General features: G+C 44.1%; 147 protein-coding genes and 2 pseudogenes (1 of these 149 only partly in view). 82 read left to right on the top strand and 67 right to left on the bottom strand.

Translation table 11 applies throughout. The annotated features are described in order from the left end of the window. Positions 1-316: transposase (locus tag ATB78_RS16740; RefSeq protein ID WP_179946996.1), on the bottom strand; the 316-nt coding region annotated here is incomplete at its 3' end. 81 nt (positions 317-397) lie between these two features. On the opposite strand from ATB78_RS16740, the gene ATB78_RS16735 reads away from it, so the two are divergent. The 6 genes from ATB78_RS16735 (at position 398) to ATB78_RS16710 (ending at position 5,661) form a co-directional block, all read left to right on the top strand. After that, positions 398-622, top strand: coding sequence for a hypothetical protein (locus ATB78_RS16735; RefSeq protein ID WP_240537410.1), 225 nt, complete (start codon positions 398-400; stop codon positions 620-622). A gap of 63 nt (positions 623-685) precedes the next feature. Beyond that, positions 686-1,684, top strand: coding sequence for an AraC family transcriptional regulator (locus tag ATB78_RS16730; protein WP_061009311.1), 999 nt, complete (start codon positions 686-688; stop codon positions 1,682-1,684). Positions 1,685-1,961: 277 nt separating this feature from the next. Beyond that, entirely contained in the window at positions 1,962-3,293 is a 1,332-nt protein-coding gene (locus ATB78_RS16725) for an amidohydrolase family protein (protein WP_020196868.1), read from the top strand. 79 nt (positions 3,294-3,372) lie between these two features. Next, positions 3,373-4,005: a DUF3299 domain-containing protein gene (locus ATB78_RS16720; protein WP_009705370.1), complete on the top strand. Its 633-nt coding sequence runs from the start codon at positions 3,373-3,375 to the stop codon at positions 4,003-4,005. Positions 4,006-4,116: 111 nt separating this feature from the next. Then, complete coding sequence (locus ATB78_RS16715) at positions 4,117-5,343, top strand: carbohydrate porin (protein ID WP_061009309.1); 1,227 nt, start codon at positions 4,117-4,119, stop codon at positions 5,341-5,343. A 99-nt stretch (positions 5,344-5,442) separates the two neighbouring features. Then, positions 5,443-5,661, top strand: a complete 219-nt coding sequence (locus ATB78_RS16710) for a DUF6500 family protein (protein WP_061009306.1) — start codon at positions 5,443-5,445, stop codon at positions 5,659-5,661. A 48-nt stretch (positions 5,662-5,709) separates the two neighbouring features. Here the strand turns inward: ATB78_RS16710 and ATB78_RS16705 are convergent, their stop codons facing one another. Next, complete coding sequence (locus ATB78_RS16705; protein WP_061009305.1) at positions 5,710-7,413, bottom strand: FAD-dependent oxidoreductase; 1,704 nt, start codon at positions 7,411-7,413, stop codon at positions 5,710-5,712. A 151-nt stretch (positions 7,414-7,564) separates the two neighbouring features. Here ATB78_RS16705 and ATB78_RS16700 point away from each other — a divergent pair, with 151 nt between their 5' ends. The 3 genes from ATB78_RS16700 to ATB78_RS16690 are packed head-to-tail and all read left to right on the top strand — an operon-like array spanning position 7,565 to position 8,740. Continuing rightward, positions 7,565-7,858, top strand: coding sequence for a metalloregulator ArsR/SmtB family transcription factor (locus ATB78_RS16700; RefSeq protein ID WP_053053530.1), 294 nt, complete (start codon positions 7,565-7,567; stop codon positions 7,856-7,858). Positions 7,859-7,871: 13 nt separating this feature from the next. Next, the gene (locus tag ATB78_RS16695; RefSeq protein ID WP_346393700.1) at positions 7,872-8,285 is read left to right on the top strand and encodes a YeeE/YedE thiosulfate transporter family protein; all 414 of its coding nucleotides are present in this window, start codon (positions 7,872-7,874) and stop codon (positions 8,283-8,285) included. Positions 8,286-8,299: 14 nt separating this feature from the next. Then, on the top strand, positions 8,300-8,740 hold the full coding sequence (locus ATB78_RS16690; protein ID WP_061009301.1) for a YeeE/YedE family protein: 441 nt from the start codon (positions 8,300-8,302) through the stop codon (positions 8,738-8,740). Here the strand turns inward: ATB78_RS16690 and ATB78_RS16685 are convergent. Continuing rightward, entirely contained in the window at positions 8,737-9,600 is an 864-nt protein-coding gene (locus ATB78_RS16685) for an endonuclease/exonuclease/phosphatase family protein (protein ID WP_061009298.1), read from the bottom strand. The genes ATB78_RS16690 and ATB78_RS16685 overlap by 4 nt on opposite strands. A 308-nt stretch (positions 9,601-9,908) precedes the next feature. Here ATB78_RS16685 and nrdD point away from each other — a divergent pair, with 308 nt between their 5' ends. Both nrdD and nrdG read left to right on the top strand, forming a co-directional pair. After that, positions 9,909-12,029 carry an anaerobic ribonucleoside-triphosphate reductase gene (nrdD, locus tag ATB78_RS16675; protein WP_061009296.1) on the top strand — a complete coding sequence of 707 codons (2,121 nt, stop codon included), beginning with the start codon at positions 9,909-9,911 and terminating at the stop codon, positions 12,027-12,029. A gap of 85 nt (positions 12,030-12,114) precedes the next feature. Beyond that, positions 12,115-12,585 carry an anaerobic ribonucleoside-triphosphate reductase-activating protein gene (nrdG, locus tag ATB78_RS16670; protein ID WP_061009294.1) on the top strand — a complete coding sequence of 157 codons (471 nt, stop codon included), beginning with the start codon at positions 12,115-12,117 and terminating at the stop codon, positions 12,583-12,585. A gap of 147 nt (positions 12,586-12,732) precedes the next feature. Here nrdG and ATB78_RS16665 read toward each other — a convergent pair whose 3' ends face one another. Further along, the gene (locus tag ATB78_RS16665) at positions 12,733-14,118 is read right to left on the bottom strand and encodes an MATE family efflux transporter (protein ID WP_061009292.1); all 1,386 of its coding nucleotides are present in this window, start codon (positions 14,116-14,118) and stop codon (positions 12,733-12,735) included. A gap of 155 nt (positions 14,119-14,273) precedes the next feature. Here ATB78_RS16665 and ATB78_RS16660 point away from each other — a divergent pair, with 155 nt between their 5' ends. From ATB78_RS16660 to ATB78_RS16650, 3 genes are all read left to right on the top strand, one after another. Next, positions 14,274-15,131 carry an AraC family transcriptional regulator gene (locus tag ATB78_RS16660; RefSeq protein ID WP_054823292.1) on the top strand — a complete coding sequence of 286 codons (858 nt, stop codon included), beginning with the start codon at positions 14,274-14,276 and terminating at the stop codon, positions 15,129-15,131. 155 nt (positions 15,132-15,286) lie between these two features. Beyond that, positions 15,287-16,474 carry an amino acid aminotransferase gene (locus tag ATB78_RS16655; protein WP_027726762.1) on the top strand — a complete coding sequence of 396 codons (1,188 nt, stop codon included), beginning with the start codon at positions 15,287-15,289 and terminating at the stop codon, positions 16,472-16,474. A gap of 12 nt (positions 16,475-16,486) precedes the next feature. Further along, positions 16,487-17,164: a RimK/LysX family protein gene (locus ATB78_RS16650; RefSeq protein ID WP_061009290.1), complete on the top strand. Its 678-nt coding sequence runs from the start codon at positions 16,487-16,489 to the stop codon at positions 17,162-17,164. An 83-nt stretch (positions 17,165-17,247) separates the two neighbouring features. On the opposite strand, the gene ATB78_RS16645 is transcribed toward ATB78_RS16650, so the two are convergent. Beyond that, positions 17,248-17,778 (bottom strand): hypothetical protein, encoded by a 531-nt coding sequence (locus tag ATB78_RS16645; protein ID WP_005435209.1) that lies wholly within the window; start codon positions 17,776-17,778, stop codon positions 17,248-17,250. 174 nt (positions 17,779-17,952) lie between these two features. Then, positions 17,953-18,324 carry a NirD/YgiW/YdeI family stress tolerance protein gene (locus ATB78_RS16640; protein ID WP_061009287.1) on the bottom strand — a complete coding sequence of 124 codons (372 nt, stop codon included), beginning with the start codon at positions 18,322-18,324 and terminating at the stop codon, positions 17,953-17,955. A gap of 164 nt (positions 18,325-18,488) precedes the next feature. Between ATB78_RS16640 and ATB78_RS16635 the strand changes: the two genes are divergently transcribed. The 4 genes from ATB78_RS16635 (at position 18,489) to modC (ending at position 22,588) form a co-directional block, all read left to right on the top strand. Beyond that, positions 18,489-19,940 (top strand): cobyric acid synthase, encoded by a 1,452-nt coding sequence (locus ATB78_RS16635; RefSeq protein WP_061009285.1) that lies wholly within the window; start codon positions 18,489-18,491, stop codon positions 19,938-19,940. Between the two features lie 90 nt (positions 19,941-20,030). After that, positions 20,031-20,783: a molybdate ABC transporter substrate-binding protein gene (gene modA, locus ATB78_RS16630; RefSeq protein ID WP_005435200.1), complete on the top strand. Its 753-nt coding sequence runs from the start codon at positions 20,031-20,033 to the stop codon at positions 20,781-20,783. Between the two features lie 12 nt (positions 20,784-20,795). Further along, complete coding sequence (gene modB / locus ATB78_RS16625) at positions 20,796-21,485, top strand: molybdate ABC transporter permease subunit (RefSeq protein WP_081096612.1); 690 nt, start codon at positions 20,796-20,798, stop codon at positions 21,483-21,485. Next, positions 21,482-22,588: a molybdenum ABC transporter ATP-binding protein ModC gene (gene modC / locus ATB78_RS16620; RefSeq protein ID WP_061009283.1), complete on the top strand. Its 1,107-nt coding sequence runs from the start codon at positions 21,482-21,484 to the stop codon at positions 22,586-22,588. Before modB ends, modC begins: the two co-directional genes overlap by 4 nt. A 67-nt stretch (positions 22,589-22,655) precedes the next feature. On the opposite strand, the gene ATB78_RS16615 is transcribed toward modC, so the two are convergent. Continuing rightward, positions 22,656-23,093, bottom strand: coding sequence for a DUF3069 domain-containing protein (locus ATB78_RS16615; RefSeq protein ID WP_005435194.1), 438 nt, complete (start codon positions 23,091-23,093; stop codon positions 22,656-22,658). A 245-nt stretch (positions 23,094-23,338) separates the two neighbouring features. Between ATB78_RS16615 and ATB78_RS16610 the strand changes: the two genes are divergently transcribed. Both ATB78_RS16610 and ATB78_RS16605 read left to right on the top strand, forming a co-directional pair. Next, positions 23,339-24,298: a diguanylate cyclase gene (locus ATB78_RS16610; protein WP_020196882.1), complete on the top strand. Its 960-nt coding sequence runs from the start codon at positions 23,339-23,341 to the stop codon at positions 24,296-24,298. A 14-nt stretch (positions 24,299-24,312) separates the two neighbouring features. Then, a complete protein-coding gene (locus ATB78_RS16605) occupies positions 24,313-25,284 on the top strand; it encodes a Solitary outer membrane autotransporter beta-barrel domain (protein WP_061009281.1) in 972 nt (323 codons plus the stop codon). 12 nt (positions 25,285-25,296) lie between these two features. Here the strand turns inward: ATB78_RS16605 and ATB78_RS16600 are convergent, their stop codons facing one another. Next, positions 25,297-26,541 carry a GGDEF domain-containing protein gene (locus ATB78_RS16600; RefSeq protein WP_009705390.1) on the bottom strand — a complete coding sequence of 415 codons (1,245 nt, stop codon included), beginning with the start codon at positions 26,539-26,541 and terminating at the stop codon, positions 25,297-25,299. 255 nt (positions 26,542-26,796) lie between these two features. Here ATB78_RS16600 and ATB78_RS16595 point away from each other — a divergent pair, with 255 nt between their 5' ends. The 10 genes from ATB78_RS16595 to ATB78_RS16555 all read left to right on the top strand — a co-directional run bounded on the left by ATB78_RS16595 (position 26,797) and on the right by ATB78_RS16555 (position 38,294). Further along, positions 26,797-27,165, top strand: coding sequence for a late competence development ComFB family protein (locus ATB78_RS16595; protein WP_038896671.1), 369 nt, complete (start codon positions 26,797-26,799; stop codon positions 27,163-27,165). Positions 27,166-27,227: 62 nt separating this feature from the next. Beyond that, positions 27,228-27,509 carry an HlyU family transcriptional regulator gene (locus ATB78_RS16590; protein ID WP_005427008.1) on the top strand — a complete coding sequence of 94 codons (282 nt, stop codon included), beginning with the start codon at positions 27,228-27,230 and terminating at the stop codon, positions 27,507-27,509. Between the two features lie 436 nt (positions 27,510-27,945). Beyond that, positions 27,946-29,502, top strand: a complete 1,557-nt coding sequence (locus ATB78_RS16585) for a Re/Si-specific NAD(P)(+) transhydrogenase subunit alpha (RefSeq protein WP_061009279.1) — start codon at positions 27,946-27,948, stop codon at positions 29,500-29,502. Positions 29,503-29,514: 12 nt separating this feature from the next. Next, on the top strand, positions 29,515-30,909 hold the full coding sequence (pntB, locus tag ATB78_RS16580) for a Re/Si-specific NAD(P)(+) transhydrogenase subunit beta (RefSeq protein ID WP_061009278.1): 1,395 nt from the start codon (positions 29,515-29,517) through the stop codon (positions 30,907-30,909). A 188-nt stretch (positions 30,910-31,097) separates the two neighbouring features. Continuing rightward, positions 31,098-32,519, top strand: a complete 1,422-nt coding sequence (vxrA, locus tag ATB78_RS16575; protein ID WP_005435173.1) for a sensor histidine kinase VxrA — start codon at positions 31,098-31,100, stop codon at positions 32,517-32,519. Beyond that, positions 32,494-33,156 carry a response regulator transcription factor VxrB gene (gene vxrB, locus ATB78_RS16570; protein WP_005435172.1) on the top strand — a complete coding sequence of 221 codons (663 nt, stop codon included), beginning with the start codon at positions 32,494-32,496 and terminating at the stop codon, positions 33,154-33,156. The genes vxrA and vxrB overlap by 26 nt, the downstream gene beginning before the upstream one ends. An 8-nt stretch (positions 33,157-33,164) precedes the next feature. Next, positions 33,165-34,046, top strand: a complete 882-nt coding sequence (locus tag ATB78_RS16565; protein WP_005435171.1) for a DUF2861 family protein — start codon at positions 33,165-33,167, stop codon at positions 34,044-34,046. A 59-nt stretch (positions 34,047-34,105) separates the two neighbouring features. Next, positions 34,106-35,224, top strand: a complete 1,119-nt coding sequence (locus ATB78_RS16560; RefSeq protein ID WP_061009276.1) for a conjugal transfer protein TraF — start codon at positions 34,106-34,108, stop codon at positions 35,222-35,224. Between the two features lie 42 nt (positions 35,225-35,266). Next, entirely contained in the window at positions 35,267-35,422 is a 156-nt protein-coding gene (locus ATB78_RS28530; RefSeq protein ID WP_005427041.1) for a YoaH family protein, read from the top strand. A 1,090-nt stretch (positions 35,423-36,512) separates the two neighbouring features. Next, the gene (locus ATB78_RS16555) at positions 36,513-38,294 is read left to right on the top strand and encodes a P-loop NTPase fold protein (RefSeq protein WP_061009275.1); all 1,782 of its coding nucleotides are present in this window, start codon (positions 36,513-36,515) and stop codon (positions 38,292-38,294) included. Here ATB78_RS16555 and ATB78_RS16550 read toward each other — a convergent pair. Next, positions 38,283-38,706, bottom strand: a pseudogene (locus ATB78_RS16550) (phage protein). The gene ATB78_RS16555 and the pseudogene ATB78_RS16550 overlap by 12 nt on opposite strands. A 250-nt stretch (positions 38,707-38,956) precedes the next feature. Between ATB78_RS16550 and ATB78_RS16545 the strand changes: the two are divergent. Next, positions 38,957-39,325, top strand: a complete 369-nt coding sequence (locus ATB78_RS16545) for a phage protein (protein WP_061009274.1) — start codon at positions 38,957-38,959, stop codon at positions 39,323-39,325. A 274-nt stretch (positions 39,326-39,599) separates the two neighbouring features. On the opposite strand, the gene ATB78_RS16540 is transcribed toward ATB78_RS16545, so the two are convergent. From ATB78_RS16540 to ATB78_RS16500, 9 genes are all read right to left on the bottom strand, one after another. Then, on the bottom strand, positions 39,600-40,784 hold the full coding sequence (locus ATB78_RS16540) for a hypothetical protein (protein WP_061009273.1): 1,185 nt from the start codon (positions 40,782-40,784) through the stop codon (positions 39,600-39,602). Next, positions 40,784-42,091, bottom strand: a complete 1,308-nt coding sequence (locus tag ATB78_RS16535) for a zonular occludens toxin domain-containing protein (RefSeq protein WP_061009272.1) — start codon at positions 42,089-42,091, stop codon at positions 40,784-40,786. Before ATB78_RS16535 ends, ATB78_RS16540 begins: the two co-directional genes overlap by 1 nt. Before the next feature lie 12 nt (positions 42,092-42,103). Further along, positions 42,104-42,439, bottom strand: a complete 336-nt coding sequence (locus ATB78_RS16530) for a DUF2523 domain-containing protein (RefSeq protein ID WP_061009271.1) — start codon at positions 42,437-42,439, stop codon at positions 42,104-42,106. Then, a complete protein-coding gene (locus ATB78_RS16525; protein WP_061009270.1) occupies positions 42,439-43,659 on the bottom strand; it encodes a virulence factor TspB C-terminal domain-related protein in 1,221 nt (406 codons plus the stop codon). Before ATB78_RS16525 ends, ATB78_RS16530 begins: the two co-directional genes overlap by 1 nt. A gap of 404 nt (positions 43,660-44,063) precedes the next feature. Continuing rightward, the gene (locus ATB78_RS16520; RefSeq protein ID WP_061009269.1) at positions 44,064-44,270 is read right to left on the bottom strand and encodes a hypothetical protein; all 207 of its coding nucleotides are present in this window, start codon (positions 44,268-44,270) and stop codon (positions 44,064-44,066) included. A gap of 261 nt (positions 44,271-44,531) precedes the next feature. Continuing rightward, positions 44,532-44,843 carry a hypothetical protein gene (locus ATB78_RS16515; protein WP_029865455.1) on the bottom strand — a complete coding sequence of 104 codons (312 nt, stop codon included), beginning with the start codon at positions 44,841-44,843 and terminating at the stop codon, positions 44,532-44,534. A 78-nt stretch (positions 44,844-44,921) separates the two neighbouring features. Then, a complete protein-coding gene (locus ATB78_RS16510; RefSeq protein WP_061009268.1) occupies positions 44,922-46,949 on the bottom strand; it encodes a replication endonuclease in 2,028 nt (675 codons plus the stop codon). Further along, positions 46,949-47,224: a hypothetical protein gene (locus ATB78_RS16505; protein WP_061009267.1), complete on the bottom strand. Its 276-nt coding sequence runs from the start codon at positions 47,222-47,224 to the stop codon at positions 46,949-46,951. Before ATB78_RS16505 ends, ATB78_RS16510 begins: the two co-directional genes overlap by 1 nt. A gap of 2 nt (positions 47,225-47,226) precedes the next feature. Further along, positions 47,227-47,442, bottom strand: a complete 216-nt coding sequence (locus ATB78_RS16500) for a hypothetical protein (protein ID WP_061009266.1) — start codon at positions 47,440-47,442, stop codon at positions 47,227-47,229. A gap of 202 nt (positions 47,443-47,644) precedes the next feature. On the opposite strand from ATB78_RS16500, the gene ATB78_RS16495 reads away from it, so the two are divergent. Continuing rightward, positions 47,645-48,001 carry a DUF3693 domain-containing protein gene (locus ATB78_RS16495; RefSeq protein WP_061009265.1) on the top strand — a complete coding sequence of 119 codons (357 nt, stop codon included), beginning with the start codon at positions 47,645-47,647 and terminating at the stop codon, positions 47,999-48,001. A gap of 306 nt (positions 48,002-48,307) precedes the next feature. Here ATB78_RS16495 and yciH read toward each other — a convergent pair whose 3' ends face one another. The 4 genes from yciH to ATB78_RS16475 form a co-directional block, all read right to left on the bottom strand. Continuing rightward, positions 48,308-48,619 carry a stress response translation initiation inhibitor YciH gene (gene yciH / locus ATB78_RS16490; RefSeq protein ID WP_005435166.1) on the bottom strand — a complete coding sequence of 104 codons (312 nt, stop codon included), beginning with the start codon at positions 48,617-48,619 and terminating at the stop codon, positions 48,308-48,310. Between the two features lie 4 nt (positions 48,620-48,623). Continuing rightward, the gene (locus ATB78_RS16485) at positions 48,624-49,007 is read right to left on the bottom strand and encodes a DUF3319 domain-containing protein (protein WP_020196894.1); all 384 of its coding nucleotides are present in this window, start codon (positions 49,005-49,007) and stop codon (positions 48,624-48,626) included. Positions 49,008-49,135: 128 nt separating this feature from the next. After that, positions 49,136-50,125: a D-alanine--D-alanine ligase gene (locus ATB78_RS16480; protein ID WP_061009264.1), complete on the bottom strand. Its 990-nt coding sequence runs from the start codon at positions 50,123-50,125 to the stop codon at positions 49,136-49,138. 150 nt (positions 50,126-50,275) lie between these two features. Continuing rightward, a complete protein-coding gene (locus ATB78_RS16475; protein ID WP_009704436.1) occupies positions 50,276-50,845 on the bottom strand; it encodes an SPOR domain-containing protein in 570 nt (189 codons plus the stop codon). A 236-nt stretch (positions 50,846-51,081) separates the two neighbouring features. Between ATB78_RS16475 and ATB78_RS16470 the strand changes: the two genes are divergently transcribed. Continuing rightward, positions 51,082-53,715: an acetate--CoA ligase family protein gene (locus tag ATB78_RS16470; protein WP_061009263.1), complete on the top strand. Its 2,634-nt coding sequence runs from the start codon at positions 51,082-51,084 to the stop codon at positions 53,713-53,715. Positions 53,716-53,800: 85 nt separating this feature from the next. On the opposite strand, the gene ATB78_RS16465 is transcribed toward ATB78_RS16470, so the two are convergent. Beyond that, the gene (locus ATB78_RS16465) at positions 53,801-54,688 is read right to left on the bottom strand and encodes a LysR family transcriptional regulator (RefSeq protein ID WP_061009262.1); all 888 of its coding nucleotides are present in this window, start codon (positions 54,686-54,688) and stop codon (positions 53,801-53,803) included. Between the two features lie 246 nt (positions 54,689-54,934). Here ATB78_RS16465 and ATB78_RS16460 point away from each other — a divergent pair, with 246 nt between their 5' ends. Continuing rightward, entirely contained in the window at positions 54,935-57,073 is a 2,139-nt protein-coding gene (locus tag ATB78_RS16460) for a TonB-dependent hemoglobin/transferrin/lactoferrin family receptor (RefSeq protein ID WP_061009261.1), read from the top strand. Positions 57,074-57,415: 342 nt separating this feature from the next. Here the strand turns inward: ATB78_RS16460 and galE are convergent, their stop codons facing one another. Beyond that, complete coding sequence (gene galE / locus ATB78_RS16455) at positions 57,416-58,432, bottom strand: UDP-glucose 4-epimerase GalE (protein ID WP_005435155.1); 1,017 nt, start codon at positions 58,430-58,432, stop codon at positions 57,416-57,418. Between the two features lie 54 nt (positions 58,433-58,486). Then, positions 58,487-60,445 (bottom strand): diguanylate cyclase, encoded by a 1,959-nt coding sequence (locus ATB78_RS16450; RefSeq protein WP_061009260.1) that lies wholly within the window; start codon positions 60,443-60,445, stop codon positions 58,487-58,489. A 286-nt stretch (positions 60,446-60,731) separates the two neighbouring features. Here ATB78_RS16450 and ATB78_RS16445 point away from each other — a divergent pair, with 286 nt between their 5' ends. The 3 genes from ATB78_RS16445 to ATB78_RS16435 are packed head-to-tail and all read left to right on the top strand — an operon-like array spanning position 60,732 to position 63,102. Continuing rightward, positions 60,732-61,487, top strand: coding sequence for a 5-oxoprolinase subunit PxpA (locus ATB78_RS16445; RefSeq protein WP_061009259.1), 756 nt, complete (start codon positions 60,732-60,734; stop codon positions 61,485-61,487). Continuing rightward, entirely contained in the window at positions 61,487-62,170 is a 684-nt protein-coding gene (locus ATB78_RS16440; protein WP_061009258.1) for an allophanate hydrolase subunit 1, read from the top strand. The genes ATB78_RS16445 and ATB78_RS16440 overlap by 1 nt, the downstream gene beginning before the upstream one ends. Next, entirely contained in the window at positions 62,167-63,102 is a 936-nt protein-coding gene (locus ATB78_RS16435) for a biotin-dependent carboxyltransferase family protein (RefSeq protein ID WP_061009257.1), read from the top strand. Before ATB78_RS16440 ends, ATB78_RS16435 begins: the two co-directional genes overlap by 4 nt. A 32-nt stretch (positions 63,103-63,134) precedes the next feature. On the opposite strand, the gene ATB78_RS16430 is transcribed toward ATB78_RS16435, so the two are convergent. The 3 genes from ATB78_RS16430 to ATB78_RS16420 all read right to left on the bottom strand — a co-directional run bounded on the left by ATB78_RS16430 (position 63,135) and on the right by ATB78_RS16420 (position 68,067). Then, positions 63,135-64,568 carry an FAD-dependent oxidoreductase gene (locus tag ATB78_RS16430; protein ID WP_061009256.1) on the bottom strand — a complete coding sequence of 478 codons (1,434 nt, stop codon included), beginning with the start codon at positions 64,566-64,568 and terminating at the stop codon, positions 63,135-63,137. A gap of 353 nt (positions 64,569-64,921) precedes the next feature. After that, positions 64,922-67,375, bottom strand: a complete 2,454-nt coding sequence (locus tag ATB78_RS16425; RefSeq protein ID WP_061009255.1) for an FtsX-like permease family protein — start codon at positions 67,373-67,375, stop codon at positions 64,922-64,924. After that, positions 67,366-68,067, bottom strand: a complete 702-nt coding sequence (locus ATB78_RS16420) for an ABC transporter ATP-binding protein (protein WP_005435141.1) — start codon at positions 68,065-68,067, stop codon at positions 67,366-67,368. The genes ATB78_RS16425 and ATB78_RS16420 overlap by 10 nt, the downstream gene beginning before the upstream one ends. On the opposite strand from ATB78_RS16420, the gene tesA reads away from it, so the two are divergent. The 4 genes from tesA to ATB78_RS16400 all read left to right on the top strand — a co-directional run bounded on the left by tesA (position 68,066) and on the right by ATB78_RS16400 (position 73,779). After that, on the top strand, positions 68,066-68,668 hold the full coding sequence (tesA, locus tag ATB78_RS16415) for a multifunctional acyl-CoA thioesterase I/protease I/lysophospholipase L1 (RefSeq protein ID WP_032802023.1): 603 nt from the start codon (positions 68,066-68,068) through the stop codon (positions 68,666-68,668). The genes ATB78_RS16420 and tesA overlap by 2 nt on opposite strands. A gap of 83 nt (positions 68,669-68,751) precedes the next feature. Beyond that, a complete protein-coding gene (gene fabV, locus ATB78_RS16410; RefSeq protein ID WP_061009254.1) occupies positions 68,752-69,951 on the top strand; it encodes an enoyl-ACP reductase FabV in 1,200 nt (399 codons plus the stop codon). 189 nt (positions 69,952-70,140) lie between these two features. Continuing rightward, complete coding sequence (locus tag ATB78_RS16405) at positions 70,141-72,051, top strand: EAL domain-containing protein (RefSeq protein ID WP_061009253.1); 1,911 nt, start codon at positions 70,141-70,143, stop codon at positions 72,049-72,051. A 72-nt stretch (positions 72,052-72,123) separates the two neighbouring features. After that, a complete protein-coding gene (locus tag ATB78_RS16400; protein ID WP_061009252.1) occupies positions 72,124-73,779 on the top strand; it encodes an ABC-ATPase domain-containing protein in 1,656 nt (551 codons plus the stop codon). Between the two features lie 104 nt (positions 73,780-73,883). On the opposite strand, the gene ATB78_RS16395 is transcribed toward ATB78_RS16400, so the two are convergent. Next, a complete protein-coding gene (locus ATB78_RS16395; protein WP_061009251.1) occupies positions 73,884-74,504 on the bottom strand; it encodes a DNA-J related domain-containing protein in 621 nt (206 codons plus the stop codon). A gap of 113 nt (positions 74,505-74,617) precedes the next feature. Next, a complete protein-coding gene (locus tag ATB78_RS16390; RefSeq protein WP_009704452.1) occupies positions 74,618-75,457 on the bottom strand; it encodes a 2OG-Fe(II) oxygenase family protein in 840 nt (279 codons plus the stop codon). Positions 75,458-75,679: 222 nt separating this feature from the next. Between ATB78_RS16390 and ATB78_RS16385 the strand changes: the two are divergent. Then, positions 75,680-76,229: pseudogene (locus ATB78_RS16385) on the top strand (DUF2238 domain-containing protein). On the opposite strand, the gene cutA reads toward ATB78_RS16385, so the two are convergent. The 5 genes from cutA to ATB78_RS16360 form a co-directional block, all read right to left on the bottom strand. Further along, a complete protein-coding gene (cutA, locus tag ATB78_RS16380; protein ID WP_009704454.1) occupies positions 76,191-76,523 on the bottom strand; it encodes a divalent-cation tolerance protein CutA in 333 nt (110 codons plus the stop codon). The pseudogene ATB78_RS16385 and the gene cutA overlap by 39 nt on opposite strands. 9 nt (positions 76,524-76,532) lie before the next feature. Further along, on the bottom strand, positions 76,533-76,784 hold the full coding sequence (locus tag ATB78_RS16375) for a hypothetical protein (protein WP_009704455.1): 252 nt from the start codon (positions 76,782-76,784) through the stop codon (positions 76,533-76,535). Further along, entirely contained in the window at positions 76,768-78,474 is a 1,707-nt protein-coding gene (locus ATB78_RS16370; protein WP_061009249.1) for an SgrR family transcriptional regulator, read from the bottom strand. The genes ATB78_RS16375 and ATB78_RS16370 overlap by 17 nt, the downstream gene beginning before the upstream one ends. A gap of 79 nt (positions 78,475-78,553) precedes the next feature. After that, positions 78,554-78,787 (bottom strand): DUF3389 domain-containing protein, encoded by a 234-nt coding sequence (locus ATB78_RS16365; protein ID WP_061009248.1) that lies wholly within the window; start codon positions 78,785-78,787, stop codon positions 78,554-78,556. 12 nt (positions 78,788-78,799) lie between these two features. Further along, positions 78,800-79,237, bottom strand: coding sequence for a hotdog fold thioesterase (locus ATB78_RS16360; protein WP_061009247.1), 438 nt, complete (start codon positions 79,235-79,237; stop codon positions 78,800-78,802). 192 nt (positions 79,238-79,429) lie between these two features. On the opposite strand from ATB78_RS16360, the gene ATB78_RS16355 reads away from it, so the two are divergent. Next, positions 79,430-80,215, top strand: a complete 786-nt coding sequence (locus tag ATB78_RS16355; RefSeq protein WP_033005025.1) for a M48 family metallopeptidase — start codon at positions 79,430-79,432, stop codon at positions 80,213-80,215. 104 nt (positions 80,216-80,319) lie between these two features. Here ATB78_RS16355 and ATB78_RS16350 read toward each other — a convergent pair whose 3' ends face one another. Then, on the bottom strand, positions 80,320-81,348 hold the full coding sequence (locus tag ATB78_RS16350) for a site-2 protease family protein (RefSeq protein ID WP_045414089.1): 1,029 nt from the start codon (positions 81,346-81,348) through the stop codon (positions 80,320-80,322). 412 nt (positions 81,349-81,760) lie between these two features. Between ATB78_RS16350 and ATB78_RS16345 the strand changes: the two genes are divergently transcribed. From ATB78_RS16345 to ATB78_RS16325, 5 genes are all read left to right on the top strand, one after another. Continuing rightward, the gene (locus tag ATB78_RS16345; protein WP_061009246.1) at positions 81,761-83,002 is read left to right on the top strand and encodes an outer membrane protein transport protein; all 1,242 of its coding nucleotides are present in this window, start codon (positions 81,761-81,763) and stop codon (positions 83,000-83,002) included. Between the two features lie 22 nt (positions 83,003-83,024). Next, positions 83,025-85,433: a VolA/Pla-1 family phospholipase gene (locus tag ATB78_RS16340; protein ID WP_061009245.1), complete on the top strand. Its 2,409-nt coding sequence runs from the start codon at positions 83,025-83,027 to the stop codon at positions 85,431-85,433. Between the two features lie 134 nt (positions 85,434-85,567). Further along, entirely contained in the window at positions 85,568-85,777 is a 210-nt protein-coding gene (locus tag ATB78_RS16335; protein ID WP_005435119.1) for a YgdI/YgdR family lipoprotein, read from the top strand. Positions 85,778-86,056: 279 nt separating this feature from the next. After that, positions 86,057-86,614: an alkylphosphonate utilization protein gene (locus ATB78_RS16330; protein WP_005441869.1), complete on the top strand. Its 558-nt coding sequence runs from the start codon at positions 86,057-86,059 to the stop codon at positions 86,612-86,614. A gap of 194 nt (positions 86,615-86,808) precedes the next feature. Continuing rightward, on the top strand, positions 86,809-87,714 hold the full coding sequence (locus tag ATB78_RS16325; protein ID WP_061009244.1) for a homocysteine S-methyltransferase family protein: 906 nt from the start codon (positions 86,809-86,811) through the stop codon (positions 87,712-87,714). 5 nt (positions 87,715-87,719) lie between these two features. On the opposite strand, the gene ATB78_RS16320 is transcribed toward ATB78_RS16325, so the two are convergent. The 4 genes from ATB78_RS16320 to ATB78_RS16305 all read right to left on the bottom strand — a co-directional run bounded on the left by ATB78_RS16320 (position 87,720) and on the right by ATB78_RS16305 (position 92,318). After that, positions 87,720-88,418, bottom strand: a complete 699-nt coding sequence (locus ATB78_RS16320; protein ID WP_061009243.1) for a DUF1223 domain-containing protein — start codon at positions 88,416-88,418, stop codon at positions 87,720-87,722. A gap of 137 nt (positions 88,419-88,555) precedes the next feature. Continuing rightward, positions 88,556-88,747 carry a hypothetical protein gene (locus tag ATB78_RS16315; RefSeq protein ID WP_005451745.1) on the bottom strand — a complete coding sequence of 64 codons (192 nt, stop codon included), beginning with the start codon at positions 88,745-88,747 and terminating at the stop codon, positions 88,556-88,558. Between the two features lie 279 nt (positions 88,748-89,026). Continuing rightward, positions 89,027-90,046, bottom strand: coding sequence for a TerC/Alx family metal homeostasis membrane protein (locus tag ATB78_RS16310; protein WP_061009242.1), 1,020 nt, complete (start codon positions 90,044-90,046; stop codon positions 89,027-89,029). 529 nt (positions 90,047-90,575) lie between these two features. Beyond that, positions 90,576-92,318, bottom strand: a complete 1,743-nt coding sequence (locus ATB78_RS16305; protein ID WP_061009241.1) for a bifunctional UDP-sugar hydrolase/5'-nucleotidase — start codon at positions 92,316-92,318, stop codon at positions 90,576-90,578. A 273-nt stretch (positions 92,319-92,591) separates the two neighbouring features. Here ATB78_RS16305 and ATB78_RS16300 point away from each other — a divergent pair, with 273 nt between their 5' ends. After that, the gene (locus ATB78_RS16300; RefSeq protein ID WP_061009240.1) at positions 92,592-94,226 is read left to right on the top strand and encodes a DUF2813 domain-containing protein; all 1,635 of its coding nucleotides are present in this window, start codon (positions 92,592-92,594) and stop codon (positions 94,224-94,226) included. Between the two features lie 126 nt (positions 94,227-94,352). On the opposite strand, the gene ATB78_RS16295 is transcribed toward ATB78_RS16300, so the two are convergent. Both ATB78_RS16295 and ATB78_RS16290 read right to left on the bottom strand, forming a co-directional pair. Continuing rightward, positions 94,353-94,832 (bottom strand): DUF1097 domain-containing protein, encoded by a 480-nt coding sequence (locus ATB78_RS16295; protein ID WP_005441887.1) that lies wholly within the window; start codon positions 94,830-94,832, stop codon positions 94,353-94,355. A 296-nt stretch (positions 94,833-95,128) separates the two neighbouring features. Further along, the gene (locus ATB78_RS16290) at positions 95,129-96,034 is read right to left on the bottom strand and encodes a LysR substrate-binding domain-containing protein (protein ID WP_005441888.1); all 906 of its coding nucleotides are present in this window, start codon (positions 96,032-96,034) and stop codon (positions 95,129-95,131) included. 286 nt (positions 96,035-96,320) lie between these two features. On the opposite strand from ATB78_RS16290, the gene focA reads away from it, so the two are divergent. Next, positions 96,321-97,772, top strand: a complete 1,452-nt coding sequence (gene focA, locus ATB78_RS16285; protein WP_061009239.1) for a formate transporter FocA — start codon at positions 96,321-96,323, stop codon at positions 97,770-97,772. 123 nt (positions 97,773-97,895) lie between these two features. On the opposite strand, the gene ATB78_RS16280 is transcribed toward focA, so the two are convergent. The 3 genes from ATB78_RS16280 to ATB78_RS16270 form a co-directional block, all read right to left on the bottom strand. Continuing rightward, positions 97,896-98,465: a YceI family protein gene (locus tag ATB78_RS16280; protein WP_009704468.1), complete on the bottom strand. Its 570-nt coding sequence runs from the start codon at positions 98,463-98,465 to the stop codon at positions 97,896-97,898. Next, the gene (locus ATB78_RS16275) at positions 98,462-99,001 is read right to left on the bottom strand and encodes a cytochrome b (RefSeq protein WP_005441891.1); all 540 of its coding nucleotides are present in this window, start codon (positions 98,999-99,001) and stop codon (positions 98,462-98,464) included. Before ATB78_RS16275 ends, ATB78_RS16280 begins: the two co-directional genes overlap by 4 nt. A 174-nt stretch (positions 99,002-99,175) precedes the next feature. Beyond that, entirely contained in the window at positions 99,176-99,418 is a 243-nt protein-coding gene (locus ATB78_RS16270; protein WP_005441892.1) for a DUF2164 domain-containing protein, read from the bottom strand. 130 nt (positions 99,419-99,548) lie between these two features. Between ATB78_RS16270 and ATB78_RS16265 the strand changes: the two genes are divergently transcribed. Next, positions 99,549-100,181: a hypothetical protein gene (locus ATB78_RS16265; RefSeq protein WP_009704469.1), complete on the top strand. Its 633-nt coding sequence runs from the start codon at positions 99,549-99,551 to the stop codon at positions 100,179-100,181. 194 nt (positions 100,182-100,375) lie between these two features. Beyond that, on the top strand, positions 100,376-101,164 hold the full coding sequence (locus tag ATB78_RS16260) for an EAL domain-containing protein (protein ID WP_061009238.1): 789 nt from the start codon (positions 100,376-100,378) through the stop codon (positions 101,162-101,164). A gap of 30 nt (positions 101,165-101,194) precedes the next feature. Here ATB78_RS16260 and ATB78_RS16255 read toward each other — a convergent pair whose 3' ends face one another. Together ATB78_RS16255 and ATB78_RS16250 are read right to left on the bottom strand one after the other, a co-directional pair. After that, the gene (locus ATB78_RS16255) at positions 101,195-102,448 is read right to left on the bottom strand and encodes a DEAD/DEAH box helicase (RefSeq protein WP_061009237.1); all 1,254 of its coding nucleotides are present in this window, start codon (positions 102,446-102,448) and stop codon (positions 101,195-101,197) included. A 75-nt stretch (positions 102,449-102,523) separates the two neighbouring features. Further along, positions 102,524-103,120 carry an ACP phosphodiesterase gene (locus ATB78_RS16250; protein WP_061009236.1) on the bottom strand — a complete coding sequence of 199 codons (597 nt, stop codon included), beginning with the start codon at positions 103,118-103,120 and terminating at the stop codon, positions 102,524-102,526. 606 nt (positions 103,121-103,726) lie between these two features. Between ATB78_RS16250 and ATB78_RS16245 the strand changes: the two genes are divergently transcribed. Then, complete coding sequence (locus tag ATB78_RS16245; RefSeq protein ID WP_061009235.1) at positions 103,727-105,157, top strand: methyl-accepting chemotaxis protein; 1,431 nt, start codon at positions 103,727-103,729, stop codon at positions 105,155-105,157. A 469-nt stretch (positions 105,158-105,626) separates the two neighbouring features. Here the strand turns inward: ATB78_RS16245 and ATB78_RS16240 are convergent, their stop codons facing one another. From ATB78_RS16240 to ATB78_RS16230, 3 genes are all read right to left on the bottom strand, one after another. After that, positions 105,627-106,295: an HAD-IA family hydrolase gene (locus ATB78_RS16240; RefSeq protein WP_061009234.1), complete on the bottom strand. Its 669-nt coding sequence runs from the start codon at positions 106,293-106,295 to the stop codon at positions 105,627-105,629. Between the two features lie 243 nt (positions 106,296-106,538). Next, the gene (locus ATB78_RS16235) at positions 106,539-108,293 is read right to left on the bottom strand and encodes an HD domain-containing phosphohydrolase (protein WP_061009233.1); all 1,755 of its coding nucleotides are present in this window, start codon (positions 108,291-108,293) and stop codon (positions 106,539-106,541) included. Between the two features lie 71 nt (positions 108,294-108,364). Next, positions 108,365-108,874, bottom strand: coding sequence for a hypothetical protein (locus tag ATB78_RS16230; RefSeq protein WP_005441903.1), 510 nt, complete (start codon positions 108,872-108,874; stop codon positions 108,365-108,367). A gap of 213 nt (positions 108,875-109,087) precedes the next feature. Here ATB78_RS16230 and ATB78_RS16225 point away from each other — a divergent pair, with 213 nt between their 5' ends. From ATB78_RS16225 to glgC, 4 genes are all read left to right on the top strand, one after another. After that, positions 109,088-109,561 (top strand): CreA family protein, encoded by a 474-nt coding sequence (locus ATB78_RS16225; protein ID WP_005441905.1) that lies wholly within the window; start codon positions 109,088-109,090, stop codon positions 109,559-109,561. A gap of 130 nt (positions 109,562-109,691) precedes the next feature. Beyond that, positions 109,692-110,996, top strand: coding sequence for an inosine/guanosine kinase (locus ATB78_RS16220; protein ID WP_009704476.1), 1,305 nt, complete (start codon positions 109,692-109,694; stop codon positions 110,994-110,996). 237 nt (positions 110,997-111,233) lie between these two features. Further along, the gene (locus tag ATB78_RS16215; protein WP_061009232.1) at positions 111,234-112,982 is read left to right on the top strand and encodes a formate--tetrahydrofolate ligase; all 1,749 of its coding nucleotides are present in this window, start codon (positions 111,234-111,236) and stop codon (positions 112,980-112,982) included. A 381-nt stretch (positions 112,983-113,363) separates the two neighbouring features. Beyond that, the gene (gene glgC / locus ATB78_RS16210) at positions 113,364-114,578 is read left to right on the top strand and encodes a glucose-1-phosphate adenylyltransferase (RefSeq protein WP_061009231.1); all 1,215 of its coding nucleotides are present in this window, start codon (positions 113,364-113,366) and stop codon (positions 114,576-114,578) included. Positions 114,579-114,677: 99 nt separating this feature from the next. On the opposite strand, the gene ATB78_RS16205 is transcribed toward glgC, so the two are convergent. After that, complete coding sequence (locus ATB78_RS16205; RefSeq protein ID WP_061009230.1) at positions 114,678-117,842, bottom strand: glycosyl hydrolase family 18 protein; 3,165 nt, start codon at positions 117,840-117,842, stop codon at positions 114,678-114,680. 277 nt (positions 117,843-118,119) lie between these two features. Then, positions 118,120-119,001: an AraC family transcriptional regulator gene (locus tag ATB78_RS16200; RefSeq protein WP_020197048.1), complete on the bottom strand. Its 882-nt coding sequence runs from the start codon at positions 118,999-119,001 to the stop codon at positions 118,120-118,122. A 181-nt stretch (positions 119,002-119,182) separates the two neighbouring features. On the opposite strand from ATB78_RS16200, the gene ATB78_RS16195 reads away from it, so the two are divergent. From ATB78_RS16195 to ATB78_RS16165, 7 genes are all read left to right on the top strand, one after another. Further along, a complete protein-coding gene (locus tag ATB78_RS16195; RefSeq protein WP_009704481.1) occupies positions 119,183-120,331 on the top strand; it encodes an iron-containing alcohol dehydrogenase in 1,149 nt (382 codons plus the stop codon). A gap of 267 nt (positions 120,332-120,598) precedes the next feature. Then, positions 120,599-121,237 (top strand): lysoplasmalogenase, encoded by a 639-nt coding sequence (locus ATB78_RS16190; RefSeq protein ID WP_061009229.1) that lies wholly within the window; start codon positions 120,599-120,601, stop codon positions 121,235-121,237. Positions 121,238-121,372: 135 nt separating this feature from the next. Beyond that, positions 121,373-122,107 carry an amino acid ABC transporter ATP-binding protein gene (locus ATB78_RS16185; protein ID WP_009704483.1) on the top strand — a complete coding sequence of 245 codons (735 nt, stop codon included), beginning with the start codon at positions 121,373-121,375 and terminating at the stop codon, positions 122,105-122,107. Between the two features lie 3 nt (positions 122,108-122,110). Continuing rightward, positions 122,111-122,908, top strand: coding sequence for an amino acid ABC transporter permease (locus ATB78_RS16180; RefSeq protein ID WP_009704484.1), 798 nt, complete (start codon positions 122,111-122,113; stop codon positions 122,906-122,908). A 9-nt stretch (positions 122,909-122,917) separates the two neighbouring features. After that, on the top strand, positions 122,918-123,736 hold the full coding sequence (locus tag ATB78_RS16175) for a transporter substrate-binding domain-containing protein (protein ID WP_061009228.1): 819 nt from the start codon (positions 122,918-122,920) through the stop codon (positions 123,734-123,736). A gap of 76 nt (positions 123,737-123,812) precedes the next feature. Further along, a complete protein-coding gene (locus ATB78_RS16170; RefSeq protein WP_061009227.1) occupies positions 123,813-124,733 on the top strand; it encodes an amino acid ABC transporter permease in 921 nt (306 codons plus the stop codon). A gap of 93 nt (positions 124,734-124,826) precedes the next feature. Further along, a complete protein-coding gene (locus ATB78_RS16165; RefSeq protein ID WP_005441924.1) occupies positions 124,827-125,645 on the top strand; it encodes an EAL domain-containing protein in 819 nt (272 codons plus the stop codon). A 113-nt stretch (positions 125,646-125,758) separates the two neighbouring features. Here ATB78_RS16165 and ATB78_RS16160 read toward each other — a convergent pair whose 3' ends face one another. After that, on the bottom strand, positions 125,759-126,298 hold the full coding sequence (locus ATB78_RS16160) for an RNA-binding S4 domain-containing protein (RefSeq protein ID WP_005441925.1): 540 nt from the start codon (positions 126,296-126,298) through the stop codon (positions 125,759-125,761). A 126-nt stretch (positions 126,299-126,424) separates the two neighbouring features. On the opposite strand from ATB78_RS16160, the gene ATB78_RS16155 reads away from it, so the two are divergent. Next, positions 126,425-127,378 (top strand): endonuclease/exonuclease/phosphatase family protein, encoded by a 954-nt coding sequence (locus ATB78_RS16155; protein ID WP_061009226.1) that lies wholly within the window; start codon positions 126,425-126,427, stop codon positions 127,376-127,378. Here the strand turns inward: ATB78_RS16155 and cra are convergent. Beyond that, on the bottom strand, positions 127,368-128,363 hold the full coding sequence (gene cra, locus ATB78_RS16150) for a catabolite repressor/activator (RefSeq protein WP_061009225.1): 996 nt from the start codon (positions 128,361-128,363) through the stop codon (positions 127,368-127,370). The genes ATB78_RS16155 and cra overlap by 11 nt on opposite strands. Positions 128,364-128,789: 426 nt before the next feature. Between cra and fruB the strand changes: the two genes are divergently transcribed. Genes fruB through fruA form a run of 3 tightly spaced genes read left to right on the top strand, consistent with a single transcriptional unit; the run spans position 128,790 to position 132,584 of the window. After that, complete coding sequence (gene fruB / locus ATB78_RS16145; RefSeq protein WP_061009224.1) at positions 128,790-129,923, top strand: fused PTS fructose transporter subunit IIA/HPr protein; 1,134 nt, start codon at positions 128,790-128,792, stop codon at positions 129,921-129,923. 11 nt (positions 129,924-129,934) lie between these two features. Next, the gene (gene pfkB, locus ATB78_RS16140) at positions 129,935-130,909 is read left to right on the top strand and encodes a 1-phosphofructokinase (RefSeq protein WP_061009223.1); all 975 of its coding nucleotides are present in this window, start codon (positions 129,935-129,937) and stop codon (positions 130,907-130,909) included. 19 nt (positions 130,910-130,928) lie between these two features. Further along, positions 130,929-132,584, top strand: coding sequence for a PTS fructose transporter subunit IIBC (gene fruA / locus ATB78_RS16135; RefSeq protein WP_061009222.1), 1,656 nt, complete (start codon positions 130,929-130,931; stop codon positions 132,582-132,584). Between the two features lie 133 nt (positions 132,585-132,717). On the opposite strand, the gene ATB78_RS16130 is transcribed toward fruA, so the two are convergent. Both ATB78_RS16130 and ATB78_RS16125 read right to left on the bottom strand, forming a co-directional pair. Continuing rightward, complete coding sequence (locus tag ATB78_RS16130; RefSeq protein WP_061009221.1) at positions 132,718-133,212, bottom strand: hypothetical protein; 495 nt, start codon at positions 133,210-133,212, stop codon at positions 132,718-132,720. Next, a complete protein-coding gene (locus tag ATB78_RS16125) occupies positions 133,203-134,036 on the bottom strand; it encodes a winged helix-turn-helix domain-containing protein (RefSeq protein ID WP_061009220.1) in 834 nt (277 codons plus the stop codon). Before ATB78_RS16125 ends, ATB78_RS16130 begins: the two co-directional genes overlap by 10 nt. A gap of 303 nt (positions 134,037-134,339) precedes the next feature. On the opposite strand from ATB78_RS16125, the gene ATB78_RS16120 reads away from it, so the two are divergent. Further along, positions 134,340-134,897 (top strand): porin family protein, encoded by a 558-nt coding sequence (locus ATB78_RS16120; RefSeq protein ID WP_061009219.1) that lies wholly within the window; start codon positions 134,340-134,342, stop codon positions 134,895-134,897. A 138-nt stretch (positions 134,898-135,035) separates the two neighbouring features. Here ATB78_RS16120 and ATB78_RS16115 read toward each other — a convergent pair whose 3' ends face one another. The 4 genes from ATB78_RS16115 to ATB78_RS16100 all read right to left on the bottom strand — a co-directional run bounded on the left by ATB78_RS16115 (position 135,036) and on the right by ATB78_RS16100 (position 141,210). Then, positions 135,036-135,749: a hypothetical protein gene (locus ATB78_RS16115; RefSeq protein ID WP_061009218.1), complete on the bottom strand. Its 714-nt coding sequence runs from the start codon at positions 135,747-135,749 to the stop codon at positions 135,036-135,038. A 267-nt stretch (positions 135,750-136,016) separates the two neighbouring features. Continuing rightward, positions 136,017-139,076 carry an efflux RND transporter permease subunit gene (locus ATB78_RS16110; RefSeq protein ID WP_061009217.1) on the bottom strand — a complete coding sequence of 1,020 codons (3,060 nt, stop codon included), beginning with the start codon at positions 139,074-139,076 and terminating at the stop codon, positions 136,017-136,019. Continuing rightward, on the bottom strand, positions 139,076-140,137 hold the full coding sequence (locus tag ATB78_RS16105; RefSeq protein ID WP_005441949.1) for an efflux RND transporter periplasmic adaptor subunit: 1,062 nt from the start codon (positions 140,135-140,137) through the stop codon (positions 139,076-139,078). The genes ATB78_RS16110 and ATB78_RS16105 overlap by 1 nt, the downstream gene beginning before the upstream one ends. Beyond that, a complete protein-coding gene (locus ATB78_RS16100; protein WP_061009216.1) occupies positions 140,137-141,210 on the bottom strand; it encodes an efflux RND transporter periplasmic adaptor subunit in 1,074 nt (357 codons plus the stop codon). The genes ATB78_RS16105 and ATB78_RS16100 overlap by 1 nt, the downstream gene beginning before the upstream one ends. Positions 141,211-141,373: 163 nt before the next feature. Here ATB78_RS16100 and ATB78_RS16095 point away from each other — a divergent pair, with 163 nt between their 5' ends. Next, complete coding sequence (locus tag ATB78_RS16095) at positions 141,374-142,099, top strand: TetR/AcrR family transcriptional regulator (RefSeq protein ID WP_005441953.1); 726 nt, start codon at positions 141,374-141,376, stop codon at positions 142,097-142,099. Positions 142,100-142,294: 195 nt separating this feature from the next. On the opposite strand, the gene gcvT is transcribed toward ATB78_RS16095, so the two are convergent. After that, complete coding sequence (gene gcvT, locus ATB78_RS16090) at positions 142,295-143,413, bottom strand: glycine cleavage system aminomethyltransferase GcvT (protein ID WP_061009215.1); 1,119 nt, start codon at positions 143,411-143,413, stop codon at positions 142,295-142,297. A gap of 266 nt (positions 143,414-143,679) precedes the next feature. After that, positions 143,680-144,303: an XRE family transcriptional regulator gene (locus ATB78_RS16085; RefSeq protein ID WP_005431308.1), complete on the bottom strand. Its 624-nt coding sequence runs from the start codon at positions 144,301-144,303 to the stop codon at positions 143,680-143,682. A gap of 379 nt (positions 144,304-144,682) precedes the next feature. Here ATB78_RS16085 and ATB78_RS16080 point away from each other — a divergent pair, with 379 nt between their 5' ends. From ATB78_RS16080 to gcvP, 3 genes are all read left to right on the top strand, one after another. Continuing rightward, positions 144,683-145,978 (top strand): serine hydroxymethyltransferase, encoded by a 1,296-nt coding sequence (locus ATB78_RS16080; RefSeq protein ID WP_005451650.1) that lies wholly within the window; start codon positions 144,683-144,685, stop codon positions 145,976-145,978. 51 nt (positions 145,979-146,029) lie between these two features. Then, a complete protein-coding gene (gcvH, locus tag ATB78_RS16075) occupies positions 146,030-146,410 on the top strand; it encodes a glycine cleavage system protein GcvH (RefSeq protein WP_005451648.1) in 381 nt (126 codons plus the stop codon). A 129-nt stretch (positions 146,411-146,539) separates the two neighbouring features. Further along, positions 146,540-149,404, top strand: coding sequence for an aminomethyl-transferring glycine dehydrogenase (gene gcvP / locus ATB78_RS16070; RefSeq protein ID WP_061009214.1), 2,865 nt, complete (start codon positions 146,540-146,542; stop codon positions 149,402-149,404). A 299-nt stretch (positions 149,405-149,703) separates the two neighbouring features. Here the strand turns inward: gcvP and ATB78_RS16065 are convergent, their stop codons facing one another. The 5 genes from ATB78_RS16065 to ATB78_RS16045 form a co-directional block, all read right to left on the bottom strand. Then, complete coding sequence (locus tag ATB78_RS16065; RefSeq protein ID WP_061009213.1) at positions 149,704-150,738, bottom strand: reverse transcriptase family protein; 1,035 nt, start codon at positions 150,736-150,738, stop codon at positions 149,704-149,706. Between the two features lie 168 nt (positions 150,739-150,906). Continuing rightward, positions 150,907-151,254, bottom strand: a complete 348-nt coding sequence (locus tag ATB78_RS16060) for a hypothetical protein (RefSeq protein WP_061009212.1) — start codon at positions 151,252-151,254, stop codon at positions 150,907-150,909. Between the two features lie 3 nt (positions 151,255-151,257). Further along, complete coding sequence (locus tag ATB78_RS16055; protein ID WP_061009211.1) at positions 151,258-152,133, bottom strand: hypothetical protein; 876 nt, start codon at positions 152,131-152,133, stop codon at positions 151,258-151,260. A gap of 35 nt (positions 152,134-152,168) precedes the next feature. After that, a complete protein-coding gene (locus ATB78_RS16050; protein WP_061009210.1) occupies positions 152,169-154,184 on the bottom strand; it encodes an ATP-binding protein in 2,016 nt (671 codons plus the stop codon). Positions 154,185-154,359: 175 nt separating this feature from the next. Then, complete coding sequence (locus ATB78_RS16045) at positions 154,360-154,761, bottom strand: hypothetical protein (RefSeq protein ID WP_061009209.1); 402 nt, start codon at positions 154,759-154,761, stop codon at positions 154,360-154,362. A 450-nt stretch (positions 154,762-155,211) separates the two neighbouring features. On the opposite strand from ATB78_RS16045, the gene ATB78_RS16040 reads away from it, so the two are divergent. The 9 genes from ATB78_RS16040 to ATB78_RS16000 form a co-directional block, all read left to right on the top strand. Continuing rightward, positions 155,212-156,075, top strand: coding sequence for a heteromeric transposase endonuclease subunit TnsA (locus ATB78_RS16040; RefSeq protein WP_061009208.1), 864 nt, complete (start codon positions 155,212-155,214; stop codon positions 156,073-156,075). After that, on the top strand, positions 156,065-158,242 hold the full coding sequence (locus tag ATB78_RS16035) for a Mu transposase C-terminal domain-containing protein (protein ID WP_061009207.1): 2,178 nt from the start codon (positions 156,065-156,067) through the stop codon (positions 158,240-158,242). The genes ATB78_RS16040 and ATB78_RS16035 overlap by 11 nt, the downstream gene beginning before the upstream one ends. After that, positions 158,232-159,626 (top strand): ATP-binding protein, encoded by a 1,395-nt coding sequence (locus ATB78_RS16030; RefSeq protein ID WP_061009324.1) that lies wholly within the window; start codon positions 158,232-158,234, stop codon positions 159,624-159,626. The genes ATB78_RS16035 and ATB78_RS16030 overlap by 11 nt, the downstream gene beginning before the upstream one ends. After that, the gene (locus ATB78_RS16025) at positions 159,619-160,398 is read left to right on the top strand and encodes a TniQ family protein (protein ID WP_240537409.1); all 780 of its coding nucleotides are present in this window, start codon (positions 159,619-159,621) and stop codon (positions 160,396-160,398) included. Before ATB78_RS16030 ends, ATB78_RS16025 begins: the two co-directional genes overlap by 8 nt. 139 nt (positions 160,399-160,537) lie before the next feature. Further along, positions 160,538-162,121 carry a TnsD family Tn7-like transposition protein gene (locus ATB78_RS16020; protein ID WP_061009206.1) on the top strand — a complete coding sequence of 528 codons (1,584 nt, stop codon included), beginning with the start codon at positions 160,538-160,540 and terminating at the stop codon, positions 162,119-162,121. Positions 162,122-162,132: 11 nt separating this feature from the next. Continuing rightward, positions 162,133-162,726, top strand: coding sequence for a hypothetical protein (locus tag ATB78_RS16015; RefSeq protein WP_061009205.1), 594 nt, complete (start codon positions 162,133-162,135; stop codon positions 162,724-162,726). Positions 162,727-162,767: 41 nt separating this feature from the next. Beyond that, positions 162,768-163,247, top strand: coding sequence for a hypothetical protein (locus tag ATB78_RS30130; RefSeq protein ID WP_240537408.1), 480 nt, complete (start codon positions 162,768-162,770; stop codon positions 163,245-163,247). Positions 163,248-163,377: 130 nt separating this feature from the next. After that, positions 163,378-164,952, top strand: a complete 1,575-nt coding sequence (locus ATB78_RS16005; protein ID WP_061009204.1) for a hypothetical protein — start codon at positions 163,378-163,380, stop codon at positions 164,950-164,952. Positions 164,953-165,167: 215 nt separating this feature from the next. Then, a protein-coding gene (locus ATB78_RS16000; RefSeq protein WP_061009203.1) for an RNA-directed DNA polymerase crosses the window boundary here: on the top strand, positions 165,168-165,536 show its beginning. 3,477 nt of this gene lie beyond the right edge of the window; 369 of the gene's 3,846 nt are visible here — the first part of the coding sequence; its start codon is at positions 165,168-165,170; its stop codon lies off the right edge, out of view.

Here is a 165,536-nt window from a genome sequence, read left to right as displayed (position 1 = left end):
ATGAAACCTCAACTTCCTTAGCTCGGCGGCTTATACAGGTGTAGTGCGGGCAAACAAGCGGGATGTTAGCCAGCTTAAATACAGAGTCTAGAAAACCTTGTAGCGCTCTCAATGGCATAGAGAAAATGCGTTTCACCATCAGTGCGGTAGTAATGGCTAAGTCGCTGAATCGGCGAGGTCTACCACGCTTGCCTTGTTTGTTTTGTTTCCACTCAGCTATCGTTTCCTCATCAATCCAAAAGGTCAGAGAACCACGGTTGATTAAGGCTTTGTTGTACTGCTTCCAGTTAGTTGTTTTGTAACGAGGTTTAGGCATGAGGCTACGACGATTGATGGGGGTAGCCGATCAGATCGTAGCTTCTAGATTTAGTTCCATCGATTTAAGCAACAAAGCCATATGGGCGCAGAAACCATCAGCCCGGAACGTATTCACTTTAAAGTGGAAACGCCGGAACGTTTTGTCGGTAATCTTGACTACTGGCGGCAAGGCATCGAGCTAAACCTTGAGCAATTAGATTCGAGTAAAGAAGTCCGAATCAGCGCCAGAGTTGATATGAACGAGTATCAGATGCCTGCAGGTGAGTTCTCTCTCAATATGGAGTGGCACTTAGATTGCTATTAATGACAGCTAGGAAGTTTGTGCATAAACTAGAATAATCCTTGGTATTTTAAGATGATAGCTTGCATGCCCAATACAGATATTCCTTTGGTTCACTCGGAAGAAGTAAAGCTTTTTGCCACGATGCTCAATGAGCTTGATGGAGATATTCACTCATTACTTGAATCCGCCCGAATGCCACAGGATATCTTGTCTAACCAATCCCTTGACGCGTTTGTTCCAGAGAGCGCGCTAAAAGCCGTCTTCCAAACGTTGGGTGAACGCGCATCACCAGAGAAGTTTGCCTTGCTTACTTGGACGCTTTGTCACGACATTTACGTACCTAGATTTGCAAACCAAATTACTCAAACTCACTCGCTAAAAGCAGCCCTAGAAGATGTATCCCAACTGCTTAAACAAATCTCCGATAACGTGAGTATTTCTGTTCAATCACGCGGTGGGAAGTGGTGGCTAGTAAGAGAAAAACAGAACGCAGAAAGAGAATGGTTCCGCTACGCAGAAATGTTCTCCGCGATGTTTATGAATGAGTTGCTCAAAAAGCTTGTTGGCCCCCAATGGCGATTGGCAGAAGTCGGGATTCAAGATCTAGAAGCCGAACCTTTCAATCTGTTGCCGGGTATGAAGAGCGCGCAGTTCTTCACTGGTAGACCGGTTACTGCAATCTCAATCCCTAATGAATGGATTAACCAGCCAATTGCTTTCACGCCATCCCAGTCGGTGCCAAGTACAAGTTTTCGTGGTGAGGATGATAAGTTCAGTGACGCATTAGCAAGGGCACTCACGCCTTATCTCTCGATGGGTAAGATCTCTATCCAGTTCGCTGGTGAGTTGATTGACATGAATGCTCGCACCATACAAAGGCGGCTAGCAAATGAGGATACGACGTATAGAGAAGTGATCGAAGGCTTGGTACTTAAACAAACGCTAGAGCTGTTAGCGGACCGAGACCTGAGTATCACCCATATTGCGCTCAAATCAGGCTATTCAGATTCTGCTCATTTCACCCGTGCATTTAAGCGAATGATGAATCTCACGCCTAAAGCGTACCGTCAATCTTTGTCATAATGAGTTACACATAAAACCTCTGAATAATCGGAGGTTTTCGTCTCAACTCACATTTCTATAACAATATCCGCATGTTGTCGTGTAAAGGCAATTAAACAACCTTGAAAGTCGTCATTATGACTTCTATGTTTTTAACGTAAGTCGTCTGTTTCATATGTATTTTTATCTGATCAGTTGTTTTTGGTGATCACTGAAATAGACGCCCTCATAACGCCGCTGTTTAAACAGGGAGGTTATAGGAAATGGACCCCAACTATCCAAAAACATAGGTGTAATAATGACAATTTCTAAGAAGAACCTTTCTTTAGTCGCGCTATCTTGTGCGTTCGCCCTCAATGCCAATGCAGCCTCAACGCTGTTTACCAACGTCGATGTTTTCAATGGCACGGATGAAAAGCTACTGCAAAACCAGAACGTATTGGTTGTCGATAACTTAATCAAAGAGATTTCGGCTAAACCGATAAAAACCGACAAGCAAACCACGACGATTAACGGCGAAGGCTTAACCATGATCCCTGGCTTGATCGACATGCATTCCCACATGTGTATTCAGGAAGGCATGTTGGTAGGTCGAGATGGTTACGATCAAATGGCAATGGGGGCTCGTGCCCACGTTTCCATGATGCAGTACCTCGACCAAGGTTTTACCACAGCTCGTGACGCAGGCTGTAACATTCTTGGTATGGCAAAAGCCATCAACAATGGTTTGCTAGAAGGCCCACGGCTATTCCCAGCGGGCGGTTTCTTGAGTCAAACTGGCGGTCACGCAGATACCGGTAGCTTCAATGATGTACCAGGGCGCGTTGACGATCTTGAACGCCACGGCTTTGGCTATATCGTTGATGGTGAAACAGAGGCTCGTCGTGCTGCACGTCAGAACCTACGTTCTGGGGCAACTCAAATCAAGATCATGGCTGGCGGCGGTGTTGCAAGTGAGTTTGACCCAATCCATATGACGCAATTCTCCAAAGAAGAAATGGAAGCGATTGTGGGTGTAGCGGAAGATTATGGCACTTATGTCATGGCACACGCCTATCATGACCGTTCGGTTAATCGTGCCATTGATGCTGGAGTGAAAGTTATCGAGCATAACTTCCTTATCTCTGAGGAAACCATCAAGCGAATGAAAGAGAAGGGTGTGGCACTTTCTGCGCAAGCGGTGATGTCTCTCGAAGCCTTTGCGGAACCAGAAAAGATCACCTTCTTTAGTCCAGATCAAAAAGCCAAAGCGACCAAAGTAAACGAAGGCGCGAAACAGATGTTTGAGTGGGCGCGTAAATACGATCTTTTGATTGTGACTGGCGGCGATATGTTTGGTCCGGCTTACAATACACGCCAAGCAGACAATATGGTTTGGATGGAGAAAGTCGGATTTACTCCTTATCAAATCATGAAGATGGGGACATCAAACGCAGCAGAAGTGCTTAGTTGGTCGGGTGGTATGAATCCATATAAATACGGTAAATTGGGCGTCGTAGAGCCTGGTGCATATGCAGATGTGGTGCTGGTGGACGGAAATCCTCTGGAGGACATCACAGTTCTTAACGATTACCAAGATAAATTCAAAGTAATTATGAAAGACGGCAAGATCCACAAGAACACCTTGTAGTAAACTCTGCAATCAGTTTGGGGGCATACGTTGTCCCCAAATTTTTCTCTAAAAGACAAAGAACTATTCAAGGGAACGTATGAAGAAGTACCTATTGGCTGGCTTAGTTTTGCTGGCTTCATCAAATGTATCCGCCGATCAATTAAGCTGGGAGCAATTGCTGCCGGTGAATGTTCCTCAGATTGAAGACCCATTTGTAAAACTCACAGACCAACAACTTTTTGAACTGGGCTCTCTTGCAAGATATCGCGATTCTCAAAATCTCAATGAGCAACAAAAGCAAACCATGAAAGAACTGGAAGACAGTTTAAAGGCTGACGACTTAGACATTGAGTGGTTGTTCAAAAAGCGCAACGAAATTACTGAACATCGTCGTATGTTGGCATCAATGCCAAACACAACGCTAACAGAAGAAACTTATGAAATTCCTGGCTTTGTTACGCCAGTAGAATTTAACAATGACGTTGTCACAAAATTCTTCCTTGTTCCAACCATGGGCGCATGTATCCATACTCCTCCGCCACCTGCAAACCAGATTGTATTGGTTGATTATCCAAAAGGTTTAAAACTGACGTCACTTTACGAACCAATTTGGGTGAAAGGCGATCTGCATGTGAAAAAGACCAAAGCAGACGTTTCATACTCTGATGGTGCTGCCAACGTAGAAACTATCTATCAAATGGATGAGGTTTCTATCCGACCTTATCGATAAGAGTACATATCGAAAATACATAAAAGCAGTGAGCTGTCGCTTAATGGCAATTTTCAAAACTCTGAGTCATTAAAATCTCTTTCTAGAAATCAATTTAATGAGAATCCAGACATGAAAGTAACTGTTCCAAAGCTTAGTTTTATCGCTCTTTCACTTGTAATGGCGTCATCGGTTAACGCGGCAAACTTTGGTAGCCCTGATACGGTGGACAATACTATTGCAGAAAATGCTCGAGAAAAACGCTCATGGCGTGAGTCATTAGCTGAGGAACACAATGTTACTTTCGGTCTGGACTATCAATTCCTTGGTCTAACGGCCTCAGAACCTCAAAGTGGTGGTGAAGATACAGCAAGCGCTGGTGTTGCTCGCTTTTATGGTAGTTGGAATCTTGTTGGGCTTGAATCTGGCAATACGGGCGGATTGGTTTGGAAAGTCGAACACCGCCATGCGTACAGCGATTTGTCACCGAAAGAGTTTAGCTTTATCGGTAACGGGTTAGGTTATGCAGGGATGATTGGTCCAGCATACAGTGATCAAGGGGCTCGTCTAACCAACCTATATTGGAAGCAAAAGCTCAACGGTGGCAAAACTTCCTTCATGGTGGGTTTCCTAGATACAACTGACTACGTTGATGCCTATGCATTGGCAAGTCCTTGGACCGGATTTACTAACCTTGCATTCAGCACTGGTGGAGGCTCGATTGGTCTACCGGATGATGGGATTCTCGGCTTGGCCGTCGGTCACATGCTGACTGATAACTTCTATATGGTTGCAGGCGTCGCAGATGGTAAAGGGCGTTCAGATGAGCCATTTGATGGCTTCGATACCTTATTCAACGATCATAAATTGTTTACGACGTTCGAGCTGGGTTGGACGGCCTCACAAGACCAAATCTATACCGACAATGTCCACCTAACGGCTTGGCATTTGGATGGCGACACGCAACATAACCTAACGAATAAAGACAGCGGGCAGGGTATTAACTTTTCAGCAAGTTATTTTGCTACAGAGCAATTGATGCCATTTGTTCGCGGCGGCTTTTCGGAAGGTGATGTGGCGCTTTATGATCGCTCCCTGACGGTGGGGATTGGTTACTTTGGTTTAGGTAAACCAACCAACAACCTAGGTTTCGCGGTTAACTGGAGTCATGTTAACGATAACCTAGAGCACGCTTATGGTGTGGATGACTCTGAACAGTTCACTGCCGAGCTTTACTACAACATGCAGTTGAACGACTACATCCAAATCACACCGGATATTCAGTACATCAAAGACCCAGCATTTTCGAATAAAAGTAGCACTTGGGTATTAGGTCTTCGCGCGAGAATATTCATCTAGATGATTATGTTTATTTGCCTTACCAAGAATAACTGTATATAAACACAGTCATTCTTGTTTTGGGTTAATTTTGCTATCGCAAAGAGAAAGGGAAAGGCAATGAACATCGTGTTAAGAGACAAAATCATTCAGGTGTGTAAGAAGAAAATAGAGCAGAAAGGCGACAATGTTGGCGTTTCCTTTTATGCCTTTTTCGCTAATAAGAATGACAATCCTGAGTTATTGATGGAAGCTGCGACTTGGTGGATTCAAACTCATCAACTCGATCACTTCGAAAAAGCGACCAAGATTATTCAATTAGTCGAATCCGAGATGTAGAAAGGGGCACATAACGTGCCCCTTTGTCTAACTCTGCTTAGTTAGAGATTAAGCTTTTGCGAACTTGTAAGTACGGTAACCGCCAAGCAGGTTACGCGCTTTAAACCCTGAGTTGACCAGTTGACGATAAGCGACGTTACCGCGCAAACCGACCTGACAATAAATCACGACCTCTTTATCTTTCGGCAGTTCATTCATACGTTGGCGAAGCTGGTCGACAGGAATATTGATCGCGCCTTCAATGAAGCCTACAGATTCCAATTCTCCCGGATTACGAACATCAAGCAGCACTTGGTTTTCTGACAGGTTGTCGATTTCATCAAAATGAATCGCTGTTGCGTCACCTTTAATGATGTTGTTCGCAACGAACGCCGCTTGGTTAATCACATCTTTCGCTGATCCATATGGTGGCGCGTAAGTTAGCTCAAGGTGTTGTAGTTGTTCTACCGTCATACCAGCACGCTGAGCAACTGCCATTACGTCGATGCGTTTATCAACGCCATCTTTACCTACAGCTTGTGCTCCTAAAATCTTTCCGGTTGCTGGATCAAACAACATTTTGAACGACACAGTTTCTGCGCCAGGGTAGTAGCTCGCGTGGCTTGCTGTGTGGACATACACTTTTTCATAAGCGATGTTTTCACGTTTTAGCTGCTTCTCGTTTTTACCAGTAGAAGCGACGGCCAAATCAAAGATCTTACAGATCGCCGTACCTTGTGTACCTTGATAAGTTTCTTGGCGGCCAAGCATGTTGTCTGCTGCCATACGACCTTGACGGTTTGCCGGACCGGCCAACGGTACAAGTGTTTGTTCGCCAGTAACAAAGTCTTTCTCTTCAACCGCATCACCAACGGCATAGATAGAAGGATCGCTGCTCTGCATGTATTCGTTGGTGTAAATACCGCCTAGCGCACCAATTTGAAGACCGGCCTCTTGCGCGAGTTTTGTCTCAGGGCGAACACCAATCGCCATGATCAGGATATCGGTATCCAGCTGGTCACCATTGTTTAGAGACAATGTCAGCTTTCCTTGAAGGTGTTGGTGCGTGTCATCTTCACCCGCTTCAGTATTAGCAACAGATTGGTTCGCAACGTATTCAACAGAAGATAGAGCAACGCCTAAACGCAGGTCGATGCCTTTCTCACGAATTTCAGCATGAGCAAAGCCTGCCATTTCTCGGTCAACGGGTGTCATCACTTGATCCGCCATTTCAACCAATGTGGTTTTTACGCCAAGCTGGTGGAAGGCTTCCATCATTTCCAAACCGATAAAACCACCGCCAACGACCGTAGCGTGTTCAACTTTGTTGGTTTCGATCGTCTTAATGATGCGATCCATATCTGGAATATTGCGCAGCGAGTGCGTTAATGGATTATCAATACCCGGAATAGGCGGCACAACTGGACCTGCACCAGGGCTAAGTAGAAGGAAGTCGTAATTCTCTTGGTATTCAGAGCCATCAAGTAGGTTCTTAACCGTAACCGTTTTATCTTGGCGGTTAATTGAAACCACTTCGTTCATCACACGAACATCAACATTGAAACGCGCTAAAAAGCTCTCAGGCGTTTGAAGAAGCAGTTTGCTGCGTTCTTGGATATCGCCACCAATGTGGTACGGCAAGCCACAGTTTGCAAATGACACAAATGGACCGCGTTCAAACATAATGATTTCTGCGTCTTCACTAAGACGACGAGCGCGAGCTGCTGCAGATGCACCGCCAGCAACACCACCAATAATCACGATTTTGCTCATGGATTTCTCCTACTGAATGATCGAAAACGCCTACACCTTACTTAAATAAATTAGCCATGTCTAATGTTAATTCAACTACATTAGCATTGACTTAATAATATTAATTAGTAATATCTAATAAAATTTAACGTATTGATGAAGGGGCATAAGAATGGGCGACAGTATGCTACAAAGCGCGACCGAAGCGAGTGAGCTACTTAAAATTATGGCTCATCCGGAGCGCTTAATCGTGATGTGCAAGTTGATTGAAGGCGAAAAAGGAGTCAGTGAACTGTTTGAAGGCTCAACATTAAGCCAATCAGCCTTTTCACAACACCTCACAGTATTGAGAAAACACGACATCATCAAAGCTCGAAAGGTGTCTCAGCAGGTGTTTTATTCGATTTCTGATGGGAGAGTCGCTCCGCTGATCGAAGCGTTTAACCAAGTTTTCTGTAAGCAATAATTCAAACTTTATATTGGTGATTGTTATGTTTGAAGTTCCTTGGATGTCGCTTTTGGGCGGCGTAATGGTTGGCGCATCAGCGGTAATATTGATGCTCTTCACTGGTAAGACAGCGGGAATCAGCGGGATATTAAATGGCGCTGTTGAGAATACAGATCGCGTTTGGCGAATTGTGTTCTTAATTGCGATCGCATTAGGCGGTGTGTTTGCTGTGTATGCCCTTGGCGGACACGTACCAACTGAGTACAGCGCCTCTCTTGGTTTGGTTGTCGTTGCTGGTTTACTGGTTGGGGTCGGTACACGTATCGGTAATGGTTGCACAAGTGGTCATGGCATTTGTGGGATGGGGCGTTTATCTATCCGTTCTGTAGTCGCAACGTGTACTTTTATGGCAACCGCCATGTTAACCGTCTTACTAGTCTCGTAAGGAATAGTGTCGTTATGAAAACTCAGGTAATAAAAAGTATTAAGCAAATTTCCATCGTTGCATTTTCTGGTGTGCTTTTTGGTATTGGTATGGTGATTTCCGGTATGGCTGATCCGGCCAAAGTTATCGGCTTTCTCGATATTACCGGTTCATGGGACCCAAGCTTAGCCTTCGTTATGGGCGGAGCACTTGCGGTGTTCGTTCCTGCTTATCTTTTATTAATAAAGCCAAGAAGCAAATCTGTGTTTGGTGATGAGATTGTCTGTCCGACTTCTAAAACGATAGACAAAAAGCTAGTTGGTGGTGCAGCACTGTTTGGTATTGGTTGGGGCTTATTGGGTGTGTGTCCTGGTCCTGCGGTTGCCAGCCTTTTTACTGGCAACGTACAAGTTCTGCTCTTTATAGCGGCAATGTTGGTTGGGTCATTCACCGCTAAAAGAGTGGTTCGTGGCTAAAAAGATAGCGTCGTAGATACAGGGCAATGATCACTCAGTTTGTAGTCGAGCACATCTTGTGTTTTGAAAACGGTTTGAACACCAGACGACGCCTTTAAATCACCACTTACTATAATGTGGTCTATCACCGAGCGGAATTGGTGGGTTTTATTCGGATTACGATTAGAACGCACTTTACATTCCGCTTTGGTATTTTTGGTCACTAACTTAGCATCGGTATTGTCCGATAGCACTTCCCATAACCAATCTCCTCGATAACCCAAATTGTGGTTAAAGTCGCCAAGCACCACATATTGTTGTTTGTTGTCTTCTCGCGCTTTTATCCACTTAGCTAGTGCCTGTGCTTGTTGTTTCATTATCTTACAGTCGCGGTTATTGCGATATGCGCCACTGCAACCCGCTTTTAGATGCACAGAGAGTAGGTGAGTCTCGTTGTCTTGGTTTGGATTCAAAACAAGGTAGCTGGCGAAGCGGAGCTTGCTGTTGCCTCGTGTGATAGAAAAGTCTGGTTTGTCTAATACGTTTACGCCATTACGCACCGCGAAACCTGTGTATTGATTGGTATCGTTGAACTGAAGATGTCGATTAGAAGCGTTCGCACGATCAGACAGATAAATAGTGAAGTCATTGCCAACGGCTTTTTGGATGGCAGCAGCACTTTCGACTTCTTGAAAAGCAAGAATGTCGGCTTGTGTTTTATCCACATAGTGGGTCAGTTTTTCAAAATCTTGTGGTGTTCTCGAAACTTTTCCACCATCTATAGATAACCATTCAATATTCCAACTGGTTAAGTTGATGGAATTTTGAGCGAATGAAAGAGAACTAAAAAGTAATATCGTCGTAACAAAAAGTGATCGCATTTTGGTCTGTTGCACTCCTATTATTTAGCGCATTCCTTTCCATCCTTTATCCTATAAGACCTCGAAAAAAAGCAAGTGGATTTCGCTCCAATTTTGCAATTTTCACAGTTTTCTTCGCAACTGAGATCAACGCCAATAAGATCGATTTGTTCTTGTTCGCTACCCATTTTTTATTGATCAAAATCAATGTTTTCAATTGGTGCTTCTCGTTAAATACGCCACAATATATTGTGTCATCAGAATAAGAAATAACCCCATATAGTGTATTTGTGGATAAGTCTGTGAGTATTTTGGGGTAAGGAGAAAAAGTGAAACCAATCGTAATCAAGCGTGACGGCTCAAGAGCTCCGTTCAACAGGGATCGTATTCAAGCAGCAGTAGAAGCAGCAGCGGAAAACAAAGACAAAGATGTCGCCATTTATGCACTAAATGTTGCTCTGGCAGTTGAGTTACAGCTTCAGGATCACGATGAAGTTCACATCCATGAGATTCAAGACTTAGTCGAGAATGAACTCATGCAAGGTCCTTACAAAGCCCTAGCTCGTTCTTACATCGAATACCGCCACGATCGCGACATCGCTCGTGAAAAGCAAAGCGCACTAACTCGCGAAATCGAAGGTCTGATTGAAGAAAGTAATCTAGACCTAATCAACGAGAACGCGAACAAAGACGGTAAAGTAATCCCGACTCAACGTGACTTGTTGGCAGGTATCGTAGCGAAACACTACGCGAAGACACACATCCTTCCACGCGATGTGGTTCAAGCACACGAAGTAGGTGACATTCACTACCACGATTTGGATTACGCTCCGTTCTTCCCAATGTTTAACTGTATGCTTATCGATCTTAAAGGCATGCTAACGCACGGCTTTAAAATGGGTAACGCTGAGATTGATACGCCAAAATCAATCTCGACTGCAACAGCAGTAACGGCACAGATCATTGCTCAAGTAGCGAGCCACATTTACGGCGGTACAACCATCAACCGTATTGATGAAGTTCTAGAACCGTACGTAATCACAAGCTACGAGAAACACCTAGAGATCGCAAAAGAGTGGAACATTGCTGAGCCAGAAGAGTTCGCAAAAGCGCGCACTGAGAAAGAGTGTTACGACGCGTTCCAATCTCTAGAATACGAAGTAAACACGCTACACACGGCGAACGGTCAAACCCCATTCGTTACGTTCGGTTTTGGTCTTGGTACAAGCTGGGCTTCACGCCTTATCCAGAAATCGATTCTGAAGAACCGTATTGCAGGTCTAGGTAAGAACCGTAAAACAGCGGTATTCCCTAAACTGGTATTCGGCATCAAAGATGGCTTGAACCACAAATCAGAAGATCCAAACTACGACATCAAGCAACTTGCGCTTGAGTGTGCGTCTAAGCGTATGTACCCAGACATTCTTAACTACGACAAAGTAGTGGAAGTAACGGGTTCATTCAAAACCCCAATGGGCTGTCGTAGCTTCCTTGGTACTTACGAAGAAAACGGCGAGCTGATTCACGAAGGTCGTAACAACCTTGGCGTAGTGAGCTTGAACCTTCCTCGTATCGCAATCCGTGCAAACGGCAGCGAAGAGAAATTCTACGAGCTTCTAAACGACCGTCTACGTCTTGCTCGTAAAGCGCTAGAAACACGTATCACTCGTCTAGAAAACGTGAAAGCACGTGTTGCACCAATCCTTTACATGGAAGGTGCGTGTGGTGTTCGCCTGAAAGCTGACGACTCAATCGCAGATATCTTCAAAAACGGTCGTGCGTCTATTTCTCTTGGTTACATCGGTGTACACGAGACAATTAACGCGCTATTCGGTACAGAAGCGCACGTTTACGATGACGCTGTGCTGCGTGAAAAAGCAGTAGCAATCATCAAGCACTTGAAAGACACAGTAAACGGTTGGGCAGAAGATACTGGTTACGGTTTCAGCCTATACGCAACGCCAAGTGAGAACCTATGTAGCCGTTTCTGCCGCATCGACGCGAAAGAGTTCGGCGTTATTGAAGGCGTAACAGACAAAGGTTACTACACCAACAGCTTCCACCTAGATGTTGAGAAAAAGGTGAACCCATACGACAAGTTCGACTTTGAGATGCCTTACCCAGAAATCTCAAGCGGCGGCTTTATCTGTTACGGCGAGTTCCCGAACATGCAACGTAACGTTGAAGCACTAGAAAACGTATGGGACTACAGTTACACCCGCGTACCTTACTACGGTACAAACACACCAATTGATGAGTGTTACGAGTGTGGCTACAACGGTGAGTTTGACTGTACAAGTAAAGGCTTCACTTGCCCAAGCTGTGGCAACCATGATTCAACCAAAGTGTCAGTAACACGTCGTGTTTGTGGCTACCTAGGCAGCCCAGATGCACGTCCGTTTAACTTCGGTAAGCAAGAAGAAGTGAAGCGTCGAGTTAAGCACCTGTAAGGTTTACTTAAGCTCAAACCCAATAATGAAAATCAACCTGTCGTGGGTTGATTTTCTTTTCTAGCCAGCAAAACAAGGCACGATTATGAACTACCACCAATACTATCCAATTGACGTTGTTAACGGACCAGGTACACGCTGCACGCTATTTGTGTCGGGCTGTGTACACCAGTGCCGCGGCTGTTATAACCAGTCGACGCAACGCTTGGATTCTGGTGTGTTTTTCACGCAAGAAGCGGAAGACAAAATCATTTCAGACCTAAACGACACGCGTATCAAACGCCGTGGTTTATCTCTGTCTGGTGGTGATCCTTTGCATCCAGCGAACGTGCCGCACATTCTTAAGCTTGTAAAACGCGTAAGAGAAGAGTGCCCAGGCAAAGATATTTGGGTTTGGACAGGTTACACGCTTGAAGAGCTAGACGATGCGCAGCGTGAAGTGACGCAATACATCGACACATTAATTGATGGCAAATACGAGCAAGATAAACGAGACCTCAATCTAGAGTGGCGAGGCAGCTCGAATCAAATCATCCATCGATTCACTGAGCTTTAAGCGTTCCAACTCAAGAAAAGCCAAATATAAAAAGGGCACATTCGGATATTTCGAATGTGCCCTTTTGGTGTGAGTTCTTTTTAAGCTTTGATTGATGAAATCGTCCTGTTTTGAGCTTAACTCAACAACTATAGCACAACGTTTCAGTTACGCCGTCACACTGGAGTCATCATCAACCATGTTATTAATCCATCGCTTAGACTGAATTCGGTGAGTCGTTAGAATGCCTTTTACTAATTCTTCGACCAGTAGAGACATCAACACCCAATGCAGTGGTAAACCTAACACCATCCCAGTGTAGTAGGTAAGCGGTATACCAATCGCCCATTGACCAAACGTGTCGATGAAAATGCTATAGCGAATATCAGCGCCACTCTTTAATACGCCTCCAATACCAACCATATTAAACACGCGCAGTATCATGCCTAATGCGAGCACCAAACATACATTTAACGCCATTTGTTTGTCTGTGAGCGGGCTCATCTCTAACAAATTCAAAATCAAAGGCGAGCAAATCCATACGGCAAAAAACAAAATGGTTGCCAATACTGCGCTGGTTAATACATACCACCAAGCGGTTTTCTCTACACGGTCATATTGTTGGGCTCCAATGTCATTCCCAAGCAGCACAGAAGCGGCAACAGCAAATCCCATAAAGGTTGAAATCAATACGCCTTCAATTGGAGATAAGAACGAGATAATTGCCAGTTCGGTTACGCCCAATTGACCATAAATGATGCTGTAGACAATCAAGCCGCCAGTCCACAGCGCATCGTGGATCAGCATTGGCATAGAAACTTTGAAATATTTGTTTCGATATTTCTTTACTGTGCCTTCACGCCAATCTGAAAGAGTAGGGAGTAGATGTGAATACCGACGACAAAAGAAGTAAACCAGCACCGCAGTTTGAAAAAAGCGCGAAATAAACGTTCCCACTGCTGCGCCAAATACGCCCCATTGCGGAAAACCGAGTAAGCCAAAGATCAAAACCGCATTAAGGAAAATGTTCACGATGATAGCGGCAATACTGACGTAAGTCGGCATCTTTGCCTCACCGACGGATCTCAACACCGACTCAATAGGAACGACAACAGCCGTGCCTATCAAACTCAAACCTGTGACGACTAAGTATTCTCTCGCATAGCCAACATACTCAGGATCGTCCGCCAAAAAAGAGACGATTTCTTTGTCATAAACCACATACAGCCAAATGAAGGGCAAAGTCACTACCAGCGAAATAAACCAGGATTGGGCTAACGTTCTGCGTATGCCAGAGAGGTTTCCAGAGCCATAATATTGAGAGGCTAAAACCGTTACTGCACCACACAATCCAAACACTACGGCGAGATTAAAGAAAAAAATTCGGTTACCAACGCCAACCGCTGCTGTTGCAGACTCACCTAACTGACTCACCATAAAAATATCGATGGCACCGAGTAACGAAAACAGCATGGATTGCAGTGACACAGGTACACCGATCGCAATCAGTTTTTTCCAAAATGCTTTGTCTATGTATTGACGTGTTAAGAGCATCGCATTTCTCCTCTAAGAACAATGCGAGTAGTTTATCCGTATGATTTGGCGGTGTATTTTTCAAAGACATCCAAAAGTTTTGTCAAACTATCCAGTCTTTATCGATGCTTTGATAAAACACGTTTGCCTTAAGTGCATTTGTGAGTTGTCGTCCCATGGAAGAAAAACAAGAACGCTACGCTATTTCAGATAAGACCTATCAAGAATTTGTCGATCACACTCGAGTACTTGCTCTCGAAGAAAGAGGGATCGTCCAATGCGGCATCGCGACTTGCCGAGATTTCTTTTCGGTTTATCGCAAAAACCAGAAGAAACACATGTTGCTGTATACGGTTCGTGGAAAAGGCTGGTTAGAGAGCGGAGCTTGTCGCTATGAACTTGAGCCAGGATCGTTAGTGATCGTGCCAGCAGGCATTGAAAATGGCTTTGGGATGGAAGACGAGACATGGCAAATCGCATGGGTGTTTCTTTCCCAATATAAAGAGTGGGAAATGGTGAATGACGATATCGACTATCAACTAACCCCTGCGCCAGAGGTGATGTATTCGTGTATTCAAACCCTATTACGCAGTATCAATTTGCCTATAGATTATGGTGGTGAAGTAGGGGCGCATAGCGTTGCTCAGCTAGAGCTTATGTTAAACATGCCGCACTCTGACGCTCTTTCTAGAAACCAATTAAAACTGCGTCGTGTATTCGATTTGGTTCAACGACAGCTCCATAAAGATTGGACAGTAGAGCAACTTGCCGCACTTTATCCTTGTTCAGAGCCTCACTTACATCGCCTGACGCAACAGCAGTTTGGTCGAAGCCCAATGGCACACTTAACTCGTATGCGAATGGAATACGCAGCCCGTTTATTGAGATCGACTGAGTGGTCCATTCAACATATTGGTGAAATAGTTGGTTATCCAACTGGGGCAAACTTTAGTACTCGGTTCAAGGCATGGTCGTCAATGACCCCTCGTGAGTTCAGAAAAAATGGCAAACTCGATATCAATTACGATGAGTGAATCGTTCTTTTTGTGACCGATTGAGTTCATAAAATTCCGCAGTCACCAGAATTTTGTACTCTAATTGGCGAAATGAGTAAAAAATCATTTCGCCATTGTTAGCGAAAGTGTTACCGTGAGGTTCGATACTTGAATTTCAAAGGGTTATGACTTTCATGTTTTCTAATCTACCAACTCCCGTATTAGATCCCATTTTGTCTCTTTCCGTCGCATACCGCGGCGACGAACGTCCAAACAAGGTTGACCTTGGTATTGGCGTATACAAAAACAGCGCTGGTGAAACGCCAATCATGAAAGCCATTCAAATGGCTCAAGAAGTGGTTGTCGAAAACCAGAAGACCAAGTCTTACGTTGGCCTTGCTGGCTGTGAAGAATTCAACCAAAGCATGATCGATTTGCTTCTGACTGGTACGTCAGCAACAGATCGCGTGGCTGCTATTCAAACGCCTGGTGCGAGTGGTGCGTTGCGTATGCTGGGTGACCTAATGAAGGTTGCACAACCAGATACAACGGTTTGGATTTCAAACCCAAGCTACGTAAACCACAAGCCAGTGATGGAAGCGGCTGGGCTTAAAGTAAAGTTCTACCATTACTTCTCTCCAGAAACCAAGCAAGTTGATACTGCAAAAATGCTAGAAGACCTTTCTAAAGCTGGTCCTTCTGACGTGGTTCTTCTTCATGGTTGCTGCCACAACCCAACGGGTGCAGACATCGACTTCTCTGCATGGCAAGCGATTACAGAGCTTTCGCAAAAGAACGGTTTTACTCCGTTTGTAGATATTGCTTACCAAGGTTTTGGTGACGGTCTAGAAGAAGACGCAAAAGGTCTTCGTTTTATGGCCGACAATGTTGAAGAGATGCTTATCACAACTTCATGTTCGAAGAACTTTGGCCTGTACCGAGAGCGTACTGGTGCAGCGATTGTAATCGGTAAAAATGCAAAAGATGTGGCGAATGCGAAAGGCAAACTGCTTACGTTAGCGCGTTCAACATACACTATGCCGCCAGATCACGGTGCAGCATTAGTGAAAACCATCCTTCAAGATGCAAATCTGACTTCCGTTTGGAAACAAGAATTGAACGAAATGCAGCAACGCTTGCTGAACCTTCGTCAAACTTTGTGTAACGAATTGAGAAACAACCATAATACAGATCAATTTGATTTCATTGAGAGCCACAAAGGCATGTTTACTGTGCTAGGCTTTAGTGAAAACCAAATGGCGCAACTGCGTGAAGATTATGGCATTTATGGTGTCGGTGATGGTCGTATCAACATCGCTGGTTTAACCGAAACTCATATTCCTTACGTTGCTGACGCTATCCAAAAAGTATCTCAACGTTAATTGGGAGAGTTAATGAAGAACTGGAAACTGATTCTGCCGCTAATGATGAGCGGCGGTCTTATCGCTTGTACGTCGACACCGACGACCACTGAGCCCGTTGAGCCAGAGACACCAGTCGTTGAGCAACCGGTTGAAACACCGGATGTGAAACCTGAAGTAGAACCAAAGCCTGAGGTGAAGCCGGAACAAAAACCGGAAACGAAGCCTGAGAAGAAACCAGAACCAAAACCAGAAAAACCAGCTAAGGTACAAAAAACACCTGATGGTATGTTGATTCTGGGTGCTGAAGAGTGGGTCCACATTCCAGCTATCAACCAGACGTTCAAAGGTCGTGTTGATACCGGCGCAACGACATCATCGATCAGTGCGACTGAAGTGGTTCCATTTGAGCGTGATGGCAAAGACTGGGTTCAGTTCAAAATCGACATCAATGGCAAGGCTAGCAAAGAGTTCAAACTGCCTGTTGAGCGTTGGGCCAATATTCGTCAATCTTCATCTGAAGATGTAGATAAGCGTCCCGTCGTTTTAGCTTACATCCAAGTCGGTGACTTGAAAGAGCAAACCGAGTTTACGTTAACAGAACGTGGTCACATGAAGTTCCCAATTTTGTTAGGTCGTAGTTTCTTCCGTGATGTAGCCGTTGTGGATGTATCTAAGAAATACGTTCAGAACAAACCAAGCGGCAAATAATTCACTGTTAAGCGCTTAACGTAATAACAAAAAAGCCTCTCAATCGAGAGGCTTTTTTATTTTCAATCAATTACTTATTGGTGTTAATAAGCAAAACGCGCAGAAAGAACAAGTTGTTGACCATACGTGCCATTGTCTTTTAAATCTGCACCCAACGACAGCTGTTGTGTTGAATGGAAGCGAGCACCAAGGTTGTAGATGGTTTTAGAATCATCATTGTCGATCAACTGGCCAATACGACCGTGTAATTCAACGTTCTGCATAAACCAAATACGTGTGCCAATATTAACTTCGGTTTTCCATTCGTCGCCATCACCATTGTCTTTTTTAATGTTGTGGACCAACATTTGGCCGAAGATATCCGCGAACTGACCAGCAGGACCATTAAAACCAATACCACCTGCAATGTCCCAGTCGCCGCTGAACTCACTATCGGCACGACCTACAAAGTGTGTGTTTTCGGTGAAGTAGGTTGTTACTTCTCCACCAAACGTACCTGGGCTAGTACCCATGCGGAATTCCATCGTGTTGTAGTTGAAGTTGTTTGCATGTGCAGATAGCGGCAAAACAGCGCACAAACCAAAGGCAGCAACCTTTAGAGCTTTACCTAACATGGGTGTCTCCGGGCAAGAAAATAATACGAACGAAAAAAAAGTCTGCAAAATGCTGACCAAGATTTACAAAGTATCATCTTAGGCGTTTCCCGTCACCTAATGCACTAGGACAAAGTGCGTATGATTTTTTCTAAACGTTTTTTTGCCGCCCAATTGAGCGGCGAAAAGGCAAAATTACATAACAACAAGGTGTTCTACTTCAATCTCTGGCTTGTTGCCGCCTTCAAACTCGCCAAACAGACGTACTTTTGTCGTTTGGTCAATTGGCGTTGTTAGGTGGATGTCGTCGTCCAGCTCAACCATGATTTCGCCAGAGCCGTCGCTGAAGATAAATTGGTCGGCACGAGTTTGACGAAGTAGGTTTCCTTCTACAACCACGTCTTTCTCAGTGAACATGCTTGAGTCTTTAATCAATGCATCGACTTTCTCAACGGTAACAGGGCCATTAAATTGAATGCTTGATTGGCCGTGGTTGTGGTCTTTAGCCATTGCAACAGTAGGAGCGATAGCAAGTGCAGCGATAGTAGCGATAACAGTGTTTTTCATAATTTGGTTTCTCTATATAGGTGTTCGTTTTTGATGGTGCTATTAAAACAAACCTTATTTGAACCATTACTGATTCGAACATTCATATTCGATTCATTTTCTTGAGTCCTATACTGAGATAACGTTATGATTGTTCACCTTCTTTTTTCTCTTATTAAACGTTCATGAAATCACCAATCCCTTCATTAATGGTTCAAGGCACAACTTCAGATGCCGGAAAAAGCGTCCTTGTGGCAGGTTTATGCCGGGTATTAGCCCGCAAAGGGATAAAGGTTGCCCCATTCAAGCCACAGAATATGGCGTTAAACAGTGCAGTAACCAAAGATGGCGGTGAGATTGGGCGTGCTCAAGCGGTTCAGGCACAAGCTTGCAACGTTGAGCCTACGGTTCACATGAATCCTGTGCTGATTAAGCCTAACAGTGATACCGGTGCTCAGATCATCTTACAAGGCAAAGCGTTGTCGAATATGGACGCTGTCGGCTTTCATGATTACAAGAAAGTGGCAATGGGAACGGTGCTGGATTCATTCGCAAAGCTAACAGATGAATTCGAATCCGTGATGATTGAAGGCGCTGGTAGTCCTGCGGAAATCAACTTAAGAGAAAATGACATCGCAAACATGGGCTTCGCAGAAGAAGCCGACGTACCGGTCATAATTATTGCGGATATCGATCGTGGTGGTGTGTTTGCCCATCTGTATGGAACGCTGGCGTTACTATCCGAATCTGAACAAGCTCGCGTTAAAGGCTTCGTTATAAATCGCTTCCGTGGCGACATCAGCTTGCTTGAATCTGGTCTTGATTGGCTAGAAGAGAAAACGGGCAAGCCTGTACTCGGTGTATTGCCGTATCTTCACGGATTAAACCTCGAAGCGGAAGATGCCATTACGGCGCAGCAAGAGCTGTCTTCACAAGTGAAGCTCAATGTTGTGGTACCAGTATTAACGCGCATCAGTAATCATACCGATTTTGATGTATTGCGCCTAAATCCAGACATTAATCTTCGCTACGTCGGTAAAGGCGAAAAGATCGATAAAGCCGATCTTGTGATCCTACCGGGCACTAAGTCAGTCCGAGACGATTTGGATTATCTACGTAGCCAAGGCTGGGATAAAGACATTCAACGCCACATCCGTCTGGGCGGCAAAGTCATTGGCATCTGTGGTGGTTACCAGATGCTTGGCAACGTAATTGATGATCCAAATGGTGTAGAGAGCCAACCTGGCCGTAGTGAAGGTCTTGGTTTGTTAGACATCACAACAACTCTAACCGACAGTAAACAGCTTACTCATTCACAAGCAGATTTATTCCTAAACGGCAAAACAGCCAAAGTGAAGGGTTATGAAATCCATGTAGGAAGAAGTGAAGTACAGGGCGCACAACCTCTAAAGTTAAATTCTGGCGAGGCAGAAGGAGCACTGAGTGAATGTGGCCAAATTATGGGAACCTACCTACACGGGTTCTTCGATGAGGCAGATGTGCTGAGCTTGGTGTCTGAGTGGGTAAACGGCACTCAAATCAAACAACAAGACTTTGAAGAGTTAAAAGAACAGGGCATTAATCGCATTGCGGATGCGATAGAACAACATATGAATCTTGACTTTCTGTTCAAATAAATCCAGTTTTTAACTGTTTGAAGCATAAATAAAAGTGGGCACGTTGTTCCACAATATCTTTTTCTGCCTGTCTAGCACTGGAGTGTTTTTATGAAAGCATGGAAGATTCATGCTTGCCTAGCGGCAATACTGAGCGTTTCATCAGCAGCAAACGCAACGACCGATTTAAAAGTCTATGCGGCTTCGTCAATGACCAATGCGATTGACGACATCGCGCAAAAATTTGAACAACAATACGACGTAAAAGTCACACCAGTATACGGCGGGTCTTCATCCATTGCTCGCCAAATTCTAAACGGCGCACCAGCTGATGTGTTTATCTCTGCAAACACTAAGTGGATGAACTACTTAGTAAAATCAAAAGCGGTGAAGAGTGACAATGTCACCGAACTAGTTCGTAATAGTCTGGTTCTTATTGCTCCTAAAGCTTCAACCGTCGCTTCATTTAACTTTTCAGACGCCAATGCATGGAGCCAAGCTCTAGAGGGCAATCGCCTTGCACTTGGTAATCCAGTCTCGGTTCCTGCGGGCATGTATGCGCGAGAATCTCTTACTAACCTTGGTGTTTGGAAACAACTTGAGCGACAAGTAGCGCCAGCGAAAAATGTTCGACTCGCCTTGGCATTAGTTGAACGTGGTGAAGCACCACTTGGAGTGGTTTACAAAACGGATGCGCTTTTAACAGATAAAGTAAAAGTGGTCGGTGAATTTGCCAATAACACCCACGCTGATATCGTCTATCCAGCAGCTATCGTTAAAGACTCGACGCAATCAGAACAATTCTTCGAATATTTGAAATCTGACGATGCCAAACAAGTGTTTGCGCAGTACGGTTTTCAATAAAAAGGGCACAGAGTGACAGAACTTGAATACCAAGCCTTAATGTTAAGCTTAAAAGTTGGCGCGTATGCCGTCGTTTGGCTTATTCCATTAGGCGTCGCTCTTGCTTGGTTGCTTTCACGAAAAGAGTTTATCGGCAAATCCATTCTCGACAGCCTCATTCATTTGCCATTGGTTTTACCGCCAGTCGTGATCGGCTATCTACTGCTGATCTCACTAGGTCGCCAAGGCGTTTTAGGTAATTGGCTTTTTGAACACTTTGGTCTCGTGTTCAGTTTCAATTGGAAGGGCGCAGTTATCGCTTGTATCGTTGTAGCCTTGCCTCTAATGGTGCGTTCCGTTCGTCTTAGCTTAGATAATGTCGATCCTAAACTCGAACACGCCGCGTCAACGTTAGGCGCGTCACCTTTAAAAGTCTTCCTAACGATTACGCTACCTTTAACGATACCCGGTATCATTACCGGCACTATGCTGTCCTTTGCTCGCAGCTTAGGAGAGTTTGGTGCAACGATCAGTTTTGTCTCAAACATTCCCGAAGAGACACAAACCATTCCTTTAGCGATGTACAACTTCATAGAAACACCTGGAGCAGAGATGGAAGCCGCACGCTTATGCATCATTTCTATTATCTTGGCTCTGTCGACGTTAATGATTTCAGAATGGTTAAATCGCAAAACAGCTTCACGTTTGGGAGCTAAGCGATGAGCATTAAAGTTCAATTTAAACAATCACTTGGTGAAACTGATTTTGATATCGCCTTATCGTTACCGGGTAACGGAATAAGTGCGTTATTTGGCCGTTCTGGTGCCGGAAAGACCACACTAATCAACGTTATCAGCGGGTTGGTGACGCCAAAGCAAGGTCAAGTCTCGATTGGTGAACATGTCCTTTTCGATAGTGATGCCGGTATTAATTTACCCACGCACAAACGCAAAATCGGTTATGTATTTCAAGACTCGCGCTTGTTCCCGCATTACTCCGTGAAAGGTAACTTGCTCTACGGTGTAGTGGACAAAGACGATGATTACTTCGATAAAGTGACAGAATTGCTCGCGATTAAGCCTCTACTTAAACGCTTTCCAATCTCGTTATCCGGCGGTGAAAAGCAGCGTGTCGCCATTGCACGAGCCTTGCTATCAAAGCCAAATCTATTATTGATGGATGAGCCGTTAGCGTCGTTGGATATGCCACGTAAGCGTGAAGTTATGCCATTTTTGGAAGAGCTGTCGGAGCAAGTCAATATTCCTATCGTCTACGTTACCCATAGCTTGCAAGAGATCCTACGTTTAGCGCAGCACCTGTCGATTCTTGATAAAGGCAGAATCATGACGTCAGGTAAATTAGAAGAGGTGTGGGCATCTCATGCTATGCGTCCTTGGCAATCATTCTCAGACCACAGTAGCTTGTTTGAAGGCAAGATCGCGACACACCACGAGAAATACGCGTTAACGTGCGTGAAACTCGCCCCAAGCGCTTGTCTGTGGGTTCAAAAAGTGGATGGGGAGCCGGATACGCCAATCCGACTGCAAGTGCGTGCAAACGACGTTTCCATCGCGCTAGAGAAGCCAGTCTCAACATCGATTCGAAACGTACTACCAGCAACGGTGGTGTCAATAGAAGCGCTCTCTACTGGCGAAGATAAGCAAAGTATCACAGTCTCGTTAAAGCTTGATGAAGATTGCCACTTATGGGCGACGATAACACCGTGGGCATTGGATGACTTAAACTTGAAAGTCGGTGATGAGGTTTATGCTCAAGTCAAAGGTGTAAGTGTCACGCAACGCGATATTGCTTTGGCGCATCATTAAGTTTCTAAACCGTAGATACACAAAAGGCCGCAGGGTGCGGCCTTTATTATTAAAGAAAGTGTCGGAATTACTTCGCGAAAACTTCTTTGAATTCACGCTTAAGAAGAGGGTCACGACGTGCTTTCTTAAGTTGCTTAACCATGTCTTTTACACAGTTGTGTAGAACATTGTCTAGCAGTTGAGCACGGTAGTCTTCTTTATCTTCATCTGTCATGTTTTCTGGCAGGTTAAGAGTCGGGAATTCTTCCATTACATTTAGACCAGCAAAAGCTTGGCCAACAGAAACTAGAGCGTGGAACTGCTCGAAGTTGTCTAGAATGTTTTGTGCACTTCCTGGCATTTCATCCCAAGATGCACGAACAGCTTCTTCAGACACTTCATGGATAGAGGTAACCATCTCGAACATTTGCTCTGGAACTTCATCAAATTCGATAACTTTACGTAGTTCTGGAGAAATAGCTTCTAGATCGATTTTTTTGCTTTCGTTGTTAGTTGCTTCTGACATCATGAGTCCTGTTAGTACATAAGAGCGCACGTAATTTGTAGTGCGTAATGTAACCAGATTAAAGTGTCTCTAGTTACAAAAGGCGGGAATATTAATACCAAATGCGTCAAATAGCTACCATAAGAACTATTTGATTACGTGACCGTTCAACAAAAAAATATAGCACTAAATTTGTCGCGTAATGCAACAACCTCGTGTGTATGATATATGTTTAATAAAGACTGATAAAAAGAATGGAACGCGCTATGCAACCGACAGGGACATCGATGCGCATTCTCTTAGTTGATGACGTTCAGCTAGACCGAATGCAGTTGGCAATCCGATTAAAACAACAAGGTCACATTGTTAAAGCCGTTGGCAGCGGGATGGAAGCCCTCAATACGTATGAGAGTTTCGACCCTGAACTCGTGCTGCTGGATATTGCGATGCCGGACATGAACGGCTTCGAAGTCTCACTTCATATCAGAGAAACATTTCCTGACTGGATTCCAATTATATTCTTAAGCAGTCACGAAGAGCCAGAAATGATCGCGAAAGCAATCGAGGCGGGCGGCGATGACTATTTGATTAAGCCTGTTGATAAGCTTGTTCTCAACTCTAAGTTAATGGCAATGCAGCGAATTGCGCACATGCGTCGTGAATTAAAGCAAGCCACCGCACAACTCGAAGAGATGAATTCACGTTTGCAACAGCAAGCAAACGAGGATGGACTGACTAAACTCTATAACCGCCGTTATATTGATCAGAAGCTCGAAACCATGATTGCATGGCACGGTCGTCACCACATGCCGATGGCGTTAATTCTTCTTGATGTCGACTTCTTTAAGCCGTTTAACGATAACTACGGCCACATAGAGGGGGATCGCTGTCTACAAGCCATCGCGAATCAGTTAAAAGCAACCTTCTGTCGTTCTGGTGAATATGTGGGGCGTTATGGAGGGGAAGAGTTTGTCATCTTGCTTAATAGTACAGATGCGCAGACCGCCGAAAAAGAAGCTGAGCGTGTACAAGAAGCGATGTACTTCCTAGATTATCCTCATGCGTATTCAAGCGTCGCAAATAGGGTGACAGTGTCACAGGGGGTGTTTGCATTTCAGCCTACAGGTAAGGATAATGTCGCCGAATTGTACGCGACAGCAGATAGGGCGCTATATACGTCCAAATCGCTTGGAAGAAACACGTACACGGTGGTAAATGCAAGTTAAATCAAAAGGATAAGATGAAATATGCGTTAGTGACAATGTCACTTATTTCAATAGCAGCTCATGCTAATCCTGTTCAACAAACCTTGCAAAAAGAGTTTGAACGTAACTTTGCGACCGCGATTGTGTTATCTGATAGTGATGTTTTCACTTTAGGGTTTCACGATTTTGATCCAAATAAATATTTGAACATAGACAATGAAGACATCGGTACTCAAGATTCTGTCGATCTGAGAAAGCAGATCGCATTGTCTACACTTCCTTATCATTTATCTCTTACCGACGACGACCAATCTTCAACCCAATACAATTTAAAAGGAAGACTTTATGCTTTGGGGGTTGATCAAGACGTCACTGTAAATGACGATAAAAAACCAGACAGAAACAAAGACCTTATTCTTGGTGCATACACCGAAGTTGAGCGCCAACGTAGACTGACCAATCATCTTACACTCAGCACTGCGGCTGGTGCACATCTCATGTACTACCGCAATGAATATGACTACCGAAGTGACGCGCTCGACAACCTTAAACCATACATTGAAGGCGTTTTCCTCAACACAGACGCTTGGTCGCTTGTTGGTGAAGTGAATGCGGAACTTAAGTACTCAGAAAGCGAGAGTTGGGGAAAATGGTACGTTTGGTCGTCGCCTCACTATTTTTACGGAACGGGTTGGGGAGATGGAAACAATGGGGATGTAGGCAACCCAGAAGGCTGGTATTGGGTCAACGGTGTAAAGTTATTCTATGACTTTACCATGGTAGGCCGGACAGTCCAGTCCGTTTATACCAGCTTTAACCGAGTCGATGTGGGTGGTGACACGAGCAAACCGATGAACACGTCGCATTATTATGAAGCGAGTGTAGGTTGGCTGATGACACCACCTTTTAAGTCTGATTGGATCGATAACGTCGGTCTGGGGCTGACTATTAACTATGGCAGCGCACTAAAAGGTGGCAGTCTAGTGTTGTTCTTTAATCAAGAGTAGTTTTGATAAGCGTTAAGCGTGGCAGTACTTCACACAGTTTCTGCCCGCTTTTTTGGCTTTATACAAAGCTTCATCCGCAAGCTTAATAACATCAGCAGGGTTACGTGCACTGCGGCTGTCTGCTACACCGAAGCTTGCCGTAACTGACACCGTTTTCTTCTTCGAATCTGCGCTACCGCGTTTTTTACGACCTTGTTTGTTGTCGTCAGGGCGGGAGTCTTGGTCACGAAGAATCATTTCATACTGCGCAATCAATTCACGAACTTCTTCTAAATGTGCTTCGCAGTCTTCTGTATATTTGCCTTTGAACACAATGGTGAACTCCTCGCCACCAAAGCGGTAAACTTTCGCTCCACCTTGCGTCTTCATTAGGCGTGATGCAACCATCTTTAACACGTCATCGCCTGTGTCATGGCCATAGGTATCGTTGAACTTTTTAAAGTGGTCAACGTCTAGCATCGCAATAGTAAATTTACGTCCCATGTGTTTAAGCTCAAGATCCAACGCACGGCGGCTTGGAATCAGAGTCAAACTGTCGGTAAAAGCCAATTGATGACTAGCCGAAGTAGAGTAGATGATGATCAAAAGACCTGTCAGCGTAAACATCGTGCTCGAAATATACTGAACGTCAAAGAAGATAAACGTTGCTGATGCAAGCACCATAGCAGAGTAGGTCATGGCATGAATGATCTTGTTTTTCTTTAAGACCAAGATACCCAGGAAACACACGATGCCAATGCAATACAACACCAAGACGAGTGGTAACTTAGAGAGAGTCGGCACGATAAACAAGATACCGTTAGTCCATTCGTCAAATCCACCTTCGACGTAATACGTCAAAGTCACGTAGGACCAAAATACGAACATGATCAGCATGAACACGTAAGTCAACGTCGCTCTTGAATCAAAACCTTCTTTATTAAAGATGAATACCGCGAGAAATGAAACGGGTAACAAGCTCGCTAGTATGGTGAGCTCTAAAAGCGCAGTTCCGGTTTGAAGAGGGACTTGAAGACGATGTTGAATCACAAAGTAGGCAAAGAGCATGGCGATACAGACCATGGACTCTCGACCTTGCTTGAATGAATAACACATCAACAACGCACAGCCGAGCAAAATGTACGGCAAATTCGCAGCAATTCCCCAGTTAGATTGTGTCATCTGAATGATGTTATCCATACCCAAACTGACTACGCCCAACAACAAGATTGGGAATAGGAATCGAAAGCCTGGGGAGGTCATTAAAGATGAAACCATCTACTGCAAATTACCTGAAAATAGTTGAATATATCTAGTGAGTTACATTAAGCATTCAATTAATACCGTGTGCAAACAGTATAAATTCTGTAACTTTCAAAACTAACAAGAATACGTGTATTTGGGAATTTTCCAAGTGTTTTACAGCGAACGCTTACAAAAAGAGAGAGGTTGATTAAATTAAGAGCAATCAACGAGTTGCACGTTAGTCCCGACTGCTATACTTTCAAAGTGTTGAACAAAGGAGAAAAATCGATGCAGATCAGTTCAGACGTACACAATTACATGGAAACACTGGTTGGGCAGGTGCTTGCCTCAGAGCAGTACGTGGAGCAGTTCGACAATGAACAATTGGCCGATATTGCATGTTTAGCGCTCATTCAACTTAAGCCAGTATACATTCGTCATGACATCGATTTTTTGTCTGCACTTCCAGAGCGTAAACTGGCTCAATTCAAACAAAGTGTCGATGTGGCGGTTGAGAACGCAGCAGTGATGATTCAGGAAGACAGACGCAAAAATCGTAACAATGATGTGCCTGTAATTTTGTCGCATACCAGTTATGATGAAGACAAAGAACTGGATTGGTTTGAGAAACCGATCCTCAACGTCAACATAAAGTAATTGATGCTCACCACTGTATAGAACACGACCTATAAGAGAGTGGGCATACCCAAGGAGGAACCGTGGGATTCTTTTCGCGCTTGTTTGGTGGCAGTGACAAAGCTGCCGAAGTAAAAACCGTTGAACCAGTAGAATACAAAGGCTACTTAATTTACCAAGAAAGCCTTTCAGAAGGTGGCCAGTACCGCATCGCAGGGCGTATCGAAAAAGATTTCGACGGAGAAGTGAAGTCACACCGGTTTATCCGTTCAGATTTGCTAGGTTCAGAGCAAGATGCCAACGAACTGATGCTAAAAAAATCGCAGATGTTTATCGACCAAATGGGTGAAAAGATCTTCGATTAAGAAATCACTGCAACTTTATTCGAATCATCTTAAAGAGAGCCATTAGTGTATATGCTGATGGCTCTCTTTCTTTTTTAGGCTTAAATATCTGTAAAACAAGCAGTTAGCAGACGTCTGGTTAGACCTCTGCTTAGTGATGCAAATCGTTGTTATTTTTCAGCGCGAAGTGGAGAATCATTCATTACGTGGCGTTATATGTAATGAAATTTAGTATTTTTATTACAAAACACTTGAAGTCACGATTGACGTTAGATAAAAACAGAATAATAACAGGACTGTTAGTCAAGAAGTGACTGTGCAAATGGGTGACCCCAAACACCATCATTCGTTTGTATTTATCTTGCGTAGTAAACAGATAGAAATAAAAAAGAATTAGAGTAGAGCGACGCTCTGTTTTGGGACTAATTTATTGATATGTATACAAGGAGTATGCGTTTTGCAAATCGGTGTACCTAGAGAAATACTCGTGGGTGAATCGCGAGTAGCTGCATCACCAAAGTCGGTTGAGCAGTTAATTAAGTTGGGGTTCGATGTCGCAATCGAATCACAAGCGGGGGTGCTAGCCAGTTTCGATGATGCCGCTTATGAAGCTGCTGGGGCGAAAATTGTATCTAGTGAAGAAGTATGGACATCAGGCTTAATCCTTAAAGTCAATGCGCCACTCGTAGATGAAGAAAAAGGCATCGACGAAATCGCATTACTGCAAGATGGCGCAACATTAGTGAGCTTCATCTGGCCTGCTCAAAATGCAGAGTTAATGGAACAACTCTCTAGCAAGAACATCAACGTTCTCGCAATGGATGCGGTTCCTCGTATTTCTCGTGCTCAAGCATTAGACGCACTCTCTTCTATGGCGAACATTGCCGGTTACCGCGCAGTGGTTGAAGCCGCTCATGAATTCGGTCGATTCTTCACAGGTCAAATCACCGCTGCTGGTAAAGTACCGCCTGCGAAAGTATTGGTTGCAGGTGCAGGTGTAGCAGGTCTTGCTGCTATTGGTGCAGCAGGTAGCCTTGGTGCTATCGTTCGTTCTTTTGACGTTCGTCCTGAAGTAAAAGAGCAAGTTGAATCGATGGGCGCAGAGTTCCTAACCGTAGACTTCAAAGAAGATTCAGGTTCAGGTGACGGCTACGCGAAAGAAATGTCGGATGAATTCAACAAGAAAGCAGCTGAGCTTTACGCTGAGCAAGCGAAAGATGTTGATATCATCATCACAACTGCACTGATTCCTGGCAGACCAGCACCAACACTTATCACCAAAGAAATGGTTGATAGCATGAAAGCGGGCAGCGTGATCGTTGACCTTGCAGCTGCAAACGGTGGTAACTGCGAATACACAGTAAAAGATCAAGTTATTACCACGGCTAACGGCGTGAAAATCGTTGGTTACACTGACATGGTAGGTCGTCTGCCAACGCAATCTTCTCAGCTTTACGCAACCAACCTTGTAAACCTTCTTAAACTGCTTTGCAAAGAGAAAGATGGCAACATCAATATCGACTTCGAAGACGTTGTGCTTCGTGGCGTAACAGTAGTAAAAGAAGGCGAAGTGACATGGCCTGCGCCACCAATTCAGGTTTCAGCACAGCCGCAAGCCAAACCGCAAGAACCAGTTAAACCTCAACCTAAAGTTGAAGAACCTACGTCACCACTGAAGAAATTTGGTGCTCTAGCTGTTGGTTTAGGTGCCTTTGCTTGGGTTGCCTCTGTTGCTCCGGCTGCATTCCTATCTCATTTCACCGTATTCGTACTGGCGTGTGTAGTAGGTTACTACGTAGTTTGGAACGTAACACATGCACTGCACACACCGCTTATGTCTGTAACCAACGCGATTTCAGGCATCATCGTAGTAGGTGCACTGCTGCAAATTGGTCAGGGTAATGGTGTCGTTACCTTCCTATCATTCATTGCTGTACTCATTGCGAGCATTAACATCTTTGGTGGCTTTACCGTAACCAAACGTATGCTCGAAATGTTCCGCAAAGATAAATAATAGGAGTGACCAATGTCTGCAGGATTAGTACAAGCGGCATACATCATTGCTGCGCTATTTTTCATCTTAAGTCTCGCGGGACTTTCTAAACAAGAATCGGCAAGAAACGGTAACTACTACGGTATTGCGGGTATGGCGATTGCGCTTATTGCGACAATCTTTAGCCCGAATGCGGAAGGTTTTGTTTGGGTCATCATCGCGATGGTCATCGGTGGTAGCATCGGTATCCACTACGCGAAGAAAGTAGAAATGACTCAAATGCCAGAACTGGTTGCGATCCTACATAGCTTTGTAGGTATGGCAGCGGTATTGGTAGGTTACAACAGTTACCTAGAGCCACCAGCACCTGTTTCAACAGACCTCGCTGGTATGCACGCTGAACACGTAATTCACCTAGTGGAAGTATTCCTTGGTGTGTTCATTGGTGCGGTAACCTTCACTGGTTCAGTCGTTGCTTTCGGTAAGCTACGCGGCACGATCTCTTCTTCGCCACTTAACTTGCCTCACAAACACAAAATGAACCTTGCGGCGATCGTCGTTTCTACGCTTCTTATGATTTACTTCGTGAAAGCGGACGGCAGCATGTTCGCACTGATCGTAATGACGCTGATTGCTTTTGCATTCGGTTACCACTTGGTAGCGTCTATCGGTGGTGCAGATATGCCGGTTGTGGTTTCAATGCTGAACTCATACTCAGGTTGGGCGGCAGCTGCAGCAGGTTTCATGCTTGCAAACGACCTATTGATCGTGACAGGTGCATTGGTAGGTTCTTCTGGTGCGATCCTTTCTTACATCATGTGTAAAGCAATGAACCGCTCGTTCATCAGCGTTATCGCTGGCGGCTTCGGTCAAGAAGTTGTGATTTCAAGTGATGAAGAGCAGGGCGAACATCGCGAAACGTCACCAGAAGAAGTAGCAGAAATGCTGAAGAATTCGAAATCAGTGATCATCACTCCGGGATACGGCATGGCCGTAGCTCAAGCGCAATACCCAGTGCATGAGATTACTGAGAAGCTACGCGCGCAAGGTATTGAAGTTCGCTTCGGTATTCACCCAGTAGCGGGCCGTCTACCTGGTCACATGAACGTACTGCTAGCGGAAGCAAAAGTGCCTTACGATATCGTGCTAGAAATGGACGAAATCAACGATGACTTCCCAGAAACAGATACCGTTCTTGTTATCGGTGCAAACGACACGGTTAACCCAGCAGCTCTTGAAGATCCAAACAGCCCAATTGCAGGCATGCCTGTACTAGAAGTTTGGAACGCGCAAAACGTAGTCGTATTCAAGCGTTCAATGAATACGGGTTACGCAGGTGTACAGAACCCACTGTTCTTTAAAGAAAACACCTCAATGCTGTTCGGTGATGCGAAAGAAAGCGTCGAGGCAATTTTCAAAGCACTTTAATATAATTTGCTTTAAAACTAATCAAGGCCAGCATTCGCTGGCCTTTTTTTGTGCGCTTTCAATGCTATAGTACTGCAAATCCTTAAGCCGTCTAATGTCATTTGCTTGTTTATTGATGTATAGTTCTGGCTAATATAATTAGTAACGGTAACAGTTTGATTAAACAGTTTTTGCTACGTTCTGCCTTAATGCTGCCAATTTTTTCGGCACCCGCATTTGCAGATTCATTACCAGAACGAATAGATACGTTTACAGAGCTATTTAATTACGAAGTGGCTCTTAAATCGTATGACATACGCATACTGCAGTCTAACTATCCGACCAAGTTACTGTCGCCGGATTCGATGTTGCCTCAAACGGCAGATTATCCGCTGAAAGACATTCAGCAATTGTACCGTTTAGCGAACACGTGTCGCGGAAAATTACCATTAAGTCCTTTAATTACTGAACCTTTAGTCTTTACACGTGCCATATGTAAGGGGACGCAACTTACACCACGTTGGTTCTCGCGTAGCGGTTTAATCCACCCAGGTGGTGGTACCTACGCAGCACGTTATGCAGAGAAGTATCCTGAGCTACGTCCTAAGCTTGCTCAGTACATGCATATCAAAGAGCGAAATAACGACGAAGGGGACGAGCTACTCGAAAGCCTACAGAATATGGATGATGACGCGATCAACGCTCTCATCGCTGGCGCGAGTATGTTTATTGAAGGAAAAGAGTTGTGGTTACGCCGTGGCGACCATTACTTTGTATTCGCTAAAAACGTTTGGCAGGAGAACGTAGCAAACGCTGGCCTGTCTTACGGTTTAGCATCAGAAAGCCGAAGCTGCTTCGTAAAGCGTGGCAACATTTGTTGGGATGTCGAAGACCACTCGCAAGTGTTGCGGATCAGTATGATCATCCTCGTGATTGCCAATATTTTGTTGGTGATCGGTTGGGCAGTGTATCGTTGGAACAGTAAACGTGAAGAAATGCGCAGCCGAATGTTGGTACTGCAAATTCTAACGCACGAACTGAGAACGCCGATCGCATCACTGTCTTTAACAGTTGAGGGTTTCCGTCGCGAATTTGAACATCTGCCCGAAAGTGTTTATGACGAATTTCGCCGATTGTGTGAAGATACGCGCCGATTACGCCAATTAGCAGAGGCAAGTAAGGATTATTTGCAATCTGATAACCAAATGCTTGCAACAGACTGGGTTCCATCCGTTGCAGAATGGCTAGAATATAAGATTGAAGAAGAATTTGATAACGCTGTACTTTTCAAAATAAATGAAGATGTAGCTGCTAAAGTTAACGTGTATTGGCTCGGGACCTGTATCGATAACTTGCTACGTAACGCATTGAAGTATGGTGAAGCACCGGTTGAACTATGTGTAGAAACCAGTGCAGATAAAATCATTATCCAAGTCATCGATGCCGGCAGTTTAACTGCGAAAGATTGGGCAAACCTAAGAAAACCGTTCGTGAGTAAGAGCGGCTTAGGACTTGGACTAACAATAGTTGAATCAATGGTAGGCCGCATGGGCGGAAAAATGTCCCTAATGGGACCACCTACAACCTTTATATTGGAGATACCTTGTGAAACAGACACTGCTTCTCGTTGAGGACGATAAAAACTTGGCTGACGGCCTGTTAGTAAGCCTGGAACAAGCAGGATATGAGTGTTTACATGTGGAGCGTATTTCAGACGTTGAGCCACAATGGAAAAAGGCTGACTTAGTCATTCTGGATCGCCAACTACCAGACGGCGATTCTGTACAATCTCTTCCTGAATGGAAAAAAATTAAAGATATCCCAGTAATCCTGCTAACAGCATTGGTTACTGTTAAAGATAAAGTAGCGGGCCTAGATTCTGGCGCAAACGACTACTTGACTAAACCTTTTGCTGAAGCGGAGCTATTTGCTCGCATTCGTGCACAACTACGTGCACCAGATTCAGCAGAGCAAGGTAACGCTGATAAAGTGATGACAAAAGACCTAGAGATCGACCGTGCTACGCGCGAAGTCGTATTTAAAGGTGAGATGATCACTCTGACTCGTACAGAGTTCGACTTGTTGTTGTTCCTAGCATCAAACCTAGGCCGTGTATTTACACGTGACGAATTGCTTGACCACGTATGGGGTTACAACCACTTCCCAACAACGCGTACTGTTGATACTCACGTACTTCAGCTTCGCCAAAAACTGCCTGGTCTTGAAATCGAAACGCTTCGTGGCGTTGGCTACAAGATGAAAGCGTAAGAGCAAGAATGAAAACACTACTTCCTGTAGTTCTATCATTACTGTTAGTGAAACCAGTCCATGCAACGGACTGGTTTCAAACAAACACACCTCTCACACAAGCGCACCAACACCTCCTAGAAGATGACCTTGGTGGCATGTTCAATTCCCTGGTCGAACTCTGGCAAAGCGAACCCAATAAAGAGCTAAGACCGCATCTTAATGACTTGCTTGCTCAATCATTGTCTAAAGACTGTGGTAAATCTCTTACTGGTGTAACACTGCCTGATTGGATCAGCGGTATTAACGTTATTCGTCAGACTATTCAAAGTCCGGGTCGTGACACTTACCGCTTAGTGGTCAAGTTACGTGCAACCACCGATATAGAAGACATTTCGTTTCGTCGTTGGGTTGATAGCTCAATCTCTGCGGATGCCTCATTTAACTATGAAGAGCCGCAAGAGGGCGCAGAACTCGCGAATGAACGAAACTTCCTCAAGCGCTATAACCTAACCGGTAAGTTAGACGCAGGGTTGTATCATCTTTCCATCACGACGAAAGATAACCGCACTTATCGAACTTGGGTAATCTTAGGGGATTCGAACTCGACGCAATACGTTCGTTGGACATCTAAAGAGAATTGGAAGGTCGAAAAGAGCGCATTACGAAACCCGCACTGTCCATTGCCACAACTTGAAGTAGGTTTATACGATTATGTTGAAGGGCAATACGATCAAGTGTGGAAAAAGACCTACGAGTCAAACTATCCAAATGCACTAGAGCTTGAAGGCATCCCCAACGATCGCTATGTGTTAGCTGTAAGCATTAACAGTCGCCGTTGGCAAGGAGACATTATTGTGGAGCAGGCTCAAACTATTAGTCGAACTTATGATGTTTCTCTCGAAGAATAGTTAAAGAAATTACACTTGTGCCGATATAAGTTCAGGAAGAACAAAAACACAAGTGTAGTATGAAGACACAATACAAAATTTTAGCCACTGCGATGACTGCTGCGCTATTCTCTGGCGCGGCTTCTGCTGCTACTTACGCAGTCGAGGCACGCAGTGATGCAATGGGTGGCGTTGGCACCGTATCTGCCTCCTACCTAACAGCACCATTCTTTAACCCAGCTCTAACCGCGATTTACCGACGTAATGACGATGCGGGTATGATCGTACCGAGCTTTGGTATCAACTATAACGACCAAGATGACATTATTGATTCGATTGAACGCATCGGAAAAATGAGTCCATCAGATCCAAATTTAGAAAATGAGCTAAACGCGCTTAACAAGAAGCAGGCTAGTTTCGACCTTGGTGGTGTAGTAGCAATTGGTATTCCAAACAAGTTTCTATCAGCCACCGCATACGGAAAACTGTATACAGAGTCGTTTGTAGAACCAGAGATCAAAGATGCTAAGGATATCAATGCAAACTACGTCCGCGGAGTATCGATTGGTGTAGCAGAAGCGGGGATTTCACTGGCGAAGTACACCAACTTTATGAACCAACACCTGTCATTTGGTATTACGCCTAAACTGCAGCGCATCTATACCTATTCATACGCGACAAGCTTTGCTGCATTCGACACTAAAGATCTACGTGAGAATGAAACCGCAGAAACCATGTTCAACTTGGACGCTGGCGCGCTTTGGTTCTTCGGCCCGTATCGATTAGGTATTTCTGCGAAGAACTTGATTGGCCGAGATGTGAAAACCAAGTCATTCACATACAACAGCGACACAATCCAATCCTATGAATACAGCATGCGACCTGTTTACACCGTTGGTGCAGGTTACGTGGCGGATTACTTTAGCTTTAGTGTTGATTACGACCTAAATGAAGAGAAGAAGTTCTCTACCTTTGATGACAACACACAAATGCTACGTGCGGGTTTTGAAATCGATGTACTACGCCAGCTTGCGCTTCGTGGCGGTTACATGAAGAACGTAGCTCGTTCAGAAGACGAGGGCACGATTACTGCGGGTATTGGATTATCACCACTCAACTTAATAGAGATGGATATTGCCGCTCAATACACCAATGAAAACGCAATGGGCGCTTCAATTAATTTCCTTGCGACCTACTAAGCGAATCGTTATAGTCAGCTCCTCACATTGAGGAGCTTTTTTATGTTTGACGATTTACCACCTCTGTCCCATCAAGAACAGCAACAAGCTGTAGAACGTATTCAAGAGCTAATGCAAAAGGGTACCAGTACCGCAGAAGCGATTAAGATCGTTGCAGAGCAAATTCGAGCAGAATACGCAGCAAAGAAACAAGACTAAGAAATTACGAAGAGCAGGGCACAGACCCTGCTTTTTTACACCCGTCGAATACACAACCAAAACAGACAACTCACCACCTTTCTTCAAACAAAATATTACGTTACCACGTCACACCGACAAGCCAGAGGTACAGTAGAAACCTCTACCATAATCAGTTAGTAAAATTTTACTAACTTTGATTAACTGTCACTTTTAAAATGCAGAGGAAAACACCACCCATAGAGGATAACGCCAATAAAAGCCATAAAATACAGCAAGTTAACAAAGAACAAAAGACTAACGTAGAATTATGCGAAGCATGATTTTGTAATTAAATTACAAAAGGCCAATTTAAGCGAGTGAGTGGGTAGTGGAATATTCTGCAAAAATCTAAAAGAGACACCGTCACTTTGATGCTAACTTAGATAAGTTAGATATAAACGGAACTTTGAGGACAGTAAGTGCTTGCGGACTAACATCCATTAATCCAACAGCACTCACCCAAAACAGCAAATCCTAAATGCGTGAATAGAAAGAAATCGGATTGGATGGATGTACAGTTAGTGCCGTTATTTTTAAGAAAATGATCATTAGGCAACACAGCGAGGCTGAGCGATTCTGGAACCTCTTTTACTTACGTGTTACGTCGTAACGGGGGGCATAATAAATAGAAATGGATTGCAACACGCTTGTACCACTAATAGTGATCTGCGAAGGGAGGTTTGGTTTCACTACCTGATTTTGCTTCAATGCAGACGCTTAGTGGCAAGTTCTCGAAAGAAAATAGAAGAGAGTAAATAGGGTTAAGTTATGTATGGTGGGTCTAATCATTGTGTAATGAGGATCTGCAAAACGCTTAAACCTTCCGAGCGAGTTCAGACCCACACTAATGATGATTTACACAGTGGGCAGTGAACCAATACATTTGGCATGTCGATTGACCTCGACAGGCTTCCAATTCGTTTTCATCGACGTCCACCAAAATCAAGAAGCCTAAAAAAGCCGAACCTTAGCGATGGGGTTCGGCTTTTTTGTGAGTTTAAGCAATATCTAAAAAAGAGATTAGAACATATAATCTAGAAAATTAGATTGAAAAGCAAAGACACGAAAAATGTGTGACTCAAAGAAAAAAATACACGAGTATAGCGAAATTATAATTGATTTGTTAAAAAGAGAAGATTTACCCCCAATGGTAGCACTTGATGGTGAATGGGGAACTGGCAAAACATTTTTTGTTAAAGAGCATCTTATTCCTGATATAGAAAAACACATAAAACAAGAAAATGACCCAAGTAATGTAAGTTATCTCTCTCTTACATCGATAGACAGTATTAACAGCTTTCGAGACGCCCTAATATCAAATAAGTATTTCGAAGCTCAAGGCGATTCAAATTTGTTCAAAGGAGTAGTTGATGGCATTCTTACATTCACATCAAAAGCAGGGGGAGAAGATAGCAGTGCAGCTTCAGGTGCAATATCTGCAATAATAAACTCTTCAGGTGGCGCTTTAAAGACGTCCATATTGAAAAAGATTAGTAATGAATACTTTATACTTGATGATATTGAAAGACTGAGCGACTTAACGCTAATAAATAAAATCATCGGTCAGTGCCTAAGCCTTTCCATAGAAAATAAAAATGTTAAGTTTGTTTTTATAGCCAACTTTAAGGCTCTAACGTTTGGCGACGGATTAGAGGAAAAGTTTTTTTCAGGCAAATTGCATTACAAAGTAAGTAATGACGAGCTAATAAATCATGCTTTCAATAACTGGGAAGAATCAACTACGTTTGAACACACTATTAACTACGCTTTACTTCATTATGACCTTAAAAACATACGTGTCATAAAAAGGCTAGCCAGCAAGATAAAAGAAGTTTATCTGCTACTTAAAGAGCATAGTGATAGTTATGACTTGCAAATAAATACTGAAAGAGCCATATATGCATATATAAGGTATGGGGTTTGGCATTATGTGGATGGAAAGTCTTTTGATAGTATATTAACCCTGCTTGAAAGTAATCGAGATGCTAACTGGGACGATTTCGAATTTGATGAACCATCCTGTCTATATTCAAAAGAGATTATCGAGCACACCTGTGATAAAAGAAGAACAATATCTTCAATTAATGATTTAGGTTGGCTAAATAAAAAAGATAGCTCTCTTGATAAAATGATTTATGCGACAGCAGCTAGATCAGATCATGAAACATTTGAATGCTCACTGAAGGAAATAAAAGAAAGATTAAAAAACTCCATAGAAGTTTGTGATATTTTCGAATGGTACAAATCCCTCGACATGTATGTTTATCTCGTAGAAAATGAGTTTACTGATGACTATTTAGACATTATCAGCATCGGTGTAAACACTTTCATAAATGAACATAAAATCATATTGAATGATGTAAATAAAAGAGCCGCCAAACAAAAGTTTAATTATAACTTCCACAATCAAAATTTGACACTTGAGTTTAACAAATCACTTACAAATTTAGAAGCTAGAAAAGAAGATGAAGATTTAAACTCACTAACTAAGCGCACTCGGGAAAGCTGGGAAAAAGTTGATATCGAGTATTTCTCCAAGTTCAAAGGCGCCCCAATACTAGTTACGAAGACAACTAATTTTTGGTTTGAATCAATAAAAATCTGGAATAGCAAATCTATTGCTTTATTTGCCGACCATATCGAATCTAAATACATACGAGGCGATATAATCGTTAATGAATTTACAAGCGTAGGTTTTAAGGCAGAGTCAGAAATAGTTGAAGAACTAGTCATTAAGCTAAAGTCTTATGTAAAAGCAATAGAAATAGGTCAGAAAAGAGGCGCACTAAAGATTTTGATTAAAGCCCTTAGTAAGGTAGAGACTAAGTTAATGGAGGTGTTAACTCCTTAGTTTCTCTTTCGTTGGAACCCATTCGGCGGCTTTCATTCGATGGCCGCCACGAAACGGTAAGACGTTTTCTTTTGCTGGGTAGACCTTTGGCTGGTCTATGTGCCCAAACTTTTCAACAAGCTGACGATGTTCGTCACGCCAGAATACAAAGCTTTCTATTTCTTTAGGGCTGAACTCACGACCAGATGGCGTAATGATGATGGAGCATTTCTCACAAACACGAAAGCCAGACCAACGTAAATCGTTAGGCAAATAGCCAAGCGACTTAATCAACATGAGTTTTTCTGCCATGGGATTGATTGGAACCGTGCCAACGAGTCATCGTCGGTTTGGGCACGTGAAAATATTCTGCACCTTGCTTGATGGATTTAAACTCACGCCAAAAGAGTGTGCGGAATGACTCGTGAAAGATGACAATGCTGGAGTTAATACAATGAAGCGATAATTATCTTTTTCACTGAAGGTAATCAGCAACTGCTAAAGTCTTAAAAGCAAAGAATGCTGTTAATTTTAGGAGGACATTTTAAAGTGGCTAAAACCGGACATTACTAAATTGCTCTAACACTCCAAGTGCGCATTATGCCACGTTATGTATAATTACAATTATAATGACAACTTTGTCAATTACGGTATAGAATACGCGTTTTTCGAGAACGTCAAAAATGAAGTACCACGAAATGACAAAAAACTATGTATTTCGTGAATTAAACTGTGGCTTAACCGTAGAAGAAGTGGCTAATCTTTGTTTTAAAAGTGTGAGAACCATCAAAGAATGGGACAAAGGCAAAGAGATACCACCAGAGTGCAAAAGGCTTATGAGAATGTTCAAACTCCGAGAACTTGGATGCTCAGAGGATTGGGAACGGTTCAGAATGCACAAAAACAAACTGGAGCTTCCAAGCGGACAATTAGTCACACCACAGGAGATTTTAGCAGGCATAGCGTTGCTTGAGATTGGAGCAGAACCGGACATGAAGAACGTAACAAAGCTCCTACGATACGCAAGAGCTATAGCCAAAATGAAGAAGTAAACTAAGGGGCTGAATTAAGCCCCTTTTTAATTGGTAAATCAATCTCGACGCTCGATTGATTTCGCACACTATGAGAATTTAATGACAAAACAGTTAATTGGGAGCGCCCTGTACCAAAAAGAAGGCTTAGCAGGAAGGGGGCTTTTTATCCCAATTCGAGAGAGCAAGCTAACCGCGCCATTTGAATAACACGGCTAACTTGAGTTCAGTGAGTGGCTTGGTGCCTCGCTTGCACTACGTGCTTTGCTTATCCCTGCGGGGCTTTATTACGTTATTACGCCTCCTCAACGAACAGAACAACGCTTAGAGTGCGATTGGCTACCTTTTCCGATTCGGAGCGGAATAGCAAGCCTAGGAAGGGTATATCACCCAAAACGGGAACCTTGATTTCTACGTTTTGCGTCTCTTTTGAAGTCATGCCACCGAGCGCGACCGTGTCACCTGATTTTACCGTCAGAACCGTGTCTATTTGACGCTTACTTGTGACAATGTCACTAGCTTCAACCGATTTATCTACACGGCTAAGCTCTTGACGTATACGGAGTTTTATATTTCCGTTAGCGCCAATATGGGGCTGTACGTAAAGCGATAAGCCTACATCCTTGCGCTCGATTGTTTGGAAGGGTTTATCACTAGAATCTGACTCCGTGGTATAGCTACCTGTTACAAATGGAAGCTCTTGACCAACGCTAATTAGTCCATCCTGACCGTGTAGAATCGTAAGCTCAGGACGGCTCAATATCTCAGCATTCTCATTTGTTTCGATGTAGCGAATAAATGCGGTGAAGTCGTCACTCTTTGAACTGAGGTTAGGAACGCCATTCATAAAGCCAGCCGCCGAACCGGAGAACGCAGCACTAACAGCACCCGCGCCAGCTTTCCAGTCTACTGTTAAATCCGATAAGTTACCGCGTGACGTTTCCACAATCACAGCCCTGACTTTGATTTGTCGCATTGGTCGGTCAACGTATTGAATGAATTGCTCAACTGATGGGTGCATGTTAGACGGGGCTGTCACCATTAACGCAGTACCAGCAATGATACTAGAAACGTGCGTTACGTCAGGCACATCCAAAACGGAAGCCTGTACACGAAGCGATTGAGATAACGATTCTTTCAAGTCGTCAGCCGTCATGTATTCGAGCTTATACGTGCGCGTGATTATCTGATTACCCGCATCAAGTTGGTTGCGCAATTGAACGCGAATAACAGTCTTAGATTCGATGTAAGTAAGGTTATGCGCTCTCATTACGCTAAACCATACATCACGAAAGTTAGCAGAACCGGACGCTTGGAATATCTTTAAATCGCCGTTTATCTGAGGGTCGGTAACGATAGTTTTCTGAAACACTTCGCTTGCAATGATAAAGAATTCATTGAGTGTTTTACCTGATAAATTTGACTCGAAAGCGCTTGCGATTGGTGATACCAACATGAGAATGAGTAAGAACCTAGCCATTAGAAAATCCCTCCTTTTTGCAATCCGTTGTTTGTTTGAGTTCGTCTATCTCGCTTTCGTGAGTCGCCGTCATTAGTTTCCGTAAACGGGTCGAAATATCCGTACCGGGCGATGTTTTCACAGTGATTTTCTGAAATCGCGTATTGCGTCATTTGTTGAGTAAAACAAGAGCAATTTGAATCACTTACTACACAAGTAAGTGTTGGGTATTCGATTGCCTCAGCCGTTAAGCGGTCATAAGCCGGAGCGGAAAAAGGCAAAGAGTCCTCAGCAGGAAGAAAGCGCGTAATGTAACCAAGCGATTCAGGAATTGAATCAACGGAATTAATCGACGTTTCAATAAAACGTGATTCTTCCACTGTGGAAACCTCGGATGAATCAGGAACGTTATCTTGATAGAAGCCGTAGAAGCCATAGGCACACACAGAGAAGCCAGCAGCACAAAATGCAAGCATAGTCGCCGCTTTCTTTAATTGAGGGTCTAATTTTGGATTTTGAGTGTGTTTAATTGAACTTAAATAAACACCATAGAAGTTTGAATCACGTACAATCTTTTTCTTTTCAGCTTTTGCTAAATCAGCAGGAGTTTCAATACCTTCAATATGCTCATAACGATGTAGGGCATTACCACCAATGAATTCAAGATGCACATGCGCTTGAATACGGCGTCGAATGATTTGGTCAACATCTCGAAAATCTTGAGATACAAAAACCAAATCCGTACCACCGTGACGACTTTTTGTCATCCACTTTAGTGCTTCGGAGGGCTTGGAGCCGCCAGCGCGAGGCGCCCAGATGTTTTGCACCTCATCGACAAAGATTACCGAGCCAGCAGGAAGCTTATGAATCTCAAGAGGGTTATCAAATGACTTCCAAGAAAGCCCCATCTCTTCAATATGATGCGCTTCAATCTCTGACTCTTCCATATCAAGAACGTCAAGCGCTTCCTGTAATTGGTTTAGACGCTTTTTAGAGGCGGTTTTCTTGTACCAGTAAAGCCATTGCTCAACAGGCTTGTGTTGTGAGTACTCATACTGCAAATAAGGGAAGTCGTCTATTTCAGCTAAGCGCCCCTCATCTTCAATTTTAAGCACCTTACGCTCAAGAGCCTTATTCGCCTTGTTTGAAGGGAAATAGATACCATAAAACCAACCTTGAAAACTGTCACAAACCGAGAAATCAAGAAGGAGAACACGCACACCGTGGTAGTAGATTTGACGACCTACAAACTCATCCTTTTCAATCAGGGTCTTGACGGCGTGAAGGGTCTTGCCCGTACCAACGCCACCACTGAAAGCGTAAAACATAAGTTAATGCCCCTATAGCACACTAGGGTCAGACGGTTTGCGCCACGAAGGACGATAGCCCGTTGCACCCATTAATCCATTAAGAGTGAAAGAGAAAACAAGACATGAAAGAATCACGTTAATGCAGGTATCAATTGCTGCGAGAGCCATAAGCTGCGCAAGCTTGCCAGTGATACCGCTCATGTTTGCTTGAATGTAATCCGCTAACATATCTAAGAACGAGTTAACGCCCGTGTATGCCACCAAACCAAAGCCAACCGATACCGCAACGTAAGTCGCCAACGTGCGAAACATTGCGGGAATCATAGGCACGACAACCGTTGCAAAAAAGGTAATTACATAACCCATTAGAACGCTCCTTGTGTTCGACCAATCAATAACAGTCCAGATATCCAAGCCAGAACGACATGAATAGGCGCAGCCAATTGAGCGAAGTGACAAGCAGGCTCATAGCTAATTTCAATAGTTGTAGAGCCAGAGAAATGGCTAAACGTGACACTGTCAGGAGATGGACAAGCAGCGTTACCAAAAGAAACGCCATTAGTCAGGTATTTAGAATCAATGTCCGAGAAATCCAACTCTTCAGGGTCTACAAGAGCGCTGACGTTATCGACTCCGAACGCCGCATTCATCTCAGACTCAAGTTGAGCAAGCTCACCAGTAGCGCAAGAGTTTTCATATTCAATTTTGAGTAGGGCGCATTGGATAACATCCCCCTTACATTCAAAGATGCTTTGCTCACAATCGACGTTTGCGGTTGGCTTTTCTTTTTGCTCACATGAATCGTCAAGCTCACAAGCAATTTCTTCTAGTGTTTCACCGAGTTCGTCGAGCTTTTTGTTTCCTTCCTCAGCAATCTCATTGCCTTGAGAAATTGTCGTACCGATACCGCCAGCACCACCGCCGAACGTCTTGTTAAGAATATCGTTGAGCTTGCCTAGTTGATGTTGACCAATCATGTTGTTTTGCACCAACAAATCACCGAGCTTGCTTGTGTTCGACTTGATGAACTCACCAATATTTGTCAGGTGATTGTTTGACTCAATCGCCTCATTCAATAACTTGTCATCTGTTGGTGCATCAGGGTCGCTAGGTACATCAGGGTCAGGAACTGGCGGCGTTGGCGGCGTTGGCGACTCAGGGTCAGCACACAACTCAGGAAATTGCTCACACAAATCCGTAGGTGGTAAATCTGGATTTACTGGCGGATTTGGCGGGATTATAGGGTCGTCCGGCTGCCCTGGTGTTTCAGGGTCAGGCTCTGGAAGCGCACATTCTTGCTCGCGAGGGTCACAAACTGGAATGTCATCACTTGGTTTAGAGCATGTTAAGCCTTGAATGCAGTCCTTAGGCTCATAGCTACAATGCGTGTACACATCGCCATCTTCACACCACCATTGAAAGACTTGCTGAAAAAACTCAGTTTCTGGATTGGTGATATTGCACTTGTATTGTTCAATCTGAATGTCTTTTTGTATAGCAGGGTCGCCACAACTAGGCTTAGGCTTTGAGCAAGTGCCGTCACCGTTATCAATTGGGTAACCATCAGGACAAACCAAAATTGTCATAGTCCTTGATGTATAGACAGCAACTTTCTTGTAATGACCACAGTTAATCGTTGAGCCGGAAGCAATACATTGCAAATCCCAACCTGTATTAGCAGTAAATATTGGCTGCGTAATCTCAGCACAATGCTGAGGGCTGTCAGCTAAAAAATATTCATGGCTATAAATCGTTTTACACACTGTAAAGACGTCCGTAACCTCTTCCTTAGGGACAGTGCCAGCAAAAGCAAAAAACGAAAAAAAGAAGAGGAGAGATATTATTTTACGCATAGCACTCACCCAAACAGAACAAACATACCAATGAGAAAAAGGACGATTAGAAAAGTGTCATAAGTCATAATTTGCCCTTGAATGAAAATAGGGGCGAAGAACGCCCCCATAATTACGGATATTGAGAGGGAGGCAGATTAGCCGCCGATTTTGCGCCATGCGCGGATAGCGATAGCAACAAGAACCATTGCACCACCGACAGCAGAAGCAAAGTCACCAAAACCACCAATAGCAGCAACAGCCGCAGTTGAGTCAGGAGCGCCAGAAGCAAGAGCAGCACCAGAAGTTAGAGCGCCAGCAGCAACCAACATTTGAACTTTGATATTTTTGAAACGAGTTTTCATAATGATTTCCTTATTTACTTAGATAGTTTTTTCCAGCCCCAACAGATTGCGAGGAACAATACAGCCTCGGGTATAATCTGAGTAAGCTGCTCTTTGGTCATATAGTTCGGCACGATTTCAGTTAGTGCGACCGAACTAAATCCAGTTGGGCAAGTGTTATTTACTACTGGTTGTTCGCAGATTAGAACGTACATACAAAACCCTTAATAAATCCCATTTGCACCCTACGAGCCCCGACACCATGCCAAGGCTCATAATTCATTACTTATTGTTAAGTACAGGCAAGGCGTACAGGTGGAAGCCTTGCATTGAAACGTGTTTACCTTCGTCGTTTGCGAAGCTGAATTGCTTATATTCAACGTCGAACATCATACGAGAGCCAACGCACTGCTTAAGAACTTCGCCAGCTTTGCCGCTATCCCATAGCTCAGGAGCTACACGAACCTCGATTGTGTCCGTTGGGTTGGTAGTGATTAGGCGCAACTTACCATTGAGCTTTTGCTCACCATTGCGGTCTACTTTTGTTTCCTGAGTGATATCAGAAACGTCTAGAATCAATCCTTCCATTTTCATGATGTTTTGCCCTTATTTTTACGTTTGGTTGTTAGTTGATATTCGAAGCGACAGTTATTGACACAAGTCCAAGGGAAATCAATGCCACCAATCTGGAGGGGCTTCGCCCTCCAAATTGGTAGCCCCGATTTCCTCCGGAGCTGTGAACAATAGAGCTTGCATCTCTTCGTACTGCGCTAGTTGCTGCTCATATTGTTCGTACATGTCATCACACATGCGCTCATATTCCTTTTCACGCTCCAACGCATCGAAGTAATCAACAACGTTCTCCATGATGCCTTGTTGAGCACGTAGGAATTGCTCTTTGTTCTCAGTCTTCCAGTTGCGGAAGCGAGTAGCGATAAACACCTTTTGAAACATCAAGCCGTTTAAGCGAGCTTGAGCCATATCGCCGTAGCGAGTAGGAGAGTATTCACCACCGGACGCGATTAGCTTTTCAATCGCGTTAGAAACTGTGTATTCAGCTTTGACCGTTTGGTCTTTACGCTTAACGAACACGCCGCCCATTGCGTAACAAAATGCTTTCCAGTCGCCCTCATCGGCAGAGCGGCGAACCTTCTCTAGTAGAAAGTGTTCGTCTTGATTTAGGTCAGTGAACAAAGCGTCATCCTCTTTGAATTCTTCACGTAGTCGACGCATCTCGCGCCATACCGTGACAGATGGACCACCAATAAATTGAAATTGGCGAATCTGATTTACACGCGCCCAAGTAACAACGCGCTCAGCAGCGTCCGAACCAGTAAGAGACGAACCCTTATCAGATTGGATGTGCTGACCATCAATGTTTTTACTTAGGTACTTCGCCACATAACCAACCGCAGAACCTTTTGACCAGTTGATAACCTCAGCTTTGAAGCGGTACTTTTTAGCGCCTTTTTCGTCTGGCGTATCAGCCATAGCCAAACGGCGAAACTCACTTGTCACAAATTTGCGGCTTGATTTTTCCATGAACAGCAAAAGGTGATGATGCGGCGTGCCGTCTTGATGAGGCTCAACGATGCGCATCCCGTAAACCTTGATTTTGTTCTTATCAAGCGCTTTACGAAGGTTTGACCAAACACCCATTAAGTATTTGTGTGAGGTCTTAGCGTCAGGCTTATCCGCTTCTAACCAGTTCGGATTAACAGCGCCGTTTGATACTGAGTGGAAACGTGACGGAGCAGTAACCGTAAAGAACACCGCATCATGATTTGACTCTTGAGCGATTTCTTCAAAGCCACGCAGGCGCACGAACATCTCATTACGGCGAATCTCAGGATTAGAAACGGATTTCTCTGACAACTCACTAAGCGTGAAATAGTTAGACTTGTCGTCTTCGTCGTAGGCAATCGTATTGTCTAACGCGATACGGTTAGAGCTATTACGGTCACGCTGGCGACTCAGAGAAAAGTCAGAACAGTAAACTTGCTTACGACGTTGAACGAGTGCCAAATCACGGGCAACACGCTCAACCTCGTAAGCACACTTACGGCGAAGCTGACGAACTAACCAATGCTCATCAAGAGCACGATTTACCAGAGCAAAAAGCTCACAATTTAACTTTGCGTAACCGATTGCCTTTTCGCTAAATGCCAAACCTAACGATTCAAGAAGTTCACACGCCTTGTTAAAGCGAGCCTCAGAATACTCAGCAGGGATAGCGTTGATTGCGCGTGAAAAGTCACGTGATTTGCGCTTAGCTAAATCCGTAATCTCATCGTCCGACATTGCGTAGCTGTAACCAAACTCAGTCAAACGCTCATGAGCATCGCTAACAGCGCGAGCCGCTTCGACAGCGTCACGAGTCTTGAGAATATCCGTGTAAGCGCGAGCCATATGAGGCGCGAACGCACCGTTACGGTGAATTGATTTAGGCAAATCAAAGCAAGGGTTAGTAGTAGGGCGCTCAATGAAATCTGACTTATCGTGTGAGTAGATTGGAGCGCTCATTGCAGCTTTCACAGCCAAAGGAATGAAGTCCTCCGGCGTTGTGAATCTGTGGTCAACGTAATCGAAACGGTGGTCAAATAGGTTATCTTCGATACGGTCACAAGACGCCCAAGAGTTCACAGGTACAAACTCGATGTACTCATGATTGCCAGCCATATCGACTACGAGTTGACGCATTACTCAGCCCCCTCAATCTTTGAAAGGACAACGCGCTTAGAATCTTCGTTTACATATTCTTTGATGTCATTAAACTCATTTTGAGTAAGAACGCCATCAGCAAGAGCCTCAGCAACCAAAGGCTTAACAGAAGGAACATCAATCAAAAACTGATTAACTTTATCGTAAGAAGCTGAACCTAAATCAACCGTATCAAAGGCATGCATAAAGCCAACAAGCACAACTATGGAAGTAACAATGCAAGCGATTTCGAGTGTTGAGTTATCGCGGTACATGATTAAGCCTCGCTCAACTCGAAAAGAGTGGCATCAGAAAGACCATGCAAAACATGATTCTTGTCATCTGCGACAATCTGCTCAGCCTCAGCGTTACAGGGTGAGCAGCCACAGAACTGACCGCCGCACGTGCAAAGCTCATCTTCGTTATGACGAGCATCAGAGTAAATTGAGACCTTGAGACAATCCTGACAAAGGACGAATTTAGAACGAGACATAACACCCACCTTGACTTAGTTGAACCAGTAGAGTGACCGCCACAGCCAAGACGTAAGCGTCAAGGGCAAACGCCCCAGACCGCAGCGGTCGAATACGAGAAATTACGTACAGTTAATACGAAATTTTTCATAGAGTAAATACGATAATTGCCGTAGAAATGAGCTAGAATTTAACCAGATGAGCATATGGGGGATTTTATAAATGTATACAAACCAACTGATAGATGCGTATAAAGACGAGATGAGATACGTACAATACAAACAGATAGCGCCAGATTTGGGGATAAGCCCTCAAATGCTAACTGATGTCAGAAAAGGCAGAACATACTTAAAAGAAAATCAAATACTTATGCTTGCGGACGCTGTCGGAGAAGATAAAGAAAAGGCTTTAGTCGGATTAGCGCTAGATAAGGCAAAAACTTACGAAGCGCAGACGTTGTGGTCAAGCATCGCAAAAAAGTTTAACGGGCTAGGTTTACCAAGTATTTCAATGAGTTGCGGTGCTTTAGTCCTGACCAAATTAGAAGCCGCTAAGTGCGTATTATGTATATTATGTTAAATGATATATCCACGTACGCCAATTCTTCTCTAGTTTGGTCTCCTATCCCTCTCAGATTTTAAAATACAGCGCTTTTTGTGGGTGTCATTAAACATAACCGTTATTTACCATAAAATAGCTAATATGGATCTATCAATCTACGATTGCTTGCTCTGCTATTAGCTGAGTTTCTTCAATAGACTTTCTGTGTCTGTCGCTTCGTACTTATTGTTATCTTCGGTTTAGTTCTTCAAGTCAGCACACAAACTACAGATACAAAAAGAGCGTCAATTGAGACGCTCTTTAAAATCTACTGAACAGTTTGAATTAACCACCGGCTAATTTTACGGTCATGCCTTTCTTTTCAAGATGTGCTTTGATCTTGTCACGAGCATCACCTTGAATTTCGATGTTGCCGTCTTTTACAGAGCCACCGCAACCGCAGACTTTCTTAAGTTCAGCGGCTAACAGTTTTAGTGGCGCGTCATCCATATCCAAACCAGTTACGATACAAACACCTTTGCCTTTGCGGCCTTTAGTTTGCTTTTGAATACGAACAATACCGTCGCCTTTAGGACGTTCGACTTTTTCTTCTTCTGGTTTGATTCGACCAGTTTCTGTTGAATATACGAGAGTCATACTCTTATTTCTTTTGTTGTTGTGCTTGTAGCGCTTTTTGTTTCGCAACCAAATACGCTTCGATATGGCGTTGAATCGCAGGCTTCGCACCCTTGATTAATTTGCCATTGAACATACAGTACCAAGCGTTAGGCTCGCCTGTGTCGTTCTTTATCGTGTAGCCGTTAAATACTTCAGATTGAGGATTGTTAGTGCTTTGCGCTCTTTGCCCCAGAGTTGCGAACTCTTTTGGGTCAATGATAGATGCTGTGTCACACCACCAATCTATGCTCTTTTTTACCGCCGTCAAACTGCCTTGTAAAACGTGGTTTTTGATCTTTACCTTCCAAACGCTACCGTCAGGTCCGCCTGATTGCAGGTTAAAACCTCTATAATTTGAAATTGCCATACCACTGAGCCATCTATTTAATGCTTTGATACAATCATAAATGCAACTGAGTAATATTCAAACTTTAACGCTGTGACATTACTCAGTTATGCTTAGGTTTACCACAAAATGAATGACGGTAACGTTAGTTAGATTGCACTATGAATACAATCTGCTAGGAATTCGTGGAATTTGTGACCGTTGTTTTGCAGCATTTTAGGGAACATCGAAATCGGCGTCATACCAGGGAACGTGTTTACTTCGTTTAGGTAAATCTCATCATCTTCTGTTAAAAAGAAGTCGATGCGCGATAAATGACGTAAATTCATTTGCTTAAAGACGGTTTCTGAAGCCACGCGAATCGCTTCTACCTGTTCTTCCGTTAGGTTTTTCGCCTCTACTTCAGTCAATGAATGGCTCGAGCTGCTGTACTTCTCATCGTACGAGTAAAAAGCACCATCAGGCGCAATCACTTCGCCAGGCTTAGTAATGAATAACTGGCCATTCATCTCATAAGCTGCGACTTCCAGTTCACGAGGTTTGACTGATTTTTCTACCAATACTTGCTCTGAGAAACCAAATGCATCGTTAACGGCTTGCGATAAAGCTTCCTTTTCAGTGATACTGTAACAGCCGACTGAAGAACCTTGGCGAGCCGCTTTGACAAACACTTTACCCCACTTATCAAACGCTTGTGACGCTTGTTCATGGGCTTGTTCATCATTACGCGTTAAGAAAAGGTATGGTGTGTTTGGGATACCAATCGCATCGTACCAAAGCTTTGATGTGATCTTATTGAAGCTGTTGCTGCTCGCTTCAGGGCCGCAACCTAGGTAAGGAATACCCGCGATTTCAAACATAGATTGGATATCACCAGTTTCACCCGGGAAACCGTGGATACAAGGGACAATGAAATCGATATCTAGGCTAAGGTTGTCTGAGCACAGCTTTTTGGTATTGAGGTCCAGATAAACCAATTCACCTTGGTTTGTCACCCAGCCTTCATTTTTGATTTCTACGCGCGTCACGCTTACGTTTTCGATCAGATTTAACTGTTGCTCTACAAAGTTTGCAGAAAGCAGTGAAATCTCGTGCTCAGATGAGCCGCCACCGCATAGTAAAAGGATATTTTTGATCATGAATCAATCTTTCCGTGATTTCCAAAAGATACTATTCAGTATGATAAACCTTTGAGTAGTAACGTACAGTAATTTTACTGTGAGGAATACTGTTCGAATAGGAATTAACCAAAGAAAGAAGGGAGCATTTTGCTCCCTTCTCTTGTTCAATTAGTTTAGCTTGTTAAGCGTTGGATATGCCGAGTTTTTAATGGCATCAATGCTCTTAACGAAAGGCTTAAGTTGCTGGAAATGACCCGGCAATGTTGAAATCGCATTCTTCGCTTCTGCGCTTGTTGCGTAATCACCGTAAAGCACTGAGAACCATTTCGTGCCGTTTACCACTTTGTAGTTTTCCCAGATTGGTTGGCCATTTTGAGGAAGCTGACGTGCAAACTGGTCAACTTTCGCTTGGCTACCTACCGCAACAACTTGAATGGTGTAACCAAAGCGCTGGATACCCGCTTGTTTCTTGCTAGGCGGAATGATCTTAACTGGTTTCGCCTGATCTTTAGGGGTTAGTTTCACCACCTTTTTTTCTTCAGGCTTCGCAGTCATTTTTACAACTGTTGGTTCTACGTCTTTCTCAACCACTGCGTTCTCAGACGACATAATTGGTTTAGAAATTGACTGAGATTGGTAGTCTTCTCGGTAGCTTTCTGACGTTACGTCAGTGATGTAAGTTTCCGATGCACAAGCAGAAAGCAGTACAGACAAGCCGATGATTGCGATTTTTTTCATGAAGTAACAAACGCTCTGGATAAATATTACGATAAATCATGCCGATAGCAGGCTATTTTATCAAGCACCAAACACAATAAACTGTGATTTTGGTGTGATGAGTGACACAAACTCTGTACGCTTGGCTCAGTTTTAAGCCAATGTCTGGCCTGTTCATATTTCAACAGTGACTTATTCGTTTATGATTGTATGAGGAATGACCAACCGTTCTCGGTGTCAATGGCCAAGGAGTCACAATGAACAAACTACAAAAGCTCTTTAAACCGAATTCTGTTGCAGTGATTGGCGCTTCTCAAAAAGAACTGCGCGCCGGCCAAATCGTAATGCGAAATTTACTACAGAGTGGGTTTGGCGGCGCTATCATGCCCGTCACTCCGAAATACAAATCCGTCTCCGGCGTGATTGCTTATCCAAACGTGGCTTCCCTGCCCTATACGCCTGATATTGCCATTCTCTGCACCAATGTTTCTCGCAATAAACAACTGTTGAAAGAGCTTGATGAACGCGGGACTGAGTTTGCGATTGTTATCTCTGACGATGCAGAAAGCTTAGATCTCTCAGACTTGACCATTCGTGTGCTTGGCCCCAACAGCCTCGGCATCATTCTACCTTGGCATCACTTTAACTGTTCCTTCTCTCCTGTTGCAGCGAAACCAGGAAAGATCGCCTTTATTTCGCAGTCCGCAGCGGTGTGTACCACCGTGTTGGATTGGGCGAATGATAAAAACATCGGTTTCTCTTCATTCATCTCTATTGGGCAAGGTCAAGATATCGACTTTGCTGAGCTGCTTGACTATTTGAGTATGGATGGCAAAACAGAAGCGATTTTGCTTTATGTCGATTCGATTAAAGATGCACGACGATTTATGTCTGCAGCACGAGCAGCTTCTCGTAATCGACGCATCTTAGTGCTTAAAGCAGGACGTTCGACTCAAGCTCGTACGCTTGGAGAAAAAGATATAGATTCTCTCGACGTTATCTATGATTCAGCAATCAGAAGAACCGGTATGCTGCGAGTTGGTAATACACACGAATTATTCGCCGCAGTAGAAACGCTCACGCATTCAGTCCCTCTACGAGGCGAACGTCTCGCGATAGTAACCAATGGCGGTGGCCCAGCAGTGATGGCCGTTGACACCTTATTAGATAGAGGTGGCAAACTCGCAACATTGGATGAAGATTCTATTGCTAATCTGCGTGGTCTATTACCGGATAGTTGGCGAGGTGTGAATCCAATCGACTTAGCTGGCGACGCGACGAAAAAGCGATACGTCGATACCATCAACGCATTAATGAACAATGACTGTGCAGACGCGATTTTGATTATGCACAGCCCTTCAGCTGTCTCAGACTCTTTAGAGACAGCAAACGCAGTAATCGAAGCCATTCAAGCGCATCCGAGACATAAACATTTTAATATTCTCACCAATTGGTCTGGTGAACAGACCTCTAGAGAAGCACGCTTAGCATTCACTCAAGCAGGTATTCCTACCTACCGAACACCAGAGAGTGCGGTCGTTGCGTACATGCACTTGGTCGAGTACAGACGAAACCAGAAACAACTGATGGAAACACCGACCACGGCAGAACCGCTCCATTCCGGCAGTGTGAGTTCTGCTCGCGAATGGGTGAATGAACAACTACTGGATAAAAACACAGTCACCTTAGATACCCACCAAACAAGCCCCCTATTTGAGCAGTTTGGTTTTGATATTCTCCCGACTTGGATTGCTTCAGAAGTCACAGAAGCCGTTCATATGGCAGAGAATATTGGCTATCCGGTTGCGGTAAAGCTTCGGTCTCCAGATATTGTTCATAAATCAGATGTACATGGTGTCGCACTTAACCTGCGTAATAGCCAAGAAGTATCTAGCGCCGCACAAGCTATTTTAGATACCGCTAAGCTCAGTTATCCTTCTGCCAACCTTCAAGGCCTTTTAGTACAAGGGATGGCAAAGCTTGGTAGCGCAGAAGAGTTGCGTGTAAGTATTGCAGTGGATAAGGTTTTTGGCCCTGTAATCTTACTTGGACAAGGTGGTTCGGACTGGAACATTACTCAAGATGCTGTTGCAGCCCTGCCACCACTCAACATGAATCTGGCGCGCTATCTGATCGTCATAGCGCTCAAATCAGGTAAGGTGCGACTGCAAAAACACAAAGACGCTCTAGACATAACAGAGCTGTCAAAATTCTTGGTGCGAATCTCTCAGGTGGCCGTTGAACTACCAGAAATAGAAAGACTGGATATTCATCCAGTACTGGTATCTGGTAGCGATTTAACCATCATCGATGCGGACGTTACGCTGAAAAAATACGAAGGCGACGCGCAAGAACGATTAGCTATCCGCCCTTTCCCTGCCGAGTTCGTGGAGACGGTAACCTTGCGAGATGGCCAACCTATTTTGCTTCGTCCAATCTTGCCAGAAGACGAACCAATCCATGCGCAGTTCATCAATAGCGTATCTAAGGAAGATCTGTATAACCGATTCTTCTCTGACGTCGGTGAGTTCAACCATGAAGCCCTCGCGAATCTCACCCAAATCGATTATGACCGAGAGATGGCTTTTGTCGCCGTTGCATTCGATGAAAATGGCCCTTCAATTATCGGTGTGGCGAGAGCGTTGATAACACCGGATAATAGCGACGCAGAATTTGCCATTTTAGTTCGTTCAGATTTGAAGGGAAAAGGATTGGGTAAACTCTTGATGCAAAAGATCATCAGTTATTGCCAAATAAAAGGGACCAAACAGATGTCTGGTATGACTATGCCAACTAACCGCGGGATGTTATCACTTGCGCAAAGTTTAGGTTTTGAACTGGATGTTCAGTTTGCAGATGGCACTGCCGATATGGTTCTGCCTTTGAATTAATTGTGTTCATCTACTAATGAAGTAACAAAAGAAAGGACGCATCGACGCGTCCTTTTCTCTATTCTTGTATAAATTAGTGACAAGGTCACTTCATTTTCCAGTTTTTCTTTAGATATTGCACGCACCAAGACTTCGCTTCACCCATCGTATTTCTACGCCAAGCTAGGATGATATCTATCGGCTTACTTTCTGCGCCATCAATGTACTTGAGCTGTCCGCTTTCTACCAAAGGCAGTGCAACTTGCGTAGGCAAGGTACCGATCCCTAGCCCCGATAATAAAGCTTCAACCTTTGCTGAAAAATTAGTAACCGTCAGACGGGGTTGTTTTTGCATCACATTAATCGACAGCGCTGGTTGTTCTCGCGCAGTATCTGCAATCGCGATGACTCGATACTTTTCCCTTGCCGCGTCATCAAACTCCCCACTGCGCTTATGAACATAATGATCAGCAGCTGCTACCCAAACCATACTTAGTTTGCCAATTTTTTCTGCTTTTACATCTTGTGGGAGCGTATCTAACGCCGGACAAACCAATAAATCTGAACGCCCTGTATTCAATGATTCCCAGCTGCCAGCAAGAATCTCTTCTTGAAGTCGGATCCGTGTACTACTCACATTGGACAAGGCATCAACCATAGGGAAGAAATTTGCGATAGGAATAATGCCATCGAACGCAACAGTAATATCCAACTCCCAACCATTCGCTAACAAGGTGGCATCATTGACGAGTTTCTCGCTTGCTTGAAGGATTGCCCTGCCACGCTCAAGTATTAACTTACCGGCTTCGGTGAAATGTGCTTTATGACCAGAACGGTCGAAAATGATGATATCAAGGTCTTGCTCTAGCTTTTGAATCTGATAACTCAACGAAGACGGTGCGCGGTCTAACTCGTTGGCTGCAGCAGCAAAACTTCCTCTTCTATCAATGGCATCCAAGATATGAAGTGCTTCTAACGTGATTGGACTCTGCACAATAACTCCCTATTTATGTGATAGCTATCACAGTAGTGGTATTTGAAAAATCACTCAAAAAAACGACTTTAGACAATATAACACATTGATTATCAAAGACTAGGCGGTGCGTAGTACAAATTTCCATTGATAAAAACAACATTAAACAACATTAAACAACAATGGTAATGATAGTAATTACCATTTAGATCCACTAAGATACCGCACGTTGTTATTGCCTATTATGGATTTAAGGTATTGAAGCCAATGTATAAAAAATCAATTTTATCAGCCTCTATTGTCATCGCCCTCTCCCAAGGCGCTTACGCTGAAGAAACATCAACGTTCAATGAAGTCGTTGTTTCTGCCACTCGTACTAACCAAACTATGGATACTGTAGCAGCTTCTGTTGCCGTTGTTTCTGAGAAAGATCTCGAAGAAAACATGGCAAAAGATCTCAATGATGTATTCGAATACACACCAGGCGTTACTGTTAACGGTACTCAACGTCAAGGTGTTCAAAGCATTAACATTCGCGGCATGGAAGGCAAGCGAGTGAAAATCTTGGTAGACGGAGCGTCTCAGCCAGGTGTATTCGACGGCGGTCCATACTCTTTCATTAACTCTAGCGCCGTGACTGTCGACCCTGACATGCTAAAAAGCGTTGAGATTGTAAAAGGTGCGGCTTCTAGCTTGCACGGTAGTGATGCTATCGGTGGCGTTGTTGCATTTGAAACGAAAGATCCAAGCGACTTCTTGAAAGAAGGCAAAGACTTTGGTGGCCAAGCTAAGCTTTCTTACTCTTCTGAAGATAACTCTTTTGCAGAGCACATTGCGGTTGCGAAACGATTTGATAACCTTGAAGCATTGGTGGCATACACACGCCGTGACGGTTCTGAGCTACAAAACTTTTCTAAAGCGCCTTATGACGACTATTCAGTGACGGACCAAGATTACTACAAGAACGATTTGTTGGTTAAATTGCAGTCACAACTGAATGAAGACCACCGTTTGGAATTTTTAGGTGAAGTAATCTACAACCAAACGGATTCAGACATCGCGAGCTCCTCATACAAAAACTTCAATGCTGAAGACCAAACTAAGCAAAACCGTCTTGGTTTGAAACACATCTGGTTTGCTGATTTAGCGATCTCAGACACCATCACTTCTCAGCTAACTTGGACAAGTAAAGAAGAAAACGGTGTAACAAACCGCTTTAAAGAAGCAAGTCCTGGCTTCCCACCGTGGGTTCCGCCTAATGGTGATAACCAGCAGAAAAAAGACTACGAATACACTGAAGACAAGATCGAATTTGAAACTCAGTTAGACAAAGAGATTCAAAACCACTACTTGGTTTACGGCCTGTCTTACAAACACAGCGATATCAGCAACACAAACCGCGAGTTTAACTCTGATCCAGGCACGCCTGACACGGTTTACATTTACACGCCAGATGCTAAAGAACAAAGCTTTGGTTTGTTCTTGCAAGATGAAATCGCACTACTTAACGACAAGTTAATCTTAACTCCTGGTGTACGTTACGATTACTTCTCTACTGATCCATCAGATACCTCTGAAGAGTCATTTAAGAAGTTCAGCGACTCTGCGTTTACTGGTCGTCTAGGTGCAACATATAAGCTGTCTCAACCAGGTACGGTATTCGCTCAGGTAAGCCAAGGTTTCCGTGCACCATCATTTGATGAACTTTACTACACGTACGACAACCCAGGACACGGTTACACTAACCGCCCTAACCCAGACCTAGAATCTGAAAAGAGCTTGTCTTACGAATTAGGTTACCGTCATAACACAGCAGCGTCGGCAACAGAGTTCGCTCTTTACTACAGTGATTTCACCGACTTCATTGATCAAACATCATCGAGTAATGGTGGTCTAACTGAATACACGTTCATCAACATCAATGAAGCTACAGTAAAAGGTGTCGAGCTGTCTAATAGCCTTGACTGGCACGCTATTGCAAGCCTTCCTAAAGGTGTAACGACTCGCCTAGCTGCAGCGTACACTGAAGGTGAAGATGGTGATGGTAATCCGCTTAATAGTGTGAACCCTTGGAATGCTGTTGCTGCAGTAAACTACGATTCACCAAACGCACTTTGGGGTACAAGCTTAAAAGTTAACTACACAGCGAAGAAGTCTAACAGTGATATCAACTCAGATGGTGACAATGGCGGAACTCAAGACCAAGTTGCACTACCATCAGCGACAGTTGTTGATCTAACGGCCTACTACAAGCCAATGAAAGACCTAACCGTTCGCGCAGGTGTGATGAACTTGACGAATGAAGAGTACTACTTGTGGAACGATGTACGTGGTGAAACTGAGCTAAGCCGTGATATCACGCAAGCAGAGCGTAACTACAACATTAGTGTCAAATACGAGTTCTAAGTGTTACAAACACAAAAAAGCCAGCATTATGCTGGCTTTTTTTATGTGCTTTCATTTCAAAAATGTTAAGAAAAGAATGAAAAATGAAAGACTATTGTTTTGCCATCTCTTTTTTCACCATTACTGCTGCTGCAACGATGAATGCGATGATTAAACCAAGTTCCATGAACTACCCCGAATAGTTTAATGAAAATTTACGACCTAAATTAAGATTCGCACATAGTTTAGCATTTCTATTTATCGAAGCTACCTTTTAACCAGTAATTTACGAATTTTTCCGATTTAGATCAAAAAAGGCGCAGAAGTGCGCCTTTTTGTTATAAAAGTGTAAAACTTGAAGTTTTAAGCGTCTGGATAACCTTGAGGGTTATTTGACTGCCAGCGCCAAGTATCACTCGTCATCTCTTCAAGTGTACGGGTCGCCTTCCAACCGAGTTCGTTTGCTGCTTTTGAAGGATCTGCCCAACACTCTGCAATATCCCCAGGGCGGCGATCCACCAGCTTAAACGGAACTTCTTTGCCAGAAGCGGCTTCAAACGCTTTCACCATTTCCAATACGCTGTAGCCATTACCTGTTCCCAGGTTATAGATATGTAGGCCTGCTTTGTTGCCCACTTTATCAAGCGCAGCAACGTGACCATCAGAAAGATCCATTACGTGGATGTAATCACGGACACCTGTACCATCTTTAGTTGGGTAATCACTACCAAATACCGATAGGAATTCACGGCGACCGACCGCAACTTGAGAAACGAACGGCATCAAGTTATTAGGAATACCTTGCGGGTCTTCGCCAAGCTCACCGGTTGGGTGTGAACCAACAGGGTTGAAGTAACGCAGAAGTGTGATGCTCCAATCTGGATTCGCCTTTTGGAAGTCCGTTAAACACTCTTCTACCATCAGCTTACTGCGACCGTATGGGTTTGTCGCACTTGTTGGGAAGTCTTCCATAATTGGCACAGAAGCAGGATCACCGTAAACCGTTGCTGAAGAGCTAAATACGATCGATTTAACGCCGGCTTCGCGCATAGCATCAACTAGAACAAGCGTACCGTTCACGTTGTTATCGTAGTATTCAAGTGGCTTTTCTACCGACTCACCAACCGCTTTAAGACCAGCAAAATGGATAACGGCTTCAATATTGTGTGTTGTCATTGCATCAACAAGCGCTGCTTTATCGCGAATGTCTGCTTCAATGAATACTGGTTTTACGCCACAAACCTTTTCGATGCGCTCAAGCACAGTTGGTTTACTATTGTAAAGGTTATCGAGGATAACTGGTGTCATACCAGCTTCGATCATTTGAATACAAGTGTGGCTGCCAATGTAGCCCATACCACCCGTAACAAGTACTTTCATTTTATCATTCCTTCTGACGCGAATCGGGCTAGTCTAAAGGTTTCTAGCCCGTTTTTAAACTGTATCTGGGGATTCGCAACCCATTAAAATTGCTTGGCCTTTGCCGGCTTTCTTCGCTTGATACATGGCAGTATCTGCGCTTTTAAGAATTCGGGTAGCGTCACGCTCGTTAACACCCACCAATTTCACACCGATACTAACGCCAACTTTTAACAAAGAACCACGATATTCTATTGGAGCACAAATCGTTTCTAATAACTGCTCTGCAATCCTAGTCACCACTTTTTGATTGGCTGGATTCACTAACATGACAAATTCATCACCAGACAAACGAGCAATCAAATCACTGTGTCTTGTGGCTCCAGTCATACGTTTAGCGACAATCTTAAGCACTTCATCACCAGCATCATGGCCATAAGTATCGTTGATACCCTTAAAACCGTCCAAGTCGAGATAAAGTACCGCAAACTCGTCACGCAAATAGCCTGATCTTTGTACTAATTCTTCCAATTCGAAATGGAACTTCGAACGGTTAGCAAGTCCGGTCAACGGATCGTGATGCGCTAAGTATTCTAAACGCTCCATCTCTTTTGCACTTGAAAGATCCGTTAGGATTATCACCATATCGAACGAGTTCTGATCTTCACTTTTAATGATACGATTCACTCTCGCAAACATTGGTATAAGCTGACCGAGGTGGTTTTTTTCTATGACTTCACCTTGCCACATTCCATAGTTTTCAATCGATTCGATGATACTTGGCATCATTGCTTGCAGTTTCCGCCAGCGAATTGATTTTATAAACGGCTGTCCAACCAGTTGTTCGGCGGTTAAACCAATCAACTTTGTCACCGCTGGGTTTACCATCGTAATAACACCAAGATGGTTGAGAACAACTAAGCCATCTTGACTGCTTTCAAATACACGCCCGGCAACTCGTTGTCGGTTCATCGCTTCTTCGATCTCGGTGATATCCTGAATCACAAAAAGAAGATAGCCGTGTTTTGCTAATCGGCGACTGGTTAAACTTAATTGCTGTTCACCTTCTTCATTTTGTAGATGGATGTCGTCACACTCTAAGCCTCGACTTAAAATTTGTCCTAACTCATTTGGCGCTTTAGTTTGGATCAAATCGCAGATATTTGCCGTTTCTAATCCATGGTAAGTCTTTTCAAAAATCCTCTGCGTCGCCTTATTACAGTGAATTACGCGACCTAAGTTATCCGTTACGATAAGCGCATCTTGAATCGAATCTACCACTTCTTCTGCAAACGCTTTACGACGTTCCAGCACTTCCAAACTGTGTTTACGCTGTTTCTCTAGCCTTTTTTGCTTGTCTACCATCAGATTAAGCGAAGCGACGAGTTGCCCTACTTCATCTTTTGAACGGTGACTAATGCGACCACTCAAATGATGGCCATTAGCGAAGTCTTGGAGTGCTTGATTGACTTCCACTAGAGGGCGAAGAACACGACGCTCGACACCGATATAGAAAGTCACGCCACCAGCAAGAAGAATGATTAGGAACAGAAGCCCATCTTGCAATAACGCATCTCTTACCAGCATCAAAGGGCGTTGAGACAATGTGACTCTAATCGTTCCAATCACTTGTCCGTCATGGATTATTGGTTCAAGAACATAAAGAAAGTGAGCAGATAACGCGTACCCCATAGCATGAAGATGGCTACGCTCATGTTGTGTTGGCGAAGGCGCTGAAAAACCGTCGAGAGCAAAAATCGCAAATGGTTGATTTTCTTTGTCGTAAAGCTTAACGCGTGATACGTTTGGCTCCTTCAGAAAGTCAGCCAAAATAGATTGAGCTTTTTGCTTGTTCTTTGTGGCCAGCGCATCTTTAATTGAGTGAGATACATCGTTGATGAGCACTTTTGTTTGTTCAACAAGCTCATGTTTTGCTGACTGGTAGGTGATGTACGATGTGTAACTTTGAGATGTAACAAAGATGACCGTGATGAAAACGAGAATCGGCCATATTAGCTTTGCTCTTAATGACATATATATTCCTGTCGCAGAAAGCAACCAAAAGAACAAAAGGGTTGCTATGCAAACTATCACACAAAAAGAAGAGCCAAGACTAACACGACAGGCACTGAAATGAACCTGAAATTCTCAGATATTAGACTGATTAATCATGATTTTCTTGAAAATTCGGATCATTTCAAATAACCAGTCGATCATTTATGGCGTATTTTTTCGAACACCTGCATGAAAAATGACGTTAGTCACTGAACCAAAACGTAATTTCCTGCATTTTTAAGCATACTTTGGACACAGTAAACGTATGACATTGAACAACCAGCAACTAACACTAAACTGCGATATGGGCGAAAGCTATGGCGCATGGACCATGGGTGCAGATGAAAACGTAATGCCTTTCATAGACATGGCGAACATTGCTTGTGGTTTCCACGCGTCTGATCCTAATGTCATGCACGATACCATTACCCTCGCTAATCAACATGACGTGGAAATTGGTGCGCATCCTGGTTATCCAGACTTACAAGGGTTTGGACGCCGCAGCTTAAAGATGACCTACGAAGAAATCACTAATATGGTGATTTACCAAGTTGGCGCACTACAGGCTCTGTGTAAGGCACAATATACTGATATTGGTTACATCAAGCCTCACGGGGCGCTCTACAACGACATGATGCTAAGTGATGGTATTTTCTTAGCGGTCGTTAAAGCGGCAGCTCTGTTTAAAGTGCCTCTTATGATATTAGCGTCCCAAGAAAACGAAAAATACCTAGAAATTGCCGATGATTTTGATGTACCTCTACTCTTCGAAGCGTTCGCGGACCGCCTTTATCAAGATGACGGGTTACTAACGCCAAGAACACAAGCTAATGCGGTACTAAACAGCGAACATGCAATACTAGAACAAGTCAGAATGCTGGCAGAATCAGGTCGAGTAAAAACGACATCTGGGCAATATATTTTGTTAGAGGCCGATACGATTTGTGTGCATGGCGATAATGATGAATCTATCGCGTTGATTCAAAAAATTCGTCAGAGTCTCTACACCGGAGGAAATTAATGAATCAAGGGCAGTTTTCGATCTCTCCTATATCTGAATGCAGCATTCTAATTCGCTTTGATGACACCATTACTGTTGAACACATAGGCGAGTTAGCGCATCAAATTGTGGATAAACTCAATCTCATCGTAATGAATGTGGTTCCTTCTTACCGAACCATTTTGATTGACTACCTGCCCTTTAGAATTCAAGAGTCTATGATACTACAAACGCTCAATGAGATCGTAAGTCGCTTTGATGTTCAGTCTATGGACAACAAACAGCCGAACTACATTTCTATTCCCGTTTACTATTCGAATGAAACAGCTCTCGATTTAGATCGATTTCAACAAAATGGGCTATCAATGGATAAGCTCATAGAACTGCATACCAAGCCTGTTTATACCGTTTCAGCCATTGGGTTCGCTCCGGGCTTTGCTTTTCTGTCGGATGTAAGTCCAGAACTTTACATGCCAAGACACCATACACCTCGTACCAATGTACCTGCCGGAAGTGTGGCGATTGCCGACAGTAAAACCGCAGTCTATCCATCCGACAGCCCTGGTGGATGGAACATCATAGGCCGTACGCCAATCTCGTTATTCACTGATACTCCACCTTTCATCCCTTTTGAAGTTGGTGACAAGGTCACGTTTGGTTCAATATCCAAACAAGAGTTTGTCAGTTTAGGAGGCGTTTTATGAGCTTCGTAGGATTGTTAGTAGAAAAGCCGGGCCCACTCTCTTTGATTCAAGATTTTGGTCGTTTTGGCCTTGCTCATATCGGGATAACTCAAAGCGGCCCTGTCGATGATTATGCTTACAGTTGGTCGAATCATCTTTTAGGCAATCCCGTTAACTGCTCTGTTATCGAAATCACATTGGGTAATGCGAGCTTTAAAGCCCTAACCGATTGTCATTTGGCGCTTTGTGGCGGTGATCTTAATGCGTCAGTAAGCGGTGAGCTGATTGCTAATTGGTCTGACTTTTGTCTCAGAAAAGGCCAAATACTTAAGTTCGGAATGCCAAAGAATGGTTTACGTGCGTATCTTGCTGTTAAAGGCGGATTTAGTGTTGAGAAACACCTAGGGAGCACGTCTACGGTAATGAGAGAATCTCTCGGCGGTATGACAAAAGAAGGCGAACCTTTGAAAGCCGGAGATATTATTGGCTTTGAGCCACACTCGCTTCCAACGTCAAAACCCAAACAGATGACGTTCCGATTCAAACCAGATTACAACTTGCCGTTAAAGCTTAGAGTGATCGAAGGCTACCAGTTTGAAGATTTTTCCCAGCAGTCTATTGATGATTTCTATTCTGCTAGCTTTAAGATATCACCCAATTCAAATCGTATGGGTTATCGTCTAGAGGGTAAAGCGATACAGCCACCCTATGATGGCGTGCTTTCAGAAGGTATTGCACTGGGTTCTATTCAGATTCCAAACGATGGCAACCCAATCGTCTTATTGAACGATCACCAGACCATTGGTGGCTATCCGAAGTTTGGTTGTGTCGCAAGAATTGATCTGCCACGCTTGGCTCAAGCTAAACCCGGGCAAGAAGTCAGTTTCGTCAAAGGAGACAGACAAGGTCTACAGGATGTGTGGTGTCAATGGGCTCAGTTTTTTGGTTACTAAGCCCATCTAAAGTAGTCGTTAAATTGTGAGCGCTACATCCCGTAGCGCTCTGCCAATGCTTTTGGATAACCGCGCTCTTGAGTGAGTTTTACAGCAAATTGCTCCACATCTTCTTCACTCCAATGTACCGTTACAGGATGTTCAAGCTCCACATTGTCATTTGGAGCTATATCAAACCAATATTGCGCCATTTTCTGAGCGGCTAGTAGCGTTGAAGAAGCTTTAACTACTTCAATTCGAGCATAATTGTTCTCTTCAAATGTCACGTCTGCTGCACGCAATACAGGGTCAGTACCTGGGATTTGCTGCGCGCCGAACAGTGCTTTCCCGCCTTTCACTGCACTTTGATAATCCGGAATGAATTGAGACATATGCTTAATCGCATTATCAGTACGCTCATCGAGGATCTCTTGTCGCCACCCGTTGCGTATTTTTGACAGTAAACTGGTTGGTAACTCAGGTTGTGCAGAGATTTTTGAGCTTTCCACCAAGCCATCATCAAACAACGTGATGCCTTTGGTCATGCCATGCAACTGAAAATAGCCATCACCGTATGGCGTTAACTGAGCCATGCCTTTGTCTGTACCACGAGGACCATGGAAGATCACTTCTGGCCATTGCTGAGTACATTCATTCCAACGAGTAACGTAAGCCGCTTTGAATTCGACAAGTCGATCTCGCTTTACGCCAATCGCATCATCAACTGCGCCGGTCTCAAAGCCACAAGCATTAACTAAGTAATCACAACGTAGTGTCTTTTGTTCATCAGCTTGAAGGTAAGCCAGTTCCCAATCAGAGCCACTCCAATGGGTGCGTTTTAGCTCTGCTTGCGTCAGCACATCAACATTAGGAAGTTGTTCTAGTGTCATGTTCGCTACAGCTGCAAGCCTAAATACACTCCATCCGTATTCCTGAACAGCAACAACTGGATACTTAAGCGCCTCAAGGTCTGCGTGCTGAGCAAACGGGATAGCCCACTCGTCAATGCTTCGCGGGTGTTCTGGCTGTACAAGCTTAGAAAGCGCTATGAGGGCCTCTTTGGAGTACAACTTGTAATACTCGTCTGGTTCTCCCAACACCTGATTACTTGTGTCTTGTTCAACCAGAGATTGATAAGCACGTTTAATTACTTCTAATCGAGGTAATAATGCTTCTGGGTCTCCTCCATCTGAATGAGGCACGGCAATGATGGTAGGACGAATGTTCAGTGAATGTGGATACAATCGGATTGTGTCGATCGATTGAGTCAGAAGATCCAAACATTGCTGTTCGGAAATCTCACGATAAAGGTTTCCGCCTGCGTGTAGGTGGCAGATCGGAGGTCCATTTACTAATGAGACCCCTTTCTCGAGAATGGAGACTTTAAAACCTAACTCGGCAAAGTGGATTGCCGCGGTAGAGCCAGCGACACCGCCACCAACAATAGCGATGTGTTTATCTTTACGATTTGGAAACTCAGACTTCATTGCTTCACTGAAATTTTATAAGGAGAAATCTTTACTTAATGTGGATTCTACTCGGGTTTGACTATGATTAAAATCACAAAAAGTTCATGGGTTTGCATTTGTTAAAGGTATACGCGAAAAGTTACTTTCGAGAGCAAAAAATTTCCGAAAAAAGTGCTTGACGAGGTTGTTGGGAAAGCCCGATTTTGACCCTTTGTGAATAATAATTTAACGCTAACACCCATGGCGTAAAGCCTGCGGAAACACCCCACTTTATTAACACTTCAGTTATCCCAAAAGTTATCCACTGTTTTTGTGGATAACTAAAATAAAACTGTCATGGAGTGCTTCCGTTTTGGCTTATTACAAGCTAATTAAGTGTTTACTGGCGTTAACAATCTTTTCAAAAGACTCATAACGACCAAGGCGAGAACGGCAAACGTAGCAAATGGTAAAGCTATCCACAGTTCTGGGTGGATTTGCGCATTCAACTCGAAGCCATACTTCATCACCGCAGCGACACAAAGCTCGGCAACAAATACCGCAACACCACTTGCGACGAGAGCCATAATTCCGTATTCCGCCCACAATGTCGTGTTAATCCGTTTTTTGCTAGACCCGAGAGTTCGGTAAAGTCGAATTTCTTGCTGACGTTGAGACAAGCTCAATCGAAGCAATGTGAATATCAACAATAAACCAGCGACAACGCCTAACAACGCCAAGATGGTAATGGCTGACACAATCTGCTGAATAAGCTCTTGGATTTTATCGCCCATCGTTCGTATATCTAGCACTGAAACAGTTGGGTGCTCACGTGACATAGATGCCAAGAGCGCTTCATTCTCTTCGCCAATGCGGTAACTAATCAGGTAAGAACCTGGCAAGCTCGCCATAACATCCGAAGAAAAAATAAAGTAGAAGTTTGGCTTCATATCTCGCCATTCAACATGACGAATGCTGTCGACTGTCGCATCGAAGTTCTGACTGTTGATCACAAATCGTAATTTGTCGCCCAACTCAATGCCAAGCTCACTGGCCACTTCTGCTTCTACCGATACGCTACCTTTGTTGGTCCACTCTCCGGAAAGAATGTCGTTGTACTCTGGTAGAGAATCTCCCCAAGTAAGGTTGAGTTCACGACTCACCGCATCAGAGCCCTGACCTTCAGATTTGATCTCTTTGACGCTCATGTCATTAATCTCGGCCAAGCGTCCTCGAATAATCGGAAAAGCTTGTGACCGCGTCACGCCATTTTTGTCCAATGTTTCCACATAGCTATCAAGTTCGTAATCAGCGATGTTCAATGCAAAGACGTTAGGCGCATCCGCTGGGAGTGTTCTCGCCCAATCGGCAAGTATGTCACTGCGTACAAGCCAGATAATTGAAAGCAACATCAATGACAGCGATAACGCACCAAACTGCAATCCACTTGTCACGGGCGTACGGTTGATGCGACTTAAGGCTAGTTTCATTGCAGGTCGAGTTGAAACGCGAGCGAACAACTTGGTCAACATCACACTCATCATGGCGAGTACAACGAACAATGCGGCGATTCCCGCAAGTACAATCCAAACGAGTGTGTTGTTCGCGTAAAGGATAAGCAATGGCACCACAGGAACCAACACTAACCACATACGCTTCCATGAACGTTTACCTGAACCTTGCTGCAGAACTTCTAAAGCCGGCGTTTTGATCAAACCAAGTAACGGAATCCCCAGCGCAGGAACCGTAATCAGGACCGCTGAAACAACAGAAACTAAAAATGGAGTGACACCGTAACTAGGTAATGGATTTGGCAGCAAGTCCTTGAGTGGTATTCGTAACAAGTACTCCAAACCACTACCCAGTAACAAGCCCACAATGCTTGCACTGACCAGCAAAATGGTAACTTGAATCAACAACCACTTTTCAATCCAACGGCGACTCGCACCTAAGCTTTTCAACATCGCGATGGTTTGCGTCCGGCTGTTTACGTAGCTTTGACACGTCAAAACCAACGTGGTTGCCGCCATGATGATGACAATCGCTACGGTCAAAGAAAGGTATTGCGTTGTACGTTCAAACACCTCATTGCTTCGACTTGCCGTATCCTGAGTACGCCAACGATCACTTGGCGAAAGCTCAGTGATGTCTTGCAGTTGCGTCAGTGTTGCATCATCCCCTTTAAGGAATAAACGATACTGTACTCGGCTACCTACTTGAATCGCGCCTGTTTTATCAACGTCGCTGTTGTGGATGTAAGCCGAAGGCATTTGTTGGAAAGGGTTGAAACTCAATCCTGGCTCCATCAAAACGGCACCGGAAACCGTGAAATCGGCGTCGCCTATAGTGACAACGTCACCCTTATCAACATCCAATTGTGCCATGATTCTCTCATCCAACCACAACTGATTTGGCTTGATGTGCCCTGATGAGTCATTGTCCAAAACCAAGTCACCCATCAATGGGTATTGCCCATCGACTCCGCGTACTGAGATAAGCTGCATACCATTATCGCTGAACGCCATGGTTGCAAAGCGCGTCATGGTCGAGCGTTCAAGATCTTTGGTTGAAGTAAGAAGCGTATCCGGAATGGGGTTTGCTGAAACAAACACAGCATCGGCTGTCAATGCGTCTTTGCCTTGCTTAACGATGACCTGTTCCATTCGCTCTGCCAACGCAGACAAAGCAAAAATGCTGGCTATAACAAGAATGAGTGCGACACTTATCGGCCACAAGTTACCTTGACGTATTTCCCCAAAGCTCCAACGAACCAAGCTTTTATTTGGCGACTGATGAGCTTTGTTGTTTGATGCAGAGCTTTGTTCACTTGAGGAGATCACGGACATAGCACCTCCTCTTTTAGCTCACCCGCTTCCATACGATAGACACGGTCACAGCGACTCGCTAAATGACTGTCATGCGTCACTAAGATCAACGTCGTGCCATGCTGCTCATTAAGGTCGAACAGAAGCTCAATGACTTTCTCTGCCGTTTGATGATCAAGGTTGCCCGTTGGTTCATCGGCGAATAACAGTTCTGGCTGAGTCATGAATGCGCGAGCTAGAGCAACTCGTTGTTGTTCACCACCGGATAATTGACTTGGCAAATGGTCAAGACGCTTCTCAAGCCCTACCGCTGTCAGTAGTTCTGTCGCTCGTGCATCATCTTCAGATTCACCACGTAAAAGACAAGGAAGAGTCACGTTACGCAGTGCGCTCAAACTCGGGATCAACAAGAAGCTTTGAAACACAAACCCCAGTGAATCTGCGCGGATTTTAGCGCGAGCTTCATCGTCCAGTTTAGATAGCTCTTGTCCAAGTAACGTGATTTCACCAGACGTCGGCGTGTCTAGCCCAGCAAGCAGCGTCATGAGCGTCGATTTACCGGCACCAGAGGTGCCAACGATAGCAATCTTCTCACCCTTTCTAATGTCAACATTTACATTTTTAAGGATTGTTAATTGTTCTTGATTAGTAGAGACTTGTTTAGAAACTAAATTAGCTTGAACAATAGGTGCTTTAAGTACAGGTGTTTGCATGATTCGTATACTTTCCTTAGTTCTCTTTTTCTGCCTTTCCGCCACCGCACATGCGAGCGAAAAGTTACTTGTTTTGGGCGACAGCTTGAGCGCTGGTTATCAGATGCCGATTGAGAAGAGCTGGCCTAGCTTACTCCCTGATGCCCTATTAGAACACGGCCAAGATGTAAAAGTTGTAAACGGCAGCATCTCCGGAGACACCACTGGCAATGGCTTGGCTCGTTTACCCTCTCTTCTTGAGCAACACACGCCGGACCTTGTTCTAATTGAACTCGGCGCCAACGATGGCCTTCGTGGTTTTCCACCTAATGTTATTACGTCGAACTTATCGAAAATGATTACCATGATCAAAGATTCTGGTGCGGATGTTGTCATGATGCAAATCCGCGTCCCACCGAACTATGGTAAGCGATACAGTGATATGTTCTACGATATCTATCCGAAACTCGCCGAGCATCAACAAGTCGCGTTAATGCCATTCTTTTTAGAGCACGTCATCGTTAAACCAGAATGGATGATGGACGATGGCCTGCACCCTAAACCGGAAGCTCAACCTTTCATTGCCGACTTCGTCGCCGAAGAATTGGTTAAACATCTCTAATTTTACTGGTCTAGCTCAATAAGTTTTACCTAACTTTACGTTACCCTGTCGAAAGTATTATTCACCAAGGTTAGATAATAAAAATGCAAATAGAACCGTTAATTCAAGGTGTTGTAGCTCGTTCGGCACATCCGTATGGGTGCCGCGCTTCCATCAAAGAGCAAATTGAATACGTTAAACAAGCACCGCAGATCAAAAATGGCCCCAAGCGTGTTTTGATCATTGGTGCGTCTTCAGGTTTTGGCTTGGCCGCCCGTATCGCCCTTACATTTGGCGGTGCTGAAGCAGACACCATTGGCGTGTCATTTGAACGCGGACCGTCAGACAAAGGTGTCGGTAGTGCTGGTTGGTACAACAACATCTTTTTTAAAGAAGAAGCCATTCATCATGGACGCACTGCAGTAAACATCGTTGGTGATGCTTTCTCAGACTCAGTTCGCAGCCAAGTTATTGAAGCCATTGAGACCTACTTTGAGGGTGAAGTAGATTTAGTGATTTACAGCTTAGCAACAGGCGTTCGCCCTAAGCCTGAATCTGAAGAATTTTGGCGTAGTGTCATTAAGCCAATTGGAGAATCGGTAACGGGCGCTTCAATCATGCTGGAAAACGATCAATGGGTAGAGTCCACATTGGAGCCAGCAACAGAAGTAGAAGCTGAAGCCACGATTAAAGTAATGGGTGGTGAAGACTGGGAAAGTTGGATAGACACACTGATCAACTCAGAATCTGTTGCCAAGGGTTGTAAGACGATTGCCTTTTCTTACATGGGCCCAGAAGTTACACACCCAATTTACCTAGACGGTACGTTAGGCCGAGCAAAAGTCGACCTTCACCAAACCAGCCATGCATTGAACATGAAGATGGCGAACTTTGGCGGCGCTGCCTACGCAACAGTGTGTAAAGCGCTCGTCACCAAGGCAAGTGTGTTCATCCCTGCCCTGAGCCCTTATCTACTTGCGCTATACCGCGTAATGAAAGAGAAAGGTACTCACGAGCGTTGTATTGAGCAAATGCAACGTCTGTTCACGACAAAGCTTTACGACCAAAACAAAGTACCCGTTGATGGCGAACGCTTAATTCGTATCGATGATCTTGAGTTAGATCCTCAAGTACAAGAAGAAGTTTCTGCACTTTTAGAGCAAATGAACGCAGACAACTTCGCTGATATCGGTGATTACGAAGGCTTTAAAGACGAGTTTATGAAACTGAACGGCTTTAACTTTGAGGGTGTCGATTATGCTCAAGACATCTCAATGAAGACTCTGAAAGCATTAAAGCCTTAATTTAAAGCGTCTCACTATTGAGATAGTGCCAAGTAATTCAAAGTCCTGAAAGGTTTTCGGGACTTTTTTTTGTTTCCGAATCCGCCCCCCCTATACTTTAAATAAACGAGTGGTTAAATAACAAGCTCGCGTAAAAACAAAAACGATATTCATTCACAGGACGTGAAATTACGGGAAAGGATGACCTATATGGGTACATTGCAAACATTAGATTATGAAATACCCGAATCCATGCGGAAAAGCTGGCAAAATATCGTCAACCTGCTCGCGCGCATCGCGGATGTCCCAACTACGCTGATCATGCGTATCCACCCAAACCACATTGAAGTAAATACCTCCAGCGAGACGGATAACAACCCTTATAAAGTTGGCGACAAAGAAGAACTTGGTCATGGCCTTTACTGTGAGCATGTCATTAAAAACAAACGCGAACTCATTGTTCCTAATGCGCTCATTGATGACGAGTGGAAAGACAACCCTGATATTCAGCTCGGCATGATTTCGTATTGTGGCTTACCACTCTATTGGCCAAACGGGGAAACGTTCGGCACCATCTGTATGCTCGATACCAAAGAAAATCAGTACAATGACACCTACCGAGAACTATTGAGTACATTTAAAGAATCCATAGAGGCGCAACTAGCCGTCGTTTTCCAACAACATAAGTTACTGCGCTTAAATAACGAACTGAAAAATAGAGTCGAGAATAGAACGACTGACCTCGCCCAACTTAGCTACTCACTAACAAAAGAAATCGACCGACGTAAGGCCGCAGAAAAGCAAGTAAGCTATCAACAAACCCACGATCATGGGACGGGCTTTTTAAACCGCGTTGCACTTGAAGAAGTGTTAGACCACATCTTAGAAAACATGAACCATGACCAACAATCTCTGGTGGTGATTAACGTCGGTTTTAGTAACGCGCGCAGCATCGAAACAAAATACGGATTTGAAGCCTTTGACGAGGTATTGAAAGAGTTTCGCTTCCGCCTAGGTCACAACGAATCCAGTTATTTTGTGACTGGCCGTCCAAGTTCAAACGACTTGGTGATTGTTGTCTCTGGTGAAGATATCGAATCAAAAGTCCAACACTTACTTGAAGACATCACCCATGTCAGCGTCGGCAACTTCCATATTGATGAAAACGAAGTCCACCTTCACTCTTATATTGGTGTCGTTCAAGCGCACAGAAACAGTCACGCCAAACAACTGCTGCAAAACGCCTGTTATGCCATGTTGCTGTGTAAAGAGTCTGGTGAATCGTACAACTACTTCTGTGAGAGTCACACTCAAGAACTGAACAATCACAATCAGCTTGAAAGCTACCTATTACAAGCCGTTCGCAACGACGACTTAATGCTGTACTTCCAACCTAAGGTTCTTCCACATACGCACAAATGGATTGGTGCTGAAGCACTACTACGATGGCGTCATCCTGTCTTGGGTGATGTATCCAACGAAGCATTAATTCACATGGCAGAACAAAACGGATTGATTTTTGAAGTCGGCTCTTTTGTCTTGCGAACCGCGATTGATAAAGCCAAACAGTGGTCTGAGCTGGTGGACAATTTCAAGATTGCAGTGAACGTGTCTCCTATCCAATTACAAAACGTTAATTTCGCTGAGCAAATAGAACACCTACTTGAAACCTTCCACTTGCCGGCACACTTCCTAGAGTTAGAGGTGACTGAGAGTGCGTTGATTGCAGATGAAGTCGTGGCTCGTAACACATTGAATAAATTGCACAACCTTGGTGTGACACTGTCACTTGACGACTTTGGCACAGGATACGCATCATTCAGTTATTTGAAGAAATACCCTTTTGACGCGATTAAGATCGATAAAAGCTTTGTTCAGCAAATGGAGAAATCTGATGACGACAGAGCCATCATTTGTTCAATCATACACATTGCGAAAAAGCTCGATCTACAACTGGTCATAGAAGGCATTGAATCAGCCCAACAAGAGCAGTTTTTGATCAATGAAGGCTGCGATATTGGACAAGGCTTTTTGTATGGTAAACCTATGCCGTGCAATGAATTTGAACAAAGTTTGTTTAATCAAAACCTTTTAGGTGGTCAATACACCTATTCTTCCTAAGCATTTCCTTTACTCTGCAGGCGGTGGTTTCTATAATCGCCGCCCGCTTCCAATAAAAAGGCCATTATCTTCATGGATCAGTTGACTGCCACGCTTAAGAAAATCGAAAAGCAGAACTACCGCGCATACCAACAAATCAAGGGTCAATACGACTTCGGTGATTTCGACTTGTACATTGATTACGTTCAAGGCGACCCATACGCATCTGCTTCTCGTCTACGTGCAACTCGCGCTTGGTCTTTAACCGGTCTTGAATGGCTAAAAGATGAATCACCTGCATTTCAGCGTGCGGCTCGTGACTTTATCGCTCGAAGCTTTGACGAGTTTGCGAAACAAGAGAACGCAGTATCAATCTCTTTAAGCGGCCAAACCGTTCTAGACAACACCGCCGTGCTTTTCACTGAAGAAGGCATTGAACTTCGCTTCCGCGTTAACTTGCCTGCAGAAGGTCGTTCTGTTCTTGGTAAGAAAGCCAACAACATCCTTACTTTCTACTTGCCGAAGTTTATCCGTCGCGCGACGCTAGAACGTGAACTGAACAAAGATGCGTTGATTGAGCACTGTAAAGTGATTGAAGACCAAGCATCTCTGCGTGAACAGCTAGAAGCAAACAACTTGGTTGCTTTTGTGGCGAATGGCAGCATCCTTCCACGTATTGCAGGTAACTGTGACTTGCCGATGAAAGACGCGGTTGAGTTCAAAGCGCCAGAATCCCTTCAAGTTACGCTACACGCGCCTAACAAAGGCTACGTAACGGGTTTGGGTATCCCTAAAGGCATTACTTTGATTGTTGGTGGCGGTTTCCATGGTAAATCGACGTTGTTGAACGCCGTTGAACGCTCTATCTACGATAATATTCCAGGCGATGGCCGCGAATACATCGTGACAGATGGAAATGCGATGAAGATTCGTGCGGAAGATGGTCGTTGTGTTCATCACTTGAACCTATCGAACTACATCAATCACTTGCCAATGGACAAAGACACGGCTGATTTCTCTACACAAGACGCATCAGGTTCTACCTCTCAAGCGGCTTGGCTACAGGAATCTATTGAGGCAGGTGCAAGTTCGTTACTTATCGATGAAGATACCTCAGCAACCAACTTTATGATCCGTGATGAGCGCATGCAGGCGTTGGTAGCAAAAGGTGATGAGCCAATTACGCCACTAGTTGATCGTATCGGCCAGTTACGTGATGAGCTAGAGATCTCGACCATCATCGTTATGGGTGGTTCTGGTGACTACCTAGACGTTGCAGATACCGTAATACAAATGCACGACTACCAAGCGGTTGATGTAACTGAAAAAGCAAAACAAGTGATTGCTCAACACCCTACTCAGCGTCATAACGAATCTGAAGAGAGTCTGCAAACGTTCCGCCCTCGAGCATTGAACCGAGTAGCACTGATGAACATTCTGACAGACGGTAAGTTCCGCGTTAACGCGAAAGGCAAAGATTCTCTTCGCTTTGGTAAAGAGTTCGCAGACCTAAGTGCACTTGAACAGCTAGAATCCGCGGATGAAGTAAACACGATTGGTTGGTTGTGGTTCCAAATTGCCCAACTTCCGGGTTGGTGTAACCACCCAGCAAAAGAAATCGAAGACATGCTTTCTGGCGAATGGCACGCGACACTACCTAAACAAGGTGACTTAGCAAAACCACGCACATTAGACGTAATGGCAGCCCTAAACCGCATGCGCAAGTCTCAGTTCAAACCTTCTCGTTAATACTGCACAAGACAAATAGCAAAAGGCAGCGATGAACGCTGCCTTTTTTGTATCTAGCTGATAGTAAATGGATAAATAACGTCACACTGTAACTAATATTTGTTTTATCCGCTACGCAGTACATTCCAAGCATCGCAGAGAATTCGAAACCTATCTGCATCACCGTTCTCGCGATCTGGGTGCCACCGTAACGCAAGCTTTCTCCACTGCTTACGAATATCTGTCCGAGTCGCCTCCGACCCCAACTCAAATAAACTCAACGCCTTCGCTCGGTCCAAATCGCTAGAAGTGTTTCCACCGATGTAGCGTTGATATCGACTCCAAAAATCATTGAGCAGTCTACGTACCTCGCCTTCATCGGCTTCGTAATTTTTCCAATCAAGGTAGTATTCTCTGAGTGGGTCATTGATGTCGATGCTGTGACGGGAAGCTTCAATTGCAGACATTAGCACAATGTTCATCGCTTCAACTTGTAGCCAACCTTCAGGATAAAGCGTTTCTTGCAGTTGATAGAGCGCGTTCATCAACAAGAAATTGCGCTTAAAGAGGTCTTTATCCGGAGATGGATCTAACTGAGGAATATAATCGTGCTCACTGAGCTCTTGCGCAAGTGTGTGCACCTTCCAACTCGTTGGTTGTTTACGGAGAATTTCTAGAATCGGCCACAACAATGCGTTTTCCATGTATTGCTGTCCGTTTTGGCAAACGTCGAATTGTTCGTCCATGTATCCCCTAACCGTTTTAAGTACCTGTTATTAAAGCTAGTCAATTTGTACCATAAAGACAAAAAGGCTGACAGTCATAAACCGTCAGCCTTTTGAAGGAGGATCTCGTTAGCTTAAATAACGCCAAGCTCTCTTAGGCGTTCCATTAGGTAGCTATGCGCTGTGTAACGCTCAGACAGAACCGTATCTGGCTTCGGGTGTAGGAACAATGGAAGCGAGATACGAGACTTCTCTTGACGGCCACCTGTTGGGTTAATCACACGGTGAGTCGTAGATGGGAAGTAACCACCTGATGCTTCTTGTAGCATGTCACCGATGTTAATGATCAAGTTACCAAAGTCACACGGTACATCTAACCAATCACCTTCTTTGCTCTTTACCTGAAGGCCAGGTTCGTTTGCTGCTGGCAGAACAGTCAGCAGGTTAATGTCTTCATGTGCTGCCGCACGAATAGCGCCTGGTTCTTCTTCACCCGTCATTGGTGGGTAATGCAGAACACGCAATAGTGTTTTATCGCTGTTGTTGATCATTTCAGACAAAGCGATAGAGAACTTCTCTTGAACCTCTTTTGGTGCGTACTCTTCAACCCATCCAAGAAGCTCTTGAGCAAAGGCATTTGCGCGCTCGTAGTACTCAAGAATTTCTTCTCTTAGCTGCTCTGGCATTTGACCCCAAGGGTAAACATGGAAGTACTCTTTAATGTCTTTAACTGAGTGCCCCTTCGCGACTTCAGAAACTGATGGTGGAAAATAACCGTCTTGTGTTTCAACATTAAATTGGAAGTCGTTTTTTTGTTCAGAACAGAAAAACTCGTACCAATTTTTGTAAATAGACTCGACGAGCTCTTGTGGAATTGGATGGTTCTTAAGAACACCAAAGCCCGTTTCGCGCAGTGAGGTGACGAACTGTTGAGCAGCATCGTCAGCAAGATAATCGACAGTTTCCAGTTTCATGACTTTACTTCTTTTTTATTAGACTGAGCGATGAATTCTATGGATGGCCATGTTGTAAATCAAACTTTAATGAAATGTTTACGCGCAAACGTTTTATTGTTGAGCAGTTTGGCAATATATCAACATAAAAAGTAAGCATCTCCCCTGCAAAATAAACAATTGCACACTGTACAATTAAGTGTAATCATAACCACAGATTTCAATTGAAGGATCAATTTCTCTATGAAAAGCACTTCTACCTTATTGGGTTTAACGATTTTCTACGCCGTTGTATTTTTGTTTTCTGCCTTAGAGCCAAGCTCTCGTGCGGTGTGGTTTGCAGAGATCGTTCCTGCCATCGGTATTCTCATTGCCATTTGGGCGCTTTCCATTCGTTACCAATTCAGCAATACCGCTTATGTACTGATGTTTATCTGGCTTTGTCTTCACACCATTGGTGCCAAATACACGTTTGCAGAGGTTCCGTTTGATTGGTTCAACAACTTAATTGGCTCGGAGCGCAATAACTTTGACCGTGTTGCTCACTTCTCGATTGGCTTATACGCTTACCCGATTGCTGAATATCTAATTAATAAGAAAAAGATCAGTGTTGGATTTGCTTGTTGGTTTGCTTTGTTTGCCATTATGTCTTTGGCGGCTGGCTACGAGATTATTGAATGGTGGTATGCGGAAATTGCAGGCGGTGATGAGGGAATTGCCTTTCTGGGATCGCAAGGCGATATTGTCGTTGCTTCTACTGACAACTCAACGTCGATTGGCGAAGCCACTCTAAATAAGGGTTAAAACCTTCTACAATGGGGACCTGTACGATCTGAGCCACCTCATATTCGTGCAGGTCTTTTATTTTGTCTTCGACCAATGCGTATAAGTCTTTGCGTGTTTTAATGATCAACAACCACTCATTATCACTACACACTTCCCCTTTCCATACATAGTGGCTCTCTATTGCCATGGTCTGTATACAAGCAGCAAGTTGCCCTTCCAGCAAACCTTTGATGATCTCGTCTCGGTTCTTCTGCGTGCCTGCGGTACTCAATACCATGCAGTATTCATGTTGTTCGCTCATAACTGACTCTTATTTCATCGTCACCTTGCCGCCAATCATCTTGTAGGCAGGTGTTCCTCTTACTAATGTGTCTCTTGCAAACTCTTGTTCACAACCTGGGCAAATGCAAGGTGTGTTGGTGAAATCTTCAACAATGCGTTCTTTAAAGCACTTCACTAATGCCCCTTTACCGCCTTTGCGATATTTAAACAGCTGCGTTTTACATTTTGCACAAAATATCTCAACCGTTTTGGTCGGTTGCTTCTTATTCGGTTTCGCCATCTTTCTCTATCTTCGGTTTTACCCACACTGTACTGAAATCAAACCAACCTAAAGCGTTACATTTGGCGTTTTGCAGCGCACCACTGTGGTCTTTGTTCACGCCTAACCAACAATGGAACATCGGGATCACTTGGCAGCTCTTTACCAGTTGTCTGCCTAACTCTCGCGCAGGAAAGTCCGTGTGTTGCCCTGCTCTCCATTGATCCACCAGCGTTGACCAACCGGAGAAATCATAACCCGCACTAAATTTATCAATATCGCTGTAATCCAACAGCCAACCTGCAAGTGCGTCGTTACGGTTGGTCGCAATGCCCATTGCTTTGATCCAAATATCCACTTCTTCTGGTGAAGGCGGCTGAGTATCGTAACGAATGAACTCCACATCAATTCCATGAGGCTTGAGCAAAGTTTTGATCGCTTTAGCGATAACAGGAAACATAGGGTGTTTCTTTTGGTAAGCGACACAAATGGTTTTCTCTTTCTGGGGCGCGTCACCGGACATTGTCGGTTTAAGGTCAATCCACCCAGGCTTTAATCCAAATGCTTGCAGCACTCCTAGTTCAATGACCTTGTCTTGAGGCACATGGGAGTACACTTGGTAGCTGTTCAAGGTTTGACTCAAAAATTCCGCCCATCTTGGGTCTTTTGCAATACCTGTATTTTTATTCAGTAGTAGAAACGTGCAGCCGGGATCGAGCTCGACTTCATCCGTCGAGGCTTGTTTATCCATTTGTGGCTTAGTCAAACTTGGGTAAACCATCGAAGAGTAAGCTTCGTCGATTACCCAAACTTCAACTTGATCCAAGAGTGGACGCAGGCCAAAGTAGCCATCAAACGCCGTCAGAATTAAGCGTTTGTCATCATTCACTTTTACTTGGAATGGGCCTGTGCCGATTGGCTTTCTATCGAATTCTTCTGAACGTAAGTTGCTTGGTAATAAGACTTTGGCTTGTGACTCACTCAATGCGAGTGGCAGGTACTTATCAGGGCGTACTAAGTGGATATCTACCGTCCAAGGCTCTGGAGAGATGACCTTCTCTATGTGAGAGAATAAGTTGAGTTCGCTTAACGCCCCAATACTTTCGATAACGCAGACTGTTGTCAGCAGTTCGCCATTATGAAAACGAACACCACGACGTAAATAGAAGCGCCAATGTGTATCTGAAAGTGCTTCCCAGTAATGCGCTAAATCGGGTTGAAGTTGCTCGTTATCGTCGAGTTTTGTAAGGCCACTGAACACCTGACGCGCGATATGCTGCTCTGAGCGGCGCATTGGCTTTTGCGGGTTCAACATAGAAAGCGGTCTGTAGTAAGGCAAGCGAACGACCTGCTCACCTTGTCGATGTTGCAGACCTAAATAGCCCTGAATAACCTGAGTGAGCTTAGCTGCATCGTTGTCGAGCGCTTCAAGGGCTTGACCTATTTTCCCTTCGTCTAAGTAACGACGTGCAAGATTCTCACTTACATCGCTACGATTGCGCTTGAAGATCAGTTTAGAAAGCTTGCCTCGGCCTGCAGCAGGATGCCATTCGATCCACCCTTCTTCCTCTAGTTTATTGAGGACGATTCGAGCGTTTCGACGAGTACAAAAGAGTGCTTCGGTAATGTCTTCGAGTTGAACATCCGTGTCATTACCAGAAAATTTTTCAAACAGCGTTTCGAACTGAACGCGTAAACGAGGGCTACTCATAAAGAGGAAATTTTAGTTTTCATAACGATAAACTAAGTTTCCTCATTTTTTGTGAAAAGTGCAAACTCAGACGTGCAAATTATTGAATGTCGATGCCAATTTCTTGCGCTAGTTGGCGTAATTGATCTTCATCGTCGAGTTTGATCGACCATTTCGTTTCCGCACCATGAGCCAAAACAACATTCGCTCCACGTCCAAGTAGCTGAATTGCATCAGTTTGTGCTTGCAAAGTAACCATCGCTCTACCCGTAAGTTTGATAACAATTTCACGCTGTGTTGCAATGATTTTTCCTAAAGAGAATTCAATGACCATAGCAGTATTCTCTTATTGAGCTGGTTTTTCTTTCGGATGTTTTACTGCGATCGTCAAACGGCTCGTACAAACCAAACGTTCGCGTTCATCGGTGATTTCAATTTGCCACACTTGAGTAGACACGCCCAAATGAACAGGCTTTGCGGTACCAATAACATGGCCACTACGCATCGCACGAACATGGTTTGCATTAATGTCCAAACCAACACAGTAACTGCCTTCCTCCACACAGAAATTCGCAGCAAGTGAACCAAGCGTTTCCGCAAGTACAACGGATGCGCCACCATGCAGCATACCCAGTGGTTGGTGTGTAAAGCTGCACACAGGCATGGTCGCGCTCAGTGAATCATCAGTGAAATCGGTATAGACGATTTGCAGATGCTCCATCATGGTATTTTTTGAGGTGGCGTTAAGAATGTCTAAGTTAATTGGCTTTTTCCAAATACTCATTTTTCGCTCTTGTCTCGTCCCGTATCGCACTGGACGATTTATCTATGAAAAGTGCGCCTAGCATAGTCCTGATCGCATCGCGACTTCAAGGTCAAACGCAAGTCTCAACGTGATCAACATAATGACTTAACGTTTCTTTACTAAGCGTTATACTATTGGTACAAAACAAAAAATATTTATATGGACCCCGCTATGAGAACATGGATTAAAGCCTCAGTACTTTTGACCGTTGCAGGTCTAACAGCGTGTAGCTCTTCGCCCACTGGCCGTAACCAAATTTTGATGTTTTCCGACCAAGAGATGTCATCGCTCGGCGCAAAATCATTCGACCAAATGAAGAAAGAGATACCAATCAGTAAAGACAAAAAGACCAATGCCTACGTTCAATGTGTCGCGAAACAAATCACCAACACGATTCCGCCTCAAGCAGGCTTCAAAGAATGGGAAGTGGTCGTGTTTGACAGCCCTCAGGTAAACGCCTTTGCTTTACCGGGCGGTAAAATTGGTGTTTATACCGGCTTACTGAAAGTGGCGAAAAACCAAGATCAACTTGCAACGGTAATCGGTCACGAAGTCGCACACGTTTTAGCTGATCACAGTAATGAGCGTTTGTCTCAAAGCCAGTTAGCCAATGCAGGGCTATCACTTGCTAATGTTGCAATCGGTGCGTCTGAATACAAGCAATACCAGCAGATGACGATGGCGGCGCTTGGTGTGGGTGTTCAATACGGTGTGATTCTTCCTTATGGACGAACTCAAGAATCTGAAGCCGATATTGTTGGCCTTGGATTTATGGCAAAAGCTGGCTTCGATCCTAACCAAAGTGTCGATCTTTGGAAAAACATGAGCGTTGCAGGTGGTGCTCAACCACCAGAGTTTTTCTCAACTCACCCATCGCACAGCACTCGTATTAGAGATCTACAGGCAACCATTAAAACGCTGCCAGCATCTAACGTTAAAGCACCCAAGTGTGGTTGATTCAAAACCCAAGGCATTCTAACTAAGAACTATCCTTAAGCCGCAAACAAGAAGAGCTCCATTTCGGAGCTCTTTTTATTCGTCTGTGTTTTTACTTAATGGGTCTACGTACCTAAGATCTGCAAAGGCAAGCTCAGTAAGCTGTCTCCTAACCCGGCGAAGTACCAAATGATGGCAATAAATCCTCCGACTGAAACCAAGTACCAAGCAAACGAGAACAGTTGCCCATATCGGGTTAATGGCAGTAAATGACTGTGGTGTCGGGTTCGCCATTCCATCACCACTTCTAACATCCCCATCAATAGCAAGAAGCCAAGCAACGTTAAGCCGAAGGTGTAACTGATGTAGATACCGAGCAAAGCCGTGACAATACTCCCTGCCAAACCAATCCATGTATTCATTGAAAAGGTGATACTTTTAAGAACATGTCCGCCATCTAATGGCAAGATCGGCAGCAAGTTGAAGAGGTTTAATAAGGCGTTAAACACAGCAAGGCCCGCAAAGATCATCTCCCCTGTCATCCAATATAAGACAGTGAATAGAATGCTGAGGACTAATCCAAAGAACGGGCCCATGATTGAAATAACCACATCTTGCCAACGTGTGTTTATTTTTTCATCGCTTAGCGCTAAGCCACCTAAAAATGGGATGAGATAAATGCCTTTGGTCTTCATACCAAAGTACTTCATTGCTCGGATATGGCCATATTCGTGAAAAACTAAACACGCCACCAATGCGAGAGCGAACTCAATCGAAAACAGCCATGAGTATGCCGCAAGGCTTGCAGAGGCTAACGCCACCTTAATGACTTTCGCGCTTTTCAACGCTTTCATGCCGAGCGACACAATACCAATGAGACTAAAACGCTTTTCTGCCGGTGGCGGCTCTACCGGTACTTGGCGTTCGATGTCTTTTTCGTCACGAGTCCCTTCGACAACCAGTGAGTCATTTACTGTCGCTTGATACTTAAAATCAAATGGTTGCCAGTTTAGTTCACAGCTCAATTGGCAATGTAAAACGTCCTCTCCAGCAGTGAGCTTGAACTCATGCTGTGTCTTGCCTGAGTCATCATCGCTCGCAGCAATCTGCGACACTAAAGTGTTATCCCAAAACAGTTGTTGCCAACCTGCCATAGAGCCTTCAAGCCTGAGCGACTTTCCTAAAAATTCAATGTGTAGTAATTCCAACGCGATTTCCAATGCGATAAACACAAAGTGCGAATTATGCCTGCAATGGCATCGAACGAAAAGCATGTTAACAACACGTATTTGATTAGCTTTTATTCATAAGATTTACAAAACAACTCTGGTCATACCATTCTTTACAAAAATATCACCATAATACATGGCCTTATTAATTGCGGTTTGACCTATGCATCAAATTTAAAACGCAATATACGTCTGATCTTTGACAAGTTAATAAACATACAATTAACATTATATTTACATTGCAGTTGTAAATCGAACCGACAGCAACTGGTGTAAAAGGCACACAACAAATACAAAGACTTCGGTCTAATATAATGACACCCTAGGAGGGTCAAGGATGAACAAGAAGCACTGCTCTCTGCTTACAATTTCAATATTGTTTGCGTGTAATGCCCAGTCTGCGGGCTTTCAGGTGGCCGAACACTCGGCTTCTGGTCTTGGTAGAGCATTTTCAGTTGAAGGCGCAGTAGCCGACAATGCGAGCGTATTAGCACGCAACCCAGCTGCGATGACACTTTTTAAAGAAGCTCAATTTTCAGGCGCGCTCTCTGTCGTCGATCCTGAAGTTAACGTCTATGACACTTTCCATAAAGAACACGCTAACGACGTTGCCCCACTACAAATCGTTCCGGCTGGCTACTACATCAGCCCAATCAACGACAAATGGGCTTGGGGTATTGGCATGTTCACCACCTACGGTGTCGCGACCGATTACCCAGATGACATTTCTGCTGGTGACATGGCGGGTGATACTTCCCTACTTTCGGTTAACATTAACCCGAATATTGCTTACCGCATCAACGAACAGTTTAGCGTTGGTGGTGGTATTAACATTGTTTACGCACATGCAGAGCTTACTCGCCACAAAGGCGCATTGGCGCCGTTATTTGGCCCAGGAAGCAAAAAATCTGACAACCTAATCGGCATGGAAGGCGATACTTTCGCTTTCGGTTGGAACATTGGTGCCCTTTACGAATTGAATGAAAACAACCGTTTTGGATTCGGCTACCGTTCCAAAGTGGATTTAGACTTCGATGAAGGTGAATTCAGCAGCTATGACTCTGGCATCGCTAATGCGTCAAAAGTCGATGGCCGTTTACAAATCTCTCTCCCATCCATTATCGAATTGTCAGCATTCCATCAATTAAATGATAAATGGGCGATCCACTACGGATGGCAACAGACAGACTGGAGCACATTTAAAGAGCTAAAAGCAACCAGCAAAGACTGTGTTGATGGCGTGTGCTTCTTTAAACCTGAGAAATATGAAGACAACAACCGTTACTCCTTCGGTGGTACATACACACTAAACAATCAATGGACACTTCGCGCTGGTATCGCATACGACGAACAAGCAGGTGAAGCAACATTGAGTATCCCTGATAGCGACCGTTTCTGGTACAGCGCAGGCGTGACTTATGCAATGAAAGAGAACCTAACCTTCGATGCAGGTTTTGCTTTTGTTAAGAGTAAGTCCGGCTCGTTCACTGAAACCAACGCAGCAGATCAAGAGATCACATTCGACTCAGAAGGTACTGCTTACATCAGTGCTGTTCAAGTGAACTACACCTTCAAATAATCAGGATTAACGGAGTAAACCAATGAAACACACGTTTAAACTATCACTGCTTTGTTCTGCAATCCTACTTGCAGGTTGTGGTGACGATACCTCTAGCTCAGGCACATCGGATACAGTCACGTTTGAGCCAGCAGTTCAAGCGCTTCTTGACCGTAACACGTCTATCAGCTTTACACTTCAAGGTGCCAATGCAGATGTTCCTGCGCCATCTTACCTATTGATGGATACAACAGACGGAACACTCGGTCTTCCGACTGGTGGTGATGACGCTCTAACTAACCCGTTAGCGGCAATGAACACCATGGATGGCTGGTCAACATCAATGCCTATCGTACTTAACTTTAATGGCGATGGTTTCGCTGATGGTCTTGTTACGTCAGGCGTTAGCGTTATTAAGATCAACCAACGCTTGACTGACTGGGATGGTGCTTCAAACCCAATTGAAAAAGTACTAACACTTGGCACAGATTTCGTTGTGCAAGCAAGCGGCAACTCGCTTTACATCCAATTCATGAATTCTCTTGATGAATCTGGTGAATATATTTTCGCAGTAACTCAAGCGATTCAGGATGTTAACGGCAACCCTATCGGCACTTCAGGCAGCTACGCGACAGGTAAATCAAAAGAGATTGTCTACGAGACTGGTGACCTAGCTTCAGTCCAAGCGGCAACAACTGCTGTAGAAGGCATTTTCGGTCTAGCGAGCGTGAACCCAGCAGACATCGTTTACTCTTCATGGTTTAGCACCCAGTCTGTCGGCGATACGCTTGCCGCAGTAAAAGGCGTGACAGCAACAGGCTTTGCAACAGGTGCAAATACGCTAAACACGGTTTACAAGAACGATGCGAATGAAGGTTCTGTCGATTTAGCAACAGCATACACAATGACATTGGGTACAACGCAAGACTTTGTTACAGCACTAGATGCCGATGAAGACTTCAACAAGTACATCAGCGATCTTGATGCCGCTAAGACAGCGATCAAAGGTTTGTACGCTGGCGCAGCTGTCGATGTGAATGTTACTCAGGGTGTGGTGCGACTACCGCATTACCTAGAGAAAGGCGCAGATTGGAACATGCAGCCTATGGTTTCTGCAATGCCTAGCCTAGCGAAGCTAAGTGCAGCGTTGGCGGATCCTGCAGAACAAGCGAACATGGTTCAACAACTGTCTACTGGTGTATTTGCTGATGATCCTGTTGATGTGACCAAGCTAGCAACCGATCCAACCGAACAGTTGAAACTGGTTGGTTCTACGCTGTTCCTATCAGACGGCACTCAACTAGATAGCGACCGCATTATTACTCGATACTCTCCAGTACCTGTGGTTAAATCATTAGAAGACGTGGAGTTCCTACTGTTTACGCCAGAAACTGGGACTCCTACAGAGGTTGTGATTTACCAACACGGTATCACGTCAGCCAAAGAAAACGCTTACTCTTTTGCGTTCAACATGGTGAAAGCCGGTGTTGCAGTTATCGCAATTGACCTGCCTATCCACGGTACTCGTAGCCTAGATGACCAACGCTCAGCAAATGCGGATGTACTGGCTTACCTAAACCTGTCTAACCTAGCGGTAGCGCGTGATAACCTTCGCCAAAGCGTACTTGATGTTCTTGGTCTACGTGCAAGCTTAGTGGTTTCAGCGCAAGCTGGCCTCCAAGCAAGCAGCCCGCTTCAAGGCTTTAACCCAATGATGGGTTCAAAAGTCAAGATGCTTGGTCACTCATTGGGTGGCATCGTTGGTACTTCTGCTGTAGCGGCGGCGAACAACACATTGGGTAGCCCAACGGCAGACGCGTTGTACACATTCAGCGGCGCATCAATTCAAAACGCAGGTGGCCAAATTGGTAACCTACTGCTTGGTTCGTCTAACTTTGGTCCACAGATCAAACACAACTTAGCTTATGCAGCATCAACTGAGTACGCGAGCTATGCTGATGCATCTTGTGCAGAGCTATCAGATAAAGCGTGTTACGAAACATTTGAGCAAGTAGCAACAGAAGCACAATTAGCGGCACTTGAGTCTGGCTTCTCTAGCTTTATCTACGCTGCGCAGACGACGCTAGATACGGTTGATCCATTTACTAACGCGAGTGACCTAATGGCTTCAGGTTCGCTTTCAACACCATTCTTTATGACAGAAGTCGATGGTGACGATACTGTGCCAAACAACGTAGCCAATGCACCGTTTGCGGGTACTGAACCTCTAGCAGCGAAACTAGGACTAACAACGGTGAACAGTTCGAGCACAACCGTGTCTCCTTCTGCGAGCTTTGTACAGTTCAATGCAACTGCGACACACAGTACATTCGCTTCTCCTGGCGGTACGTTAGCGGACCTAGACCATCATGTAGAGATGCAGATGGAAAATGCTGACTTCCTAATGGACGATATGCTAACGGGTGTAACTAACACCGCTGTACTTAAGTAAGCATCGTTACCTAACCAAAGCCCAGTTTCGACTGGGCTTTTTCGTTTCTGTTCTATTCAAACCCACTCATATTTCCTCTGCTATAGTTATAACGTTGTCTTTGTCTAACTTATTTGTTTAAAAAGGAAAACTTTATGCGCGTATTGACCGTTATTGCTACTGCACTACTTCTTGCCGCTTGCGGCAGCAGCCAATACCTAATGTCAACGAATGAAGGGAAAATCATTACCTCTTACGGCAAGCCGGACTTAAATGAAGATACTGGCATGTACGAATACGAGGACGTGGATGGCAAAGAAATGAGCATTTCGAAAGACCAAGTCGTGCAGATTATTGAACGATAAAACGACATGCCCTCTGGAAATCAGGGGGCACTTTCCATTCATTTTGAATAACTTTACCCTTCAGCAATAACATTCATCAATGCAACTGATTCATCATTCAAAACAATCAACACCATTATTTATATTCTAGATATTATTTGTTTAGCCAATATTTTACATCTTCACCTCTTTCAGGTTGGAATATTGTAAAATCTCGCCTTTAATTCTCTAACACCCTTTTATTTCTCAGGATAAAGTGGATAATACCGCCACCAAAAAACATTACTAAGGTGAGTCCTTATGTCTATCGAAGCTACTCTGCTTGCTCGCTGCGAGTCAAAATGTGAACTGTGTTCTTCTGAATCTCAACTAACAGCATTTGCTGTTCCACCACACGGTAACGTGACGGTTGATACTGCTATCATGGTTTGTGATAAGTGTCTTGGTGAGATCGAAGATCCTAAAGACATTAACCACTGGCGCTGCTTGAACGACAGCATGTGGAGTCAGGTTCCTGCGGTACAAGTAACTGCATGGCGCCAACTTACTCGCCTAAACACAGAAAGCTGGGCTCAAGACGCTCTTGACATGATGTACATGGAAGAAGAGCAAATGAACTGGGCTATGAAAGGTATGTCTGCTGACGATAAAACTGTTGACTGCAACGGCACTGAACTTAAGAAAGGTGACGATGTAACAGTAATCAAAGACCTACCAGTTAAAGGTACAAACCAAGTAATCAAGCAAGGTACTGTTATTCGCGGTATCAGCCTTGGTGATGACCCTAAACTTGTTTCAGGTAAGGCAAACGGTGGTCAGTCAATGTACGTGATCGCTGAGTACTGCCGTAAGAAGTAATCTCAACATTACTTTCGAATTAAACGGGGTTCCAATCGGGACCCCGTTTTCGTTCCTGGTGTTCTGCACCTTTCGGTTATCTAACTCACTACTTATCTGCCTATTTACTCCGCCTATCCTTTTCCGTTAGTCACTTTCGCTCATCGCTATTTTCATTTAAGGTTCAACCAGGAAGAATTTAGATGGATTGTAGTATGAAGAAGTTAACCATCCTTGACGGCGGTATGGGAAGAGAGTTGAAACGCATGGGTGCCCCATTCTCTCAACCACTTTGGAGCGCACAAGCTCTGATTGAATCGCCAGAATTCGTTTACCAAGCGCATAACAACTTTATCCACGCTGGCGCAGAGATCATCATCGCCAACAGTTATGCCTGTGTGCCATTCCACCTTGGACAAGCTCTTTACGATCAGAAAGGCAGTGACCTAGCACGTTTTGCAGCCCAAATTGCTCGTGAATGTGCAGATAAGTCATCGACACTCGTTCAAGTAGCAGGTTGTATTCCACCAGCGTTTGGTAGTTATCGACCAGATCTGTTCGAACCCAAATTAGGTGAAATCATTTTCAGGACTTTGTTTGAAGCTCAAGAGGATTACGTTGATCTTTGGTTAGCAGAGACCATTTGCAGCCTAGAAGAGCTAACGTGTTTACAAAGCGTGTTCGCACGCAGCACCAAACCTACTGCGTATGCCTTTTCTTTAAATGATGATTCATTGGAAACCGTATTGTTGCGCTCTGGGGAAACCGTTATTCAAGCCATTGAACACATTGTACAAAGCGCAGATAACACCAATACCATCAGTGTTTACTTTAACTGTTCAGTACCTGAAGTAATGGCAAAAGCTGTCAGTGATACCAAAGCAGTTTTAAACCAACATAAGCTCGACATTGAAATTGGGGTATACGCGAACAACTTCACCGCAATCAAATCTAACCACGAAGCCAACAGCGCATTACAATCGATGCGTGAACTCTCACCAGAGGAATATCTAACTTTTGCGCAAGAATGGCATCAGCGCGGGGCTACCATTATAGGTGGATGCTGCGGTATTGGACCAGAACACATCAAAGCGCTTTCGGATTGGAAGGCGTCCCTCTAGTTCGCTTATCGAATCTCACCCGCGACAGTCTGCACACGATTAAAGGTCTCCGGCTCAGTCACCCACGCAGCAACAGCATCAATGTCCTTGATGGGTTGATTGAGCTTGAACATCCACTCTCCGTTCTTTGAGCGACCTTGTTGCTTCTCTAATGCGACAAAATCATGTTCTAGTACTTTACCTCTGTTTTCACCGCGCTTAACCGGTGTGGTTTCATTACTTGAGAGAAACACAATCGTTGCGTCATACGTACCATTCTCTTCAAATCGTAGAGTGAATTGGTTGCCAGAGCGCTCTAGTGCTAGTGATTGGGCTTTCTCGTTGTCGTTGCTGGGTAATACGCGCTTGCGCCAATTGAAAAAACCGCGCCACTCTTCACTATCAACGACAAATGCCGGAGTATAGACACTCCCTACCGCGCCATAAGCACGATACAAACGTTGCAACTGCGAGAATTCAGGCTTTGCGAATTTGTCTTTCCAGCCAAGGTAGTCCCAATAATCAACGTGGTAGGCAACGGGAATGTACTTTCCCCACAAATCAGGGTTGGATTCAAACGTAGAAAGGTATTTGTCTGCTGGTGGACAACTTGAGCAACCTTCGGAGGTAAACAGTTCTATCACTTGTGCGGGCTGTCCTTCATGAACCCAACTTTGTGATGCTGAAAGACTGGTAATAGCAACAAGTGCAATCGCGTTAATCATAGACAGCTCCTTTTCTTTGATACTGACTATGACCGTGCTAGCGACAGATAGCTTTCAATGCGGTTTTAGATGTGGCGATTTCAGATACAAAAATGCCGACGATTAAGCCGGCATTTCGAATTCGCTTTCCATTCAGATTAACGGTACATACCGATGTCTTTCTGAATGTGTGCAGATAGGTCTTCTGCGTAGTAGCTGCGAGGTGCAGAGTTGTCTACGAAAAGAATATCTAGTAAGTGAGCAATCAATCCTTTGAAGTTAACCGCGTAGGTCTTCTTATCCATAGAGGTTGGTAAAGCTACATTTGTCATTTGCATTGCTTGTGCCATGATTGCCTCTCTTTAAAAGCAGTAAATTGTTTTGTTGGTTGTATATTAGTCATTTTTTCTCTGAGCAAAAAATGACAAAATTTGGTTATTCAGATTAGTTTTTCTTATAAAACAATTCCGTTACAAACCATAAGAATACAAAATCCAACTAACCGCATACTTATTCAATAAAGCGAATCTTTAGTTGAATAACTTGGATTTACACAGGTAAATCCAAGTTTATTTGCAACATTTAATTAACCAAATATTCTTTTAAAGGATTTTGAATTTACAAAATACTTAAGAGTTTTGATTAGTAATTTTAACGCTAGAGCTATTGGTTTCTTTGTTCTTATAGATAGAAGCAATAACCGCTGTCGTCATCACTGTCACTAGGAAAGTTAATGACCAAACCGTTGGGATTTCGTATTGCGTGCCAACCAGTAGCATCTTCACACCAATGAACATCATGATCACTGACAACGCTGGTTTTAGGTACACAAACTTGTCCAACATTGCTTGCAGTACAAAGTACAGAGAACGTAAGCCAAGCAGAGCAAACACGTTAGCCGCTAATACCAAGAATGGTTCACGCGTTACTGCAAAGATTGCAGGGATCGAATCCAGTGCGAACATAACGTCCATCACCGCAATCACACCAACAACGATCAGCATTGGCGTTGCAACCCACTTACCTACTTGTTTCAAGATCAAGTGGTTACCTTGATACTCTTCTGTCACTGGTAAGAATTTACGAATGAACTGCTCAGGGTATGGGTTCACCTCTTCTTCTTCGCCTTTATCTCGCGCCAGTTTAATACCAGTCCAAATTAGGAATGCTGCGAATAGGTAAAGCACCCAATGGTATTGAGCAAGTAATTGAGCACCTACTGCGATCATGATTGCACGTAGAACTAACGCGCCAATCACCCCCCACAATAGAGCGCGTGGACGCAAATGCTCTGGCACCTTGTATTGCGCAAAGATGATTGCGAACACAAACAAGTTATCGACACTTAACGATTTCTCAAGCAAGTAACCAGTTAAGAATGATATGGTCGCTTTTTCGTGAGTATAAACGCTATGAGGCGCGTAATAATCCCAAAAGAAATAGATAGAGCCTGCAAAGACAAACGCTAATAAGAACCAGAATACGCTCCAACCAATTGCTTTTTTCATGGTAATCACGCCGCCACGAGTCTGATAGATATCGAGAGCGACTAAAACCAAAGTAAATAGGCCGAATACACCGTACATTGTCAGTGATTCTTGCAGTGGAACAGACTGGGATAATTGGGTGGTATTTTCGATAAGAGACATGCTTCCTCCCATGCGGAAGGACATTATTCGGGCTGACCTTCCGCAAACAATACAAACCAACAGTCACATTACCCATGTGTCTGCTAGTCAATGAATGCGTTGGTCTCGTTGAAGTGATCACATGACGAATCAAGTGACACCTTTATTTACCGGATAAGCTGATGCTTAACGAGATGACGATAAATAAACTTGCGCTAACTACTCCCCAAACGCCGCCATCATACCCCTGCTTGCGTCGATATCCAACAAAAAATCGTTATCGATAACAACAAAGTATTTTGTGAAGAATGTTTATCAACGTCATGAATTTGAAGCGGTTCAGATACAAAAAAGGAGCACTTATGCGCCCCTCATTTGTTGAATAGTCGGTCTTTAAAAACCAGTTAACGGTACAAAGTAAACCAGTGTTGACCAAACTGCGACCCAAGCAACGACAACCGCTGCGTCAGCCCAATCTTTTTTCCACATACTCTCTTCCCTCTTAATCGCATGTGCATCAAGAAGGGAGCAAAAAGGATACCAATAACGGTTATTGATTCTTCTGCGAGTAAAGTTTGTGACCTGGGTTCAAACAGTTTGGTTCGTCCGTAAGTAATTCAATAAAGCAATCCGCCATGGAGAGGTTGCTAACGAAGCCTTCGCCTTTCATATCCAGCAACGCCTCATAGCCCTCTTTGCCTTTCATGGTATAAGCAGACGAAGCACCACGATACCATGCCTCATCGTCAATCTGACACCAACGCTTACCATCAAAAATTTCTAAGTTTTTAATACGTTGGCCTTTTGGAGCGTCTGCTTGGTATTCAAAATTCAAGTTATGCGTATATGGGTAGCTGCCAGAACCGGTACCTTCAACGCCGTTGTTCAGTGCATTATTGATCGCGCCTTCTAATGCTAGGCGAACCACTTTACCCTGCACGTCATAACAACCGATTGGAACGGCAAATGGCAACAATCGTCCGGCAACATCTGCCACAGTAATATTTCCCGGATTGAGAGAAGTACGCACGCCTCCCGCATTATGAATTGCAAATTGAACGTTATGGCCACGCTTGTTAAGCGCATACAAGAACGAGTGCGCGACTGCCGGAGCAAGTTCGCTTCCACCAAATTCATCAGGAACACGCACGTGACGTTTCTTCTCTGCCACATTGGCAATCACTTGTGACTGAAGCTTACGTACTCTTGGGATGTACTTGTCGCTTAAGATAGCTTGTGTCTCTGGGTGCTTTTTACAAACGACCACGTTTGGTTGGCCATGAATAAAGTCACACGCTTCTTCAAACACGCCTTGGTCAAGCTGCTCATTTAGTGTCGAGTCCCAGAAAATTCGTCTTCCGAGTAGCAACTCATTTTGACCACTTAACATGTTCGCTTTGCCGTTTTCATCAAATTCAAGGACACAATGCCCCATGGTCAATGCGTGATAACCGGCTTGGACAACATAAGTATCGTTGACTTTAACACCATAAGGGTCGTCTTCGCCCAAACCGATTGCCGTAAAGTTACCTTGTAACCTATGGCTATGGCCTCCCACAATAATACCAATGCCATCCACTTGCGCTGCGAGCTCTAAATCCCCTTCATAACCTAAGTGACTCAAAAGGATGATATTTTTGATGCCCGCTTGATGAATTTGTTCAACAGTATGTCTTGCCGTTTCAATAGCAGAGATGAATGGCGTATCGGCATCTGGGTTGGCAATGTCACTCATCTTGTCGATAGACAGACCAAAGATGGCAACTTTCTCTCCGTCAAACTCTTTCACCAGATATTGCGCGCTTTGAGTCGTCGTATCGAAGCTTAATACGTTATTGCAATCACCCATGCGATGATCTTTCGTTGGCAATTCATTTGATAGGTCCCAGTTACCGGCAAGCAACGGGAAGTTGGTACGCTGACAAAACAACGCAACGGGCTCATTACCCATATCTAGCTCATGATTGCCTAAAGCCATCGCATCGATGTTTAGCGCGTTTAATAAGTCGGCGTTTGCTTTGCCTTTGAATAACGAAAAATACAACGTGCCTTGAAAACAGTCGCCAGCATGAAGAAACAACATACCCTGACCTTGGCGCTGAGCATCATCGCGAAGTTGCTCTACGCGCGTTGCAATACGTGAAAACCCACCAGCGCTCACGTAAGGCTCTAGTGTACGTTCGTTATCAATATTGAGTTTTAGCTGTAATGACGTTGGCTCAAAGTAGGAATGAGTGTCATTGATGTGTGCCAGTTTGATTCTGACTGGCTTATGATTTTTATTCATTGTCATCTTCTCTCTTTTCATTCCTTTTAATTATTAGAACTGAATCATGACAGAATCATGAATTTTATGAAACAGAGAAATTGTCATTTCATTTTAACGTGATCAAGATTCATCTTACGTACGAATTTGAAAGTGACTGTACGCCTAAACGGTCTGTATTCATAGGTTGATTGCTCTTAAATTTGTGAACTGAGCTTAACTTGCCTAGATCAATTTCATATATGCTTAGGAGAAGCAAAAGAACCCTCGATAATTCAAATAATTGCAAGGAGGAGTGAGATGAGACTAGAACGCATCGAAATCTCTGGGTTTAGAGGCATCAAACGCCTTTCACTCTCTTTTGACGAGCTGACAACTCTGATCGGCGAAAACACTTGGGGTAAGTCTTCCCTTCTTGATGCTCTATCCCTCGCACTGCCAGCTGATGGCTCGCTTTATCAATTTGAAATGACGGATTTTCACGTCGATTACGCCATTTCTCATCCACAGACGCAACACCTTCAAATCGTCTTGTGTTTCAAAGCTCAAGATAAGCAAGAGGTCAACGCGGGGCGTTATCGCCGGATAAAACCAACTTGGTGTATAAATGCTGATAACGAGAACGTCATCTACTATCGCTTAAGTGCGACGCGCGATGGACACCATATTACCACCAAATATGCATTTTTAGACTGTGATGGTGAACCTAAGCAGCTCCACCATTCAGAAAAGCTCGCAATTGAGCTAATGACGTTACACCCAGTGATCCGATTACGCGATTCTCGTCGATTCCCTCAGCCCAACCACATTAACGGCGAAAATAAAAACGCCCGCATTGAGAAGCGCATTAACAACACATGCCGCCGCTTGTTTGCCATGCCGGGCCATGTAAATAAAGGCGAAGTACGAAGTAGCTTAGATTCAATGCAAACCCTAGTGGAGCATTACTTCGCTTTCAGAAGCGTAAAAAAAGGCAACCCTCGAAAACCACGCGATGGACTTTTTTATGCCAGCCCTTCTTCAGACAAAGGCTTACCGCAGTTTTTGAAAGAGACAAACAACAAACAATCACGTCTACTGTTAATGGGCTTGCTTAATGCTTACCTTCAAGCAAAAGGACCGACCGACTTGAGACGTTGTGCTCGACCTATTTTGATCATCGAAGATCCAGAAGGACGTTTGCACCCTACCCATCTCTCTCGCGCTTGGAGCTTGTTGCAACTTCTTCCGATGCAGAAGATTCTGACGACAAACAGTGCCCGATTGCTTGGCTCAGTTCCTCTCGCCTCAATACGCCGGTTAATGCGCTTGTCTGACCGTACCATTGCAAAATCACTCAACACGAATCGATTCAGTGTCGATCAATTGCGTCGCATTGGCTTCCATATCCGCTTTCACCGTGCTGGCGCTTTGTTTGCACGCTGTTGGCTTTTAGTCGAGGGCGAGACCGAGGTCTGGCTGTTCAACGAATTAGCGCGTCAATGCGGATATGATTTGGCCGCAGAGGGCGTGCAGATTGTTGAGTTCGCTCAATCGGGATTGAAATCATTGGTCAAAGTTGCGAAGGAGTTCGGCATTGACTGGCACGTGGTGACAGATGGAGACCCTGCTGGTAAGAAATATGCGCATACTGTTCGCGCACATTTGGAAAATGACCAAGAACGTCATCGATTAACAGAACTTCCAGACAGAGATATTGAGCACTTCCTTTACAACAATGGCTTTGAATTATTCTTTAAGGACATTATCAAAGTTCCTCATGATCATCCCATGCCCGCCAAGAAAGTTGTAAGTCGTGTTTTGAAAAAACAGGCCAAGCCAGATTTAGCCTTAGCGATAGTCGCAAACTGTGAAGAGAGAGGCATGGAATGCATTCCTGTACTCCTTCGCTGGACGCTTAAACGCGTGGTAACCATGGCAAATGGCAACACGTGACAACTCGAAGACAAAAAAAAGCACACCAATTGGGTGTGCTTGTATCAAGAATCAGTAATTTTGATTAACGGTATTGAACGGGATAAGTCTCAATACACAGCGGATACAAATAAGATCGGGGGTTCACTACTGTACTTGCTCAGCAAGCGAAGAAGTAGCGGCTGATTTCGCATGTAACCAAAGTCCTGTTGCTTTCATTAGGTAACCAAACACACCACCTAAAATCAGCGATGGCACTACAAGTTGCCAATTGCCGTCTGCAGCAAAAGTCGCGCATGAGCCAATGAAAGTACCAGGGATGTACGCCAACCAAGCTTGCTTAGCTTGAATACACATGAAAAACGCAACCACAGCAGTAATTACATAGCCAAGAATCTCTAGCCCTGCATAAGTCGAACCGTAGATGATCACCATCGCCCAGAAAACACCACTCATGTTGGTGATTAAGCTAATTCCTAAGCCTTTCAAGCCACTTGTCGGGGATGCAAAGTAACTTGTACAGCCAAGAAAGCCAGCCCAAGATAATAGGCCTAGAGAGATCGCGATCCAGCCCCACACGCCAGAGAGAATGCCAGTGGTAATAGAGATTGCTAAAAGTGTTGTCATGGTATTCTTACCCGCTTGCTAGTTTCGTACCGTTATGGTTCGAAAACTGCCTTCATACATTGAAATCAGGCAGTCAATACTAGGCATATAGGCCGAATACTTCGGTGATTACGATCACATTAAAGTTTATATCGTTTCATTTTTTACACGTTAAATTTGACGCAACCGATAAATCAACAGATTTCGAAAATAACAAAGTCACAATAAATTGGGCGAAACGAGCAATAAATGACAAAAAAGGCCCTGCGAGATGCAGAGCCTTTTCTAAGATACGATCATTTTGTTTCGAATATCGCTTAAAGCACTGAAGGTTTACCCTTCATCATGCGTAAGCCTTCACGCTTAATGCAATCAACCAGCGGGTTTTCCGCCATATCGGCACGCCAGATAAATGACAACGTTCGATCCATCTTTAGATCAGGTACGTTCAATGCAACCAAATCACCTGCTTCGATGTAACGTTCTACATCAAGGTATGGTAGACACGTTAAGTACTGGCCATTCGATACTAAACTTCTAAGTACAGGCACGTGTTCATATTCGCGCCATACATCCAAATCTTCAATAAGATGGTGAATTGAACTATCAAAAATCTTGCGAGTTCCAGAGCCGTGTTCACGCAATACCCATTTTGCTTGCTCTAGTTGCGCTAGGCTCACAGACGAGTTACGTGCAAATGGATGGTGAGACGCTGCAACTACGGTAAGATGGTCACGACACCAAATCTCTTGGTGTAAACGGTTGTCATCGCAGCGACCTTCAATCACGCCTAGGTCGTATTTGTAATCTAGAACACCATCAATGACTGCTTGCGTACTTTGCACGCCTAACGAAATTCGCATCTCTGGAAAGTCGTTATCAATGATACTGATAAGGTCAGGAACCAAGTGTTCTGCCGGCGTTTGACTCGCACCTAATCGAATGTGTCCACTCAGCAAATGTTGCTCATAAAATCCCATTTCGATTTGCAGTGCGTCTTGTAACAAACGCTTTGCTTTCGGCCTTAACCACATCCCCCAATGCGTTAACGCCATTTGCTTGCCTTGCCTTTCAAATAAAGGTCTACCAAGCATTTTTTCTAACTGAGCGAGCGACATACTCGTCGCTGATTGTGTCAGAGCCAGTTTATCTGCGGCCTGGCTTACACTGCCGGTATCTGCAACTGCGTCAAAAACCGCTAATTGCTTAAGTGAGTAGCGCAAAGTTTCCTCCCTAATTGGCGAGTATTCACCATACTCTCGCAACCCCAAAAATACTGCGTTAATACGCAATGAAGTTCATTTTACCTGCCTTGAAAAACTTATCAAATAATTTGATGAGGATTCTAAATATTATCAATTTTACCTGTACCACTCATCCACTTAATCTGGATATGCGGTTCGGGAACACCGCAACAAAAAACAATAACACCTTCTCTTTCGAGTGCATTAAATGTCTCGATTTCATTAACCAAGGAGTTTCTATGGAACCACAAACTAAGGAGTCAATATGGCGGTGACCAGCTCTCAAAATCATCAGTATTTCTCACCAAAAGAAATGATGGCTGAAGCTGAGAAGTTTGCCCTTAGCAAAGCAAACAAAACCAGCGGCATGACACTGGGTTTGGCAATTATGGCAGGCGCATTCATCGGTTTAGCATTCTTGTTTTACATCACAGTGACAACAGGTAGTGCGGACGCAGGTTGGGGGCTTAGCCGTCTTGCAGGTGGTTTAGCATTCAGTATGGGTTTGATACTCATCGTCATTTGTGGTGGTGAGTTGTTTACCAGCTCAGTGCTTTCGAGCATCTCATGGGCAAACAAACAAATCTCATTCGGCAAAATGTTGTCGATTTGGGGCAAGGTTTATGTAGGTAACTTCATCGGTGCGATGTTCCTACTTGCATTGGTAAGCGCTGCTGGCTTGTACCAGATGGATGCGGGTCAATGGGGTTTAAACGCACTAAACATTGCGCAGCACAAGCTACACCACACATTGGTACAAGCATTTGCACTGGGCATTCTATGTAACTTATTGGTTTGTCTTGCTATTTGGCTAACGTTCAGTTCTGCAAATGCAATGACAAAAGCAGCGATGACCATCATGCCAGTGGCAATGTTCGTCAGCAGTGGCTTTGAGCACTGTGTAGCAAACATGTTCATGGTACCGCTAGGCATCGTAATCGCGAATTTCGCACCAGAAACTTTCTGGACTTCGGTTGGCGTATCGGCTTCTCAATACGCAGACCTAAATGTTGGCCACTTTATCACTGCAAACTTAATTCCAGTGACTCTGGGCAACATTGTTGGCGGCGCTGTGTTAGTTGGCTTAGCTAACTGGTGTATCTACCGCCGACCAGAACTAAAAGCAGCAAAAATTTCATCCATTACAAACACTACAACACTAACGTCAGTTAAGGAAACCACTATGAAAAACGCATCAATTGTAAAAGAAATCATGAACCTGAGCCCAGTTACTCTGAGCGTAGAAATGCCAGTTTCAACTGCACTAGATACCCTATTGGACAACAATCTAATCAGTGCTCCTGTTGTTGACATCGACAATCGTTTGGTTGGTTTCTTCTCAGCGCACGACGTAATGGTTGAGTTGTGGTGCCAAGATTACATCCCTGCTCAAGAACAAAAAGTTGTTGATTTGATGAGCCGTGACGTTGTAGCGATTGATGCTGGTGACCGTTTAGTGGATGTAGTTGAGTTCCTATGTATCGATAAAGAACAACTTTACCCAACAACAAGTATGGGCATGGCGACACGCTTTACTTCTCTTTCTCTTGAAGAGCGTGCTAAGAGCATCAAAGTAAGCAAGCCACAAGTGCTTCCTGTATTAGAAAACGGTTTGATGGTTGGTGTAGTAACACGTAACGAAGTACTAAAAGCACTACGTCCAGTTTACGGCGAACGTCTAAACCTAGTTGAAGACAAAGTACTAGAAACTGCATAAGACTATTACAACGAATAACCAGCAACTAGCAAGACAAGTTGGCACCAATAAAAAAGCGCTCTGTTTAGAGCGCTTTCTTCATTTATGTCGTTAAGAACGAGGTATAGCGAGAGGAGCTAGAAGTTACTTCTTAACACCTTCGATGTGCAGTTCCATATCAACATAGCTTGAAGAACCCATTACAGGAATTTCAAAATCAGCAAGCTCAAGACGAGTTTGACCGATGAAGCCTGCACGCTCACCACCCCATGGGTCGTTACCTGCACCAACAAATTCCGCTTCGATTGTGATTGGTTTCGTTACACCATGAAGAGTAAGGTCACCCGTTACGTCTAGTTTACCGTCACCTTTGTCTACAACTTTTGTACTCTTGAACGTCGCTTCGCTGTATTTGCCTGCGTCGATGAAATCACCGCTACGGATGTGCTTGTCACGCTCAGCATGGTTTGAGTCAAGGCTTGTCGTATCAACCACTACGTTTACTTTAGAGTCAGCGATGTTGTTTTCATCAAAAGAAAAGTCACCAGAAAATGTATTAAAACGACCTTTGATGAAACTGTAACCTAGGTGGCTAACTTTGAAGTTGATTGATGCGTGAGCACCTTTAGTATCGATAACATAATCTGCAGCGTTAGCACCAAACGGTAGTGCCATAGCGATTGCTAATCCTGTAGCGAAAAGTGACTTTTTCATTTTGAAGCTCCTAACATTTTTCTTAATGTGTTGTCTTTATCGATAAAGTGATGTTTGAGTGCAGCAGCAGCATGCAATCCTGCCATTAGGATCACAGCCCAAGCTGCATAAAAGTGGATTTCACCTGCAATGTCTGATTGACCAGGGAATAACTCCCCTGCGCTTGGTACGGTAAACCAGTTAAATACTTCGATACCGCGACCATCAGATGTTGAGATGAGGTAACCTGAAACAAAGATAGTAATAAGCAACAGGTACATAACCCCATGTGCGGCTTTTGCTGCAACTACCTCGTAAGGTTTACCTTCTACTTTTGGTGACGCCGTCACATGTTTCCATACGATGCGACCTAAAGTGAGTATTGCCAGTAAAATGCCCACAGAGCGGTGATAATGTGGTGCGGTTTGGTACCATTCACTGTAGTAGCTTAAATCGACCATCCACAGACCCACAGCAAACAAGCCGATAATGCAAAGCGCTGAAATCCAATGCATCGCTCTCGCCGGCACGTTGTAGTTCTTTACCAGTGTTTCCATCTCACGTTCCTAGATATCTTCCTAAGTTGATGTTGAGCAAGAAACACAACATTAACTTATTTGCCTTGTATGCAACAGATTATTTACCATCCTTTACATCAAACCAATAATACCTTTTTAAACAACTTGTTCGAAAAATTAGAAGGAACTTCAAACCATTTAAAAATCGGACACTTAGAGTTGAACTTCTTGCTCTATCTCATACAGTTCATCCGTCATTTCTAACATGCGTCGTTCGATCACGGTTTTGGCGTCTTCGATGCCCTTGTTGTAGTAGATAGGCGCTAATTTTTCAGTGATGAAATCAATCAAAAACTCACTGTCGAACTGGCCTATTTCCACTTCCAACTCGTCTTGCATGTAATCTTGTATCGCTGTCGCCAATGCTTCTTTTTGTGCTCTTTCTAGTTTGATCATATTTTACCTTCGGAACTCTATTCTCAATTTTGATGTTTAGATCAAGAAGTTGCCTATCTAAATTAGTCTATCCTAAAAGGACTATGCTAACCTTTCGCCGTTCAATTTGTTAACCGTTAAGGGATATTCTTTGCTACTCGACTTAGTCATCCAAAGTGTCAATGATTTTCAGGACGATTGTCTCAAACTGTGTGAGAAGCATTATCCTGCGGTACATAACCAAGGTATGAGTGAACACCATCTCGGCCTCGCATTTGCTCGACGCATGGAACACACTTTTCGTCACTTTGGTCATAGCAGTACCATCAAACCGATTGAAGTACTTGATGCCCCCGACCTACCTCACCACTACCGAATCTCATCTGAAATTGGAACGGTTTGGGTATTGAGCCACCATTTAGTCAGTGCTGGTAACTCATGCCGAGAGAACCTGCTCTCTTCGATAACGGAATGGCAAAGTGAATATGGTTATGCCCTGCAACCTAACGACCTATTGTTTTTAGTCAGCGACCATTGGATCAGTCGCAGCAAAACCAGTCGTGAACTGTTGCACTGGTGGATGGGAGAATTACCAGAACCGATTAACGAGTATACAGAGCAAGGCATTACCCTCTTTACCAGCGAATCACAGCTGACTCATTCATTAGATACACGTTTTGGAATCAGCCCTTGTTACATCAAATTCGGCCACCCTTTACGACGTTCCAATAAACAACAACAGGTGAGAAAGTACATTCAATTGTATGCCGTTTTACAGTGGTAGCATCAAATAGCAACGGGTAGATTATCAGTTCATTCAGCGATTTGTTTGAGGCGGGTCGATATTTCTGAGTGTGTTGAGCTATCTCGCTTGCCTTGCCTACGCTCCCCGCTTAGATTCAAGAAACTAAAGTAAAACTAGATGCACAACAATCAGTTAAGCATCAATACAGTGTCTTGGTCTAGGTTACAACAATAATGATGAGTATCTCGCAGCTGCTTAGCTGCATTTTAAAACAAGTAGATGGTCAGTACATCGCGCAATATAAACAGCTGACATTGCGAAGCGTGTTTCAACCTATTTATCAAAAAGATCTTTCCATTATCGGTCTAGAAGCCTTGGTTCGTATCAGTAACCAAGAAGGCTTAATGATTCGACCTGACCAGTTCTTTCAATCCACTACGATTCCTACAGAAGATCAAATCAACGTTGAGCGACTAAGCCGTCTCATTCACATCAGTAACTTTGGTCAATCCAAGTTTCGTAATAAAAAGCTCTTTCTCAACGTTCTACCAAAAGCAGCAGAAATGCTCGCAAAAGACATTTCCTATAGCAACTTATTAAAGCAGTCCATTATTGAAGCGGATTTGTGCCGTGAACAGATTGTGATGGAATTGGTAGAGCTCGATGCGAGCGACGAAAACTTCTTATACAAAGCAACAAAAGAGCTAAGCGATAACGGCTATTTATTGGCAATAGACGATTACGGCATTGATGCTTCAACAATAGAACGCGTTAGGTGTGTAAAACCCAACATCATTAAAATCGATCGTTCGTTGTTATTGAGATATGAGAATGGTGATTTTTCTTGTTTGATGGAAGCGTTGTCTTTGGCAAAAGATATTCGCTCAAAAACCGTTATAGAAGGAATTGAAACCGAGCATCAACTTAACTTAATGAAAAAGCTCGGTTTCGATATGTATCAAGGCTACTTATTGGCAATGCCACAAACGCTTGAAGCCTACCGGGAAGCAAAGACGGCATAATCAGAGCTACTGATGAATGCCATCATCTTTTTATTTTCGGTTCTTACCACGGTTTTTATGAATAGCCAGTTTCGCCTTCATCTTACGTTTTTCTGATGAACGACTCTTACGACGACCACCGCTATTGCGCTCCGGTTCAACCTCTTCGATTAAACTCGGCTCAAAGCCTTCTAACCATTCTTGCGGCAAACGTTGGTCAAGCAGGTTTTCGATAGCATGCAATAGATACTCTTCATCGCGGCTCATCAAAGAAACGGCCAAACCAGACTTACCTGCACGGCCAGTACGACCGATGCGGTGAACATAATCTTCGGCTTTGAATGGCATGTCGAAGTTAACTACTTGTTCTAACTCTTGAATGTCCAAACCACGAGCCGCTACATCTGTCGCTATCAGCGCACGTACTTTGCCTTCTTTGAATTCATCAAGCGCACGTTGACGCGCACCTTGTGATTTATCGCCGTTGATAGAAACCGCTTTGATGCCATCCAGCTTAAGCTCTTTGGCCAACTCATCACTGCCTTGTTTGGTTTTTGTAAACACCAACACTTGCTGCCAGTTACGAGAACCAATCAAGTAAGCAAGTAGCTCACGCTTGCGCTTTTTATCGACTGGATAAACCATCTGCTTAACGGTTTCTGCGGTCGTGTTTGCTGGAGACACTTCCACCTCAACCGGAGAATCCATCAGTTTGTACGCGATGGTTTTGATACGCTTCTCAAATGTTGCTGAGAACAACATGATCTGTTTATCTTGAGGTAGGCGACGAAGAATGCGTTGTAGATCTGGCCAGAAGCCCATGTCTAACATGCGGTCTGCTTCATCAAGCACAAGAACACCAGTTTTAGAGATGTTTACATTGCCGTTAAACAAGTGGTCAAGCAAGCGGCCAGGCGTCGCGATCAGTATGTCAGCGCCCTCTTCCAGCTTTCTCTTTTGTACGCCAATGCTCGTACCACCATAAACACAAACAATTTTAAGATCGGTGTTTGCTGAGTACTGCGTCAGGTTATCCATCACTTGCTGAGCAAGTTCACGCGTTGGCACAAGAATCAGTGCTTGCGGTGTTCCGTTTCGTTTCTTTTGCTGAACCGTTTGAATGATCGGCAAACCAAATGCAGCCGTTTTACCTGTACCGGTTTGAGCGGCAGCCAGTAGATCTTTACCTTCCAACACATGCGGAATCGACTTTTCCTGAACAGGTGTCGGAGTAACGATATTCATACCGCTTAGGGTATCAACCAACTGTTGTTCAATGCCAAGATCAGCGAAATTAACGGACATGATAAACCTCATAATTTTTGGAGCGCAGAGTTTACCAGAGCCCCTTTGGTCATACTACCTTTAGCAGTCAAGACGTTATGAATTAATTAACTGTTGATGATACTCAGCGGATTGACTCAACACATCTTGATATAGCGCAGCAAATTTCGCTTCCAATTGCTCATATTCATTGTCCAAATCTTCGAACGTTGTTGTTAAGTCAGCCATTCTTGGGCTTCTTTGTGACATTCGATGAAGGGCAAACTCGATGTTTTCTAAGTCTTGATATGACTGTAGCCAACCGCCACTCCACATTCGGCTGTGAAGCATTAAAAATCGCGGTGGAAGATCGTCAGAGATTTGTTTGTTCACTTCGCTATACGCATAACGAACGAAGGAATCTAAAGATTGCGGGCTGAATGTGCACCAATTTTTCGCTAAACAATGGTCCCAAAACATATCAAGTGCGATGGGAGCGAAACGTCGAGCAACACCTGTGAAGTGCGGTTTGCATTCTTCAACAAGAGCATGATGGTCGGTAATACGATCAACGAAACGGTGGAGTTTGATGCCATTGGAAATATCAGTCTGATATTGCTTGCTTGGATCTCCCTTTACGAAATCTCCAAGCAAGTTTCCCATTAAATGGCTATTACAGTGATCTGCAATATGCAGGTGGGCTAGAAAGTTCATTAGACGCTGTGAGTGGCCTTTTGGCTCGTCTTACATGAACTTAGTATAACGTCTGTTGTGACGCGATGAGAGTAATAATTGTACTTATTCAGCTTCGTCTTCTGAGCCAATGTAGTCCGACAAGATAATACCGATTTCAAGAGCATCTAGCATCTCTAGGCATTCGTCGTTTTGATATTGGTCGCTCATTGTGACCTCCTTTGTTTTACATCTCCTGAAGCTGCTTGCTTCAATCTCTACTGCCATTTTTTTTCTTCATCGATGACAGCAACTCCTTTTTATAGCCTTTATATGACACATTCATGACAGCGAGAAGTAAAGTTTTAGAAAGCTATGACAGAAATCATAAGTAAACGTTTGCTCTAATAACACCCTCTCGTTCATTAATTACATTAAATTGCACCCACCCTTTCTTTAACAAACTGTCAGTTTTTATTTAGTTTTTTGTCATTTATGGAGACGACGTACCGTTATAAGCGATCATAGATCTCATATTTTGAAATCTATCAACCTCTCGTTACATATTTTGCTGATAACCATCGCATATTTTGTTTCGATATATCTCTAAGTTTGTTCATCCCCTTTTCATCTCAAATGGAGCTATAAATGAGAGAAGTTGAGTTTAGAACGATAGACAGGTTATTTATCAAGATGTCTATCAACGACAAAATGTGGGTCATTTTCCTTCTATTCCTAGTGACTTTAACTTCAGTGGCGGGAAGCCGTTATTTCAATGATATTCAACAGTTTGAGCAGCAATCTATCCTAGCGGCAGAAGCGAAGCTCTCAGGCGTAGTTCAAGCTCAAGTACAAAACGTGGCAAGCGTGAATGGTGTGGTAAACGTGAGCAACGTTAATGATGCCAAATTCAACAACGGCACCGTGACGGTTTATGCGAAGCTGAGTTCAGGTCAGGCAATCCAACTGACAGAAAACCTTTCACGCCAGTTTGAGCAAGCAAAATCTGACGCTTTAACCTCTTTCCTTCTTAGCTTGCTTTGGATGGTACCATTCGCCCTTTTCACTTACTGGGTTGCGACTTTCCTTGGTGGTGCGCTTTGGGTGCTATACACCACTACGCAGAAAATTGGAGAAGGTGACTTAACTTCTCGCCTAGGTTTTCATCCGGGTCGTGATGAGTTTGGCACGATTGGTTGCGCACTAGATAAATCAATGGATACGCTGACAGAACTTGTCAACAATGTAAAAGACAATGCCAACACGTTAAGTGAGACATCCGCTGCGTTTGAGCAAGACATGAAGCTCAGTGAAACGCAAATCGCACATCAATACCAGACGCTGGATTCTGTTGCGACAGCGATGGAAGAGATGACGGCTTCAGCAAAAGAAGTCTCAAGTATCTCTCAGCAAGCTACGTTGCAATCAGATCAAGATGCTCAGCAAATCGAAAATAGCCGTAGTCGGGTTCAAAGCGTCATTTCGGAAATCGAAACACTATCGAGTTACATCGAACAAGCATCCGCATCTGTTAGCAGTTTGAACGAAAACACGACACAGATTAACGATGTGATTACCACGATTAACGCGATTTCAGAACAAACCAACCTTCTCGCGCTAAATGCAGCGATAGAAGCGGCGCGCGCTGGTGAACAAGGTCGTGGTTTTGCAGTTGTCGCAGATGAAGTTCGTACCCTTGCTAGCCGCACGCAACAGGCAACAGTCGAAATCCAAGCGATGATCGAGAAATTGCAAACGGAAAGCCAGAACATTGCGTCTATCACTGACCGTACGGTTCAACAAGCACAAACAAGCAGCCAGTTGATTGATGAGATTGGTCGTGACGTCACCGCAATTGCCGACTCTGCACGTTCATTAATGGACATGAGTATTCAGATTTCAACATCTGCAGAAGAACAAAGTGCCGTCGCGAATGACATCGCTTCTGAGCTGTCTGACATTCGTTCGCAATCCAATACTATTCGTGAAGTTGCCGAACAATCGACAACTGGTGTGGCAAACTTAACCAAAGCTTCTCAATCCCTTGGCGAAGTATTGAAGCGATACCGAACAGTCTAAAACTCGAACACGCTAAAAAAGCTCCCAATGTGGAGCTTTTTTTATGCTCGATCAACGGCAACGGGCAAAAAGCAACCATTAGATTGTCGAGGGAAAGCGAGCGGAAAAATAATTAAATCAAGCGTTCGATGAGTGCTTGTTTAATTTACTTTGAAGTGAATCGAAATAATTCTCTGAATTCGACTAAAGAATGTTCAAAGGTTAGGTGTTCGGCTATTCTAGATCTTGCCAATTTAATTTTGCTGCTGGTGAACAATATGAATAATTACAACAAAACAAAAGACACTGAAGATCTCCAGTGTCCACTCTGCCAATGCGATGAATATCTGATTTCATCCGATGGTGAAAAATTCACATGTGCCTCTTGCGGGTTTCATACAAAAAACTTTTCTTCCATCCAGTGCTTACATCAAACTCCTTACCTACAAACTAAATTTAAACACATCCATAGTTTGAGTAATATTTGTCACTAAACTGAGCAGCCTAAGAGCTGCTCTTTTAGTTCATCTAGATGGGAAATTTGAATAACACGTTCGTCATCGACCAAGTTAATCGGTGCGCCGTTGTATAGTTGTACGGTTTTTATGCCAGCGTTAAGCCCTGCTTCAACGCCTTTCGGCGTGTCATCAATGTACAAGCAATCACTTGGTAAAAAACCCATATTCATCGCGCTGTACATGATCAAGTCTGGTTCAGGCTTCCAGCTGTTCGCATCGAATGCAGAGAACACTTTGCCTTTAAACGCATCAAGTAGCCCCGTCAACTCAAGCGAGTATTCTATTTTATCTTTTGGTCCATTTGACGCCACGCAATACTCAATATTGTGCGAATCTAAAAACTGGATAAGTCGTTTCGCACCGTCCATTGGTTTTAAATGACGGACAAACAGTTTCTGTAACTCGTCACGGTACTGCGGCTCTAGTACATCAATCGGAACATTTAAGTTCATCAACTCTTTAGTGTCACGAAGGATATCCGCAAGCTTACCGCCTCTGAAGTGTTCTACGCATTCACTAAAACTCATCTCTGCACCGTATTGGCCAAAGACGTTCACTAGGGCCTGACAACACAAGCGTTCACTGTCTACTAGTGTGCCATCGCAATCAAAGATGACACATTTTATATTGTTAATAGCCATACGCCCTTCCCCCCGACGCTGAATATCTTAAAGACTTTAGCTGACCAATTTAATTGGCCTTATTGACTTATTTATTTGTACTAAATATGTATCAACATGATAGGTAAGTTTAGAAATGTTTAAACGACAGACTTGGCATTTCGTAGAAATGAGAAAGAGGAATTAATGATTTTTTAAGCGAGATCACCGAATGAAGCCCCTAAATTAAGAAATATGAAACTTCACTCGGTACAAAGGAAAGGATTAAACTTCAGAATCTGGATATAAATAACGCACTTCTATAAAGTCGTCCAAATTATCCAATAACAATTGGCTCAGCGTTGGATCAAAGTGTTTACCTTTTTCGCGCGTAAACAGATCCACAACTTCTTCAACCGTCCAAGCTCGCTTATAACAGCGTTCACTCAGTAAGGCGTCAAAAACATCGGCAATCGCCACAATACGTGCAAACAGATGAATCTCCTCACCTTTTAGGCCATTCGGATAACCCGTACCGTCCCAACGCTCATGGTGTTCATGAGCAACAATGGCGGCCAACTTAGTGATTTCGCCTTCACGATTGTTCAGCAATTCATAACCTTTCACCGTATGGCGCTTCATGATTTCCCATTCAGCCTCATCTAACTTGCCACTTTTATCCAAGATAGATTCAGGAACCGAAATTTTACCAACGTCATGCATTGGGCTGATGACTTCAATCATCTCTACTTCACGATGGCTTAACCCGCAAAATTCAGCCAAGGTCGCAGACAATCTAGCAACACGTTTAACGTGCTGTCCTGTCTCACCAGAGCGCGATTCAATCGCCTCGCCAAGAACGTGAATCATCTCCTTTTGAACGCTCAAGGTGCGCTTTTGTAAGGTCACGATCTTACGGTTCTTCTGATCGATCACCTTACGCTGGCGAATGGTCATAAACTGACTAACAATCACCAAAGAAAGTAGAACTATCAGTGCACAAGCAAAGAGCAACAGTTTGATATTAACTTTAACTGCAGGAGGTGGTGCATTGATGATGTGGGCTGATTTAGGAATGTCGTAGCGACTGATACCATATTTTTGAATGGCCACGAAATCTAATACGGCTTCAGAAATCAATTCGTTCTCGGTTTTGGTCATCGATAGACCCAACTTGGCAGCCATTAGCTCTGCGGCTTCGTGACCATATTGCTTCGAACGATTTAAGAATCCACCTAAGATACCCGGTTCTTCTAGGTACATTTCCCACAAGACAAACACAGGCGCGACACTTTTAGCGCCAATAACGTGTGCTACTTCTTGGTAAGAGTGGTAATGGCCTTGTTCCGCTTCTGTGTTGAAATGAGTTAGCAGAACAGCATCATTTGGGTTGATCTTTGAGAGCCTATCCGCAGCTTCAGTCAAAGGTTCATCCCGAAGCTCAATCAAATTGATTTGAGGAAACTTCTTCATCTCTTCTACAACACGAGCATGAACCAGTTCCGATGTCATGCTTCTGTCGGCGAGATAATACAAGTTCTTTATCTGAGGACGTAGCTTAATGATGAGCTTGATGTTTTCGATAACTTTATCTTGTTCATACAAGATACTACCGGAAGTGCTTAAACTGTCTAACGTCGCTTGAGTGTTATTAACGCCAACAGCCACCAAAGGTACGGATCGTTCATCGCTTGGTAAGTAACGTTTGGAAAATGCTAGCGCAGCGTCGTCCGAGATGATGATGCCATCAAATTTGTAGTTTTGATATTTGAGCTGCAGATAATTGGCCATATTTTGAAAATAGCCATCTGAGTGCACCCGCTTAGCGTCTAGGTATTCGATCGATAATTTGACTTCGCTGTTAGTTTGATCGAAACCTTCTTCGATACCACGTTGAATGTCATTGGTCCATTGGTATGAGGGCTCATACGAATGTAAAACCAGTACTCTTTTGATTTCCCAATCCGTTTGGTCAGCATTGACTGTGGCCGTCCCTAGGCATAAAAATAGAGCCAATAAACGCGTCAAACGCATAACCATGTGTCGCCCAGCCGAGAAAGAATGTTGTTGCACATATTAAATGCCAAATCCCCTACTGGGACCGACATTGATCAATTTTCTACGACTATTGTTTCACACAACTTTTGATCGTCGTTCAATTTTTTCGCCAAATCACACACAAACTGCGATTTATCCAAGTTTTGAGAAACGGTAATGTCAGAAACAAGTGTGTTGCCTTCATATTGGCTGACAATTGCCGCTGCCACAGCCTCGCCTTGTTTAAAACCGACATAAAGCTCAAACTCAGGTGTCAAAATGATCTGAGTTAAGTATTCCACGATCATTTCTTGCTCGTGCTTATCCGACCAACGTTGTGACTGTAGAATCGAAAACATCACGGTAAGCCTATGAAAATCAACAAGGAAGATGTCGTCCCCTGTTAACTCTTGCCCGTTTTCTAAAAGCGTAGTTTTATCGACAGCATCGTAGGTTAAAGCGTCGAGCATACGAGTATAGATGGCTCGTCCTTCAATGCTTTCTTTAGTAGGAAATTCGACTTCTACTAAATCATGCAACCACGCATTTTTTCTGTTGATGCTTTCTAATTGTTGTTGGTTCATTTTCTTACCTTAAGCGCTGCAAGCCTAGTGTTTTACAGCGAATGAAAAACAGGACTTTGATTAGAAATGTAGGCGTCATCTGTTCTGGAGCGGTACATTAGCATGAAGCCTCTTACAAACCTAGCTAAACTCCTGAGGTAACGCCAAATTTTGTTTTAAGTGTGTGCGTCTGATAAATTGAATTAATAAATTAGCCTAATTAAGGGATGAAAAATGAAGAAAAGCTTGCTTGCTTTGGGTTTGGTAACTGTTCTGGCTGGGTGTAGTGATAATGAAGTGGGTGACGTATCACTGGGTATGTTTACAATGAAAGACATCAAAATCGGCCACCTACAAGACGAAGTCGTGACGGGTGTAACTTGTCATATTGCTTCTATCGAGGCGAATTTAAGCTTGTCTGATCCAAGTGACAGTTCTATTTCATGTCGTCAAACAGGTGACATCACGCCAGAGATGATTGCTAAGATTGATAAAAGCAAATCTGGTGAAGTCGTCTTCAAGAAATCAAAAAGCATCTTCTTCAAGACCATGAAAGTACGTCGCATCTACGATCCAGAAAACCAAACGCTACTTTACTTGTCTTACACAACCAAGGAGACGGAAGGCAGTTTCAAACATAGCTTATCGACTGTTCCTCTATATGGCACAAAAGCTTATGTAGAACCGACTGTAACTCCTACAAATTAACCCCAATTTGTGTGTAAAAACAGCAGCCCGTTGAATTTTTCAGCGGGCAAATTTCTTTGCAAGAAAACGGAACGATTTTCAAAATTTTGTGATACAATCCCGCCTCTTTTTTTCTCACTCAAGAACAAGCATGAAGTTTCCTGGTCAGCGAAAATCTAAACACTACTTTCCAACTCACGCTCGAGATCCATTAGTAAACCAAATTCGACAAGCACCGAAATTGTACCGCCCTACGGTCGTTGGTGTGGGTCAAACCATCGTAGATATCGAAGCGCGCGTAGATGATGCGTTTTTAGAAAAATACAACCTAAGTAAAGGACATTCTCTCGTTCTTGAAGAGAGCAAAGCGGACGCACTGTACGAAGAGCTAGTAGAACAAGGTCTGATTACTCACCAGTACCCAGGTGACACTATCGGTAACACACTTCATAACTACTCCGTGCTTGCGGACAGCAAATCAGTGCTACTCGGCGTTATGTCAAAGAACATTCAAGTTGGTTCTTTCGCTTACCGTTACCTGTGCCGTACCTCTTCTCGTATGAACCTAAACCACCTACAAACCGTAGATGGTCCAATTGGTCGTTGTTACACGTTGATCACTCACGATGGCGAACGTACTTTCGCGATCAACGAAGGTCACATGAACAAACTCTCTCCAGAGAGCATTCCAGAAGAAGTATTTACCAAAGCATCTGCTCTGGTTGTTTCTTCTTACCTAATGCGTGGTAAAGAAGAAGATCAAATGCCTCAAGCCGTTCAACGTGCGATTGAGTTTGCTAAGAAGCACGAGGTCCCTGTAGTACTGACGCTTGGTACTAAATATGTGATCGAAGGCAACGCTGAATGGTGGCAAGAGTACATTCGCGAGAACGTATCTGTTGTTGCAATGAACGAAGAAGAAGGCGCAGCACTGACTGGCGAAGGCGATCCACTTGCAGCAGCGAATAAAGCACTGGAGTGGGTAGATCTAGTACTTTGTACTGCAGGTCCTGATGGTCTTTACATGGCGGGTTACACTGATGAGAAAGTGAAACGCGAAACGACGCACGATATTCTTGAAGGCTCGATTGAAGAGTTCAACAAGTTTGAGTTTAGCCGTGCAATGCGTAAAGACGATTGCCAAAACCCAATGAAAGTGTACTCACACATTGGTCCTTACCTTGGTGGTCCACTTGAGATCAAAAACACCAACGGTGCAGGTGATGCAGCATTGTCAGCGCTTCTACACGACATGGCGGCGAACTCGTTCCACCATAAAGAAGTGCCAAACTCTGAAAAACACGAAGTACGCTGCCTAACTTACTCTTCTCTATCCCAGATCTGTAAATACGCAAACCGTGTAAGCTACGAGGTGTTAACTCAGCACTCTCCTCGCCTATCACGTGCACTACCAGAACGTGAAGATAGCCTAGAAGAAACCTACTGGGATCGCTAAGAACCAAGTACTTAGAGCAATAAATATGCGAAGGTCACCATTTGGTGGCCTTTTTGTTTTGATCTAGCGCAGTAATTAGTGGTTTTTGTTATGATGTAGCACGCTAAGGCGCACGAACTGCTTTACACCTCGTTTTTTACCAGTATTATTCTTGCGCAAACGTTTGCGCAACACTTGCTAAGTCTTTTGCTTACTTGATGTTGAACGCCACGTGTTAGCCATTTTTTTGGAGTATCCATGCAGTCTGATATTGAAATTTGCCGAAACACACCGTTGTCTTCTATCGTTACCGTTGCTGCCAATGCCGGTCTTTTACCACAAGAGTTCGATACACACGGAAAACACAAAGCTAAAGTTCATCCCCAATGTCTTGATCGCTTAAACGCAAATCAAGACGGCAAGTTGGTGTTGGTCACTGCAATTACACCTACCCCTCTGGGTGAAGGTAAAACCGTAACCACAATCGGCCTTTCTCAAGGTTTATCTAAGATCAACCAATCTGTAATGGCGTGTATCCGTCAACCATCAATGGGGCCAGTCTTTGGTGTCAAAGGTGGTGCTGCAGGTGGTGGTTACTCCCAAGTTGCACCAATGGATGAGTTAAACCTACATCTAACTGGCGATATTCATGCGGTAACAGCGGCACATAACTTAGCTTCAGCCGCATTAGATGCTCGCCTTTATCATGAACAACGCGAAGGCTACGAGGCGTTCGAAGCCCGTACTGGCTTAAAAGCACTAAAGATCGACGTCGAACGAATCACTTGGAAACGCGTGATGGACCATAACGACCGTGCACTGCGCATGGTTAAGATTGGTCTCAATGAAGAAGGCAAAACTATCAACGGCTTTGAACGTGAAGAAGGTTTTGATATCTCTGCCGCTTCTGAGCTAATGGCGATCCTCGCTTTAGCTAAAGACTTAAAAGATCTGCGTCAACGCATTGGCCGTATCGTCGTGGCTTACAACTTAGATGGCCTTCCAGTGACAACTGAAGACTTGCAAGTTGCTGGTGCAATGGCGGTTACACTAAAAGAGACGATTGCACCAACTTTGATGCAAACACTAGAAGGTGTGCCAACCCTAATCCACGCGGGTCCATTTGCGAACATCGCTCACGGCAACTCTTCTATCATCGCAGACCAAATTGCACTAAAGCTTTCTAGTTACGTTGTCACTGAGGCGGGTTTTGGCTCAGACATGGGATTCGAGAAAGCGTGTAACATTAAAGCGCCTGCTGCGGGTCGTGCACCAGATTGTGTCGTGATTGTCGCTACGTTACGTGGTTTAAAAGCAAACTCAGGTCACTATGATCTTCGCCCAGGTATGGCCATTCCGGATTCAATTTTCAATCCAGACCAAGCTGCACTTGAAGCAGGGTTTGAAAACTTAAAGTGGCACATTAACAATGTCCACAAATACGGTATCCCTGCCGTGGTTGCCATCAACCAATTCCCACAAGATTCTCAGAAAGAATTGGCAGCGCTTAAGGCATTGATTCACGAATTTAACCCTGAAGTTAAGGTGGCCGTCAGCACAGCATTTGGTCATGGTGGTGAAGGAGCCGTAGAACTAGCGCGACACGTTGTTGAAACGTGTGAACAAGCTTCTGATTTCCGCCCTCTTTACCGCAAAGAGCAAACTCTAAAAGAGAAACTCATGGCCGTTTGCGAAGCGGGTTATGGCGCCGCAAATATTGAAATGAGTGAACTCGCGACGCAACAGCTAAAGCACTTTGAACAATTGGGCTTTGATGAACTAGCAGTATGCATTGCGAAGACGCCGCTCTCCATTACCACTGATTCAGCTGTAAAAGGAGCGCCAAGTGGCTTTAGCGTTCCTATTCGTGAGCTACGTTTATGTGCAGGTGCGGGTTTTGTTTACGCGCTTTCAGGTAATGTTATGACCATGCCTGGTTTACCGGATAAACCCGCGTTCATGAATCTCGATCTTGACGATCAAGGCAATATTATCGGCCTTTCATAGCGTTAAACGTTTATCTCAAACAAACAGGAGCCATAGTGCTCCTGTTTTCGTTTTAAATGACTGCTAATTTATTGTTTTTAAAACCCTTTACACTGTAAACTGAAAGCACCAAGTTAAAGTATTTACTTTATTTCACCAATTCGGTGCAGCAACAATTTCCTCACTCCCTAATATAGTGCAATAAATAATACCCCACCTCTAAAGGGCATTGATTTTATTAACAAAATCCAATGGCTCGAATCTTGTACTACGTTATATAGCACTACCATTTATAAGTTCAAAGGACACTCAACAACGTCACTCGAAAGCCACCAGCAGTTGGCTAACTCCTCAGGCTTTAAGTTGCTTTCGATGTACGTAAAATAAGGGAAAGGGAACATTATGCAAGACGCACTCGCAGTAATCTTAGCTGGCGGTATGGGATCAAGGTTGAGCCCTCTTACCGATGATAGAGCCAAACCAGCCGTTCCATTTGGCGGTAAATATCGCATTATTGATTTCACACTAACTAATTGTCTTCATTCAGGTTTAAGAAAGATTTTAGTGTTAACTCAATACAAATCACACTCGCTACAAAAGCACTTGCGAGATGGTTGGTCGATCTTCAATCCCGAACTTGGTGAATACATCACTGCAGTTCCACCTCAAATGCGCAAAGGTGGTGCATGGTATGAAGGCACAGCAGATGCCATTTACCACAACATGTGGCTGTTATCCCGAAACGACGCTAAGTATGTCGTAGTTCTGTCCGGTGACCACATTTATCGCATGGACTACGCTGCAATGCTGGAAGAGCACAAAGAAAACGGCGCGAAGTTAACGGTCGCATGTATGGATGTGCCTGTCGAAGAAGCAAGTGCGTTTGGCGTAATGGGCATTAAAGAGAATGGTTTAGTCGAGTCCTTTGTCGAGAAGCCTAAGAACCCACCTACTCTTCCTAATGACCCAACTCAGAGTCTAGCGTCTATGGGGATTTACATCTTCGATATGGACGTTTTGCAAGATGCGCTTGAAGAGGACGCAAAACTCGAAGATTCAAGTCACGACTTTGGCAAAGACATCATTCCAAAACTCATCGATACTCAATCGGTTTATGCTTACAAATTCTGTGGTAGTAAAGGACGTGTAGACAAAGACTGTTATTGGCGCGATGTCGGTACCATTGATTCTTTCTATGAAGCCAATATGGACTTATTAGAGCCCGTCCCACCAATGAACTTATACCAACCAAACTGGGCGATTCGTACTTACGAAGCTCAGTTTCCACCAGCAAGAACGGTATCTTCTGCGACTGGTAATGAAGGTATTTTCATTAACTCCATCATTGCAAACGGCGTAATCAATTCGGGCGGTTCAGTTCAGCACTCGGTTATTGCATCGAATGTGCGTATCCATGATAGCGCGACAGTAGTCGACAGTATTATCTTTGACGATGTCGAAGTGGGTGAAGGTTGTCAATTGGTAAGTTGTATCATCGATAAGCATGTTCGCATCCCGCCGCACACTCAAATCGGCATGAACAAAATTGAAGATGCAAAACGATTCCATGTGTCAGAAAAAGGCATTGTCGTGATTCCAGAAGGCTACGAGTTCTAACCTTTGCACTTAGCTATTCGTCATAACAACACCCAACACCCCACCAAATAAAAAGCGCGCGATGTGAATCGCGCGCTTTTACTGTTCAACTAATCTGAATTAGACATTACATACTGTAGACCAGCTACCATCGCTACCCGGCTCTGATGCAGTCCACCAGTTTGCTTGGTATACCACACCATTGTGAATCACTTTATCACCTTGGTTAGCGTGGCTTGGGTTACCTTGCCAATCTGTTTGCGGAAGATCTGGGTAAGTAACTAGACCCGTAGTATCACATGTACCCGGCTCAGTACCACCGCCGCCGCCAGTACCAGAGTTTAGGTCACCAATTGGTAGGTCTGGTTGTTCAAACTTGAACGCAAACTCTTTACCGCCAGAAATTACTGTGTAGTTAGCTGGGCCAGAGATTGGTAGGTAGTAAACCATATCAAGTTCGTAAGTGCCGCCCGCTGGTAGGTCTTTCCATGCAGGTAGAGAGAAAGATACGCGATGCATTACACCATCCAAACCACCAATGTTGTTCGCACGAGTATGACCAGAAGCAATCACACTTAAACCGCCGCCAGACTGATCTTTCGCGTTATCCGGAGCAGATACAGGAATATCGAATTGGAATTCTGTACCACCAGGAATCGCTTGACCCGTGTTGTTTGTGAAGGTGATCTTAGGGTTGATTGGGTAGTTTTGGTCACCGACTTTGAAGCCACCAACACTCACTGCAATGTCTACAGCTTCGGTTGGGATTGCACCAGTTGCGATCTTGTTACCGTAAGGCGTTGCAGACTTAAACTTGTCGTAAATCGCTTTAGTCATAGTGTTACCCATGTGGTATTCCCCATTGCCCGCAGCACAAGCTTGTTCTGTTGCATCAATCGTCGTTCGGTTGCCGTTAGCGTCTAGTCCGTAACAGTTATAGTCCCCTGCTAGCCCCCAGACCATGATACCGCCGATCTCTTTGTCGATAACGTAGTCCGCTTTCACTTCAACAGACGCTTTGTCCTCTGTTGATAGGAATACGCTCTTCTCTGCATTCCATAGCCAAGGGGCTACAGCAACATCATCGTAATGACGAGTGTAAGAACCGACAAACTTATCGGAAGGATCATTTACAGGGTCAAGACCGTAAGCTTGAGCATAAGAACCCCAAATGCCCTTTTCTAGGTTCTTCGCGTGCCACATTGGGTTTGAACCTGCGCCCATTTCGTTGCCTTTAGGGTCAGTATCATGCCACATGTTATCGATACCGATAGCGCCGTGACCACAGTTGTTCTTCTCACCTTCGCCAGTACCTGGAGCACACTCTGATTGATTAGGAAGTGCCGCGCGGCCCCATAGACCGTTATCACCACCAGTTACACCTTGCCAACCACGGGTGTAGTAAGGCACACCAATGTTAATACGACCTGCTGGCATAGAACCACGGAAGTAATGGTAAGCCCAGTCAGTGTTCAAGTAACCAATACCGCCGTAAGCAGCCGTGCCATAAACGTTCCATTGAGCAAGCTCAGAGTCTTTACCCGTATCGAACAATGCCGCGTTGTGGCCAACGTGATCGTTCCAAGCACCATGCAAATCGTAAGTCATGATGTTCACGTAATCGAGGTACTTAGTGACGTCGAAGGTTTCCATGCCACGCAGTAGGTAACCAGAAGAAGGCGCTGCGATAGTCAGCATGTAGTGGATGCCATCTTGTGCAGACGCCGCATCCAATTTCTCACGCAGAACTTTCATTAGCTCTTGGTAAGAAGCCCATAGATATGGACGACGCGGTTCCATAAAGTCTTTATCGTAAGGGTTACCAGCACCCGCCATTGATGTTGGGTACTCGTAGTCGATGTCTAGGCCGTCGAACTTGTAAGTACGCATCATTTCAACAGCAGACGTTGCAAACTTCTCGATACCCGCGTGGTTAATAGAACCATCCGCGTTGGTTGTCATGGTGTAGAAACCACCGTCAGCAACGCGGTTGCCATCAGCACCGAAATGACCACCTGTTTCAGCCCAACCACCAATTGAAATCAGTGTTTTAACGTCATGTTTTTGCTTGTAAGTTGCTAGCGCACCGAAGTGACCTTTAAAGCCTAACGCAGGGTCAACTTCAACACCCGGCCAAGTTTTACCTGTTGCAGGGTTCGTCGGGTCTGTCACATCACCTACGTTTACTTTACCGTCTGAACCAATACTGACGAACGCGTAGTTAATGTGTGTAAGTTGATCCCATGGAATGTCTTTTACTAAGTAAGCAGCTTGTGGGTCATTACCACTACGCCAGCTAGTGAAGTAACCGATCACACGACGAGGGTGATCAGCCCCCATTAATTCACGACCTTCTTCATCGTAAATTGTACAGTAAGGAACATCGACACCAGCCGTTTGGTATAGGCCGTCAGGACGACAGTTCGATGTAATTGCACCGCCATTCACTGTTAGAGATACAAGAGAAGAATCTGTTGTTGCGCCTGCATCGTCTGTCGCTTTCGCGTAAATAGAAACACTGCCCGCTTGTGCTGGCGTGAAATCTACCGCGTATGGTGCTGTTGTTGCTGTACCAACAAGGGAACCGGCAGCGAAGAATTCAACTTTCGCCACTGTACCATCCGCATCAGCGGCATTTGCTGTAACGGTAACCGTCGCACCTAGTTCAACAGAAGTCGCTGAAAGAGCGACATCTACAGTCGGCGCTTCATTACCTGGTTGACCTGCGTTTACTGTAAGCGTTACTGCACTCGCAACACTCACAGCGTTTTTATCATCATACGCTTTAGTCGAGAATTCGTGCGCACCTTCAGTCGCCGTCCATGAAGCAGTGAAAGGTGCTGCGGTAGAGGTACCGACTAATGCGCCATCAACAAAGAATTCAACCTTACTAATTGAACCATCCGTGTCAGCAGCGTCTGCAGCAAGATTTACAACATCTCCAGCAGTGATAGAAGCCGATGCACTAGGCGATGTTAATGTCACCGTAGGTACTTCATTAACTGGAGGATCTACTGGGCCAGTGCCACTACAAGCACCTAGATTTTCCCACTCACCCCATTCACCTGCTTGCGCTGGATTATTGTTTTGAGTCCAGTAGCGCGCTTTATAAGCGTTACCTTCGTGCTGAACTTGGTCACCGCCGTTATAAACCTTCGACGAATCCCAAACTTCTAGAGGTGCACAATCAACCGCTGCATAGCTGTTGAAGGCCATTAGACAAGACGCAGTTAATGTACTGAGTGTAAAGGCACTCTTCACTGCTTTCCCACTTCTAAGGTGCATATTGCTCTTCCTTAAGTTATTGTTAATACAATACAAAATACGCTTAACTAACACGTATAGTTACTTTTGTTTCGACGTAAAATAACTTAAGTACAAGTGCAGCATTTCACACTATGTATTTATAAATTTTCAGCAGCACCTCTCAAGAATCCACTAAATGATTGCAACAATTAACACCTTATTTTGCACCAACAACTAATTTCATTACCCAAATAAATATGTCGATCGCAAATTATTAAAAAAGACAAAAAAAGTCCTAATTTTGAAATAAAGATCACTAAGCCTTTGTTGATCTGGGTGTTTCGTTGAAGTGTCGCTTGTACTCTCGACTGAACTGTGATGGGCTGCTGTAACCCACAAGGCGCGCAGCATCGTTCACTCGGCGACCTTCTAACTGAATCAATTCGCGTGCTTTGTTTAAACGCACCTTTTTGATGTATTGCAAAGGCGACTCTAGAGTCACACTTCTAAACGCTTGGTGGAATGCAGAGACACTCATGTTCGCTTCTTCAGCCAAGGTTTGTACATTGAGTTGTTCGTGGTATTCCTGATGAACGCGGTTTAGCGCTTTTGCTACCCTCGCGTAAGAACCTTCTTGGTGTGCGAGCTCAAACAGTACATGACCGGATTCGCTCACCAGCGTGCGGTACACAATTTCTTCTAACAGCATGTCACCGAGCATTGCGACTTCAAGATCGCTACATAGTGCCGTCATAAGGCGTTTGCACGCATCCAACATTTGGTCGTTCATGCGTACCGATTTCAACCCACAGCGAGTATCATCCTCACAAACATTACTGAATCGTTGTGATTCCAACTTCTTGACCAGCTTTTGCAGCATGGCGGGAGAAATGTCGATGGAGATTCCCAATAAAGGCTCATCGTCAACAGCAATCGCTTCACACTCAAGTGGCATGGGTACACCGACAACCAAATAGTCATCTGGGCCATAACGAACTGGCGTTTGGCCAATGTGAATGTTCTTGTAGCCTTGCCCCAAAACGATGATGCCAGACTGGTACACAAACGGTTGACGATTGTTCCCTTTGCTACTGCGGTAGAACCATACCCCGTCAATGGCGGTTTCTTTGATGCCCTCTAAATCGTCTAAACCAAATTTAGTGGCGTATTGCTGCATGATCTCAGCAAGTGTCTTCATCTTGTCACTCCAATAGTTATGCTCGCACTATACTTGGAGTTCTGATTACAGTTCCAGCATAAGAAACGCATATTTGTAGAAATAGGCAATAAATTTGCAGAAATCAGCCTACTCGTTCTCACAAACGCGTACTAATATGCATGTATTCACTCTCCTCACATTGGAAGCAAGAGGTCTAATAATGAACTTTTCATACGTCAACCCAACTCAAATCTTCTTCGGCCAAGGCCAAATCGCAGCAATCAAAGAAGCGATCCCTGCCGATCAAAAAGTGCTCGTTATCTACGGTGGTGGTTCTATTAAAAAGAACGGTGTTTACGACCAAGTAGCACAAGCATTAGAAGGCCGTGAATGGCTTGAGTTTTCAGGTGTAGAGCCAAACCCAACAAAAGAGACGCTAGATAAAGCGGTTGCTATCGTAAAAGAGCAAAACGTTGACTTTATCCTAGCTGTTGGTGGTGGTTCAGTTATCGATGGTTCTAAGTACGTTGCAGCATCTGCAAAATACGACGGTGACGGTTGGGACATCATGGTAGGCAAACATCAAGTAACAGAAGCAACACCGCTTGCTGCGATTCTTACTTTGCCTGCAACCGGTTCTGAGTCAAACATGGGTGCAGTAATCACTAAGAAAGAAACCCAAGACAAATTGGCATTTCTAGCGCCTGCTGTTCAACCAAAATTTGCCGTGCTTGATCCAGACGTAATGAAAACTCTACCAGAGCGTCAGCTTATCAACGGCCTAGTTGATGCATGGGTACACGTATGTGAGCAGTACCTAACACTGCCAACTGGCGCAATGGTTCAAGACGGTTACGCAGAAGCGCTACTTAAAAACCTAAAAGTATTGGGTGACCAGTTCGCAGAACGTGATAACGACCAATGGCGTGCGAACCTAATGTGGACAGCAAACCAAGCATTGAACGGTCTAATCGGTAGTGGTGTTCCTCAAGATTGGGCAACGCACATGATTGGCCACGAGCTAACTGCACTATGGCACGTAGACCACGCTCGTTCACTAGCGATCATTCAACCATCTCTACTTCGCAACCAAATGGAATTCAAACGCCCTAAGCTTGAGCAAATGGGTCGTAACGTATTTGGCTTGGCAGAAGGTGAAGATTTGGCAGAACGCACAATCCAATCGATTGAAGCTTTCTACCATCAGCTAGAAGTCGCGACTCAACTTGAAGGTTACGGTGATGACCGTCAAGCAGCTATCGATGCTGTGATTGATCAACTGAACAAACACGGCATGACGGTTCTTGGCGAGAACCAAGCAATCGACCTAGAAAACAGCCGAAAAATTCTAGAACTTGCCGTTGCATAACGACTCGATCTATTAAATTACTGCCTTTTTTGACGGCATTGTGTCTACGCGGACACAATGCCGTTTTTTTATGTTAATTTAGCGCGACATTGACAACTCGATAAATATTGAACTTTTCTGCTAGAAAACTAACAAATAAGCGATGGTTCGATGTTGTTATGTAAGCCGATGACCAAAAACAAACCAAGTGCTTACTATTCGAAGTGTCTTTTTTTAGCTTGCTCATAAAAAGATGAGCGTTTAGTCGTCTATTCAAGAGTTATTCGTATGTGGCTGATTGTCATAGCTTGTGCGTTCATACATATCATCAGTATTAAGACTGGCCCAAAATGGCTATTCTTTTTGACCAAACCGCTTCCGATCGTAGCCATGATTGGAATGCTACTCCTATCACCTTCAAATCATCTTCCCTACACTCAGTGGATCATCGCCGGTCTGTCAATCTCGCTTATCGGTGACTTAGCCATGATGCACCCGAAAGACAAGTTCATTCTCGGTATTAAGCTATTTTGCCTAGCATTAATTTGTTACGCCTTAGGCTTCATTAATATGGCAGCTTGGCACTTTACACCTTGGTTGCCTTTTGCCGTGTTCGGCGTCGGTCTCTGCGCTTATTTCTTCTTTAAACCCGATTTGGGGAAAGAGAAATGGTCTGTCGCCAGTTACATCTTCGTCCTCATGGCCATGTTGTGGATGTCGATGGAATACTATGCCAGTGGTAAAACCCAATCTTCCGCATTTGCAGTTTTAGGCAGCTTTGTCTTTACTTTATCCGGTGCGGTTTTGGCGTTTGAACGCTTCGGTGGCACGTCGATTTTCTCTCGACAAGTTGTCATGACCACCTACTATTCCGCCCAATATTTAATCACGATGTCCGTGTTCGCCATAGTGATCCGTTTCCTCTAAAACTGACTATATTATCGGTTAGTTTTATCACGAGTTATTTGCTCACCAGTTGGACAGTTTATGCTTGATTAACAGGTGCAATACGGTTAATAACTTGTTATTGTAGAAAGAAATTTATTCTAAAAGTTGGCAGCCTTGAAAGAGAAAAATATCGTTGTTGAGTTCAGCGGCGTAAACAAGTGGTATGGTGAATATCACGCCCTCAAAGACATTAATTTTTCAGTACATACCGGTGAAATCGTTGTTGTTTGTGGCCCTTCCGGTTCAGGTAAATCAACACTCATTCGTTGTATCAACCACTTAGAATCCATCCAAGAAGGTGAACTCAGCGTCTTCGAACAACCAGCCGATTCTAAAGCTCAAAAACCTGGCAAAGTCGGCATGGTGTTCCAGCACTTTCATCTGTTTCCACATCTTACCGTGTTAGAAAACCTCACTCTTGCTCCTATCCGCACGTTAAAGCTATCCAAACAAGAAGCGGAAGAACGTGCAATGCATTATCTCAAGCGCGTGAACATCGAAGAGCAAGCCAATAAGTATCCAATTCAACTTTCTGGTGGTCAGCAGCAACGTGTTGCTATCGCGCGTTCCCTTTGTATGGAGCCCGATCTATTGTTGTTTGATGAACCGACCTCGGCGCTCGATCCTGAGATGATCAACGAAGTGCTAGACGTAATGGTGGAACTCGCACAAAGCGGCATGACCATGATTTGTGTGACGCACGAAATGGGCTTTGCTAAAAAAGTGGCGAATCGAGTGGTGTTTATGGACGAAGGTGAAATCATCGAGATGAACTCCCCAGTAGCCCTTTTCGAAACACCGCAGCATCCACGAACCCAAGCGTTTTTGAATCAGATTCTGAGCTACTAGCCTATGGTAATTCGAATTCTAAAACCTGTTTTACAAGCCATATTACAAATCGCCATTCTTTTGATAGCGATCGTGTGGGTACTCGATTCCGGCGCACAAGCGATGGGGTACCAATGGCAATGGGAACGCGTTCCTGATTACATCGCCTTTTACGAAGATGGTGAGTGGTGGCCAGCGGAGTTGGTCGACGGTCTTATCGTGACCTTAAAGATTTCGGCCATCAGTCTTTTCTTCACATTAGTGATAGGCTTCGTCACCGCACTATTACGACTCAGTAACTCCAAAGTTGGTAACGCGATCGGTACCGCTTATGTCGAGTTGATTCGCAATACCCCATTACTGGTGCAAATCTACCTACTCTATTTCGTGTTTGGCCCTGTAATTGGCTTAGATAGATTCAGTACCGCTGTTTTAGCACTGTCATTATTCCAAGGTGCTTATACGGCAGAGATCTTCCGTGCGGGCTTAAACAGCATTCCAAAAGGTCAGTTTGAAGCTGCCAAAACCTTAGGTTTATCACCTTTGTTTGCTTACAAAGACGTGATTCTTCCGCAGGTACTTCAGCGCACTTTGCCGCCGTTGACTAACGAGGTGGTGTCACTGATTAAGAACTCTTCAATCGTCAGTGTGATGGCAATATTCGACCTGACAACCGAGGCGAGAAACATCGTATCTGAGACGGCGATGCCGTTTGAGATTTGGTTTACTGTGGCAGCAATCTATCTTGCTCTCACATTATCACTTTCTGGCTTATCCGCTTGGCTAGAACACAAACTAGGAGCCAGTTGGCGCAAATTATAAGGAGATAACATGAAGTTATTCAAAGCGACCATTACTGCATTATTTGGGCTTGCAATTGCTTTACCTTCATTAGCCAATGAAGAAGCAGCGACACCAAACGTTGATCAAATCAAAGAGCGTGGCACGCTGCGCGTTGGTATGTCGACATTTGTACCTTGGGCAATGCGTAATAAGCAAGGCGAGTTGATTGGTTTTGAAATCGATGTGGCGAAGCGCCTCGCAGCGGATACAGGCTTAAAAGTTGAGTTTGTACCGACAGCGTGGGACGGCATCATCCCTGCTCTTCTTGCTAAGAAATTCGACGTAATCATTGGCGGTATGTCGATTACGCCAGAACGTTCAAAGAGCGTATTGTTTACTGAACCTTACTCGCACTCAGGCGTTCAAGTAGCAGCAAACAAAGAGCTAGCAGCTGGCTTTAGTGAGTTTTCAGACTTTGATTCTCGTCGCGTGAAAATTGCCGCTCGTCGTGGCGCGTTCACAGTGCAAGTAGCGCGTGAGACTTTCCCTAAAGCGAAGATCCTTCAGTTTGATGACGATGCACAAGCATTCCAAGAAGTATTGAACGGCAACGCACACGCGGTGATTGCATCAAGCCCAAAACCGGAACATGAAGCGATCAAGCATGCTGACAAACTGTTCATTCCATTTACTGAGCGTCTATCCAAAGGTAATGAGGCATTTGCTGTTCGTCTAGGTGAAGAAGATAAGAAAGCCTTCTTCAACAAGTGGATTGAAGCTCGTACTCAAGACGGTTGGCTAGATGAGCGTTACGAATACTGGTTCTCAACGCTAGATTGGCAAGACCAAGTTGCACAAGGTCAATAACCTTAATCGTTGCAATAATTAATAACACCGACTCGTACTGCGGGTCGGTTTTCTTCTCTACTATCGGAGTTAAACCTTGAGCGGACAAACCACCACTCGCGTTGCACCAACCAAAGCAAAGTCAGGCTTTTTCTTAAGTCGTTTTAACCTACTCGATTGGGTACTGCTTGCCATCTGCGCGTTGGCTGGGGTTTGGCTCTATCATCGTTCTACCGTCGGCGTAAACTACATCTGGCATTGGACAGAAGCAATCGACCTCCTATTCACTCCAAGAGCAGATGGCGGCTTGCCGTATTTCTTTCAAGGCTTAATCTCAACATTGCGCTTAAGCCTTTGGGGCATCATCTTTGCTCTGGTATTAGGTACATTGCTCGGGTTAGCGCGTTTTTCTGATACAGTTTGGTTGCGCAGGCCTGCCAACGCATTTATTCAATTGGTACGAAACATTCCACCTTTGGTGTTCGTATTCATCTTCTACTTTTTCATCTCTAACCAGTTAATCCCATTACTTGGCTTGGAAGATCTTCTCCGTAACTATCGCGGCGAACCTAACGCGGTTCAACACTTCTTCTTTGGCCCTGCTAACCTTTGGGAAAACCTTGTGTCCGGCGTACTTTGTGTGGGTTTGCTCTCTTCTGCCTACATTGCTGAAGTGGTTCGTGCGGGCTTGCAAAGCGTCGATAAAGGCCAATGGGAAGCAGCTGACTCGCTTGGTCTATCTCGTTGGGTGAAATACCGTTTCATCATCGCACCACAAGTGCTTAAAGCGATTACACCTGCACTTGCAGGACAAACGATTTCTCTGGTTAAAGACACCTCCATCGTTTCGCTGATCTCGATTCAAGAAATGACCTTTGCCGGCACAGAGATGGCGAACTCATCAGGCTACATTTTCGAAATCTGGCTAATTGTTGGCTTCGTTTACTTCCTGATTTGTTTCGGTCTATCAATGTTTTTTAGATACATCGAGAAAAAATCGGAATCTATTTCAAATTAACTCAATAGGCTTCAAAAATAAGACAGCGTAGCGCTTCAAATCGGAATTCCATCCTGTTACAGTCGTTTTCATGCTAATTTTTTGGCGTTTTTCATGGAGTTAAAGAAGCAGTCCGATTACGAGCAGTACATAAGGCAGGACAGCCTTGGCGAATACTACGTTGTGCTCAATCAATACACTTTCCACAGTGTTTATCAGCCTATTTTTGATAAACACCAACAAATGATCGGGATGGAAGCCCTGCTCCGTATTCGTGGTGCAGATGGCACGAATATTCGACCGGATCTCTTCTTTGCTGATGCCAGCATCGATACTTACTTCCGACTTTGTATTGAATTTCTCTCCCGTGCGATTCATATCCGTAACTTTGCTCGTCACTTTGCAGGATCACCAATCAAGCTGTTTCTTAACGTCATGCCACAGACTTTGCTGACGCTGACCAAAGACATGGGCTTTAAAGACAATGGCCTGCTCTACAAACGATTGTTTGAGTTAGGTATGGAACCTTCTGATGTGGTCTTTGAAGTCGTTGAGGAATCTTGTGGCGATACAGAACTTTTGATTCAGGCAGTGCAACTCATGAGAGCAAACGGCTTCTTGTTTGCGATTGATGATTTTGGCTCTCACCATTCTGATATGTCACGTGTTAAGCAGCTTTGCCCAGACATCATCAAAATAGATCGCTCTTACCTACTCGATTATTGCTCTGGTGACACATTAGCGATCGCCAATGCAGTAGATCTTGCTGAAGAGATGAACGCAAAAGTGGTCATCGAAGGTGTCGAAGAGAATACACAGCTTTCAGCCATGCAAGCACTAAACTTGGATTACTACCAAGGTTTTTATCTGGCGAAACCAAACTCGATTCACCATTGGACTGTTCAAAAAGAAACAACCAAAGTGCTACATTAAACGCGATACCACAGATACAGATTAAATTGTTTTAGATACAAAAGCGCCGCCAAGGTTACTCACCAAGGCGGCGCTTTTCTGTTTATGTCGATTTTAATATCGAAACAAATCGCTTAGAAGAAGTCGATAGAGTTACGGCCACTCTTAGGATCGCGTGCAACCTGAGGCTTTTCCTCTTTCTTGCCTTTCTTAGCAGATTGAGACAATGCTTCTTTTTGTGCTTTACGCTCTTTGTGCGCGGCTTTACGACCAGTAGATTTAGGTCCTTTAGCACTTGGTTTGTCGTTCTTTTTCGAGCGAGACTTTTCTTTACGTGCTGCTTGTGCTTCTTTCTTCGCCTTCTTCTCTGCTTTTTCTTCGGCAGTTTCAGGTTCAGTTACTGGCGCGTCACATACAACAACATAGTATTCTTGGTTGAATTCGAAGAAATCGCCGTCGTACATTTTGCGACGTTTACGAGTTTCGAGCTCACCGTTTACGGCAACGTAACCTTCTTCGATGATGTGTTTTGCTTCACCACCACCACTCACCAAGTTCGCGATTTTGAAAAGCTTGTACAGCTCAATTGGGTGCGCGTCAACGTCGATACCGATCGCTTCGATCTCAATCTCTTCGCCTTCTAAATACTCTTCGTGTTCGTAATCTTGGGTCATGTTCGTTACTCATTTTTCTTGATGAACGGAGTTTAAACGGAATGCGTACAAATAGAAACGTGATCTTCACTCATCTTGTCCAATTGGGTATATACTCACCCAATAACTCCTTGAACGAGCGATATTTTGTCTAATAAGAACCACATTACCTTTGCCACCACCAACCTATTTAACTTTGTTGCACCACCTGGCGCGTATTACGACTTCGAGAACATATATTCTCGCGACGATTGGCAGGACAAACTCGCTTGGACCAAATCGCAGTTAGAACAACTTAATCCCGACATCATCGGCTTGCAAGAAGTGTTCAGCATCGAAGAAACCAAAACCTTCTTTGCTGAAATAGGTTATGAACACTTTGCTTGTGTCGATACGCCGAACATTGAAGGCGATTACATTTATTCTCGCCCAGTGGTTGCAGTGGCCTCGCGTTTTCCGATTGAAAGCTTTGAAGCGGTCACGTTCGATAAAGACGCGCTCAATGCCTTTGGTCATATCGACGCTCCACCTTTTAGCCGCAAACCCGTCCGTGCCTGTGTTGTTCACCCAATTATTGGTCATATCTCTGTATACGTCACACATTTGAAGTCACAGCGCCCTGCCGATTCAACCACTCCAGAACAAGCGAGCAGACCAATTGCCCGTTGGCTATCTACGCAACAACGAGGTTGGGAAGCGGCAATGCTGCGTGACGCGATGCAAAGGCAGTACGCGTTGAATCCAATGCCGACAGTATTAATGGGTGATATGAACCAAGGCATTACTTCAACCAGCGTTAACAACGTTCTGACTGAACATTATGGTGACAGCGTCACTGATTTACAGCTCAATGACGGATGGGAATTGCAAGTAACGCCCTCACTAGAGTCACGGCCAGCAACGCACTACCACTTTGCGAAAGGAAACGTGTTGGATTACATCTTGTTGTCGCAAGAGTTTGATGCGCACGCCGATGTATCAATAGCAGAAGTCACGAACTACCAAGTGCTGGATGGGCACTTAATCAATCCGTCTTTTGAGAGAGATAAAAACGCCAGCGACCACGCATTTGTGGCGCTGACGGTAGAAATTAAGCTTTAGCGTCAGTGTGGCGCTTAACAATCTTACGCGGAATCAACTCTACACCCGCTTTATAGCGTTTAGCTGAGGCATTAAGCGCCAACTCCATTGCGCTGTCGGCAATCAGCTCAAACTGCTGCGGAAGTGAGTTGATTTTGATTGGAAGAAAATCAAGCAAGCGGTTATCACCGAAGGTAGCCAAACGTACTTTGCCCATCAACTCTGGCTTTTCTAGCATCACATCCAATACGCCTTCTAATAAGGTGTAAGACATGGTCACCACAGCATCTGGCAACTTGCCCTTTTTGATCCAACCCTCAAGCACCTTCTTGCCTTCTTCACGGGAGAAGTGCTGGCCATAGCCAACCAAAACACTAGTGCTACCCTGCTGACAAGCCGAACGGAAACCCAGTTCACGCTCTTTAGAGACTTGCAGTTCTTCTAACGCACCAATCAAACCAATCGAATCAATCTCTGAAGACAATACCGACTCGGTTAACTCAAACGCCGCATCAAAATCTTCGCTGATCACACAACAAAAGTGCTCATCATCCATAGGACGGTCAAGTGCGATAACGGGCGTACCCGAGTTTTGCAGCTTAAGATAATATTCGCTGGCTGCTGGCATACTGCTCGCAACGAATAGCGCATCAATACGACGACTCACAAGCGCCTCTGCAACCTTTTGCTCCGTTTGTGGATCATCATCAGAACAGCCAATCAAAATTTGGTAGCCCGCTTTACGCGAGTTCTGTTCAATCAGTTTTGCTAAACGTGCGTAACTGGTGTTCTCTAAATCTGGAATGATCAAACCGAACGAACGTGAGTTGCCCGCCCTTAAAGAAGATGCTGCGTGATCCGGTTTGTAATTGTACTGCTCAACCACCGCCATGACTTTCTTTTGAGTCTTTTCGCTGATGCGGTATTTCTGCGCTTTTCCGTTAATCACATAGCTTGCCGTGGTCTTTGAAACCCCAGCTAATTTCGCTATTTCATCCAGTGTCATATTCTAAGCCCTATTCTGTGCGCGGGATCATATTAATACATCAACGATCCTTCGATAAGTTGAATTATATGCTGAACCGATTCAGTATAAAAGCTGAAAGGATTCAGCAAAACTCAAAAATTGACGAGAATCACCAAAATCAAGCAATACAGTCTCCCTTTGCTAGGCTTTAAAAGCATTGAGACACTGAGTGGTTAAGTTTCGATTTTAAAAACAGTTTCGCTGAGTGTTTTAAAAAATTTGACCAAGTGCTGAATCGATTCAGTTTCTTTTGTTCAGTAAATTGTTGTTAAGCAAAACCGTCTCACATAGAGAAATGACGAACAAAGACACGTTCAGCAACCATAGATAAACGGCGTTACGCAAACAAAGTACTGCGTAGCCAAGATGAATTAGAAATAGATACCTTAAGGCTGGAGAAGCACCATGCTTAAGCTAAGTAAGAACGACATTACCCTATCTCAATCCGCTACAGATAAGTTTGAAGCGATCAAAAGCATCGCGAAAAGCCTGACAGACAAAGGTCTGGTTGAACAAGGCTATGTAGAAGGCATGCTAAACCGTGAAAACCAGAACTCAACGTTTCTAGGTAACGGTATCGCGATTCCACACGGCACAACTGACACGCGCTCAATGGTGAAAACCACGGGTGTTGCTGTTCACCACTTCCCAGAAGGCGTTGAATGGGGCGACGGCAACACAGTTTACGTTGCTATCGGTATTGCGGCGAAATCAGACGAGCACTTGGGCATTCTTAAGCAGCTAACAAAAGTACTGGGTGCGGACGGCGTTGAAGAGCGTCTACGCAATGCGAAAAACGAAGACGACATCATTGCCCTACTTCACGGCGACGTTCAGCTAGAAGCGGATTTCGATGCTTCTCTCATTCAACTTCTATTCCCAGCAAGCGACATGATTCAAATGAGCGCGGTAGCTGGCGGCCTACTTAAAAACACAGGTTGTGCAGGTACGGAGTTCGTTGCAGATCTAGTAACAAAAACGACAACGCATCTAGGCCAAGGGCTATGGCTTGTTGGTAGTGATAAACAAGTAACTCGCACTGGCGTTTCTTTTGTATCAACAGCCAATGATTGTGAATTCGAAGGCGAGAAAGTGCGTGCTCTAGTTGCGTTCGCAGCTTGCAACAACGCTCACCAATCTATCCTAAGCACGATTTCAAAGCTTGTGTTTAACAACGAACACAGCAAATTACTTGATGCTTCTGCTGAGCAGATCCTTGCACTGTTCAAAGGCGAAGAAATGGCAACTGAAGCGGCTGAGGATGGCAACACAGCAATCTTCAAAATCAAAAACGCTCACGGCCTACACGCTCGTCCTGGCGCAATGCTAGTTGCTGAAGCGAAGAAGTTCGAATCTACCATTCGTGTGGCAAACCTAGATGGTGATGGCAAAGCGGTAAACGCGAAGAGCCTAATGAAAGTTATCGCGCTAGGTGTGAAACACGGTCACCAGCTTCAATTCTCTGCTGAAGGCCCAGATGCTGCACAAGCGCTTGAGTCAATCGGCAAAGCAATCGCATCTGGTCTTGGCGAAGGTTAAGGGGCGAGAGAATGACAGCATTGAAAACAAACAAAGTCGTTACCATCACGCTTAACCCTGCCCTTGATCTAACAGGTTCGCTGGACTCAATCAAAGTGGGTTCTGTCAGCCTAGTTGAAAAGAGCAATCTACACGCGGCTGGTAAAGGCGTAAACGTAGCGAAAGTACTTAGTGACCTAGGTGCAGACGTAACAGTGACGGGCTTTCTTGGCAAAGACAACCCAGAGCTGTTCCACCAACTATTTAGCGATATCAAGGTTAAAAACGAGTTCGTTGAAGTCGAAGGCGCAACTCGCATCAACGTGAAATTGGTTGAAGCAGATGGCCAAGTGAGCGACATCAACTTCCCTGGCGTTCAAGTTACGGCAGAAGAAATCGCGCGCTTTGAAGAAACCCTTTTCCGCCTTGCAGAAACACACAATTACTTTGTATTGGCAGGCAGCCTACCGGGCGGTGTTACTGCAGAGCAATGCGCGGCATGGATTGAGAAGCTGCATCAGCGAGGCAAAAAAGTCTTGTTTGATAGCAGCAAAGCGGCACTACGCGCAGGTATCGACGCGCACCCTTGGTTGATCAAACCAAACGACGAAGAGCTAAGTGACTTTGTCGGCGAGCACCTTTCAACGCCAGAACAATGCCAAGAAGCAGCGCAAACACTAAGCGATAAAGGTATTGAGAACATCGTAGTTTCTATGGGTGCAGACGGCGTGATGTGGCTTAACCAAGGTGAATGGCTACGCGCACAACCACCACGAATGAATGTAGTAAGCACTGTTGGCGCTGGCGATACGCTTGTTGCTGGCTTGTGCTGGGGTCACATGCAAGTGATGCCGAAAAGCGATTTGCTGCGCTTCGCTACTGCGCTTTCTGCCCTAGCAGTGAGCCAAGTTGGCGTTGGCCTAACCAGTCAGGAAGAACTGGAGAACATCAAGCTCCAAACGCAAGTAACCGAGCTTTACCCTAATACGAACTTAGACAAAAACTAAGGAACAGAAGGTTATCAGTATGAATATTGCCATTATTACAGCTTGTCCAAGTGGTGTTGCGAACAGCATCATTGCGGCAGGTCTACTAGAACAAGCAGAAGCGATCGTAATTGCGGCTAACACTCCAGTTGATACTTCTCGTTTCGTAGGTAAAAAAGTCTACCAAGCAGATATCAGCACCGTAGCGAAAGACGCATCCGCTTTCTTACAAACTGCGGTTGAAAGTGCAGCAACGCTAGAGCAAGCAACCACTGTAACGGCACAAGTAGCAGCACCAGCAGAAAGCGCATCGGCAACTAAGAAGATTGTTGCTATCACAGCATGTCCAACCGGCGTGGCACACACCTTCATGGCAGCAGAAGCGCTAGAAGAGGAAGGCAAACGTCGTGGTCACCAAATCAAAGTGGAAACGCGTGGCTCAGTAGGTGCGAAAAACCAACTGACTGACCAAGAAATCGCAGACGCAGATTTGGTCATCATCGCAGCAGACATCGAAGTACCTCTTGACCGCTTCAACGGCAAGAAGATGTACCGCACTAAAACAGGTCCAGCGCTGAAGAAAACAGCGGAAGAAATGGACAAAGCGTTTGAACAAGCAAGCGTATACCAACACTCTGGTTCTTCTAGCGCATCATCAGCGACAGAAGAGAAGAAAGGCGCGTACAAACACTTAATGACCGGTGTATCTCACATGCTTCCAGTTGTGGTAGCCGGTGGTTTGATCATCGCCCTATCCTTCGTATTTGGTATCGAAGCGTTTAAAGAAGAAGGTACACTAGCAGCAGCGCTAATGAACATCGGTGGTGGCTCTGCATTCGCATTGATGATTCCAGTTCTTGCTGGTTACATCGCGTTCTCAATTGCTGACCGTCCGGGTCTGGCTCCGGGTCTAGTTGGCGGTATGCTAGCAAGCTCAACTGGCGCAGGTTTCCTTGGTGGTATCGCAGCAGGTTTCATTGCAGGTTACGCTGCTAAGTTCCTTGCGGACAAAGTAAAACTTCCACAATCAATGGAAGCGCTTAAACCTATCCTTATCATCCCGTTCGTGGCGACATTGTTCACGGGCCTTGTGATGATTTACATCGTGGGTGGTCCAGTATCTGGCATCATGAGCGGCCTAACTGATTTCCTAAACAACATGGGTTCAGATAGCGCGGTTCTACTAGGTATTATCCTTGGCGCGATGATGTGTTTCGACCTTGGTGGTCCCGTAAACAAAGCCGCTTACGCATTCGGTGTAGGTCTATTGGCTTCACAAACTTACGCACCAATGGCTGCAATCATGGCAGCAGGTATGACACCGGCACTAGGTATGGGTCTTGCGACGTTCATTGCTAAGAACAAGTTCGAGCAAAGTGAGCGTGAAGCAGGTAAAGCATCATTCGTTCTTGGTCTGTGCTTTATCTCTGAAGGTGCAATCCCATTCGCAGCGAAAGATCCAATGCGTGTAATCCCATCATGTATGGCGGGTGGCGCACTAACAGGTGCTCTATCTATGCTGTTCGGTGCAAAACTGATGGCACCACACGGTGGTTTGTTCGTACTGCTTATCCCTAACGCAATCTCACCAGTGCTAATGTACTTGGTAGCAATCGCAGCGGGTACAGCGGTAACAGGTTTCACTTACGCGTTCCTAAAGAACAAAGCAGAAGCGAAACAAGAAGCAGCTGCTTAATCGTGACTAACTCGCTTAGATGGTTCTAAGCAACGATTAACAATGCCTCCCTCGATTTGGCATTCGACACCTCCCTCTAGCCTCGGCATTGGGAGGTGTTTTTTATTGAGCGATAAGCGGAATCTAATCGGCGCTAAATCCGATAGCAGATAAAGTTACTCTCTTCTGTTTCGCTCTGATTGAAAAAGAACAGTTGTTCGTCTTCCACTTTGTAGATGAAGTCTGTTTTTGTGCCCACGTATGAGTTCATGTCTCTTACGAAAACCTCACTCTCCGTTGGCTGTTCATTCCAACTGACTTTCTGATAATCCACTATCAGCGCATGCCCATCTACTTGATACTTGCCGTTGTAAACCAGTTCATATTCTTTGCTTTCGCCCTTTTTCGTTAGCAAGGAGCCTTTCTGGAAAATGTACATGTCTCTATCCGAGCTAAACACCACGACAGAACGGTCACTGATGTGTTCATAACGTCGGTAACCCCTAGTAATAAAGTCTTCTTCAAACGTTGCACACGCCCAACGCGAGCCGGTGATTTCATCGGATTGGAAATACTTTTGGTGAACAACCACGCCCACCAGTCCTGTTGCCAACGCAATATTGAAAACGATGAGTTTGTTTATCTGCATATTGCATCCGCCCTGCTCATGCTCTCTAAGACCGTTTCTTTCAAGGTGTCGATATCGAGAGAAAACTTAATGTAATTGACGTTCTTATTGCTGTTCTTGGCGAAAGCGAATGCACGCAAAATATGCGCTCCTTCTTGATAAGCAGATTCAGACACGCGCAAATACACGATGGCCGGACACACTGGAAACACTTCATCATTGAGGCTCTTTGCCAAAGCAGAAAGGTCTAACTCGTCATGATTTTGGTCGTAAAAGTAGAAGTCCGTTTCAGACACAGAAAAGTGTTGGTAATCCGAATCATCAAGAAAATCAGGATGTGGCACAAACGGACGAAAATAAAGCACAGAGAAAATCGCGAATAACAGAAAGGCTGTCATCAGTATCGGAGTTAAGCTAAATGCCTTGTCTCGCGATTCAGCTTCTTGCTTGGACTCTTCTTTGACTTGAGGCTCAACATCATCAATTTCGAGCGTTTGAAGTTCCGGTATCTCAACTTTCTGTTTGATGGGTTTCACATCCGCATCAACTTCCAGTAAATAACCAATTTTACTCACCGTTTTAATCTGTACGCCTTCTGCGTTCAACTGAGCCAGTTTCTTTCTTAAACCGGAAATAACATTGGTCAAAGCTTGATCGGTCACGACTGAGCCATCCCAACAGGTTTCGAACAGCACCTCACGAGTCACATGCACGCCCTGCTTTTCTATCAGCAAGTTCAATACTTGGTATGGCAGCGGTCTTAGGGGAACATCATCGCCGTCTGAATTGGACAGTTTTCTTGTCGTCGGATCGAGGATTAGATTGGCGAAATAGATTCTATGCATACAGGCTCACTACTTTCTCAACTCCTTGAATTATAGGTTAGGTTTCTCAAACCACTCGAAAAACCAAATCAACCTCATCACACCAGCATAAAGCGTCCAGTTTGGACGTAATCAAGGATTCAAACATCGATTTCTTGTTATGCATACCTTCCAGTCACACAAAAAACACACAATTACCTAAGTGACTAAATCAATGGGAATTATTTGGTTTTTGTTTGCTTTTTGTTTAGTTTTTCAGCGCCTCATTTAGATAATGAACACCGTTTTAAATATAACAAGACAGACAGTCATACAGAGGTAACTATGAAAAACACAATCATCCTTTTATCCGCTCTTTTTAGCGTTTGTGCTCAAGCAAATGGTTCACAAGATGTCTCAGGTTTTTATCTTGGGGGCGGTGTGGGTAACAACACGTTTAGTGACGATAACCCGTTTACAAAAGTGGATGACAACGGTACCGCGTTCAAAATCATTGGTGGTTATCAGTTCAATCGTATCGTTGCCGTTGAAGCGCAGTACACCAATTATGGTGATTTTAAGATCGTAGATACCGCTTATGATTTAGGTGCGAGCAACGTCTCGGTAACGGCAAATATTGGTTACTCATTCAATAATGGCCTGCGCCCTTTTGCAACTTTTGGTTTGGGTTATATGTCTGTTGATATTCCGACGACAGACAATGAAGATGACTTATCCCTGCGTATCGGGGCAGGTCTGGAATACACGCCAATTCAATTTGAGAACATCACCTTTCGCGCGGCGTATGAAATGGATCATTTCACAGTAAAACCGAAAAGTTCAAGTCTGGATACAGACGTACAGATTGGCTCTTTCTATGCGGGCGCTACCTATAAGTTCTAAACTGGCTAGGTTCTAAAGCAACCTAAGCTCTAAAAACAATAGAAATAAAAGCAAACACATAGAAACCATAAAGGGCGAACTCTTATAATAGGTGTTCGCCCTTTTCTTGTTTAAGTTAGCAGTGTTTAAACCGACAATTTATTGCATTGGTTCAGATTCGATATCCACATCACCGCTGCTCAAATTCACCGTTGCATTGTACACGCTGTGCGGGTCGCCATGATGCTTAAAGGTAAAGTGATAAACGTTCGCTGGCGTCCAGATCTCTTTATCATCGACAGGCAGAATGTCGTAACCGTCTTGTTGGTAAAGCTCGGTTGCCATCACATACGCGATTGCTGTTTGCACTTGGGTGTTATGGTCGTATTTTGGCTCGACAGATGGGTTGCTTGGGTAAGAGTCACCATTAAAGCTCATCTGGCGGTATGCGCCATTGCACCACACGACAAAATCTTGCCAACCGTTGCTGTAGCTGTCGATAAGTGCAATCGGCGTTCTGGTTACTGACATGCGGCTAAGCACTTTACCGCTGTTATCGAATATGTACCCAGTACAGCCACCACTGCCGCAGAAGAAACGATCTTGGAACAACACAAAGTGTTCTGCCATACCGTCACTGTTTAAGTCAGCAGAACCCACTTGGTAGTTGATCTTGTCGTTTGCTAAAGAAAGCCCTTCTGGGTTCAGAATGCTTTGGTCAATCCAAGTTGCGATTGTTGCTGCATCGGCACTTTTTACTTCCACAGGCGCTTCTGTCGCCTTGGTATTTGAAGAAACGCCGTCCGTGGTAGAACAGCCAATAAGCGTTAGAGAACCTAACAGGAAGAGTCCGTGTAATCCGCGATTGTTCATTTGCGTTTGCTCTTTTAATGATGATGTGTACTTAGTATACGCATGATTAATCAATCGCTTGTAAGAAAATCATAAAAATCAGTTAGGTGTACACGAAACCACCAGCCCTTCTTGTCCACCTCCATCTTCTTCCCGCATCTAGATTCTCGCCTCCATTATTTTCTCCCTCTCGCTTCTCGTATCTCAATTCTCTCGGATCAAAAAAGCCCTGAGGAATACCCTCAGGGCTTGGCAGGAATCTGACAATAAATAAAGCCAGGAAGTCCCTTATGCAGTGGTTGGTTTGATCTTAAACAGAATTGCAAACATGACTGGTACAACAATCAGAGTCAAAACGGTAGCAAAACCAAGGCCTGCCATAATCGTAATTGCCATTGAGCCGAAGAACGCATCAAACACCAATGGAATCATACCTAGGATGGTGGTCAGCGCCGCCATACTTACTGGTCGAACGCGGCTAATCGCACTGTCGATAATCGCTAAGTAAGGATCCTTACCTGATGCTAGCTCTAGGTTAATCTGGTCTAGAAGCACGATACCGTTCTTCAAGATCATACCGCTCAAGCTCAATAGACCAAGGAATGCGGTAAAGCTAAATGGCATATTTGTCGTCAGAAGACCAAACGCCACACCGATGATAGACAGCGGTACTGTGAACCAAATAACCAATGGCTTCTTCAATGAGTTAAACAGCAGCATCGTAATGATGAACATCAACAAGTAACCCATTGGTAACGAGCCAAACAGACCTTCTTGTGCATCTTTCGATGATTCGTACTCACCACCCCACGTGATTTCGTAACCTTCTGGAATATGCAGTGCCATCACTTTTGGTTGAACACGAGCAAATAAACTTGCTGCAGTGTCATCACTCAATACATCGTGGTCGGCCAGCACCGTTAGAGTACGTTTACGGTCACGACGCTGAATCAGTGGCTCATCCCAATCCAGTTTCACGCCATCAATCACTTGATCAACTGGAATGTAGCTTTGTAGCGATGGACTCCAGATGTTCACGTTTTGCAGTGATTCAAAATCCACACGTTCCGCTTCTGGCAAACGCGTCATGATAGGCAGAATGTGCGTACCATCGCGAAGGAAGCCAAGTGTGCTACCACCAAACGCCATTTGCAGTGTGCTTGAAAGATCTTCTTTCGAGATACCCAAGCGACGTGCTTTAGATTCGTTGAATACAGGTACTAGCTCTTTAGTGCGCTCACGCCAGTCGTGACGGATGTTACGAGCACCCGGGTCAGTATGAAGAATATCTTCTACTTGTACCGCAAGCTCACGTAGCACTTGTGGATCAGGGCCAGTAATACGCGCTTCAATCTTAGACGCTGGTGACGGGCCGAATTCCATCAACTTGAACTGGAACGTTGGCTTGTCGAACGTCTTCGCTAGGTTGTCGTCCAGCTTGTGCAGCAGCTCAAACATGTTCTCACGGTCTGTAGTACGAACTTGGAACTGTGCGTAGGCTTCGTAACTCTTCTCTGGTTGGTAAGTCAGAGCAAAACGCTGCAAACCTTGACCAATCGACGCTGAAACAAAATCAATGTTGTCTTGAGTACGAATGTAGCTTTCTACTTCTTCCGCTTTCTTGATGGTCTCGCGAATGTCAGTGCCTTCTGGCATCCACATATCAACGTAGAACATCGGCGTGTTTGACGGCGGGAAGAACTGTTGCTTCACACTACCAAACGCAACCACAGCACCAACTAACAGCGCGACCATGCCCGCTACTGTTAACCAACGGAAACGAAGCGCAAGTTTAAGAGACGCACCAAACGCGACGAACAACCAACCTTTGTACGGGTCTTCGTCTTCTGCATCTGCGTTCTTGTCTTCTTCTTTCAATAGAAGATCGGCTAGGAATGGCGTTAGCGTAATCGCCGTAATCCAGCTTAAGAATAGCGAGAAACACAGGACCCAGAACAGAGAGCCCATGAACTCACCAGTCGCATCTTGTGACAGACCGATAGGCGCAAACGCGGTAATAGCAATGACTGTCGCACCAAGCAGCGGCCACTGAGTTTGTTTCACAATGTCTGTTGCGGCTTGAACTTTGGTTCGCCCTTTCTTAAGGCCAACCAATATCCCCTCGACCACCACGATGGCGTTGTCCACCAGCATACCGAGTGCAATGATCAGTGCACCAAGTGAGATACGGTGCAGCTCAATGTTGTTGTAGTTCATCAAGATGAAGGTACCGAATACCGTCAACAACAAAACCAAACCGATGATCACACCACTGCGTAAACCCATGGTGAACAGCAGTACGATGATTACGATAGCCACCGCTTCTGCCAAACTAATAACAAACGCTTTTACTGAATCGTCAACTTCTTGCGATTGGTTGTAGAAGTAGTTCATATCGATACCAGCTGGCTTGATGGTTTCAAGGCTTGCGAGTTCGGCTTCAATACGTTGACCAACTTCTACTACGTTCACGCCAGACGCAAACGAAATTCCGATGTTGATTGCTTTTTTACCGTTGTACAGCAGCACATTGCCCGGCTTTTCTTGAATGCCACGACTGATGGTTGCAACGTCTTTCAAGCGAATCAGGTTACCCGTATCGCGACCATGAATAATCAGGTTTTCTAGTGCTTCAACCGTGTTTAACGTACCGCTTGGGCGAATAATGAGACTCTCGCCGTTTACCATTACCTCACCTGCCGAAACCACATTGTTCTGTTGGTTCAGTAAGCCAGAGATTACATTCATGTCGAGGTTCAGAGCCGCCAAGCGATCCAAGGAAATCTCAACAAACAGCATCTCTTGTTGGTCGCCAGCGATGTCAACTTTACCCACACCATCGATCAGTTCGAGTTCACGCGTAAGCTGGTCTGCGTAACGTTTCAGTTCTACGTAATCGTAGTCGTCACCCGTTAGCATCAGCATTACACCGTACACGTCACCAAAGTCATCAATGATTTGCAGAGATTGAACGCCTTGCGGCAAAGTTGGTTGCAGATCGTTGATTTTACGGCGCATTTCATCCCAGATTTGCGGCAATTCATCCGGACCGTAAGCCATCTTCATGCTCACCATAATCTGTGACATACCACTTGAGGACGTCGACGTAATCTTATCGATATAAGGCAGCTTACGAATCTCTTTCTCAAGTTGATACGTCAGCTCTTCTTCTACTTCTTTAGAAGTCGCACCAGGATAAGTCGCAATCACCATCGCATCTTTGATGGTAAATGCAGGGTCTTCCAATCGACCAAGTTCTAGGAACGACGTCACACCGCCGATCGCTAGAATAACGATGAACAGCCAGCTGATGACTTTGTTCTTAATTGAGTATTCAGCAATGCTCATTATTGTTGTTTCTCCACCACATCCACATGCTTACCTTCGCGAAGTTTGCGTAAGCTGGAATTCACTAATACATCGCCTTGAGCAACACCTGATGACACAATCGCACCTTCGCCATTAACTTGGTCGATGGTTACTTCCACCTTAGTGACGGCGTCACCATTCAATTTCCAAACGAAAAACTCACCATCTTGATTGCCCGCTTGTAATGCAGTCATTGGGATGTTGTACCCATCAATGGAAGTAATACCTGCTGCCACCATGTCTACTGCAACGCTTACGCTGGTACCCGGCAGAATCTCTTCCTCAGGTTGTGGCATGGTTAAATACATTTGGTAAGTTTGCGTTTGAGCATTTGGCTCACTGGTGTGCTCCAAATAATCCAACGCATAAGATTTCGCGTCACCCGAGAACGTAGCTTGAGGCTGGTAGCTCATGCTTTGTGTATTTGGGTTTACCATCGCAAGCACGTTGTCTGACAGCTCGATACGAACGTAAACTTTGTCGCTTTGGTACAGGTTGAGAACCGGCTCACCAATCGCAACACGCTCAAAACGTTCTTTGAATACATCCGAAACCTTACCCGCAAACGGAGCAAATAAACGTGTGTAGTTCAATTGGTTTGTCGCGTTATAGAAGTTTGCTTCCGCCAGCTCTTTATTTGCTGTTAGCTCATCCAATTCCGCTTTAGAAATCATTTGGCGGTTATGCAGCTCTTCACCACGTTTAAGCTGACGAATCGCAAGCGTGTATTGTGCTTCTGCATCGTTTACTGCTTGCTTCTCTTTGCTGTCGTCTAGCTTGGCGATCATCTGGCCTTCTTTAACCGTGTCACCCGCTTTAACTAGCACATGCTGAACTTCGCCTGCGCGACGGAATGCAATTGGCGTTTGTTCCGCAGGCACGACTTGGCCTTTGAATGTGCGGTATTGGCTTTTTACTGGTACATCGACAGCAACCGTAGAAACATACAAAGGTTGCTCTGCGGTCACTTCGTCTGTGCTGTTACAACCGGTGAGTACCGCCAGTGCGATAGCCGATACTGTGAATAATGAACGTTTCATTAAATACCTTCCTCACGAACCCAAGCTTTCACGACTTGGCCTTCCACTAGGCGTTCAACACCTGCAATAACAACGTAATCATTCTTGTCTAGACCCGACTCCACAGCACCGTTCGCATTCAGTGACAATGTCACTTTATTCACTTGCTGCGTATCGCTGTCCATTACCCAAACCTCACCATGAGCGGCGTCTTTCGACACCCAAGCCGCATTTGGCAACATCATCGCGTTCGATACGTTTTGCTTCGCAATGTGTACTTGGCCTGTCATGCCCGTTAGCAAGTTACGATCAGAAGGACGAGTAATCGTCACGATCGCTTCGTAGCTGTTGGTATCGGCATTGGGTTGAGTAGAGATCTCTTTGAATTTGCCTTGGATACGGTTGTTTGGTTCGCTGTCCATCGTCACCCACATCTCTGCGTCTTTAAGTGAGTTCAATGACACCGCTTCGGCGTAAGTCACGGGCAAAGTAAACGACACATCCAAAGTGGTGTTGTCGATTAGGTTTAGGATTTCTTGCTTAGCAGCAACGACTTGGTATGGCTTCACGTAGGTATAAGACACGACACCATCAAACGGCGCATGAATCTCTGTGTAGCTCAAATCGGTTTTCGCTTGCTCTAAGTTTGCCAGTGCCGCTTTGTATTGCGTTTCTTGTTGGTCGTAACTGTCTGTACTGATCAGCTTCTTGTTGTACAAACTTTTCGAGCGTTCCCATTGGGTTTTCGCTAATGCGTACTGCGCTTGTGATGCATCAAGAGCTAACTGCAAGTCTTTTGGGTCTAGCGTTGCAAGTACATCGCCCTGCTTCACCTCTTCACCCATTCTCACGATCAACTTCTCAATTTCGCCACCTACCTGAAATGAAAGTTGGGCTCTGTACGTTGCATCTATTCGTGCAAGGAATGCATCGGAATCAGCAACAGTCAGATCATTAACAGCAAGTAATTTTACAGGTTTGATTAATGGCTCAGACGGTTCTGATATGGCTTTGTTACACCCTGTCAGCATCGTGGCGAGGCTCAATGCCACCGCTGCTCCGACAAATGTGCGCTTTAAGTATTGTTTTCGCACTGGCTTTCTCCATCGACTTTATATTTACTACACAGGTGTGCAGTATATGTATAACGAAAAAATGATCAACATATTTTCCACGTGGATAATAAAATAATTAGGCAAACTGTCCGGTTTCTGGTAAAAATAGGCGCGTTGATTAATATTCGGGAAAATTCGAACTATGACAGAAAGAAAGCAAGGCCGTAGAAGTGCTGAAGCCGCTGAGCAAACTAAGTGCCTGATTCTAAGAGTCGCGGCAGATATGTTCTGTGAGTTAGGGTACGAACGTGTCTCGCTTCGAAACATCAGTGAGAAAGCTGGTGTGTCCCATAGTTTGATTCGCCACCACTTCGGTAGCAAAGAGAAGATCTGGCAAGCCGTCAGCGATGGCATGGACGAATTCATGCAAAGCTACATGGCGCAGTTGGTAAGCGAAATGCCAGCGAATACGCCATCGAATCAAAAAATCTACCTGTTCATGGTAAGAATGCTGGCGTTTGCACTCGTTAACCCGCACCCAGTTCAAATGATTGCCGATGCGATTCGCCAAGGCGACGATGCATTATTGCAATACTTCTTAAGATCTAAAGATGAGTTCGCGGCGATCTTTACCGACCTATTTGCTGACTACAACGTAGAATACCCAGAGCATCGCATTGACCAATGGGAATCAAAGTGGCAAATGCTGGTGTTTGCACATGGTGCGATTAGCCTAGCGCCTATGATGCAAGAGACGTGGCCAGAAGATGCAGACAATCGCGAGAAAATGCTAATCAACCACTGGGAATTGTTCAACACCATCATGGCAAGCCAGTTTAGCGTGAACAAAGAAGACATGATTCACCCAAGCAAGCTGAGTGAAGTTGTGATTGAAATGTGTTGCCCTATCGAAGAACTCACTGCATAAGTTGAGCTTTCAAAAGAACATAAAAAATGCCGAGCAATGTGCTCGGCATTTTTGTTTGTGTTTATCATTTCAGAGAGGAAACGGAATGGAACCTACTTCATAGTAGCCTATTCCTAACCGCGACACTGTAGCTATACAGCGCGTGGGATGTAGATTCCTAGTCTCGCTTTGGCTCGCTGGAATGACGATCTTTAATTAACCACGGTAGTAGCGTTGTGGTACGAACGGCATTTTTTCTACCGTCATTGGTAGCATCTTGCCACGTACTTCTGCAAACAGCTCTGTACCGATAGCCGCTAGATCTGCGCGTACGTAACCCATTGATACTGGCTTGCCTGCGTTAGGGCCTGCTGTACCACTTGTTACCACACCAATCTTGTTACCGTCTGCGTCGAACAGCTCAGCACCTTCACGAACTGGCGCTTTGGTTTGACCAACCAAGCCAATACGCTTACGTGCAACGTCTTTCGTTTCGATTTGCTTAAGGATGATATCTGCACCAGGGAAGCCACCTGCACGCTCGCCATCAGCGCGACGTACTTTTTGGATGCCCCATAGTAGGCTTGCTTCAACCGGCGTTGTTGTTGTGTCTAGGTCATGACCGTACAGACACAGACCACATTCAAGACGAAGTGAGTCACGCGCACCAAGGCCAATCCACTCTACTTCTTCTTCACCTGTGAGTTTACGAGCAAGCTCATCTGCTTTGTCCGCAGGAACAGAGATTTCGTAACCGTCTTCGCCTGTGTAACCACTGCGAGAAACAATGCACTCAACGCCTAGTAACTCAACTTTGCCAACATCCATAAACAGCATCTCTGCTACTTCTGGTGCGAAACGCGCTAGTACTTCTGCCGCTTTAGGACCTTGAATCGCAAGTAGTGCGCGATCATCAATAATCTCTAGCTCAATGCCAGAAGGAAGATGCGCCTGAAGGTGTGCAATGTCTTGCTCTTTACATGCTGCGTTCACAACAACAAACAGGTGATCGCCAAGGTTAGCCACCATCAAGTCGTCCATAATGCCGCCCTGCTCATTAGTAAAGAAAGCATAACGCTGCTTGCCCGCACCTAGGTCAACAATATCAACCGGAACCAGTGTCTCTAAGAACGCTGCTGCGCCATCACCAATCAAACGAAGTTGACCCATGTGAGAAACATCGAACAGACCTGCTGCATCACGAGTGTGTAAGTGTTCTTTCTTTACGCCTAGTGGGTATTGAACTGGCATGTCGTAACCCGCGAACGGGACCATCTTTGCGCCTACTTCAACATGAAGTGCATGCAGTGGTGTTTTCAGAAGTTCTTGAGTCATTTTCGTCTCCATTTAGATAGACCCGAGAATGCTGTCGGCATTCGCTTGAATAATGTTTCCAATAATAAACACGCTTGATTCAATTTTGCACGAACAAGACATCGCTCGACTTTCAAAAGTGTGACTTTTAACATTTTAATCACAACAAAACGCACAAAAAAGGCGCTCTGTTGAGTGAGATATCATCAACAGAGCGCCATCATAACGCATTCAAAACCGATAGCAAACGTTTGCTTTCACTATAGGAAATTTACAACTATTTATCACTATTTGGCAGTCACCCACAAAATGTGCGCATCTTCCTCACTCACACTGGTCAACATATGACCCATATTCGCATCGTAATACACACTGTCGCCTTCGCTTAATACAACAGGCTCATAGAACTCAGAATAAAACATCACCTCACCTGATAAGATGAGCAAAAACTCTTCCCCATCATGGCGAACCCAGTCTTTGTATTCGTCAAAACTACGGGCACGAATTTGGCTCTTAAAAGGCATCATTTTCTTATTGGAAAGTTGAGTCGCCAACAGCTCGTGTTCGTAGGTTTGGGTTGGGTGTGGTTTACCCTCTTTTTTCTTGGTCACATCCCTGCGCCCTGTCGCTACCTTTTTTCTAGGTGGTTCAAACAGTTGCGGCATATCAATTTGTAAGCCATGCGCTAATTTTTGCATCGCTTGAAACGTTGGAGAAATCTGTTCGTTCTCGATCTTACTTAGCGTGGAACGCGCAAGGCCAGTTCGTTGGCTCGCCTCTTCTAACGTAATACCAAGTTTAGAGCGGATATCTTTTATGCGCTGACCGAGCTTAAGCGGTTCAATATTTTGGTCTTGCTGCTCTTTCGCCAACGTCATTGACGGGTATTCATCGTAAATACTTTCTGCCATAAATCCCTCTGTAAATATCCTTTATTCCTTCCTATTAGCATTGTGCATGAAGCCTATAGTGGATAAAAGTCCACCGAGTTAATTAAAGCGTGCTCTTGTTAACAAAACCAGAAATCTCGTTTCCTATAGGAAATTTTTGGTTGATTGTTCGTGCCGCAAGCGCTATGTTACCAACTTGTTAGATGTAGAGATGCACATTTCCGTAAGAGATTGGACAAGAGAAACCACAATCCGACGGAGTTTTGCCCACTTATTCGGGCCGAAAGTTCACTCTGTTCTGCTATGCAGTTCAGCTGTTTTGAGGACAAATGAGCCACCATCGCAATCAAACAACTATTTCTACTGCGGGTTCATTTTCAGATTTGGAAGGTCAACTACCATGAACAAGAGTTACCCTAACCACAGCTTGGAAAACTTTTTCTCTACCAACCTCTCTGCGACAGATGACGCTGTCTTTGCTGGAATTCAGGCAGAATTCGCTCGCCAAAACGAACAAATCGAACTTATCGCTTCTGAGAACATCGTTTCTAAAGCGGTAATGCAAGCTCAAGGCACATGCCTAACAAACAAATACGCTGAAGGTTACCCAGGTCGCCGTTACTATGGTGGTTGTGAGCACGTAGATACAGTGGAAGCCATTGCTATCGAACGCGCAAAAAAACTTTTCAATTGTGAATACGCAAACGTTCAACCACACTCAGGCGCACAAGCAAACGGCGCAGTAAAATTGGCACTACTTCAGCCTGGCGACACCATTCTTGGTATGTCTCTTGACGCAGGTGGCCACCTAACACACGGTGCTCGTCCTGCACTTTCTGGTAAATGGTTTAACGCAGTTCAATACGGCGTGGACCGCGAAACACTAGAAATCAACTACGAAGACGTTCGCCAACTGGCACTTGAGCACCAACCTAAAATGATCATCGCAGGTGGTAGTGCTATTCCACGTACTATCGACTTTGCAAAATTCCGTGAAATCGCAGATGAAGTAAATGCGATTCTTATGGTCGACATGGCACACATTGCCGGTCTTATCGCGACAGGCGCGCACCCTAGCCCGCTTCCTCACGCACACGTTGTTACAACCACAACGCACAAAACATTGCGTGGCCCACGTGGCGGTATGATTCTGACCAACCACGAAGACATCATTAAGAAAATCAACTCAGCGGTATTCCCAGGTCTACAAGGCGGCCCACTGATGCACGTGATTGCTTCTAAAGCAGTGGCGTTCGGTGAGGCGCTTGGTCCTGAATTCAAAACTTATATTGATTCAGTGATCAACAACGCAAAAGTTCTGGCGGAAGTATTGCAAACTCGCGGTTGCGACATCGTAACCGGTGGTACAGACACGCACTTAATGCTTGTTGACCTTCGCCCTAAAGGCTTGAAAGGTAACAAAGCAGAAGAAGCACTAGAGCGTGCAGGTATCACGTGTAACAAAAATGGCATCCCATTCGACACAGAGAAGCCTATGATTACATCGGGCATCCGTTTAGGAACGCCTGCGGGTACAAGCCGCGGCTTTGGCGCTGAAGAATTCAAACTCATCGGTAATTGGATTGGTGACGTACTGGACGGTTTGGTGAACAACCCTGAAGGTGACGCAGAAGTAGAAAAACGCGTACGCAAGCAAGTGAAAGAGCTTTGCAGTCGTTACCCTCTTTACCAATAAAAGATTTATTAAATCAGAAACTATCCTGACAAGTTATTTGGAGATTAAGCAATGGACAAAACACTGAAGTTTACAGATAGCCACGAGTGGGTACGTGACAACGGTGACGGCACAGTAACTATCGGTATTTCAGAGCACGCTCAAGAGATGCTAGGTGACGTAGTTTTCGTTGACCTACCAGACGTGGAAGATGAAGTCGAAGCGGGCGAAAGCTTTTCTTTGGTTGAGTCAGTAAAAGCCGCTTCAGACATCTACTCACCAATCACTGGCGAAGTAGTTGAAATCAACGAAGAGCTAGAAGACAGCCCAGAGCTAATCAACGAAGAACCATACGAAGGTGGTTGGATTGTGAAAGTGAAGCTTTCAAACCCATCTGAGTTGGATGACTTAAAAGATGCGGAAGAATACCTAAGCTCTATCGAAGAAGAGTAATTAGGATGAGACGAAAGCTGTCCCCTAGCATAACGATTAGTGGACAGCTTTTTTTCTAGGTTCGGACGTATAATTTAATTTATCAGTAACGCAAATCCGTTACCCGAGCCAAGGAGTAGGTAAAGGACAATGACTGAATTACTTCAAAGCCTCAGCACACAAAACGAGTTCGTTGCTCGCCACAATGGACCAAACAAATCTGACCAACAGAAAATGTTGGAAGCGATCAACGCAGTTAGCCTAGATTCGCTTATCGACGAAACCGTACCAGCACAAATTCGCCTAGAGCAGCCAATGAGCTTGGCAGAAGCGAAAAGCGAAGCAGACATGCTGGCAGCAATGCGTGAGTTCGCCGATCAGAACCAAGTTAAACGTACATTCATTGGTCAGGGTTACTACAACACCTTCACGCCAAACGTAATCCTACGTAACGTGATGGAAAACCCGGGCTGGTACACCGCTTACACCCCTTACCAACCAGAGATCTCACAAGGTCGTCTAGAAGCACTTCTAAACTACCAACAAATGGTGATGGATCTTACTGGTATGGAAATCGCGAACGCGTCATTGCTCGATGAAGCAACGGCAGCGGCAGAAGCGATGACACTTTGTAAGCGTGCGGGTAAGAGCAAGAGTAACGTATTCTTCGTTGCTGACGACGTTCACCCACAAACCATCGAAGTAGTAAAAACTCGTGCGAAATTCATCGGCTTTGAAGTCCTAGTTGGTTCTCTAGAATCACTACCAGAGCAAGACGTATTCGGCGCGCTAGTTCAATACCCAGGCACAACGGGTGAAGTTCGTGACCTAACGGACATCATCGCAAAAGCACAGGCGAACAAAACGCTAGTAACCGTAGCGACTGACCTATTGGCTTCTGCCCTACTAAAACCTGCAGGTGAAATGGGCGCAGACGTAGCAATCGGCTCAGCACAACGTTTCGGCGTTCCTATGGGTTACGGCGGTCCACACGCAGCCTTCATGGCAACACGTGACAAGCACAAGCGTACTATGCCGGGTCGTGTTATCGGTGTTTCTATCGATACCAACGGCAACCAAGCACTGCGCATGGCAATGCAAACCCGTGAGCAGCACATCCGTCGTGAAAAAGCGACATCCAACATCTGTACCGCTCAAGCTCTACTAGCGAACATGGCGTCTTTCTACGCGGTTTACCACGGCGCAGAAGGTCTACGCACGATTGCTCGTCGTACGCACCACATGACCGCTATCCTAGCTGCTGGCCTAACGAAAGGCGGCTTCGAGCTTGCTCACAACAGCTTCTTCGACACCATCACCATCAATACTGGTGCGCAAACTGAAGACCTATACGCGAAAGCACTAGCAGCAGACATCAACCTACGTAAGTTGGGTACTCAGCTAGGTGTAAGCTTCGACGAAACCACAACCGTGGCAGACGTAGAATCCCTATTCGCAGTATTCGGTGTAAAAGAAGAAGTCGCAGCCCTATCAACGGAAATTGCTGGCAACGAGTTTGCAGCGATTCCAGAAGCACTGCGCCGCACAACAGAATATCTAACGCACCCTGTGTTTAACACGCACCACAGCGAAACACAGATGATGCGCTACCTAAAACAGCTAGAGAACAAAGACTTCTCACTAACGCACGGCATGATCCCACTGGGCAGCTGTACGATGAAGCTGAACGCAGCAGCAGAGATGATTCCAGTAACATGGCCTGAGTTTGGTTCGATCCACCCGTTCGCACCAGCAGAACAAGCGGCCGGTTACGCATCACTAGCAAAAGATCTGAAAGAGAAGCTATGTGAAATCACAGGCTACGACGCATTCTCACTGCAACCAAACTCTGGTGCATCTGGTGAGTACGCAGGTCTTATCGCGATTCAACGCTACCACGAAAGCCGTGGCGAAGGTCACCGCAACGTATGTTTGATCCCAAGCTCTGCGCACGGTACTAACCCTGCGACAGCGTCTATGGTGTCAATGAAAGTGGTTGTGGTTAAGTGTGATGAAGAAGGCAACATCGACGTCACTGACCTAGCAGCGAAAATCGAGAAGCACAAAGACAACCTATCAAGCATCATGATCACTTACCCTTCTACGCACGGCGTATACGAAGAGCAAGTGAAAGAAGTGTGTGAAATGGTTCATGCCGCGGGCGGTCAGGTTTACCTAGACGGCGCAAACATGAACGCACAGGTTGGTCTAACAACGCCGGGCTTTATCGGCTCAGACGTTTCTCACCTGAACCTACACAAAACCTTCTGTATCCCACACGGTGGTGGCGGTCCGGGAATGGGTCCTATCGGTGTGAAATCGCACCTAGCGCCTTTCCTACCGGGTCACATTGAAAACGGTGCAGACGGCGAAAACTTCGCAGTATCCGCAGCAGATATGGGTAGCGCGTCTATCCTGCCTATCTCTTGGGCTTACATCGCAATGATGGGCGAAGCTGGCCTAACAGACGCAACAAAAGTAGCGATTCTGAACGCGAACTACGTGATGGAGCAATTACGCCCTCACTACCCTGTTCTTTACCGTGGCTCAAACGGCCGTGTAGCGCACGAATGTATTATCGACATTCGTCCACTAAAAGAAGAAACAGGCATCAGCGAAGAAGACATCGCGAAGCGTCTAATGGACTACGGTTTCCACGCACCAACCATGTCGTTCCCTGTAGCAGGCACGCTAATGGTTGAGCCAACAGAATCGGAAGACCTAGAAGAGCTAGACCGCTTCTGTGATGCGATGATCGCAATCCGCGAAGAGATGACGAAGGTTAAGAACGGTGAATGGCCGCTAGATAACAACCCGCTTGTTAATGCGCCACACACTCAAGTTGACCTAGCGAAAGATGAATGGGATCGCCCTTACTCTCGTGAGCTTGGCTGCTTCCCTTCTAAAGCAACCAAATCTTGGAAGTACTGGCCAACAGTAAACCGCGTAGATAACGTATACGGCGACCGTAACCTAATCTGCTCGTGCCCAAGCATCGATAACTACGAAGATTAATTTTTGTAGATGATCACAGATAACCAAGTTGGAAACTGTGATAACCGAGTTGGAAACCGATAATTAAGTTGGAAACTAACTTGAATAACAAAAGGCGAACCATTTGGTTCGCCTTTTTCTAAATTACGCATAAAGCCTTGCATTGTAGCACTCTAGCAGACTCTAGTTTAGCAACGGGTCTCCGATAGTTAAGCTCAGAAAGATGTTGAAAGCTTAAACCACAAGATACATGTTTTCGATCGTGCTAGCTGTCAATAAATTGGAGGAAATTGTCCCTAAAAAAGGAAACTTGAATATTTCTAATCAATTGAAAATAAATGACTTTTAAGTTTAGAAAGTTCCTTCAAACTGTCTCTTACGTAGTCATTATCTGGCTCAACCTGCAAAATGTAACTTCCACGCCCTATCACCTCATCTAAATACAGTGGCTTTAAGGGCTTGATACTACCATCGAACTGACTCTTTCCACTTTTAATCAAGTAGTAGCTTTCTTGACGATACGCTCGTCTCATTTTTTTGGGGACACGGAGAGAACTGTCTCCAACTAGTAGACCAGTAACAACCTTTCTCTGATTCGGTTTCAATAAACGAACCTTATCTTCATTTATAGGTAATCCAAATCCCTCTATATTAGCTTTGATTTCATTCTGTACATCATCAGATATAGAATTTCCCGAAAAGGTAAGATCATCCGCATAACGTGTGTAAGTTAGCGAATATTTTTCAGAAATATTTTGAAGTGCGTCATCCAACTCTTTCAAGATAATGTTGCTCAATATCGGGCTTGTACAAGCTCCTTGTGGCAGTCTTCCATTATAGGTACAAAGATTTGAAAGAACAGAAGCTACATTATTAGAATATCCGCAGTTAAGATAAACCCGTTTAACTTGTAGAGTTTTGATATTATAAAAGAAATTTCTAATATCTAACTTCAAAAGCTCTCGGGCACCAATATGCGCACGAGCGTTTCTAATATTAGATCGTCCTTCCGTATATGCATATGCATTATCACTAATCGTTAAACCATCTAATATGTTTTCTTTAAGCCAAGATTGGACATACGCTAGCTTTGGATATGGGGAGCAAATTTCTCGAAAGCCTTCTCGCTTCTTAGGTATTTGAAAATTACGATAAAAGAATGGTGGCATACCCGACATACGACTTAGTAGACTGAGTTCGATACCGAGTAATTTGGAAAGGTGCTCAATCTCGAATATTACTGGAAGATTCGATTTCAAGAGGCGGTCAGCATATGCAGCAAGTAAAGTTGCTTGCTTTTCGGAAACGTCGTTGGTACAGAGGAACTCAAACCACTTTTTGTATTCTGGACTCAAATCTTGCTCCAAGAAGTAGGTAGCTACTCAGTATCACGAAAGTCTTTTAAATATTTAATAGAACGTAGTGAGGTTAAAAAAACCCTTAACGACATAGGCGAATCACCCATGGGAGCTTAGCTCCAACGCTAATACTGAGTAGCTAATGGATATATTAAGCGAAAATCACTATTCGTCAACAAATAGTTGCTCGTCTAATCGTTCAAGGTTAGGCCTAACTAACGCATTTATTTCTAAAGATTTTCTCTTGTATTCATCAATAATATCTTGTTCTAAATTCAGCGACCGATGGCGAATATTTCGATACAGATAGACCAATTGTTTTTTCGTTATCTGGGGTGATAATTTAAAACTATACCCACTCAGTTCAAGGACACCAGCATCAGACAATGTGTTTACAACCTCTTTCGCTTGACTAAAAGAGAAACGATATAGTTGGTTTAACTCAAAGAGGTCATGATCTTTGCCATCAGCTACAAGCTTTATTAACGATGAGACGTTCGATTTGCTGACCATTTGCTACAACCTATAGAAGAGTGTGTTACGGAATTTATCTTTACCTTTGGGGGCTAACCAAAATATTGGAAATACATTATTCGCGCAGTTCGTATGCTGAACTTGATAGAGAGCTTCAGACTTATTGAAACCCAAACTGCACGTGCCTGTAAACTTCTCCCAACTATATATTTCTTCTAAGGTTTTTTCCATTTGCAACATGAGTGCTTTCTCTTCAGCTTTTTGCTCTGGACTAATTTGTTGCTCAGAAATTCCCTTTTTGACAAGAACGGGGCAAACAACTTCATTGTTCAACTTCTGCTCTATATATCTAACACCGAACTCCATGCCTGCAAGAGCGAATATATGGATCTTTGGTAAACTAACCTTTCTCTGAACCAAGTTTTTAGAAAACTCATTCACTTTCTTTACCATAGTTCCCCCAGAACCAATAAAATCATCAAAAATAACCACATTTTCATAAACCTTATTAGTTAACTTTTGATAACTAGACTCAAGAGAGGCAACCAAAGACTGCTCACTCCATGTTCTATGCTGGGCTAAGTAAAACTTAAAAAAGTACTGCCATGCTTTAGACCCATCAGATTCTGATTCTCTTGCTGTGGCAATTATGAGAGTTTTCTTGGGATCTAGCTTTAGCTCTTCAATTTTCGTCACCAATCGAGCTATATCATTGATTCTATCCGAAATTTGGTAGTGTTCTACCCTCTTCAGAAGGGTAAGTATCAATGCACGCTCTGACTCATCCTCGAACTCATTAAGTAAAGTAGTCAAACCTGCGTCATAGCACTCACTCTGAAGCCATTCGACCTCTTCTTTGTATTTATCGATGAGATAAAAGTCATCGGAATTCTGTGCCTTGGGTTGATAAAGGGTCATACAATTTATCTGTTAATAACGTTAAATTTAGTCAATTAGTGCTCTTCCTGAAGCTCAAGTACGAGTGATGATGCATTTTCATTCTCAAGTGAGCTTCTCTTTAATTTCAACTTATCAAGTAAGTAGTGGTTGGATAACTCAAACTCATCAAAAATGGTTGCCCAAGTTTTAACAAACCCTTTGATTCGTCCTTTATCTTGGCTAAATACTAGCCCTGGCTCATTTTTCTCTTGCGCTGTTTCAAGTGCAGAAGGGATATCGTAATCACCATCTGATACTTTTCTCCCAACAAGAATCAGCTCAAATTTCATCTTTTGATCGGAGAAGCCAACATGCTGAGCTATGATTCTTGCATAATCCTTTATTTGATTTAAGTGTTTCCGATTGAGAGCTACGCTCGGCTTTTTAATCTCAATAATCGTGCATTTGAAATAAGGTCTATTGGAAGAATCGAAGGCCATCATTTTGCGGGCAAGAAACAAGTCAACTTGTCGTCTTACACCATCAACATTAAGGCCTTCTTCAAGGTCTTTATGTTCGAAATCTTCTTCATCCAGAGTATTAATCCCTTTAACATGATTTCTCAATTCTACTGCTATCTTCTGAAAATCCGCCTCTTCGGCCCCAATTAATGAATATTGATTGCCGAACAACCATGTGTTCTTTTCTATGATCTGTTGTAAATCGGGTGTTTCAAGCACTTCTTTATAATGTCGAACCATTAATTCTCTTAATTTGTAAATAGCCATGTCACGTTTTTGAAGCACTTCTATGGTGGCAATAACATTCTCCAAAGACGTTTTTGAGAGCTGATTCGACAAAGTACTTAGCTTTTCTCCCTCAAGGCCTAGCACACACTCTAAAACATCCAGAAGCTCGTCATTTTCATTTGAAACGAGTACTTTATCCAATAGTGCTATGAGAATTTTTGCCTGTTTGGGTTTTAAGTTCCTAAAAAGAGTCGGATCAGCTACATAGATCTCTCGAACAACACTCTTAATGTTTTTTCGACGCCAAGTTTGTTCATCATCTGGCAGGTTACTATGCTCTGGAAAGAAACCCTTGTTTTCATACAGGGCAATCTGCATTTCAACCTGTTCTATCTGAAACTGCTCATAGATTTCTGAACTAACCTGAGAAATTCTTTTTGAGAGCTCCTTATAGATTGGGCTAGTCGGGTTCGCTAAAGGCTCGTTGGTAAAGTTAAGGCTACCAGAGTGTTTATCAAAAGATCGAATCCATTGAGAGGATGTATATGTACTTAAATAGAAACCAGTTTTCTTGTTGAAACTACTTAATTCCCTGAATACAACTCTTCCATCAGAATTGACTAAGTAGTTGTACGACTTCTCAACACCTGGTTTATCAAACCAGCGGACAAAAGAGACGTCAAAAGACTCACCCTCTATCTGGAATGTTTTCTTCACCAACTGATTATCAGGAACTTCTACTTCTTTTCCATTTAAAAAAAGTTTTCTATTCTTGTTAAGAGCTAAGCGCCAACCGAATTCACACTGTAGCTTAGAAGCAATATCATCTATTTGAGGTAAATTAGCAGTGAAGTTGCTTAGTTGAACATAAGTTCCATGTTCATACGTTTTCAATGCAGCGACTTGCTCTATCTCTGTCAGCTCCGCAGCTCTGAACTCCCGCAACGTTCCATTTTGAATAGAGATCTTTGCATTCTTCGTCTCACTTCTTTTGGTAAACCAAGTGGCATCATTACATAACAGATGAAAAGCTAAGCGTCCACGACCATGTGCACCCTGTAAGTCATCATCATCTTTTTTTGAAGATTCATAGAATCTTGAAAAGTGTTCAGAACACAAGCCGATATCTATACCAGTACCATCATCGAGTACCGATACCGAAACCAAGCCATCCATTTCACTATATTCTATGTCTACATGGACAGTTTTAGCATTAGCATCAAAACCGTTTGCGACTAATTCAATAACCGACTGTAAGGGAACCTTCTTCCATTTAGTAAAATGTTTACGTATGCCTTGATCTGTTATCTCAGCCGTACCAACAAACTCATTATAACTCATTCTGCCAACTACCTAATTTATTGTTATTACTCCATGATAACATATGAGTTCTGATGAGTATTTGTATGTAGTCAAACTTCAGTAAGCTTTCTTTACACTTAGCAATTCTGGCTAGATGAAAAATGTCCAACGCTTTAAACTAAATGGTTAAAAGTAAGCCATACTGAGTTGTTATCTAATTTAAACGTACACAATCTCGATAAAACGCTCCCTCACTATCCTGAAACAACCTTACTTTCCCGTCATTCGTAACCAAGAAGATAACAACAAGCTCATTAGCATCGTTATTAATCATTAAAGATCTTAGCCAAAAAGTCTCGTTACACTCCAAAGGTGCCAGCGCGTCAGCTCCTTCAAAAATGACAAGTGTCTTGCGTCTACAACCTTCCAAAGTAGCAACCAATTCTCGGTTCTCTTCTGCTGCGAAAGCAGCTAGGGGGGATTCATACTCATTAAAGTTCATATTAAAGACATCTATGCCTCTACTCTTAGCTTGGTCTCTACACACATCCAAGTAGCCCTCTGGTGTTTGGTCAGTTATCAATGAGCAGATGGTGAGCTCTAGTTCCCATGCCATACTGATAAATCTTTCTGCGCTAACCATAACCAAGCCTAACTAATCATCACATATTTGTAATATTAGCCTCTTTAAAAAAGATATCTAACTCTGTCGAAAATAAGCAACCAGACCAATAAAATTGCATGTTTTATCAGTTTTTTTTGAATCAGGAACTCAAGCGTACAATCCGTAAACAATCCTTGCTTAAAGCAATGAAATATAAAGACATTAAAATCCATATCGATTTATATAAGGAATAATAAATAAGCCTAATGAAAAACTGCAAATTCCATGTATCCCTTCAGATATCACATTGAATTACAAGCTTTTCTAATTCAGCTCCCTAAGCTCTAAATCAATTATTTAAGTTATAATAAATCCTTTATTTACAATAACTTAGTTGCAATACCAGTTAGACAAACCCTAGAAAGGCTGCTAACAATATATTAGTAAGTGAGGATTAGGCATATGAAAATAGTTAAGCAACCATACATAACAAACTATGAGCTCAGAAAATTAGAAAAACACTTAAAGAAGATTAAGAATGGTGAGTACGAGCCATATATTACAGTTCGCCGTTCAAATAGTGTCGGTCTATCTCATATTGTTTTCAGTCACAAGACGAAACGCTGTCATCACTTATTCAGCCTAGGTGAGCTTGCTCTATTCCTTCATCTTGAGCACGATCCTGAAGTCTTGGATATACAAGAGCAATACCCCTTACCGATAAATGAAACTCTCGAGTGGGCTAAACATCTGAATTATCGACACCCTGCTAAATACAAAGAAAGGGATGGTGAAGATATTCCTGCTGCAACCATGACCACGGATTTCGTTGTCACTTTGTATGATGCGACGAGAGACCAGCTTGGCATTCAGCCGTATAACTATAAACCGAGCTCAGCGCTAAGTACTGAATTTGAGTCTCCCCAAAAAGTCACACGAACCCAACAAAAGTTCAAAATTGAAGAGATGTACTGGGGGCATTACAACCATTATCTAACGCAAATAACAGATGAAGACTTAAATCCCAACAAAACATACAACCTTCAATGGCTTAGAGAGACTTACCATCATGTACGCGAGAGTCAAATCGAAGGCCCACTGTGCGAAGGTATGTTAAACACTCTAACCAAGAGCCTTATAAACGCCCCAGAGAAAACTCTAAAGCAGCATTTGAATCACGCATCATTAGTCCATGATGTAACCGAACTTGCTGCGTTGGAGATATTTCAACATCTTGTGTATTCAGGTCAACTAGACGTTGACCTGAATGAGCGCATCGAAGTTTTTCGCCCTGTAATGATGATTTCGCAACACGATGAGAATTAATCAAAAATTGGTCGATGGCAAAAAAGGGCTTGAATATCTTATCGTAGATATTTGCCAAGACCTCGACCTGATTGCTGTCACTCAGCTCAATGTTGAACGACCTAAAAGGCCTCATACGATTATGCTGAGTGATACGTTGAGCCAAGTAGAGCTGGGCAAATGGAAAGTGCTAGAGCATTCCTTTAGCCCTTACCTATACATGTCGGACGAAGAGTTACTGAAGGATAAGAAGCGCAGAAAGTGGTTACAACGCAGAGATAACAGCTTCAACATTATTGCCCCGTTAATCGATAACGACGAACTACGTTACAACTATCTTTTTATCGATAGCAGTTCAATCTTACATCGATTGATAGAAACATCAGGTCGCAGCCGCAGTTATGTAGCAAAAATTTTAAATCGTTACTGGTATTACGGTTCTCACGTCAATGCTCTACTCCCTTTATGGAGAAATTGCGGAACGAATCAGTCTTTACCTGAAGCACCGTCATTTGATCAAAACCCTGAGTTAGGCAAAAGCGGCCCGAAAACCAGATATGGAAGTCCTTATCGTGGAGTCACTCAACAAGACATTAAACATATTCAACGATTTGCTAAAACCATTCCAAACGGTGGCAAAGCTAGGCTGAGTGACCTTTACGATCAGTTTACACGCAAGTTCATGTATGCACGTGTTAAACCAATGATTGAAGAAGCACATGAGATAGCTTTACCTGTTCCAAGGGCCAAACTCATTTCACGAAATGCATTTAAATATCATTTTAAGCAAAACGTAGATCAACTTGAATTGATAAGGAAGGCTGTCGGCACAACCAATTTTCAAAAAGACTACCGAGGCCGTGCAGGCCTTGCTCGACAGGGTGTTCGTGGCCCCACAAGTCGCTATGAAATAGATGCAACAGTCGTTGATCAATACATACGCTACCCCTACGACAAAACCAATCAGTTAGCCACGGGACGCCCTGTGATCTATCTAGTTGTAGATACGTGGTCTGGCATGTTTGTTGGCACTCATGCTTGTTTTCACGGCCCAGATTGGACTGGAGCATCACAAGCCCTTTTCAATGCTTTTACCAACAAAGTCCAGTTTGCTAAACGCTATGGCGTTGAAATTACTGAAAACGAATGGCCGTGCCACCATGTCTGCTCACAGTTAGTCATGGATCGAGGTTCCGAGTATACAGACCGTAATATTGAAAGCATGCTTAAGGGCGAAATTGGCTTATCAATCGCCAGTTTCGCTCCATATCATCGCGGGGATTGTAAAGGAACTGTCGAGAAAGCATTTGATATCTTTCATCAAAATGCTGTTCGATTTGTGCCTGGTCAAGTCATGAAAGTACCCAGCAAGGAAGAGCAACACGCTTCTAGAAAAGCGTCGATGTCCTTCGAAGCATTCATGGAAAAGCTCATAAGAACAATCATTTATACCAATAACAACCGCCTTAGAAAGAACAACCATAACTTCGAGATGTCTCGTGATGATGTTGGTTTCTCTCCTAGAGACTTATATCTTTACGGGCTAGAAGAAATGATGATACCGCCAGCTCAAATTCCTGAAGAGCGACTTCGTTTCGCATTGCTACCTGCTGACAAGGCGACTGTGAGAATGGAGGGCGTTTACTTTAAGGGGCTGTATTACAGCGCTAACAAAATCATTCATAAACAATGGTTAGACAAAGCTCGTAATTTTGGCCGATACACAGTGGAGGTTCGATACGACCAAAATTCAACGAACTTTATTTGGTGTAAAGATCCTGAATCTAATGAGCTAATTACTTTAGAACTCACTGACCGCTCTGAAGCGTACCGTAATCAAATTTGGCAATCGACCCTTCATGAAATCGAATTAACCAAACAAAAACAAAGCCTTCATGAAGAACATTCATTCGCTAACAAAATTGAGTTCTTAAACAAACTGGATGAAATCGATAAACAAGCAAAAGCTGACGCTCGATATTTAAAAACATCGTCAGCAAAGTCTATCCAGACAGGTATCAAAGAACGAAAGAGTATCGTCTCTTCTATTGAACGCAGCAAACAATCTGAGCAAATAGCAGCAATGTTAAGTTCCGAAGATAACGCTAGCTCCACTTCTAAAAAGAATACCCAACACTTGGAAACACCTGATTTTTTTGACTTTGATGATGAACAAGATGATAGCTAATTATATACCTCACCCTAACTCTCAGATGGCACAAAATCCTCTGATTGAAGCGCTTGGAATGCCATTGCTACCTAAACAATTTATCCAAGCAACAACACTATCTCCTGACATGTTGATTGATGTCAGTTCGCTCCCTACTGAGCATCATGGTTACTACACCAGAACATTCATTGATAACCTAGCCGAGTGCTATGTTGTTCAGGATGAAGCCCCACGCCTCTATGACACCGTATTTCGTATGATTGAGCGAGGCTATATCTATCGCAACCCTTTGGTGTATGGCGATATTAAACAATTGCAATTTGCCGACTCTATTGAAATACCTGAAGGACAAGAGCGCACTCTAAAGCAAACAGCAAATCAGCAGAGTTTTTTGGTAGCAGGTCTATCAGGTCGCGGAAAGTCAGCGATGGTAGAAAGCATCTTATCTGCCATTCCTCAAGTCATTTCACATCAAGAGTACCAAGGACAAAGGTTCATCTACGAACAGATTGTCTGGCTTAAGATCGATATCCCAACAGCTCGCGGGCAGCGTGCACTGCTCTGGAGGATTCTTGAGTCCATCGATTCGGTAACTGGTGAGAATTATTACGAATCACATCAGAAAAGCTCAGTTACAGCACTAATGATTGCGGTTCGTAAGGCGCTACTCATACATGGTGTTGGGATTATTGTTCTAGATGAAGCTCAGAACCTATCTGAAACTCGACAGTACGAGAAAGTCGGTAACAACGAGAACGCCACACTAAAGTTCGTGGAAGAGTTGTTTAACAAGGTCGGAGTACCACTATTACTCGTCGGGACACTATCAACACTCAATCTGTTTTCTAAAGAGATGACTGCCGCTAGGCGAATTGGAAAGACAGGGTCGCTAATCTTAGAACAATGCGATGTTGAAAGTTCGTTTTGGAAACGCTTCATTAAGCAAATGTGCCCGACACAATTACTTAAGAATCAGACAACTGACATTGATACTCTAACGCGCCATGTTCACTACTTATCAGCAGGGATCCCTGCTATCGCGAGCAGCCTAATAAAGGCCACATTGTCTTATCTGACTTATCTAACACCAAACAATCAAGACCTAAGCATGGCTGCTCTAGACCATGTATTCAAAGAGCAATTTCTCTTGGTCTCAGGCGCATTAACGGCACTAAAGCGTGGTCAATTTTATAAATATGAAGATTGCAATCCTTTATCTCAATTGCACTCGGTTCAACAGGATTTGTTTTCAGAAAATGGCTCAAATATTGACGGCAACCAAGTCTGTAAGCAATCCCCTAGAGGCTCTCGTTCTGCCGCAGACCTTACTGATAAAGACCAAGAAATGCTAGAGAGCTTAACTCCTGAAGCCTTACTAGCACGGGCTAGAAAGTATGAATAACATCTTATACCTACTACCGAACGAACACCTAAGAAGCTTCCTTAGCCGAGTTCATACTATGTCCCCTTTTGGCACTTTTGCTACTTCAGCAAAACGTGTAGGGCTGGCAAATTTCAGTGCGTCGCCAGTTACAGTCATGTCTGACCTAGACGCCATACTGATGAATATTCTTAATGATGACAATCGTTCGATTTGGCAAATGCATATGCACGGTAACGTCATCGACTCTTTCCTCAACGAGCGAGAGAAACGCGAACTACCATTGTTTCTGGAAGGAAAGCCATATGACATCGACTTTACACAATCCCAAACGGTACATAATCGTTTGTGGCGTTACTGCAAAGACTGTGTTGCTGAAGATTTAGATACTGTTGGTATTTCATATTTTCACCAACAGCACCAACTACAGGGTGTTTTTAACTGCTACAAACACGGAACGAGGCTCATTAATAGCTGTTCTTCATGCAGTTACACTGTAAAGAATCTTAGTCGAATGCAAACCCCAACATTAATCTGTCCGAGCTGCGGTTCCAGCATGACAAGTCAGGGAGCGTATTATGATGAAACAATGCTGAAAGTCGAACAGCTTATGTTGGCGTTAAACGATCAAACGCTCACCCTACGCCTTGAATCTGTGCAACAAAATACGTTGGCACGCATGGGGTTTTCGCTTGAGCAAACTGAAACGTTGGCTTTTAAGAAAGCTTGTAGCGATTGGTACAAAGAGATTTTCATGACTCTAGGGAAAGGTGCTCTGGAGCAGTACTTCTAGAACACGAGGAAGGTAAATGATCACATAATTTCTCCCACTATGAGGACTACACGATTATTTTTATCGACTTCAACAAACAGATTTAGTCCACCACTGATCTACATTCTCATGCTGGTTGCTACAGGACAGTTATAGACCTATGTACCTGCACGAAATAGCTGGTGAAGCCTTTTATAGCCTTATTGCGCGACACCACGCAGCCTCACCAAGACGCTCGCTACGCGAAAAAAACCGAGCTCTCCTAGGGCGCACAGATGTTCGCATTAACCCCCAGCTTCCTTGCATGCTCGAACAAGTTGCCAAACAGACTTCAATAGATGCGGAAAGGTTGTTGTTTAACAGTACTTGTTTCCCTGTTGTCGGCGCTTGCCTTCAAGATAACAAAAGCAAAGCAAGACTTAGATTGCACCTGTTGAGCAATGATGGCAGTCACATCGCGGTCTTATCACGTACTACTTCTTCTCGGTTAAGGTTTAGCAGCGCACTAAAGTTCTGTCCGCAATGCCTTGAGGAAGACACATTGAAATGGGGGCATGGTATTTGGCGTACCGTACATCAGTATTACGGTATGTTCGTTTGTCCAAAGCATGCTTGTTGGCTGCAATATGCACCGACAGATGCCGATGGCCTTAACAAACGCATCGAACTACCACCAACACCTTACGATAGATGTTTCCATGGTTCTGATCTTTGTTTAGAACGAGCGTTGAGGTTATCGCAATTCATCAGTAGTTGGCATCGCTATGAATGCGAACGTCGATACGAGCATATTGCTACACCCTCTCACTCATCTTGGATGATTAAGACCCATTTGTTAACTCCGAAAGGACAGATCAGGCAATCAGAAGCCGTCAATCGTCTACAAGACTTTTGGGCTCCTCTATTTACTGGTGCAAAGCTACTGCCTTCGAAGCTTTATAAATTCAATTTCTTAAGGTGCCTTCTCCTAAACGACTACTACAACCATTACATACAGCATGCATTGGTTGGTGCTTTCTTTGCGAAGAACGCCAAGTGTTACTTTCGACAAACTTCTCAGGTCTCGAACTATTGTAGTCGGGAATCTCATAAGCCTCGTGTCTGTCTATCCGAGTTGGCCTCAGGAAACTCGCTTCGTTCTGTCGCCAAGGCGACAGGATGTTCGGTTGGCTTTCTGGCAGCCATGGCGCAACGCAATGGGGTCACAATCAAGCATCGATTTAAAAGACTCAACGATGCATTAGTCGACCAAATATTGAGACTCGCTTTTCGCGGGATTCATAGACGAGATATCGCCAAATTATGCGGTGTTAGCGTTGGTACTGTAGAACAGCAAATAAATGCGATGTCAGGATTATCCGCATGGAGAAAACGACTCTGGTTCTGCCAAAAACGACATCAATATCGTCAAACACTCCAGAAGATCATTTCCCAAAACCCAACATTAACTCGGACAGAGATTAAACATTCGAGCAGTTGCTATATGTGGCTATTTCGATATGACAAAGACTGGCTAAACCAGCACTTACCAAAACGAGAGCCAGCTATGTACCATCAATCTATTGATTGGAATCAGGTAGATAAAAAGCTGGCTAAACAAATTAAGCAACACGTAAAGAAGGCTACTTCGGTGTCACACGTCGAAAGACAGGTGGACTCACAACACTCTTTAATCAAAAACAGAAAACGCCTCCCCCTTTCGATTGGGCAAGCGGAAGAAATCGTCTCAAAATCCAAAAATTAGGAACAATTACTATGAAATTTCTCGGTACATTCACACAAATTTTCGAAGCACACGAAGTCAAACCTCGCTTACGTGACATCGCGATGTTTGTGACTCTTAATAATACAAGGCTCTATCCGAGAGAGCAGTTTGATGAAAATGGAGACATTCATCCGTACCTAGAACCACGTCTTGACCTGATTAAGATCATCAAACAAGAAAACTCAGTTAAGTGGTTCTTTACTGAAAGAACTTATCAAATTTGGGATTACAAAGTACCTGTTAGGCGCCCAGCTTTCCTCAAGGCACGCATGAAGCAATACATGAAAGCCGAAAAGTTATTTGAGAAAAGTCGTAACTATGTCACAGCTAGCCCTGCATCACTCTTAAGAAGAGACGATGAAGCGAAAGTGTTCAACATGTTCTGTGATTACATGCTCACATTTAATCAAATCGCTGTTGAGAGCAAATCTATAACATTGAATGAATGGCTTGTGTGGTATTCAGACATGAGGCGTATTGAAGCACAAAAAGAAGAAAACAAAGAAAAACAAAGACGTCACCGAGAAGTTATCGCTGAATGTAACAAATTGGAAGATGACCAAGACTCAACCGACGAAAATTAACCGTATGATGACCAACGCAATGATCGCTGTGAGGAGATCTGATGAATAAGCTCGAAACTAAGCGATTAAAAGCTATTGTCTCGCTTCTCAACGGCCTAGAACTCATTTCTCATGAGGAGTTACCCGAAGAGCAGCACAACGCTCTTTGTATCAATGTGAACGGCTGGAGGTACTACCCGTCCTTTCAGTTCGATGAGCATTTTAATCTTATAGATAATCTCAAAAACAATCTTAGCCTCATGCGAGAAGGCCGAGACGACACTGATATTCTACTTTGGATGATCTCCGAGAAATCGGTATTGGTGGAGCGAGCTGTTGCTCCACCAGCATTAGTTTCTAAATACCTAGATAAAGGTGACTTAGAAGGCTACGAGAGATTGGTCTCAGCAGAAGCGCGAAGTCATAAATACGTAACCGCCAAACCTTGTGAGTTGATTGATGACCCGCTGTTTGAGGTGTTCGTTGAGGACTGGTTAAGGCCTGACGAAAGAGTAATCAGAACTTATGCATTGAAACCATAACTGATTTCCAAGCTCAATACCTCCAAAACTTGAAGCCAACACTAGTAACTTGCTCTATTTTCACTTAGCTTATCATATTGATTTAATGGGCTTTGGTTGGCTCATCACCTTCGAGTTGAGAGGAGTGGCGATGCTAGAATATGCGTTACATGGCGATTCAAATACCTTAAGGCATGTTGATTCTGTCGAGAATGGCTTAAAGTGCAATTGCGTATGCTCTGGTTGTGGAGATCGCTTAGTAGCTAAAAACAATGGAACTAGTGGTACAAGACATCATTTTGCACATGATTCGAAAGACGAAAACAGTAACTGCTTAATGACTCAACTCCACTTAGTCGCACAACACTTTTTTCTTGAATCGCAGCCCCTTTATCTTCCGCCAGCATCCTTTGAATACAAAGGACAAACACTGAGCCAGTGCGAAGTATCAACAAATGTTCGAGGTGGAAACCTAGAAGTACGCTTAGACCGCTATATCGCGGATGTACTTCTCGAAACCGAACTCGGTGACATAGTGATCGAAATATTCGTCACTCATGAAAATGAAGCTGAAAAAACAACCTACTATCAACACAATAAAATCCCTTCAATAGAGTTTGATTTAAGTGCCTACCTTAATCGCAACATTGATGAAGCACTCTCAGATCTAAAAGCGAAAAAAGTGCCTTACAAATGGCTTTACGAATGGTGCCGAGAACAACTCATTGATAAGCACGAGCAGTTTTTGGAGCGTGAAGCAGAACGTATCAAGAAAAAACGTGTTCGTAGTGCAAAAGACTCAGCTAGAAAGTTTATTAAAGGTAACTACATTTTGTTACCTAGCTTAACTCAAAAGTTTGAATGCCAGATTGACAAGTACACGTATCGCGAAGAAGTCACTATTTATTCTCGCTCTGAACAGCGTGTAGACAGCGTTAGCCAAGTAAAGTTGACGGAGGAATACCTTCTGCTCAAGGCGATTCGAGGTAACAGCCACATCTGGGTAGCGTTTCTATTAAAGGATTGTTTACCTGACGATGTCGTTGATCTTAATGGAAGCGTAGTTATCCGCACTCCAGCAACATCTGAGAATAATCGGGCTATCTGGAAATGGTTGAAGTACCCCAAATTAATGCTGAAAATTGAAAGATCTCAACAAAGTTTTTTAAAGGAATCGAACAATAAGGCAAAGAAGGCTAGAACAACAAAAGACGCCGTAAGACAGGCTAAAACCAACTCTGAGCTTTATCTACTTTCAAAAGATAACTTGTTCAAAAGAGACTACTCCAGATGGTCGAAGTGGATGACACTGAATCAGTTATTTCAGCCTAGCCCCGCTAGGAAACACCCAAAGTTACCTCATGCTCTTAATTATATACGAAGCTATCCCTGCCTCTGGGCGTTTGACACTTGGCATATTCTAGCCTTGAGTCTGCTGGCTGAAATCGTCGATAGGAAGCCAAAAGACACTAAAATTTTCTATCTCCATCTGTTCAAGGAGTTAGTCGAACTTACAGGGTTGCATAAAGAGTTTTCTGACATTGAGCAGCGCATCGCTCCACATGCCGTTGATACTGATTCTAAGTCGCTTGTGCTTCGCTCAGAGATAATCGAAGAAGCTCTTAGACCCTATGCCAATGTCGGTGTTATCTATCGCTTACAGGGCGGATTTAAGCGCATAGGCTCACTAATGGAAGCTATTGATTTGGACTCTTCATATATGTGAGTCGCTAGCCAGAACGCTTAGAGTCGAAGCCATGATAATCAGGGAAACTTTTGCAAATAAGCCGCAAAGCGCTGATGTCTAAGTAGTTAGATAACAATGACTTCGAAGATGATGACAAACTTGCTCGACATCATCACAAAGATAAATACTTATTCATCTAATCGCACTAAACAGGGTAACATATACAAAGTCGTCACTTAAACCAACGTACATGTATGCTACTCCACAAGAAATATAACAAGATCTTACCAACGGGAGACTTCATATCTGATGAAGTTATCCTGTTAAGTGCCTGGAAAAAGTCTCACCAACATATCAGAGGGGTCAACTGGTATGTTGATTGTTTAGACTTAGATAAATCTGCTCTCGAGCTTGATCTAAGGGTTTCCTCTCTATCTTTAGCCCTTAAGGAAAACGACCTTGAGTTATCTCCTCTAAAGCTAATACCTGCACCTAAGTCTCATCCATGGACATTTATAAAATCGGACGATGAGTCTGCCCTCACTTGGGTTCCAGAAAGCAAAGATAAGGATGAAGATGACTCTGATAACCCTCGATTGCCAATGAGACCTTTGGCCCATGTA

This window comes from Vibrio sp. CUB2, assembly GCF_001557945.1.
Taxonomy (GTDB): Bacteria; Pseudomonadota; Gammaproteobacteria; order Enterobacterales; family Vibrionaceae; genus Vibrio; species Vibrio owensii.
Note: the sequence above shows the minus strand (reverse complement) of the source record. Positions and strands in the feature narration are given on the sequence as shown.

Coding starts and splice junctions, on each gene's coding strand:
- ATB78_RS16735 (WP_240537410.1), top strand. CDS start 398: ATGGGCGCAGAAACCATCAGCCCGGAACGTATTCACTTTAAAGTGGAA.
- ATB78_RS16730 (WP_061009311.1), top strand. CDS start 686: ATGCCCAATACAGATATTCCTTTGGTTCACTCGGAAGAAGTAAAGCTT.
- ATB78_RS16725 (WP_020196868.1), top strand. CDS start 1,962: ATGACAATTTCTAAGAAGAACCTTTCTTTAGTCGCGCTATCTTGTGCG.
- ATB78_RS16720 (WP_009705370.1), top strand. CDS start 3,373: ATGAAGAAGTACCTATTGGCTGGCTTAGTTTTGCTGGCTTCATCAAAT.
- ATB78_RS16715 (WP_061009309.1), top strand. CDS start 4,117: ATGAAAGTAACTGTTCCAAAGCTTAGTTTTATCGCTCTTTCACTTGTA.
- ATB78_RS16710 (WP_061009306.1), top strand. CDS start 5,443: ATGAACATCGTGTTAAGAGACAAAATCATTCAGGTGTGTAAGAAGAAA.
- ATB78_RS16705 (WP_061009305.1), bottom strand. CDS start 7,413: ATGAGCAAAATCGTGATTATTGGTGGTGTTGCTGGCGGTGCATCTGCA.
- ATB78_RS16700 (WP_053053530.1), top strand. CDS start 7,565: ATGGGCGACAGTATGCTACAAAGCGCGACCGAAGCGAGTGAGCTACTT.
- ATB78_RS16690 (WP_061009301.1), top strand. CDS start 8,300: ATGAAAACTCAGGTAATAAAAAGTATTAAGCAAATTTCCATCGTTGCA.
- ATB78_RS16685 (WP_061009298.1), bottom strand. CDS start 9,600: ATGCGATCACTTTTTGTTACGACGATATTACTTTTTAGTTCTCTTTCA.
- nrdG (WP_061009294.1), top strand. CDS start 12,115: ATGAACTACCACCAATACTATCCAATTGACGTTGTTAACGGACCAGGT.
- ATB78_RS16665 (WP_061009292.1), bottom strand. CDS start 14,118: ATGCTCTTAACACGTCAATACATAGACAAAGCATTTTGGAAAAAACTG.
- ATB78_RS16660 (WP_054823292.1), top strand. CDS start 14,274: ATGGAAGAAAAACAAGAACGCTACGCTATTTCAGATAAGACCTATCAA.
- ATB78_RS16655 (WP_027726762.1), top strand. CDS start 15,287: ATGTTTTCTAATCTACCAACTCCCGTATTAGATCCCATTTTGTCTCTT.
- ATB78_RS16650 (WP_061009290.1), top strand. CDS start 16,487: ATGAAGAACTGGAAACTGATTCTGCCGCTAATGATGAGCGGCGGTCTT.
- ATB78_RS16645 (WP_005435209.1), bottom strand. CDS start 17,778: ATGTTAGGTAAAGCTCTAAAGGTTGCTGCCTTTGGTTTGTGCGCTGTT.
- ATB78_RS16640 (WP_061009287.1), bottom strand. CDS start 18,324: ATGAAAAACACTGTTATCGCTACTATCGCTGCACTTGCTATCGCTCCT.
- ATB78_RS16635 (WP_061009285.1), top strand. CDS start 18,489: ATGAAATCACCAATCCCTTCATTAATGGTTCAAGGCACAACTTCAGAT.
- modA (WP_005435200.1), top strand. CDS start 20,031: ATGAAAGCATGGAAGATTCATGCTTGCCTAGCGGCAATACTGAGCGTT.
- modC (WP_061009283.1), top strand. CDS start 21,482: ATGAGCATTAAAGTTCAATTTAAACAATCACTTGGTGAAACTGATTTT.
- ATB78_RS16615 (WP_005435194.1), bottom strand. CDS start 23,093: ATGTCAGAAGCAACTAACAACGAAAGCAAAAAAATCGATCTAGAAGCT.
- ATB78_RS16610 (WP_020196882.1), top strand. CDS start 23,339: ATGCAACCGACAGGGACATCGATGCGCATTCTCTTAGTTGATGACGTT.
- ATB78_RS16605 (WP_061009281.1), top strand. CDS start 24,313: ATGAAATATGCGTTAGTGACAATGTCACTTATTTCAATAGCAGCTCAT.
- ATB78_RS16600 (WP_009705390.1), bottom strand. CDS start 26,541: ATGGTTTCATCTTTAATGACCTCCCCAGGCTTTCGATTCCTATTCCCA.
- ATB78_RS16595 (WP_038896671.1), top strand. CDS start 26,797: ATGCAGATCAGTTCAGACGTACACAATTACATGGAAACACTGGTTGGG.
- pntB (WP_061009278.1), top strand. CDS start 29,515: ATGTCTGCAGGATTAGTACAAGCGGCATACATCATTGCTGCGCTATTT.
- vxrA (WP_005435173.1), top strand. CDS start 31,098: ATGCTGCCAATTTTTTCGGCACCCGCATTTGCAGATTCATTACCAGAA.
- ATB78_RS16565 (WP_005435171.1), top strand. CDS start 33,165: ATGAAAACACTACTTCCTGTAGTTCTATCATTACTGTTAGTGAAACCA.
- ATB78_RS16560 (WP_061009276.1), top strand. CDS start 34,106: ATGAAGACACAATACAAAATTTTAGCCACTGCGATGACTGCTGCGCTA.
- ATB78_RS28530 (WP_005427041.1), top strand. CDS start 35,267: ATGTTTGACGATTTACCACCTCTGTCCCATCAAGAACAGCAACAAGCT.
- ATB78_RS16555 (WP_061009275.1), top strand. CDS start 36,513: ATGTGTGACTCAAAGAAAAAAATACACGAGTATAGCGAAATTATAATT.
- ATB78_RS16545 (WP_061009274.1), top strand. CDS start 38,957: ATGAAGTACCACGAAATGACAAAAAACTATGTATTTCGTGAATTAAAC.
- ATB78_RS16540 (WP_061009273.1), bottom strand. CDS start 40,784: ATGGCTAGGTTCTTACTCATTCTCATGTTGGTATCACCAATCGCAAGC.
- ATB78_RS16535 (WP_061009272.1), bottom strand. CDS start 42,091: ATGTTTTACGCTTTCAGTGGTGGCGTTGGTACGGGCAAGACCCTTCAC.
- ATB78_RS16530 (WP_061009271.1), bottom strand. CDS start 42,439: ATGGGTTATGTAATTACCTTTTTTGCAACGGTTGTCGTGCCTATGATT.
- ATB78_RS16525 (WP_061009270.1), bottom strand. CDS start 43,659: ATGACAATTTTGGTTTGTCCTGATGGTTACCCAATTGATAACGGTGAC.
- ATB78_RS16520 (WP_061009269.1), bottom strand. CDS start 44,270: ATGAAAACTCGTTTCAAAAATATCAAAGTTCAAATGTTGGTTGCTGCT.
- ATB78_RS16515 (WP_029865455.1), bottom strand. CDS start 44,843: ATGAAAATGGAAGGATTGATTCTAGACGTTTCTGATATCACTCAGGAA.
- ATB78_RS16510 (WP_061009268.1), bottom strand. CDS start 46,949: ATGCGTCAACTCGTAGTCGATATGGCTGGCAATCATGAGTACATCGAG.
- ATB78_RS16505 (WP_061009267.1), bottom strand. CDS start 47,224: ATGTACCGCGATAACTCAACACTCGAAATCGCTTGCATTGTTACTTCC.
- ATB78_RS16500 (WP_061009266.1), bottom strand. CDS start 47,442: ATGTCTCGTTCTAAATTCGTCCTTTGTCAGGATTGTCTCAAGGTCTCA.
- ATB78_RS16495 (WP_061009265.1), top strand. CDS start 47,645: ATGTATACAAACCAACTGATAGATGCGTATAAAGACGAGATGAGATAC.
- yciH (WP_005435166.1), bottom strand. CDS start 48,619: ATGACTCTCGTATATTCAACAGAAACTGGTCGAATCAAACCAGAAGAA.
- ATB78_RS16485 (WP_020196894.1), bottom strand. CDS start 49,007: ATGGCAATTTCAAATTATAGAGGTTTTAACCTGCAATCAGGCGGACCT.
- ATB78_RS16480 (WP_061009264.1), bottom strand. CDS start 50,125: ATGATCAAAAATATCCTTTTACTATGCGGTGGCGGCTCATCTGAGCAC.
- ATB78_RS16475 (WP_009704436.1), bottom strand. CDS start 50,845: ATGAAAAAAATCGCAATCATCGGCTTGTCTGTACTGCTTTCTGCTTGT.
- ATB78_RS16470 (WP_061009263.1), top strand. CDS start 51,082: ATGAACAAACTACAAAAGCTCTTTAAACCGAATTCTGTTGCAGTGATT.
- ATB78_RS16460 (WP_061009261.1), top strand. CDS start 54,935: ATGTATAAAAAATCAATTTTATCAGCCTCTATTGTCATCGCCCTCTCC.
- galE (WP_005435155.1), bottom strand. CDS start 58,432: ATGAAAGTACTTGTTACGGGTGGTATGGGCTACATTGGCAGCCACACT.
- ATB78_RS16450 (WP_061009260.1), bottom strand. CDS start 60,445: ATGTCATTAAGAGCAAAGCTAATATGGCCGATTCTCGTTTTCATCACG.
- ATB78_RS16445 (WP_061009259.1), top strand. CDS start 60,732: ATGACATTGAACAACCAGCAACTAACACTAAACTGCGATATGGGCGAA.
- ATB78_RS16440 (WP_061009258.1), top strand. CDS start 61,487: ATGAATCAAGGGCAGTTTTCGATCTCTCCTATATCTGAATGCAGCATT.
- ATB78_RS16435 (WP_061009257.1), top strand. CDS start 62,167: ATGAGCTTCGTAGGATTGTTAGTAGAAAAGCCGGGCCCACTCTCTTTG.
- ATB78_RS16430 (WP_061009256.1), bottom strand. CDS start 64,568: ATGAAGTCTGAGTTTCCAAATCGTAAAGATAAACACATCGCTATTGTT.
- ATB78_RS16425 (WP_061009255.1), bottom strand. CDS start 67,375: ATGTCCGTGATCTCCTCAAGTGAACAAAGCTCTGCATCAAACAACAAA.
- tesA (WP_032802023.1), top strand. CDS start 68,066: ATGATTCGTATACTTTCCTTAGTTCTCTTTTTCTGCCTTTCCGCCACC.
- ATB78_RS16420 (WP_005435141.1), bottom strand. CDS start 68,067: ATGCAAACACCTGTACTTAAAGCACCTATTGTTCAAGCTAATTTAGTT.
- fabV (WP_061009254.1), top strand. CDS start 68,752: ATGCAAATAGAACCGTTAATTCAAGGTGTTGTAGCTCGTTCGGCACAT.
- ATB78_RS16405 (WP_061009253.1), top strand. CDS start 70,141: ATGGGTACATTGCAAACATTAGATTATGAAATACCCGAATCCATGCGG.
- ATB78_RS16400 (WP_061009252.1), top strand. CDS start 72,124: ATGGATCAGTTGACTGCCACGCTTAAGAAAATCGAAAAGCAGAACTAC.
- ATB78_RS16395 (WP_061009251.1), bottom strand. CDS start 74,504: ATGGACGAACAATTCGACGTTTGCCAAAACGGACAGCAATACATGGAA.
- ATB78_RS16390 (WP_009704452.1), bottom strand. CDS start 75,457: ATGAAACTGGAAACTGTCGATTATCTTGCTGACGATGCTGCTCAACAG.
- cutA (WP_009704454.1), bottom strand. CDS start 76,523: ATGAGCGAACAACATGAATACTGCATGGTATTGAGTACCGCAGGCACG.
- ATB78_RS16375 (WP_009704455.1), bottom strand. CDS start 76,784: ATGGCGAAACCGAATAAGAAGCAACCGACCAAAACGGTTGAGATATTT.
- ATB78_RS16370 (WP_061009249.1), bottom strand. CDS start 78,474: ATGAGTAGCCCTCGTTTACGCGTTCAGTTCGAAACGCTGTTTGAAAAA.
- ATB78_RS16365 (WP_061009248.1), bottom strand. CDS start 78,787: ATGGTCATTGAATTCTCTTTAGGAAAAATCATTGCAACACAGCGTGAA.
- ATB78_RS16360 (WP_061009247.1), bottom strand. CDS start 79,237: ATGAGTATTTGGAAAAAGCCAATTAACTTAGACATTCTTAACGCCACC.
- ATB78_RS16355 (WP_033005025.1), top strand. CDS start 79,430: ATGAGAACATGGATTAAAGCCTCAGTACTTTTGACCGTTGCAGGTCTA.
- ATB78_RS16350 (WP_045414089.1), bottom strand. CDS start 81,348: ATGGCAGGTTGGCAACAACTGTTTTGGGATAACACTTTAGTGTCGCAG.
- ATB78_RS16345 (WP_061009246.1), top strand. CDS start 81,761: ATGAACAAGAAGCACTGCTCTCTGCTTACAATTTCAATATTGTTTGCG.
- ATB78_RS16340 (WP_061009245.1), top strand. CDS start 83,025: ATGAAACACACGTTTAAACTATCACTGCTTTGTTCTGCAATCCTACTT.
- ATB78_RS16335 (WP_005435119.1), top strand. CDS start 85,568: ATGCGCGTATTGACCGTTATTGCTACTGCACTACTTCTTGCCGCTTGC.
- ATB78_RS16330 (WP_005441869.1), top strand. CDS start 86,057: ATGTCTATCGAAGCTACTCTGCTTGCTCGCTGCGAGTCAAAATGTGAA.
- ATB78_RS16325 (WP_061009244.1), top strand. CDS start 86,809: ATGAAGAAGTTAACCATCCTTGACGGCGGTATGGGAAGAGAGTTGAAA.
- ATB78_RS16320 (WP_061009243.1), bottom strand. CDS start 88,418: ATGATTAACGCGATTGCACTTGTTGCTATTACCAGTCTTTCAGCATCA.
- ATB78_RS16315 (WP_005451745.1), bottom strand. CDS start 88,747: ATGGCACAAGCAATGCAAATGACAAATGTAGCTTTACCAACCTCTATG.
- ATB78_RS16310 (WP_061009242.1), bottom strand. CDS start 90,046: ATGTCTCTTATCGAAAATACCACCCAATTATCCCAGTCTGTTCCACTG.
- ATB78_RS16305 (WP_061009241.1), bottom strand. CDS start 92,318: ATGACAATGAATAAAAATCATAAGCCAGTCAGAATCAAACTGGCACAC.
- ATB78_RS16300 (WP_061009240.1), top strand. CDS start 92,592: ATGAGACTAGAACGCATCGAAATCTCTGGGTTTAGAGGCATCAAACGC.
- ATB78_RS16295 (WP_005441887.1), bottom strand. CDS start 94,832: ATGACAACACTTTTAGCAATCTCTATTACCACTGGCATTCTCTCTGGC.
- focA (WP_061009239.1), top strand. CDS start 96,321: ATGGCGGTGACCAGCTCTCAAAATCATCAGTATTTCTCACCAAAAGAA.
- ATB78_RS16280 (WP_009704468.1), bottom strand. CDS start 98,465: ATGAAAAAGTCACTTTTCGCTACAGGATTAGCAATCGCTATGGCACTA.
- ATB78_RS16275 (WP_005441891.1), bottom strand. CDS start 99,001: ATGGAAACACTGGTAAAGAACTACAACGTGCCGGCGAGAGCGATGCAT.
- ATB78_RS16270 (WP_005441892.1), bottom strand. CDS start 99,418: ATGATCAAACTAGAAAGAGCACAAAAAGAAGCATTGGCGACAGCGATA.
- ATB78_RS16260 (WP_061009238.1), top strand. CDS start 100,376: ATGATGAGTATCTCGCAGCTGCTTAGCTGCATTTTAAAACAAGTAGAT.
- ATB78_RS16255 (WP_061009237.1), bottom strand. CDS start 102,448: ATGTCCGTTAATTTCGCTGATCTTGGCATTGAACAACAGTTGGTTGAT.
- ATB78_RS16250 (WP_061009236.1), bottom strand. CDS start 103,120: ATGAACTTTCTAGCCCACCTGCATATTGCAGATCACTGTAATAGCCAT.
- ATB78_RS16245 (WP_061009235.1), top strand. CDS start 103,727: ATGAGAGAAGTTGAGTTTAGAACGATAGACAGGTTATTTATCAAGATG.
- ATB78_RS16240 (WP_061009234.1), bottom strand. CDS start 106,295: ATGGCTATTAACAATATAAAATGTGTCATCTTTGATTGCGATGGCACA.
- ATB78_RS16235 (WP_061009233.1), bottom strand. CDS start 108,293: ATGGTTATGCGTTTGACGCGTTTATTGGCTCTATTTTTATGCCTAGGG.
- ATB78_RS16230 (WP_005441903.1), bottom strand. CDS start 108,874: ATGAACCAACAACAATTAGAAAGCATCAACAGAAAAAATGCGTGGTTG.
- ATB78_RS16225 (WP_005441905.1), top strand. CDS start 109,088: ATGAAGAAAAGCTTGCTTGCTTTGGGTTTGGTAACTGTTCTGGCTGGG.
- ATB78_RS16220 (WP_009704476.1), top strand. CDS start 109,692: ATGAAGTTTCCTGGTCAGCGAAAATCTAAACACTACTTTCCAACTCAC.
- ATB78_RS16215 (WP_061009232.1), top strand. CDS start 111,234: ATGCAGTCTGATATTGAAATTTGCCGAAACACACCGTTGTCTTCTATC.
- glgC (WP_061009231.1), top strand. CDS start 113,364: ATGCAAGACGCACTCGCAGTAATCTTAGCTGGCGGTATGGGATCAAGG.
- ATB78_RS16205 (WP_061009230.1), bottom strand. CDS start 117,842: ATGCACCTTAGAAGTGGGAAAGCAGTGAAGAGTGCCTTTACACTCAGT.
- ATB78_RS16200 (WP_020197048.1), bottom strand. CDS start 119,001: ATGAAGACACTTGCTGAGATCATGCAGCAATACGCCACTAAATTTGGT.
- ATB78_RS16195 (WP_009704481.1), top strand. CDS start 119,183: ATGAACTTTTCATACGTCAACCCAACTCAAATCTTCTTCGGCCAAGGC.
- ATB78_RS16190 (WP_061009229.1), top strand. CDS start 120,599: ATGTGGCTGATTGTCATAGCTTGTGCGTTCATACATATCATCAGTATT.
- ATB78_RS16180 (WP_009704484.1), top strand. CDS start 122,111: ATGGTAATTCGAATTCTAAAACCTGTTTTACAAGCCATATTACAAATC.
- ATB78_RS16175 (WP_061009228.1), top strand. CDS start 122,918: ATGAAGTTATTCAAAGCGACCATTACTGCATTATTTGGGCTTGCAATT.
- ATB78_RS16165 (WP_005441924.1), top strand. CDS start 124,827: ATGGAGTTAAAGAAGCAGTCCGATTACGAGCAGTACATAAGGCAGGAC.
- ATB78_RS16160 (WP_005441925.1), bottom strand. CDS start 126,298: ATGACCCAAGATTACGAACACGAAGAGTATTTAGAAGGCGAAGAGATT.
- cra (WP_061009225.1), bottom strand. CDS start 128,363: ATGACACTGGATGAAATAGCGAAATTAGCTGGGGTTTCAAAGACCACG.
- fruB (WP_061009224.1), top strand. CDS start 128,790: ATGCTTAAGCTAAGTAAGAACGACATTACCCTATCTCAATCCGCTACA.
- pfkB (WP_061009223.1), top strand. CDS start 129,935: ATGACAGCATTGAAAACAAACAAAGTCGTTACCATCACGCTTAACCCT.
- fruA (WP_061009222.1), top strand. CDS start 130,929: ATGAATATTGCCATTATTACAGCTTGTCCAAGTGGTGTTGCGAACAGC.
- ATB78_RS16130 (WP_061009221.1), bottom strand. CDS start 133,212: ATGCAGATAAACAAACTCATCGTTTTCAATATTGCGTTGGCAACAGGA.
- ATB78_RS16125 (WP_061009220.1), bottom strand. CDS start 134,036: ATGCATAGAATCTATTTCGCCAATCTAATCCTCGATCCGACGACAAGA.
- ATB78_RS16120 (WP_061009219.1), top strand. CDS start 134,340: ATGAAAAACACAATCATCCTTTTATCCGCTCTTTTTAGCGTTTGTGCT.
- ATB78_RS16115 (WP_061009218.1), bottom strand. CDS start 135,749: ATGAACAATCGCGGATTACACGGACTCTTCCTGTTAGGTTCTCTAACG.
- ATB78_RS16110 (WP_061009217.1), bottom strand. CDS start 139,076: ATGAGCATTGCTGAATACTCAATTAAGAACAAAGTCATCAGCTGGCTG.
- ATB78_RS16105 (WP_005441949.1), bottom strand. CDS start 140,137: ATGAAACGTTCATTATTCACAGTATCGGCTATCGCACTGGCGGTACTC.
- ATB78_RS16095 (WP_005441953.1), top strand. CDS start 141,374: ATGACAGAAAGAAAGCAAGGCCGTAGAAGTGCTGAAGCCGCTGAGCAA.
- gcvT (WP_061009215.1), bottom strand. CDS start 143,413: ATGACTCAAGAACTTCTGAAAACACCACTGCATGCACTTCATGTTGAA.
- ATB78_RS16085 (WP_005431308.1), bottom strand. CDS start 144,303: ATGGCAGAAAGTATTTACGATGAATACCCGTCAATGACGTTGGCGAAA.
- ATB78_RS16080 (WP_005451650.1), top strand. CDS start 144,683: ATGAACAAGAGTTACCCTAACCACAGCTTGGAAAACTTTTTCTCTACC.
- gcvH (WP_005451648.1), top strand. CDS start 146,030: ATGGACAAAACACTGAAGTTTACAGATAGCCACGAGTGGGTACGTGAC.
- gcvP (WP_061009214.1), top strand. CDS start 146,540: ATGACTGAATTACTTCAAAGCCTCAGCACACAAAACGAGTTCGTTGCT.
- ATB78_RS16060 (WP_061009212.1), bottom strand. CDS start 151,254: ATGGTCAGCAAATCGAACGTCTCATCGTTAATAAAGCTTGTAGCTGAT.
- ATB78_RS16055 (WP_061009211.1), bottom strand. CDS start 152,133: ATGACCCTTTATCAACCCAAGGCACAGAATTCCGATGACTTTTATCTC.
- ATB78_RS16050 (WP_061009210.1), bottom strand. CDS start 154,184: ATGAGTTATAATGAGTTTGTTGGTACGGCTGAGATAACAGATCAAGGC.
- ATB78_RS16045 (WP_061009209.1), bottom strand. CDS start 154,761: ATGGCATGGGAACTAGAGCTCACCATCTGCTCATTGATAACTGACCAA.
- ATB78_RS16040 (WP_061009208.1), top strand. CDS start 155,212: ATGAAAATAGTTAAGCAACCATACATAACAAACTATGAGCTCAGAAAA.
- ATB78_RS16035 (WP_061009207.1), top strand. CDS start 156,065: ATGAGAATTAATCAAAAATTGGTCGATGGCAAAAAAGGGCTTGAATAT.
- ATB78_RS16030 (WP_061009324.1), top strand. CDS start 158,232: ATGATAGCTAATTATATACCTCACCCTAACTCTCAGATGGCACAAAAT.
- ATB78_RS16025 (WP_240537409.1), top strand. CDS start 159,619: ATGAATAACATCTTATACCTACTACCGAACGAACACCTAAGAAGCTTC.
- ATB78_RS16020 (WP_061009206.1), top strand. CDS start 160,538: ATGTACCTGCACGAAATAGCTGGTGAAGCCTTTTATAGCCTTATTGCG.
- ATB78_RS16015 (WP_061009205.1), top strand. CDS start 162,133: ATGAAATTTCTCGGTACATTCACACAAATTTTCGAAGCACACGAAGTC.
- ATB78_RS30130 (WP_240537408.1), top strand. CDS start 162,768: ATGAATAAGCTCGAAACTAAGCGATTAAAAGCTATTGTCTCGCTTCTC.
- ATB78_RS16005 (WP_061009204.1), top strand. CDS start 163,378: ATGCTAGAATATGCGTTACATGGCGATTCAAATACCTTAAGGCATGTT.